Source organism: Algoriphagus vanfongensis DSM 17529, assembly GCF_000429465.1.
GTDB lineage: Bacteria > Bacteroidota > Bacteroidia > Cytophagales > Cyclobacteriaceae > Algoriphagus > Algoriphagus vanfongensis.
The window spans coordinates 576,715-807,400 of the sequence record NZ_AUBX01000010.1 but is presented as its reverse complement, the minus strand read 5'-3'; the positions used below and the strand labels follow the sequence as shown (position 1 = coordinate 807,400).

The following is a 230,686-nucleotide window of genomic DNA, read 5'->3' as shown; positions in this document are numbered from 1 at the left end:
AGAATTCTTTGCTCCCAAAGGATTGATTCGCGTATTTTTCAAGGCTTTCTTGAATTGCTGATACGCATTTGTGTTTTTCATATGCTTTTATTTTGGTTCGGATGAAAACTACAATCATCAGTTTTCCTGAAAAAGAAACCGGTAAAATTGGTAGGGCTGGAGGAAAATTCGGTACAAAAGCGGGTAACTTCAGCTTTTTCAAGCTGGTTTGGAATTTTCCCATTTTATTCTTGGGTATTTTCTGGACAGTTTATTTTTTACTGGATCTGATAATCACTCTTCTACTGCTGCAATTATCTGTTGAGGATTATAGCATACCTCTTTTTCATTGGTTAGGAGGTTTTTTCATGATGGCGATGTATATAGGTTTAGTATTGCCCTTATTTTTTAAACAGAGAAAGAGGATTCTGGCCATGATTATTCTGACTGGATCGGGGGTAGTGTTTATCATTTTGAAATATGCGATCACTGCCGGCTATAATGCTTTAGGAGATATTTCGGTCAGATTTATAGTCTACGAATTTCTAAGACTCTTTCAGTACCTGTTTATAACAGGATTATATTGGAAAATGACTCAGGATATGGAAATTCAAAAACAAAATCTTGAGCTGAAGTTCGAAATGGAAACATTGGAGTTGGAAAGAAGAGCGATGAAAATGAGTCCTCATTTTTTTCTCAATATGCTGACCATTTCAATACACAAAGCAACTCAGGTCATCCCCGATTTTTGGGATATCTATGGAGATTTGATCAAACTTATCCGCTATTCTTTCAAAGATTATGATTTGCCCAATTCTCTGGAGGATGAGGTTTCGGCAGTTGCTACCTTTTTCAGGTGTCAGTCTAAAAGGTTTCGGTCAATGGCAGTGGATTTTCAATGTAATGTGCCCCGGGAATTGGCCAAAAGCTTGCCATTTCCAAAGCTGTGTCTCCTGACTGTAATAGAGAATTTGTTTTTCTACGGTGTTTATTCTGACGTAGATAGTCCTGCAGTAGTTTGTATTCACTTGATTGCAGATATCTCAGGAGTGAATACACTTTTTTTTAAAGTATCTAATCAAATCGATACTAGTAAAATTGAAAGAGGGCATGGGTTTGGACTAAACGCTTTAAAAAATATCATGAAATCCCAATTCGGGAAGAACTTTGAGATGAAAATTGAAGAAAAAGATCTTCACTATTCACTGGAAATGACTGTTTGCTATGGAAACTCAACCATTACTCAAAATCGGACTCATTGATGACGAACAGCATCAACTAGATTACTTGACTGATCAGATTTCACGTAACGAAGGGTATGAGGTGGCTTATGCCAGCACACAGCCCTTAGAAGCGCTCCAATGGATATTAAATAACCCATTAGATATTCTGATCCTTGATTTAATCATGCCCAAACTAGGTGGTTTGGAACTAGCCAAAAGAATTCAAGGACTACAAATCCCTATTATCATTTGTTCAGCTCATGGGGATTTAGCGCTGGAAGGGTATAAAATCAAAGCCTTAAGCTTTCTGGAAAAACCGTCATCACCGACAGACTTGACTGATGCGCTGGAATATGCCAGAGAAATGTCTGTAAAGTTTAATAGAAATAAAAGGATGTCCCAAGAAAGTATAATTGTGATTGGGAATAATAAGACTTTTGAAAAAGTAGTTATTCAAGCATCTGAGGTGTGTGTACTGGAGCAAAATGCTAAGTTCACTAAAATCCATTTAATAGGAGGCGAAATGGTGGAAGCAAAACAAACGCTGGACACCACACTTGAACAGATGAATAGTATGACTATGCTAAGAGTTCATAAATCATATGCTGTAAATGCAATATACCTCCATAAAGTAAAGGCGTATGAATGTGAGATGAAAAATGGAATAACTGCGCGAATTAGTAGATCCTACAAGAAAGATTTTTTTAAGCAGATTGAAAATGGTTTTTCTATTTAAATCAACGTGACTACTTCCTCAAGTTTCAGGTCGAAATGGAGGTGTAAAAGGTTGATTTGGATGAATCATTTTGGTAAGCCAATCTTTATTTGAAAGGTACTTCTCCCCATTTGGACCATATCTCCTTTTTCCTAATTCTCGGTATAACCGATACCATAGTTCAAGCTCAAATACCCGTGCATCTAAAGGGAAAAATCGATTTACCATCATATGCATATGATTGATTAAGAAATCTTTGGAGTAGCTGTTCCAGATATAAGGATGACTTCGTAGAATTTCAAGATATTTTCGCCCATTAAAACCAAAGGATTGATAGCTAGTCATATAGCTAAACCTAGATTTAAACTCACTTTTCAATTCACTATTGTGTGATTTACACAAGGACTTGAAATACTCAAAATATACATCAGCACCTCCTAAGCAGTAAATTATCCAAATCCAAAAACCTGAGAGAAAGTATAGTTTTTGCTGGTCGGGTAGCAGAAGGTTGAATTTGGACTCTTCGTGAAATCCAAATAAAAACTTGCTTTCCATACAGAACAGCTTTTGGGATTTTTTGTAATCCTCATAGCCGTATTTTTCAGTTTCAGGATAATAGAATGTTTTAGTCCAGGAAATTTGCTCCAGATCAAGATGGCTTGCAAGAGCTAGCATAAATTCTGCTACTTTCTTTGGAGTATAGATTCTCAAGCGGATTTCATGAACACCGGATTTTTGGTAAACCAGATAGTACCATTTCAATTTATATATATACCCCTTGTCATGGAAAAAATCCCGCAAGTATTCAAGTGTCTCCAAAAGGTCAGAATAAGGGGTTTTTAAAACCAAGTAAATCCAGTTTTGGTCTGAAAAATAAATGGGGTTAAAAGGAGTAAGAATTGGTTGATGGATTATTTTTTGACTTTGTCTATAAATGAACTGAGGGAAGAGGGGAATCCCCTGAGAATTGGAAATCAATTCAGAGTCAACCCAAGGAGCTTCATTTAAAGTCAAATCTCCAGATCTTTTGAGTTCTTGCCAAAGAATTTCCTGATCGATTGGATTTTCCTTTTTGATTAGCAATTCTCTATCTTCGGTTCCTGCCAAAAACAGAGGTGGGATTTCTTTCTGACTTAGAAAGTTGAGCAAAGAATCCTTTGTTTTAAACGAGGAGCTTTGGAGTTTACTGGATTTAGGCAAAAGGATCAAATCTCCCCATGTAAGTTCGGAGTTTGTTTCTGACATTTCCTCATTTGTAGTAAAGGCTATAAACTTGTAAGGGTTTTTTAGTGCAATATTCCATAAAAGTTTCATAATGGGATGGGAGATCTGATCTCCGTGGAGGGGATGAAGCACTATTGGGATAATTTCCTTTTGGCTATGGTTATGCAGAAGATAAACTCTATCCTCTTCTACGCCTACCCAAATATCCTCAAAGCCGATCTGATTTTCCGAAATTATTGGAAAAGGATTTATTTTCCAGTCAAACATGTCGGAGACATGGCAGATGGCTTGTGCTTTAGGAGATTCAAAAAGATCCAATTGTGCAAAAATCAACTCTTCGGAAGAGTAGATACTTTCCTTAAGACTATTTCCGTATTCTTGAAAATCAGGATATTGATTAAATCGGCCCAAGTAAGCAAAAGGGCGATTGCAGACCATGTTTTCAATAATAGGTTTCCCATCTGGACCTATCCTAAATACGAGTTGTATGTCATAAATGTCCTTGCAAATCGGTTTTGATGGATAGTGTTTTTTTAAATCCAATGATTCAGGATAATGGTTTTGTAAAAGAGGCTTTGAGAGATTTTTATTTTTCCCAAAGGTCATTTGGTTCTCCAAAAAGTCAGAGTCAGATAGGAGTGAGGAAAGACGAATTTGCCGATCTTCGTACTTTTCGAAAAACCATGAGGTAAAGTCTTTGAGGTAGAGATTTTTAGATTTAACAAACAAGTCCCCGGATTCAGCAACAAAACTATCTAAAATTGCTTTGACCTGATTTGATATACACATTGGGGCCTGAACTTCAGAATTGATGCTTTTGGTATAAGAAGGAATGTATTGATGACTTGGATATACAAAACCGGTTGAGACGAGTTCTTCCAATTCCTCTTCATCCAGGCTGGTTTTCTCTGGATCCAATTTATTCCCATGACTGTCCATGGATATATTGTGATATGCAATTGACAGAAAAGCATCAAGAAAATGATTGCTTTCAATTTTTGTTTGGCACCATTTGGAAAGGTGGATATCAAAGGTGAGCGCCTGATGATAGCCAAATCTGGATGTCAATCCAGGCATTGGTAGAAAAATTTGATCAGCTAGTTTTCCGTTCAATTTTTGAATGTCAGATGGCAGACTATTGTGAAATACTGGATTAAGGAAGGGAGGTCCCTGAGTCCGGTCTGACCAGGAAGCCAGTCCGGTCCCAGCCAATTTACCAAATGGAGTAGCTCTATATCTTCCTCGGATCAGGTACTTTCTTACTTTGATTTGTAATGCTAAGGGTAGGGATAAGTATGGCCTGTTATCTATGGAGTTGAAAAGATCAGGGCTGCTAGTTTCGATAGCATCAAGGACTCTTGGCCAATTGTACTCAGTTTGAATTGGATCATTGATGTCAAAATCAAACAGCGGAATTCGGAATATCAGATTCATGACTTTTTATTTTCCCAATTCTATTGCAATGAAAACGTCTGAAAAAGCTAGGGGAAAAAACAGCTGCGAATCGGGCCAAAATGACCTATCAAGAGGTAATTTCTGTAATAGGAAATGATCTTGAAATCCCTTTATAGGATTGTCAGCAATCTTGCCAGTAGCCAAATTTCCTTTGCGAATCGAGACGGAAGACCGATGACCGAAGTTTTCTTGAGTTGAACCTTGGTGCAGCTTTTAGACCGATTAAAATTCTTACTGGCAGAAAAGCGGATATACATATTCCTTTAAATATGGGTGTAATGGACCTCTAGTGAAAAGTAACAAAGGGTCAATTTTTGTCCGAAGATTCCAGATTTTCACTAAGAATCCACAAAATCCATAGAATCCACAAGGTTGTTTGATTTTTTAAAATCTCCTGTCACTTTAGCTCCCCGCAATTGCAAAGTCTGGATTCAGACAAATTTTAGAACCGGTGAGTCTTCCATGGATATGGAAAAGCCAGATGGCTTTTTTTAAGAAGCGTAGCAGAGCACTTTGCAAACGAGACTGCTACAGCTTTTAAGTGAATAAAAAACGTAAACATCTTTAATGCAAATAAATCATGAATACCAAGAGATGTGTTATCTACGCAAAAGACATCCAGCGGATAACCGGGCGTAGTGTACGCTACAGCCATGAGGTGATCCGTAAGATCCGTCAGTTGACCGACAAATCGAAGGGGCAATACGTGACGGTTGCCGAATTTTCGGCTTTTTCCGGAATTCCCGAGTCAGATGTTTCAGATTACTTGAACTGATCCCTGGCCCTACTGAAAGTAAACAGATTCCAGCCAAAGGAATCGCAAAGCTATACGAACCCGGGGCTTTGTTCGGACTTTGAACGGGCTCCCTACCGTCTGGCTACGGTCTGGGTATTACTGCCAGCAGCAGTAACCCGGTATTAACACGGTAACCAAACTGCAACATCAGTATGGCCGGCAAAAGTTGTCCAAGTACCAGACTACCTATTGTATTCACAAAACACCATCTAAGCTATGGCTCGATTAACACATCCTTTTCTAGGCCAGATTTCAGGGAAACTTGGCAACCTGGTCATTTACCAACTCAATGGAAAAACAATTGTCCGTGAGAAACCACAAAGGAAAAAAAGCTACCGGCCCACGGCCCTCCAGCGCCTGTATCAGCAGAAGTTCAAAGTGGCAACCGAAGCACTTCGACCCTTAAATCAAGTGCTGGATACCGGTTATGGAGAGTTTGTAACCTCAACCAAAAAGGGCTTTCACTTGGCACTCTCCCAAACGCTTAAATTCGCAATGTATGAAAATCAGAGTGTCCATTCTGTACAGTATGAATCCATTTTAATTTCTTCAGGATTTGTGAGCCCCGTTCTGAATCTTCAAGTGATCTGGACTGGTGCACGAGAGCTCAGCCTTCAATGGGAATCCCAGAGGAATCTTGGGAACTCCAAAGATTCTGATCTCAGCTGGATTGTACTCTATAATCCAGATCAGAAAATCGCCGAGGAGCTGATGGGAGCTGCCTTTCGTAGGAATCGATTCCAATCCCTCACCATTCCCTCAAGACTGAATCTGGCAGGAACCTACTTGTATATCTCTTTCTATCGTCAATTTTCGAAGAAAAAAAGGCGGTTTTCTGACTCGGTATGCATTCCATTGATGACATAAAGTCTGATAAGTCAAAGAGTCAAGGTCGGGAAAAATTTCTGACCTTTTTTTGTCCCAATCGTACCGCAATCAGTGCATGAAATGGCAGAGAGTGCAGTGATAAGCTAGGAATGCATGTTTAGTTGATAATCTTTTTTGAGGATCTGATCTTGGTCACATGTTTTACTAAAACCCATTGTATTATGGCAAAACAAGCGAGTATTATTACACTGAAAGGGAGGGTCGGGAGACTGTCCTTTTATAAGACCAAAGATGGTTATTTAGCCCGTGAAAAAGGCGGGGTGGAAAAGTCCAGAATCATGAACGACCCCCGCTTTGCCCGAACCCGGGAGAATATGCAGGAATTTACGGACAATGCTAACTCATCCAAGCTGGTGAAGGATGCCCTTAGACCGGTGATCTCCAAAGTGAGCGATCCGCGCCTGGGACTCCGTCTGAACCAGCAGATGATGAAAGTGCTCAAATCCGATGCATTGAGTGTGAGGGGAGAACGGAAGGTGAAAAATGGCAACTGGGATTTGCTGGGAGGAATGGAACTGAATATCCGGGCTTCCTTGTCAAGAACTTTGCTGTTTGATATCCGCGCATTGGATTCTCCGGCATCTTGGGAGGTTCAGATTCCTACCTTATTGCCTAGCGATGAGATAGCATATCCAACGGGGGCAGAAGGTTTCAGGATTATCGCAACTGGAGTGGGCTTGGATTTTGATGCCGGCACCCGTTCTACGGTAACGGTGACCACTCCGATCCTTCCAGTTTCGGCACCTGCAGAAGCCGCTGTACTTTCTATCGATAAATCACAGCTAAGTGGTACCCACTTCCTGTTTGTATTGAGTGTTGAGTTTTACCTCACGGTCAATAGCACGGATTACCATATGAACAACGGTGATCACAATGCAGGGAAGATAATGACTGTAAGTCAGGCCTGATGAGACTCTTATTGCAACGTAGCTATACTCCCCGGGGCAGCCTGGGGAGGCTACTCAAAGGAGGGAGGCAGCTTTGCTTCATCCGTGAAGCCCCCAAGGCCTGCTATGATCCAAGCTGCTATTGCATGGAGGAGGGAGTCTATCTGCTGGAGCCAGTACATAGCGAGGAGCATGGCTGGTCTATACAGGTGGGAGGTATCGGGAGGATCTGTTCCAAAGACGGAGCAAAAAGTCCCGGTCTGCATGAGTTCTGTCCTGTGACCTGCTATCGGGCAGATGGTACTCCCTTATTTACTCGCTTGGCTTTTCTGAAATTAATGGATGAGCTGACGCCCTATTGGGAAAGCGGGGAGTTGATCGAGTTACAGGTAGTTTCAAAGGGGATCCCATACCAATTGGAATCATGTCTGGCGCGGACCTATTGCTGAGTCTGGCCGGCGGGATCGTGATGATGCTTCTTTCGGTGATTGCTTATTTCCTGAAATTATTGATTCAGGATACCCGGCAGTTGAGTCAGGAACTGGCAAAGCTGAAAGAGCTCTTTATAAGACTCGAAGCAGAGCAGGTTCTGATGAAGGCAATGCTGCAGCGTACCCGTAGTCCCCCTAGTTAAGGAGGAAAAACTACTGTGGTCTGTTGATCCTCGACCGTGAACATCTAGCAACGGACATCGGACACCCGACATCGGGCAATAACAACATCTAAACAACAAAACAATGAACATACTCTCAGAAGTAAAATCACGGGCCTTGGCGCCCACGCCCCCTTTCTTTCAATTTTTGAAGAAGGCGGGATTGCTCATCGCAGCTATCGGCACAGCTGTGCTCACAGCTCCAGGGCTGGTGCCCGAGATCCTGCAGGAATATGCAGGCTATGCAATCACGGCAGGAACCATTTTGGTTTCCATCTGCCAGTTAACCGTAGATGAGCAGAAGCTGGAGGAAAGGTTACTCGATTCAGTTCAGTAAAAAATAATCTGAAATACTAGGTTCGGATTAAGCATTGGACTTCGCATTGAAAGTTTCATTTATGAGGGAATCAATTTCTTAACGAAGAAAACAAAACAATGCTATGGTGACTGACTTAGTTAATGAAAAGTGAGTGATTTTCGTCTTTTAATAAATAATCTAATTCATTTTTCAAGTTAAAGCCGAGTGAAGAGTCTTTACTCGGCTTTTATAGGCAGAATTTTCTGTTTTAAGTTCTTAGACAATCGATGGGTGAAATTATGAGTCACTTGATGTAGGGCTTTCAATCCGTTTTTGTTTTCAAAGATTGATAGTAATTGGGCTTTTTTGTGTCTATAGATCTGAATTGTAATTGTCTAGCTTTAATTGCAATATTAATACGCCAGCAATTAGGTTCAGGAAGCTTACATAACTAGATCCAATGGTTGAGTATTTTTCTTGGATCTTATTCGTATTTCCTTTTTCCACCTAAACCATATTTTAGATTGATCGCATTAATCTTACTGCATAGATGGAAAACAGTTTTAGGCTTGAATTATCTATAGATTACTGCCTTAGTAAACTGTCGAGCTGTACAAATGATGATCATGTGAGATCATTGGCAATGATAAAGGCAATATTATCAGCGTACATTTTAATGGAATATATGAAAGTGATCAAATTAACTAGAAGCCTAAAATTCTGAGAGAGAAATACAAATGATGTTTTTTCTTTCCAAAGTGAAGGCCTTTTAAGTCCACTTATCAAATTAAACTCTAAATTCCTTAGCTCATCTTTTGATTACTTACTTTTTAAACTATTATGCTTGTATTTTTGGACTTCTATTTTGATTTGGTATTCAATCATTCAAAATCTTCTTATTATCTCATTGTCAAAAAAAGGATTAACACTTTGCTCACCAAGCATGATTAAAATACTGAAAGGTGAAAATGTAAAAGAGCTAGACTCTCGTTTTTGTAAAATAACAAAAACTCCATCCTTGGAGCTGATGGAAAACGCAGCTCGCTTTGTAGAGGAATGGTTCTATCAGCAACATTTTTCAAAAGACAGACAGGTACTGATTTTTGTAGGGGCAGGAAATAATGGAGGAGACGGACTGGCTATTGCCAGGCTCATCAGTCAAAAAAACTATCCAGTCCAAGTCGTCAAGTGTTTTGCAGAAAGTGCGAAATTAAGTCCTGATGCTGCACATAATTTGGAATACCTTCCCACACAAGTCAAAGAAGTTTTTCTGAAAGACTTTGAATCATCGGATCAAAATGTTGTGGTGATAGATGCTTTCCTAGGAGTCGGATTGCAGGGGGATCTACGTAAGGATGCACTGGAGGCGATCAACCAGATGAATGAACTGTCAGGAATTAAGATCGCTCTGGATATCCCAAGCGGGATGTACTCTGAAGGAGTAGTGGAGGACACATGCTTTATGGCGGATGTTACTATTTCCTTTGCCTTTCCAAAACTTGCTCTTTTGCTTCCGGAAAATGCTGCTTTCACAGGAAATTTGATCGTGGCAGATATAGGGATTGGGGATCAGTTTTACGGTGAATTTGAAGAGGATTTATTTTTTCTACAAAAGCATGACCTAGCAAAGCTTCACAGGATGTTTCATCGATTTTCTCACAAGGGAGATTTTGGCAAGATTCTCCTAGTAGGAGGAAGCCTAGGGAAAATGGGCGCTATGGTTTTGGCTTCCAAAGCGGCATTGCGAACTGGAGCAGGACTGGTGACATGCCATGTGGAAGAAAGCGAGCACCAGATTCTGCAGGTGGCAGTGCCCGAGGCTATGTGCAACTGGGGCTTGATTCCCAATGCCGACTACTACGATGCAGTGGGGATCGGCCCAGGCTGGGGAGTGGATCATCGCAAAAGCCTCTTGGAGCGACTCCTTAAAGACAATTCCAAGCCTATGGTAATTGATGCAGATGGAATCAATATTTTGGCGAAGCATCCAGAATTATTGGGTCAATTGCCGAAAAATAGTATTCTAACCCCTCATGTGGGAGAATTTCATAGGCTGGTTGGCAATGCTGAAACTCACTTAATCCGAATGGAAAAAGCCAAGTCTTTTTCTATCGAGCACGGACTAATCTTAATTCTCAAGGGAGCGAATACAGTCATTTCATTTCCAGATGGAAAGCAGGTAATCAATAGTTCAGGTTCTCAATTTATGGCGACAGGAGGTTCCGGAGATGTCTTGACAGGGATGATCACAGCATTTCTCGGGATGGGATATGCTCCCGAAAATGCAGCTTTGTGTGCCGCGTATCATCATGGGCTGGCAGGGGAACTTGCAGGAGAGAAAAAGAGACGTGGCACTATCGCTTCAGATATTATTCAAGAAATTCCAGAGACCTATTTGAAGTTGGGGGTTGATTCTTCAATCTGATCTTCTCCATCCGCTTTCAACATTTATTTATGAATAGAGAAAAACTAATCCTCTGGACACTCGCAGCGATCAACTTTATCCATATTGTTGATTTTATGATTTTGATGCCTTTGGGACCACAATTGATGCGGGTATTTGAAATTTCCCCGAGAGAATTTGGTCTCTTAGTATCTTCCTATACTTTCAGTGCAGGGATTTCAAGTTTTTTTGGAGCATTCTTCTTAGATCGGTTTGATCGAAAGCAAATACTGCTTTGGGTTTATATTGGTTTTACTGTGGCCACCTTGGGCTGCGCCCTTTCTCCCAGCTATTCCGTTCTTTTGATGGCACGTGTGATTTCGGGGCTGTTCGGAGGATTGACTTCGGCCTTGATTTTGGCAATCATAGGTGATGTGGTGCCCGATTCCAGGCGTGGAAGAGCCATGGGGCTGGTCATGGCGGCGTTCTCTGTTGCTTCTGTGCTTGGGGTTCCTCTAGGCTTGTTTTTGGCGAGTTTATCCGATTGGCACACCCCTTTTTATATTCTGACTCTTTTGTCGCTGGTCAGTTTGGGGATGATCATCCGGTTTATCCCTTCGATCAAAGACCATTTGAATCAAGAAGCCCACCGCCCTCATCCTGTCCAAGTGATTAAGCGAGTCACTTCGAATTCCAATCAAATGCGAGCGATCTCTCTGTCCGTCATGATGATGTTTGGTCAGTTTATGATTATTCCGTTTCTGAGTCCCTACAATGTTGCCAATGTTGGATTTACAGAGATGCAACTGACCTATATCTACATCGCAGGCGGGGCATTTACCATATTCACTTCACCTTGGGTAGGAAGACTTTCTGACAGATATGGCAAGCTAAAAGTCTTTTCCATTTTTATGGCGCTGAATGTCATTCCCATTGGAATCATCACCCATCTTGGAGTGACTCCAGTACCTTTGGTGTTGCTGGTGACGACTCTGTTTTTTGTCACATCTAATGGAAGATATGTGCCCGCTGCTGCGATTATCACCGGGACAGCTTTGCCGGAAAATCGAGGAAGCTTTCTGAGTTTTAATTCTGCGATTCAACAGTTGGCTACAGGGCTGGCATCCTTGATAGCAGGACTGATCATAGGTGAATCTGCCACAGGGCAATTGACCAATTTTAATCTGGTTGGATACATTGCAATTTTCTTTAGCCTGCTTTGTATCCCACTAGCCAGAAGAGTGAAAGTAGTCAGCTAGGGAAATACTATGAAAGAGTACATCGTGAAAGTAAGAGTGATTTGTTTGTTTATGTTTTTGTGGGCTTGTTTGATGCTTTCTGCCGAAAGTAAAGCTCAGAACGTACCAGTTGAGAAGCCTAATTTTTTATTTATAGCAGTAGATGACCTGCGGCCGGAGCTTGGGGCTTATGGGAAGGAATATGCTAAAACACCCAATCTGGATCGATTGGCTTCGCAAAGCTCAGTCTTTACCAATCACTTTGTCACCGTTCCCACATGCGGAGCTTCGAGGCATAGTATGTTAGTTGGGAAGCTGCCAAGAAGCAAAGCTGATCTCAGTAATATGGCTTCTGTACAGCATATTTCTTCGAAGTCAAAGTCGGAGAGGCCTTTGACATTTTTGGAGCAATTCAGGGATCAAGGCTATTACACGGTAGGGATAGGCAAAATATCACACCATCCGGATGGCTATGTCTATGACTATGCGGAGCCTAAAAGTGATGTACTGGAGTTGCCAGGAAGTTGGGATGAAATGTTGTTTGATCCTGGGAAATGGGAGACAGGGCACAATGCATTTTTTGGATATGCAGATGGAAGCAATAGGACTGGGAAAAACAAGCAGGTCAAACCTTATGAAGCTGCTGATGTGGCCGACACGGGCTATCCAGACGGTTTGACAGCCGAATTGGCGATCCAAAAGCTGGGAGAGTTGAAGGAGGAGGAGAAGCCCTTCTTTTTAAGTGTGGGCTTTTTTAAGCCTCATTTGCCTTTTACGGCTCCGCAAAAATACTGGGATCTCTACGAGGAATCTGAAATCCCTCTTGCACCATTTCCTCAAATTCCAGAGGGCTCGGCCAAAGCGAGTTTGCTGCAAAGTGGTGAATTTAACCAATATGCTCTCGGAGAGGAGAAGGCAAGTCTCGACTCGCAGCTTTCCGATGAATATGCCAGAAAGATCCGACATGCTTATTTGGCAGCAGTCAGCTATGTAGATGCTCAGATAGGGAAAGTTTTGGATGAACTGGAGCGGCAGGGCTTGGCAGAGAATACGATCGTCGTGGTGTGGGGTGATCACGGCTGGCACTTGGGGGATGATTTGGTCTGGGGAAAACATACCTTGTTTGACTGGGCATTGCAGTCCGTATTAGTGATCAGAAATCCAGCCCAAAAAGGGAATCAGGTAGATCAAATAGTCAGTTCAGTAGATATTTATCCTACGCTGCTGGACTTGGCTGGGCTGAGTTCAGCTTCTGATCTTGATGGCCAGAGTATGGTGGGCTTGATGCAAAATCCCAGTTTGCCCACCTGGAGAAATTCGGCTTATAGCTATTTCAATCGAGGCAATTCTGTCAGGACCCCAGATTATCGTTTGACTCAGTATTTCCGTACAAATGGACCGGAATATGAATTGTACGATCAGCAAGCCGATCCTTTGGAAACTAGAAATGTTGCGCCAGAAAATCTTGATGGACTTTCAGCTCTCAAATCATTGCTGGAAAAGGGGAATACGGGGATTTTTGATTAATAAAAAATCCCTGCCATTTCTGACAGGGATTAAATTTTAATATTTACTACGGATTAGAATTCAGCGTTTCCTGGAGTTCTTGGGAAGGCAATCACATCGCGGATATTGCCCATTCCCGTGACGAACTGGACCATTCTCTCGAAGCCCAAGCCGAAGCCGGCATGGGGAGTAGCTCCAAATCTTCTAGTATCCAAAAACCACCACATTTCTTCGGTAGGAATGTTCATCTCTTCCATTCTTTGAAGCAGGACATCCATTCTTTCTTCTCGCTGAGAACCACCGACGATCTCGCCGATACCAGGGAATAGGATATCCATCGCTGCTACAGTTTTGCCGTCCTCGTTTTGACGCATGTAGAAGGACTTGATGTCTTTCGGATAGTCAGTCAAGATCACTGGTTTTTTGAAATGCTTCTCTACCAAGTATCTCTCATGCTCAGACTGAAGATCTGCACCCCATTCCTCGATTAGGTACTGGAATTTCTTCTTCTGATTTGGCTTGGATCTTTTCAAAATCTCGATTGCCTCTGTGTAGGTGATTCTGACAAATTCATTCTCCAAGACAAACTTCAGTTTGTCTATCAATCCCATTTCTGAGCGTTGATCTGCAGGCTTGGATTTCTCTTCATCCAGAAGCCTTGACTCCAAAAATGCCAAGTCATCCATGCAATGATCCAAGGCATATCGGATCAAATACTTCAAGAAGTCTTCTGCCAAATCTGCATTGTCCTCGGCATCATAGAAAGCCATCTCCGGCTCGATCATCCAAAACTCCGCCAAGTGACGTGTCGTGTTGGAATTTTCGGCACGGAAAGTAGGACCAAAGGTATAGATCTCTGATAAGGCCATTGCTGCCAGTTCGCCTTCCAACTGACCGGAAACAGTCAGGTTTGCTTCTCTCTCGAAGAAATCCTGCTTGAAGTCAACCGCTCCCTCTTCAGTTTTAGGAGGATTTGCAATATCCAAGGTGGTCACTTTGAAAGTTTCCCCTGCTCCTTCCGCATCAGATGCTGTGATGATCGGTGTATGGATGTAGAAAAAGCCCTTGTCATTGAAGTATTGATGTACAGCAAAAGCCAAAGCATGTCTCACTCTGAAAACAGCTCCAAAGGTATTTGTACGCATTCTCAAGTGAGCAATCTCACGAAGAAACTCCAAAGAGTGTTTCTTAGGTTGCAATGGATATTTTTCAGGATCAGCCTCGCCCAATACCTCGATAGAAATAGCATTGAGTTCGGATGATTGACCGGAACCTTGAGATTCCACGACAGTTCCGGTGATTTTGAGACAGGCTCCGGTACTGCATTTTTTTAGAATTTCTTCAGAAATCAAATTGGGATCGGCTACTACCTGATAATTGGTGATGATGGAGCCGTCATTCATTGCAATGAAGGTGACGTTTTTATTAGAACGCTTCGTTCTCACCCATCCCATGATGGTAAGTTCACTGCCGATTGGATTTTGATCCAGAATGGTCTTGATTTTGACCCGCTTGTTGAATGCCATGATTTCTGATAAAGTTTAAAACAGCCTGAAAAGCCTATTTTGTATAGTCTGCAAAAAAACGATTAAATCAGCTTTTATTCAAAAAATTGCTTGTTTTTCCTAACTTTGAGTTCGGGGCTTTTTCTTGTGAAAAGGCCTTTTTTGAACCCAAATTGCAGGTTTTACCCTTTCATTGATGCAAAAGCTTAATCTTAGTCAGACACTTTCTCAGAAGCTGTCCCCACAGCAGATCCAGTTTATCAAGCTGTTGCAGGTTCCTACGGCCGAATTGGACGCTCGCATCGAGGAGGAATTGGAGGTCAATCCCGCCTTAGAAGAAGGTCGGGAGGAGAAGGAAGAAAATACCCAAGAAGAGTTTGAGGACTCGTATGAGGAAGATATTTCCACAGATGAAAGAGATCTCAATCTAGATGATTACCTCGATGATGAGTATGGAGGCTACAAAATGCAAGGGGATGGAAATTACAATTCGGACGAAGAAGACCGTGAGATTCCCATTTCTTCTCAGTCTTCTCTTCATGAGCAACTGATCCAACAATTGAATTATCTCAAGCTAGATGATCGACAAAAAATCATCGGTCAACAGCTGATCGGCAGTATAGAAAATGATGGATACATTCGCCGGGATTTGGAGGCGATTATCAATGATTTGGCATTCAGCCAAAATATAGAGACAGACATCGACGAACTCGAAGAGATCCTCCGCAAGATCCAGACATTCGATCCTGCCGGGATTGCTTCCAGAAATCTTCAAGAGTGTCTGATCCTCCAGCTGGAGCGAAAAGAGCATCCAGAAGATCCTGAGGTCCAAAATGCACTACGGATCATGAATGATTGCTTTGAAGAATTTACCAAAAAGCATTATTCTAAAATCCAGCGCAGATGTGATCTGACAGAAGAGGAAACCAAAGACGCTGTCAACCTGATCACCAAGCTAAACCCAAAACCGGGTGGAGTCTCGGAAGGCTTGGTGCGGACACAATATATCATCCCGGATTTTATCTTGACGAATAACTCCGGGAAGTTGGAGATCAGTCTCAATTCGAAAAATGCACCTGAATTGAGGATTTCCAGATCATATGCGGATATGTTTGATGCCTATGATAAGTCTGATAAAAAAGATAAAAAACTGAAAGAGACGGTCACTTTTGTCAAGCAAAAACTGGATGCTGCCAAGTGGTTTATTGATGCGATCAAGCAGAGACAAAACACACTGCTTCGGACAATGGAAGCTATTTTGCAATACCAGTATGACTTCTTCATCGATGGAGATGAGACCAATCTGAGACCGATGATCCTCAAAGACATTGCTGAAAAGATAGATATGGACATTTCCACTGTATCCAGAGTAGCCAATAGCAAAGCTATTCAGACTGAGTTTGGGGTGTATCCATTGAAGTATTTTTTCTCTGAAGGAATCTCAACTGACAGTGGGGAAGATGTGAGTAATAGAGAAGTGAAGTCAGTCTTGCAAGGAATGGTGGATCAAGAAGACAAGAAGAAGCCTCTATCTGATGATAAGTTGGTGAAAATGCTTAACAAGAGAGGCTATAATATTGCCAGAAGGACGGTCGCAAAATATCGAGAACAGCTTCAGATACCTGTGGCAAGACTTAGAAAAGAACTGTAGTGGGGAGAGTCATAGCACTGATAGTTTCCGTCGTATTTCAGCCTCTTTTAATTCCTTCCTTGGTCTTTGGGCTTATTTTGTTTGGAGTCCCTGAGGCGAGCAGTGTGCCCTATGAGTTTAAAATGAGGATTTTTTACCTCATTGCTTTGTCTACCTTGGTGATTCCCATGATTACGATTATCGGACTGAGGCTCAGTGGTACGCTCAAAAGCATCCATATGGCCGAAATCAGAGAGCGAATAGTGCCTTTCACGGTGACTTCGATTTATTTTTTGATGACGGTTTACTTTATGTATCAAATGACCGAATTGGATCCAATTCTGTGGCAAGCATTGGCTGTCATAGCAGTGGTAGTAGTCGTGCTGACATTGGTGACTTTGTTTTGGAAAATGTCTGCCCACATGACGGGAGTAGGGGGATTGGTAGCCTTGGTAGTCGTATTGGGAATTTGTTTCCCTACCTTTTCAGGGCTTTATCCTTTACTAGCGGCGTTATTGCTGTCAGGAGTGGTAGGTACTTCCAGATTGTATTTGGATGCTCACACTCCTCTAGAGATCTATGTAGGTTTTGGCTTCGGCTTTGTGTCCTGCTTTTTTGGCTTTATGTGGATCTGGACATAAAAAAAACCGAGTTTCTAGAAACTCGGTTTTTAAATTTTGTTGGGAGACTGTGATTAGAAAAGATTTACAGCTACTCCAAAATTGATTTGCTTAGCCTGATTTTCTACAGGACCCATATTTTCTTTAAAGACGTTGTTCAGTCCAAAGTAACTCCATACATAAAATCCCGGAGTGCCAGCCTTGAAAGTCAGTCCATATCGGATCTTTTCTAGGCCATAATCCTGAGCATTTTTGACTTTTTGCTCCAGTCCATCGGCATCTTTTACTTTTACCTTGGAGTGTGCATTGTACAACCATCCTACTTTACCGCCTACACTGACGCGGAAGCCTTTGTTGTAGTTTGCCGTATTGATGTGATAGGTCAGATCCAATGGGATGTCTACATAGTTGGCAGCAAAGGTGTTTTTGGAAATTGTGATATTATCTCCATAAATCTCCGTCAGCTCGACCAATTCACTTGACTCTGGGCCTTTGGAAGGGTCGCTCACAAGCGTGACATGATCTTTGAAAGCCATCTTGTCTGATCCGATTCCGACTCCTGGGCTAAGGGTAAAGCCTGAGCCAGCACCAAAAACGGCGAGTGGATATTGGTAGTAGATGTTGAAAGTTTTGGAAGCAAAAAACCGAGTACTCATGTCCTCTGGACGATTGTTGAGTAGGTTGAATCCAAATTCCACACGGAGATCTGCGGGGATATTGGGTCTTCCTCCGATGGGGATTTTAGGGGACTTGGTTTCTTCCTGAGCAAAAACAAATTGAACCAATGAAAATGCGAGTAGGAAGGAGAATATTTTTTTCATTAAAAGAGTGCTTAAATACTTGCTAGTGCGGGCAAAAATAGAAAATCCTTTAGGATTTAACCTGCTTTTAGTCTTAATAATTCTTAAGGGGAGCACTGGTATCGATTTGTTTTCTTCAAAAAACTTGAAGGAGAATGTTTGGATTCAAAGAGAATATAAATACCTTTGCAGACCGTTTCGGCCTCGTAGCTCAACTGAATAGAGCACTTGATTACGGCTCAAGAGGTTTCAGGTTTGAATCCTGACGAGGTCACAAAGCCCAGCTACAGCAGTTGGGCTTTTTTGTTTCCCACTTTTTTCTTGACCTTTGACTGATTACTTTAGAGTTAGCTTTTGTCAATATAGATGAGAAAATCCTTTTCAATCATGGTTTTGTCCCTGATGCTTCTAAATAGCTCCTGTGAAGGGGTATTGGAAGACATAGGTCTGAAAGATGTGAAAATCATCGAGGGCTCTTGTACGATTACCTTGAGCGATGGGAGTATCGTGACTAGCGAGGGGTTGGAGATTATGCTCAAGACTGAAACAATCACGTATCGGGATGAGGAAGGAAAGCTTTGGTCTCTCTTTAAGAATGACTATCAAAGTTATTCCTGTCAATAGAAATTGAGCATAAAAAAAGCAGCCCGAAAGCTGCTTTTTTGAGTTTTAGTGAGCTGCGGCAGCAGCTGGTTTTTTACCTTTTTGCCAGAAATAGAAGATTGTAAACAATACGATCAATATAATCGGGAAAAGCATCATTTTCTGCAAAGTGTCTTGTCCTGTTGCTAATTGCAAAGCTTCTCCAGAAAGACCTTTCGCAGTGTTTTCGATTGTAGAATTGTCAATCCAGCTACCAATGATTGGCTGAAAGATCCCTGAGGAGAACATGCCGACGGCTCCGATAACTGACATTCCCAATGCACTACTCAATGGTACTCTTTGAGCAACTGCTCCTACCATCACAGGCCAGAAATAAGCGTATCCAAGCGCATAGATGATCGCTGCGAGGTAGGCTACAGGGCCTTCCACCACACTGAATAGGTAAATGCCGATTGCAGCGAATATTGCTCCGAAAAGCAACACGCCAGTTTGGCCTAAAGTCGATACCACTGGACCAGCAAAGAATCTCAACACAGTCACAAGACCGGCTGTCAATGCCAAGATGATCATAGGGTCAGCTCCACTACTTCCCAAAATCACTTCTACCCATTGACCAGGTCCGAATTCTGAAATCGCTGTCAACGCCATACAGATGATTAGAAAAATGTATAGTGGTGAAAACATTGCCTTGAGATTGCTGCTGAGAGAAGTAGCTTCATTTGACTGTGGCTCAGGGAATGTTTTGCCTGCGAATAATACTGCATAAGTGATTGCAGGAACCATGATCACACCCATTTGAGCTTGCCAGCCCAAATCCATACTTGTCATGAATTTTGAAATCAAGGAGCCAAGTACGATTCCTCCAGGGAACCACATGTGAAAGCGGTTGAGCATCTTGTTCATCTTGTCACCAGAGTACATGTCTGCAATCATAGGATTACAAGCCGCTTCTGTACATCCTGTACCTAAGCCGATACAAAGCATAGAAATAAGAAGCCCGGTATATCCACCAGCAAAAATTGTCAACAAAACTCCCAAAGTATGTGCTACGAAAGCAATTCTCATGATGTTTTTGGGGCCAATGGAGTGGTAGAAAAGGCCACCAATAACCATTGAGATAGGGAAGCCGAAAAACCACATGGAATTGATATATCCGAGTTGCTCTCCAGTCAGGTCAAATTCTGCACCTAGTTGGGATAAAATCCCCGCTCTAATAGAAAATGAAAGTCCCGTGGTAATGAGGGCAAAACAACTTCCATTAAATAAAGCAGTGCGATTAATAGCTTGCGTCATAGAATAGGTTTTTTTGGATTAAGAATAAATTTTCAATCGTAGAAATCTGCTGAAAATAGGAAAAATATCGGACTCCGACTTTTCCGCCAATATAAATTTTAAAAATATGACTACTCGATGACTAGCAATGAGCCAGTTATCTTTTCTTCAAATCCGTAGGTCGGATTTTTGGCCATCAAAACTACCACGTACGTGCCTGCAGGCACTTTTTTGCCATCTAGCATGGTTCCGTCCCATTGTAAAACCGGAGCCTCCGGCGCAATCTCCACACTGTCTGCCTGATAGATCAAGGCACCTTGTCTGTTGAGGATAAAAAGCGAAGCCTCGGTGACTCCTTCTGAGAGGATCACTTGGAAATTACGAGCTGGATCTCCAGCAATCATGGCGTTGGGAAATACGACTTCAAAATCGCAGGCATCGTAGGTCGTAAAAGAACCTGAGAACTCACAGCCATCTATAGTAGTCACAACCAAAAAATATTCACCTACTTGGGTAGGTTTATACACGCGTGAAGTTGACACGAGTTGTTCTCCAAAGTACCACTCATACGTAGCAAATTCACCAGGATCAATGCCTGATAAAGTGTTTTCCTTGGAGCAGATAGCATAGCTGTCATCTAAAAGGGGAGGAGTCAATAGACTGCTGTTTTCTACCGCAACCAGATTTCTGCCTATTTCACAGCCCAAACTATTGTAGGCGACAGCTTCATAGGTCCCCGGGCGATCAATTTCTATTTCGAAAAGACCATCAAATTGTACCAGTTCTTCTCTATTGTCCAGTGAGTCATAATAGATCCATTCCGTATCGACGACTTCTTCTTCATTTGTGGACAAAGTGACCAATCCCAATCCTGGATCAGGGCAAATTTTAGTTGAGGTAAGATCCATTGGTACGGAGGTGATCTGCGGCTCAACTTCAAACTCCACCGGGACTACAGGACAATACCCGCTTTCTAGTGGCTGTACTACCAAAGAATACAGTCCCACTCCCCTCGGGTAAAACTCTGGACTTCGTCCTACGATTTCTCCTTGATCATTAAGCCACCTGATACTGGCTTCTTCAATGGTAATGCCGTTTAGGTCGATGATGTACTTAATGGGGTCAAAGCATTTTTCAATAGCCAAGACAGGTGCAAAAGAAATAGAAGATGAAAAGGTGGCAGTGAAATCTATAACTTTCGGGCAAAGCGAAGTATTTCCATCTCTACTTTCACCATAGATGGAATACGAGCCCGCCTCTGTCAATGTAAATGATTGACCAGCGTTGATGCTTTGGCTTTGACCGTCAGGATAGGTGAGCGTGAAGCGCAGATTCTGATCTGTGTCAGGTTGAAGGATGAAAGACTCACAAATATTCAAATTCGTAGGTATAGTATACTCTACGTGTGGTGCATTTTCTATTTCAAATGGAATGATCGGGTAGGTGCAACCATCAACCTCCAGCTCAAGAAAATAGGAGCCTTGATTTAGATTTACCACAAATTCTCCGGAAGCAGGGATGGCGTCTGTCTCAATTTCTCCTTGTCGGGTAGATAGGACTCTGTAGGTGCCAGATGTGAAGCTTGTTCCTAGATCAACCTCAATACTTCCAGGGGCTACACCAGTGGGGCTACATGTTTCGGGGGAGATAATTGTGGACGGAGAAGTTGATCCGCCAGAGTTGCTAGAGTCCAGCACTAATAGCGAAGTCGTTTGACAACCGTTTTTCTCCAGAAAAATGGTGTAAATCCCAGTTTTAAGATTAGATATCGGAAAACTCTGACCGGCTACTTGAGGGCCTCCGGTGATATTAAGCTCGGGTATGGAGAAGCCATCAATGTCATTTTGAAAAGCAAGCTCAAAACTTCCGTTTGCAAGACAAGGATCTGGTTCAATAGTGTTTTGGATGCTGATTTGAGGACTCTCAAGAAGTTCAAAGCCTACAATTCTTTCGGAAATACAATCTGGATAATCCTCCGTCGTGGTCTGAAAGGATACTATATAGAGACCTGGTCCTGCCAATTCAGAAGAGGGAATCTGGATATCAAAAGCATTTCCCAAGGATCTGCGGGCCCCTGTAAAGTCTTTTTGGATAAACCATTCTCCAGAAAGTGGTGTGTCTAGTCCGACAGAAATGGATTCTCCTTCGCAGATTGTAGAAGAGGAGGTGGTGATTTTGAAGTCTATCGGAGGACCAACAAATGTGGAGCCAGTGATCAAGCAAGATTGGCCTCCAGCTGCATTCGTTTGATAAAGTTCAACTAAATGAAATCCTTCATTGTAAGTCATCAACTCATTTCCAGTTCCCAATAAGTTACCCTCAATATCTTTCCACTCGATTGTATAGTCGGATAAATTCGGCATTTCGGGATCCAGAGCAGTTAATAGAGCATAAGATCCTGCGCATAAGAGGTAGTCTGGCAACAAAGCCAATTCTGGTCCCTCTTCCACACTGACTGGTTTGGTTTCCTCGTAATAAGATGAATTAGTACCGCGTCTGACTCTAAGGTGGATGCTATAATCTCCATTTTCGGAAAAAACGACCTGAATTGTTTCCAGTTGTTCTCCACCATTGCGGCTCAGAATTACATTTCCTGATGGATCGAATACAGTCCACTCGTAGACATCGCCTATATCACCACCGGCACTATAGGTGCCGACTACGGTCCCAAAAATATTGCATAGCCCATCTGGACCTACAATTTGAGGTTCTGCAAATTCGGAATATACGCGGGGATTCGAGTTCTCTTTTAAAGCTGGTGCCTCGCTTGCGAAGCTGGTACTTGCAGTCAGCAGCATCCAGATAGAGAGTATCCCAATCTTCCATTTTGGAAATTGAGCCTTTTCAGACAAGGGTCTATACTTTTGGGGTGATGAGCAAAATTACATCCTTTTTGCTTTTAGAAATTTTTCTCAGGCAGAAAAGGCAAAAAATATTCCAAAATGCACTGAAGAGGATATTTCTTAATCAGTCAATCACCATGATAGAACCTAGATATTCTTGACGGATATTTTTCTCAATATTTCTATAATTAACCCGCAATGTATAAGCTCCATTGGGGATTTTGTCCCCATTCAGGTAGCCGTCCCATGGACAGGTAGATTCCTCACTGATGAGAGAGTTGTTTTGGCAGTGAAAGATCAATTCTCCCCATTGATTGAAAATCCAAAGTTCCAGCTCATCCACTAGATAGTTAGTGTAGATTAAAAATGGCTTATCTGAATGTCCCGGTGTCATAGCTGTAGGGAAAATGACTTTTAGCTCACACTCTTCCTCTGTCACAAAAGTGGCTTGATAAGCACATCCTTCTAGGCTATAGACGATGAGTTGATAGCTTCCCACCTGAAGAGGCTTGAAAGTAGGACTGGTAGATACAAGTTGCTCCTGATTGTACCACTCATAAGAAGCAAAATTTCCGGGATCGATAGTAGGGCCAATGGAATATTTGGGACATACTTGATAGCTTTCTTCTACCTCTGGCCTCACAGTGTCTTGGCTGCGCAATAGTAGTACCTGATCAGTTCCCAACAGACAAGGGATCTCATCCAAGGCACGGACTTCATAAGTGCCTTCTTGAAGAGCTAAAATTTCCAGTTGATTGGTAAATTGATTCAGCTGTGACTGATTTCCTTCCAAATCTGTAAACCACCATTCAAGCCTAGTAAAGGTTTCCATGTCAGCACTCGCAGTTAAAATGGCTGATTCGGCATCAGGGCAAAGTGGATCTGCAGTCAGGCTGATGTCAACACTGAAAACAGGAGGTTCTTGAATGAATTCAATCGGAGGATAAGGGCAGGGAGTAGAGTTTACTGGCTGAACAAGGACACTATAGGTGCCGGGTCCGGGTAAGGTAAGGAACTCATCTGTACCAATGATAGCCCCCTCTTGATTCATCCAGCTAATAGTAACTTCCTCTATAGGATAATTTTGGATCTGAGCTTGATAGGTGCGCGTGCCGTCACACAATGCCTCAAAAAGAACCGGCTCAAAAATGACTGGCTCTGTCTTTTGCACGATTATTTCCTTTTGCTCAGGACAGAATGGGGTAGGAGAATCTTGGTCAAATGCAAGGAAGGTATATGTGCCCACTTGGTCCAAAGTGAAACTTTGTCCCGTGACTCCTTCCTCTATGGATCCATCCGGGGCAGTTACAAAAAAATCCAAATTATCACTGGTCTCTGGTGTCAATTCATAACTTTCACAAATGGTGATTTCTTCAGGAATATCAAATAGAACTTTGTCTGGAGTCAGATCCAGCTGAAATGTAGCCCTGCCGAGTTCACAATTTTTATTGATTGCAGGAATAATGCTGTAGACAGAAGCCTCATAGGTGCCGCCTGTTCTAGTAGTAATTTCCCAAAGCTCATTAAACTCTGGAAGTTCAATAATATCACCATTGGAATCAAATCTCCTCCATCTGATATGGGTGATTTCTTCAGGAAAAGTCGACTCTAAACTAACTATAGCTTCTGGCCCAAACTCACAAAGTTTAGTGGATAAAATACTGAGATCAACTTCTAGAATAGGTTCCTCAATTAGAAAAACCTTTGGTGGATTTTGGCAAGCTTGACTATTGGCAGGCTGGACATCTAATTTGAATTCTCCAATCGAAGTAGGAAACATACTTTGGCCAGTTCCTATCAGCTCATCATTTTCATTATACCATGAAAAAATCACAGAACTAGGGTCTCGTCCATTGATTTCGGCGAAGTAAGTTCGATTGCCAAAACAATCTTGTTTGATCAAAACAGGTTCGTAATCAACTGGCTCTACTACAAATACCTCAAATTCCTTAGCGGTTGGACAGATAAGAGGGTCGCTAGAATGACTTCCGATGAGCTTATATGTTCCTGCTGCATTGATCTCAAAAGCTTCATCTGTATTTTTAGTAATTATCGTTTTGTCAGGGTATTCAAGTTTAAAGACTAAGTCTTGACTAGTGGAAGGAATAAGATCAAATGATTGGCAAATTGTGAGCTCGTCAGGTACATAAAACTCTGTAAGTCCCAGGCCCGGAACATCAATTAATTCAGCCTTAGGCAGGCTGCAACTATCTGTGCTATAGAGTTCAAAATAATACCTGCCGCCTGGAATTTCGATATTAAGACCAGAAGTGCTTTCAAGTAGTGAGCTTTGGACTTCCGCACCTTTTTCATTGATTACTCTATAGGATCCGTCAAATGGACCATTTGTAAATAAGACATCAAAAGAACCCAAGGTTTTGCCATCTTCAGTACACATTTCTCCCTGAATATCTGTAATGCTAAATTTTAGAGATTCTGGAGGGTCAGTGAGGGAAACTACTGATCCAAGTGTATTGATACAGCTTCCCAAAACTCCTACCATACTGTAGGCTCCAGATTCTAAATTGGTAAATTCAAAGGTGTCACCCGGGGAAAGAGGAGGGGATACTACTCCTATTCCTTCAATAAAGATGTAATCCAAAGGAGTTGTTGCTTGTATCGTCAGGGACCCATCATAGACTTTGCAGCCAGATGCCCCAACAGAACTTACAAGAAAGAAATCTGGCTGAGGAAAGTAGGTTAAAGTGGTCGATTTTTCAACCAAACATGCTCCAGTAGAAGAATCTGGGATAAAAATAATCGAATAATTTCCCTCGCCATTAAGATTTTGATTCGGGAAAATATTTATAGTGTTCCCATCAGCAAGGTAGTTTCGTGTTCCAGTTCCATTTTTTTCATAAAACCAACTACCGGACACTTGAGGATCAGTAGCAAATGTCACTTGCAAATCTGGACAGGCGTCATTTGCACTTTGAGTAATTTGGTAATCATTTACTCCCTCTACTGATGTGCTGAGTTCCGAAAGACATACAGATGTGCCTAAGATATCCTCGAAATAAAATTTGACGTCGTATATACCTGGGCTGTCCACTTGTATTGTATTTGTAGTCCCTAATATGGTTCCTTGTTCATTCTTCCATTCAAATAGATAATCTGAAAAATTGGTAGTAGATGGTGATATAGCTGTTAATTCAACAGTGCTGGAGCCGCATAATTGGTAATTAGATTGTAAAATTACTTGAGGCCCGCGAATAAGTTCCACTTCTTTAACTTCGTTATAAATAATTGGATTTCCTCTACTGACCGTTAACTCTACCCGGTGTGTCCCGATCAGAGAAAATGTGTAACTAATCGTCTGGAATCCCCCGGATCTTTCAAATAACAATTGTCCGCTTGGGCTAAAAATCTTCCATGAATATGTATCTGTATTTGGATTCCCGCCACCTGAAAAATCTCCGATTATACTCCCAAAAACATTGCATAGCTTATCAGGTCCAGTGAGCTCGGGATCTGCCATTTCCTGAGCTTCCAAGACAGTAGGATTGGAAGTAGGTCTCAGATCAGTCCACGCAAAAGCCAAGCTGGCACTTACCACTAGGGTAAGCGCTAAAAATATAAAATGCTTTTTTGCTGGTCGTAACTTCAAAAGTCTTGGTGAGTAGATTTAATCCCAGACCTCTAAACTACCACAAATCTAAGGTCAAAAAAAATCCAGAGATTAGATTTTAATCTCTGGATTTACTTGACTTTTAGGGTGCTTACCTGACGAATACCCAGTCTGATTCAGAACTTAGACTTTCAGAAAACTCATATTTTTCCTCATTGAACAATTTGAGGTCTTGCGGGGAAGTGATTTTGTTTTTGATTGCGTAATTACACATCATCCCTCTAGCTTGCTTGGCAAAAAAACCGATGACTTGATAGTTGCCTTCTCGATGCTCTTTGAAATGGATGGTAGTGACAGGTGATTTAAGGGTTTTGACATCTACGGCTTTAAAATATTCCTGAGAGGCCAAATTGATGATAGGCTGGCCATCAGCTGCGGTATTAATGGCTTTGGCTATTTTTTTGTCCCAATATTCGTAAAGGTTTTTACCTTTTTTGGTTTCCAGCTTGGTCCCCATTTCCAACCTATAAGGCTGGATCAAATCCAACGGTTTTAATAATCCATAAAGACCCGATAAGATTCTCAAGTGATCCTGTGCAAAATCAAAGTCTTCCTGAGAGTAATTGTCCACATCGATCCGGGTATATACATCTCCCTTAAATGCCAATAGCGCCTGTTTGGAGTTTTCCAGGTTGAATTCTTTTTCGAAAGTTTTATAACGCTCCTCGTTGAGATTGGCCAGATTGTCACTTACATGCATCAGTTTAGCGATGTCTTCAGCAGACTTTTTTTTCATCACAGAGACAAGTGCCTTGATGTCAGATGTGAAGTCTGGTTGAGTGAAATCCTGAATGGATGGACTGCTGTAATCGAGGGTTTTGGCAGGAGAAATTAAAATAAGCATTATTGAATGATAGTTACCGCTTTGGTGATTTGTTCAGTTTTGTTTTGATCTCTACTGGTAAACTTCACGAGTACGGCATATGTTCCATTTGGCACCGTTTTTCCATTGACTATCCCGTCCCAAGGACAAAAAGGTTGGGCTGGTTCGAGATTTTCATGGTCACAATGGAAAATCAATTCTCCCCAACGATTAAAAATAAAGACCTCTGCAAAGTCAATGTATTCATTGGCATAAAGGATGAAATTTCTGGTAGGATCATCCAAAACTACCCCTGTAGGGAAAATGATTTTGAGATCACAATCTTCGATTACTTCAATAGATGCACTGTATGAACAGCCCAGGTTATCAGAGACTGTCAATTCGTAGATGCCTGGAAGTGTAGGTGTGAAGATGGCATCTTGGGAGATCTCTTCTCCATTCAAGATCCATGAATAATTGTCATAGTCTCCGGGATCCAAACTAATTGAATTCCCCTCAATTGCACAGATGGTAATACTGGAAGGCAATACAGGTGGAACAATAACAGACCGGGCTACCACTCCAGAATCCCTACCAAGATCACATCCTGCTGCACTTCTGAGTAGTACCTCGTAGGTGCCTTCCACTGCTGTATCGATGATAGGCATGTCATCGTATTGAAACAGTCTCGTTCTGGTACCGCCTTCTACTAGATACCACTCTATTGCAGCTACATCTGTCATGTCTGCCAATACAGCCAAAGTGGTACTCGTCTGATCTACACAGAATGGAGTGACATCCAGCTCTACATCTACAGACAGTTCTCTCAGTTCAGCGGTAAATGAGATAGGGGTGCTCTGACAAAGTCCGCCATTCTGAGGCTGGACTTCCAAACTATATTCGCCATCTCTCGGAGGTGCAAAACTTTGCTGTCTTCCCACTATGACTCCCAAATTATCTCTCCAGAGAAAGGTCACATCGGCAGGATCTGCATTGTTCAGTTGTGCTTCATAGCGAACTCCCGTTTGACAGTCATCTATCGGACCGATTAGTTGGTAGTCTAGAGTTTGTGTGATAGTAGCATTGATTTGAATTTCCCTTGGGCAATTCACTCCGCTCGGATCTTCTCCCAACAGTGTGAAAACCCCTGTTTGACCGATTGTGAACTCCCCATTTGCATCGGCTGGAATTACATTTCCAAAAGGCCCTGTCAAGGTAAATGTCAATCCATTGTCTGGAGTTGGTTGGAATGTGAAGCTTTCACAGGCTGTAAAATTGGTAGGAGCAGAGAAGTCAACTTGGAATATCTCAGTAATCTGAAAGCCTCCATTGTTGGTGGGATTGGAGCATCCATTTGAATCCAATAACTCAAAATAATAGGTCCCATGAGGGAGTAAAACTGTAAATCCAGTGGAATTGGTGAACATGCCAGAAAACACCTGCCCATTCTCCTGACGTGTGATTCTATATTCTCCACTTTGAGGACCGTTGTTGAAAAAGATTTCCAATCCGCCGTCTTCGATTCCAGTTGGTCCGCATTGTTGCCCTATCAGATTCCAACCGTAGTCGGATAGGGAAGCAGGCGGATTTTCATTGCCGATTACTTGGGACTTGGTTTGAGTACAGCCGAATTCATTTTCTGCGACAACGGTATAAAGTCCAGGAAGTAGGTCTGGTACCTGAAGAAAATCTCCAGCAGAGACGTTGGTAAAGGTCAATCCTGTTTCCAATATTGTCACAGTCGTGGCAGAAGATCTGAAAATTATTTGAAAAGCTCCATCGGCAGTACTGCAATCAGTCGCATCACCCAGGACCGCATTGTCAAAATCAGGGAGTGCATTGACTAGCAGATCCATCGACTTTTCCACCACACAGCCTTCCAAGATGGGGTCCTCCGTCACGAAGATGATTTCATAATCTCCCGGTCCCGGAAGATTGTCTATCCAGAGTTCTAATTCAAAATATTCACCCAGAGAAACTCTGTTGCCATCTTCATTCAGCTCATAAAACCATTCTCCAGAAATCGGAGTGTCCGGAGCAAAATTAACCACAGTCTCTTCATAGCAAACTTCCTGAGCGTCCTGATTGATTTCAAACTCAAATGCAGGTCCTACAAATACCTCTGCCGTGGCTGGACAAGTTTCGTATAGCTCAGCTTCTTCGTCGGTCAGTCCCTCAGGCAACCTAAACGTGACGGTGACGGTGTAGATGCTTTCATCCTCAACTGTGATCGTATTGGAGTTTTCATCACCATATACCTGACCAGCAGCATCCGTCCATTGGAAATCATAAATTCCTTCCGAAGGATCATAACCATCAATGGCTGTCAACGTCACAGGATTGCCCGAACAAAGGGTAGCATCTGTAGGTAAAGTCAAAACTGGGGGAGCATCTACTTGGATTTCTATGCTGTCGTTGAAGTAGTTTTCAGTAGCACATCTGGTGACGTCCAATTCCACGGTATAAGTACCTGGCTCTGAGAAAACCTGATCCAAGGTCTGGAATTCATCTCCGGGCCCTCCAAAATTGGACAGGATCACAGTCCCATCGTCACGGGTGATGGTCCAAAAATAACTGTCAATGTCCGGTTCGCCTCCTCCTTCTATCAAAGCTGAAGCTCCCTCTTCAGGGTCTAGACAGAGCCTTTCTGGAGCTACCAAGGCAGGTTCAGGAATAGAGCTTCCGCTATTTTGAACAAAGCTTGGCAGACCCAAATTGGTAGTGCCAGGCATAGGTTCCACTGCATCCATATTAAATGTACTATTGGCACCGCAGCTTGAACCAACAGCGATTTGACCGATCTGATTGGATCCGACGACGGCTACGTAAATGTTGCCATCAGGCCCTATTTGAAGCGCTCCAATATCAGAAGGGACATTGTTAATAGTATTTCGGGTACTAAGAATACAAGCTTCGATCTGAGGACGGGTGGAGGCCCCATCAAAGCAGGCTGGACAAGTGGCAGCTTCAGGATCGTCATTTTCTACCGCTTTGATTGCAAATTCTTCAATTCCTGGTCCTCCGTTGCGGTAGGATACGAATACTTTTTCTCCACTATCCGAGAACTCGAGACCATATACATCCCCATCGCAGCCTAGGTCTATTCGAGCATATTCGGTCATTTCACCTGTGTCGGCATCAAAGTCAAAAATCTCCAACTTATTACAGCCTCCTTCGGAAATCGTCACAGCCACCTGCGATCCATCTGGGCTGAATTTCATAGCGCCTACACCAGAATTAAATCCATGACTTGATCCTACAGAGCTCATCACAGGCTGACCGATACCTTGAGAGGAGACAGGGTATGCCCGGAAAGTATTATTGCCCAATTCATGAAATAATACCCATGTGCTATCTCCACCGGAGAATGCTGCTGAATGCTCAGTGGAAGGGCTAAAAAGAAAGTTGTCTTTCGTGACGATATTTCCTACTCCCTCTTGGTTGTCGGACTTGATGTCCACTAGAGAAAATTTCACCTCATTAGTTCCATTGGCACTTTGCTGAGTGGTGAATAGATAAAATAGGGTTTGCTCCTGAGGCACAGGTACAGCAATGACCCCTTGGCTCGAACCATTATCTCCACCTATCGCATCCCCATTTTCCATCAGAGTGCCGTTCAGGTCCCAGACAGATTCTCCATCTGTAAAAAACAACACTTGGCCAGTTTCATCCGATATAGTTGTGGTCCCGGCAGGAATATTCTGTGGATGCCTTTCGGCGATCGGCCTCGGAGTAGGGGCATTGGGATCATCAGGATCTGGATTAAAGTCCAGACCCGCTCCATCACCAAAATACCAGATGTTATTACTTTGATCATCGAGATCCCAGACTTTGACTCGGATCTCTGCATATGCGTAGCAGGATGACCCAGGTTCTCTGACAAGTACCCAATACAATCCCGGAAGACACACTTCATTTTCATCGCGGCTAGTCCATCCTTCATCTCGATAGTTGGACCAGAAGTATTCATAATTTTCTCCTCCTGAACCGGGGGCTTCTCCGCCCTGCTCTCCCTCAGCACTTTGAGCTTGGAGCAAGGCTGCTATATCCACGCATTGCCCCTCACAGATAGTGGTGTCGGAAGGGTTGAAATTTGCCTCTAGGTTATTCTCTGTCAGAGGGATGTCCTTAGTGACTGGCGCAGAAGTGGTGCCGTCTGCGTAAGTAACTACGAGTGTGACTGATACGCTCTGTCCCTGAGTGGCGTCAGCCGGAATCAAAAAGTGCTCCTGCTCGTAATCCGCGTCCAATGGATTGCCGTCCGAGTCCGTCAATGGAGGATTAAACTGCCAGTCGAAAGATACTGGCTGATAATTTTCTGGCGTGATCACACTGGTCAGCTGGACTGGGTTGTTGGCACATGGCTCTTCCGGTTCCCAAGTGAAATCAACGGTGGCTCCTACATCAGCATTGGGTGCAAAAGTAGGAAAGATCGTTCCGCAAAAATCAGTTCCTGTAAAAGGGTCGATTTCCACTTCAATCAAAGCAAGATCAACTTCATTAGGGTTGGTCACTCGGCCGATGAGTTGGGGACCTCCGTCCACTTCTTCGTAGATGAAATACAGCTCGCCATCTGGACCAACTTTCAAATCGTAAACACTAGATGGCTGAGGGTCCAAAGGAATCTCTTCTGGAGTGGCTCCAAGGTCAGAGCTTGGAACTCTGAAGAGCTGATTTCCTCGAGAAAAATACAGGAATTCACCATCCGGAGAATAAGTCGCTCCTTCGATAGGATCTGTCCCTCCAGATTCTGAGACGGGATTGGGACTACCGAAAGTTCCTCCGCTGGTGTCAAAATCCAACACCAAAATATCCTCTCCGGCATTTTCGGGGATCAAGATTAATTGGCCATTATCCTCATCGTAAAGAATAGCCTTGGGAGTGAAAGGGATACTTTCACTAGATGTCTCTGTAAAGCTACCGGAAGTATCATCCAGTCTTCTGGAGATGAGATTACCTCCGTCAAAACTGATTAAATAGGATGGAGAAGAGGGGGATTTGACTACTAAAATTGCGCCCTGTGCATTGCCGATTACTTGGTCTTGTTCTGTGATTTCCCCTAAAGGTCTTTCATTACCGGTGGCCTGACCGGGAGCATTCATGTCGATAAGGGTGTAGAGCAATTGTCCGCCAGGTGATACATAGAAAAGATAAAAAAGCTTATTACCCTCGGGATCATACTCCAAAAAACCTGTCGCCACTTGTTGCCGTGTGTCGATGGGACCATTCAGATTTCCGACCTGCCCCTGAATCGGAGCCCCGCTGTAATCATAGACGATGGAGCCATTCGAGTAGAAGAAGGGTTGGCCCGTGATTGGGTCAATCGCCAGCGAATTGCTGTATTTGTCTACAATGACCGAGCCTGGGAGGGTCTGAACGCTTGGGTTGGTGCCTTTCCCGAAGGACAAATAACTGTTTTCAGTGCTTCCTCCGCAGTAGCCGAAAATCCATTCATTGTCGTTGAACCCCTGCGCTTTACTGGATTCAGGACTGAAAATCCAGCAAAACAGAGTTAAAATCGGGAAAAAAAGTAGGATATGTATGGAATGCGGCTTGCTTTTCATAATTTTCGAACTGCTTACTAAAACAACCAGATTTGGAAATCGTTTTAGTAGCGGATTGAATAATCAAATAAACGAACAATTTCTTGTTACGGTCTTCGCTGTCTCTTGTTTTTTTTGGGTTGCTGGCATTTTTGTCGAGTACTGTTGCCTATGCCCAAGACCCACAATATAGCCAATATTACGCAGCCCCCCTGTATCTCAACCCAGCGATGGCAGGAGGTGAATTGACAGGACGTGTTGGATTCAACTATCGCAACCAATGGCCGAGTATAGATGCGCAGTTTACCACCTTTTCGGCCTATTATGATACTTACCTTCCAGATTACAATGCAGGGGTTGGGATTCATGTGATGCAGGATACTGAGGGAGCAGCGAAATTGAGATCGACTTCGGTCTCGGGAATTTTTTCGTATGAATTGAAATTGGGAGAAAACTCTTATTTCAGGCCTGGTTTTCAGGCCACTTACATCAGAAGACAAATTGGCTTTTACGAAAATTTGGTCTTTGCCAATCAAATCAATCCCAATGATCCTTTCGGGCCGACACTTCCGGGTACAGATATTCCGGGGTTGGGAGATCCAGTCAGTATGCTTTCCCTTTCGGTAGGCGGATTGTTTTTTACCGAAAATCTTTGGGTTGGCCTAGCTGCCCATCATGTCAATGAGCCTAATCAGTCATTCATCGATGGGATCAGTCCTTTGCCGGCCAAGTTCTCTCTACATGGGGGATATCGAATCGATTTGGGAGAAGGCTCTTACAGGGGTGATTTTACCCATACCCGCAGACAGCGATCTATCACACCTACCTTCAACTACAAGCGGCAAGGTCCTTTTGAGCAGTTGGACTTGGGAGCTTATTTTTATGTGGAGCCGATTGTGTTCGGACTTTGGTACAGAGGTGTGCCTTATAAGCCAGTCAATAACCAAAGTAACCGGGATGCGATCGTGATGATGGTCGGAGTCAATCTGTTGAGTGGCTTGAATATCGGTTATAGCTTTGACTACACAGTTTCCCAACTTGGCATTCAGTCTGGAGGTGCACATGAGTTGAGTCTATCTTGGACACTTCCCAATAAATATCAAGGCAAACCTTCCAGAAGAGACACGATCTTGCCTTGTCCTAAATTCTAAAACCTAGATGAGTCCTGAATTTTTGAAATACCTTCTGCTCGGCGTAGTGGTATTTGGATTTGTATTTGGAAAAATCCTGAGTTTCCGTAACGTTAGACGTCCGGTGCCAATGATTCCAAAGACGCTGGAAGGACATTTGGATCGAGAAAAACTACTGGAATCCAAGGCTTATCAACAAGAGAATTTTCGTTTTGGATTGGTCTCTGGAGCCCTGTCATTTCTTGTCAGCTTGATGATGATTTACATGGGCTGGTTTGGAAGTCTTGATGCATGGGTGGGCGACTTGGTAGCAAAGCCTATGATTCAATCCCTCTTATTTTTTGGGGTGATCATGGTCGCCTCGGACCTTTTGAGTCTTCCTTTTGAATATTATTCCACATTTGTGATCGAGGAAAAATACGGATTCAACAAAACGACTATTGGAGTATTTATCGGAGATAAAGTCAAAGGGTTGCTCCTGACTGTCCTTATCGGCGGAGGGCTACTTTGGTTGTTTTTATGGCTGATTGGTCAGATGGGACAGGATTTTTGGTGGATATTTTGGCTTGTTGCTGCTGGTTTGATGGTGTTGGTCAACTTCTTCTATACCTCTTGGATCTTGCCGCTATTCAATAAACTGACGCCTTTGGAAGAAGGAGAATTGAGGGCGAAAATCATGGAGTATGCTGATTCTGTTGCTTTTCCGTTGGACAATATATTTGTGATGGATGGAAGCAAAAGGTCTGCGAAAGCCAATGCGTTTTTCTCGGGATTTGGGAAGAAGAAAAAAGTCGTTCTTTTTGATACGTTGATTGAGCAGCATTCTCAGGAAGAATTAGTAGCTGTATTGGCTCATGAGGTAGGGCACTTCAAGAAAAAACACATCGTCTGGAGTATGCTCAGCTCTGTTGTCCAGATTGGGCTGATTCTTTTTGTGCTTTCGCGATTTATCTATAGCGAAAATATGAGCTTGGCTTTGGGGGCGGCGGAGTGGTCTATCCAGTTGAACTTGATTGCGTTTACACTCCTGTTTTCTCCGATTTCAATGGTGATCGGGATAGGGATGAACGTGATAAGTCGAAAAAATGAATTTCAGGCAGATGCATTTGCCAAGGAAACGTACTCCGGAAAACCTTTGGCAGAGGCACTCAAAACTCTATCTGTCAAAACACTCCGCTCGATCAATCCTGATCCAGCCTATGTGTTTGTCAATTATTCCCATCCACCTTTGCTGGATAGGTTGGAACGATTGGAAAATAGTGATCAGTAGTCAATGATCAGTTTACAGAATTTCTGCCGACTGATCATTGACCATTGTGTTTTTTTTAGTCCGCGACTTATAATTTGTAATATTCCTCCCAGCCCTTTCTAGGTGGCATTCCTGCCAATACCTGATTTGCCAAAGGATTGTTGGTGATTTGCTTGGTTTCCCGATCAAATTCCAGTTTTTGTCCAGTCCACTGAGCCATCACGCCTAGACAGAATACCTGCGATAGAGGTCCTGCTATTTCAAAAGGCGATCTTGTTTTCTCCTCACCTTTGCAAGCGTTCAGGAAGTTTGCAAAGTGATTGGACGGGCTTTCCGGTACTTCTGGAAGCATGGATTCCATTTCTTTTGCTTTTTCCTCAGGGATGATGGTCAGAGTACTTCCATGGGAACCGCCCTTGAAAGTCAGATCTTTGCCATAAATGATCTTTCCCGGGTTGAGTTTTGCAGGCTGTACTTGTCCTTGATTAGTTGCAGGAATATTCGGATCGACTTCCGAAACTCCATAACCTGCCGGCACCGGAGGGACATTGTCCACACCGTCATACCATGATAAGGTCAGGGCAGGCATGTCGCCTCTTTCCGGGAATTTGAATTCCAAGGTGGTGGACATGGGATAAAAGAAGGCATTATGTCCTTTGAGCAAAGTAGGGTTGACTTCATACGGAAGACCCAAGTCCAAGAACTCATGAACAGTATCCATCGTGTGGGCTCCCCAGTCTCCCAAAGCTCCCATTCCGAAGTCGTACCAGCATCTCCACTGGCCGTTGTGGTAATCTTTGTTAAAGGCATGAGGCTCGGCCTGCGCAGTCCATACATCCCAGTCTAACGTGGAGGGGATAGGTTCGGCGGCTGGGTAAGAAGAAATATTCGTGTCCCATCCATGCCATCTTCGAGGATTGTTCATGTGCGCAGTTACTGCATGAACATCCTTGATAATTCCTGCTTCTTTCCATGCTTTAAATTGGAAATAATTGGCTTCCGAATGCCCTTGATTTCCCATCTGAGTAGCCAGATTAGGATATTTTTTAGCCGCTTGGATCATCAATTCCACTTCCTGGAATGTTCTGGCCATGGGCTTTTCTACATAGACATGTTTTCCAGATTTCAATCCCATCATGGTGACGGGGAAGTGGGAAAAATCCGGAGTTGCTACACTGATGGCTTCAAATTCATTTCCCATTTTGTCAAACATGACCCGGAAGTCCTGAAACTGCTTGGCATTGGGAAACATCTTGATGATTTCGACTGTCTGGGGAGCTCCCATATCGACATCGCAGAGAGCGACAATATTACAAAGGCCGGTTTCGGCCAATGCTTTGATGATTTGATTTCCTCGGTTGCCTATACCGACACAGGCCAGATTGACCTTGTCAGAAGGGGCGACATAGCCCATGGATTTCCCCATTACTTGGGGCGAAATCACCGAAAGACCTGAAAGTCCCAAGGCGGCCGTCGCGGAGGTTTTTAGAAAATTTCTTCTATTAGTAGTATGCATTGCTAGGGTATTTGGTAGGTATGATTCCCAACCCACAGAGGGTCTATTCTAATTTCAATCTACTGATCATTTTTTAGAGTACAGTCAGTAGCTGATAAATTTTCAACGGAAAGCATTTCGGCTCTCAAATTCCACAAGGCGGATAGTTACCCTCTATATTTTCCTTATCTTTTTGCGATTCAATCGACCCAAAATGAAAGATCTAGCCTCCTATCATCATCCCATCACCGACTTGTTTGCTCGGCCACAAACTGCCTCAGACTGGGAAAAATACAAGCTCAGTAAAGAGCAGATTGATTTTTTTCATGAGAATGGGTATGTGGCTGGGATTCAATTGCTGAATGAAAAGCAGATTGAAGTTTTGAAAAATGCTTTGGATGAAGTCATGGACCCAAAGCATCCGCTGAATCATCTTTTCCATGAATTCCACAGTAATGAATCAGGAGATCCGGATAAGATTCTGTTTCACTCATTGGGACATTGGCGTATCGCTGAGGCCTTTCACGATGCGATTTGGAATCCTGCATTTCGGATGGTCGCCTCTCAATTGCTGGGAGACCGCCCCGTGAGATTTTGGCATGATCAGCTCTTTTGCAAGCCTGCTTATCATGGCGGAAACGTGGCTTGGCATCAGGATTATTCCTATTGGACCAGGACGATAGAGATACAGCATTTGACTTGCTGGTGTGGCTTGGATGATGCAACGGAGGAAAATGGCTGCCTTCACTATGTGCCAGGCTCGCATCGGTGGGGATTGCTTGACAAACCTGCTTTGGCTGGTGAAATGGATGGCTTAAAAGCGATGCTGAATGAAGAACAAAAAGCTGAATTTAAACCTGTTGCAATTCCATTGAAAGCCGGATATGCCGCATTTCATCATCCCTTGCTGGTGCATGGGAGCTTTGCAAATTATTCTGAAAAATCCCGAAAAGCCTTTGTGTTGAATGTGTTTGCTGATGGGACTATTTCCAATTCGGATGAAGCACTATTACAAGGTGTACCGGTGATTGCCAAAGGTGAAAAAATGGAGGGGAAGTTCTTTCCCTTGATTTTTGATCCGAGTGAATTGAAAGATTAGAATCAGATTTTGTCAAGGTGACTCGAAGCCTATTTGAGAGGATGCTTTTTTTATTTCAATCTCAATAGAAACTAATTCGAAATGGCCTACTCTCAATTTCTAATTCTAAACTCTCTTTAAATTGACATAAAAAAATTGCTCTCAAAATAGAATCACCTATTTTAGGGCTTCTGTACTAAATTTATGAATAAGACCCCATGAAACGATTTTCTTTTTCTTTGCTTCTCCTCTTTTTGATGTCCTGTGCCTACTCCCAAAATGGCAAAACTTTCCTTCAATTCGAAGGCGGGGAAGGTCCTGGAAATGGAAAGCATATAGTTCTTGTAGCAGGAGATGATGAATACCGCTCCGAAGAATCCATGCCTATGCTGGCCAAAATGCTGGCTGAACATCATGGCTTCAAGACGACAGTGCTCTTTCCCATTGAACCTACGTCAGGTGACGTAGTCCCTAATTTTCAAAACAATATCCCCGGTTTGGAGCATCTGGCATCGGCAGATTTGATGATTATGCTGATTCGCTTTCGAGAGCTTCCAGACGAGCAGAGCCGCTATATTGAAGATTTTCTAAAAGCCGGCAAGCCTATCATCGGCCTCAGAACTTCCACACATGCTTTTGCTTACCAGAAAGATAAAGACTCGCCATATGCGAAGTGGACATGGAATGGCACCGAAGAGGGTTGGGAAAAAGGATTTGGTAAACGGATTTTTGGAGAGACCTGGATCAATCACCACGGAATTCATGGAAAAGAAGGCACTCGGGCGATGGTCAATGGTGTCTTGCAGATGAACGATCACCCTTTGCTACGAGGAGTTGATAATATTTGGGTTCCTGAAGATGTGTACGGAATCAAAGGCTTGCCAGAAGATGCGGAAGTATTGCTCTATGGACAATCTACTGCAGGAATGGATGACCAGGCTCCGTTGATTTGGGAAAAATCACTCATGCCAATCGCCTGGACCAAACCCTATCAGATAGAAGGAGGGAAGCAGGGAACCGCTTTTGCTTCTACAATGGGTTCTTCATTGGGCTTTCAGAGTGAAGATCTGCGAAGAATGGTGCTCAATGCTTCTTTTTGGCTTTTGGGAATGGAAGGTGAAATCAATCCAGAGCTGAATGTCAGCATTGTCGGAAAGTATGAGCCTACTATGTTTGGCTTTGATACATTTAGAAAAGGAATGAAAGTGGGAGATTTTAAATAGACTATAGGCCGTAGTCTATCGACTAACAACTTGAAGTATGAACAAAATAGGATTTAATGTGCTGGCATGGTCAGCAGAGATGTCAGAGTCATTATTGCCCATCCTGGATCGATTGAAAGAGATCGGCTATGACGGAGCTGAATTTTTTGTCGGAGGATCTCCAGAGGAATCTTTCAAACTAGTGGGGAAGCACTGTGCGGATATTGGTTTGGAAGTGACGACTGTAACTGTTTTAAGTCCCGAGGAAAACCCGATTTCTCCAGATGCAGCAGTAAGAGAAAAATCGAAAGAAAGACTTCGCTGGGTTTTGGATAGAGCAGCTGATTTGAATTCGCAGGTGCTCTGTGGGCCTTTCCATTCGGCTTTTGCGACTTTTGCTTCGCGTGCTCCGATGGAGGATGAATACAATTGGTCTGCGGAAGTTTTGCATGAAATGGGAGACTATGCTCAGAAGTTGGGAATTCTGCTTACTCCAGAAGCCTTGAATCGATTTGAATGCTATTTGGCCAATACCATGGAGCAGTTGGATTACTTACTGACCAAAGTCAATCATCCCAATGTGCAGGCGATGTTTGATACCCATCATGCCAATATGGAGGAGAAAAAACTGGGTTCTGCGATAGAGTTGATCGCGCCTAAATTGGGTCATTTCCATATTTCTGAAAACGATCGAGGCACTCCAGGTTCCGGGCATGTGAATTTTGATGAGGCCTTTGCCACTTTGAAAAAAGTAGGCTATTCCGGTTGGTTGACGATCGAAGGTTTTACCCGTAATGATCCGGCTTTTGCCAATTCGATCGGGGTGTGGAGGGACTTTTCCGAGCCTTGGGATATGGCTGAAAACGGGTATAAACTCATCCGAGAAAAAGGGGAGAAGTATGGGTTATAAATTAATTGCCTGAGGTTTTAACTTCGGGCAATTTGATTCTCCTTAATTTTTTTAGGTCAATTTACTTACTCTTAATAATCGATTTGATTTGATCCATTTGATCTCTTCCTATGTACTCTACCACTTTTTGATCAGGTCCGATCAAGATGGTGGTGGGGAAGCTACTTACGTGGTATTTGGCGGCAAAACCCTGACCATTTGCTACTAGCTCGATTTTGTCAGAGAAATAACCCAACTCCTTTTCTAGATTTTCTTCAGTATCAATGGAGCAAAGGACTGTAGTGAGCTTTGCAGACCTAGGGATGGATTCGATTTCTTTTGCAAAAGTGCTATAGCGATCCATATCCATGTGTGCAGTGTAGAAGTCAAAGCGAATCAAAACCCACTTTCCTTTTAAATCTTCAGAAGCGATCTCCTTTCCCTCTATCGACGTAAAGACAAACTCAGGCATCACTTGTCCAATTTGGGGCTGTTTGGAAGCGTCTCTTTTTGAAAAATTGGTAGTAGGCGCATCTGGGTGATACAGGAATTTATCAGTTATTCCATATTTGTTATAGAAGCGCTCTAATTGGATTTCAGGGTTTTCTTGAAGCATTTTCGAAAAACCCTCCATAGAAATGGCCTCTCCTGTGTTGGCGTTAAAGAGTTTGCCATCTAGATTATACCGCTCCGTCATTGCCACACGGTGTGTTTTCACGGTAGTTTGAGATTCCTCTATAAGGCTTGAATCTTTGGAGCAGGCAGCAGTCATCCAGAGAAGTCCGATAAAAAAGAAGGGGTATTTCATAAAGTTTCAATCTAAAAGATTAGGCTAAACTAAGCATGTTACTGAGTTGGGCAAACTTTGCTCCACAAATGATGATTATAGGTGCGGTTTTCTTTTTTGAGACATGTGTATCTAGAAGAATCAAACTAGTTTATTTGGAATGTACTTTTTCAAATCGAAACTGATTACTTTTGCACGTTCTAATTAGTTGCACATGTTTTTGGATTTACTAAAGGCGATGCTATGGAGTATTTCTCCTTTGGGTGAAGCAAAGGTGGGAATCCCCTATGCATTATTGAATGGAGTGGAGATTTACCTGGTTCTCGTGGGATGTTTTTTAGCCAATATTTTGGTGTTTCCGATCATGAATTTTTTTATGGATGTCATCAATCGCTATTTTTTGAAATGGTACTACTATAAAAAGGCAGCGATTTTTGTAGGAAGAAGAGCCAAAGAAGGAGCTGGAAAAAATGTGAAAAAATATGGGTTTTGGGGCTTGATGGTGTTTGTGGCTATGCCAATTCCCGGAACAGGTGTGTATGCCGGAACGATCGCTGGATATCTCTTTGGATTAGATCGTAAAAAGGCCTTTTTCGCCAATGCTATCGGAATTCTAATTTCCTGTCTGATTGTCTGGGGCACGACTCTGGCCGCGATGAAAGGGTTTAAGTAGTTCGTTTTTAAAGACAGGCGACTTAGGTTTGTCAGTTGTTAGGATAAAAATTTGGCCATAAAATCTTCCTTGTAAGCTCTGCCAATCGGGATGCTGTTGCCGTCTCGAAGGACGATTTGACTACCCGTGACTTTTTCTATTTGATGCACGTTGACTACGTAAGATTTATGCACACGGAAGAAATCCCAGCCTTCGAGAAGTTCGATCCACTTTTTCAAAGGCTCTGAAGAAAGATGCTTTTTCCCCTGAAGGTAAATTTCGCAGTAGTCCCCATCCGCAGCGAGAAAAAGTATGTCTTCAAATGCAATTCGGATATGCTCATACCCGATTTTGATGAAATGCTCCCGTCGGGCAGGGAGGTCGGCTATCGACGGTTCGGTTTTTGAGGAGCGAACTTTGGAGACAGCTTTCAAAAATCTCTCAAAGGAGAAGGGCTTGAGAAGATAGTCCACCACATCTAGTTCATATCCATCGAGTGCATATTCAGAATAGGCGGTCGTAAGAATGACCTGGGGTCTTTTTTGGAGGGTTTTTAGGAAAGAAATTCCGCTTAGCTTCGGTAGATTGATGTCCAAAAAAATTAGCTCGATCTCATTTTCCTGAAGGTATGTCAGCGCTTTGGTAGGATCACTGAAAACTTCCAGAAGCTGCAATGTCCCTTGATCCTCGATGTATTTGCGGAGGATGCGCTGTGCAGGCGGCTGATCTTCTATGATGATGCAGTTCATGAGGTGTGCAGCTGGATTTGGAGAGATACTTTATACTCGTTTATCGTCTGATCGATCGTCAATTGATGGCGGTCTGGGTATAAGAGTTCTAAGCGTTTTTTCACATTTTCTAGACCAATGCCATGGGATTTGCTTTCCGGAAAATCATTGGCTTCGAAGTTATTGGTGCAGGTAAACGAAAGCATTCCCTTTTCATCCATGACTATGGAAACTCCAATCGAAATCTGCTCTGATTGCCCGGATTGGCTGTGTTTAAAGGCGTTTTCTACAAAAACATTGAGAATCAAAGGAGCGATTTTATATGAGTCACTGATGTTTTTGGTTTCTAGTTTTACAGCACCTCTATCTTCAATTTGAAGCTCGTAGAGTTGAATGAAATTCCTTAAATGTTCCACTTCCTTTAGCAGTGGTACATAGGCTTCACGGCATTCGTAAAGCATGTAGCGCAAAACACCACTTAGCCCCAAAATGATCTCGGGAGTTTTGGGAGATTGCTCCACAGAGTAGGAGTAGAGGTTGTTCAGGTTGTTGAATAGGAAATGCGGGTTGATCTGGGAGTTGAGAAAGGACAGTTCGCTCTCTTTGACGACGAGTTTGAGTTCGTCGATCTCTCGCTGTCGGTGGATGGAATCCCATGCAAATTTGACCCCTGTCAAAGCCCCCAATACAGATAAAACCTCACCCAAACTGAGTATGGCGCCTTGAAACGTAGAGCCACGCGTCGTGGGATAGAAGATTTTTTCCAAGACAAACTCCTCGATCAAAATCACAGCGATTACTATCAGAAAACAATAAATGCCAAACTCCCAATAGCGTTTCCTGTAGAGGAATTTGGGTAAAAGTACGTAACTGATGAGAAGGTTGGCGCAGACATAGTTGGCAAAAAACACAAGCTGAAACCATTCCAGCTCATATACCATCTGACCTTCCTCATGATCTATGATCACAAAATGAAAAACCATCAGATGGAGAATGATCTGAAACGTCCATTCCTGTCTGTTTGTCTTTTTGCTAGTGGTGAGTGAATCCATAGATCCAAAGTAGATGATTGGGTTGCCTATTTTCTAATCGTGTCGTTGAACAGCGATTTTTTCCTGTCAAACAACCACCCAAAGCTTCATTTGTTGTTTGTCGGGAAAGTCCGGTCGTTCATCGATTATATTTTTTAAGGTAGGCATTCTTCCTCAATTTTGGGTCAAATACAAAAATCAACGACATGAGACTCCCCCTGTTTTTTATTCTGTTTTTTTCACTTGGCCTGAGTCAGGTTTTGGCACAAAGCGTGGAAATCACCGGAACTGTAATAGACGCCAAATCGAAAGCTCCAATAGAATTTGCCACGGTGAAGCTGCTGGACAATACAAACGATCAGATGCTTGCCGGCACCACTACCCAAGCGGATGGTACACTTCTTTTGGCTACAGAAAGTAGAAATTTCAGTGTAGAGATCAGTTTCATGGGCTTTATTACCCAGACGTTCTCTGATCTGACGATCCAAAACAATCGTGTGGATCTAGGTACGATTGCATTGGCAGAGGACTCCAAGCTGATGGATGAAGTAGTCGTGCAGGGCGCAAAATCCACGACGGAGTTTCAGCTGGATAAGCGTGTGTTCAATGTGGGGCAAGATCTTAGTAGTACAGGAGCGAGCGCTCTGGATGTACTCAACAATATTCCCTCTGTCAATGTCAATATAGAAGGTCAGATCTTGCTAAGAGGCACTGGCGGGGTGCAGGTTTTGATCAACGGAAAACCCTCGGTACTCACAAGTGACGGCGGAAATGCCCTTGGCACGGTAACTGCCGATATGATCGAGCGAGTAGAGGTGATCACCAATCCATCTGCCAAATACAATGCTGAAGGTACTTCCGGTATCATCAATATTGTGTTGAAAAAAGACGAGAAAAGAGGTGTGAACGGTTCGGTGACATTGAATACCGGTGTGCCAAATAACCATAGCTTGGGTTTTAGCCTCAATAAAAGAACTGACAAGTTTAATATTTTCAGCCAGCTGGGAGTAGGGTATAGAACAATGCCTGAGGATTTTGAAACCCTAAATCGAAATCTGATCGATGGAAGCTCCGTGCAGAGCTTTGGCGAAGCAGATAAAAATGAGAAGTTTTTTAACCTGATTCTTGGTTCCGATTATTACATCAACGATAGAAATGTAATCACACTCTCCGGGAACTATGCTTTTGAAGGAGAAACGGAAAATGCCATGACAGATTTTAGTTCATTCAATGGAATGAATACGATGCTAGCTGGCTGGACGCGTGAGGAATCCACCAAAGCCACGAATCCAAAATGGCAATATGAATTGCAGTACAAAAGTGATTTTTCTGATACAGAAGACCATTTCTTATTGATCAGTGCCATCGGTAGTTCCTTTGCCAAGGATCAGTCCTCAGAGTTTGAAAATCTACCAACTTTTGGAGAAGGTGCAGAGACTGAGCGACAGCTTGCAGATAATGATTTCAGCCAGGCAGAATATACCTTTCAGGCGGATTATACCAGGCCATTTGGAGAGAAATTCACCTTGGAGACTGGTGGGCAATATTTCATCAATGAGGTCAAAAATAATTATTCCATTGCTGACTTCGAAGATGGAGCTTGGGTAGTGATCCCTAACTTGACCAATGATTTCTATTATTCCCAGAAGGTGTTGGGACTTTATGGTACCGGTGCCTATGAGGGTGAAAAGTTTGGTTTGAAATTGGGCCTGAGATTGGAAAATACCGATCTACAGACGGAGCTAGAGCAGACGGGAGAGGAAAATAATCAAAACTTCACTAATCTTTTTCCTACGGCTCATGCTTCCTACAAGGTGGCCAAAAACTTCTCTCTGCAAGGTGGGTATTCCAGAAGGATATCGAGACCGAGGTTCTTTGACTTGAATCCATTCACCAATATTCGAAATACTTACAATGTGAGTACCGGTAATCCAGATCTTCTGCCTGAATACACGGATAGCTATGAGATTACGGCGATTTTTGACCATGCATTATTTTCACTGAGCGGCTCCTTGTACCATCGCTACATTACGCAGACAGTGGAGGATGTGACCATAGCCGAAAATGGTATCAATATCACCAAACCGATGAATATCGGAACCAATAATGTGACTGGCCTGGAAATGAACGGGAAACTGACTCCGAATGACTGGTGGTCACTGAATGCAGATTTCAACTTTAACTATTTTGATCGGACGGGTACCTATGAAGCCACACCATTTGGGTTCACCTCCAATCAGTGGTCCAGCCGACTGACCAACAAATTTGAATTACCGGCAGATTTTACTTTGGAAGTCGTCGGTGCTTATCAGTCGTCTTTCCAGACTTTCCAGCGGACCAACAAAGGCTATGTGATGGCTGATATTGGAGTCAGAAAGAAAATCGTGAAAGGAAAAGCCATTGTCAATCTTAGTGTGAGAGATGTGTTCGCATCCAGAATCAATGAGAGCGATGTGTATTCAGCTGATTTCTCCCAGTATAGCTATCGCCAAAGAGGTCGCTTTGTGACCTTGGGTATCAGCTATGGATTTGGAAAGGGAGAAGCGATGGAATTTAGCGGATCCAAAAGATTTTAATAACCAATCCAACCAAAGTGAAATCCGAAAAGGCGAAAGTCTTTTCGGATTTTTTATTTTCAATTAGTGTTGAGCCTATAGAAAGGAGCGACCTTATTAAGTTCCACTCTTCAATTTTTTAGATATGCTCTCAATAACAATCCACCAGCACTTGTCCTTTGGCTTTGAAATGGGATAGCCCTTTCTTATGGTGAGCCAGACAGATCTCGTCCAGTTTAGCTTCGACGTTCCGCTGCATGGCCAGTGATCCGCAAATCATCACTACGCCATCCTCAGCGAGCAGCTGAGCAAAAAACTCCGAATCCCGCTGGATGAGGTCCATCACATAAGGGTGTGTATAGGATTCCTGTCGGGAAAATGCCCAATGAGAAAGATGATTGGAACTCTTAGGCTGAAAGGCTGAGATTTGACGGGTGTAACGTTGTGTCATAGTGGTTTCAGTGCGGAAACCAACATAAAGATGTTTGCTGCTTCCATTTTGCTGTATCATCCCCAAGAATGGAGCGATACCCGTTCCATTGGCGATCATGGCGACAGACTTGGCTTTTTTTGGTAAATGAAAAGACTGATTAGCGATAATCCGTGCTTTGACTTGATCACCTACTTCCAGATTATTTAAAAATCCAGAACCAAAACCTCCCGGGTGCAATTTCACTACCAGTTGGATTTTACCTTTGCATTTCCCAATTGAGTATAGTCTTTCCCGCTCATCATTGGCTGGATAGATAGCGAGGAGATCACCCGATGTGAATTTTGCAATTCCATTTACTTTCAAAGTCAGCAGGAAAGTTTGATCACTTTCTTCGAAGACTTTCTCCACCACTTTCAATGTTTTCAACTTCGTTGGTTTTGCTGCATAGACCGCTGGAGTGGTGGCAAGCGTGAACCCGCTTTGATGGTTAAAAGCTTTGACCCAGTCGGTAAATTCCACAGCATTTTTGTCATTGACAGTATGCAATGATACAGCTTGCTGAAACCAAGGAAGTTCGGTCATGGTACGATCTACTTCCACAGCAAAAGCACAATAATCTGGATAAGATTTAGAACCAAAACCGATGACTGAAAACTGCGTGTCTTTGGGTTGCTGGGTTTGATGTATCAGCGCAAGCAATTTGCTGGCATTGGCAGGCGCTTCTCCTTGTCCATGCGTAGCGGTGAAAACCAAGATCTGATTGGCTTTGTGAAAATGCTGATAGGCATTGCCCTCACAGAGATAGGAAGCTGTGCCATTGGCCAACAATTGTCTGTGGATGGCACTGGCAAATCCCAGCGTGCTGCCATTTTCTGTTCCTACGATCAAGACGATTTCCGCTTGATCAGGCGTGATGATGTTTTTGATTTTGGTACGGGTTCTTTTCCTCCAGATGACAATTCCCGAGTAGATAAAGTACAGGATATTTGCCGAAGCCAGTGTCAGGATCAGGACCCAAACCCAGCTCGTTTTACCGGTATGAAGTACCAGATTGAGTTCTTTCAGCTGAGCGATCGTAGGAGTATCCACGTTTTGGATGACAGCTCCAGAAAATTGATTGATCAGCTGTTGTGAATTTTTAGAGGTCAGTTTGAAAAATTCATTGGGATCCGGCGCAAAGGGAAATTCCACTTTTTGCAGATCCGAAAGATAAATTTCTTGAAATGCTGGGAACTCCTCGGGGTCAAGGAATTCGCTTTCTTCTTCGGAGATTTCTTCCGGAAATTCCAGCATGGGAGTAGCCGGAAAAATATTGAATCCATCCAGAAACAGGTAGGTGCCGCTCAGTGCCAAAACCAAAATCGGCACCAGGGTCCACCGTCCCAATTCTACATGGTAGTATTGATGCTTGCCTTCTTTGGGAATTTTGGAGAAAAAATGAATAATACCATTTTGCCGCTGAATCACCAGAAAAATACCGGAAATGGCTATCATAATCAACAATAAAGCCCCTGCTCCGATCATCAGCCGACCGGTGCTTTTGAGGAAAAGGGATCGGTGAAATGCCGTTACCCATTGGATAAAACTGCTTTCCTGAACTGGCTCACCCAAAATTTCTCCAGTGGAAGGATCCACGTATGCTGCAAGTTCGTTCCATTCCGCATCCAAACCTTTGACAAGAACTCGCTCTCCATTTTCAACAGAAATCTCTGTGATTTCAGGAAAAGCCTCGCGGAAAACCGGCAAGGCCTCCGCGAGGGTAATCTGATCCAGATGATCACTTTGAATGGCATCCAGTCTGGAAAGTGCCGCATCGATTCCGAGAATGATTCCCGTCAGCGAAGCGATCAAAATAAATGTACTGGCCAATAGAGCAAGGACTAAATGCGCCCATCTCCAAAGTGAAAGAGTCATCTGTTTTACTTTACTTTTATAAACCTGACAAAGCGGATGTATCCTTTCCCATCGTTTTGCTGGGCCAGAGCCTGACTGCTCAGCGGGATTTCCACATCGTCAAAGTAATATTTATTGTTTTCGACTGCCGACTCAAAGCGTAACTTGTAGCCTTTGTCTATTTTGGAAGCATCCAAGTCCAAGGTGACGATAGATCGACCTCCGCCTGAAACGGACGCTCCAGTGACCCCGTCAATTTGAGAGGGCTGCTGAAGATAGAATTCATTCCATTTCTCTAAGGTCTCGTACCACTTCTCGTCATCACCGAGCACCTGCAAGGTTTTTTCATAGTCGCCTTGTGGATTGATCAGTGAGATGGTGATATAGGCTCCTTCGCCCACATAATTGGACATCTGAACCAGGCATTTGTACTTGCTGACCTGCGCAAAAGCCGAATAGGTGAAAAGCCCCAAAATGACTCCGACTAGCAGGAGTTTACTCAATTTCATACTTGCTTACTTTAGGAATTCTACAGAAATCTGATTTCGGTTCAATTGCTCATTTTCCTTCGCCAAAGAATAAGCAGTTTCCTCAAAATCAGTGGCAATGGACTTGTCTGCGCCCAAAGAAACGAGGTACTTCAAAGTCTTGTCGTCAGATGAAACCAACGCAGCTTTGTGAAGAGCCGTCATGCCTTCCTGATTGACTGCATTGATCGCAATGCCTTCATTTTCCAGCGTTTTCAGCACACCTAGATTGTTTTTCTCAGCCAATAAGTGATACAGCGTGTTGCGATCCGGTAGAGCTGCAGTCAGATCTAATCCGCTGTTTTTCAATGTGGTCATCTTGGCACTGAAGTCATGAATCGCTTGCTGGGGATTGCCTCCTCGACCTCTTCCGCCTGTACGGAATGACTCAGCCAAGTAATAAATCAGGGAATTGCCTTCCGCATCTTTGACCTGTGCATCTGCTCCGTGAGCCAAAAGGAAAGAAACCACCTCGGCGCTGGAACCCTGCACCGCTGCGATCAATGGAGTCACACCTTCCTTATTTGCTGCATTGATGTCTTTTACGCTAGGGAAAAGTAAGGTCACTGTTTCCAGATCTTTGGCACCAGCGGCATTGAGGAAAGGAGTGTTTCCATCCTGGTCCACATTGCTCGCATCCACACCTTTGGCAAGGTAGAATTTTACCGTTTCAGTCTGATTTTGCTTTTTGGTCACGAGGTTCAGCAGGTTTTCGCCTTCTTCCGTTTTCACTTGAGGAGAAAGGCCAAGTTCATCGACAAGGTATTTGTGAACCTCCACGGTAGTGTATGTTCTGTAAGTTCCCTTGGCAGCTTTAATCAGTGCACGATCATCGTACTTGGCACCTCTGGCTGCCAAAGCTTTTAGGATTTCTACATCACCGGATTGCGCTGCATAGTTGAAAGCAGTATTTCCCTCATTGTCCACTGCATTGATAGAAGCGCCTTTGGAAATGAAATAGTCCGTCAGCGTCAAATCTTTGTCATACAGAATGGAAATCAACAAAATAGTCGCATCCAGTTTCTCTGGATAAGTGGCATTGACATCCACACCATGCTTGAGAAATACCTCAGCCAAAGGCACGGTCAAGTTGCCTTGGAATCCTGCAAAAGTAAATGCGGTGTGATTGTTGGCATCCAAATACTCGATCGGCGAACCTTTTTCCAGTAGATAATCTGTTGCTTCGGCATTGCCACTATTGGCAGCCAGATGAATGTATATTCGACCTTCGTGGAGTTTTCTGGTCAAGTCTACATCTGGCTGATCAGCCAGGAATTTCACCACTTCGATCGGAGCTTCATTGGATACAGCGAGGGCAAGTGGATCATCTGATCCAACTACCTGAGCATAGCTGAATCCTTTGTTCCATTCAGATTTCACCTGGTCTAAGCTAGGATGGTCCTGCCAGAATTCTCTGGTCACAAGAGGACTTTCCTGCGCAAAAGCACCGGTCCACAATCCTGCGGCCAATGCGAGAGTAAGGAGTTTTTTCATTGTTTTTTAGAAGAAAAAAGGACAATCCCAAAGGAAGCAATTGGGATTCCAGCAGGATTGTCCTAGGAGGTTGGATGAGAATATTTTAATAAGTCAGTTTGGCAAGACCACCCACATCAGTCGCGCCTTGGATTTCGATACCTTTGGTAGCTACTGCTGTCACTGGGTCGATCACATAAACAAATGGATTGGCATCAGTAGTGACGATAGGAATAAATACTTTTTCGTCAGCAGAGAATGGCCATCCTGGAGTGCTGGCGATGGTTTCGGTAGCCGGCAAACCTGTCACCCATGCAAAAGACTGAGTCTCCACATTGACGATACCATATTTGTAAGCGGGTGAATTGGTAGTAGCTTCGATGTCGTTGTAAAACTCCAACAAGAAGTATTTACCCGTCACATGCCATACTTTTCTGAAGGAATGTCCTTCAGCTTTGTCCTCGATATTGAAATAGTAAGAACCGTCAAAATCGTTTGATCCCTTATTGATTTTCAAAGCACCACCTTTGGTCTCTCCGTCCAATGGATTACCAAACACATAGGTATTCCCTTCGTCATCATTTTCGATCAAAGAATATCTTGCAGATCTAAAGCGACCGTAACCGGAACCGATTCTATCATCCGTAATCACTCGAAGCACATTGAGATCTCTGTCCAGCTGTACGATTTGAACTTCATCTACATTGCCATCGGTGACATCAAGCGCAGAGTAGAAAGTGCCGTCTCCGTGATCAGCTACGCCTACAGGCTGTGATTCCAAGCCTTCACCAGCTAGACCGAGGGTAGTCAATTGCTTAGCTTCCACTGCTCCGTCAGCTTCCAAATCCATGAAGTAGAAGTTGGCGCCGACAGTCTCGTCAGCAAACGTTCTGTTTCCTCGAGCAAGAATCAGGTAATTTTCGAAGGGGCCCATGGAAGAGAAGCCATGTGTCAACTGGAAACCTGCACCGATTTCGCTAAGTGCACCAGTTTCGTCCAAGCCCCAAATACGACCTACAGTAGGATCACCCTGTCTGTAAGAAAATGCCATCACGGCTTCGGTACCATTGTAGGCATAGTGAGAGTAAGATACTGGATCCTCGATCCCGTTACCTATCGTGGTGGTGGTACCTGTGGTCAAGTCGTCTACTGCGATGTTATAGGTTCCGTTGTCATTTTCAGCAGCGATGAAGTATTTCGCTTCTGTTTCATCTACAGGTGGAACCGGATCTGGGGTAGGGTCATCGTCTGAGCAGCTTGCAAATGCAATAGCAGCAAGCGGCAGGCAAAATTTCCAAAGTCTAAGGTTGGTTTTCATCGTGTTTATAAAATTTAGATTTGAGATTTAGTTTGTCTGGTGTTGAAATAATAGCGCAGTTTGACGCTGATGCTTCTTCCCGGTTTTTGCAGGCTGAAGTTGTCGTAAAGTCTAGCATTGGACAGGTTAAGTCCTTCTAAGCTGATGTTGTATCTGCCATTTTTGATGGCATAGGTCATGATAAAGTCATGATAAAGCTGCCGGTCCAAAGTGGCTTTGGTACTCTGGGTTCCTTGGCTTTCCCAGAGGAGATAAAACTCTCCTACAAAGTTGAAGGTGTAGTTCAAGGATAGGACATTGCCTTTTCCTCCTAAGTCATGGATGTAGTAGGCTCCATCGACATTTCCGAAGAAATAAGGCGTATTTGGCATACGGTTGTTGTAGGTAGCGTCGATGACAGTGGACTGCGCATCACGGTATTTTTCTTTGTTTCTCAAGTCCATGTAGGTGACAGTAGCACCAATCATTGCTTTGTTTTTCAAATAATAGCGACCTTCTACATCCACGCCGATGTTGCGTACCCGACCGAAGTTGACATTGCTGATCGTACCGTATCGAGCATCCTGAACTTGCTGGATATAATCTTTGGTCAGTCGATAGTAGCCACTCACATCCAGGTATAGCGTGTTTCCATTTTTCAACTGACGATTGAGCGTAGTGCCGAGATTGAAGTTGGTGGAGTTTTCTGGACGTAGTGAGCTATTGCCTGCGGTGAGGAGTTCGTCTCCAAAGATTTCGTTGGCGTTTGGTAGGCGCAATGCCCGCTCAATAGAAGCTTTGAACTGGTAGTCTTTGTAGAATCTCGTGGTGGCGACACCATAGCCTGTGGTTTGGAAATCAGCTGCCAGCTCAGCGTATTTTGAGGTATTGGTAGTCGTAGTGTCTCTAGGTCCTACTACATGTTGGTAATAGTGCTTGCCAAAAACATTGAGATTCCAGTCATGACTAGGTCGATAGACATAGGCCGCTCCAAATACGTTTTTGGTATTCGCTCTACGCATGGTGTCGGCAGGGGAGGAAATATCATCCATCGGTACGCTGGAATCCAGTTTTCTTTCGTAGCCTGTCAAGACATCATTTAGTGAAATAGAGTGATGGTCGCTGATCCTGTATGAAATGTTAGCTGTGCTGGAATAGTTTTCATCCTGAAAATCTGAAAGTGTATTGGTGCCACTTTCACCTCTCATATTGCTTTCCATAAACTCTCCGTACCAATTGTACACTCGGGAAGCCGTATCCACATTGTGGTTGGAGTTGATATTGTAGTTTCCGGTAAACCTAACAGTCAGACCTTTAGTGCCTAAGTCGCGCTTGTAGTACTCTACTGACGGAAGTAAGGTCTTGGAAGATCGGGTGCGCTCTCCATATACGATGGAGAGAGTAGAGGCATTTTGGATATCTGCTTCCAATTCTCCTGCCGTAAGTCCAAAAAGAAATCGGTCGGCCCATTTGGTATTGACAAAACCTACTTTGGCCATCACCGTTTGGTTCGAATATTTGTCATGAAATCTTTTGACATAATAGTCTCCGCGGATATAGCCTCCAGTCGAGATGTCGAGCATGCGGTCCAGGTAGACTTCGTAGTTATTATCAGAGTAGTTTTTGAAAGCATTCAACTGCACAGTAAACCCACTTTTAGCTGTGTAACCAGCACTGATGTTTGCCCGGTGTGTATTAAATGAGCCGTAGGAATAGGATGCATCCAGGTAAGTATTTCCAGTTTGGTTGGTCACGATGTTGATCACTCCTCCCATGGCATCGGTACCAAATTCGATAGGAACTACACCTTTGTATATTTCTACCCTTTCAGCTACTCCTACTGGGATATTGTTGAGCTGGAAGGCATTGCCAAAGCCAGCCATGGGCACACCATCCATGAAGATTTTGACATTCCTGCCTGTAAACCCATTGAGTGAAATATTCATTCGGGAGCCGACGCCTCCTGATTCTCTTACTTTGACTCCTGAAGCTCTATTGAGGACGTGACCGAGATCCATGGTGGAATTGTACAGTCCTTTGGTATCCAGAGCGACGACATTGTAGGGCGATTCTCTGACTACCTCGATCTCAGGGGCTCCAGTGACAGTGACTTGCTCCAATTGGGTGTCTTTTGGTAGCAGTTTGATATGAAGCTCTTTTCTTTGGCTTGATTTGATAGATACTGATACAGTTTGAGTAGTGTATCCCAAGCCTCTGAAGGTTAGCTGGTAATTGCCTGGCGAAAGATCCAGTTTGAATCTACCTTCTTCATCGGTCACAGTGCCGATGCTGGTGTTGGTCAGCATGACAGCTATTCCTATGGCAGGTCCGTCTGCTGTGGATACTTTTCCATCTACACCGGACTTTTGATTTTGAGCCCGTGTGGAAATTGATAATCCAATAAAAAAAGCTGTAAAAAGTAGAAATTTCTTCATTGCTCCCCCGGGAAGACCTTTCAAAAAGATCTTGTTTTTATTTAGAATGATTTTAATTAATGTTGCAAAAGTAGCTTTACAGCCAGATCAGGCAGTATCGAAAAAGGAACAAAAAGTATCGAAAAAGGAATTATGTTTATTCAATCTAAATTACTGGAGACAAATGAGACCTTGTTGGATGTAGAACTTTCGTCCACTCAGGAATCCTCAGTGGTGGATTGGAAGGAGGTCAACTATCCTGTCAGTAATGATTTTTTGGACGGTACATTTTCTGCTGCTTACACCGCCGGTTTTTGCATTACCCGCAACCAATTTCATCTTCACCAGACGGTATCCAATCGACTATTTGTTGGGAGGGATTTCATACAGATATCTCTTATGAGCAAAGGCGAGAGTACTTTGAAAACAAAAATTCATGCTAGCAAATCCATTCAGGTCGGACTTCTACAACTGGCGTTTAGACATCAATGCAATCCGACTATCTTTCTGAGACAGGATCAGGAGAGGTATGACTATACAAGGATTTTTATGTCGAGAGCTTATTTTTTGAATTTGCTCGAGTCAGAGGTTTGGTCCAAAGAGTTTGATTTTTTTCAAAAAGTTCTGGCCTGGGATTACGTGCGTTTTGGAGAGTGTGTATTGCCTATAGATGTGAAGACTTTCGAGGTTTTAACAGAAATTTTTGATAATAAAAGTCAGGGGACATTGACTCGGTATTTCTTAGGATACAAATTGAGAGAGTTTTTTCTGATGGTTCATTCTAGGATACAGAGTCAACACATTTCATCTGAACTTCCTCATCAAGATTTGAACAAATTAAAGCAGGCAAAGGCATTTTTGGGGGCTAATTTTTCGAATCCTCCGACTATTCGTCAGCTTTCCAAAGAAGTCTCTTTGAACGAACAAAAACTTAAAACTGGATTTAAAGAAGCATTTGGACAGACGATCAGGTCTTATGTTACCGAATTGCGAATGGATCAGGCGAAAGTCATGCTACGAGAAGGGATTCCAGTCAGTGAGGTGGCTTTGAATTTGGGATACAAAAGTGTCTCACATTTTATAGCTGCTTTCAAAAAGAAATATGGATCTACTCCGAAGCAGATCCATATTTGAATGCGTCACTGGCTTTTTTCTCGCAAAATCCCCATTAGTTTTTTCAACGTCTCCCGGAATGCTATTCCCTCTTCTGGGCTGATGCTTTCATCTTGGAAAGAAGCCATGATTTGGTCAGGAATCACCGCGGCTTTTTCTCTTAGTTCTAGCCCTTCTTGCGTCAGACTGACCAGCACCGAGCGTTCGTCTTTATGAGACCGTGTTCTCTTAATTAGCTTCTTTTGTTCCAATCGCTTCAATAAAGGGGTCAGTGTATTGGACTCTAGGAGGAGTTTGTGTCCGATATCATTGACTGATTGCTCAGGATGTTGCCACAGAACCATCATCACCAGGTATTGAGGATAGGTGATATCCAGCTCGTTGAGATAGGGAGTATAGATTTTGGTGGTCAGTCTCGAAGCTGCATAGAGGGGAAAGCACAGCTGGTTTTCCAAGTATAATTTAGCCAGTTGATCAGGCATCGGCAAGGATTTGTTGGATGTAACTTTCCATTTTCTCCGGGGTGGTTACCGGTGAAAAGCGCTTTACAGGATTTCCATTTTTGTCTATGATAAATTTGGTGAAATTCCACTTGATCTTACTGCCCAAAATCCCGCCTTTTAATTCGGATTTGAGGTATTTGAAAATGGGATGTGCATCCTTGCCATTGACGTCGATTTTGTCAAACATGGGGAAGCTTACGCCATAGTTTACTTGGCAAAACTCCGCGATTTCATCAGAATTACCTGATTCCTGATTAGCAAATTGGTTGCAGGGGAAACCCAAAATCACCAAGCCTTGCTCTTTGTATTTGGAATAGAGTTTTTCTAGACCTTCGTATTGAGGTGTCAATCCACATTTGCTGGCAGTGTTTACTACGATGACTGTTTTTCCTTTAAAATCAGCCATGGAGGCCTCTTTGCCATTTAGTTTTTTTGCTTCAAAATCGTAGAAATTCATATTATTTCTTTTTGTTGAGTAAATACTTTAATGCTCCTGTAGACCATAGTGCCCAAAGAATCAGGACAGGTTGGAAAAAGAGACGGATAAGTCGCTTTTGATCGGTATCGAGCCCAAAGGCATCAATTCCATTCGTGTATTGAGAGATGTTTCCTGGAAAAATCAAAACATAGAAAATAGCCAAAATGATTCCGACTTTGACCTTGTGCTTGGTCAAGAAGATCATGGCTAAGCCCAAGGAAATCTCCACGACTCCAGAAGATAAAACTACAAAATCCATAAATGCAGGGTCGGAGGGAAGCCATCTCGGAACTTGCGCCAGAAATTCTTCCCGCTGAAAAGTCAAATGACCTATGCCTGCTAAAGCCATGAAGGCCCCCAAAATAATCCTAAAAATGGTCTGTATCCAATTGGTTTCTGCTTTCATATCGTTGGCGTTTATATCGTGTACGATACAAATGTAATTTTGTTTTCTTATTTATCAAATTATCGGATTGAAAAGTCTGGAAATCAGCCTTTGTTAAGTTTTGAGGAATCGTCTGTTTGAGCGTTTTTAACTTTTGAGAAAGCCGCTGCTTTTACTTATCTTTTTGCATGACACTCATCTATTCCTTCAGGTTTTTAGTTTTTTTCATGATGCTTTTCTCCCATTTGAGCTTGGCTCAGCAAAGGCCCAATATCATCTTTATTCTCACAGATGATCAGCGTTGGGATGCGTTGGGTTTTGCAGGGAATGACATCATTCTTACTCCTCAGATGGATCAATTGGCTCGTGAGGGGATTTATTTCCAAAATGCCTTTGTGACCACACCGATTTGCGCGGCCAGCCGGGCCAGTATTTTGACAGGGCTATATGAAAGAACCCATGGCTATACATTTGGTCAAACACTGCAAGAAGACTATGCCCAGCAATCTTATCCCGAAGAACTTAAAAAGTATGGCTACAACACGGCTTTCTTTGGGAAGTTTGGGGTCAATTACCCGGGATTTGAGCGTCTCTTTCAAGAGGGAGAAAGCTATGACCGCAACGGACAATTCAAGGATCGAAGAGGGTATTTCTACAAAACCATCGGTGCTGACACTGTTCATTTGACCCAATACACTTCGCATCAGGCGCAGCAGTTTATCCGATCTCAGACAGTCGAAAAACCATTTATGCTTTCCTTGAGTTTTTCGGCTCCTCATGCCCACGATCCGGCTGAGGAGCAGTATTTCTGGTCTGAGTCAGTGGATCATCTGTACCAGAAAGGGAAATTTCCAAAGCCACAAATAGCCAAGGATAAATATTTCGAAGATCTTCCGGAATATGTCAGAAAAGGTGAAAATCGCACCAGATGGCATTGGAGATATGATGATCCGGATAAATATCAGGCGAGTATTAAAGGTTACTATCGGATGATTTCGGAGGTGGATTTGGAGATCGGGAAAATCCGGGAAGTGTTGAAAGAAACAGGGCAGGATCAGAATACGGTGATCATCCTGATGGGAGACAATGGCTATTTTCAGGGGGAAAGACAGTTGGCTGGCAAGTGGCTGATGTATGACAATTCCCTTCGCGTGCCTTTGATTATTTATGATCCACGCCATGTCGGACATAGAACGATCACCAGTTTTGCCTTGAATATCGATATCGCTCCGACGATTTTAGAGTTTGCGGGTGGAATCATGCCAGAATCCTGGCAAGGATTGAGCTTGGCGGATTATGTGATCCATGAAAATCCTGCTTTGGAAAGAAGAGATTTTGTGGTGGAGCATCTTTGGGAGGTGGATATTATTCCTGCAAGCGAGGGGCTAAGAACGGAGGAATGGAAATATTTCCGATATCGGGATGATCCGGAAAGGGAGGAATTATATCATTTGATCCAGGATCCTTTTGAAATCAAAAATTTGGCGGGTCATGCTGATTATTTGGCGATTTTGGAGGAAATGAGGGAATTGTTTAGAAGAAATGCAGCGCTGCTGGAGTCCGCCAGAATTACAGATTAGCTTTGTGAATTATCTGATGCCCTCAAATTGCTTCAGTGCCTTCGATAATTCTTTATGGGCTCTTTTGGCATTTTTGTCCTGCAATGGAAAAACTAGTGGTTTCTCTTCGAACCAGTCTTCTTGGATATTATAAAATTCCCCACTGGCATAGAGTTTAAACTCTTTGTTTCTGACAAATTCCTTAAGACTTTCCATATCTCCATTTCTGGTAAACCAGAAGTAGGTCCAATCTCTTGGATTGCCTTTTTTACCCATCATTTGAGGAAGAAAACTCACCCCATCAACCGGAAGGGTTTTAGGTGTTTTCACGCCTGCGACATCCATTAGCGTTGGTAAGAAATCGCTGAAATCAATCAAATCATCGCTTTCTATTCCTGGGCTGATTTGTCCTTTCCACTGCACTACAAGTGGAACATGGATTCCATTGTCGGTTGTTTTGGATTTGCCTCCAGGGAATTCCCGACCTCGGTACTGAGATACTACTGGTGCATCTGTACCATTGTCCCCTGTGAAGATGATAATCGTCTCCTCACTCAGTCCCAATTCTTCTACTTTGGCAATGATCTTTCCAACGGTCTTATCCATGTAAGAAACCATATCTCCGAAATATTGCGCGTCTCCCTTGTAGGTAGGCGAACCTGGACTGCTAGGATCCCAGTCTTTGGAGTCTGGTGTCGGGACAAAAGGGCAGTGTGTGATGATCATGGGGTAATAAAGGAAAAAGGGCGAATCCTGATTCTTTTCCATAAAATCGATCAAAAAGTCGCTCGTCACATTTGTAGAAAATTGTCCGCCATCATAGTGCTTGGCTACTCCATTATGTTCCAAAACAGGATTGGAATAGCGGGTGTCATGGCCATTTTCATCCGTAGCGCCCAGCATGTGCTGCCACAGAAGAGATTCATCAAAGCCAAAATGCTGAGGGGAATCTTTGTCCTTTCCCAATTGCCACTTGCCAGCGATGGCGGTTTTGTACCCGGCATCTTTGAGCAGGTTTGCAAAGGTCGTCTGGCTACGATCCAGCTGGCCAAAGACAGTGTAGTTTCTCACATTGTATTGGCCTGTCATGAGCTGAACTCGAGAAGGAGTGCAGAGAGGCTGGGCAAAGCAGTTTTCGAATTTTGCGCCATCAGCTGCCATGGCATCGATGAAGGGAGTTTGATAGGAAGTTCCCCCATAGCTGCTGATCGTCTCTATTCCCAGATCATCTGCCATGATCAGGATGATATTTGGTTTTCGATCCTGTGCGTCGAGAGAAAAACTAAAAGTAAAAATCCCAAGAAATAGGATAATCAATCGGGAATGGTGCAGCTTTGACTTCATAAAGCAAAAATATACTTTTTAGGTATTTTGCCCTAAAACAGGATTGTTAAATCAAAGGTTTTAGAATTGTCCTATCGGTATTTGTCATTGAGCCCCTTTCCTTCCAGGATCATCGGGATGATTTTTTCCAATCGGCTCAGTTTGGTAGCTTCCCTTTTTGCCTCGTTGATGTATTCGATGTATTCCTTTTGTTTGAAAGGTGTCAGTGCTTCAAAGGATTCTTTAAGCTTGGTATTTTCATTTAGTTTTTCTTCCAAAAGAGAAGGAATCTCCACTTCTCTACCTTTTTCAGGCTTCCAGGACTTTCCGTCTTTTTCATTTTGGATGGCTTCTTTCAGATATTCTAGGATTTTTACTTCATCGATATCTTCTGTGGATTCAAATCTCCATTGACGCATCGCTTTGGTTTTGCCTTCTTGGGCATTGACTAGTACTTGGTATGGATCTGAGAGAAAGACCCCATTGTAAAACCATAGCGCAAAATGATTTTTCATACCTATGAATCCGGCGACATTCTTTCCATTGACGGTATAGACAGGCATTCCCCATTTGGTGGTTTCGACCAGTTCAGTTTTGGAGAAAATGTCATGCAATTTGCTCATAGCTTCGGACCAAGGGTTGTTTTTGGGCATAATTGGAGGAGATTCAAAGGGTGAAATTCGTTCTTCGGAATGCGAAATGCTCATCCAAAATAGGCAATGAAATTTTGAAGATCAACTCTGCTTAAAATTCCACTATCAGGGATCAAAACAACCAAAGATTTGGTTCACTAGTCATAAAAACATTCAAATCATGATTTCATTAAAAGGAAAAACAGCCATCATCACAGGTGGCAGTCGCGGATTGGGGAAAGCAATAGCGACACTTTTGGCACAGGAAGGTGTGAATATCGGTATCACGGGAAGAAATGAAGAGCAACTCAAGTCCGTAGCTCTTGAACTGCAAAAACTTGGCGTGAAGGCTTCATTTGAAGCTTTTGATATCGCAAGTGAAGATGCCGTCAAGTCCGGGATCGATGCTTTGGTATCAGAGCTGGGAGGCGTGGATATTTTGATCAACAATGCCGGAATCGGCAAAATGGGAACTTTAGAAGCCATGTCCTCAGCGGATTGGCAGGAGGTGATTCAGACCAATTTGTTTGGGGTTTACTATGCCGCAATGGCAGTTTATCCTTATTTGAAAGAAAAAGGAGAAGGTGATATCGTCAATGTAGCTTCGACTGCTGGATTGAAAGGTGGAGCTCATATGTCAGCCTATGCGGCATCCAAGGCGGCTGTGATCTCACTTTCGCAATCCATGATGGCTGAGTGGAGAAAGCAAAATATCCGTGTGATCACTTTGACTCCAAGTACGATAGCTTCGGATATGAGTATTCAGGCGGGATTGACGGATGGAAATCCGGACAAGGTTCTTCAGCCAGAAGATTTCGCAGAGTGGGTGAGGGATATTTTGAAAATGAACCGACGTGCGCTGATTGCGAATGGTTCTATCTTCTCTACCAATCCCTAATTTTTGAAACCCAGCAAGCACCTCTCTACAGAGTTCGTGCTTGCTGGGTTTTTATTGACAAGCTAGCGGGCTCTCATCTTACAGCCACCAAATAGGTCCAGGCAATAAATAACATTTGAAGGGGAACTCTAAACCACAGATAGCTCAAGCCAGGTCCATCTAAAGTACCTTTTTGATAGTTGATTTGCTTGATTGATGCTTGAATATTAGCAGGAAGGACTAGGATCAAAAACAAAATCAGTAGCCATCCGGTCCAAACCCTCAATGCAGGAACAAAGAGTCCGATAGCTGCAGCTACTTCCAGCAGTCCTGTGAGATACACCACAGCTACTTTATTGGGTATAAAGTCGGGCACCATCATCGCCATTCCCTTAGAAAAAGCAAAGTGTCCGATCGCTGTGAAAAGCAACATAGCCGACATTGCGATTCTGCCAGCTTCAGCAAGTTCAAAAGTGCCTTTGGATAGTTTAAATCCAATTAGTGAAATCGCAAATACCAGCAGAAGTACGATCAGAGGTTTCATCTTTTTTTTACAAAAATCGACGTTTTGAGGTTTGCGGTAAATGAACCTAGGTTAATAAATCAAGGAAAAGTCACTGACCTTTTGCTGGATTTAGTGTGAGGATGCAAGTCTCTTGCGAATGCGGCTGAGAGCTTGCGGCGTGACACCAATGTATGAAGCGAGGTATTTCAATGGTATCTGCTGGACAAGGTGAGCTTGTTCAGAAAATAAATTGAGGTAGCGTTGTTCTGCCGATTCTGTCAGAAGGGAAAGCTCTCTTTTAGACTTTTGCAGGAATAAACCTTCGCTGGTCTTTCTGCCAATTAAATTTCCAATTGCTGTTTCAAGGTAGATTGATTGCAAATCATCAAAGCTGATTCTCCACAGAGTGGCAGGAGTGAGGCTTTCGATGTGGTAGTGAGAAGGAGATTGGGTAAGAAATGAACTATACCCACTCATAAACTCCCCTTCAAATGCAAATGCAAAGGTCAACTCATGTTCATCTTTGGAATGATAGAATCGAAAAATACCTGACTCTACAAAGGATAAATAGGGTTCTATTTTTCCTGATTTGAGTAAGACGTGTTTTTTTGGAAAGTCCTGTCGCACGAGTTTGGAAGCAAACATTTCCCAGTCTTCGGCGGTAAGCGAAACACCTGCTATTAAGTCAAAATATCTTCTGATGTTTTCCAAAACAATTTCATTTAATCAAACTCAGTGTGAAACTGCCTTCAACCCGATGATCGATGCGATCAAAGTACTGATAAAGAATACCCTCCAAAAGGTAGCGGGTTCTTTGAAGATGAAAATGCCAACTAGCACTGTTCCTACAGCTCCTATCCCTGTCCAGACAGCATAAGCTGTGCCGATGGGAAGAGTCTGAGTGGCTTTGATGAGTAAGCTCATACTGATGACTAAAGCCACCAAAAATCCTCCATACCAAAGATATTGCTCGGTATCGATGGTCTCTTTTGCTTTACCCAAACAGAACGCAAAAGCCACTTCAAATAGTCCTGCAATAATCAAAAGGATCCAGTTCATGACCTCAAAAGTATTTTTTCCAAAGGTAGGGATTTATACCGCAGAGGAGTCAATTGAATGAAGCACGATATTCTAGTGGAGTTTGATTGGTTTTGGATTTGAAGAGTTTGCTGAAGGATTGTGGATGCTCAAACCCTAGCGCGTAGGATATCTCACTGACCGAAAGCTGAGAAGTGGATAGCTGGACTTTGGCAGCATCGATGATGAAGCGATGTAGGTGCTGCTGCGTACTTTGACCGGTCTGCACTTTGAGCATGCTGCTGAGATAGTCTGGAGATACGTGGAGCCTGCTGGCGATCTGCTGTACATTGGGTAGGCCGTTCTCGAGGATTTTTTGCTCTTCAAACTCCTCCTCCAGTATCTTTTCAAAGCGATCCAGCAGTTCGTGGTTGGAGACTTTCCGTGTCAGGAATTGCCTTTGATAAAACCGATCTGCATAGTTGAGCAAAAGCTCAATTTGATTGAGAATGATCTCTTGGCTAAACTGATCCAGATTGGCTTGGTATTCTGATTGGATATTGGATAGGATCGTCGTGATTACTTTCTCTTCCTTTTCAGATAGGAATAGAGCTTCCCGCACTGAATAGTTCAGAAATTGGTATTTTTTGATCTTTTTGCTCAGTTCGGAGCCAAAGAAAAAATCAGGATGGATGGCCAAGATCCATCCTGATGGTTTTTTGTCGGAAGCTTCACCCTGCTCAATGGTGATCACCTGATTTGGTGCAAAGAAATTCATCAGACCTTCGTCAAAATCATAAGTTTGCTGGCCGTATCGGTATTTTCCGACCACATCTCTTTTGAGAGAAATGGTGTAGAAAGTCTGAACCCACTTGAGCTCTCCACTGGATGATTGATGGGTGACTTTGCTATAATCAATCAAGCTGATCAATGGATGCTCCAGGGAAGACTGACCGGTAAAGCGGTGAAAATCACTGATAGAATTGAGTCGTTCCATATATTTTCTAGATATTTTGGCCTCCAGACACTTCGATTCGTTGGGCATTGACCCATCTGGCTTCTTCGGAGCATAGAAAGGCCACTACTCCTCCGATATCTTCTGGCAAACCTACTCTTCCCAATGCAGTGCTATTTGAGACATGTTGGTTTAGTTGTGCATTGTCTCTGACAGCTCCGCCTTGAAAATCCGTTTCAATGGCTCCCGGTGCCAGGGTGTTGGCTGAGATTCCTTTTTCTCCCAGCTCTTTGGCGAGGTAGCGTGTGAAGACTTCTATGCCACCCTTCATCATCGCATAAGCGGCGTAGCCGGGTAGAGAAAATCTCGCCAGACCTGAGGAAACATTGATGATGCGACCTCCGCGATTTATGCGAGGGATTGCCTGTTGGGTCAAGAAATATACTCCTTTTAAGTGGATATTGACCATGGAGTCAAATTGATCTTCCGAACTGTTCTGAATCGTCTCGTAGATTCCAATTCCTGCATTATTGATCAGAAAATCAAAATTGGATGTGTTTTTGGTTTCTTGAAGCCAGTGGTCCACTTGTGCCAAGAATGAGGCAAAAGCATCCACTCGAGAGGTGTCTAGTTGAAAAGCCACTGCTTTGGTTCCTAGCTTCTCTATCTCCTCCACGACTTGATAAGCCATTTCTTTATTGCTGTGATAGGTGAGAATTACATCGATTCCTCTGGATGCCAGGCTCAAGGCCATGTTTTTACCTAGACCGCGACTTCCTCCTGTGATGATTGCTGTTTTGTTCATTTCTGTTTTTGTTTTTTTGACTTTACAAAAATGAGGTACATCCAAGTAGAAGTTTTAGCCAAATCCGAGGGAGACTTAGCCATTTTCAGGAAATGGGTAAAATCCCTGTTTGGCTAGGTGTCAAGGCCTCACTTCAGCAATTGTTATTTCGGCTTCATTTCTTATCTTATTTCCCTCAAACCCAAAAACCTATGAAATCAATCTACTCGTTGATTCTTCTTGCTTTGTTGTTTGCTTGTCAGCCAGAGACTCAAACTCAAAAAGAATCTTCTCCAGAACCTTCCTCTACAAAACCCCGAACCATCGTCACGACAGATGGGGAGATCGATGATGTGGACTCCTTTATCCGCATGCTGCTTTATGCGAATGAATTTCGGATTGAGGGATTGATTTACTCTTCCTCTATGTGGCACTACAAAGGAGATGGTGAGGGGACACTTTTTACCTCGGAAATGGAAATGACCAAGAATATGTACGGGGCAATTCCAGATTTGAGATGGCCGGGAGTGGAGTGGATGAACCCGCTGCTGGACGCTTATGAGACGGTTTACCCCAAACTCAGTCAACATGCGGAGGGTTTTCCAACGGCAGATCATTTGAGAAGTCTGGTCCGTGTGGGAAATATTGATTTCGAAGGAGAAATGGAAGTAGATACTGAAGGGTCGGATTTTATCAAAGCCAAACTGCTCGATGAGGAGATGGAGCCGCTGTATCTACAGGTTTGGGGTGGTACAAATACCATCGCCCGTGCACTCAAATCGATAGAGGATCAATATAAAAATACGCCTGAGTGGACAAGCGTCTATCAAAAGGTAGTGGACAAAGCCATCATTTATGCGATTCTAGATCAGGATGCTACTTATCGAAAATACATTGCTCCCAATTGGCCGGATCTGAAGATTTTCTACAATTCCAATCAATTTTGGTGCTTTGCTTATTCGTGGAAAGCTGCTGTGCCTGAATCCCAGCATTATCTCTTTGAGGGGGAGTTTATGGGAAATGAGATCATCAACGGTCATGGGCCACTTTTGAAGCAATACTATAGCTATGGTGATGGCCAAAAGCAAGAAGGAGATGATGAGCACATTCATGGAGATCCGACCAAATTGGAGAATGCACAATGGGGGACTTTCGGTATCTATGACTTTATCTCTGAAGGGGATTCTCCAGCTTACCTACATTTGATCGATGTGGGACTGGATAATCTGGATCATCCAGAGTGGGGTGGCTGGGGAGGTAGATTGGTTCAATCCGCAGAGCAACCTAACCGCTGGGAGGATGGAAAAGAGGTGCTGGACTATAATCCTTTTACAGAAAAGCTAGATGCTACTTATCCTCAGATCCGTTGGGTGGAGGCGATCCAGCAAGATTTTGCTTCAAGAGCAGATTGGTGCGTGATGGACTTTGCTGATGCCAATCATGCTCCGGATGTGAAAGCATCCGGTGCTTCACGGCTGTATGCAAAAGCAGGTGAGACTTTGAATCTGCAAATAGAAGCTTCCGATCCGGATGGGGATGCTTTGACTACACAGTTTTGGGTGTACAAAGAAGTGGGTACGTATGGAGGAGAGGCTGTTTTAACTCCCAATGGTAATCAAGTAGAAGTGAAACTGGATCCCAGCTCAACTGGTCAACTCCATGTCATCGCTGAAGTTTCAGACGATGGAACACATCCAATGACGAGGTATGTGAGATTTGTGGTAACTATTGAATAGAATGGTTTGGGTGATTCAGCCGAGCTAGATTTAAAATTTGAACTGGGAAAAGTTTGATGATATGCTTGCTTACAGAAAGTAGTTGCTTTCGGTTTTTAGAACGGTGTGAAAGTAACACTTATCGTTAATGAATCTCACGGAAGTGAAGGAACTATAAAGTCAATTCTACAGGGTGATATGGTTGCCACCGTTGAACCTGTTAGTCTATTGGCTCATTCACCTGAAAATAGCATTTTCTGGCTGATATCTTTGAGCGCTTGGTCAAGCTCTTCGCCAGAGACTTTGAGATTGCGAAGCAGGGCGTTTCTTTCTTGGTCTGTCAATTCATGCCCTTCTTCAAACAATCCGGTAATCCCCAGAATCCTTGCTAAAGGAGCACGAACCAAGTGACTTTGCTCAGAAGCCAGTTCGCGAAGCTGCTTGTTGTGGTCTTCGAGCTTTTTGAGAAAATTGACGTGATCCGTGATGTTTTGAAAGGCGACAATATATTCTTTCTTAGAAGGAGATTTGGTTTCTATTCTCGCTCCGTAGCCTTTGATGATGATTTCTGCACCTGATTTACTGAGGAGATGCTTGGTGAAAATAAAGCCATCCTGATGGGTTGAGTTTCGGATGTACAGTAGATTTTCAAGGTCTTTTTCTTTACGGTGCTCAGGGGTATGGTGATTGAGATGCTTGCCCAATAACTCATTGGGATGGTAGCCGGTAAGCTTTTCAATATTGGGACTGACTTCTGTGAAATAGCCCTCTTCATCCACTTTGAGGATACCCAAATTTGGATTGGTGAAGAGCAGCTCCAGCTCCTTTTTGCGATGATTGACCCGGTCAAATAGGCTTTTGGTCAAAAAGTAAATATAAACCCCGGTGGCAATGACGAAGAAAATTCCTTTGGAAAGTTGGAATTTGGTCATGGAAATGATGTCGTCACTGAAAATGTAGGTAGTGACCTTGTCACTTAAAAAAATCCAAAGCACTCCCAAACTCAGGTAGCTGAGTGAGATGACTTCGGCTTGATGGAGTCTGATTCGTTTTCCCATGGAGTATTTTCAATCATTCCCTTCAGAATGAAGCGTAATAATAAGGAAGCAGAAAGTAAACTCCAACAGCTGCCTATGCAGGAATGGCAGCTGTAAAGATTTGGGTGCGAGATCCTAACGGAGAGGGTTGGGGAGATATCGTTTTTTTACCAGACAAAGTGCGAAAAAAGGCTTGTAACCTGCTCAATCTCTTGTCTTGGAATAGGCTAGATTTAATTCCTCTTCTCACAACTTAAATTTCACCAGGGTTAGGCTAGAGCCAATCATCCCTGTCGAAAGTATTGCAACTATTTCTTTATCAGTGCTTCTCCTTCGAACTGGATTCCTTCCCAGCCTAGGTTCATGAAGTTTCGGATATTTAGATGGTCTGTTCCAGACGGATTTTCCAAAACATCTTTTCTATAAAAGTCTCCAAAAAGTGACAAGGTCTCTTCTTTGCTCAGGTCCTTCAGCTTTGCAAATGAGAAAATTTTGCAACTTCCATTGTTTTGGCCAGCTTCATTGATGGTTTCGCCATTGACAAAACGCGTAGGGGTAAAGTCGTAGTTGGCATCGATATGAGCGATGACTTCTGGAAACGTGATACTTGCTGGTGATTTTTTGATTTGGGTGATTAAATCCATTGGATGCTAATTTTCCGGCAAGTTGGGGAATTATTGTTTTTTAGACCAAACAGTTTGCAAAAGAAATTGTGCCTAAAGAATGTGAATGGTCAGAAAAGAGACTTACTGATTTTCCCAATCCAAATCTCGCTGTATTAACTGATGTGTGTTTTTTCGATCTTTTTTGCGCTGCTTGGCTTTTTGCTTTGCTCCGGTTTTATTTTTATCCGTGTAAAAAACCATATGATATTCCGTAAGCCAGGAATCTTGTCTGATCATCAGTCCATCCATAGGGCAGTCGGGATGTCCACAGTTGTGCTTGGAATGATCCCCAAAATTGCGATGCTTGATTCTCTTGGCTGCTAGGATTTTCTCTTGATTTTGCTGGATAGTTCTCCAGATTTGTGCTTCGTCAGCGACGGTCAGTTCCTGGCCAAGAGTTTCCAGTTCAAAATAAGTTCGTGGGTCTTTGACTTGTAGAAACTCATAGGTTTTTCCAAAGATCGTGTTGGCAAAATCCTTAACTTGGATTTTCTCATCCAAGCTCAGTTGTTCATTTTCCAGGATAGAGCGATAGAGTCCGAGGGTATTGAAATCTGAGTAATCTTTGTGATTTTCGATGCAGCGGATATACTCCGGAAGGCTAAGCTCGTTGAATTTTCGATCTAATTTCATTTCGACTTCAAGCTAGTGATTTAAGAAATACGAAGTACAATTTGCGAGGGACAGAGTAGTTTTAAACCTTTCCATCCATTCTAACACCTTCTTTGTATTTGGTACATGGTACTTTGTACTCATTACCGCATACCAAAACCACCAACTATTTAAGCCAGCTCCATCGCCGAGCCCAATCTTCCAAGATGTCATTTCTCCATCGAAAAATGGTTTTTCCTCCCTGAAGTTTACCGTCAAAATCCTCGGTTTTGCTAGAGTCCGAATACCAGTTTTCTCCTAAGGGATAATCATCCCTTCCTGCTTTACCTGGCCAAAGATTGTTGACCACTAGCTGTCCATCGCCCTCTGGAAATCCCGGAACATCTGAAGTAAATCGAAACTTCAAGATTTCGGCTTGTTTGGGAGCATAGCGGAGGCTGTAAGTCCCGTCTCCCAAGTAATAACCCGGCCAGACTTGCGTGTCTTTTTTATAGGGAACTTCCATCCAAAATACAGCAGAATCCGCAGGTACGTCGATTTTGGGGCCTTGAAGTCTATACTCGACCACGGTGCAAAAAGCGACCGAATCCTGCAAATTCGTATTCCTTTCATAGATGGCACGTGCACTTCGCTGGATAGGTTCGAAGCTTCCTCCCCAACTCTCGCCTGTGGGATCATCCGCATCACCATGCATCAGATAGAGTAGGGAAGGAGTGTCTCCCATTTTGATTTCTCCATCATAATAAGCTTTGAAATCTTCACCCAAATGGCCTGCACCTTGGATGTGCTGTTGGTAATAATCCGTGGTTTTGATGACATCAGGTTCCTGATTGTTGGAGAAAAAGCCATAGTAGCTGGAGTTGACTTCGATCATGTAGAGATCCGGGAAATTGGCAGCGATATAGGCATAGCTATTGGCCGACCATTTTTTGTTGGGACCACCTATCCAGTACACTCGGATGTTGTCTTGGATATAGGGTGAGTCATGCAGTGCCTGTGCTACATCTTCCAGCCCACCCCAGACCAATACCCAAAGCGGTCGGGGATCTTTCTTTTTCGCAGCTTGTATGATCCAATCAGAACCTTCGGTGGCGCTGATATATCCGGTAAAAGGAGCAGCTCCTCTTCTCCCCTGTTTGGTAATGGATCTGAGAAAATCAGGCTCTGCAAATCCGCTTTTGTGTTGTTTGAGTTTAGGAAGATCCTTTTCGTAGAGAGCTATCATACGTAGGATTTCCTCTTTATTCCCGCTGCCGTAGGATGGAGATGAAACCAGTCCCTCCAAGTCGAACAGATCAGAATACATCAGCAGATGCGCCATGCTTTGATTGTCGTCCGGATCTGTTCCGCCTATGTCAGTAGAGATCAGGACTCGGGGTTTAATTTGCTCTTGTGCCAAAAGAAGTGTAGAACAAGAGCAAAAAAGAATAAGAGCAAAAATACGCATGGCCATTTGAAAGGAGGTTTTGCTTCGAATAAATGCAGATGATGCTAAAAACTATCCTGCTCTACCCGATTTCAAGGATTTATTTTCCTGAAGATAGCCGACATGCTAGCTGGATCGATGGCACTCATGTCGATAAGACGAAGGGACTGAACCATGTGAAGCGTGGAGTTTTTGTATTCCAAAAAATGGGGAGTTTTCAAGTGGCTTTCATAGGCTTCCCGACTGGAGTAGATTTCCAGCAGACGGATTTGGGTGGGTTTTTCCTGCTCATACATGGGATAAATACAGATCACTCCCGGCTCAAGTCTGACAGAAGCCTCTGCTTCTTTTTTGAGAATGGAAAGATACTCATCCAAATGCTCGGGGGAGATTTCGAGTTCGGCGATGCGAATCATGGTGCTACTTTCTGGAGACTGTGCCAAAGCAAAATGAGAGAAAAGCAGCAGGGTCAGGCAAAGCAGGTTTTTCATGGTGTGAGTCTTTCAGTGTGGGAGAAATTGTTGCATTACTTCCTAATTGCCGATTTTAATATTCAGCTCAAGTTTGCCGCCAAAACCAAGTTCAATGATTTTTTGTAGAGTCGATATTCTAGCTTCTTTGAGGTTGTTTTCAATTTTTGAAATATAAGATTTAGAGGTGCCTACTTTCTCAGCAAGCTCTTCTTGGGTCATCCCCAGCTCTAGTCGCGTGTCATGAATTAAAGCACCAATCTTGAAGGCTTCATAGCCAGCCTCCAACTCATCTCTATTAGCAGTGCCTGCTTTCCCGTAATTCTTTTCCTTAAACTCTTCCAGGGATATCAAATTTTTATTTTCGGCTTTCATACTCTGATTTTATTTTCAATGCTAATTCTATTTCCTTTTTAGGTGTCTTTTGAGTCTTCTTTTGAAACCCATTGGCAACAACAATTAGTTTTCCTTGATCAAAAAAACAAAAAACTCTAAAAATATTACTCCCAAATTGAACTCTGATTTCATAAAGTCCATTCGTGTTTTCCAGATGTTTGAGATATGTTTCAGGTACTCTTTCCAACTCTTCTATTAATTCAAAAGTCCAAATTATTTTTGCTTTGACCTTTTGGTTTTGTTTGGAAAAGAAATTCTGGAAGTAATCTCCAAAAAATGTTATTTGCCTATATTTCTGCGGTTTATCCACATTGCAAATATAGGTATGTTTCACTAAAGTGAAACTAGATGTTTTAATTCTTCTATGACTGCAATAGTAAAATGGGAGGGGGTTAAATACTCTAATCGGAAAAGTGTAAGCCTACCTCTGCCAAAAAACGACTAGTCCGTCCTTGCCTGCTACGGCTATGTCCAGCTTCCCATTTTGATCCAGATCAGCGACGGAAAAATACAGACCCGAACCTTTGCCTTCCAGTGCGGGGCCAAAGGAAATAATGTTTTTGGTAAAAGACTCGCCGTTCCACTTGAAATAATACAGCCCTACTTCGTCCAATCCTCCCGGATCTTTGCCATTATGTGCCCGGTAGCGCTTTCCTGTGACCAATTCTGACTGTCCATCTCCATCCAGGTCCACCCATTCTATGGTGTGATATTGGGATTGAAAAGGGTCAATTTCATGTTTGACAAAGTGACGCTTGCCTTCCGCGATTTTTTGCTCCAGCCAAAAAAGTCCATAGCCATGTCCCTGTCCGACGATCAGGTCATTCAGTCCGTCCTGATTGAGATCGGTGACGATGATCGGGATGCTGGCATCACCCAATTCAAAATCCTCATGGAGCGTCCATTTTCCGGTTTTTAAATTACTGGGAGCTTCCAGCCAACCTTCAGAAATGATCAAATCTCCACGTCCGTCCCCATTCACATCACCAAAGCCCAAGCCATGTCCTTGCGTGTCGTGTACCGGGTATTTTTCAAACTGATCTGGACCAATCTTCTTGTAATAAGCCAGTGGTTTTCTAGGAGTGTTGGGAACAATTTCCAAAGTTCCGTCTCCATCGATGTCCCAGGCGCGGGTGGTCTCTATATTTCCTGTTTCGGCAATCAGATGCTCTTTCCATTCGGATCCGTCACCTGGGTTTTCCTTCCAGATGAGTCTGCCTTCAAACCATCCTCCGGTGACAAAATCCATCTTTCCGTCTTCATTGACATCCATGGAGATGGTAGAAAAATCCTCGTAATACTCTCCATACCGCTTGACCTGACCGATCAGCTGCCTCTCTATAAATGCTGGCCCTTTGTACCAAAAACTACCTGAAACCAAGTCCAAATTTCCATCTCCGTCCACATCAAAAATACCCACAGACTCATAGCTCTCACTGGCAATGTTTTGTCGGGAGAAGTTCAGGTTCTTACTTTGTGAAAATGCTCCAAACGACAAGGATAGGAGTAATAAAGTAATAGGATATTTCATGGGTTTGATTTTGGAAGTACGACTAGCAGACAGCGGAGAGATTTACGAAGTACGAAATACGATTTACGAGGGGCAGAGAAGTTTTTTATCGTTTAGCCCAAACCAGTGATTTGGTACTTTATACATGATACTAAACACTTAATACTAAATACTACATACTAAATACCAATTCAAGCAGCAGAGCAGTTTTTTACATTTCATCCCTCTCTGAACCCCTACTTTGTACTTGGGACATGGTACTTTGTACAAAATACCACATACCATCTACCAAATCCCTCAATCAATTCCCCTCCATCGGATGTGCTTTCAGCAGTTCACTAGGATTGTAGAAGCCTTCTTTATCCTTGATTTCTTCTCTCACTTTTTTGACCAAATCTGGGGAAATAGGAGAGGCTTGATTGCCAAATGAATTTCTTACAAAAGTCAAGACAGCTGCCACCTCTGAATCATCCAGCATCCCCTCAAAAGGGGTCATTGGCACCTGGCCTGGATAGTCTTTACCTGCGACAGTAATCGGCCCGAGCAGACCTTTTAATACGATCTTGATTAACCTTTCCTCGTCCCCGATGACCCAAGGGGTGTTTTTGAGCGGAGGAAAGCCAGAGGATGTCAATCCGCCTCCGTCTTCCTGATGACAGGTAGCACAGAATCCTTCTCGGGCATAGATTTCCTTGCCCAAAACGAACAATTCTCTATCCGACCCTGTAAGTGAAGATTTGATGTCTTCTTCTTTTTTCTGAGAAACAGAAAGGCCATTGAGGTGAGCAACGGCTGTTTCAAGTGTCCGAGGTATCCATGTGTGATCATTTTCTTGCTTTTCGGCAGCAGCCAAAATCGGAGTTCCTACCTCTCTTGGTAGCCAAGAAGCTGCGGCAATAGCCTCGATTCTCACTCTACCATTCGGGTCTTGTACAGACTGCATGAGTAGTTCTGCTTGATCCTGCACCTGATGGCCGGTATAGCGTACTACTCGTGTGGCGGCAGCTCTGACTCGGTAATCTTCTGATTTTAGCAGTTGTCTAAGCAAATCCTGATTGACTTTATTGGCTCCCCAAGTGACCCAAAGCGCTTCAAGACGGTGATGTTCATAGTTCGGATCATTTTGGTCCAATTCAGAAACCCATTTAGTCACCGCTTCATATACTTCCTGTGTATCTCTTCCTCTCAATTCACGCTTTGTACGATAGCGGGTTCGGTATTCTGGAAGCTTTAGATTTTCCAATAATTCTGGGATGCTGGCTCCATCTATGTTGGCTGGAGTGATCAGAGGTCTAGCAGGATAGGTCACTCGATAGATTCGGCCATGTACGTGATCTCTGAGCGGATCACGCGCATTGTGCTGCATATGACCAATCAGAATATTGTGCCAATCTACCACGTACAGTGATCCATCTGGAGCGATCTCCATATCTACAGGACGGAAATTTCTATCTGTAGAGGTGATGAGATCTTGTCTCCACTGCGACTTAAAACCGACCGTGTCCTCGATCATTTGGTGTTGTTTTGTTCCCAAAAAGCCAATAGTGTTATTGATGATCAAGTCACCTTGGACTTCATCGGGAAAATGTCGGCTGGAGATGAATTCCAATCCAGAAGTTGGTCGTACCAAATGGGCTTTTTCCACTAGGTTTGGCCCTTTGTAATTCCCGTTGCCATAGCGAGGAAGAGTAGACCCGGGAAGCATCCAGTTGACATTGGGGCCTGAAGTCTCTGCGTAGAAATTTTGTCCCCACTCATTGAAGGCAATGCCCCAAGGGTTCGGGATTGATACTTGATTGACACGTTCTAGTTTGTGCCTTTTGGGTTCGTAGCGATAAAAACCTCCATTTGATGCTCTCACTGGACCGTAGGAAGTCTCTACATTGGTATGTAGAAATACTCCTTCGCCCATAAATATGGCTCCACTTTCATCAGTGGTGAAAGCAGAGATTGCATGGTGGGTGTCGTGATCATCAAAACCTGATAAAAGGATGGTCTTCTTATCAGCTTTGTCGTCACCGTCGGTGTCTTCCAAAAAGATCAGATTGGGGCTTTGGGAAACATATACTCCGTTAGCGGCAATTTCAAATCCTACCGGAATGTGAAGATTGTCAGCAAAGGTGGTTTGCTTGTCAGCCTTTCCATCACCGTCCGTATCTTCTAGAATAATCAATTTGTCCTGAGGTCGGGCATCTCCTGGTTTGTAGTGCGGGTAGCTCGGCATGGTCGCTACCCAGAGTCTTCCTTTATTGTCAAAGGAAAGCTGAACAGGGTTTGCCAAATCAGGGAATTCTTGCTCCGAGGCAAATAATTCGATTTTGTAGCCTTCTGGTACCTTGATTGTCTTCAGAGCATCCTCACCATACAGGTATTCCATGCTGCCATTTGCTTCAGGGTTGTAGTTTGTTTCTACCTCAGGCAGACTGCGGGTTCTGGCATCTGCAGTGGTCAGATCAAATGTTTTGCCCAGATTAGCTTGCCAGATAGCAGAGTCCCGGATAGCAGTCATTTGACGGATTTTTTCCAATTCGTAAGGATAGTTGTCAGGGCCAAAGGGGTCGTATCTTCTTCCAAAAACGTGAACTCCGTTTGGAATTTTGTAATCATTGTGCCACATCCAGTTCTTTTCCTGCACAGCCTGATGGATAAGGTCTAGATTTACATCCTCTTTCCTTTTGGTATCGCCATAAAGCTCATCGGCTAAAAATTCACCAAAAATCTGATAGCCTTGTTCAGTCAGTTGAGTTCCGTCTATCGTCAAAGGTTGAGCTGCAGTTCTATACCAGTCTAGGCTGGCATCGAATGCATTGACGAAAACCAAGTCATATTTTTGTGCGATTTCCCTCATACCTTCTGTGTAGAGTTTCAGCATGGGATTTTCTTTGGTGCCATTTGGCACATCTAGGCTTTCTGAGAGATCTTCATAAGCTATCGGAGAGACCAATGCGATCTGAGGAGCTGCTTTACCATTGTATTGCTGGCTTTGGGTATGGAGAATCCAAGCTTCTAATTCATCCTTATAATTTTGTAGTTTTTCTTCCCCTTGAAATGATTCATTGAAACCAAAAAATCCTACCACGACATCTGCCTGAGTTCGAGTGAGCCATTGATCAGGTTTTTCTAAAAAGCCAATACTGCCAGAAGGAGTTGCGAATTCCTCTTGGAAATCTTCTGCGCCGGGAAAGGCCCAAGGATCATTGATCCCGGATCTTGGGCGGAAACCTGGGGTATCGCCGGGATCGGCCATATTTCGAATGACCAGTGTACTGTCAGGGTAGCGGGCATGCAGTTCGGTTTCAAACCAGCCAAACTCCATCATGCGGGAAGCCAGATTATTACCGACGAGGGTAATGTGTTGATTTTTGGTAAGCTGAAGAGTCTTTTTTTCGGCACAGGAGGAGGCGAATGCAAAGACAATTAAAATCAGGGCAGCCAAGAATGGCTTGTGGGGGTAGTTCATGGATTAAAAGTGATTGAATCTTAATATTAGGTAGTTTGCCCTAGAATCTCAAGATATTTTTAAGAAAGGGCTGATCTTAGAATAATTACAAATAATAACTGGGAATTACCTAATTAAACACACGAATCTATCCTGCTCTCTCATGGAAAGTTTTGAAAATAAAATAAGTGGTAGAAAATGATAGATGAAGCAGTAGAAATCGAGGATTTGTGGTAGTGTCCTGTTCTATCCTGTGTTTTAAGTATTGATAATCAAATATTTATGCAGGATAAGACAGGATGGGCTTGGCGGGTGAAAATGCGAGATTGAATTGAAATTTTATACCTAACACTAAACCCGCCAATATGAATAACCTCTATCTATTGAGAGGGAAGATCCGATTTTTAGGGATCTTGTCTCTTCTGTTATGCTTGAGTTTTACAAGTTTTGGGCAAGCCCAAACTGTCTCCGGCGTAGTCGTATCGGCACCGGACAATGAGCCCGTTCCGGGTGCCCTGGTTTCTATTAAAGGAACCCAAAATGGAACTGTAACTGATATCGATGGGGCCTTCAGCTTGCAGGCTGCTCCAGGCAGTATCTTAGTCGTCAGTTTTGTCGGTTTTGTGACGCAAGAAGTCGCCGTGACAGCCAACCAATCTCCACTTTCTATTTCTTTGGAGTACTCTACCTCAGACCTGAGTGAAGTGGTCGTCGTCGGCTATGGTAGCCAAGTCAAAAGGGAAGTTACCGGAGCTGTCCAGACCGTCAGTGAAGGGGAGCTGAAGGACATGCCCGTGTCTTCCGTGGCTCAGAAACTTCAAGGTCGTATGGCCGGTGTCCAGATCAATCAGACCACGGGTAAGCCCGGTCAGGGAATGAACGTACGGATTCGTGGACAACTTTCTGTTTCTGGTGGTAGTCAGCCACTTTATGTTGTGGATGGTTTTCCGATCACAGGAGACATCAATCAGATCAATCCGGACGAGATTCAGGATATCACGGTCCTAAAAGATGCGGCGTCTACCTCTCTATATGGATCTAGAGCTGCCAACGGTGTGGTTTTGATCACTACCAAAAAAGGAAAAGCAGGTCAGACCAATGTCAGTCTAAACGTGTATACAGGTTTCCAAAGTGTTCCTGAGAATGGCAGACTGGAAATGATGAATGCAGAAGAGTTTGCTACATTTAAAAAGGAATACTACGAAGCAGCCGGGCAGGCAGTGCCGGATATTTTTCAAAACCCTTCAGAATATCGCAACAATACCAATGACTGGTATGATGCCATGCTACGAAATGCTCCAATTTCCTCCTATAATTTGACTGTGACTTCCAACAAGGAAAAAGTCAATACCGCGGTGATAGCAGGTATTTTTGATCAAGATGGCGTCGTAGTAGGGTCTGATTACAAGAGGTTTTCCCTTCGGATGAATACCGATTATCAGCTTTCTGATAAAGTAAATATTGGCGTGAACCTGGCACCAAACTATGTGGTGGACAATACTCCTCGGACAGACGGTACACGTGGAACTGGGATTTTGTTCAATGCCCTTCACACTTGGCCAATCATGCCGATCTATGACGAAAATGGAGAACTGACCAGTTTCAATCAATTACCGGCCAGCACAGGGAATATCTACGCTTACCCCAACTGGGTAAGATCAGCTGAGGAAATCACCAATGAAACCCGCGAAGTCAATATCCTTGCGAATACCTATGTGGAGTGGAAGCCGATTCAGGGACTATCACTGAAGTCAACCTTCAATGCAGAGATCAACCAGTCGAAGTACTTCTGGTTTAACCCATCTACAGCTACCGCCAATATCAACGTAGCTATCCCAACTGTAGCGGTGTCCATCCGAGATCATTACAATAGTCTTTCTTGGTTGAATGAAAATATCGCAACCTACACCAAGGCTATCAATGACCATAATTTTCAGTTCTTGCTTGGTTTTTCCAATCAGAGATTCAGAGCAGAAAGTACAAGAGTACAAGCTGATACCTATGCAGATGACCGGATTCCTACGATTCAGGGTGCCATCAATATCAACCGTGGCGGTACCAACTCCGGCGTAGGAGAATGGTCTTTGACTTCCTTGTTCTCTAGACTGACCTATAATTATCAAGGTAAATACCTCTTCACGGCTTCTGTCAGAGGTGATGGATCTTCCCGATTTGGCGAGGACAATCGTTGGGGTGTGTTCCCTTCGACTTCTGTCGGCTGGGTGATGTCTGATGAAGGATTTTTGAATACCAGTTCCACTGTGTCCTTTGCCAAATTGAGAGCGAGCTACGGGGTGACTGGTAACAATAATATCGGTAACTATACCCAGTATGCATTGGTAAATAATACGATCAACGCAGTTTTTGGCGATCAGGTAGTGCCAGGTGCCGGGGTGACTTCATTGAACAACTCAAACTTGGGTTGGGAAACAACCTCTCAATTGGATGTCGGATTTGAATTGGGTTTTTGGGATGACAGAGTCTTATTTACTTATGACTATTACACCAAAAACACCACCAATTTGCTCTATGCGGTGCAGATCCCTCAAGAGTCTGGTTTTACCAATTATAATGACAATATCGGAGAGATTCATTTTTGGGGACATGAGTTTTCGATCAATACGGTCAATACGACTGGGGCATTCCGATGGACTACCAATGCCAACCTTTCTATCAATAGAAACAAAGTATTGGAGTTGGCAGATGGGATAGACCGGGTGTATGGTACCTATCATATTACGCAGGTAGGACAGCCTTTTGGTCAGTTTTATGGATTGAAAAAACTCGGGAACTACATGAATGCCGAGGATCTGGCAAGCTCCCCAATCATACCAGGCAGATCTACAGTTGGTAGTATCAAATTGGAAGATGTGAATGGAGACGGTGTGATCACATATGGTGGTGACAATGATGACCGGACGATCATCGGGAATCCTTTCCCGGACTTTACTTATGGCTTGATCAACAATTTTTCTTACAGAGGTTTTGATGCCAGTATTACGATCAATGGCTCTCAGGGGAATCAGCTTTACATGAGACACTTGTATTCTACTGCCAATTTGGACGGGGTGTTCAATATGGTGGAGAAAGTGTCCAGAAGATTCAAATCTCCGGAAGATCCAGGTGATGGAATCTTTGGTACCTCTACTGGAGGTGGTAATGTGACTGGGGTGGAGCGTGACTGGAACAACAGCAACTTCGTCTGGGATGCTTCTTTCTTGACCATCCGAAATATCACGTTGGGCTATACTTTCTCGAATATTTCAAAATCTCTAAAATCAGCCAGGGTTTACCTTTCTGGTCAAAACATGTGGATTTTCACAAAGTATTGGGGAGGGTCCAATCCTGAAGTCAGTATGCAGGATAATGGCAATGGAGATGGTGGCAACTTGAGCCCTGGTGTGGACTTGGCTGCGTATCCAGTACCACGTACTATCACCATCGGAGCAAATATCAATTTCTAAACATGAAACTGATCTCAATCTCTAACCCAAAATGAAAATAACAATGAAAAAATATATGCTAGCCATCGCTGCTGTCGGGATTATGTGTAGCAGTTGCGATGATTTCTTGACAGTGGTGCCAGAGACTCAGCTGAGTTCGGCCACATTTTTCAAAACAGAGGCGGATTTTGAGCAAGCTGTCAATGCTGCTTATGCTCCCCTTCGGTCCATTGTGAACGACAGGGCTTATCGTCTGGCGGAGATGCACTCCGACAATACCTATTATGGTAGAAATGTACTCTTTGGAGCAGTGGATCCTCAGGAGGATTTGGCGGACTTCTCTGTCGTCGAATCCAATGGGGTGACAGCCAATGATAATATCCTGCAGCAGTACAGACTGGACTATCTCATCATCTCCAGAACCAACCAGATTTTGGCTTTGATCGATGAGGCTGATATTGATCAGGCTGTCAAAGACAATGTAAAAGGACAGGCACTTTACCTGAGAGCCTATGCTTATTTTGAGTTGGCCAGATATTTTGGTAGTGTGCCTTTGCATCTCACTCCGGTGGCTACCAGAGAGGAAGCGGCATTGCCACTCTCTTCAGAAGATGAAGTGTATGCGCAGATCATCAGCGATCTCGTGACAGCAGTACCGCTTTTGCCTCCAAAATCCCAGCAACAGCCAGGTCGTGTGACTTCAGGTGCTGCGAGGACTTTATTGGCCAATGTCTATGTCAATAGAGAAAGATGGTCCGATGCCGAGACTATTTTGACCCCGGTAGTGACCAGCGGAGAGTACATGCTGATGGCTTCTTATGAAATGGCTTTTTCTGATAATGCCTCCAATAAAAACAACGCGGAGTCAGTGTTTGAAGTGCAGTTTTTGGAAGGGTCAGCAGGACTGAACGGAAACTTCTTTTATCAGATGCTGCCTCGGCCTCTATTGGCTGATGAGTTGGCTCCCTTGACTGGGACTATCAATCCCCAGCCGGTGGATGGTGAAGGGAATAACATTCCTACTCCAGACATCATCGCTGCCTATGAAGATGGAGATGAGCGGGAAGATGCTTCTATTGGCTACGTCTTTTTGTCCAGTAGTTTCAGGGATGAGAAGACTTATCCTTATATTAAAAAATATGCGAAGCATCACTCGCAGCACAACAATACCGGGACTAACTTCCCGATCTATCGCTATTCAGAAGTATTGCTGTTTATGGCAGAGATCCTCAATGAGCAAGGAAAAGATGGCGAAGCCAGAAACTACCTCAATCAGGTGCGGGATCGTGCAGGTCTAGGGCCTGTCAGCAGTGGTGGTGCGGAGTTGGCTGAAGCGATCTTCAGAGAGCGGAGAGTTGAGCTTGCTTTTGAAAACAAAAGATGGTTTGATATCCAGAGAAAAGATAAGATCGAGGAGATCATTGTGCCTTACGGACAGCGAATTGTAGCCAATCCTTTGGACTACTACTATCCGCCGATCGAAGGTGCTGTGCCACGCCCTCAAGTCTTCACCAATTTGAGCAAATTCTATCCTCTGCCTGCAGCAGAATCAGATTTGAGTCCTTATTTCTAAGCTGGTTTATTGTTTGTAAATAGCCCGTATTCCAAAGGAATTTTGGCGAGTTCCTGCGGAATCGGGTTATTTTTTGGCAGATATGGCAGGATAGTCAACAAAATGATAAGTAGTAAATAGCCTTTGTGAATGGCATGAGAAAGCCTGATTTTATTTGCAACTTGATTATGTCGTTTTATAACCCTGAAAACAATAAATCCTTCTTCCTATGATTTTAAATAAACTGACAAAATCCCTGGCTTTTTTAGTAGGGGTCTTGGTTTTGGCCAGCTCCTGTGAGCAAAAGGAACCTGAGACCACCCGGAAGCTGACTGGAATTCCTAAAATAGATAAGTTGAAACTTCCCGATGGATTTGTGGCAGAGCTGCTATACAGTCCTGGGGAAAATGAACAAGGTTCCTGGGTGGCGATGACTTTTGATGACAAAGGTCGGATGATCACAGCGGATCAATACGGATTTCTCTATAGATTGGAGTTGCCTCCGATCGGTTCGGACTCTACTGTAAAACCCAAAGTGGAAAAGCTCATCATCGGTGGAGTCGATGAGCCTCAAGTAGGGATGGGGTACGCTCAAGGGCTTCTGTATGCTTTCAATTCCCTGTATGTGATGGTCAATCACCATTCCAATCAGATTTTTGAGAAAAGCACCGGACTCTATCGAATTCAGGATTTGGATGGAGATGATCAGTTTGAGACAGTAAGTACAGTAAGACTTTTGGAAGGAGATCCCGGAGAGCATGGGCCTCACTCGATGAAGCTTTCTCCGGATGGCAAATCAATCGTTCTCTCAGCAGGAAACCATGTGGATGTGCCAGAGATGGACAGCTATAGACTTCCAAGAGTTTGGGATGAGGATAATTTGTTTCCTCTGATCAAAGATCCACGTGGCCATGCCAATAACAGAATGGCACCAGGAGGATGGATCGCCAAAATCGATCCTGAAGGAAAAAATTGGGAATTGATTGCGGCTGGTTTTAGAAATGAATTTGACATCGCTTTCAATGAAGTAGGGGACTTGTTCACCTATGATTCGGACATGGAGTGGGATTTTGGAATGCCTTGGTATAGACCGACCCGTATTCTTCATGTGCCAAGTGGAGCGGAATTTGGATGGAGAACAGGCAACTCAAAATGGTCTCCCAACTATCCGGACAATCTTCCAGCACTTGTCAATATTGGTCAGGGTTCACCTACCAACGTGATGTTTGGAACAGAAGCCAACTTTCCAGATAAGTATAAAAAAGCATTGTATGCTTTCGATTGGAGTTTTGGGATCATCTATGCGATGCATTTGACACCAAATGGTGGTAGCTATGATGCCAAGGCCGAGGAGTTTATTTCAGGTTCGCCGCTACCGCTGACTGATGGCACGATTGGTCCTGATGGAGCGATGTATTTTGCCACAGGTGGTAGAAGGTTGGAGTCGGACCTCTATCGAGTTTACTATGATGGAGAAGTGGATACGTACAAGCCTTTGACTTTGGCTGATATGCCAAATGAAGCAAAAGTCAGAAGAGAATTGGAGACATTCCATGTAGCTGGAGCTCCAGCAGAAGGTTTGGAAATGGCTTGGAATCATTTGGATAGCAAGGATAGATTTGTGCAATATGCTGCAAGAATTGCTTTGGAACATCAGCCGGTCGCTAGCTGGAAATCCAAGGCGTTGGAAGAGTCAAATGCTGTGAAAAAGACGCAGGCAATTTTGGCCTTGGCACGTCATGGAAGTAACTCTGATGCGGTTCCGATGCTGCAGTCGCTGATGGATATAGACTATTCAGGCCTTTCTGACAAAGAAAAACAGGATCTATTGCGTACTGTAGAGGTGATCCTGTATCGCTATGACGCAGCTGCCAATCCTGTCAAAAGTGATTTGGTTGCCTATTTGAGCCCTAATTTCCCTTCTAATGACAATATGCTGGACCGCTCCCTTGCTGTTTTGCTGACTCATCTGGATGCACCTGATGCGGTAGAAAAGACTCTTGCGCTTTTGAAAACAGCCAAAGATGATGCGGATTATCAGAAGACATTTACGGCATCTTCGGATCTGGTATTTAGAAATCCGCAGTACGGAATGGACATTGCTAATATGCTGGCAAATGTGCCACCGGCTCAGCAGACTTATTTTGCGACCGTATTGGGAGGGGCTGATCATGGATGGACTCCAGAGCATAGAGATGAGTACTTTGCCTGGATCAAAAATGCTTTCCAATACAAGGGAGGAAGAAGCTACGTGGGCTTTATCGATCGGGCTAGAAAAATGGCTCTTTCTCATGTGCCTCAGGCAGATTTTGCCAAATACGACGAGATGTCCGGTGCGGCTCTATTGACTTCCAATGGCAATGATATCGCCAATACGGGTGTTCAACCTGAGGGACCCTATCGCCGTTGGACTGTAGAGGAAGCAGTTCCAGTGGTGGAAACGCTAGCAGGAAGAGATTTCGTCAGAGGCAAAGCCATGTATGCTGCCACGCTTTGCTCCTCTTGCCATACCATGCAGGGAGAAGGTGGAATCATCGGTCCGGATTTGACGCAATTGGGTACTCGCTTTTCCAAAAAAGACATCTTGGAAGCTACTATCAATCCTAGTCAGACCATTTCTGAGCAGTATCATGCGATGGTCTTGGAGCTCAAAGAAGGAGGCTCTATCGTCGGAAGAATCACAGATGAGGATGACACCAATTATTATGTGTCACAAAATCCATTCTCTCCGGATGATATCCGTACGGTGGCTAAAAGCAGCGTATCCTTTACCAAAGAGTCTGATGTGTCCATCATGCTTCCGGGTCTGATCAATCGACTCAATGAGGAGGAATTGAAAGATTTGATGGCTTATTTGATCTCTGGAGGCAATGAAAATCACAAAGTGTTTCAGAACAACGCAACCGCAGAAAAATGAAAATGAAATTTCTCAAAAAATACATGATGGTGGAGGTAGTGGGGCTGTCCATAGTCTTAGGCAATGGACTGCTCCAAGCTCCTGCTTCTACTTCAGACTTTCAGGGACCTCGCTACAGCAAAGACCGTCTGGAAGCAGAAGCTGAATTTGAGCCGATCTTTAATGGAAAAGACCTGACAGGCTGGGAGTATGATCCGGTGTATTGGTCAGTCAAAGATGGGGCGATCGTCGGAGAAATCACTCCCGAAACCGTCCTGAAAAACAACACCTTCATCATCTGGAAAGGTGGAGAAGTGGGAGACTTTGAGTTGAAACTGGACTATTGGATTTCTGAAGTGGGTAATTCCGGAATTCAATACAGAAGCGACCGCTTTACGGAAGTTCCTTATGCTCTGAGAGGCTATCAAGCCGATATCGATGCAGCCAATCGCTATACTGGCCAAAACTACGAGGAGAGAAAAAGGACAACGCTAGCCTATCGTGGTCAGAAAACTGAGATCAGCGCACAGCCAGATGGCACAGATGTAAGAGGCTATGTGGAGCGAAATGCCTGGAAAGGTCTTCATGTCACCGAGGAACTCGGAGATCGGGAGGCTATGGGCAATCTGATCAAAAAAGGAGAATGGAACTCCATCCATCTGATCATCAAAGGGAATGTCATGCAACACTACGTCAATGGGACGCTGATGAGTGAAGTACATGACGAGGATGAGAAAAACAGAATGCTTTCGGGTCTTCTGGGGATGCAAGTCCATGTGGGACCGCCCATGATGGTCAAGTTTAAAGATATTCAGTTGAAAAAATTATAAAAAAAGGGTCTGAGAAATCAGACCCTTTTTTTTGCTTAAATCTCTTAGTTTTTGATCAACGGCAGAATTTTATTCCGTTCATTTTTTAACTTTTAAAATCCATCATCAGACTTGCCCCGATAGGGCAGGATAGTCTCTGGGTGGCATTTTTATAGGTTTAAGATATACTAGAATACCCAAAATGAACCTCGGCGAAGTATCCAATTGGAAATGCAAATTGTCCAACTCTCAGCAATTGGGAGGCATAGAAACGTCCATTTTAGATAACGGGCTAGGTCGAGGTAGTCGAATTGCCTGGATCAATACAGGGACAGGCTTGAGGTACAAATTAGTTTTGGACAGGGGGATGGATATTGTCGATGCTTTTCACAATGAACATAGCTTGGCTTGGATCTCTCACAATGGAGTCTCCGCTCCCCAGCCATTTTCTGACAAGGGAATTGAATGGCTGAGAACATTTGCTGGAGGGCTTTTGACTACTTGTGGACTGTCCAATGCAGGGCCGCCTAATGAAGATGAAACTGGCGCTAGAGGATTACATGGGAAATATTCAAATACCCCAGCCGAAGTAGTATCCATCAAACAACCGGATATTTTCTCAGGAGATATGAGTTTTGAGATCGTGGCCAAGGTGAAGGAGTCTTCCACTTTTGGTCCTCATCTGGAGATGCTGAGAAAGATTTCTGGTCGGATCGGTAGTCCTGAAATTCACATTCAAGACGAGGTTAGCAACAGAGGTAATCAAGCAGCTCCCCATATGCTACTATATCATATCAATTGTGGATGGCCACTGATCGATGAGGGGACTCGGATCATCTGGAGAGGGGAGAAGAAGCCTAAGGCTACTGATGCCAACAATACCGAATTCAATCGCCAGTATGAATTTACCCGCTGTGCTGCTCCTATGGAAGAGCATGCAGGATTTGGTGAAGATGTGGCATTCATCGATCCAGAGATAGATTCCGACAGTAGGGTAGTCTGCGGCTATGCCAATGATCAATTGGGCTTGGCTCTCAGAATTTCATTTTCCAAAAAGCAATTACCCTGGCTGATCAACTGGCAGCATTGGGGGAAAAATGAGTATGTCACGGCTCTTGAACCAGCAACACATCCACCGATCGGCCAGAAAAATGCCAGAGAAAATGGGACTCTGATCCTTTTGGAACCGGGCGAAACTAGAACCTATAACCTGAAGCTAGAAGTGCTGACAGGAGATCAAGTGAAAGAATTTAAAATTTAGAATGATGAAGTAAGAATTGAGAGTTTTTCAATTTTCAATAAATAACTCAATAACCTAATTATAATAACCGATGAGTTTAGCGAAAAAGGCCCTAGAGCAGGGCGAAGGAATTTTAAGATTGACACCGACTTGGGTTCCCCGATCTTTTTGTGTGCCAGGGAGAAGGATCAAACTACACCCGGATGATTATTATGCTTTGGGTGGTGCTAGAGGAGGAATAGACGAGCGATGGTTTGCCTCTACAACTCCTGCCGAAAATGGCCCTTTGACCTCCAAAAATGAAGGTCTTTCCCATATCGCATTTGAAGACGGTGGCAAGACAGAGTTGTTTCTATTGAAAGATGCCATTGACGAATTGGGTGCTGCGATTATCGGCTCCAGGCTGTGGGATCAATACAAGTCTTGGCCCATGTACTCCAAGTTTTTTGATAATATGGGGCCTTTGCCTCATCACATTCACCCAAGTGATGAGTTTGGCAAACTCACCAATCAGAACGGAAAGCCTGAGGCTTATTATTTTCCGCCTCAAGTCAATAATCATGGAGGCGATTTCCCATATACCTTCTTTGGGATCGCTCCTGGCACAAGCAAGGAAACCATCTTAGATTGTCTGAAAAACTTCAACAAAGGCGATAATAAAATCACGAATTATTCTCAAGCTTTCCGATTGCAACCGGGTACTGGTTGGGATGTGCCTCCTGGGATGCTTCATGCGCCGGGTTCTCTGTGTACTTATGAGCCTCAGAAGGCGTCTGATATTTTTGCGATGTACCAGTCCTTGGTCAATGAGGCGATTATTCCGGAAGAATTGCTGTGGAATGCTACACCTAAGGATAGATGGGGAGAATATGAATTATTGGTCGAGATGATTGACTGGGATCTCAATGTCAATCCAAACTTGATGGATAATCACTACATGGAGCCTAGACCAGTGGCCGATGTCGACGAAATGCATGCTGCAGGCTATCATGAAAATTGGATTTGCTATCGTTCTCATGACTATTCCGCCAAGGAACTCACCGTGCTTCCTGGCCAAACTGTGACTATCACAGATGCTGCTGCTTATGGTTTTATCATGATGCAGGGATATGGCAAGTTGGGGGTTTGGGATATCGAAACTCCAGCTTTGATCCGCTTTGGTCAATTGACTCATGATGAATACTTCGTGTCTGAAGATGCCGCCAAGGCTGGTGTGAAGATCACCAATCTATCCAAGACCGATCCTATTGTGATGCTAAAGCACTTTGGGCCTCGAAATCCAGATTTGAAAATAAAATAAGCCCACAGTCAACGGACCACAGACCACAGGAGTCAAATTCCGTGGTCGGTCGTCTGTGGTCGGTGGACTTTCTAACAACATAAAACCTAATAACCATTACCATGAATAACTTCCCTAAACTACACAATGCCACTTGGCCAGGACTGGTCGGAAAGGGGCCTGATTCTGAGCCTGTCATTCCTTTTGATTCTCTATTGGAGATGACTGCAGCAGCAGAAGTCAATGGAGTCAAATTTGACGGGATAGATGTAGGCCTACTTGAGCCTCACTTTGATCTCAATAATCCTGATGAACCTAAGAAATTGGCGGATAAAGTAGCTAAGCACAATCTGAGCGTAGGGTCATTAGTGGCTCCGATTTGGGCAGGAAATGCCATGGGAACGGCCGATCAGCGGAAGACATTTGTAGAGATGGTTCGTCAGTCTTGCGCATTTGGTCAAAAGCTGAAGGAACTGGGAGTGAGAAATTATGGAGTGGTCAGGATCGATTCTGCTGCTGGAGTGTCAGATTGGGCCAAAGACCCTGTTGCAAATACCAAGTTGATCGCACAGACATTCCAAGAAGCAGCTGATGTAGCAGCAGATTTTGGAGAAAAACTAGCTGCTGAAGGAGAGATCTGCTGGGGAGCGATGCACAGCTGGAAGCACATGGTGGAGTTGCTGGAAATGGTCGATCGCAAGAATGTAGGTTTCCAAGCTGATATGTCCCATACTTTCCTTTACACCATGGGCTACAATGCGCCCGAGCATAGGATTTTGGCTAAAGAGTCAGAGAAAGACCGAGAATCAATCAAAGCGGCTTTGAAGACCGTCACGGATGCGCTTCGTCCTTGGACGATAGACTTTCATGTAGCTCAGAATGATGGGTCGGTTTTTGGATCTGGCTCGCATGATAAGACAGGAAGACACTGTCAAGCTACGGATCCCAATGGATTGCTGGATATTGCCCATGATGCTGGCTATTGGCTAAGGGATGAAAATGGAAATCTGACAAAAGCTTTTCAGCATATCTGTTGGGATGGATGTATGTTCCCTAATGCGGTCATGGAAAATCAGCAAACTTGGAATGATATCCTCGCGGCGATGATTTCTGTGCGTGATGCGCACGGCTATTGAAATATGAAGTACGAAATATGAAGCATGAGAGGTGGAAAAGGTGAAGGTTGAGTACACTTAACTAGGCTTTGAAAACCTTGAAACCTTTCCACTTTACAACTCTTAATCTTTGAAATTTTACAATTATGAATAAAAAGAAAATCAGAATAGGTCTTATCGGAACAGGACTGATGGGCCGTATCCATACCAATGGTTACAAGCGTTTAGCCGACTTTTTCCCAGAATATGAATATGTACCGGTACTACAGGCTTGTTGCTCCAGAAGAGAAGAAAAAGCCAAGGCATTTGCTGAGCAATGGGACTATGCATCCTATGAGACTGACTGGCATAAAATCATCGAGAGAGATGATATCGATGCAGTTGATATCTGTACTCCCAATGATAAGCATGCCGAGATCGCTATAGCTGCAGCCAAAGCCGGCAAGATGATTTTGTGTGAGAAGCCATTGGCTCGAACCGTAGAAGAGGCTGAAGGCATGCTCAAAGCAGTGGAAGAAGCAGGTGTGAAAAATACAGTTTGGTACAATTACAGAAGAATACCTGCTGTGACATTGGCTAAAAAGATCGTGGCTTCGGGCAAGCTGGGTAAGATTTTTCATTATCGAGCCAACTTCCTGCAAGACTGGACGATCAGTCCTGACCTTCCTCAAGGAGGAGATGCACTATGGAGATTGGACGTGGCAGCGGCTGGATCGGGTGTGACAGGAGATCTTTTGGCACACTGCATCGATACGGCGATGTGGATCAATGGGGGCATCAAAGATGTCTCTGCGATGACTGAGACATTTATCAAAGAAAGAGTACATCAAGGAACAGGAGAAAAACAAAAGGTGGGGATCGATGATGCCTGTACCTTCCAATGTCATTTTGATAATGGTTCGCTCGGACTTTTTGAAGCTACTCGCTACGCGCGAGGGCACAAGGCGCTCTATACTTTCGAGATCAATGGTGAGCATGCCTCCATTCGTTGGGATCTGCATGATCTGACACGTTTGGAGTATTTTGATCATGATGACGAAGGCACAGTAAGAGGCTGGAGGTCGATTCACGTCACCGACGGAGATCATCCATACATGGATAGATGGTGGATTCCAGGTACCTCGATTGGATATGAGCATTCTTTCATTCATCAGGTGGCAGATTTCTTTTATAGTCTTCAAAGTGGAGAGCCTTGTCATCCGACTTTCAGGGATGCATTTGAAACACAAAAAGTATGTGAAGCGGTGATCAATTCGGCAAATGAAAGAGCCTGGAAAGACACCGGAGTAGACTGGATAGAAAAAGTATAAGGTTTGTTATGATAATGAAAAAATCCAGGTCGATTGATCTGGATTTTTTTGCATATACGAGATAGTCCAAAATCGCATCATGTGTATCCTTTGGTGAGGTACCAAACTTAAAAAGCAAAGAGATGTATCAATTTTTGCAGAAGCACTACCTGACTTTTCGAGATTTCTTCTTTACGCAGGAGATGCTGAAATTTGGTGAATCAAATGCACGATCAGGGTATAAATTTGGTCTATATACCTTAGTGTTTTTTCCTTTCTTCTATGGTCCCTTAATTACCATCTTGATTGCTACCCAATTTGGCTTTCGCCATGAATTTCACTCCGAAGGTGAAGAGGCAAAATGGGTTCTGCTACTTTCTGGAATATTGATCGCAATCACATACCTGATTCATCGTAGGATCTATTCATTTTTGGTACCTCCAAATGAGCCCTTAGTTAGATTAGAGGAGCCCTTGAGGAAGAAATATTTGAGACTATATTTCTTATATGCTTTAGGTCCTTTGTTGCTGTTTTTCCTCTTGATTTTAGTGTTTTATTTCCCCTTTTGAGTAGTTGGGAAGGAGATCCGAGTGGATAAATGAAGTACAATTAGCTTTTTGATATGCCTGTTTTGTGTATGATTCTCTACAAAAAACGGAGTAATAGACCCGAAACAGGAAGTGAGATTTATTAAAAAGGTGCTCTCTGAGCGTTTTAGGGTGTTTTTTGGCCTATGGCATCTCTATTGATTTTATAGTATAGAATCAATTTGAGATAATCATGAAAAATTCAAATAAAGAAGAATCTAAGTCAATCAAGTCCACTGACAAACTGGTGGAGGAAGCTAAAGTCACCCAAGAGGACCTTCAGGCATTGGGATCGAAAGATGCCAACCTCAGCCATGATGGAGGAGCAGATGAGGCCCTTCGGAAAAGAAAACGACAAGTTGACTTTTCAGGTAAAGGATTGGATGTGCCAGGGGAAGAATTGGATGATGCGCAGGAAGCGGTAGGCTCTGAAGATGAAGAAAACAATCATTACAGCCTAAGTGACGAGAAAAACTAAGTCTGGAACTCTATTTCAATCTCAATTTATCTGCCTTTCCGCCATCAAATATAGTGGAGGCAAGCTTACACACTCACTAAACTATCACAACCATGAAATCGCACTTTATCATCTATCCAGCAATGGTAGGAGCTCTGTTCTTTTCTTGTGAAAACAAGGAGTCGGACACCTACTCAGAGAGTCTCAAAGAACATGTCGCTGAGAATCGCGAATCAGTACAAGATGCTGTCAATCTTCAAAATCTAGAGGAAGCTGAATCGCTTGCCTACCATGAAATTTCGGAGTCGCTTGGTCTACCAGAGCCATTGGTGATCGTATTACAAAGTGATACGGCTACTTCTGTAGATAAGATTGAAGATGTCCGGAAATTTACGGACAATGGAAAAACGTATTACGAGATTACCTTTTCTCAGAAAATAGGGGAGGATAATAAAATCACCTATGACGATCTGGGAAAAATCCGCAGCTCGGATTTGAAAGACTCTGATAAGTAACAGTAAGAGTCCATTAACATAAAAACTAAACCACAATACCATGAAAACTTCGCATGAAAATGACCATATCCAAGATCTAAGTGGGCTTGAAGCAGTCGAAAAAATCAGACAACTCATTGATAAGGCGGGCTCCTGTTTTTTTGTGACACGCACGACGCTGAATCATTCACACAAATCTAGACCAATGGCAGTCCAGAAGACTGATCAGGCAGGACATGTTTGGTTTCTAAGCGCCAAGGATAGCGTGAAAAACATGGAACTGGCTCAAGATTCCAAAGTGACTTTGTATTTCCAAGGATCATCTTATGCTAATTTTTTGGAACTCAATGGGCACGCAGTAGTGAGTCAAGATAAAGAAAAGATAAAAGAACTTTGGGATCCGACTATCAAAGCTTGGTTTCCCGAGGGAGTCGATGATCCAACTATTTCCGTGATCCAATTTGTACCCGAATCAGGCTATTATTGGGACAATAAACATGGCAATGCGATCGCAGGCATTAAAGTTTTGATTAGCGCCGTGTCAGGAAAACCAATGGATGATTCGGTAGAAGGAAACTTGGTGCCATAATAGTCATCTAGCCATCAGGTAAATGCAGCCATAATTAGGCTGCATTTTTTATATCCGAAAGAATATGCCTTTTCTAAATAGAAAATAACAAAGCCCCCAGAGTGCAGCTAAGGTTGCAAATGCTGTGATTACCGCCAAAAGGTGCTCATTCAGTCCAGTCCAGGAGAAAAACCCTGTCGTGAAAATCCCTACAGTTCTATTGAGCCATCTACCCAGAATTTCAGCAAAGAGATAGATGAAAATCGAATTCATCCCTACGATCAGGAAAGGAAAGATTCCTTTTTTATGGTTTTTGACATCAATCCAGTAGAAGGAAAGTGACAAGACCAACAGTGCCCAGCCACCTGAGGCAAAAACGAATGCTGTGGTGCTGATTCTTTTGACAATAGGAGTGATACCTGTCAGATCTAGTCCAAAGCCAATCAACAAACCCACCAGACCTGCTAGCGCAATCAATTTGATTTTATCGGAATCAGGTTTTTTGGAAAGCAAAAGATTCCCGCAAATAGCTCCCCAGATGGTGTGAGCGGCTGTAGGAATGCAATTGATCGCGACCCAGCCTCCGTCATTGATTTGACCCATCAAGATCATGTCTGTGTAGTTTCCAAAATTGCTTCCATGCTCGTATGGTACCTCAGGGTTATAAAACCTATACATGACTTCAGTCAAGGCTAAAAGTCCCAAAGAAGCTCCCAATTGGGCTTTCCAGCCTTTGTCAATCAGGAAATAGGTGACCAATATCGTAAAGGATAATTGCGTCAAAACATTCCAAAGCTCAAAGACCAATTTGCCGGAATAGATGCAATGAAGGCCTGTTCCGAAGAGGAAAAGGATCAAGCAACGCTTCAAAATATGCTTCGTTACATTACTACGATTCTCTGCCAAGGCCAATCTTTTATTTAAAGAAAATGGCATGGCTACCCCGACGATAAACATAAAGAAGGGCTGGATCAGATCCCAAAATCTCAATCCATTCCAAGGGTGATGGGTAAGCTGGACGAAAAATGTGTGGAGGAGATTTCCTTCTGGAAAAAGCTCCAGCAGCGAATCATATACTAAGGCGGCTTCTGCGACTAACAAAAACATGGTGATTCCTCTATATGCGTCCAGAGAAACTAATCGCTGGGTGGGATTGATGGTGGTCATAATGGGCGGAAGGTTGAGAAGGAATTTCTTCAATTCCACCTAGAAATCAAATAAAAATATGATATGCGGGAATGAGTTTTGGAATATTAAAAATCCAAGTTCCAACCCACTTCATGGATGGAAAGGCTAAGCATTTGATTTTCGATAAATAAAACTACAGCCCAAATGTCCTCATCAAATGGAAAGCCCCAGTCCCTGCCTTGCCAAGTGAAATTCAGTACCGCTTCCTCTTCATCCTCTCTAAACCAAAGGTTTCTTTTTTCATCAGCTCCATAGATATCCGTTAGGGAATTGACCAGTAGGACGAGTTGATTCATGTAGGTAGCATCAAAATCCTGAGATATTAAGCGCATGTGACGATTGGTAAGATTGTCTTGGGTCATCACTTCGATTTTGTCGAAAAGACCAAAAATTGGCTGCTCAAGGTACCTGTGAGAGTAATAATTCGGATGCCGGGAGGGCGGATCTAGCCGAGTCTCGATTAGGGAATAGGCCGTTCTGGGATAATCATCTATTCCGATTCCTAAAAGTTTTTCTAGTTTTTGATTAAAAAGTTCCATACCCTATAAATTTAAAGGGTATGGATTGATTTTCAAATACTTGGATTAAAACTGACTTTTAAATTGTTCCAGTTTTTGATCCACTTGGGTGTCGATCGGGAATGACACACTGTAGTTTTCCCAAGCCATAGTCACCGTTGCGGTTTTATTGTCTCCTGCGGAGATGGTATAAGTCAGTCTTTCGGTCATCCCTCCTTTGGAGGTTTTTGCTGGAAAAGATACAGCATCATCTTTGGCCAAAGCTTCCTCGTCGATTTTGCCATCTTTCATGTAGGTGAATACAGATGCTGCTTTGTTATTGAGATGTACGGTCCAGTCTCCGTTTTGCGAAGGAGTCATGAAGATGGAATACTTTCCTGCTCGAAGATTTTTGCCGCCAACGCTGACTCCAGTGCTAAATTCGATGACAGTTTGAGCATTGGCTCCAGCTCTCCAGCTCACGCCAAATTTTTCAATTTCTCCGAAAATCGTTCTGCCTTTGACAGCAGGAGAGGAGTAGTCGATATTGATTTTGGTAAAGCCTACTACTTGGGAGACCGATGCTGCTGGACTTAGAGCTGGTGATTGTAGCTGAGCGAATGCCGCCAAAGATGTGAAAAGTGTCAGGGCTAAAGCCCCCATGAGAGTTTTGAGTTGTTTCATAATTTGGATTTTTTTGAATCTCGGAAACTACTAATCCTTCAGGAATTATTCCCCAGAATTATCAAGTTTGTTTTCACCTTGCACACTAGTCTCAGGCTCGGGAATATATTGGGGTGGCATGGCGAGCCCATCTCCCTTTCTGGTAGCTCTATAGTGCGGAGACATGATCTCTACACCGGATTCATTAAATCCATCTTGGATGTTCGCATGGAGGTCAGAGTGGATTTTGGCAGCTTTTTGAGGGTCTTCCGTGTAAGCATTGATTTGGTAACTGACATAGAAATCATCCAAACTCGTCTGCAATACAAATGGAGCTGGCTCAGTTTTGAGAAGCTCTGTTTTTTTTACGGCATTGATCAGAAGCTCATGCACTTGCCGCCAGGGCACATCATAGCCGATCGTGATCGTGGTATGGAGGATCAGTCCGGGTTCTCCAACACTACTATAATTGATTGTTTTGCCATTCAAAATAGCAGAATTGGGAATGGTGACCTCTTCGTTTTTGATAGTTTTGAGCTTGGTGACTAGCATGGTTTTCTCTACTACATCACCGGTGGTATCTCCGATTTTCACCCGATCTCCTAGCTTGAATGCTCTCATGTAGATGATCACAAGTCCTGCTATGATATTGCTGATGGCAGAAGAAGAGCCTAGGGAAATCAACAAGCCCAAAAAGACACTGACGCCCTGAAAAGCGGGAGAGTCTGATCCGGGCAAGTATGGGAAAATGACAATGAATGAAAAGGCGATGATGATGACCTTTGCAAGGTTAAAAGTTGGTCTCGCCCAATCCGGGTAAAATCCCGGAATTCTCAGCCTGTCATGCTCGACTTCTTCAGAAATAAAGTTGACAAACTTGACGATATAAAAGGTGATCACACTGATCACCAAAATCATAAAGAGCTCTGGAATATACCCCAAAAATGAAGAAACGATTGCCTTTAGCGGGTCGATGATGTAGCTAAGGAGCTTGCTTCCCAAAGCTTTGGTAGTAGGGAATACGCTGAAGATCAGCGGAAGAGAGAGGTAAAGCAAAAAAGCAATGACAACCACTTTCAGTCCTCTGAAAAAAAGCAAAAAGAGGCGTTCCTGTCTGATGACTGAGATGACCTCAAAATTTTTGATTCGGATTCCTTTGAAAAGATGCTTGAACTTATTGAAAACGACTTTGATCAACTTATCAAAACCCATATTGACGAGTCGGATCAGAATGATCAGTCCGATCAGGATACCGACCAAAATACCTACACGAATGAGTTGGGTGGTCAGATTGTGCTCAGGATGATTCGCTTTGAAAGTATCCTTAATATGCTGAAGCTGCATAGTGGCTAGCTCGACCATGGGAAGCCCATAGTTGTCGGCATCTTTCTGGCTGACACTGCCGATAAATTGCTCTCCGTGCAGTAGTTCCACGACCAGTTCCTCTTCCAATATAGATAGTAGGGTCGTATCAAAGGTCCCTTCTTCTACCAGTTGGTTTAGTTTGCTTCCCATCCTTTCTGCACGCTCCTGAGGGCTAAAAGGTCCAATATTGTGAGAAATAAAATGCAGCGTATCTTCAAAAAAGATCACTGGAATAGAATCCAAAGGTTTTGTGACCTGAAGACTGTCTTTGTCTTGGGCCATGCCAAGGCTACATACGAGAATAAGAATGAACGAAAACACAGAGACCTGGAGGAAGTGTCTCATAATGGGCTAGGGTTTATATTCAGAATTTGATTCTAAAAGGTATGAAATAGAAGAATAAAAATAAAATAAGAATGGATCTGGTAAAATTAGATTTTCCAGTCCCATAGTACAATCGCCCATTCTTCGTATTGGTCTTTGAAAGTATGTATGGTTTTGAAGCCGATCTTTTCGTGAGCTCTTAGGGAACGTGTATTGTTAAGGGAGATTTCGGTGATAGCAAATTTATACTTGTCCTTGAAAAAATGGCGATAGGCATCGTAAGCTTGTTTGAATAGTCCCAAGCCACGAAATTCCTTCCCTACACAGACTTGTCCCACCGCCATGTAGTCATAGGTGGCTATGGCCTTCCCTTGGTAGACCAATGAGTCAAACTGCTCAAACATGGGAAGCAACATAGGGATTTTGTCACGAGATTCTTTTGTCATGGCTAGGATATAGGCTGCTACCTTGTTCTCTGCGACGGCAATGACATGACCTTCTTCTTTTTGAAGTGTTTGTAGATCTTCCAGTGAGTGCTTGACTCGGACAAAGCCTTCTTTTTCGATGCTTGTCTTATCGAGGTTTTCGAGCAAGTTGGCTTGCTGCAGTTTGAGGATTCCTTCCAGGTCAGAATTGCTGGCAGATAGTCTAAGAAGCGGAGAATTCATGGCAATAAAAAAGCCGGATTTGATCTAATCCGGCTTTAAATTTAGAAGATAGTTTTTGATTATTTCGCATTGAAAGTTGCGTTGAGGAGAATAAATGTCCCCAGTTCTCCGCCTGGCTTGCTCAGGATGTATAGAGGCTGTTTCTCTCCATCGGACTCAGCTGTAATCGGAATGGTCGCAAAGTCATTGATGATCGGAGCTCCAGGAGCTTTTTCTTTGTTTTGCTGAACGAATGTTCCCGTACCGAGAACCTTGCCAGTAGGACTTCCTGCTCTGATTTCAAACTCAACAGGGACTGACAGCGGGTCGGTGGAGGCTACCATTAAGGTTACAGATCCTATTCCTGTCATGTCTACAGCAGGGAAGGAGAAGTGACCAGGAGTACTTGGTACCATGAGAAGGTCCATTCCGTCAAAAGCCATAGCGGTGAATCCTTCCAGATTTTCTGCCACACTCATGCCGAGACTATTTCCTCTTAAAATCAATGCACTGCTTCCTGAAAGCGGCTTGATATTTTCACCACCGGCATCGGTATAGCTAGCATTGATGATGAGTGCTCCGGTCGGGCTTGGCGTTTTACCCATGGTAGGATCAAGGCTTCCTTTGACTGGGAGGCTAGGTTTTTGGTCACCTTTGAGCGAAAGCACATAGGCCACCAAAGCATTAAGATCTGCCTCTTTCAAGTCTGGGTTGGCTGGCATGACTGTTTCACCCCAGACACCTCCGCCACCATTTTTGATCTTATTTTTGAGGTAGTCTGCATCATTTGCTCTGTATTTTTGAGCCACTTGGGTAAATGACGGGCCGATGGAGGCTTCATCTTCTTTGTGACAGGTCTTACAGGTGAGCGACTGAGTCAATGCTTTGCCGGTCATGGCTTCACTCATGATTTTGTGTCCCATATCAGCTTCAGCCTGATCCAGGCCTTCGATGTAGTCCGCCGCGATGTAGAGGTTTTCAGTATCAGTTGCTGCCTCTGGATGGTCTGTATCAGAGACGATTACTTGATATGCTACTTTTTTACCAGGGAAAAAGAAGGACTGATTCCCGTCAATCTGAATGCTCACTTCAGGAGCTACATTTCCTACATAGACTGGAAGCTTGATGCTGCTACCCGAAAGTCCAGCTGGATCGGTACCAGTCACGGAGATTTCATAGTCACCCACAGCATCTAAGTTTGTCGTCAGGCTAGGACTGTCCGTAGTTTCTGTTTTACCATTGCCAAGATCCCAAACATAGGTGATAGGATCACCCTCAGGGTCGCTGGCTTCAGCGCTGAAAGTCACTGTCAGAGGAGCTTTTCCCGAAGTTTTGTCTGCATGAATTTCAGTGACGACAGGAGCTCGGTTTCCACCATTGTAGTCGATTCGGGACAGAGCGGCGTCTGCATTTTTTGTAAACCAGCCCATGCCATATTCCAACAGGTAAATTTTACCGTCTGGACCCATTTCCATGTCGATGAGTGAATTAAATCTCGTATTGGGCATAAATGGCTCCATCTTGGAAAAGTCTCCATTTTCATCCATCGTCACTACTTTGATCCAGCCTCGAATCCATTCATAGATAAAAAGCTTGCCGTCAAAGTAATCAGGGAATCTGGTCTCTTCAGGATACATATCTGAATAATACACCGGACCGGCCATGGCATTCCGACCACCTGTACCGACGGAAGGGAATTCTGGCGAAGCTCCATATGGATACCAGATAAATGCTGGCTGAACAGGAGGGAGTTGCTTCAACCCGGTGTTGTGAGGAGAGTTGTTGACAGGACCAGCTGGGTCAAATGGAGCTCCAATTTTACCCGTTTCATAGTTGAATTCTCGGTAAGGATAATTGTTTCCAATCACATAAGGCCAGCCAAAATGTCCAGCTTTTTTCGCTTGATTAACTTCATCGTATCCTTTAGGGCCTTTGATATCCATGGAGTCATTGGCAGCATCTGGTCCGACTTCACCCCAATAGAGGTAGCCGGTTTTCTGATCGACGGAGATTCTGTAAGGATTTCTAAGTCCTTGTGCAAAGATCTCCGGCTTGGTTCCTTCGGTTCCTTCTGGATAAAGGTTTCCTGCTGGAATAGAATACGATCCGTCCTCGTTTACCTTGATTCGGATGATTTTACCTCTCAAATCATTGGAGTTGCCTGAGCTTCGTCTCGCATCCCATTGTTTTCTTCCGGATGTGCCGTCTAGTGGAGCATAACCGCTGAGGACGTAGTCAGCTTCAGTTTGGTTGAAAGGTGTGGAATTGTCTCCCAAGGATAGGAAAAGATTTCCTCGCGCATCAAATGCAATAGATCCACCTGTATGGCAGCAGATGTAGCGATCTGACGGAATATCGATGATGACTACTTCAGAGCTCATATCCCACACTCCGTCTTTGAATACAAATCTGGAAAGGCGGTTGATCTCTTCATCTCCACTTGGAGAGTAGTAGACAAACACAAAATTGTTTTGTGCGTAATTGGGGTCCTTTTGGATTCCCATCAAACCTTCTTCAGCATTAACTCCTGTCACTCCACTTTGCCAATACACATCCAATTTGGCAGCTTCTGTCATCTCTTGGGTTGCATTGTTGTAATAAAGGATTTCTCCTCTTCTTTGGGCAACCAAAATGTCCAAATTAGGCAAAACAGTCATCTCGGTAGGCTCTGTGAATTCTCCTACGGCTAGATTTGTTTTTGTAAAACGGTTTTCTTCAGGTACTCTCTTGCTTTTTGCGGCAGTGTAATCTAAAACTTCATTTTCACCGATAGCATATTGGATACCAGCAAGGAGATGCTTGAGGTAGTTTTCTTCGGTAAAAGACTCTTTGGTATGTCCTCCTCCGATATAATAAGCGCGACCGCCATCAAAGTCATGATACCAAGAGATGGGGTGCTCTCCCATGTCAAATCCGCCTTGATAGGAGGATTCGTCCAAGGTCAAGAGTTTTGTGGTGTTGGGATTGATATTTTTATAGCTATACCACTCGTCTGTCCGCTCCCATGGATCTGGAAGGAAATCTACAGAAGGATGAGAATTGCCGGTTTTATTGACTTTGCCGGGTTGAACATTGGGGTGTGGGTCATTGATACCCGGATGATCGATGAAGTATCCACCGACCAACTCACCATACCAACCCCATTCGTATTCTGTATCGGCTGCGGCATGGATGCCTACATAGCCGCCACCAGATTGAATGTATCTTTCGAAGTCAGCTTCCTGATATTGATCCAGGACATCTCCGGTAGTGCTTAGCCATATGACTGCCGCATATTGAGCTAGATTTTCTTCATTGATATCCGAGGCATCTTGAGTTTGGCTTACTTCAAAGCCATTTTCGGAGCCCAGCTTTTCGATGGCTGCAATACCATCAGGAATGGACTCATGGACAAATCCTGCGGTTTTACTGAATACTAGAACTTTGGGATTTCCTTCTCGCTTGTTGCTACAGGCAGAGAAGCCTAGAAAAGCAACCAATACCAGAAGGATCAGGTTGGATAGGTTTTTTGGGTTATTCATACAAGGTTATTTAGCTACTAAAAGGTGATACTGGAAATAACTGCACTAATTAACAGTTTTTCATGGATTTTGCGGTATGTTTTTAATTTTTCAAAAAGAAACAATAGAAAAAACTCCCACTGAGTTTCCATAATTTTTTTTCAGTATGAAGAGCAGAAAGCTTTTAAAGAAGCTTATTTGAGGACTTTCGGGGAACTAAGGTGGTTTCCAACACGATAGAAATAGGATCGTCCGAAGCCTGTCCGTCTAGCTGGTCCAGCAAGTGGCTCACTGCCAATTTGCCCATCTCATAGCCTGGCTGTGAGACTGTGGTGAGAGGTGGTTCGACCACGGCAGCGGTAGGATTGTCTGTAAAACCTGCCAGTGCAATATCCTCTGGGACTTTCAGTCCTATGGATTTCCAATAAGTCAATACATCTACAGCCACCGGATCAATCATGCAGAATACTCCATCTGGCTTTGGATCCATGGCGGCAATTTCTTTGGCCACTTGGATATTGCCGGCAGTAGTGAGGTCAGAAACCTGGATGAAGGTTGGGTTTTCCTCGATTCCGTATTCTTTCAGGGCTTTGAGATAGCCTTCCTTTCTTTTCTTGGAAATGTAGAGATCTTCAGGACCTGAGACGTATACAATGTTTTTGCAGCCCATCTCCAATAAGTGATGAGTGACTTGATAAGCTCCGCCTGCATCGTTGAAGGTCACTTTGGAAACTGGAATATCCTCCTGTACCCGATCAAATAACACGAAAGGAATCTCGCGACTGTAAAGCTCGTAGAGGTGCTCGTAATGGTTGGTTTCCCGACTTAGTGAAATCAACAGCGCATCCACTTGTGAGGCTACCAAAGTACGGATGTTGGCTATTTCCTGCTCGATGGACTCATTGGATTGGCAGATCATGACATTGTAGCCGCGTAGGTTGGCATGATCCTGTATGCCGCTGATGCAGGATGCGAAAAAGTGTGAAGTGATCTCAGGGACAATGACACCGAGTGTTTTGGTACGGCTGATCCTGAGACTCTGGGCTAAAAGATTGGGTTGGTAGTTCATCTCCTTGGCCATCTCCACGATCTTTCTCTTGGTCTCGGGATGGAGCTCGGGTGAATCTTTCAAAGCACGTGAAATCGTAGAAACTGAAACTCCCAGTTTCTTGGCGATTTCTTTCATGGTAACCTGATGCCCTTTTTTCATGTTTCGTAGGTCTTTTAGACCCAAACCGAAGATTTCATATCCTTGATCTCCATGGGTTTGGGAATAGATCTATTCTTGATATACTGTAAATAAAACAGTTTCTCCGACAGCTTGCAAGGATCGGCGATCAATCAGGTCCATATTGTCCAAATGGGTGTGATGATAGAGCCCAAAGCCCATGTCAGGAGAAAACTCAATGATATCGATCATGGGGATTTTCCCTATTTCATTGACAAAAGCATGATCGTCGAGGATCTCCGGAGCATCTCTGTTAATGAAAAATGCAGAATGTCCAGCTTGAGCTGCATTGTCCCACACCTTTTTCAAAATGCCAGAAGCGTACTGTCGGGAATACCCTTCACGGAAGAATCTGGCTCCTTTGGCTCCTACCAAATCGACTAGGATGCCATAGTAGGCGGAGTAATTTGCCTGATGCTTATTTTTGGACCAATATTGAGAACCCAAACACCACCATATCTGGGAATCATCCCTTGAGGTGGCATGTTCCGGCTGTCCATCATCTTCTCCATCAAAAAGGATGATATCAATTCCTACATCCGGCTTCAATTCCTGAGAGGAAATGGCGCGGGCGATTTCCATCAATACACCTACACCAGATCCTCCATCATTGGCTCCGTCAATCGGCTCGTCTATTCGCTCGGTATCTTTGTCAGCTATTCTCCGTGAATCCCAGTGTGCCGCCAATAAAATTCTTTTGGTAGCCTCTGGCTTATAGGAAGCAATGATATTGGTCAAGTTCCAGGTAAGACCATCGTAGGTTTTTGCCTGAAAATCCTGAGTCTGGACACTCCAGCTATAGTTTTCCAGCTTGGAAATTAACCATTCTTTGGTGGCAGTGTGTCCGGGAGTTCCCGGCACTCGAGGTCCAAAATTGACTTGCTTTTCTACAAAAGCATAGGCTGAGTCGGCATTGAAAGTAGGGTAGGGCTTGAGCTCTACCTGAGGAGTTACAGTTTCGTTTGTTTTCTCGGCCGAACAAGCCCAAGCGAAAACCAAAAGGGCCAAAAGCCAAATTCTATTCTTCATATGCCCAGTCTATTTTTTCTTTCATGTCTTTGACCACAAATCCCATAGCTTTCAATCCTGCACGGATTTCATCCACTTTGGTATAGTCTCTGGCGGTTTTGGCTTCTGAGTAGAGCTTGAGCAAAAGCTCCAACATAGCCTCTTGTACTTCACTTTTTTCTTCCAAAAGACCCAAGATATCAACCACGAAAGTGATGAATGTGTCTTTTAACTTAGTGAAAACTTCTTCTCCCAATGCAGCAGATTTCAGCTGACCTGTGAAAATGGAGTTGATTTTCTTCAACAAATTGAACAAATGACCGATGGCCTGAGCGGTATTGAAATCATCATCCATTGCTCTGAAAGCAGCGGTGATGCTGGATTCGATCTGCTGGATTTGTTTTTCATCCAATTCTACTCCCGACTCAGAAGTAAACTCTAAAGAACGAGCGATTTTTAAACCATTGATCAGTTTTTTATATCCCTTTTGAGCGGCTTGCAAGGCTTCGTTTGAGAAGTCCAAAGTCGATCTGTAATGAGCCGTAAGCATGAAATAACGGATCGTCATCGGGCTATATGCCTGCTCTAGGAGATCATGTTTTCCGGTGAAAAGCTCCTGAAGCGTGATGAAATTGCCTAAGGATTTCCCCATCTTCTGGCCGTTGATGGTGATCATGTTGTTGTGCATCCAGTAGCGGGCAGGATCCTGATGATTGCAGGCGTTGCCTTGAGCAATTTCACATTCGTGATGCGGAAACATCAAGTCCATTCCTCCCCCGTGAATATCAAATTGGTTGCCCAGATATTTGGAGCTCATGGCTGTACACTCTAGGTGCCATCCCGGAAAGCCGACTCCCCACGGAGACTCCCACTTCATGAGATGTTCGGGAGCTGCATTTTTCCAAAGCGCAAAATCCACTGCGTTTCTTTTCTCTCCCTGACCATCTAGATCTCGGCTTCCACTCATCAGTTCGTCCAAGATCCGTCCGGAAAGTTTGCCGTATTTATAGCTTTCATTATACTTCAAAACATCGAAATAGACCGAACCATTGACTTCATAGGCGAGCCCTTCTTTGAGAATGACTTCCACCAAAGCAATCTGCTCAGGAATATGTCCCGTGGCCCGAGGCTCAATGCTAGGTTTCCAAGTGTTCAAAGCAGCCATATCCCGATGATAGGTGTCGGTGTATTGCTGTGCCACCTCCATGGGTTCCAGCTGTTCCAGTTTAGCTTTTTTGGCAATTTTATCCTCACCTTCATCCGCATCTCCTTGTAAGTGACCTACATCTGTGATGTTTCTGACATAGCGGACACGATATCCGAGATAGGTGAGATAGCGATTGACGGTGTCAAAAGTAACTGCCGGTCTGGCATGTCCCAAGTGAGCATCTCCGTAAACCGTTGGTCCACAGACATACATGCCTACAAAGGGCGGGTTGATGGCTTGAAAATTTTCTTTTTCCCGGGAAAGGGTATTGTATAGTTTAAGCTGATGCGACTTCATTGATGGAATCATGATTCATGTATCAAGAATCAAGAACGGGAAATACCCAAAATTGATTCAGCTTGCAAAATACGTGATTTGATTGGGAAATAAAGAGAATAGCTCAGCCGACTGTCAGAATTGATTTCACTTTTGCCAAAGACAAGCCTATCTTTCATTCTTTACTTTCTAGAAGTTTTTCCACCGTTTATTCCATTCTTCCACATGACTGATCTTGCCAAAACTTTTGTAATACTCCTTCTATTGTTTGCTGCTTGCGAACCAAAGGAAGAAGAGATTACCTCTCTTGTCACTCGGCAGGTGATCCCCGGTGAGCTGCCGGACCCCAGCATGATCGAGGTCAATGGGACGTATTATGCCACGGGTTCATCCAATGATTGGGGGCCTTTTTATCCGATTTACCAATCCAAGGATCTGAAAAATTGGGACTTTGTAGACTATGTGTTTCGAGAAAAACCAGACTGGACGGTCAATAGCTTTTGGGCTCCTGAGCTTTTCTATTCGAATGGGAAGTTTTATTGCTATTATACAGCACGGCGCGTTGATGGGGTTTCCTGTATTGGCGTCGCTAGCACGGATGATATCAGCAAAGGCTTTGAGGATCATGGAGTCATCATCGAGTGGGGAAATGAAGCAATTGATGCTTTCGTCTATCAGGAAGAGGAGGAGCTCTATATCACTTGGAAAGCTTATGGTTTGACTGAAGATAAACCGATTCAGCTTTTGGGCTCTAAATTGAGTAAAGATGGGCTTAGCCTAGAAGGTGATGCTTTTGAAGTACTCACTGCCGAGGCTGATTCTTGGGAGAAAGGAGGAATCGAAGGTCAGACCATTCTCAAGCGTGATGGGTACTTGTATATGTTGTATTCCGGCAATGCTTGTTGTGGAGCGAATTGTGACTATCAAGTGGGAGTAGCTCGGGCAAAAACGATGGAAGGGCCTTGGGAGAAATATGAAGGAAATCCGATTCTGGTAGGAAATGAAAGCTGGAAATGTCCCGGACATGGTACTGCACTTCAGAAGGCGGACGATTGGTTTTATCTCTATCATGCCTATCCAGCTTCAGGTTTTCCAAATATCGGCAGGACAGTTTTGCTAAGTCAGATAGAATGGAATCAAGGAAACGGTTGGCCTTATTTCAAAGCTGAAACTGACAGAGGGTTGCTCATTGAGGATTTTAGGGATGAGTTTGAAGGGGATGAGTTGAACGCAATCTGGAGATTTGATGTAGGAACGGGAAATGCCTCTTATGAAGTTTCTGATGGGAAATTGGAATTGAAAGTCGAGGGAGAAGGAGTGTTTCCGGCATTTTTGGGAATCAATCCCGCAGTTGCTTCAGGAACTTTTGAGACAGTCGTCAGCCGGAACGGAGATGCCCTGCAAAGTCTGACTTTTTATGCGACTCGGGACAATAATCTGGGTTTGGGAGTCAAGGGAGATTCGCTGATCCTTTGGAAACAAAGTGGAGGAAACTGGGAAGAGCTGGTTAAATTAAAGTTGGAACCGTCAGATCAGATCCATTTGCGTGCACAGATGAAAGAAGGGAAAGAGTTTGATTTTGCCTATAGTCTGGATGGAGAAAGTTGGACTGGTTTGCCAGAAAAAGTTCAAGGAGACAATCTCGCCTGGTGGTCTTGGGGAATGAAAGCAGGCGTTTCAGTGAAAGCAGAATCTGGGTCAAAAGACCAGACTGGTTGGTTTGAGAAGTTTGAGGTGAGGTATTGAGATTTTAACCGAATCTCAAACAGTTTAAGCGGGGGAAATAAAAGCAACTACCTCTTTAGAATTACTTCACCTTTTTTCGATCCGGATTTTGGCGATTGTCCCAAAAAGAGATGATCTCGATTTGTCGATCACTTATTTCATAAAAAATGAGGTATTGTTTCTTTGGAACTACCCTGGTGAAATTATTAGAAGTTAACCGCCCTAGTTGTTCATTTTCAGCGATGGAATTGACTAGTTTATCAACATCGTCGAGTAATTTTAAGCTGTAATTCGCATTTCCATTGCGATTTGTAAAATAGTCGAGCACGCTTTCTAACTGAAGGGAAGCAAGTTCGGACCAGACTATTTGCTTTTTAGCCATTCTCTCATTTCTGAAACAACCTGTTCATGCGACTTAGTCTGACCTTTTTTGATTTGTTCGCGACCAAATTCGATTGCCTTGATTTGATCGCTTGTTAAGTTTAAGACTTCTTCATTTTTATCCATTTCAAATTCAATTCCTTCTTTGCTAAGGAAATCAGCAATGGCTTGAATTTGAGATTTACTTTTTGGAAATGCTTTAATTCTTATGGCTTCCATTTCACTAAGAGTTTTATCCAATTTACGATAAGGAGAGGAATTAGTCTTGTTTACCTACAAAAATTGTTGATCATGGTAGAAGGTTGGATGATTATCCAGTTTCGGTGAGGAAACAAAAAAGCCATAGCCCGATTTCTCGGACTATGGCTTTTCTATTCTTTATAAATATGGATGGGAAAACCTCATCGGACATCCCACATCCAACTAAAATTTATCTCACTACTTTCTGATAATCCGTTACCAAATGCTTGATAAAGAATTCCATCATTCTGTCTCTGTTCAAAGCGGTATGGCCACCATCAGGAGCGATTTGAACCTCGATACTTTTGCCAGCATTTTGGAATGCTTTGATTAATTGAAGCGAATTGGATGGGTGCACGTTGTTGTCAGCTGTGCCGAAGAAAATCAATAATTCACCTTCTAATTGGTCTGCCATATTCATCAAGCTGAATCGGTTGTATCCTTCTAGGTTACTTTCCAAAGTGCCCATGAAACGCTCGGTGTAGATATTATCATAGTTTCTCCAGTCAGTTACGGAGGAGTTGGCCACAGCAGCATGGAATAGCTCAGGGAATCTCAAAAGCATAGTGGCGGCAGTAGTACCGCCATAAGAAGTTCCATAAACGCCCACACGCTCTTTATCAAAATATGGGCGATCATGAAGCGATTTAACGCCTTCAGCGAAGTCATCCATCTCCACCAAACCCAAGTTGCCATACAATTGATCCAAAAGTTCTTTTCCACGGCCTCGTACGTTTCTTCCATCAATGTTCAATACCAAGAATCCATATTCAGTCAGTGCGTCTGGATATACGAACGTCTCACGGAAGGCATTAGTAGCTGGGCCTCCATAGTTGCTGAGGATGACCGGATATTTTTTGGATGGGTCAAAATCAGAAGGGAAGTGAATCAAACCGTCCAATTGGGTGACTCCATCTTTGGAGGTGAAAGTGAAATGTTCCACTTTTTTCAATCCCAATTCTTCGAATTGGCTCATGTCGCTTTTAGCCAATTCAGCTACTATTTTTCCTTTGGCATCGATCAAATTGGTGAAAGGAGCCACATCATGAGTTTGAGCAACATCTACGAAATATTTGCCATTCGGAGAAATAGAGACGCTGTGATTGTAAGCAGGATCAGTCAATCGAGTATCCTTGCTTCCATCGAAATTCACTCTGTGAAGCTGCATTTTCATGTGGTTTTCACCACTTCTGGCCATGTAGTAAAGAGTCTCGTTTTTCTCATCAACCTTGACAATATTGGAAACTTCGAAAGGATGCTGAGTGATAGTACTTACCAAAGTTCCGTCAAAGTTGTAGAGGTAGTAATTATTGAAACCACTTCTTTCGGATGCCCAAATGAATTCTTGGCCATTATCCAAAACTCGCATTTCGGGGGAATTCTCTACCCAGCTCGCCAGCCATTCTTCATGGATGATGGTTCTGCTTTTACCGGTTTCTGGATTAGCGGCACGAAGCTCCAAAATATTCTGAAGTCTGTTGGTGCTGTGATAGACCAGTTCCTTGCTGTCTGGAGTCCAGGAGATATCGTAGATATAGGTTCCCATTTCTCCATCTTCAAATGGTTTTCCGTCACGGATATCCAGTTTGGTTACTTTTTTGGTTTCCAAATCATAGACCATTAGATCGACAGGAAGGTTGGGCTCGCCCACTTTAGGGTAAGCTTCGATCTCCAGTGAGTCATACAGGCTCAATTGGTCCAAAAGCACATAGTATTTTTTGACGTCTTTCTCTTCGAACCGATAAAAAGCAACCTTCTTGCTGTCAGGGGACCACCACATCGCGGTGTTTTGGCTAAGTTCCTCTCCATATACCCAAGTAGCGATGCCGTATTTGGTTTGATTTTCCTCATTTCCATCTGTAGTGATTGCCACCACACCCGAACCGTCAGGCTTGCTCAGGTACATGTTGCGATCTTTGGTGAAGGCTTTGAATTTGCCATCTGGAGACTCGGCTGAATCGTACTGCCGACCTCTTGCAGGTCCTGTACGTCTTCTTGGTTGTACTTGAGGAGCTTGTCCTAGTTCAGTGACCTTTTTCGATTTGACATCGTAGCTATAGCGCTTACCTTCTTGGGTGTATTCAAAAGAACTACTTTCTTCATTCCATTTAGCTGATAGCGCGCCGGATTTTACCGAGCTATAGATCTGAGGGGCGATTGTTTGATATTGCTCGTATCTCGGCATACTCTTGAGCTTATCTTGAGCCTGAGATACGGAAATAGTAGCCGCTAAAGCTGCGGCCAGGAAGAACTGATTCTTCATATTCTATTTGGGTTAATAAATTGATTCAAGTCCCGATGATACGGCATTTCTGGCTAAAAAGCTGAGGGAAATCCATAGGAGGTGGGAAAAATCAAAATAGGTTGAGCTAATTGAATTTTTTTAAAGTGAAAATAAAAAAAAGACCTTCGAAACGTGAATGCTCGAAGGTCTTGGATCTTGATTCTAAAATCTAAAGTCTAGAATTAATGTTTGAAATGTCTCACACCAGTCATGACCATCGCCATGCCGTGAGCGTCGCAGTAATCTATGCTGTCCTGATCCTTGATAGATCCGCCTGGCTGAACTACCGCTGTGATTCCAGCTTCATGAGCGATCTCCACACAGTCCGGGAATGGGAAGAAAGCGTCAGATGCCATTACCGCACCTTTCAAGTCGAAGCCAAATTCTCCAGCTTTGATGATTGCCTGACGCAAAGCATCCACGCGGGAAGTTTGGCCTACTCCAGAGGAGAATAGCTGGGTGTCATTGCTTAGGATGATGGTATTTGATTTGGTATGCTTACACACTTTTGCAGCGAAAACCAATGCGTCTTTTTCCTTTTCAGTAGGAGCTACTTTGGTTACAGTCTTGAAATCAGCTTTTGTTTCTGTAGCCAGATCTTTATCCTGCTCGATCACTCCATTCAAAAGAGTTTTGATCATCTTGGTTCCTGGCAAATCAATTTTTTGACGAAGCAAAATTCTGTTTTTCTTTCCTTTGAGTACTTCCAATGCTTCCTCCGTGAAATCCGGAGCGATCAACACTTCAAAAAACAAGCTGTGCATTTCTTCAGCAGCTGCCTTGTCCACGGTCTGATTGGTCACCAAAACTCCGCCGAAGGCTGAAGTAGTGTCTGCTTCAAAAGCTTTTTTATAAGCTTCCTGAACTGTAGGAGCCAATGCAACACCGCAAGCATTGGTATGCTTCAAGATGGCAAAAGCGGTTTCTCCTTTGAATTCTGCAATCAGATTGACTGCTGCATCCACATCCACTAGGTTGTTATAGGAAAGTTCTTTCCCGTTCAATTGGTCAAAAAGTCCGTCAATATCTCCGTAGAAATGAGCCGCTTGATGTGGGTTCTCCCCATAACGAAGTGCTTTTGCTTTGCTTTCTGAAACCTTCAATGCAGGAATGCTTTCTTCCTGATTGAAATAGTTGAAGATATGAGTGTCATAATTGGAAGAAACTTGGAATGCCTGCGCTGCAAAATAACGACGGTCAGCTAGCGTAGTAGCGCAATCTTGAGCTTCAAGTTTCTGCTCCAGTTCCTGGTATTGATCTTTGGAAGCGATGATGGTCACGTCTTTGAAGTTTTTGGCAGCGGCACGAATCAATGAAATCCCTCCAATGTCAATTTTCTCAATGATATCAGCTTCGGAAGCCCCAGAAGCAACTGTTTCTTCAAAAGGATACAAATCCACAATCACCAAGTCGATAGCCGGAATATCGTATTCACCAGCCTGAGCTACATCACCTTCATGATCTCTTCTGTGAAGGATACCGCCAAAGATTTTGGGATGGAGAGTTTTTACTCTTCCTCCGAAAATGGAAGGATACGAAGTCAGTTCCTCAACTGGAATTACTTCTGCTCCTTGCTCTTCGATGAATTTTTGAGTACCGCCAGTAGAGTAGATTTTTACTCCGTGCTTTTTCAAAAGGGCGATGATAGGTTCAAGATTGTCTTTGTAAAAGACTGAGATCAGGGCAGATTCGATTTTTTTTGTAGCCATCAGGAAATGGATTGTTTTGATTTCTAATGAATTTGCAAAGGTAGAAAAAAAGACCGTATTGGACTAAAGAGGAATTGGTTGGAGATGGAAAAATGAATGGGCATTCCAAAGATTTAGAATTAACTCTTTCTCCTCACAAATCTGTTTTGGACAATTTTCTCTAAGAAGAGTTTTGTGCTTTTGCATTCAAAAATTAAAGCTTGGTCCAGCTCTCCAAAAAGTGGAATCCCCTTTCCCAATAGCACAGGAATGACCGTAATCACTATTTCATCAATTAGATCCTGTTGGAGGAAACTTTGGATGGTTTTTCCACCATCGATATAGAGTCTTCCATAGCCTTTTTGATGGATTTGTGCCAAAGCCTCTTTCAGCTCTCCATGCACCAATTCGGCTTTTCCTTGGTATTTCTCTGGAATCTCTCCTAGAGTTTTGCTCAATACAAAAACCGGCTTCTGATAAGGCCAGTCGATGTCAAATCCACATACCGTTTCGAAAGTGTTCCTTCCCATCACCAAGGCATCGATTTCAGAAGTGAATGAGTGATATCCCGTATCGATTTGATTGATTTCAGGAAAAGTGTCCAGCCATTCGATTCCACCATTTAGATCAGCGATAAAACCATCCAAACTTGTGGCGATAAAAACCTTGGTGGACTTTTCCATCGGATTGAAATCAGAGAAGACTGGCAATTACTTCTGGGAAATGCTTATGCTCCAAGGCATGCACTTTTTCGGCAATGGATTCAGGAGTGTCTGAGTCTGATAGTGGAGTAGAGGCCTGAAAGACAATTCTCCCCTCGTCGTAATTCTCATTGACTAAGTGGATGGTAATACCCGTTTCCTTGTCTCCAGCGGCTTTGACGGCTTCGTGCACATGAGAACCGTACATTCCTTTTCCGCCATACTTTGGAAGTAGAGCCGGATGGATATTGACCATGCGATCAGGGAAGGCACGGGTCAGTTCTACAGGGATTTTCAAAAGAAAACCTGCCAGGATCACCCAATCGATTTTTTCCTGCTGAAGTTTTTCGAGAAGTAGCCCGGCATCCATTTCTTTTCTGGAAAAAGTAAACGTAGGAACGTCAAACTTTTTGGCTCGCTCAAGTACAAAAGCTTCTGGTTTATTGGATCCGACCAAAGCGATGGTGGCTTTGTCAGAGTCCTGAAAATATTCCATTATTTTTTCGGCATTGGAGCCGCTACCGGAGGCTAGGATGGCGAGAAGTTTCAATTTTTTAGGATTTTATTGGGATGTAAAAATAGGAATCTTTGCGGAGCTGATGCCAGTCCCCCTCCTAGAAAGTAAGTGTTATAGCTGATTGAAATATTCAAAAATTGAGTCTTTCAGATAAACTAAACCAGTTAGGGTGGTTTCCGGATCAACGATCAAATCAACTAAGAGTTTTGGAATAAAGAGAAATACCTCAAGGAATATCGCAGCAATAGGAATCAGAAGATAGTAGCCTATTGGGATTTTGCTTCTCATTTTTACATTATACCATAAAGTGTTGAAGATGGTAATTATCTTTTCCTGGTGATACCATAGGATTAGCAAATCCAATACGATGTAAAAACCCAATCTCCAGGCAAATGCCTGAGCCATGCCGGGGTCCATCACAGTCAGGTCAATAATGAGGATAGTGGTGACAATCGGGAGAAACAGGAAGGCACCAATCAAGGAAGTTCTGGTAAAAAGTAAAAGCACTCCACAGATAATTTCAGAGATTCCTATGATTGAATTAAATGGTTCGTGGCCAAATAGATACCAAGAAACCCTGAATAAAGATAAGTCCTTAATCTGGGTGGCTAATTCTACTTCTGAAATTCCGAATTGACCATGAGTGAGTTTGGACCATCCATATCTAATAAATGTCCAAGCTATAAGGAACCTAGCTGAAAGAATAAAAAAGTCCCAAAGCTTCTCTTTTGAAATTGCAAGTTTCATTTGCCAAAAATTTATTTGGCTTAAAATATTAATAATTTAATGAAATTACTTGATGCTTAAGAGTTTGTCTAGGCGTTTTTCATTTAGTATGCCGGGAATTCTTTTTCCAAACCTTCAAAAGCATCAATCATTTCCCAAGAAGCTTTGAAGAAAGGATAATGAATGCGGGAAGAAAAACCACTGCTTTCTACAAGATCCAAAGCTGCAGCTAATCTAAAATCACGAGGATCCCCCCAAGCGTACTGCGGGCTGTCTCCCACGGAAAGATCCACAGGGAACCCATCAAAATAATCTGCATTGCCATCAGCATTCGCTGTGGCGAAAGTGATCGGCACGAGCTCTACATCATTTTGGGACAGGACTCTGTTGAAAGATGAGAGTGGGAATGAACCTACTGGTTTTCCAAAGGTATTGTCACCGATCAAGACCACTTCTGTGTATGGTCGCAGGATATTGATGACCAGTTCTGAGGCGGATGCTGATCCACGGCTGGTGATGAAGATAATTCGACTCAGATCGAGCGTCCCCAGCTTGTTGAAATTCTCCGAGTCGTTGAGAGAGGTTTTAAGTGAATTGAGCTTGTTGGTGTACATCAACTTGCCCGTGTTGGATGATTGAATCAGGTAATTGCTGATTTGCTCTGCGACTGCAACTGAGCCGCCTCCGTTGTAGCGAAGATCGATAATCAACTCGTCAATATTTTCAGCCTGAAAAAAAGCCATCGATTCATCCACTTCTTGACTTTTGGTAGGAGAGAGTCCTGCTGTGGCTTTGAAGCTTTGATAGACCCAGTACCCTACTTTTTTGTCGGCTAGGTCGAATACATTTTGGAACAAAACAGAATTGGATTGGTATTCTGCTTTGGTGTTGGTACGAGTGGTCGTGGTGCCATCCGGGAGGAGAAAAGTAAATGTATTGCTGATTCCAGGATCTGATGCTCCCAATTGAAAGTCATAGCCTCCTGTTGAAGTTTTATAATCGGAGATGGGCTTGCTATTGATTTCGGTGATTTCCCAACCTCGTTGCCATCCGTCTTTTCCAGCTGGAGATTCATCAAACACGAATGTCAAGAATAATCTTTCTTCAGCGTCGAAGGCAAAACCAAATCCATGTCCGGCATTGCGGCCTACGAAGGCATTTTGAAAATCCTCCAAAGTGGTCAGGTAAGAGAATCGATCCAACTCTTGAAAGAGCAAGGCATTTAGAAACTCTGAGTTGCTTGAGAAATCAGAAAAAGAAGGGATAGGAGGCAGTTCTTCATTCCAATAATACCACTCCTCCATGGAGTCGTATATGGCCTGCTTGACTTGGTCCGACTGGGGATCCGGGATGATTTCTTCTTTGGGATCACAAGCCCAAAACCCCAGCATGATTAGAAATAGGATATGTCTATGTGTTTTCATGATCTGGGGTTTTGGTATCTAAATACGTAAAGGAGCTGCTTTTAGATTGCGATGTCGTAGACTTTGACAGTGCTCCACATCGAGGAGTATTTATCAATGAACTCCAAATGAAGCGGCTCTTTCTGATAAGCAAGCTGGTCTTCTAGACTGTCAAAAAAGACGGTGCAGGAAACTTGCCAAGAGTGATCGACTACATCTCGCTGTTCTGTATCTGCAGGTGTACCGGCGATAAATTTAGCTACCGTAGGACACTTGCCTAGCATCGGTACTGCTTCTGTAAGGAATTCCTGAGTATTTGCTTTGTCGTGTAGCCAGAAGTAAACCTGGTGAATCATTTTTTGTTTTGCCATATCGTTTGCAATGGTGTTTATAGGTAATGTGGCCGCAGCACTTGCTAGGCCGATGGTTTTGATAAAGTCTCTTCTTGAAGTCATAATGGCCCGAAATTTCGGTTTTTAGAACGCATCGAAGGTTCTGATTCGAAGCAGTTTTAAAGATAAAAATATAATTTTCAAATCAGCTCTAGGGAAAAGCCAAGATTTGACTTTTTCAATGTGCTAAAAAATGTCTGGTAAAGATCCATCAAAAAAGGCCAGAGTAAATTTCTGGCCCGTTATATTTAGTATCCTACATATCTTCTCCTATTCAAAGCCTGTAAGTGCTCATTATTCTCATTGATCAGGAGATAGTTGATGACCTTCTGGTTGTTTCGCTCCATCAGGATCATGTGGTCATCTGCTACATAAATTACTTGCAATTCCTTGGTCTTGGATCGGATGTCAGGGGTGGAGACATATAGCTTGTTGTCTTCTTCTCTGATCTGATCAATGGTAAAAAGGATTGGTTTGTGGTCTTTGTCCAACTTGGTAGCTACTTCCTTTTCAGGGCTCCATGCATTTCTATTCAAGGTATGGGTTTGGTAATGATGCACTTCGTAGGTCTCAAGGAACTCGATGGCCTGCTCCATGTCTAACTTCTCTGAGGAAAATGCTGTGCCTGAGAAGCTGGTTTGAGTGCTGTTGCCGGCTTGATTTTCGCCACCGTAGGTATTGCCACGCTGATATAGGTTTCCGATTAGCACGACATTGGCTCCTACCATTGCCGCTTCCGCTTTGAGTTTGTCCATGGCTCTGTTTTTGACACTATTGATGCTGGACAAAACGGTCACACCTGTCGCTTTGCTGTATAAATCTCCCATAGGGATCAATCCTTGTACATCATTTGGATTGTAAGTGATGTACACATTTTCGGAATCTTTCAGACCATTCACACTTTTGATCGGGCTATGAAAAGTCTCTTCTCTACCGCTTGAAAACTTGATTTTTGTCACCTGATGCTTACTCACAGAGTAGATTGCGTTTTCATTGGGGTAGCTGTACTTGATCAGATCAGTTCCTACTTCTTTGACCAAAGCTTCTACGGGACCTTCGATGAAGTAGATGACATCATTTTCGGTCTGGGCAGAAACTATTCCGAAGCTTAAGAAAAATGTGATAATGAGAAGGCCTGATCTGATCATAACTAAAAGTGTTTTTTGTAATTGAACGCTGAATAAAAAACTTAGGTTTTGGTTTTCAATATTAATAAAAAATCCCTCCGGATCAGGGAGGGATTTTTATCATTTGATTATCAAATAGAATTAAGCGTCTTTTTTCGCCATTCTGTTTCTCTCATTTTCATCCAAATAGATTTTTCTCATTCGGATGGATTTTGGAGTGATTTCCAAGTATTCGTCTTTCTGGATGTATTCCATGGATTCTTCTAGGGAGAATCGCTTAGGAGGAGCGATACGGGTATTGTCATCTGAACCAGAAGCACGCATGTTGGTCAATTTCTTGCCTTTCTGCACATTGACTACGATATCATTGTCTCTGGAATGCTCTCCGATCACCTGTCCGGTATACAAGTCGTCTCCCGGCTCGATGAAGAACACACCACGATCTTGTAGCTTATCAATGGCGTAAGCAGTACACTGTCCACTCTCCATAGAGATCAAAGATCCATTGATTCGGCCAGGGATATTTCCTTTGTATGGTTCGTAGGAAGAGAATCTGTGGTTCATGATGGCTTCACCTTGGGTAGCGGTAAGCACATTGTTTCTCAATCCGATCAAACCTCTAGAAGGGATTTGGAATTCGAGATGCTGCAGATCGCCTTTTGGCTCCATGATCAGCATTTCACCTTTTCTCTGAGTAGCCAATTCGATCACTTTACCAGCAGTCTCTTCAGGGACGTCTACTACCAAGGTTTCGATTGGTTCACAGTTGACACCGTCGATTTCTTTGAAAATCACCTGAGGCTGACCTACCTGTAGCTCGTAGCCTTCACGACGCATTGTTTCGATCAATACTGACAAGTGAAGAATACCACGTCCATAGACCAAGAATTTATCTTCAGAATCGGTAGACTCTACGCGAAGCGCAAGGTTTTTCTCCATCTCTTTCATCAATCTGTCTCTCAAGTGACGGGATGTCACGAATTTTCCTTCTTTGCCGAAGAAAGGAGAGTTATTGATCGTGAAGAGCATATTCATCGTAGGCTCATCGATAGCGATACGTGGAAGCGGTTCAGGGCTATCCACATCAGCTACGGTGTCTCCGATTTCGAAATCTTCCAAACCTGTGATAGCACAGATATCGCCTGCTTCTACAGTCTGTACTTTATTTTTTCCAAGACCTTCGAATACATGAAGTTCTTTGACACGCATTTTCTTGATGCTTCCATCTGCTTTGCAAAGAGCGATTTGCTGATTTTCGGAGATGGAACCTCTTTTTACTCTACCGATAGCGATACGGCCTACGAAGTTGGAGTAGTCCAACGAAGTGATTTGCATCTGAAGTGTTCCTTCGTCGATTTTCGGCTGAGGGATGTATTCAAGGATAGCATCCAATAGCGGTAGGATAGAATCCGTAGGGTTTTTCCAGTCCGGTCCCATCCAGTTTTGCTTGGCAGATCCATAAAGCGTATGGAATTCCAATTGCTCTTCTGTAGCATCCAGGTTGAACATGAGTTCAAATACTGACTCATGGACTTCATCTGGTCTACAGTTTTCTTTGTCGACTTTATTGACCACCACGATAGGAGTCAAGCCAAGGGAAAGTGCTTTACCCAAAACGAAACGAGTCTGAGGCATCGGTCCTTCAAAAGCATCCACCAAAAGAATAACGCCATCAGCCATCTTCAATACTCGCTCTACTTCTCCACCGAAGTCGGCGTGACCTGGAGTATCGATGATGTTGATTTTAGTGTCCTTGTAGCGAACAGATACGTTTTTGGAAAGGATGGTAATTCCTCGCTCACGCTCCAAATCATTATTGTCCAGGATCAAATCATCGAATTGCTGATTCTCTCTGAAGATTTTGGATGCGTGGATGATTTTATCCACGAGTGTTGTCTTGCCGTGGTCAACGTGTGCGATAATCGCAATATTTCTGATATTCTGCATGATCTGCCTTTTTCAAGCCGCAAATGTAGGGAAAAATTGTGGGAAGAAGGTTATCCCTTTGTGAAGATAAATCAAGATTCAAGTATCTGGTATGAAGAACCTAAAGCCAAGTGTCAGGATGCAGCGGTTTCACTTTCGTAGATGGATTTTAGTTTTTCGGTTTCCTGAATGGATTTGTCTAGTATTTTGGGAAGAATAAAAATGCTGATAACAAAACCAATCAAGGCCAGGATAATGGCTCCTTTAACGATACTTGTGAAAATAGAATCCGGCTCTGCAGTCTTTAAGTAAACAAACTGATAGGAATACAGGCAAATCGTAATGGATAGGTTTAAAACCTGAAAAATAGAAGTGGACCCAACGTAGCAGGCGTAGTTTTTCAATTCTTTGTGGCTTTTCCAGTAGCGTGTCATTAGGTAACTGCTTCCAATTACCACAAAAACGATAAGCATCAAAATCCAGCTGTTGGGGTCATTCAAAAGAATGGAGCTTTGATAGATGACTAATGCCAGAAATAAAGGGAATAGGACTCGATAGCTCAAAATGAATTCTCTGAAGGAAGTCCAAAAAGATTTTCTCAGCCTTTTCTCGATCATTTTTTTGTAGGATTCTTCTAGCGAACTGAATCCAAATATGCCAAAGCTGGCATGTACCTTTCGAAAAGCATCATCCAAACTTAACTTGGGGTCTTCATCCAAAAGCGCTTCCACCTTGCAGGCTACGTGATCCAGGATCTCGTACTGCACATCGATCTCTGGATAGCCTTTGTAGGAGATCAGTTTTTTGAGGGTTGCGATTTGGGAAGGGGAGAGTTTCAAGTGGTACGAAGTTTTTTTGCTTGAGAGACAAGCTCAGAAAATCCTGCGATGAATACCAGTGAAAGCATAAAAGCGATGAGGTAAATGGACGCAAGAGGAGATAATCCAAGCCAAACCAACCAATCAAGATTCAGCACGAACTGCGCAACACAGAGGATGAGCCAAAGTGAATTGCCAGCGGATAATAACTGTGAATTTTTTAACAGTCCACCTAACAGCCCCAAGATTACCATTCCTAGGATTAGGCTTATGAAGATAGTTTTTATATGTATTTCTGCTTCCATTGGGCTGTAATCAAAAAAGTAGATAAGTAGTAGAGAACAGGCGAACATTGTTAGGGCTTTGAAAATAATCGATCCCTGAAGCATATTGGCAGCGATCGTTTTGAAAAAGCCTAAATGGGAAGCTACCAAAAGTCTCCTTTGAAAGCTGGAAGGATTTATTTCTTTACTGATTTCAGAAAGTGCCTGATCAAAAGAGGCTCCATCATCCATCGCATGCTCCACTTTTGAGGCGATATGATCCACCAATTCGGCTCTGATATCCTCGTAATAGATTTTTCCGCCAGATAGTGAGGATTCTATTTGGGAGATGTGGGAAGAGGAGAGTTTCATATTAGTGTGGTTTTAGATTTGATTTTCCAGGCTTCATAGATGCTGAAGGAATGCAAAACGATCAGAAAACAAAAGGTGACGCTCAAGGCATTCAATATACTCTCTGGGATTTGTTCGGTCCAGCCAAAAATTCGAGGAACGTTGAGGAAAAGATTGTAGAAATGGAGAGGGAAAACGATCTGTTGGCTCAGTTTAGAAATAAAGGAGGAAGAAATAGAAAAGCTAGGTTTTCCGAGCATTTTCCTGATCGAGTCTATTCTAGCTCGATTTTGTAGATTGACCACAAGGGCAAAACCTGCGAGAAAAACCAAGGGCAAGCCGAAGAGGATAAGTATCTGGGTTTTGAATGGAAATGTGTCCACAAAAAGTGTGAGTAGTATCACTAATACAAGAGTGAACATCGCTTTTGGCCATGAATAATAGGACTTGATCAAAAGCCATTGGGATGTTCGAAGGGATTTCGCATAAGTCTTCTCAAGATTGTATTGGAGTTTTTTGCAATAAGAATTCGACCATTTTTCTTCCAGTCCATTTAACTCGTTTTGAAACTCCCTCTCAGGATAACTTTCCAGATGAGTGACATAATGATCATAGATTTCAACCAGTAATTCGGCCGAAAAAAGTTTTTTCTCCGAGATTGCTTTTTTCACTTGATTTAGTTCAGACTCTGTCAGTTTTCTCATGGCCATACTATCAGATGTTGAATCCTGGTTTGAGATCTGGACTTAGGATTCGCTGGAGATTCTCGACGAAGCCCTGCAGCTCTGACATTTTGCTGGTGACTTCCTTTTGGCCGTCCTTGGTCAGGCTGTAGTATTTTCTCACGCGATTATCGACTTGCTGGATTTCTGTGGTCAATAGGCCCTCGGCTTCCAGTTTGTGAAGGGCAGGGTAGAGGGCTCCTTCGGTGATTTTGATTTCCCCGGCGGTGAGTTCTTTAACTCGCTGCGTGATCTCATAGCCATACATTTTCTCATTTTCCTCCAGAAGTTTGAGAATGATGGTTTGAAGTGAGCCTTTGATCAGATTATTGTTTGACATTAGTTCGCTGTATTACCTAGCATCGGTAAATATATAAAAAAATTATATACATAAGAATTTTAGGTATGATGAATTTTTCATGCTTCTGCTTGGTTGTAAGATTTCGTGAGAGTTTTTCAAGAAAAATAAATTGACCATTTTAAGCATATGGATTACCAAACATTAATTGAGGAGGTTTATCAGGAAATACAATCCGAAAACCCGCGAGGAAAAGTTGCGGACTATATCCCTGAAATAGCCGGCGTAAATCCCGATCAATTCGGGATGGCGCTAGTCGATCTGGAAGGGAATGTGTTTGGAGTGGGGGATTATCAGGTGCCTTTTTCTATCCAAAGTATCAGTAAGGTGCATACCCTGACTATGGTTTTTCCCAAATTCAATACCCAACTTTGGTCTCGTGTCAATGTAGAACCCAGTGGTAACCCTTTTAACTCGATAGCGCAGTTGGAATATGAAAAGGGGATTCCCAGAAATCCTTTCATCAATGCTGGAGCTTTGGTCATTACAGATGCGCTATGCAGTAAATTTGACCATCCGGTTGAGCAGATTTCGACTTTTATCAATGATTTGGCAGGAGAAAATTGTGTCAGGGTCAATCAGGAGGTGATGAATTCAGAAAAAAATCACGCCGCCAGAAATACCGCCTTGGCTTATTTCCTCAAATCCTATCAGAATTTTGACAATCCCATAGAACAGGTTTTGGATGTGTATTTTTCCCATTGTGCCATAGAGATGAACTGTGTGGATTTGGCGCGTTCTTTCTCATTTTTGGCAAATGATGGTTATTCGATTTTTGCCAAACGGGAAATTTTGACCGAGAGTCATGCCCGGCGTGTCAATGCTTTGATGTTGACATGTGGATTTTATGATGAGGCTGGGGAATTTGCCTATCGCGTGGGAATGCCTGGAAAAAGTGGAGTAGGAGGAGGTGTGGCGGCTGTCATGCCGCACAAGTTCAGCATAGCGGTCTGGAGTCCGGAGCTGAACGAAAAAGGAAACTCAGTCAAGTCGATCCGGGCTTTGGAACTCTTGACTGACAAACTTTCCTTCTCTCTGTTTTAAGCTCAAATATTCTCTTTAGCTATTTTTGAATGAAGTTCAATAAGCAATGGCAAGGCTGCGGAGCCATACCATTCTTTGAGATCCATCTTGAGAACTCCTGCTTGGATGGCTGGATCTGATTCAGTGAGTTGTTGAGCCTCTTCCAGAGATTGCACATCAAAGAAAAATAGACCTCTTAGTTCTTCATTGCCAAAAAATGGTCCAGCAAGCACCATTTTCCCTTCTTCTACCAGCCGGTTGATATTGGCCATATGTCCTTCCTGAAATTTGCTCCGTTCCTCGGCACTGTATTCCTCGACGCGATCTCCGCGGTAGAGAAACGCAATGACGTACTTTTTCATGCCGTATGGGTCTGCACCAACCTTATCGGCCAATTCTTGATCGAAGGTATCTTGTGCCTGAAGTGCGAGCATGCTCCCCAGAAAGAGAGCGAATGAGAGGATGAGCTTTTTCATGTGATTGGGTTTTTAGTAGAGGAAAAGGGCTACGGTGTCTGCTTTTGTCCGCAGCTTGAGCCACTGAAGAAATTTGTCAGATTCTGATTTTTGAGGCTTGGTTTTAAACTGCGCATAGGCGATCAATAATGTATCAGAACTATTCGCTCCCAAATCTGAAATCAATGATCTGTTCAAAGCGAATTTAGTCAAATTTGGATGATTGATTTTTGCTTCTTGGGCTATTTCGGTTCCCAAAATTCTGATTTGACTGTAATTGGCTACTTCATTTTCCAAGAGAGAAATTTTCTCATCCTTATCCTGAATCACTTGCTCATTGCGCTCATAGAGATCTTTCAATATATCGGACCTCAATAGGTTCATATCCGTGGAGGCACTTCCACTTTGATGGATCACAACCTCTGTTTTTTCTAGATCATATTCGATTGCCTTCTCTTTGGTGATGCGCAATACATCATTGTCCAGAGGTTCTCCTATCAAGTTGATTTCAATTCTGCGAGGGTCTTGTGAATAATCAAATTCAGAGCTCAATACCTGTGTTTTTGGAAATACCATTTCTATCTGTACGTATCTTTTAGCTTGCTCTTCCCAGATAGATCGGAGTACTATACCATATGCTAAATATACAGAAGGGACTATCGTGAGTATAGTGAAAACGGTAATATATGTTTGCACTCGTTTTTCTTTCTTTTCATCCATGAACTCCTTTTTAGGAAACTTCATAAATCGAACTATCAAATAGGTAGACAAACTGATGAAAACAGAGTTGATAAAAAAGAGGTAGAAAGCACCAAAGAAATAATAAAAATTAAAAGTAGCTAGACCATATCCTGCGGTACATAAAGGAGGCATCAAAGCAGTAGCAATAGCGACTCCAGGAATAGCGTTGCTTTTCTCTTTTCTGGAGCCTGCTACGATCCCTGCGAGTCCACCAAATAAAGCTATCAATACGTCCCATATAGTTGGCTCGGTACGTGCTAATAATTCAGATTGCGCATCATCCAGAGGAGTAAAATAAAAGTATATAGTAGAGGTTAATATGGATATAAAAACAGCTACTCCCAGATTCCGAAGAGATCGCTTTAGCAAGTCGAAATCATTGATGCCAGCGGCCATCCCAATTCCCATGATAGGACCCATCAGGGGAGAGATGAGCATGGCTCCGATGATGACTGCAGTAGAGTTGACATTAAGTCCGATCGAGGCTACAAAAATAGCAAAGATGAGGATCCATAAATTGGCTCCTTTGAACTCTACATTTTTGCGGACATACTCGATCGTAGCCAGCTCGTCTTCCTTTCCTTCATGCAGATCGAAGCGATTGGTCAGATAGAGAATCGACCTGATAAATTGATTTTTCCGACGGGGCTTTGGTGTAGTTGGTTCCATTTGAGGTTAGCATCAGATAGGGGAGCAAATTACATATTATAGCCAAAATCTATGGGAGAATAGTGAAGATATTATTTGGCCCGAAACTTGAAAACTTAAGATCGAGGCAAGAAACTTTGATTCTGTCACCTTTATTTTTTTGATTAAATCTTACTTCAATTAAAACTTTATATAATTTTTTTTAACTGACTGAAAAAAAGATCAATAATATCTATTTAGGGTAAACGTAAAAAGGCTAGACTAAATAAATTAGGTTAGACTAAATATTTCTAGCTTTAGATTATTTAGCAGAATTATTCGAGAAATACTTTTAGTTTTAGCTGATTGAAGATTTGTCTTCTACATCACGATGAATTGACCTGAGATTTTTGAACCTGACAGCAATGGCTACGATTTTATATTTGGATGACGACAAGATTCAGCATTTACTCATGAAGAAAATGGTGAAGATTCACTTGCCGGAAGTGAAGCTGGAGATATTTGGAAAAGTGCAGGACTTGTTGGATTGGCTCAAGGGTCATCCAGGGGATTTGATTCTTTCTGACCTCAATCTGGAAGAAGGTTCTGCATGGGATTTTATCCCTCAATTTTCAGCTAGTACTGCAGTTCCAATTCTATTGATTTCAGGCCATGTTTCGGAGTTGGATAAGCAAATGGCATTGGGTTTTTCAAGTGTAAAAGGCCTTTTGGAAAAGCCTATTTCTGAAGAAGGATGGAGACAAATTTCACTCTTATTGAATCTCTAGAGTTGAATAAATTTTTCTGAGATTGATGAAAAGGAATACTTTTTAATATATGGTTTAATTCCTTGTATTGAGTTCGTGTTTATGTTATTGTATTATAATATTGGATAGTATTATAATTTTTCTATATCGTTTAGTTTACTGGTTGAATAGTGTGTTTTTTTATTTTACTATTTATTGTTTAATACATTTCTTTTAAGTAAATGATTTTATCAAGTATTCATACTCTTCATTTTATTGATTTTCTAGTTAGAGGTGATTTTTTATTTTGTCTATTTTAGTTTACTAATTTATCAATAATTGTTTTCAAATAGGAGTGTATTTTGAACTTGTTATTAATAATTTTTCCTACTGAATCAATTCTGGTTTTGATGTTTTCTAAATGATTGAAATGGTATTTTTATACCCTTCTTCTTCTGAGAATGAAAGTAACTCCAATGCTCTTTGTTCATTTGGGATTTTGAAATTTTTCAAGAAAGTAAATTATCCTTTGAAAGCTTTCTTGATTTTAGGATTGATTGGATGAGTTGGTTTCTCATCAACTCCGGTTTTACACTTCTTGAAGTTTGTCCAGATAGTTGAAGTAGTTTCATTTTCGTATGCTCTTCTTAAGAAATGCAATCTCCAAGTATTACAATCAGATTTGCCGACTTTTCTGAAATTCCATTTTCCTATTACATTCAGATTCCTTGTTCGTTTGATGTCATCGATGTCTAAATCAATCCTCAATTATTAAAACCATATTGATTTTGTAGCCTGATGAATCTGAATAGGATTTGAACATTATCGGGCATCTCTGGGCTGTTTTTCCGCTTCCATTTTGAATTGAAATGAAGTCTAAAAGTCTTTTGACCGCTTTTTTTTTGGGGTACGACTTCCACATGAGTGGGATTATTAGCTACACAGTAGCAAGAGAAGGGTACAGCTAGTAGCTAAAGCAGGAGGTATGAATGCGATTAAATGCAATATATATTGGGCTCTTTCGTTTTCGATTTTTTTTGAAAACCTTTAGATAATAGAATGTTTCGGCCTTTTTCTGTCTATTATGCGATTATAATTCTTTGAGATTTTGATTTTCAATTTATAATTTCGTTTGTATCTGGGCTGGCTTTTTTAAAAAAATACTTCTGATAGAAAGGGTTGGTTTTAATTTTGTTTTCTTTGTACCGCTTCCCAATCCGGAATCGCAGTAAACAGACTAGATTTAAGGAAATATGGCCGAAGAGTCGGATGATAGAAAGCCTGTGCTTTCAAAAAAAATCGATAAGTTTTTTACAGGACTAGCTGATGCTTGGAATTTTGTAAGACGTTTTTGGAAAGAGGTGTTTTTGCCTCCTTATGAATTTAAGGAAGTGATTCATCAATGTTATCGCATTGGCGTGGAATCCCTGCCTTTGATTTCTTTGACCGGATTTATTGTAGGGATAGTATTTACCAATCAATCGAGGCCTTCTCTTTCCGAATTTGGAGCTACTTCCTGGCTACCTTCTTTGATTTCCATTGCGGTAGTAAGGGCAATGGGACCATTGGTGACGGCCTTGATCGCTGCGGGGAAGGTAGGTTCGAGTATAGGTGCAGAAATAGGCTCTATGAAGGTGACCGAGCAAATCGACGCGATGGAAGTATCTGCGACCAATCCGTTTAAATTTCTTGTCGTATCCCGTGTCCTGGCTACGACTTTCATGATTCCCATTCTGGTGCTGTATACAGATTTTGTGGCTTTGATAGGATCTTTCCTCAATGTCAACTCGAATGAATTGGTGAGTTTGTCAACCTTCTTTTTTCAAGTGTTTGAGTCGATTTCATTTCTTGATATTTGGTCTTCAGTCCTAAAATCTCTCCTCTTTGGCTTTACCATCGGGATAGTGGGGTGCTATAAGGGCTATAATTCCTCCAAAGGAACTGAAGGGGTAGGTCGAGCGGCAAATTCTGCCGTGGTGATTTCCATGTTTTTGATCTTTATCGAAGAGCTATTGGTTCTTCAGATCGTCAATGCAATCAGAACATTCTAGATCATGGCTGAAAAGGTAGTAGAAATAAAGAACCTGTATAAAAGTTTTGGAGACCTTCATGTCTTGAAAGGAGTCGATTTGGACTTGTTCAGAGAAGAAAACTTGGTCATCCTAGGGAGATCTGGTACAGGTAAGTCTGTACTCATCAAGATCATGGTAGGCCTGTTGAAGCAGGATCGCGGACAGATGCAGGTTTTGGGCAAAGAAGTCTCAAAGCTTCCTACTCGTGAGCTCAATGAGTTGAGGTTGAAAATTGGGTTTTCTTTCCAGAATTCGGCCCTATACGATTCCATGACAGTAAGGGAGAATATGGAATTTCCTCTCGTGAGAAACATTAAGAACCTTACCCGGAAAGAAATTAACCATCGGATCGAGGATTTGCTGGATGCTGTGGGACTACCTCAGACGATCAATCAGATGCCATCCGAACTATCAGGAGGGCAGAAAAAGCGAATAGGCGTAGCGCGAACATTGGTGTTGAATCCAGAAATCATGCTGTATGATGAGCCTACGGCAGGATTGGACCCGATTACCTGTGTAGATATCAATAATCTGATCAACGAGGTCAGAGAGCGCTACAAAACCACATCAATAGTTATTACCCATGACCTGACTTGTGCCAAGATGACGGGAGACCGGATGGCGGTACTGTTGGATGGTCAGTTTAGTTCCATCGGAACATTTGAAGAGGTCTTCCCTCATGCGGAAGATCAACGAGTGAAATCATTCTACGATTATAATTTTATAGAATCATGAGAGGTGAAAACAAACGATCCGTCATTGTAGGCATATTTGTCTTTTTAGGGATCGCCATTTTGGTAGCCGGGGTGATGACCCTAGGCGGGCAACAGAAAAAGTTTGTGAAGGCTATCCAGCTGAAAGCCGTGTTCGATGATATCGGCGGGTTGCAGCCAGGCAATAACGTGTGGTTTTCTGGTGTGAAAATCGGTACAGTCCGCAAAATCAACTTCTACGGTGATTCCCAGGTAGAAATCGAAATGAACGTGGAAGAAGAAGTAGTGGAGTTTATCAGAAAGGATTCCAAAGCGACATTGAGCTCCGATGGACTGATCGGTAACAAAATCATCGTGATCTATGGAGGGACTACCTTGGCTCCACCGGTAGAAGATGGCGATAGACTGGAGTCGGTCATGCCTCTGGATACTGATGCGATGATGGAAACACTCCAAGAGAACAATAAAAACTTGGTCGAGATCACCAATGACCTCAAAGTTTTAACCGGGAAATTGGCAGCCGGAGAAGGAATCGTAGGAGCTGTAATGACCGATTCACTTTTGGCAGAAAACTTCCGCTCTATCATTTCCAATCTAAACCGAGCCAGTATCAATAGCAATCAGATGCTGACAGACCTTAATCGTTTCACGACGAAATTGAATACAGAAGGCAATCTATTCAATGACTTGGTCACTGATACTACGATGGCCTCAGAGCTGAAAGCGACCATCACCAGCTTCCGATCTTCTGCGAGCAATACCGAAGAGTTGACCGCTAAATTGAGCGAAATCTCTGCAAAACTGGATGATCCAGACAATTCCTTGGGAATGCTTCTGAATGACCCTGAATTTGCTGAGATGTTGAAGAGCACCATGGAAAATACAGATTCAGCCACTTACAATCTCAATAGAGGTTTGGAAGCTTTGGAATACACTTGGCCTTTTAGAAAAGGCTTCAAGAGAAAAGCCAAAGCTGAGGAGAAAGAAGGCAATTAAAAACCACTTAATCTGATTCAAGCCCATCGGAAATTTTCTGATGGGCTTCTTTTTTTTCCTCCCCATTTGCCTCTAGGGTTTCGGTGGTGTTTTCTGCGGTCAATACAGCCTTTAGACTGATTGGGAAGTGATCAGAACCTATGCTAGACTGGACTTTTAGATCTCCCAATCCAAAATGCTTGCTGAGAAATATATGGTCCAATGGCCATCTAAATAGGGGAACTTTAGCATGAAAAGTACTGAAAAGTCCTCTTCCTCTTCTAGGATCGGCCATTTCTGATATTTTCAAAAACAATTGAGTAGTATAGCTCCAGGCGACATCATTGAGGTCACCGATGACGAGAGATGGCAGTGGGTTTTCCTTGGATTTTTTCCCTACCATCAAGATCTCTGCGTCTCTTTCTGTGCTCTCGGTATTTTCGCCAGGCACTGGTGGAGTTGGATGGATTGCGTAGATGGTGATCAGTTTCCCGTTTCTTAACTCGATGTCCAGTTCCAACGAGGGGATTTCCTCGTCAATCAGATAGTTGATCTCCTGACGCACGATTTTCAGATGTGTGTACAGTAAGAGTCCATAGGTATTGTCTTTGGGAATCTTGATGCTAGACTCAAACTGGTCCTCAAGCTGCGCAAGTCCTGTTTCCCAATTTTTATCTGTTTCGACTAAGAATACCAAATCCGGATCTTCTTTTTGAATCAAATTCAAAGCGGCGTTGTAATTCTGATTGTATTGGTAAACATTGGCTACTAAAAGATGAATGCCATTTTCTTGCTGGAAAGGAGCTGAATCAATCATCTTGGAACCTAATGGGGTAAAAGGGACCACTTTGTGTGTCAAAAATGCCACAGCGAATCCTAGTGAGCCCAGCCACGCATACTTTTCCCAATGCTCATATGACCCCAAGAAAAACCACGCTCCGAATAATATCAAGATGATGATGAGCTTTTGCAATCGGGGGTAATCAAAGATTCTAATCCACCAGTATTCCCATTTGAGGAGGGGTATGAAGGTAGCTAGAAGGAAAAAGGCACTGCAGACTCTGAGAAATAGCATAGATCTAAGGCTGATCAAAAGTGAAAGTTTATACTAGGTTGTGGCAAAATTTCTCCAAAAAAGGTACCTTTTTGACACCTTGGGAATCCAAATTGCTTTAATTGAGTTGAATAATATAACTATTCATAGACAAAACCTTTTTTAACATGAAACTTGACCCTTATTCAATCAAATCCAGTCTTAAAACCAGTAGCGGAGAGTTTACCTATTGGAGCTTGGAGAAGCTTCATGATTCCGGAAAGAAAGTAAAACACTTGCCTTTTTCTATTCGGATTTTGCTCGAAAACGCACTGCGTAATTTTGACGATTTTGCAATTACCCAAGAGCATTTGGACACCTTGATCCAATGGTCACCTCAAGCATCTGACAAAGACATTCCATACAAGCCGGCGAGAGTCCTTATGCAGGATTTTACGGGAGTACCTGCTGTGGTGGACATTGCTTCTTTGAGGTCAGAAGCTAAAAGAAAAGGAAAAAATCCTGCTCAGATCAATCCATTGATTCCAGTAGATTTGGTCATCGACCACTCGGTGCAGGTGGATTATTTTGGGACCAACTACAGTTACCAGAAAAATGTAGAAGTAGAATATGAAAGAAATAAGGAGCGATACCAATTTCTGAAATGGGCTCAAAAGTCATTTGATAATTTTTCTGTGGTACCCCCAGGGATGGGGATTTGCCATCAGGTAAATCTGGAATATTTGGCGCAAGGGGTCATTACCCGAGATGGTATGGCTTTCCCTGACACATTGGTTGGTACGGATTCGCATACACCAATGGTCAATGGAATCGGTGTTGTAGGTTGGGGTGTTGGAGGTATAGAAGCAGAAGCGGCACTTTTAGGTCAACCTATCTATTTTATTATGCCAGAGGTAGTGGGGCTGAAACTGACAGGAAAATTGCCTGCAGGGACCACCGCTACCGATATGGTGCTGACAATTACCGAACTCCTCCGTAAGCATGGAGTAGTTGGTAAATTTGTAGAAGTGTTTGGCCCTGGGCTAGATCACTTGTCCGTGCCGGATCGAGCCACCATTTCTAATATGTCACCTGAATTTGGATGTACGGTTTCATATTTCCCTATTGATGACCGCACGCTGGACTACATGCGAAAAACCAATCGAAGCGAATCGCAAATCCAGCTAGTAGAAGATTATTGCAAAGCAAATTTGCTTTGGAGACAAGAGGAAGACTTGATCCAATACAGCTCCGTAGTAGAACTTGACCTTGGGTTAGTAGAAGCCACTGTTTCCGGTCCCAAACGTCCTCAGGATAAGATTTTGGTTCGGGACTTCAAGCCTAAATTTGAAGAACTCCTGAAGTCAGTCCATGGGAGAGATTACATACCTATCGATAAAAGAGAGGAAGTTTCCCGCTTTTTGGAAGAGGGTGGAGGACAAACCGAAGATCAATCTGGTACTTCAGCTCCTGCAGATACAGAGATCAAGACCAAAATAAAAAATGGCTTGAAAACTGTGTCGGTCAAGCTTCACAATGAGAAATTTGATCTTTACGACGGATCTATCGTCATAGCAGCCATCACTAGCTGTACGAATACCTCAAATCCTTCGGTCATGCTCGGAGCTGGTTTGGTAGCCAGAAAAGCGCGCGAGAAAGGACTTGATGTGAAGCCTTGGGTTAAAACTTCTTTGGCTCCTGGTTCCAAAGTCGTCACTGACTATTTGGAAAAAGCGAATTTGATGGATGACTTGGAAGCTTTGAAATTCCATACTGTTGGCTATGGCTGCACATCTTGTATTGGTAATTCTGGGCCTCTTCCTAGACATATCGCAGCTGCTGTTGAAGAGAATGATTTGGTGGTGGCTTCCGTACTCTCAGGTAACCGAAATTTCGAAGCTCGGGTCCATCCTCAAGTCAAAATGAACTATCTCATGTCTCCGATGCTGGTGGTAGTGTATGCACTTGCAGGTCGTGTAGATGTAGACTTATATAATGAGCCTATCGGCTATGACCCGAATTTGGAGCCTGTTTATCTCAAAGATATATGGCCGAGTCAAGAGGAGATCGATGAGATTTCCCGTCAGGTACTGTCTCCGGGAGATTATCAGAAAAGTTACGGTGAGATCTTCGAGGGCAATGAAATCTGGAAAAAGTTGGAATCAGGTGAGGGGGAAATTTATCCTTGGGATGATAGTTCTACTTACATCAAGGAAGCTCCATTTTTCAAGGGGATTTCAGTTGATGTTCCTGAGCCGGGTGATATCAATGGCGCGAATGTCTTGTTGAAACTGGGAGATTCGATCACGACGGACCACATTTCTCCTGCAGGATCTTTCCGTGAAAATACACCAGCTGGGAAATATTTGAATGGGAGAGGAGTTCAGCGACCGGACTTCAACTCCTACGGTTCCCGAAGAGGAAATGATGAAGTAATGGTGCGAGGTACCTTTGCCAACGTTAGGATTAAAAATCAATTGGCAGAACAGGAAGGGGGCTTTACCACCCACATTCCTACTGGTGAAGAGATGAGTATATTTGATGCTTCGCAAAAATATCAGGCTACCCAGACCCCTCTGATTGTATTGGCGGGGAAAGAATATGGGTCAGGTTCCTCCCGTGACTGGGCAGCCAAAGGAACCAACCTCTTGGGAGTAAAAGCAGTCATTGCGGAGAGCTACGAGCGAATTCACCGATCCAACCTAGTGGGGATGGGGGTATTGCCTCTTCAATTTGAGCCGGGAGAAAATGCCGCTTCTCTTGGATTGACCGGTCAGGAATCTTACACTATTTCAGGGATAGAATCAGGATTGACCCCGGGTCAGGTATTTGAAGTAGTGGCTGTATCAAAGCAGGGTCAGGAACTTAGGTTTCACGTCAAGTCCCGATTGGATTCAGAAGTGGAAATCGCCTACTATAAGCACGGTGGAATTTTGAACTACGTCCTCAGAGATTTTCTGAAAGATTAACTGATAAAAAAATGCCTGAGTATGATGTGCCCCCAATAAGTATCTAACTTTTTGGGGGCACATCAGTAATCAGGCTTTTTATTTTTTAATGGGGATAAGGAATCGTTTGATTCACCTGAAAAAATGTATCGGAACATACATCCATTTTTCGACAGGCTTGCCAAAGGCATCCAAAGCCGGGACATAATTATCCCCCCATTTCAGCATCAATTCCAGGGCTTTCATCGCAAAATAGTCTTCCACAAAGAAGGAGTTTGCAACTTCGATTTCTTTTCGCTTGCCATCTGCGCCCACCAAAACTGCGATCATAGCCGTTTGGGAATCTTTCTTTACCCTCATGCCATTGATTTTGAAATTTTTGTTGAAAAATGCATCCCATTCTTCTTTGCTCGCATTTAATTGAGGGGAAAAGTCATCCTTCTCTTTGACCTGAGGAATGCTGTCTCCCTGTCTTAGGATGTGAAACTCCCCATTTCCAAAGTGAATAGCTTGAGCGACCTGCTGCTCATCAAAGTAATAGGTAGTGATGTAAGTTTTTGTCAATAGATTTTCCATCTTGACTTGAAGGAGGTTGCCCGCATGGTCAAAATTCTGCGTGATTTTTTCCTTAAAATGTCCATTTTCTTTGTAGCGAGCCGTCACGTTTTGGATGATTTTATTCTCATGATCATGATATCTGTAAAAATGGAGACTGTCATTGACGTGGGTCGACACAAGCGTGTATACCTGATTGGCTAGGTCATTATCGGCGACACGATAAAAGTGTTTGTTGGTGGGGATTAATTTTCTAGTTTGACCAAAAGCTGAGTGACAGATGATCAAGGTCGTCATGCCTAGGCAGAGAAATGCTAAAAGTCGTATCTTCAATTTTTCCTTTTCAAAATAAAATGAACTCAAGATTAATTTATTCATAGGAGGATTCAAAAATCAATCTCTTCTTTTCCCCTTGCCGATAAATTCTAATTTTGCCTAAAATCCTATCATAACCTATTCATGAACGCTATTAATCCTACGCAAACTCCTGCTTGGTCCAGACTTCAAGATTTGGCAGAGAAAAACAAAGATTTACAGATTCTTTCACTTTTTGATGAACGAGAGCGATTTGATCGCTACAGCATTCAGCTGGAAGATATCTTGGTAGACTATTCAAAAAATCGCATCAACGACCCTATTCTCAAAGCTTTATTGGATTTGGCTCGGGAGACTGAGCTCCACGTGGCTATCGAATCGATGTTTGAAGGCAAGCATATCAATGCGACTGAAGATCGTGCAGTGTTGCATACGGCCTTGAGAAACAGAAGTGATAGAGCAGTCTATGTGGACGGGCACAATGTGATGGAAGATGTGTCTGCGGTTTTGGAAAAAATGAAGGTCTTCGCCACTAAAGTCAATGAAGGCAAGTGGCTTGGATATACAGGAAAGCCGATCAAAAGTCTGGTCAATATTGGGATTGGCGGATCTGATCTAGGTCCAGTGATGGTCACCGAAGCACTTAAGCCTTATCAGGCGGAAAATCTAGAGATATTCTTCGTATCCAATGTGGACGGCACACATATCGCAGAGACTCTGAAGAAGGTAGATCCAGAAACAACACTATTTTTCATTGCTTCCAAGACCTTTACGACGCAAGAGACGATGACCAATGCGCATTCTGCAAGAAATTGGTTTATGGATCATGCAAAGGACGAAGCTGCTGTAGCCAAGCATTTTGTGGCTCTTTCTACCAATCTCAAAGGTGTAGAGGCTTTTGGAATAGATCCAGCCAATATGTTTGAGTTTTGGGATTGGGTTGGAGGCCGTTATTCGCTATGGTCCGCGATCGGATTACCGATTGCCTGTGCAGTTGGTTTTGATAATTTCGAGCAATTGCTAGCCGGAGCGCATAGCATGGATGAGCATTTCAGACATTCGCAGTTTGACCGAAATATCCCAGTTCTTTTGGCTTTGATCGGTATTTGGAACTGCAATTTCCTCGGAGCATCTTCAGAAGCTATTTTGCCTTATGACCAATATCTGCATCGATTCGCTGCCTATTTTCAGCAGGGTAATATGGAGAGCAATGGAAAATATGTGAGCCGTGATGGGGGCAAAGTCGACTATACTACCGGCCCGATTATCTGGGGTGAGCCAGGTACCAATGGACAGCATGCATTTTATCAGTTGATCCACCAAGGTACTCATCTCATCCCTTGTGATTTTATAGCTCCGGCCATATCCCATAATCCTTTGGGAGACCATCATCAAAAGCTACTTTCCAATTTCTTTGCTCAGACTGAAGCTTTGATGAAAGGAAAAAGCCTGGACGAAGTGCGACAAGAAATGAATGCAGCGGGCAAATCGCTGGAGCAAATCGATCAGGTCGCTCCGCATCGCGTATTTGAAGGAAACCGTCCTACCAATTCCATTTTGGTACAAAAGATCACTCCATATACGCTTGGAATGCTGATCGCTATGTACGAGCATAAGATTTTTGTACAAGGTGCTATCTGGAATATTTTCAGTTTTGATCAGTGGGGAGTGGAATTGGGGAAAGTTCTTGCCAATGGGATCCTACCTGAGCTATCTGGAGATGAGGAGATCAATTCTCACGATGGCTCTACAAATGGACTGATCAATGCCTATAAGAAAATGAGGAAATAAAAATCAGCTACAAAGTAAAAATGGCTCCTAAGAATTAGGAGCCATTTTTTTTAGGGGACTATTTTGAGACCGGCAGCCTCTATGCCGGGTAAGCTTTCCTGCCTCATGTATTGGAGCAAGGTGATACTTTTTGTTTGAGCTGGAAGTCCAAATGGTAGCGTGTCATATTTTGTATAGCTACTTCCAAAACCTTTGCCGAGCGGCTGTCCTGTTTTGGAGTCAAACAGAGGGACATTGACAAGCTTGTTTTCGATGATCTGCGAACTCGAGTCCTTGGCGATCACCCGCACGTAGAAGTTGGAAAATGGATACGTCTCTGTAAACTTGACCGCGATCAAAGTGGCTTTTCCTTCATGATCCACATCCCCCAGCTGAAACTCAAGGCTATCTGCCTGCTGCCAACCTCGAGATTCATCCAGCGCAATAAAGTCTTCGTATAGCCTATCTCCTGAGCAGGAACTAAGCATCCAAACACACAGAATCCCAATTATTCCTAATCTATTCATTGTTAGGCTTGTCGTTGGAGTTTTGATTTTTGCGTGGTGGAAATCTCTTCTTTCCTCCTTCTCTTTTCGGTTGAGCTGGTTTTTGCTCATTTCCTCCCTTAGACTGGGGCTGCTGAGGATTGTTGGGTTTGCCTTGCTGAGGATTTCTAGGTTTCCTACGCTTATTTCTAGGATTCCGATTTTCTTGCGGATTGCCTTCGCTTTTGGCAGGTCCTCCAGATGGTTTTCCTGGCCCATTTCTTCTCTCTGGTCTAGGCTTTCTCTCCTGGGTAGGAGCTGCCTGATTGGAAGCAGGTTGGGAGTTGCCAGCTGGCTGATTGCCACGAGGTTTATTTCTCGGCTTTTTCTTTCTTTTCTTTTTAGCAAATTTTTGGTCCAAAAGCTCCAATTCTCTTGTGGATTGTGCCGCCAAATCCTCCAATTCTGATGCTTCATTCACTTGGAGATTGAATACTTTGACTCCTTTGGAGTTAAGCTGCTGGATTTCTTTGACACGCTCGCAGGAGATGCTATGCCAGTCATTGTCATTGTTGTAGCTAAACCACATCAGCTTACGAAAAATGTCAGTTTTCTGGAGTTTGGCATTGCCGGCTTCAGTCTGAAGCGGTCGATCTATACTCGGGATATCCTTGATGGCATCCATGTAAGTATCCAGCTCATAATTGAGACAGCACTTGAGTCTGCCGCATTGTCCACTCAATTTCCCCGGATTCAGAGAAAGATTTTGATAGCGGGCAGCTGAGGTACTTACGTTTTTGAAATCTACGAGCCAAGTGGAGCAGCAAAGTTCCCGTCCACAGACTCCGATACCTCCCAGTCTTCCAGCTTCTTGGCGAAGTGAAATCTGACGCATTTCTACTCGAATTCGGAATTCTCCAGCCAAAAGCTTGATGAGTTCACGAAAATCCACCCGCTCATCAGCGGAATAGAAAAATGTGGCTTTGGAGTTGTCGGCCTGAAACTCGATATCGGAAAGTTTCATTTTCAGTCCCAATTCATCGATGATCTGACGGCATCTATAAAGCGTCGGAATCTCGCGATTTCGGGCTTCTTCCCATTTTTCGAGATCTTTCTGATTGGCGATCCGGTATATTCTCAGGATGTTGTCATCATCTCTGATTTTCCTTTTTTGCATTTGGAGCCTCACTAGCTCGCCTTGCAGTGAGACATAGCCAAGGTGATGGCCGCTTGGCACATCGACTACGACTGGGTCTCCTGTGGTGAGGGAAAGGTAATCTACATTGCGATAATATTCCTTTCTTCCTCCTTTGAATTTCACTTCGACAATGTCAAAGTTATCCACCTGTGGTATGCCCATGTGGGTCAACCAATCAAATGAATTCATTTTATTACAATCGCTCGTGCCGCAAGTGCCATTATTTTGGCAGCCTCCGGTACCTCCTGTGGAGGTGGAGCAGCTACTACATCCAGACATATATATCGACAGGGCATGACCCTGATTAGTTTTGGGTTTATTTGATCAATTTCAAGATATCCTGCCCTATATCTTTTCGATAGTAGGACTTGTCCCAATGGATCTGCTCGACCACTTCAAAAGTGTTTTTGAGAGAGGTCTCCAAATCCTTGCCACGACCAGTCACAGCGATGACCCGGCCTCCCTGATTGACTACGGTTCCAGTCTCATTGAAAGCGGTCCCGGCATGAAAGATGGTGGCGTTTTTCACAGATTCAGGGAGAGAAATCTCAAATCCCTTCTCATAGGAACCGGGATAGCCGCCACTGACCATCACCACTGTGGTGGCATAATCCGAAGAGAGTGTGAGCTCGTAATCCTTCAATGATCCTGTGGCAATGGCCCAAAGAAGGTCTAGGAAGTCACTTTCAATTCGTGGTAAAACAGCTTCGGTCTCAGGATCTCCCATACGCACATTGTATTCGATGACGTAGGGCTCACCATTTTTATTCATCAGTCCGATGAATAGAAATCCTTTGTAAGGAATGTCCTCAGCAGCCAATCCCGCTACCGTAGGTTGGACGATTTTCTCTTCCACTTTTTGCATGAAAGATTCATCCGCAAAAATGACAGGTGTCACTGCTCCCATCCCTCCAGTATTCAGCCCGGTGTCACCTTCTCCGATTCGCTTGTAATCTTTGGCTTCTGGAAGGATTTTATAGCTTTTGCCATCTGTGGCTACAAAAACCGATAGCTCGATTCCTGTCAAAAATTCCTCGATGACCACCTTGGAGGAAGCGTCTCCAAATTTTTGATCTAAAAGCATTTCTTTAAGAGAAGCTTTAGCATCTTCTAGCGTTTCACAGATCAAAACACCTTTTCCGGCTGCCAATCCATCTGCTTTGAGTACGATGGGCAAGGATTGCTTTTCCAGATAGGCAAGACCTTCTTCAAGTTGATTGGCATCAAAAGTTTCGTAGGCAGCTGTAGGAACTTCATTGCGCTGCATAAAGCGCTTGGAAAAGTCCTTGCTACCTTCCAGCGTGGCTCCCAATTGAGATGGGCCCACGATCGGAGTGTTTTTAGTCTCTTCTTCTGTGCCTAGGAAATCTACCAAACCTTTGACCAAAGGCTCTTCAGGTCCTACTACGACCAAGTCGATGTGTTTCTCAAGAATGCAAGTTTTGATAGCTGCAAAATCGGTGACTGCGATAGGTAGATTGGTAGCTATAGTAGCGGTACCCGCATTACCAGGCGCTACGTAGAGATTGTCACATTTTGGGCTTTGTACGATTTTCCATGCAAAGGCGTGCTCGCGGCCTCCGCTTCCCAATAAGAGTATATTCATTGAATTAAGTCTTTTTTAATTGGCATGCTCGGAGATAAACTTGATTCGATAGACTCTGAGTTCATCCTCCGCAAAGTCCTCATCTTCGAGTTCATCAAGAGCTAGCTTGATATTATCGCTTTCTGCAGTCATAAAATAATCATGGAGTATATCCTCACGCTCCTCATCCATGATATGCTGAATGTAGTAATCGATGTTTAGTTTTGTTCCGCTGTAGGTGATCTGCTCAATTTCCTGAAGCAGCTCAGCCATACTGATATTCAAATTTTCGGCTATTTCATCCAGGTCGATTTTGCGGTCAATCTGCTGGATGATGGATATTTTGACCTTGGAGCGTGCCCCCGCAGTCTTGACGACCACATCCGAAGCCGTTTCTATTTCGTTTTCCTCGACATAGTTAGCGATCAGTTTGAGGAATGGAGAGCCAAATTTAGCCACTTTTCCCATTCCCACGCCGTTAATCTGCGCTAATTCATCCCGAGTAGTAGGGTAGACAGTCGCCATTTCTTCCAAAGAAGGATCTTGGAATATGACATAGGGGGGAAGTCCCTTGGATCTGGCTACCTTTTTCCTTTCTGCCTTGAGCAGTTCAAAGAGCTTTTCATCATATGCCACTCCGCCGGAATTGACCTCTACTTCAGGCTGCTCATTCAGCAGTTCCTTTTCAAAATCATGATCTGCATACAAATCCACAGAATAGGGCTGTTCCAAAAAGGAGTGCCCTTTAGGAGTGATTTTTAAAACTCCATAGTTTTCGATGTCTTTCTCCAGCAGGTGCATGACCAGGGCCTGACGGAAAACCGAAGTCCACAGCTTTTCCGGATGCTCATTGCCACGGGCAAATACTTCAAGTTCGTCATGTTTATAGCTGGAAACATAATCAGTGACTTCTCCTATCAGCACTTTGACTAGATGCTCCAGCCCAAAGCGTTCATTGGTCAGCTTGGTGGTTTTCAGTGCCAAAGTGAGCAAGTCCATCCCTTCGTAGGTCTCCCGTTGCCGCTTGCAGTTGTCACAGAAGCCACAGTCTTCATCCAGAGTTTCACCAAAATAATTCAGGATAAATTTTCTTCGGCAAACACCGGTCTCTGAGTAGGCGGCCATTTCCTGAAGCAGGATTTTGGCATTTTCCCGCTCTGTGACGGCTTTGTCTTTGTTAAATTTATCGAGTTTGATGATGTCTTCGTACTTGTAAAACATCAGACAGTGGCCTTCGAGACCGTCTCTTCCCGCCCGGCCTGTCTCTTGGTAGTATCCTTCCAGAGATTTAGGTACATCATAGTGAATGACATACCGAACATCTGGCTTGTCTATCCCCATCCCAAATGCAATAGTGGCAACAATCACATCGACTTCTTCATTCAGAAAATCGTCCTGATTTTTGATCCGGGTGGCTGATTCCAAGCCTGCATGGTAGGGAGCCGCATTGATTTGATTGACCTTAAGCAGATCGGCGATTTCCTCTACTTTTTTTCTGCTAAGACAGTAGATGATCCCGGATTTACCTTTATGAGCCTTGATAAACTTGATAAGATGTTTTTTGGACTCGTTCTTGACTTTGGGCCGAACCTCATAGAATAGATTGGTGCGGTTGAAAGAAGACTTGAATAAGTCCGCTTCCTCCATCTGTAAGTTGCGCTGAATGTCCTGCTGGACCTTGGGCGTGGCAGTAGCCGTAAGGGCGATGATAGGCAAGTTGGGCGCTATCTGGGCCACGATGGTTTTGATTTTCCGATACTCAGGTCTGAAATCATGTCCCCATTCAGAGATACAATGGGCTTCATCTATAGCTACAAAACTGAGCTGAGCTTCTTTGAGAAAGGTAATGTTTTCCTCTTTGGTCAGTGACTCTGGAGCCACATAGAGGAGCTTGGTTTTTTTCTTGAGCACTTCTGATTTGACCCGATTGGATTCCGATTTGGAAAGGGTAGAGTTCAGAAAATGTGCATTGATTCCGATAGCTTTGAGTTGATCTACCTGATTTTTCATCAGAGCGATCAAAGGCGATATGACGATGGCGGTTCCCTCTTTGACCACGGCTGGAAGCTGGTAGCAAAGCGATTTGCCTGCTCCGGTGGGCATGATCACAAAGGTGTTGCGCTGGTTGAGCAGGTTGTCGACTATAGGTTCTTGATTTCCCCTAAACTGACTAAAACCGAAAATTTGCTTGAGGTCTGCTTTTACTTTTTCTTCCACTTGGACAAGGCTTTAAGGGTATGTAAAGCTGCGTACAGGAATGATTGATTACTTTTATACCTTTGTACAAAATTAGTGATTAACGCAGGTAAAATTGAATTTAGCTAAAAATATTAAGAATACAGCGGCTCGTGTATTGCAAAATGAAGCAGATGCAATTATTCAGCTGATTGATTATTTGGACGGAGATTTTGAGGCCTGTGTGGAGCGGATTTTGGCCTCCAAAGGACGGGTGGTCATCACGGGAGTAGGCAAAAGTGGACTGATCGCCAGTAAGATCGTGGCCACGCTGAACTCTACTGGGACGCCGGCATTATTCATGCATGCTGCAGATGCGATTCACGGTGATCTTGGGATGATTCAGGATGAGGATGTGGTAATTTGTATCTCCAAAAGCGGCAATACGCCTGAAATTAAGGTATTGGTACCTCTCTTGAAGAAAAGAGGATCCTCGCTAGTCGCTTTGGTCAGCAATACGCAAAGCTATCTGGCCGAGCAGGCGGATTTTGTCCTCAATGCGACTATAGGAGAAGAAGCCTGCCCCAACAATCTTGCTCCTACCACCAGTACTACTGCACATCTGGCGCTTGGAGATGCTCTGGCAGTTTGCCTTTTGGAAGCCAGGGGATTTACGCCGGATGATTTTGCCATGTACCATCCAGGGGGATCGTTAGGTAAGCAACTTTATCTCCGGGTGTCGGACCTGCTCAGTGGAGATATTCCGGTAGTATCATCTGGAGCAGGACTAGCAGAAGTGATTTTGGAGATTTCGGGGAAAAGGCTAGGAGCTACCTCAGTCATCAATGAAGATGAGAATCTGGTAGGAATCATTACCGATGGGGATTTGCGAAGGATGCTTCAAAAGTCTCTCAATATCGCTCACATCACTGCAGGAGAGATCATGACACGTCATCCGAAGACGATTTCTAAGGATGAATTTGCCATTCGTGCCCTGAATATGATGCGCAATCACAATATAACACAGCTGGTGGCGATGGATGGAGAAAAAATCGCAGGTTTTATCCATATTCATGAATTAATGAAAGAAGGAATCGTTTGATTTTTTATGCCCAATAAACCCTATATCATCATCATGGCCGGAGGGATTGGATCCCGATTTTGGCCCTATAGCAGGAGGAAAAAGCCTAAGCAGTTTTTGGATATTTTGGGGACGGGAAGATCTCTTCTTCAAATGACCTATGACAGGTTTAGAGAAATCGCTGAGGTAGATCAGTTTTTTGTGATCACATATAAAAAATATGTAGATATCGTCAAAGAGCAACTTCCCGAATTGGAGGACCATCAGATCCTATCCGAACCCAACAGGAAAAACACCGCCACCTGCATCGCCTATGCTGGCTATAAAATCCAGTCCATCGATCCTGATGCAACCATGATCGTGACACCTGCAGATCATCTGATTTTGCAGGAAAAGAAATTTTTGCAGACGATCCAGAAGGCGGTCGTCGCGGCACAGGTGGACAAGCGTCTGATCACTTTGGGGATTCAGCCCAATAGACCTGAGACAGGCTACGGCTATATCCAATACCTTGAAGGAGATCGAGATGATGCCTTGAAAGTGAAGACATTTACCGAAAAACCCAATATCAAGCTTGCAAAGACCTTTTTGGAAAGCGGAGATTTTGTTTGGAACTCAGGGATGTTTGTCTGGAAATGTAGCAGTCTTCTCAGCGCACTTCGCCTTCATATGTCAGATATTGCCGAGATTTTTGATGAGGGACGTGATGCCTTTGGACAAGAGACGGAGACAGATTTTGTGGCCAAAGCCTATCTGCAAGTCAAAAGTATCTCTATAGATTATGGATTGATGGAAAAATCCAATGATGTATTTGTGATATTAGGTGAGTTTGGCTGGTCTGATTTGGGCTCCTGGAATAGTCTCCACGAGTTGCGATCCAAAGACAAAGACAATAACGTGGTGGAGGCTAACGCAATCCTATATGATACGGAGGATAGTTTTATCCGTACGGATAGTGACAAACTCGTGGTGGTAGAAGGACTCAAAGGCTACCTAGTCAATGAAAACGAGAATGTGCTACTCATCTGTCCCATCGATGGGGAAAAGAAATTTAGAGACTTTGTCTCAAATGCCCGTAAAAAAGGAGAGGACTTCGTTTGAAGTCCTCTTTTGTTTTATGCTTTTCTCTGTCTGATGGCTTCGTAGATGGCCACCCCGGCCGATACGGAGACATTGAGACTTTCTATATTTCCTGACATCGGGATTTTGACTTTATCATCGACGATACCCATGATTTCCTGAGAAATTCCATCTTCCTCTGATCCCATCACCATAGCTACCGGATTGCCAAAATCTGCCTCGTACATGCTTTTTTCGGTTTTTTCCGTAATTGCTACAAGAGTCAATCCCATTTTTTGGATATCCCGACAGGTGTAAAAGAGATTTTTGACACGGACTACCGGGAGAAAATTCAATGCCCCGGCAGAGGTTTTGATTGCATCCGAATTGATCTGGGCGCTTCCTTTCTCTGGGATTACAATGGCATCTACTCCGGCACACTCTGCTGTTCTGGCGATCGCTCCGAAATTTCTCACATCAGTGATATGATCCAAAATCAAAATCAAGGGAGATTTGCCGACAGCAAAGCAATTGTCAATCACGTTGTCCAGCGATGCATAGGCAATGGAGGACATTTGAGCTATGACACCTTGATGGTTTTTACGGGTGATACGGTTGAGCTTGGCATCTGGTACGCGTACCACGGGCAAGCCTGAGGATTTGCAAAGCTGGAGCAATTCCTTGATCAGGTCATTGTTCAGTTCTTTTTGTACCAATACTTTGTCGATCTCTTTGCCAGCATGGATTGCCTCCATCACAGCTCTGGTACCGAAAATAAAATCTTTGTCTTGAGCTCCGCGCTCGATCAGAAAGCCATCCTTCCGCTTCTCCATTGGGAAATGTTTTTAAACCAGACAGGCTGATAAGCCCGAGATCGGTTCAGTGTATAATAATGTGGGTTGAGTATATTCTTAACCCGTGCAAAGGTAAAGCGAATTTTTGAACTCTGATCCAATCCCTGATAAGTCCATACCTCACGATCCAAATAAAAGTGAACTTCCTGAGGTGGTCCCATGACGATATAGACCATGCCTTTGTCAGTTTTCCAGCCTTCTTTGAAATCTGTGAAGAGTAGGTTGGCAAACTCTACCTGCCGGAAATATTCTCGAATCAAGTCTTGGGCCGTATCTGGATTTCTGGTCAGATTGATCCAATAGTTATCTAGTGCTTTCTTTTTGTTCTCAGCCATCAAGAGTGCTTCGTGCTCCTTTCTGGTAGAAATGTACGTCACCATCTGGACCATTTCTTCCCAGTCTTTTACTTTAGGAAAAGCCTCATGCGTGGTTTTGATCAGTAGTCCGGTGCTCTCGCTGGTATCTTGCTGAAAGAAGTAATAGCCTTGCTGGTCCAGTTCTTTGGGTACATTGGCTAGAAAGTCTCCTATGTCCTGTACCTCGACCTCCTTGGGCACTGGGGCAGGTTTTGTTTCCATGGGTGGGTATGGAACATCAAAATTGATGGGGTAGTAGAAGCCATGCAAATTGGGTCCTTTGGAAGACTTGAATAGCAAGGCCTCTCCGGTAGTCAGGTAAGTTTGATCAAAAGGAACACTATTGGCATAATAGGCTCCAAAGCTCGGCAGATCAAATACAAACGGGCTTTTGAGATCTACATGATAATAGTAGGGGTCGCCCTGGCGAGTATCCATTGCAGAGAAAAGCAAAATAGCTTGCTCTTGACCTTCCGGAAGATTGATTTCTTTTTCGAAAACCCAATGACGCTCAGAGTCTATTTTGAGGTCGTTTTCGGTCAGAAGTACAGAGTTGTCTGAATTGATTTCGTCCTGATAGCTATTCAGTAAATTGTAAGAAAAACTATAGGTATCAAAACTGGGCTGTTCTTCAATTTTCTCCACGACGAGCTGGACGAGAAATTGATTGTCAGATTTTTTCACTGGAATTACTTTCAGTGCCAAGCGTGAGTAGCGCGAATAGCGTAAGGCCTGGTTGAGGTCTTGCAGTTGAGTTTGCCCAAACGAGCTAAAAGTGGTGATTAATAGAAGGGTGAAAAATGAGAAAATCTGAATTGGTTTAAGCTTCATCGGGTGTTGATCTCTGGTTTTAAAAATTAACCTTACTTTTGCCAAAATAGTAAAATTTTACATGGCTACCTATACAACGGAAATCGCCTCGGACAAGTTGGTCAGCGACAATCCTATTCATCAACGACTACTCAAAGCATACATTGCAGCCAAGCCTTGGATTCAGGGAGATTTGCTCGAAATCGGCTGTGGAGAGGGAAGAGGAGTGGAAACACTGTTACCTCTGGCTGACAGCTATGTCGGGATAGATAAGATCGGGGAGGTGATAGCCAGCTTGCAAGCTAAATTTCCAAAAGTAGATTTTCGTCAGGCCGTGATACCTCCGTTTACGGGTTTTGCGGATAATAGCTATGATACAATAGTCAGTTTTCAGGTGATCGAGCATATCGAGAATGACCGACTTTTTCTCGAGGAAATATACCGCATGCTCAAGCCGGGTGGGAAAGCGATCATTTCTACTCCGAATAATACGCATACACTTTCCCGCAATCCTTGGCATATCAGAGAGTATATTCCTCAGCAATTAATAGACTTGGCTGCCGGGATTTTTGATCAGGTGGAGGCCAAAGGAATCGGAGGAAATCAAAAAGTATGGGACTACCACGAAGCCAACCGCAAGTCTGTTCAGAAGATCATGCGTTTTGACATCTTCGACTTGCAGCATAAGCTACCCAATTGGATCCTGAGAATGCCTTATGAGATCCTCAATCGGATGAATAGAAACAAACTTCATCAGCAGGAAGGGGATTCGGTGACTCAGATTACCCATGAAGATTTTCCGTTAGTGGAGGATCCTGAAGAGGGGTTGGATTTGTTTTATGTGCTTTGGAAGAAGTAATCTGGTTTTTTTAGTTAATTGTCATCTATTAATTTCAAGCTTAAAGAATTGCCTTTAAATAGCCTTTAAACGAAAAAGTCAGGAATTACCCTGACTTTTTTATTGATTTTAATCCATTCGGTCCAGCACTCCCGGAGCTCTACTTTCCTGGCCGATCAGGGATTCCAGCCGGAGCTTGAGCTCTTGGGCTTTTTCCTGATAGCCCCGCTCTTCAAGTAGCGGGATAAAGTATTTGATCATCTCGATTGAGATCATCATTTCCCGATCATAATCTCTGTTTTCGTTTGTATAAAACTCGATCATGTCCAGCGATTTTTTAGAGATCACATCGATGATTTCCAGACCTTTCTCTTCTTCTCCAACTTCGAAGAAAAGTGGAACAGACTGTCCGCTAGAGAGGTCGTACGGCATGGCTTCATTAGGCATTACTTCCAGCCCATAGTTGAGCAAGGTGGCGGCTTTTTCCATCTGATCCTGATCCAGTAGAGCCATGGCTATGCTGTTGATTGCGCTGCGATGGTTGGATGCAAACCTGCGATATTCCTCATCCAGATAGTTGTCCGGATTGTCCATGCCACGGAAAGCAAATTTGGTCATGTAATTTTCGTAGGCTAGGTCAGCATTGACCAGCTCCTCACGAAGGTAATTTGGCTTTCTCACTGGCAGCAAACGGTAAGTCAACCCTTCCATGACCACGTGATCTTGGATATTGACACCGATGGTCGCCAAAGAAGTATTATTGAAGTAGATCGGTCTTTCCCAATTATTCGATACGATCAGATCGATCAGCATCATGGTACCTTTGGTGACATAGTTTCCTTTGATCTGCAGGTTCATCTGCGGGCTAAATAGCGGTGAAAACTCCTCCGGGATGATGTCTTGGTTGAATACAGCGGCACTATCCACTTCCATGATTAGATTTCTGGATGGAACCATATTCACTTGGCTTTTGCCTCCAGTCTGCATGCGTAAAAGCTCAGATCCGGAATTCAAAAGTTTCAGATATTCTCTTGCAGAAATAGCGTCCAATCCGTCTCTTTCCATCACGAAAAGCACATCATTGGTACCTTTTTGATAGCGCTCAGGAGCTAGGGAGAATGGCAATGCCTCGGACTCATGTGTCGGAGAGGTCATTTGCTCCACGTACCAGTCTGTATCGAAGTAGCTCAATACGATCACCCGAACGTCTGTCCGGAATCCTTCCACTTCCTGTACATACCAAAGTGGGAAGGTGTCATTGTCACCGCCGGTAAATAAAATGGCATTTGGCGCACAAGAGGCCAAGAAGTTCCTGGCAGAATCCACGGAGAAATAACGTCCTTGTCTATTGTGATCATTCCAGTTTTGGGCACCCATCAGCCCTGCGATAGGCAAGGTGATCAGTGTAGCGATGATGCCTGCGGTAGCGAGATTTTTGGTGGCTTTGCCCAGCATATGTGCCAAAGCCAAAACGCCCATTCCAGCCCAAATAGCAAAAGCATAAAAACTACCCACATAGATATAATCCCGCTCTCTCGGTTCCACAGGCGGGGAATTGAGGTATAAAACCAACACCACACCCATCATCAGGAAGAGCATTAGATTCACATAGAATGATTTCGGGTCGGCTTTGGCTTGGAAAAAGAGGCCTATGATTCCCAAAAGCAAAGGCAACATTAGATAATTATTATGCCCTTTGTTTTCTTTGATGTAGTCTGGGAATTTGTCTGAAAAAGCATCGGTAATCCCGATCCAAGGCGCATCACCAAAGTCTGATTCCCTGCCGGAGAAGTTCCACATAAAATACCTCCAGTACATATGTCCCAGCTGATGGCTAAACATGAAATAGAGGTTGTCACCGAAAGTAGGCTGTTGACCTTCTCTCAGTCCGAGCTTCTGCCGGTAGATTCGCTTGTGATTTTCCTGAGTAGAATAGATCCTTGGAAGGATCGTGGTCTTCTCAGGATTGTAGGTGTTTTTCAACTCATAATCTGCGATTTCGTACTTGTCTTTTCCTTTTCTATAAATAGGCGCACCTTCTTCCTGGTCGATCAACTCAGCGGTGAAATACTGGCCGTGTAGCAAAGGTCTGTAGCCATACTGCTCTCTTTTCAGATAGGAAACGAAAGAAAGCACATCCTTTGGCGCATTTTGATTGATGACAGGATCCTGATTGGATCGGACCACGATCAGAGAATAGGAACTATACCCGATCAGGATGAAAATCAAGGAAAGCAAAATGGTATTCAAACCTGCCATTTCTTTTTGTCTGGAGTAACGATAGGCAAAATAAAGCGCCGTGAAAAACACCAGCATAAAGAATATAATACCAGACCCAAATGGCAATCCTAGACTGTTTACAAAGAAAATCTCGGTCGAACCAGCCAAACTTGGCAATCCAGGAATGATAAAATTATTGATGACGATCAGCGCAACTCCACCCAAAAACATCGCAATGATGGCTCCTTTGAGACTTGGCTTTTCATATTTTTTGAAGTAATAAATTAAGGCCAAAGCAGGCAATGTCACCAAGTTGAGCAAGTGAACTCCGATGGACAAACCGACCAGATAAGCGATCAAGATCATCCATTTGTTTTCCTCTCTTGGATCTTTGATCACGTCCCATTTCAATACAGCCCAAATCACGATTGCGGTGAAGAACGAAGACATGGAATATACCTCTGCCTCTACCGCTGAAAACCAAAAACTATCAGAGAAAGTGTAAATCAACGAACCGACGATACCGGCCCCCATTAAGCTGATGGTCTGACCTTTGGTTTCTTTCCCAGCTTCAATTTTGAAGAGTTTTCTCCCAAAAAGCGTAATAGACCAGAAAAGGAAAAGAATGGTAAATCCTGAGAATAAGGCAGATCCTATGTTCATCCAATAGGCCACTTGTAGTCCGTCGCCGAAGGCCATGAAGCTAAACATCCGATAAACCAAAAGGAAAAATGGTGCTCCTGGAGGGTGAGGTACCTGTAGCTTGTACGAGGAGGCGATAAACTCTCCCGGATCCCAAAAACTCGCCGTTTGTTCGACGGTCATGATATAAACCAAAGTAGCTACGGCAAATACCACCCAAGCGGTGATATTATTGATTTGCTTGAAATTGAGCATTAATGAGGTAATTTTGACGGACGAAAATATAAAATTTATTCCCAAGTCTTGGTTTTTTAGCACTTTTTAAAAAGCAGCACTGTTAACCCCTTGTGACAAATATTACCGACAGGATCGGCTTGACTTTTTATCTTTGTCATGAATTTAAAAACCCAAATCAAAATGAGTGCTCCAGCTAAATCATTTCAGGAACTGATCAATGGACCGACTCCGGTCTTGGTGGATTTCTATGCGACTTGGTGTGGCCCCTGCAAAATGATGCAACCTGTATTGGAAGAAACCGCGAAACAAGTCGGTTCTAAAGTGAAAATCCTCAAAGTAGATGTAGATAAGAATCCTCTGGCTGCGAGTTCATTTCAGGTGAGGGGAGTACCTACTTTGATCCTTTTTAAGAGGGGAAAAATCCTCTGGAGAGAATCTGGAGTCGTGCCTGCTCATCAGCTGGTCAAGATCCTCGAGTCAAACTTGGCTGAGAAAGCTTGATCCTACTGTGACAAAAGTCATGGTGTCCTAAGCGACTCCTCACTAATTTTGATTCAGAAATTAACAGAAAACAATAAAAGAACATACTTATGAAAATCGAACAAATCTATACCGGATGTCTGGCTCAGGGAGCCTATTACATCGAGTCGGATGGAGAAGCGGCAGTGATCGATCCACTGAGAGAGGTACAGCCTTATATAGAAAAAGCTGAACGTAGAAATGCCAAGATCAAATATGTGTTTGAGACACATTTCCATGCGGATTTTGTCTCTGGGCACCAAGATCTGGCAGCTAAGACTGGAGCACAAATCGTCTATGGCCCTACCGATATGAAAATGGGTTTTGACGCTGTCATAGCTCAGGATGGGCAGGAGTTTCAGTTAGGCAAAGCCAAAGTCAAAGTGATCCATACTCCTGGACATACGATGGAGTCATCTTGCTATTTGCTCTATAATGAAGAAGGCAAAGAGGAAGCGATCTTCACAGGAGATACGCTGTTTATCGGAGACGTAGGAAGACCTGATTTGGCTCAAAAAGTAGCTTCAGATCTGACTCAGGAAAAGCTGGCCGGCCATCTGTATGATTCGCTAAGAAATAAAATCATGCCTTTGTCTGATGATTTGATCGTCTATCCTGCTCACGGAGCGGGTTCGGCATGTGGCAAAAATATGAGCAAGGAAACTTCTGATACTTTGGGCAACCAGAAAAAAACCAATTATGCGCTGCAGGAGATGAGCAAAGAGGCATTTATCAAAGAAGTCATTACAGGATTGACTCCGCCTCCAGCCTATTTCCCGCAAAATGTCATGATGAATATCCAGGGGTATGATAGCATAGACGAGGTGTTGGAAAGAGGAGTGAAGCCATTGACTCCATCAGAATTTGAGGCAGTAGCCAATGAAACAGGAGCTTTGATCCTGGACACCCGAGCTCCTCAGACCTTTGCCAAAGGCTTTATTCCCAATTCTGTCAATATCGGAATAGATGGATCCTTCGCGGTATGGGTAGGGGCAATGATTCCAGATGTGAAGCAAGAAATCCTCGTGGTCGCTGAGGAAGGAAGAGAGGAGGAAGTGATCACAAGACTTGCCAGAGTTGGCTATGATTACTCTCTGGGTTATCTCAAAGGTGGTTTTAATTCTTGGAAAGATGCAGGGAATGAAGTCGATTCCATCACTTCCATTTCTGCCGAGGAGCTTGCGAAAATCAAGAAAAATGATCCAAATGTAGCGATTTTGGATGTCAGAAAAAATTCAGAATTCCTCTCTGAGCATGTCAAGGATGCAGAAAATGCCCCGCTCGACTACATCAACGAAAGCATGCTAAAAGTGGACAAAAACAAAACCTACTACGTGCACTGCGCCGGTGGATATCGCTCTATGGTGTTCAATTCTATTTTGCGCGCAAGAGGCTATGACAATCTCATCGATGTGCACGGAGGATTCAAAGCGATCAAAGACTCAGGAGAATTCGAGGTGACAGACTACGTATGTCCTACTACTCTTCTTTGATCTAAATGTATCATTAAATAGAGTTGAAAAGCTGTACCAAATGGCAGGCCAATAGGCTTGCCATTTTTACTATCCGAATACTCTATGTGATAGAAGTCACTGAGGACTAGCTTGGCTACTTGGATCTTTGCCAACGCAAAGCTCGATCACCCCGCTCCTGCGTATATAAAAACTTAAAACAAGATTTTCGAATGAATTGGATAACTCAACCATGGCCCTGGTACGTGGCCGGGCCTCTTATTGGTCTGACAGTACCTGCTCTGCTGATCTTAGGAAATAAGACTTTTGGGATCTCATCCTCCCTCAGACATATCTGTGCGGCATGTATGCCCGCCAAAATCCCTTTTTTCCAATATAACTGGAAAAAAGAAAGTTGGAATCTCCTATTTGTCATGGGAGTTTTGATTGGTGGATTTATCGCTACCAATTTCCTGGCAAATCCAGATGCAATCGTCATTTCTGAAGTAACTCAAGCGGACTTGGCAGCTTTGGGAATCATAGATTACACCCATCTGATGCCATCAGATATTTTCTCTTGGGAAAACCTCTTCACCGCCAAAGGGCTATTGTTCTTTGTGATAGGAGGCTTCTTGGTAGGCTTTGGGACTCGCTATGCGGGTGGCTGTACTTCCGGTCATGCCATTATGGGTATCAGTGCTTTGCAGTGGCCATCGCTGGTAGCGACTATGGCATTTATGCTAGGGGGATTTCTGATGACTCATGTCTTTCTGGAGCCTTTGATGAAAATTGTGGGATTTTAACTGAAGTGATAAAATGAGTGTATTGATAAAAGAAAAAGATGATGCCAACTGTGTGGCACCGAACCTGACGAAAAAGAAAGAGTCGGGCCTGGAGTTGTTGAAGTATTTGATATTGGGAGTTCTTTTTGGGATCGTTTTTGTCAAAGCGGAAATCATTTCCTGGTTTAGAATTCAGGAGATGTTTCGACTGCAGTCGTTTCATATGTATGGGGTGATTGGTTCGGCGATTGTCACCGGGATCATTTCCATACAGCTGATCAAGCGATTCGGAATCCGCTCTATGCATGGAGAAGCTATTCACATTCCTAAAAAAGAATTCAGAAAAGGACAGATAATCGGAGGTTTGACCTTCGGTTTGGGTTGGGCTTTGACGGGAGCTTGTCCGGGCCCTCTATTTGCTCAGATCGGGAGTGGATTTACAGTCATCATCGTGACATTGCTATCTGCAATAGCAGGAACATGGGTGTATGGCAGGTTTGCCGACAAATTGCCAAATTAAGCGCAGAACAAGGATTTGTACAGAAAGTCGCAGCCCATGGGTTTGCGACTTTTTTATTTTTTAGTCAAAAACCTTTTTGATAATAAACCGGATCAGAAGGATGGCGGAAATAATGATCACGCCGACGATGACAAATTCCATAGACTGAATGATTTGGGATGAGGGCTGCAATCTGAGCCTCTTTTGTCGAAACTGCAAAAAGAAAAGCGGAGTTTTTGCTTGAATCTTCTTTATTTTGAGCTGCCTATTCTACCTAACCTACTTGTTGATGATTACCAATACCAAAAGAAGAGTCGCTCTCGGGAGCATGTTTTTTTTCTTGGGGCTTTGCTTTGCCAGCTGGGCAGCAAGGATTCCCGATATCCAGGCAAAGTTTGATCTTTCTGAGGGGCAATTGGGGACATTGCTTTTATTCCTACCTGTCGGATCTATGCTAGGTCTGCCGATAGCAGGCTGGTCTGTCCATCACTATGGAAGCAGGCGTGTGATCCTGATGGGAAGTGTAGCATATGCACTGACATTGCCTTTGATCGGTTTTAGTCCACAGATTTGGATATTGGTGCCGGTCCTAGTGGTCTATGGGATGCTGGGAAATATCATGAATATCTCACTCAATACGCAAGCTCTTGATCTGGAAGATCAGATGGGAAAAAGTATCCTAGCGTCCTTTCATGGATTGTGGTCCATGGCAGGTTTTGCTGGAGCGGGCATCGGTGCCGGAATGATTTTTCTGGATTTCAATCCAGGCCAGCATTATTTGGTGGTCATGGCGATTTCCCTTGTGATCATCTCTACCGCCCATCGGTATATTGTGAAAGAAAAAAATAATTCAGAGGCTGGAGGGCTGGTTTTGAAGCGTCCAGATGATTTGTTGCTTCGGGTAGGGGTTATTTCTTTTTTAGGAATGATGACTGAAGGTTGCCTGTTTGATTGGAGTGGAGTTTATTTCAAAAAAGTAGTGCAGACTGATCCCAGCTTGATTGCTTTGGGCTATGTGGCGTTTATGGGAGCGATGGCTTCCGGGAGATTTATCACGGATAAAATAGCTGCGAAATATACCAAGGTGGCCGTGATCAGATACAGTGGTTTGCTGATTTTTGTAGGGATGACTCTGAGTGTGGTCTTTGCGACTATTTATACCGCGACTTTCGGATTTCTATTAGTAGGACTGGGAGTGGCGTCGATTATCCCACTTTCTTACAGTATCGCAGGCAGATCCAAATTGTATTCCCCAAGTATAGCCTTGGCTTTGGTGTCGACGATTTCCTTTTTTGGTTTTTTGCTCGGACCTCCCTTGATAGGGTTCATTGCAGATTTATTTAGTCTCAAGACTTCCTTTGCACTGATTGCCCTGAATGGTGTGGGAATAGCTATCTTGGCAACATACCGCAAGCAGGTGTTTTTTCCCAATCAAGAAAATCTAATCAAGTGAGTATCCCGGAAGGCCTACAATATCAGAAGAACTACGAGATCAATTCTTTTTTGGTAGATCCCAGCGGGAAACTTAGAATCAAAGGTCTGTTTGATTTATTGCAGGAAATAGCGTGGAGGCATGCCGATTCGCAGGATTTTGGAAGAAATCTGGCTGCATCCAATCAAATGTGGGTGCTGTCCAGAATGGAAGTCAAAGTCATCGAAATGCCGAGTTGGGGTCAGGAAGTTCGGCTGGCTACAGGAGGGCGAGGAGTAGACCGGATTTTTGCTTTCCGCGAATTTTTGATGCAGGATATATTTGGCAAAGTGCTGGTGAGAGGGATGAGTTCATGGCTGCTTCTGGATACAGAATCTAAGAGAATGCTCAAGCCTGAATCGGTGTTGCCGCAGGAGTTGTTTGACACTTCTATGAAGCCTGAGTGGCAACCAGAGAAACTTCTTGTAAAGGGGCGGTTGAAAGCTACAGAGACCGTCATGGTCCGTGCTTCAGATTTGGATTTGTACAATCATGTAAACAATGCCAGCTATGTGCGATGGGTCGAAGATTTGATAGAGGGGGAGACAGCTGATATTTCTAGCCTGACACTCAATTACATTTCAGAATGCCATAAGGGAGATCAGGTCAAATTGGAGCTTTATGAATCGGAAACCTGTTTTTTTGTCTTAGGAAAGGTTGGAGACAGAAATTGTTTTTCCGCTCGGGTTTAATTTTCTACCCAGTATTTTCTGTAATTTTCGATCTGCCATTTAAGAGGTAAATCATGTGATGCAAGTCACAGCTTTTGGTCCGGGAGAAGGGCAATTTTGCATAGGATAAAATTGATCTCATGAGTGAATTTCGCAAACCTTTTCTACAGTTGATTTCGCTGCTGATAGGGCTTCTCTCTTTGGTAGTTGGCTTGCTTGTCGGGCTAGGAGTCTTGATTGTATGGCCATATATGAGTAGTCATCTTCCTACACTCAGTACGTTGAATACATTGCAAGAAACTTCTGATCTAGCCTATCAAAGCAAAAATGCATTGCTAGACCCCGAGAGTGTCTGGCAAGCACCTGACTGGTCTCTGGTCGATCAAGAACCCAATGCGGACGCCATTCGCTATGGCAAAGATTTGATTGCCAATACTGCTCTGTATCTGGGACCAAATGGGAAAGTCAAACAAATCTCCAATGGATTGAATTGTCAAAACTGCCATCTTCAAGCGGGAACACTTCCTCTGGGAAATAATTATTCCGCAGTGGCATCGACCTATCCCAAAATAAGAGGGAGATCAGGAACTTCGGAAGATGTGGTCATGAGGATCAATGGATGCTTTGAAAGAAGTCTCAACGGAACAGCCTTGGATCCTGAAAGCAAAGAGATGAAAGCGATGGTGGCTTACATGACGTGGTTGGGTAAGGAAGTGCCTACAGGAATCAAGCCACTAGGTGCTGGACTTCACGAAGTTCCTTTTTTGGATCGGGCTGCTGATCCGATCCACGGAAAAACAGTTTATGAGCAATTTTGTCAGTCCTGTCATAGAGCAGATGGTCAGGGGATAGCCAAGCAGGATGGCAGTGGCTATCTTTATCCACCACTTTGGGGAGAGCATAGCTACAACCAGCGCGCAGGCTTGTACAGAATGTCACGTTTTGCGGGATACGTCAAAGCAAACATGCCTTTTGGTACGACTTTCGAAAACCCCGTTCTTTCAGATGAGGAAGCATGGGATGTAGCAGCTTATGTCAATAGTTTACCCCGTCCAGATAGGGACTTTCCCAATGACTGGCCGGATATCTCCAAAAAGCCACTAGATCATCCCTTCGGCCCGTATAGCGACGATTTTTCTGAGAACCAACACAAGTTTGGTCCTTATCAAGCGATTCAAAAAGCCAAGTCTGAAGTAAAATGAGAAGACTACTTGTGGGGCTATTGATGTGCTGGTCGATCCAGATACAAGCTCAGGAAAAATCCAAGAGATTTGATGTAAAACCGGCAGTCCATTGGAGGACTTTTTGGATGAGTACGACATATCCGGAAGATTTCAAAAGCGACTACTCGCTGGGAACTTCCCTTTCTCTGGGAGCAAAAATGACATTGGGACCAAACTGGTCTGCCCAGGTTTCTTATCGTGGCTTTTGGAATGTCTTCAGTTCTGATATTTGGACTTATGATCCATTAGCCAACCGGAGAAATCGATATGAAACAGGCTTGTATGATTTGGTTCACCCCGGGAAAGATGCGTTTGGAAGCTGGGAAAATTTGAATGTGCAGTACAGCGATGCAAAATGGTCAGTGGCGCTTGGGAGGATGGAAGCCAACTCGACTTGGATCAACCCTCAAGACGGAAGACTTTCTCCAACCTTCTTTGAAGGTGCAAAGGCTAGTTGGAAACCGGATAGATCGTGGGAATTGTCAGCTATGTATGTGCATCGATTTCGCATCAGGGGGACCAAGGATTGGTTTCGTCCAGGAGAAACACTCGGCATCTTTCCTACTGGAAGGGATAGTTATGGTCAGCCTTCTCAATATTATTCTCATACAAGTAGCGATCGAGTGACTGTTTTAGAAGCAGGCAAGAAGACAGGGGGTGGCGATCTGAGTTTTTCTCAAACATGGGCAGACAATCTATTCGTCACATATTGGGGGCAGTGGGTCAAATCTTGGGAACATAAATCCCAAATGACATGGAGCGGGGGAGTTCAATTGGGCTATCAGCATGGAATGGGGGATGGCGGAAATCCTGACTCTCTTTTGCGCTATAAGAATCCCGAGGACCAAAACTGGGTGATCTCTGCTCGCATAGGTATGAAAACGAAAAAGGTGGAAGCTCAGTTGAACTTGACAAAGCTTGGAGGAAATGGAAGGTGGCTGAGTCCTCGTGAATGGGGGAGGGATGCATGGTTTACATTTATTTCCAGGGAAAGAAACGAAGGGTATCAGAGTGTGGAGGCCTTGACGACTTATCTGGCTTTCAGCCCAGACGATGCTTGGAGTTTTTATGTGCACTCAGGCGTCCACTTTTTACCTGATCTCTCGGATGCGGCCGCTAATAAATATGCTTTCCCCTCGTATAGACAGGTAAATCTTGGAGTGAAACATCAATTCAAAAAGATTAAAGGATTGGATTTCCATTTGTTGGTGATGAATAAAGAAGCATTGGGGGAGGAAAGTCTAAGTCCTGTGCAGCGCTACAATAAAGTAGAGATGATTCAAGTGAATGGAATTCTCAACTGGAAGATTAATTAAATGAAATAGATAGAAAAAACTTGGGTATCAAGAAGTTAATCAAAAAGTTTTTAAATGTTCTTTGCTTTAAAATTAGGAAAGATCGATTCTTATTCTCACCTTCGTTGCAAAATTAGTTAAGTAATAAATATCCTCCAGTAGCATTATAGGGAGTCATACTCCCGCCAAGGTTTTGATTCGTTCCTTTCTATTTTTTAATTCAGAGTTCATATATTCGGAATTAAAGCCTTCAAAAAAGTCATCACTTCTAAAGCACCTCACGTATTAAGCCAGTTAGATTTTCCCATTCAGTACTTTCAGATTTCTCTAAAACTCTCAAGAGTAGAGTCTATCACTATTTTGAAAGCACAGGACAATCCAAATATGGTAATTGGAAAATGATCCTGAAAACGATCGTTTTGCTTTCATTGTATTTGGTGCCTTACTCTCTTGTGATTTTTGGGGTAGCTGAGACGACCTTCCAGTTGTTTGCTTGTTTTATACTTGCAGGATTGGGAATGGCTGGAGTAGGGATGGGCGTAATGCATGATGCCAATCATGGGTCTTATTCCAAAAACCCGAAAGTCAATAAATGGCTGGGCTATACGCTGAATCTAGTCGGTGCCAATGCCACAGTCTGGAAGATTCAGCACAATGTCCTTCATCACAGTTTTACCAATATTGATGAGCATGATGATGATATCAATGCTCCGTTCTTTTTGAGATTCTCTCCTAATGCTGAGAAAAACAACTTGCATAAGTTTCAACACTTCTATGCGTGGTTTTTCTACTCCCTCAGTACACTTTCCTGGATTACGGTCAAAGATTTTATGAGACTGTCAAAATATCATAAGATGGGACTGGTCAAAGGGAAAAATGCCTACAGAAATACCGTATGGAAGCTGATTGGCTGGAAACTGGGGTATTTTATGGTTGCCTTAGGTTTGCCCTTGATTTTTGCACCATTTCCTGCTTGGAAAATTTTATTGGCTTATGTAGCAATGCATGCAGTGACAGGTTTTGTCATCACACTGATATTTCAAACAGCCCATGTAGTCCCTGAGGCTGATTTTCCTTTGCCAGATGAAGAGGGGATAGTCGAAGGGGAGAGAATGCTCCATCAGCTAGCTACTACCTGCAATTTTGCCCCGAAATCCAGGTTTTTGGCTTGGTACATCGGTGGGCTAAATTATCAGATTGAACATCATTTATTCCCGGATATTTGTCACGTACATTATCGGGAGATTTCAAAAATTGTAAAAGCTACGGCTGAGGAGTACCAAATTCCATATTATTCCAAGCCTAATTTTATTCGGGCTGTATTCGATCACTTCAAAATGCTTTATCTCTTGGGAAATTCCCCTAAAATGGAGCCTGTAAAGAGCTTTGCCAAATGAGTTTTCCTCCTAAAAAAAGGTCCAATAGAGGAAAGTCTAATTCCTCTAGGCCTGCTAAAGACAGAAGGTCTTCTGCCAAAAAAGCTCCTAAGGTTTCCAAGTTAAACCCTGAGTTGCTGGTAAAAGAAGCTTCTGGATCTGGAGTTGTAGAGCTCAAGTCTACGACCTTGTTTTCTACGTTGGATATCTCCGGAGTGCTCAAAAAGAACGTGGAGGCAAAAGGCTATACCACGATGACCAAAATACAGGAGCAGTCGATCGAGCCTCTTTTGCAAGGAAGGGACCTGATGGGGATCTCAAATACCGGCTCAGGAAAAACCTGTGCGTTTTTGATCCCGATCATTGAGCAGGCATTGGCTGAGCCGAAAGACTTCAAAGCATTGATAGTGGCTCCGACGAGAGAACTAGCTTTACAGATTGAAGAGGAGTTTCAAAGCCTTACCAAAGGGCTGAGATTGACCTCTGCCACTTTCATCGGTGGTACCAATATCAATACGGATGAAAAGAAGCTACATAGGCATCCTCAGATCGTGGTGGGAACTCCCGGGCGCTTATTGGACTTATATTCACGTAGACTTCTCAAGCTGCAGTGGATGAAGGTCCTCGTGCTGGATGAGTTTGACAGAATGCTGGACATGGGTTTTGTCAATGATGTCAAGAAGCTGGTGGCTCCGATGAAGCAGCGCCGACAAACGATGCTCTTCAGTGCCACTTTGGATCCCGATCAGGAGACATTGATCAAGTCGCTTCTCAAGAATCCGGTAGAGGTCAAAGTAAACAGTGGAGGACATGCCAGTGACAATGTCAACCAAGAGGTGATCTACCTCAAGGATGGGGAAGATAAATTTGCTGTGTTGCAGGGTTTGTTTCAAAATCCGGATCTGGAAAAAGTGATTCTTTTCACAGAAACAAAGCGACTGGCAGATCGTGTATGCAAAAAATTGAATCAATCAGGAATAGCTTCAGGCTTGATTCATGGAAATAAATCCCAAAACTTCCGAAATCGAATGATCGGGGAGTTTAAAGAAGGGAAGACCAGAGTACTGGTGGCCACAGATGTCGCTGCCAGGGGAATAGACGTAGCTGATGTGACTCATGTGATCAACTATCAGTTGCCGATGTCTATGGATAGTTATATCCACAGAATAGGAAGAACTGGCAGAGCCGGCAAGACAGGGCATGCCATTACATTTGCAAACTAAAATTAATATATGTCAAAAAATCAAAACGCATTCATCAAAAAACAAAAAGCAGAACTCAAGAAAAGAAAACAAAAAGAAAAGTTAGAAAAAAAACTGGCTAGGAAAGAACAGCCAAAAAGTGGGGACTTGGAGGATATGATGGCTTATGTAGATAGATTTGGTAATATAAGCGAGACCCCTCCCGAAGAAGAGCTCCCTCAAGAGAAGAAATCAAAAAATCAACATTTTAATAATAAACAATAGTATCAATTAGAAATCATGAATGAAGGAACAGTAAAATTCTTTAACACCACCAAAGGCTTTGGATTCATCACTCCTGCGGATGGCACAGAAGACGTATTTGTACATATCTCTGGTCTAGTAGACGAGGTGCGTGAAAATGACAAAGTAACCTATGACGTAGTTCAAGGTAAAAAAGGTGTCAACGCTGTGAAAGTAAAAGTAGTAGGTTAATCGCCAAACTGCTAAAAATAGAATCCCTGAGCTCTAGAGTTCAGGGATTTTTTTATGCTATGGCATTGGTCAAAGGGTCGCCGGCTTCAAATTCCGAAATGTTTCTCAAGGTAGTCTGAGCGATCTGCGCCAGTGCTTCTCGTGTCAAAAATGCCTGATGACCGGTGATGAGTACATTTGGGAAAGTCATCAGTCTGGAAATCTGATCATCCGGAATGATTTCCTCAGATAGATTTTTGAAAAATAGATCCTCCTCCTGCTCATATACATCTATCCCCAAATAGCCGATTTTTTTTGATTTGAGAGCTTTGATGACAGACTTTGTCTCTATGAGAGCACCTCTGGAGGTGTTGATCAGTACGACCCCATCTTTCATCTGCTTGATAGTTTTTGCGTTTATCAGATGTTTGGTCTCAGGTGTCAGTGGGCAATGAAGTGAGATGATATCTGATTGTGCAAATAGCTCATTCAAATCTGCATAGCGGATACCTTTCGATTTCAATTCTTCATTTTCATACAGATCATAGGCTAGGACCTGTGTCCCAAAGCCCAATGCAATGTTGCAAAATGCCTGCCCGATGGCTCCAGTGCCGATGACTCCGATAGTCTTGCCGTGAAGATTGAAGCCAGTTAGGCCTTCTAGCGAGAAATTTGATTCTCTGACTCTGTTATAAGCTTTATGGGTTTTTCGGCTGAGCGTCAGGATCAGTGCAAAGCCATGTTCCGCAACAGCCTCAGGACTGTAGACCGGAACCCTCACCAGAGGGATTTCTAGATCTTTAGCAGCTTCCAAGTCGACCTGATTGTAGCCTGCGCATCTCAAAGCAATGAGTTTGACTCCGGTGTCTTTTAGTTTTTTGAGGACACTTTTGTCCAAAATATCATTGACAAAAGCGCATACTACCTCATGATCTGCGGCTAGCGAAGTAGAGTGCTTGTCAAGTTTTGCTTCAAAATAGGTGATCTCATGTCCAAAATCTTGTGCAAAATGATCAAAACTCTCCTTGTCATAAGATTTGGCACTGTAAAAAGCGATTTTCATAAGGCTTAAGGTTGGATTTGATAAATTGAAAAACGAGTTACTTCCTCCTCAATTTCGGAGTTTTCTGGCTCGATTACCAGAAATTTCCTTTCTCCTAAACCAAATAAAACCGTTCCGGGAATAGATTCCATTTCATGTGTACTGCCATTTTTATCATCTACCAACAAAAGTCTCTGTTCGGAAGGATCACTTGGGGGAGAATAGATGGCGTCATCTGCTCTTCTCGCGGCAAATTGCCCTTCACTCACTCCGGTAAAATATTTGATAAGAAACTCACTCTCATCGAGCTGAATCAAACTCTGATTTCGGGCAGACATGAGACGCAAACTGGCTAGTCGCTCGTCATTGGAAGCTGTTCCGATAGGCACAGGGCTATAGAGCAAAAACTCAGAATGCTCGATCGGGATAGTCCTCGCCAGTTGCAAGGAGGGGAGGCTGTAAACTTCTATCTCATCCTCCAGTCCGTGGAGGACCATCAATTCATTTTTTTCATGATTAACCACGAAAGTCTTGGTCATCAATTCGGGATAGATATCCTGAGTCTGTTTGTAAATCGATTCACTGCGGTAAGGGACCACCGATTTCATATCCCCTGACTGAAGATGAAGCTGATAGAAGTTTTTCAGAGTGTCTCTTCCTTCTTCATTATGGATGAGATAGTGAGCAGATAAGTAATTGCTAGGACCTACTAGGAAAAAGGTGCTATCGCCAGAGTTGAAATACTCAGTTCTGCCCATGGGGCCAAATCCTCGAATCGGAAGTGGGGACTGGATGCGCTGTTGATACGCGATCTCATAGGTCGAGTCATAGGCAAAAATCGAAAATGGCAATTCAGCTATTCTCAGGCCATTGGGACCAAAGCCCATTCCGATAGGGTTCCAGTTGCCATAGAGGCCAGGACCTTCTCCTTTTTTGCTGACACGCTTGAGGATTTGCCCCTCTTCGGAGATTTCGAGCAGCTCATCATCCACTATGGAATAGCCAAGGTATATTTTCTCCTCTGGGCTATAGTCTCGGATGATCACTCGTGTCAAATTATTGACTTCGAAGGAGTCTATTTTTACAGCTTTAAAAGATGATACAGGTGTTTCTGAATTAGTATCTGAGGGAGATTGACAAGCAGTGAGGACTACGAATACCAATACTATGACTTGACCAATAGATCTGGAGAGGAAAGAATCTTTCATGATTATCATTTAGGTGATCTACGAATAATTCGTTGAATATACGATTTCAATTTTTCTGGTCTAAGAGAAGTTTTTCTTTTTCTTAATTTATCTGGAATCCGTACCTTCAAATCAGTACAAACCTATTGGAATGATGAAGAAAATACCTTTTTATTTTGCAGCTCTGCTGCTTTTTTCTTGCTCTGGTAATCAGGAAGAAAAAGAAATACACACTGAAAAGATCATCGAAAAAGAAATCATGGTAGAAAAACAAGACTCTGTACTACGTCATGTAGTCCTATTTCAATTCAAGGAAAGCGCTACTCAAGCAGATATCGATAAAGTAGTCGACGCATTTCGCAATCTTCAAAATGAGATTTCCGAAATCAAAGGATTTGAATGGGGAACCAACAACAGTCCCGAAGGGCTCAATAAAGGCCTGACACATGCTTTCACCTTGACCTTTCACTCTGAAGCTGATCGGGATGCCTACCTTCCCCATCCGGCGCACAAGGCTTTTGGCGAAATCTTAGGGCCTTATTTCCAAGATGCCACGGTGGTAGACTATTGGACTCACGACTAATTATTGATCATAGGGAAGGGCGGAGCCGGAAGCGGTTCCGTCTTTCACTGTGAGTACTTCTGTGACCACAAAGTTGCTGGTGCCTCTCCAAGGTAGCATGCCGTTATATTCTTTGTAGCGCAGTTCGACAAACTTGCCAGATGCTCTTTCCAACTGAGTAGCGACATCGTCATCCACGACACTGAATCGGAATTCATTGCTTTGTAGTCCACCCGCTGTCGGGCTTTGGAATCCTTCCTGCACCACTCTTCCCTCGTAGGTTTTGAAGACCACTCCTTTTTTTACAAAATAATTGAGCGAACCGGCCTTGACGCCTTCTCCAAAGACGAAGTAGAACTTGTACCAAAAAATCCCAATGAGAAGAACAGACAGAACAATGCCGATGATCCAGGCGAATTTTTTCATAGTGGATGTTTTTCTTTTAAATATAAGGAGTCAGTCCGTGTGAAAAGTGGTCTGAAGAAATTATTTTGATCAGGAAATGAACTGGAAAGGAAAAGCATGTGAAAATTTGTTGCCGGAACGAGGCTCTACGGTTTACATTCCTTCATTTCTAGAGCCCGGACAAAGTCAGGATTTGTATGAAATCTTGAAAAATCAAGTTACTTGGAAGCACGAGTCAATTAAGATGTTTGGGAGGTCCGTTTTGCAGCCGAGGTGGACAGCATTATATGGAGATCCCGAAGTGTCCTATGCCTATTCGGGTATTACTATGAAGCCTTTGCCGTGGCTTACTTCTCTGAGTGAGTTACGGCACTCGATCGAGGAGTTTTTGGGAGAAAAATTCACTCACGTATTGCTCAACTACTATCGCGATGGTCAGGACAGCATGGGGTGGCATCGGGACAATGAGTCTAGTTTGGGGCAAAACCCAACCATTGCTTCCATTAGTTTGGGGGCTTCCAGGGAGTTTCAGATGAGATCCATCCATGAAAAGGGGGAGAAGCTAGCTGTAGTCTTGGAGTCTGGAAGTCTTCTCGTGATGGGTGGTGAAAGTCAGCATCACTGGGAGCATCAGCTTCCCAAGCGTAAGAAAATAGAAGGAGGTAGGATCAATTTGACCTTTCGGAAAATCCTTGTTTCTAAAAAATAACCTGATCTTTGAGGTGCTGCAAATACTCCAGAAGTAGCGGTTTTTCTATGTATTCGATGACATTGGCATAGTCAATGGCCCTGTTTTTATCTTCGCTATTGATCGAAGAAGTGATGAGGATGACCTTGATTTTGGAGGGACAGTTTTTGCGATCCAAAATCTCCAATACTCCCCAGCCATCCAGTTTTTTCATGTATATATCCAGAAAAAGGAGATAGTTCTTACCTTCATTTTCTTCCAAAAACTGAATGACTTCTTCTCCATCTTCAAATTTGCGAGGCTGCTCGTGAAAACCTGATTTTTTGGCTAAGACCTCATGCAAAAACAAGAAACTCGGATCATCATCCACGATCAACAGGTCGAAATTGGGCATTACAAGAGTGTTGTAAAAGTTAAGCTAATTGAAATAGGAAGGTAAAATATAATTATTTGGCTAAACTATAATCCCATTCAAAATAAAAAAAAGGGAGTGTGCCTCAGCGTACTCCCTTTTTGCCTTTGGTCAATTAATACCTTCAATCGACCAACCAGATAAAGTCTCCATAACCCTCAGCTTCCATTTCATTTTTTGGGATGAATTTCATCGCTGCTGAATTCATGCAATATCTCAAACCAGTAGGTTCTGGTCCATCGTAGAATACATGCCCTACGTGACTGTTCCCAAATTTGCTACGGACCTCCACTCGGAGCATGCCGAGCGAATTGTCCACTGGCTTGTCTAAGACTCTCGGATCTATGGGTTTGGTAAAACTAGGCCACCCAGAGCCGGATTCGTATTTGTCTTTGGAACTGAAAAGTGGTGCTCCCGATACGATGCAGACATAGATGCCGTCTTCTTTATTTCCATTGTATTCATTTTGGAAAGCAAATTCTGTTGCGTCTTCCATGGTGACTTCCCACTGCAGATCAGTCAATTCACTTTTCAATTCGGATTTTGATTTCGCAGGGTACGCTTTTTCTGATAGTTCAGACCAATGTTTTTTGATGAAATCATCACGTCCACTTCCTTTTCTATACGAATAATAATCTGCTGGACTTTTCTTGTAATAATCCTGATGATATTCTTCTGCAGCGTAAAAATTGGTGAACTTGATGATAGGAGTAGCGATGGGCTTATCAAATTTTCCGGATTTATCCAGTCTCTTTTTGGACTCTTCTGCTACTTTTTTCTGCTGAGCATCATGGTAAAATATTGCGGATTCGTATTGCGAACCTCTATCGTAAAAGGAACCTCCCACATCTGTAGGGTCATAGGTCTGCCAAAATACATCCACAAGCTCTGAATAGCTGATCACTTCTGGATCGTAGGTGATCTGAACGGACTCACGATGGGAAGTCTTCCCCGAACTCACCTCGCCATAGGTTGGGTTCTTTTCTTTGCCACCCGCATATCCGGAAATGACCGTAATCACTCCGTCGATATCTTCAAAGGGAGTTTCCACGCACCAAAAGCACCCCCCTGCGAAAGTCGCCTTCTCGATTTTGCCGGAAAATGAAGCGATTTTTTCAGCATCACTTGGACTTAACTCGATTTCTGAATTTTGGTCTGAAGGAGAGCTACAAGCCATCAATAGAGTGAAGAATAGACTCAATATCATTGCGTTTGATTTTGGTGATAAAAGCATGATTTAAAGAAATATAAATCGAAAGTGAATTTTGGTCTCGTATTTGAAACTGACAATATAACCCATCAGTCCGAGAACTGTTTGATTTCCTGACTTAGATACGGGAAGAATGGATGATTGGATTTGTGAAAATAAACTAAACAAACAGGCATTTGCCCTAAAGTCCTAGCTATGAAAATAAAACTGCTAAGCTTCTTTCTCTTGTTTTCAGCGATCTCTTTTGCGTCCTTTTCCCAGCAGGGGTCAGGCTTGGGCTTGAAAGTAGGGATGAATTATAATACTTCTGGGAAATACTTTAAAGATGCGGAGTCTGTCTGGAAGGACCCAATGGGAGGAATGGGCTATCATGCTGGGCTTTTTTATAAGATGAGTTCCTATGATATCTATCTACGGCCTGAGTTGGTCTTCACTGAGACCAGGTTTCAGACCGGCCAGTTAGAAGCAGAGGCTCAGCGCATCGATGCTCCCATTCTTGTAGGATTGAAATTGTTTCAAGTAGTCAATGTTTTCGCAGGCCCCTCTTTTCACTACACATTGAAGGATAATTATCTTCCTGAAATGATCGATGAAGCCAACAAAAAACTGAGGATGGGCTACCAGTTTGGAATGGGAGTTTCCATTGGTCCAGTGGGATTGGACCTTCGCTACGAACGGGAATTTAATGATCAAAAATTCAATTTTGACAAAGTATTTGGAGGAAATCAAGACTTCCGGCACCAGCAGATTTTACTGGCTCTTTCTCTGAGAGTTTTTGGACCTTAATCTTCCATAAATTCCTTAAACTGGGCCGACCAAAGCTTGTAGCCTGCCTCATTTAGATGCAGTTGATCCTCGATGTACAATTCTGGGCGAGGACTTCCATTGGAGTCCAGTAGTGCTTCCCAGACGGATACATAACCTACTCCTTCATGTGTTTGTGCGTATTGGCGCATCAGATCATTGAGGATAAGGTAATTTTTCTTTTTGCTCCATCTGCTTGGGCTGGGTTTGGCACTGATCAAGTTGACTTCCGTATGTGGATTAGCAAGGAGTATTCGGGTGACAATATTGTCCAATGATTCCATGATTGATGAGACCTCTACATCCGCCCATAGGTCATTGTCTCCCTCATAGATAAATACTTTTTTAGGCTCAAATCTCAATACTAAAGGGAATAGATGTTTTTCAAGATCTGAAGCTTTAGAGCCTCCAAACCCAGTATTGTAGACTACCTGGTCTGGGAATTCTGATTCCAGACTTTTCCACATTCTCACGCTAGAGCTTCCTGTAAAAATAGTCTCTCCGGCTTGCCATCCGAGACTGTCGATTCTGGCAGAGATTTCTTTGACTTCATTTTCAAAAGGTACAGTCTGTGCATAGCTGGTCTGGCTTCCAAAAAACAGGCAAACTGCAAGCAAGAGGAGGTTAAAGGGCTTTTTCATATACCTAAACATACATCCAAAAAATACATCTTCAAAACCGTTCACAAATTGATCGAAACCGTACAGGACGAACAAAGCATGGAATTGTCCCAAGTCTGTACTGTCATTTCTAAAAACACACGACATATCCCCAAAACGGCTGTTTTTGTCCCTGAAAACTCGCTATGTGTCCCATTTGGAATACACGTATCACTTTTGGAAGGATTTTAGCGTTTCAAGATTAGAGCTATTCAATCATCCTTACTTATGCAACGACTCACTCAGTTTTTCTGGTTTTGTAGTGGTGCCAATTTTTCAATTCTGAAGAGAACGCCCACGGAATCAAATAAATATATCGGAATAGGTGCGACAGTTTTTTTTACAGGAGTCTTGGCGGCCTTAGCTGCTGGCTATGCGATTTATACTGTTTTCCAATCTGTCTGGCCTGCGGTAGGGTTTGGTCTTCTTTGGGGTCTGATGATTTTCAATTTGGATCGATTTATCGTGTCCAGTATGCGGAAAAAAGAAAACTCTTGGGCGGAATGGAAATTAGCTATTCCAAGGTTGGTGCTGGCGGTGCTGCTTGCTTTGGTGATTTCCAAGCCTTTGGAATTGAAGATGTTTGAAAGAGAAATCAATCGTAAACTGGATGAGAAAAAGACTGAGTTTATAGCGCAGTCCAAGCTTAATTTGGCCAAAGGGTTTCCTGAAATACAGGAGTTGGAAGGAAGGATAGATACATTGAAGGCTGAGGTGTATGATGCTGAGGCTTTTCGAGATCAGCTGCAGCGGGAGTATGATGCGGAGAGATTTGGAGAGAAAACGTCTGGAACAAGCGGGATCGTAGGGCTCGGAACCAATGCTAAAAAGAAAGAACAGCAGCTAGATGCTGCTCAAGTCGCTTTGGACGAATTGAAAGTAAGAAACCAGGTCCGGGTAGATACACTTGAAGCGCAGATTCGCGAGTTTATGGCTTTGCGTCAAGCGGAATTTGAAAAGCAGCAGCCTGGCATCGAGGGGTTTGACGGTTTGGCAGCGAGAATGGATGGGTTGGCGGCTTTGACCGAGGAAAGTGCAGCAATGGCACTTGCTAACTCATTTATTATGCTCCTTTTTATCGCAATAGAAACTGCTCCTATTTTCGTCAAATTGATTTCCAACCGTGGTCCTTATGATGAGCTACTGGAGCTTCATGAGGAAAAAGTGAAATTATTCAAGGGTGAGAAATGGACCTTTGCCAAAGGTGAATCCAAAGCTCGGGTAGACTATTTTCAAGGAACGCACTTTTATGCGACAAATCTTCAGAAGGAAAAGACCAATCGGAAAAATAAGGTGAAGACTGAAGCTGAAATAGCCGGTATGGAAGAGAAATGGGGAAGAGGAGAGTGAGGGCTAAGATATTGCATTGGCCGCTACCTCGTCCAATTGAGTCATGGTGTTTTTGACTGATTTCCATTCGGCAAAGCCAATTATTTTGATCAAAAAACCTAAAAATTTGCCAGGCTGAATAAGTTTCCGAGCTAGGCTGGAGATATTTTTATCTCGGTCTGAGATTTGGAAGGCCTTGTCTGGATCTGCGTGGTATTCACCTGCATATTTCCAAGCCCCATTTCTTGCCAATTGGATGGAGAAGTTCAGTAGCATCTCATCTCTTCCTTTGGCAAGCGGAATCAACCATCCAAAAATTGGGGACACTTTGCTGATATTGGCTTTGACCCCATCGACCAATTCAGCTAATATCAGATTGATTTTGTCAAAGTCATTTTTGATCCCAGCCATCGGTAGGCTTTGCATCGTTTCTGAAGCAGCTATACCTAGGTCGAGGTTGATATGGGCATTGATTCCCAAGAAGAGATGTTGTAGAACAAGGTAAGATGAACTTTGGCTGGCTTCAAAGGCGATGGACCAGCTTGTGGTCGGAGTTTGGCCAGCTTTCCACTGATCATAGGCGTCTATAAATCTACCGGCAAAAATTATGTCCAGAATCTCCATTCTTGGGTTGTCCTCAAATTCTCCATCCTCAATTCCCTGCTTGATCCTCCGAGTTACCTGTCTATACAGGATGGCAAAATATCCCAATCTACTCTCGCTGGCAGTACAATCTGCGACGATCATATCCATGCGGGCTAGTACTTCGTCAATGGTTTTCATTGCTTATTTCATAAAAAAACTTTCTAAAAGATCTCCGACATAAAAGGCAACTATTGCTGCCAAAAGTCCCAATCCAACCGTTTCCAATATACTTCTTAAGGTGGATGTTTGATTGACTATGCCTTTGAGCCAGCCCACGATCAGGAATGCGATTGCAGTCAAGATGCTGGTCCAGAGAAAGGTGTTGACATTTGTCGGGAAAAAGAAATCCCAGAGGTATATCAGTAAAGGAATAAAACCTACGAGAATAAATGAGATCAGTGTGGCCAGTCCGATTTTGAATGGACTTTTACTATCCTTCATCATTCCCAGTTCATCTTTCATCATTTCTGATACCCAAAGCTCTTTGTCTGAGCAGATATGATCTACGATTTGGGCTAATAAATGCCCTTTGAACCCTTTTGCCTTATATATGTCTTCTATTTCTGACCGTTCTGAGTCGGGTAGATTTTCTACTTCCCATTGTTCTATTTTCTCGTGTTTATCAAAGTTGTCATTTTCACTTTTTGCAGATAGATATGCTCCGACAGACATTGAAAATCCATCAGCTAGTAGGTTTGCAAAGCCCAGAATAATCAATATTCCCGGTTCCAGATTGGCTCCATAGCCTCCGGCTACTACGGCAAATGTAGTCACGGCACCATCGATCCCTCCATACACGAATTCCCTCAGATATTCCTGAAGTTTGCCGAATTCATTGCTTTGATGATGGAGAGCTGCTTCCATTTATTTTAAATTTTCCAGCAAAAATTCTTTGACATTTTCTCCCATGACAGCCTTGATTTCATCTAGGCTAAAGCCCTCCTGAAGCAAACCTTCTACTACTATCGGTAGCCCAGTGATATCAAATGGAACCACCACTGCTCCGTCATAGTCCGAACCCAAAGCCACGTGTCTGATTCCTACCAGATCTCTAACATGTTTTATTGAAGCGATGATATTGGGGATTTCCGGCTCTCCGACAGCCGCATCGAAAAAAGCGATCCCTATTATGCCACCTTTGTCTGCGATCCGCTTGATCTGCTGGTCGCTGAGATTTCGAGGTGAATCCAATATAGCTCTCACTCCAGTGTGAGAGACGATGACCGGCTGAGTGGTCATGTCCAATACATCCTCAATGATAGCTGGGGATGAATGTGCTAGATCTACGAAAATCCCTAGATCGTTCATTCTTTTGATGACCGATTTGCCGAATTCAGTCAGCCCTTCTCCCGATTCCCCATGAGCGGATCCACCTAGTTTATTGTCAAAAAAGTGAGTTGGGCCGATCATTCTCACGCCAGCCTCATACACTCGGTCTACATTGAGAATATCACCTTCCAAAGCATGAGCTCCTTCGATACCCAGCATTCCTCCAATCACACTTTTGTCGGATTTTCGGGCGTCGATCAGCATCTGCAAGTCGTTTTTTGACTTCACCAAAATTGCCTTTCCATTCTCTTCCTCCATGAATTCTTCCAAATCTCCGGATTGGGAGAGAGTTCGATTGACCAAGCTAAACCAATTGAATGGGCTTTCTCCCTTGACGATTGTCAGTGGAGTGATCATGTCCATAGATTCGGCACTATTCTTTTGCATATTTTGGCCGGTGGGTGATTTGGATACGATGGTAAACATCTCCAAAGCCACATTTGCCTCTCTCATCCTCGGGAAATCCACATGCCCCCGATCTCCTTTTTTCGTCAAGTCTCTTCCCCACAGCAAGGCATCACAGTGCAAGTCTGCGATAAACTCCAAATCATCATAAATCGCTTGTGCCTCAGCAGAAACAGTGTAGGGAGGGAGAATTTTGGTTTGATTCCGGTCTGACTCGATGTAGGATGGTACCAATGCGATGGCGATCACATATAGTAGAAAGAAGACCAATAATCCAATCAGAAGTTTTTTCATCGTAATGGGCTGGGTTAATCCGATGAAGATACTAAAAAATATAAGTGAAAGGGGAGTCTTAGCTGATTACTTCCTCGGCACTTTTTGTCGGTTCTAGCTCATTTAATTCATCTATTGTGAATAGTCTGGATCGGATGATAAATCGAATTCCCATGGGTATCTCCAGAGAAAAACTACTCCCTCGTCCGGGCGTGACATCCAGAGTGAGTTGGGTGTGCTTCCAGTATTCGAACTGGTCCGAACTCATGAAGAAGTCGCAACCATAAATATTGCCTAGCCAGATATCACTTCCTCCCACTTTGAAATCTCCTTTTTCAAAACACATGGGAGAGGAACCGTCACAGCATCCGCCGCTCTGGTGAAACATCAATTCAGTTCCTGTTTGATCTCTCAATTTGTCAACAACTTCCTTTGCCTCATCGGTGATGGTGATTCTAGGTGTCATGGGTTTATTGGTTTAGGGTAAAGAAAATAAAGACAGGCAAATATCACCTGTCTTTACGGATTTGGTTTTACTCGGATTAACAATTAAAAGAAGCCTAATTTCTCTTTGCTGTAAGAAATTAGCATGTTTTTGGTCTGGCGGTAATGATTCAGCATCATCGCGTGATTTTCCCGTCCAAAACCTGATTTTTTATATCCGCCAAATGGCGCATGAGCTGGATAGGCGTGATAGCAGTTGACCCACACTCGACCTGCTTGGATCGCTCTGGGCACTTGGTATAATTCATGTGCATCTCTTGACCATAGGCCTGCTCCCAATCCATACATGGTGTCGTTAGCAATCTGGATGGCTTCCTCGGTCGTTTTGAACGTAGTGACGCAAGTGACTGGTCCAAAAATCTCCTCTTGGAAGATTCTCATTTGATTGTTGCCTTTGAAGATGGTCGGCTGAATGTAGTAGCCATCTTCCAGTCCTGAATTCAACCCACTTTTTGCTCCGCCGGTAAGTACTTGAGCCCCCTCTTGCTTTCCAATTTCAATGTAGGAAAGGATTTTTTCGTATTGATCATTGGAGGCTTGAGCTCCCATCATAGTGTCCTCTGCCAATGGGTGACCTAGTTTGATCGCTTTGGTTTGGGCTATCACTCTTTCCATAAAGACATCATAGATATCTTCGTGAACAAGAATTCTGGAAGGACAGGTACAGACCTCTCCTTGGTTCAGAGCAAACATTACGGCACCTTCTATTGCCTTATCGAAAAATTCATCATCTGCATCTGCCACGGACTTCATGAAGATATTGGGAGATTTTCCACCCAATTCCATAGTGACCGGAATCAGGTTTTCGGATGCATATTGCATGATCAATCGGCCTGTGGTCGTTTCGCCTGTAAATGCCACTTTGGCAATTCGAGACGAAGTAGCCAAAGGTTTGCCTGCCTCAGGACCAAAGCCCGTTACTACGTTAAGAACGCCAGCAGGTAGAATATCTGCGATGAGCTCCATCAGTACCATAATGCTAGTTGGTGTTTGTTCCGCTGGTTTTACAACTGTACAACATCCAGCAGCTAAGGCAGGAGCAATTTTCCATGTTGCCATTAAAAGTGGGAAGTTCCAAGGAATGATTTGCCCTACCACTCCCAGTGGCTCATGTAGAGCAATGCTTACGGTGTTTTCATCATGCTCAGAAATGGTACTTTCATCGGCTCGAATAACTCCGGCAAAATATCTGAAATGATCTACGCAAAGAGGTAAATCAGCTGCTCGAGTTTCTCTCAGTGCTTTTCCATTGTCTATGGTCTCAATTCTGGCAAGGAGCTCTAAGTTTTCTTCGATGACGTCAGCGATTTTATTTAGAATTTTGGATCGCTCGGCAGGAGAAGTCTTGGACCAAGAAGGAAATACCTCATGGGCAGCATCTAGGGCCTTTTCTATATCGACTTTATTTCCTCTTGCAGCTTTCGAAAATACTTTTCCGTCTATTGGTGAGATGTTGTCAAAATATTCGCCTGAATCAGGCGCTACCCACTTGCCTCCTATAAAATGATCGTATTTGGATTTGATCTCTGGTCTATCCACAGGCTTGGCCTGAGAGAGTGTTAAAGTTTCCATATGTATTACTGGTTATTTTGGTATTGATCAAAGCTCCCTAGATTTCATTCAAAAAAATTGCACCAGACGATCATCTCATGTACTCTCATTGCTATTTTTTCCGTTTTTAGAAAGTATTCTAAAGAATTATTAAATAACTTAACTATTCTAAAGCTGTGCTAGTTAATACATTACCTTATGACCCAAAATAACTTTCCCGCACAGGTGACTTGGAGATCTCCAAAGGATTTGAAAACTCTAGTGGAGAACAGGACGACCTATACCTTAGATAATTGCGAGCTCAATATTTTTGAAACTCACCAAGAAGCAGCCGATGTCAATTTGGTTTTTGGTGATTTGGTGCTCACGACTATGCTCAAAGGGAAAAAAGTCATGCACCTCTTTGATAAGCCTGGTTTTGACTATTTGCCAGGTGAGTCAGTTATCGTCCCTCCCAATGAGCTGATGAAAATTGATTTCCCAGAAGCTCAATGGAACAATCCTACTCAGTGCATTGCACTTTCTATTTCCAAGGAAATGATTTCGACTACCTTCAATATGCTCAATGAGCGATTTTCAGACAAGGTATTGACCCAGGAGTGGGGACTGGATCTGTCTTATTTTCACTTGATCAATACTCAGGATTTATCTGAAATCATCAATCGATTTATTAAAATTGGGGTGAAAGAGCGCTCCAAAGAGAAAGATCTGATTGCCTCTTTGGCTTTAAAGGAGCTGTTGATAAGATTGAGTCAAACCCAAGCTAGAGACATGCTGGAGAAGACCTACAAGGAATTGGCTTCAGGAAATCGCTTAGCTCATGTGGTGGCTTATGTCAAATCTAATATTCGCGAGCAGTTAACCCTGGAAGAACTGGCCTCCAAAGCATGCATGAGTAAGGCACATTTTGTCAGAACGTTCAAGCAAGAACTTGGACAGACGCCCATGGAGTATGTGTTGAACGAAAAACTCAAGCTAGCGAGAAACCTCCTGCAGATGGGTGGGCTTCAGATCCAAGAAGTGGCGATGATGTCTGGCTTCAACAATATCAGCTATTTTATTCGGGCGTTTAAGAAGGAATGTGGATGCACTCCCAAGTCCTATCAAAATCGCCAGAGCAGACATTCATGAAAAAAAAATCAAAAAATTTTTTACTGAATTTGTGTGGTTGTCTTAAATTTTATTAAGTTTAATAAATTTTGGTAGGCAAAAAAAGATATCAACCTATCGCTTTACCAAAGTTTATTTGGTTTTACTTGATTAACAATAGACCCTGACTGAGAGCTTGTTTTCCAACAAGCTCTCTTTTTTTTGCCTTGTTCAAAAAAGCATTTTGTTGAAAAACAAAAAACTGGTTTAAAAAATATGTGATTGTTCTTCATTTTTTGTTAAAAGTCAAAAAACCGGTTTAAATGATGAAGTCTTGTTAAGAAATTATAAAGTTTTGTTTTTCTAGGGTTTATCAGAAAAACCTTCTTGAAAATTTCGGGAACTTGCATTTTTGGGGCATTTGCCCAATGAAGATTTTTGATTGTAGCTATTCTATCGGCGAATAATGAGGATCAAATACTACAATTTGAAATTTCGGATGAGTCCTATATTAATTCTATGTTGATTGAGAATCTGGTTTCCATTTAGATTTTGATTGATGGGAGATTGGTAAATCAGAGAAAGTGTCGTTTGAGCGAGGTTGATATCTAGTCCAAGCTGCGCAAAATCCACTTGCCCTCCGGTCAGTTCCTGTTTTTCTCCGCTATACCGATCCATTTGAGCACTTTCATGGTAGATCCCCACGTTGGGAGCTAGGAGAATGCTTTCACCAAGAGCAAACTGATGGAAGTAAAGCAGGTAGGCATTTAAGGAATTGCCGAATTGATAGGATTGCTTTCCTTCTGTGCTCCATTGGTAGCTGATGCCTGCATTGATGCCATGATCTTCCAAAAACCACTGGTAATTTATCCGGGGGATAAAGGAAAATGCGCCTTTTCCAGGTTGGATAATTGGATCAAACAAATCTTTGTTTTCATTATTGGATTGGATTTGGGCTTGACCGGTAGGTGCTGTGAGCGCGAGTCCTGGCCGAAAAGTATGTCTGGATTTAGTGTTGTATATCAAATGGATATATTCTACTGCAGTGGTTAAATCTCCCCATCCCTGTACATAAAGTGTGGTATCGGATACTGGGTTGGGAAGGTCTAGGTATTTTTCATAATAAACTTTGTTGAATTCATAAGGCAATAGGAAAGTCAAATTCCATTTGTAATTCAGAGTGACGTTTCCTCTCGCCTCTATGGTTTGATAGGTTTCAAAGTCCTGCTTTGTCTTCTGGACATATAAGTTGTTTCCCTCCGGTTCATGCATGATTTCGTTGTCAACCCAAGGCATCAGTTGGGTACTAAGTTGGGAAGGGTAACTTTGTATTGTAGTCGTTGTAGCTGGAGCTATGTTTTTGTAATCCTGAAAATCCCTGAATCTATAGAATAGACCGAAATAACTCTTATTTTCTAAGAGGCTATATTCAAAGAAGTTGCAGCTATCGCATGCAAATGAAGGATTGGATTGGGATAAGAGTCCAAGAAATAGGAGGGTAAGTATGTGTTTTTTCATGGTAAATCAGGGTTGTCCTGCTGGTGATGTTGAATAAACTGATCGTCTTGGAGTGTTTGGAGAAAAGTGATCAAGGCTTGTTTCTCCTCTGCATTCAAAGGAATTCCACCCTTTAATTGGGGAGCAAGAGAGCTGTTTTGCTGGATTCCTGAAGAATAGTGGTCCAGCACTTCTTCCAAAGTAGCGAATCGACCATCGTGCATGTAAGGCGCTGTCAAGGTGACATTTCGAAGGCTGGGAGTTTTGTAAGCTCCCAGGTCCAAGGAGTCTTGAGTGATCCGGAATCTTCCCAGAAATATCCCCTCTTTATCAATAGGGTCGGGATAGCTTTCATCCAGTCCATTATTGTGATACTCCTGATCTGTAAAAAGGCCCTCCTCATGACAACTTGCGCAAGCAGCTTGATAGATTTTATAGCCTTTGATTTCTAGTGAGCTGAGCTCTGTTTTTCCATTCTTCCAGAGATCATAGCGGGAAGTCTGTGAAATCAGGGTGCGGGTATACTGCGCGATTGCCTGGCTAATGGAAGCACTTTGAATGGGGGATTTTGGAAAGGCTTTTTCAAACAAATCCAGGTATTCATCCTCCTGATTCAAATAGGTCAATAATGCATTTAGATCAGCACCCATTTCATCTGGATGGGTAAGTGGTCCAAAATTCAGAGATTCCAAATCATGGGCTCCACCATCCCAGAATAGACCGTTGGTGTTCCAGGCTAAATTGAAAAGGGGAGGAGCATGTCTGTCCAATTTTGCCCCAGTCACTCCATGATCTCCCAAGGCTACCCCATCCGTAAAGGCCAATTGAGGCTGATGGCATGTGGCGCAGGAGACTTTGCCATTGCCAGACAGATTAGGGTCAAAGAAGAGCTTTTTCCCCAACAAAACCCCTTCTTGGGACATGGGATTCCTTTCCGGTTGAGGAAAGCTTCCGACATTCAGTGTTGTGGAAATAGGCGGTACATAGAGCTCAGGAGCTGTTTCTACTCTAGTCTCTTGCTGACTCAGGTCCGTACATGCCCAAAACAAGGTGATGAAAACAGATAATGTAAAGGCCTGCTTTTTCATTGGAAAGATTCCCCGAGGAGATTTCCTCGGGGAAATTGAATTAGTTAGCCTTTATGAATCCTTCCGCATAGTTTTGACCAATCTGGTCTGCCACTGGGCCTCCCATGACCGTCGTGCTGGCCATGTTGCTTGGAGCAAGGATGTTGGGGTTGGAGAAAAGCTCATCAATGGCCGTTTCCAGAGCGATAGAACTTGCTTTGCCTGCCATCACTCCCGAAAGCGGCAAGGTGACAGTAGCATAATTTGAGTTCGTTCCGATATGGAATATCAAGCCAGTTCTTTCCTGAGTTGACTGATGCGTAAACTCACCTTCCAAAACGACGAATTTATAGCCTGAATTCCAGTTCCAGGCCATGTCATTGTTGGGATCTAGATCGCCGGTCTGATCAGTCCTAGAATTGGCCACTTCATCCACTCCGATCGAAAAAGTGATCTGGTCATAATTGGCAGATGGAATCATTCCCAAATCGATGACGGAGTTGAAATCCTGACCCAACAGGTGGTAGCTGTCGTTTTCTATGTATTGAGTAGCTGATTCCGTATCGGTCAATACCACGTTGGAGATGTAGTATTTGAATTTTTTCACCATAAATGGCTCCCCAGAAGGCAACGTGAAGTTTTCTTGATTGAGCTCAAGAGGGTTCCCGTTCAATGTGTTTTCAAATGTGATTTCCACATTCATTTGAGCGGGAGTTTCGTCTTCTTTGTCACAGGAAGCAAAGGCAAAAAGGACTGCAAGGAATAGGTAGGATATATTTTTCATTGTGATTTTTCTAATTAAATGGATTTGAAAATTTTGGATTGGAAACAAACTCTTCATCTGTCAGCGTATGAAGAAATGCGATGATTGCTTGCTTCTCTTCTGCTGATAGGTAAAGTTTGATTGGTTTGGAAGGATCTAGTGCTTCGTTACTGGCTTCCAAAATGAGGACATCTAAGGTTTCGCTATTTTGGATATGCTCATTGTAATGGTCGAGCACTTCATCGAGAGTCGAGAATCGCCCGTCATGCATATAGGGTGCAGTCAACGCAATATTTCGAAGTCCCGGTGCTTTGAATTTTCCCTTGTCAAATGGATTGCCTGTGACAAACTCCAGCCCGGACTTTAACTTTTCATCTGAGTCCAAGCCATTGTTGTGAAAGCCAGCGATACCATTGGGGTCTCCTGAGGTCAGAAAACCTAAGTGGCAATCTCCGCAGTTGCCGCCTCTGAGCTGAATGGAGGGTTCTGGATGGGTGAAGAACAGTTCTAGTCCCAATTCTTCCTCGGGACTAAGTTCTACCTCGCCACGAATCCACTTGTCAAATTTGGAATTGGCCGAAATAAGTGTCCTTTCAAACTGTGCCAGTGCCTTGCCGATAGTTTCTGAAGTCACTTGGTCAGATCCGAAGGCAGCCTGAAATAACTCCGGATAGTCCGGATCATCCTGAAGTCTGGAGATAGCCTCATCTAAAGGGAGATTCATCTCCAGCGAGTCTTCAATAGGAAGCAGTGCCTGTTCTTCTAAGGATACAGCTCTACCATTCCAAAAGAAACGGGTTTGCCAGTGAAGATTGGACAAAGCCATGGCGTTCATTGTCCCAAGAGTTCCATTGACTCCAGGGCTGACTTGAAGACCATCACTGAATCCTTTTTCTTGCTGATGACAAGAGGAGCAGGAAATGGTGCCGTCTTGGGATAGCTTTTTCTCATAAAAAAGCATACGGCCCAGACGCACTCCTTCCTCCGTCAGGGGGTTGTCTGATGGCATGGCTTGCTGATCCGAGAAATAGTCGGGTTTTTCCAAGGAAATAGGAGTGGGCCCTTGCGCAACAGGGGATTCACTCTCACCACAGGAATACAACAATGCACCAGCCATCATCCAACCCGCGTAGCGGATAAGAGATCGCATAATCTATTTTTGTAATAGGGAAATTGAATTAATTCAGAAAGGGAATTAACTCTTGGGAGGGTGGTCGATTGAACAAGTTGCAGCTTGGCTAAACGCAATGTGATACGTTTCCTGATGCTCCAAAAAAGCCTTAAATGTCAATTCTAAGGAATCTTGAGAAGCTTCTGTGGGAACAAAAACGCCAAAGTCTTTATTGAAGGAAAATGCAGGAAGAGACTCTTGACGCTCTTTCTCTGCCTGGATTTTTTCCGCCAAAAAACACTTTCCATCACACTTTAGCTCAGGTTTGTCCTGATTGATACAAAAATTCTCAATGATGTATTTTTGGTTGATCGTGAAGTTGACCTTGATCACCGAATACACCATGCTATTGAGAATCATCATCATCGCAAGGGTAATATAAGTGAGGCTTTTTAGCATTTGACGGCAAATATATGACCGAGTTCATAAAGTTTAGTTGACTTTTGTCTAAAAAACTTCCTTAAATCTTGATAGTACCATGAATTATGGGTTTTGTCTAGGTAGAGCCAAAATATTACAAAACTCAGGCAGCGTTTTGATAGGAGTGAGCTTGCCTCTCAGTCCCAATTGAAAGAATTTGTAGTCGTATTTTTGAAGCAATTCCAAAATATCCTCTGCTTCGTATCCACCGGATTTGCAGGCCTCACGATTGATTTCTAAAAGTAACTTGGGTCGGAATTTCTCAATGGATTTTTCTCCTCCTTGCAATACCTGAAGCTCGGCACCTTCTACATCGACTTTCATCACATCGATGCGAGTTATCCCTAGTTTTTCAACTTGATTGTCTAGGGTGTCCAACTGAATTTTTCCCAGGGAAATATTGAACTGATCCGAACTGAAGATGGTATTGGTTCCTTCGTTTTCGCCAGGCTGGGTGAATAGTTCCAGTTCGCCCGGTTCATTACTCAAGCCCAATTGAATCGGGTGGAAGACAGAATTGTATTTCGGGTTGAGCTGGATGTTTTCTTTGAGCTGGGCAAAAAGTCCTGCCATCGGCTCGAAGGAATAAACTTTTCCAGTAGTTCCTACTTTACGAGCTGCCCAAAGGGTATATTCTCCTTGGTTTGCTCCCACATCGATAAAAGTATCGCCTTTTTTTAGCTGACTTTCCAAGGTGAAAATGGGCGACCAATCATGCGCTCCTCTCCAATAGATGGCTTTTCCCATGTGTTTGGAAAGATCCACTTTCATAGAAATCCCGCGAAAGGAAAATTCTTTCCAATTGGAGCTTTGAGAATCTTTGGAAAATAAGCCTCTCAAAAACTTCGAAACAAAGTATCCTCCGGGAATAATGTACAGATTTCTAGAAAGTTGGCTGAAGAGTTTTTCCATTTTTAGAGGAGGGTGTTCAAAGTGGAAATGAGTTCTTTTTCCCTTTTTTTCAATGTGAAATTTTGAATGATTTGCTCTCGGGCTGCTTGCGCTAAAAACTCTTTGTTTTCTATGTAAAGGGTATTTTGAACCAAATCTATCGCTAAGGTCAGGTCTTTTTTGGTTAAAATAAAACCACTTTCACCAATTATTTGAGGGATATGGTTTGTATTGGATCCAATCGGGATACAGTCGCAAAGCATGGCTTCGGCCAAAGCGCATCCAAATCCCTCAAAGCTTGAAAGTTGGAAATAGAATTGGGCTTTTTGGTAGGTTTCTCGAAGTGTTTCTGGACTGAGTCTTCCCAGAAATTGAACATTCTCTGGAATTTCAATTTCCAAATCTTCAGGACCTACTCCCGCAAAATAGAATTTGCATGTAGGAAATTCTTTGGCCAATTCCACAATCAAATCTCCACCTTTTAAAGTTAACTGACTGGGAGACATCACTGTCAGAAAGCTGTTTTCTTCTTTTTGAATATCTGGCGAAATGGACCAAAACTCTTCATCCAACCCATTGTAAATCACCTTGAAGTTGGGATTCAAATTAGGGTAAAGAATTTTGATTCCCTGGCTTTGATTCCTGATTTTCGGATCAAAAGTCAAAGCCGTTTCGATCAAGGAATCGCTGACAGGAAGGATCAAGTCAGTTTTGGAATAGGCAGCTCCGCAGATCTTTTTCAGAATCGGAATCCGCAAACTCCCATAGTTGATTTCTGGGATCGCCGCTGAGTCAGTTCCGTGAATGATGACAACGGATTTCTTTCCTAAAAGCTTGGCGAAAAAGGTCGGCCAATAAGCCCAATACCCTCCAAAATTCACCACTATCAGATCCGCCCAGATGGTAGCTGGAATCATAGCGAAAAACTGCAAAAAGAAGTATAAGGGAGCGTATTGCTTATTTTTCCAAGGGTACTGGTTGACTCTAACTTGGAAATGCTTCTCCAAGATCTGGAGATCAGCCTTGACAAAGGACTGAAAAGAAGGGGTGACGTACAAAAGCCTTTTTTTCATGGTCAAAGTCTTAGTATGTCACCCCTTTTTAGAATTTTTTGATTCAGATTATACCACCAAGTTGACAATCTTTCCTGGTACCACGATCACTTTTTTAGGCGTTTTTCCTTCCATCCATTTCTGGACAGTTTCATCCGCTAAAGCTGCCTTTTCGATGTCTTCCTTGCTCAAATCAAGACTCAAGGTCAATTTAGCACGCATTTTACCATTGATCATTACTGGGTATTCAAAGCTGCTTTCTACCAAGTGTTCTTCCTTGAATTCTGGGAAGTTAGCTTTAGTGACAGAGTCTGAATGGCCCAGCAAAGCCCAAAGTTCTTCTGCGATATGTGGCGCATAAGGTGAAACCAAAATAGCCATCGGTTCCAAAATTTCACGCTTGTTGGATTTCAAAGCGGTCAATTCATTCACACAGATCATGAAGCTGGAAACCGAAGTATTGAATGAGAAATTCGCCATGTCATCGTCCATCTTTTTAATGGTTTTGTGTAGGGTCTTCAATTCCTCCTTAGATGCTTTTGCATCAGATATTTCAAATTCTCCTTTGGCATTGTGGTATAGGTTCCAAAGCTTTCTCAAGAACTTGTAAACCCCGTCGATCCCGTTGGTATTCCAAGGCTTGAATTGCTCCAAAGGCCCCAAGAACATTTCGTACAACCTCAATGTGTCAGCACCATATTTCTCGATGATATCATCCGGATTAACCACATTGTATTTGGACTTGGACATCTTTTCTACCTCTGCTCCGCAGACGTATTTGCCGTCTTCCAAGATGAATTCTGCATCAGCCAGATCCGGTCTCCATGCCTTGAATTTTTCCAAGTTCAATTGGTCGTTATAGACGATATTGACATCCACGTGCATGGCAGCGGTGTCATATTGATCTTTCAATCCGTAGGAAACAAAGGTGTTAGTTCCTTTTTGACGATAGACAAAGTTGGATCTCCCTTGGATCATCCCTTGGTTGATCATTTTTTGGAAAGGCTCGTCGATTTTCACCGCTCCGATATCATGCAAAAACTTGGTCCAGAATCTTGAATACAACAAGTGCCCTGTCGCATGCTCAGATCCTCCAATATAGAGATCTACCGAACCCCAGTAATCAGTAATGGCTTTGTCAGCAAAAACTTCCTCGTTTTTAGGATCCATGTAGCGGAAGAAATACCAGCTAGAACCCGCCCAACCTGGCATGGTGGAAAGTTCCAAAGGATATTCTCCGTCTTCAGTTTTATAAGTCCAGTCTTTAGCCCGGCCCAAAGGTGGTTCTCCATCTTCTGTAGGAAGGTATTTGTCCACCTCTGGTAATACCAAAGGCAAGTCTTTTACATCTACCAATTTTGGAAGTCCGTCTTTGAAATAAACTGGAAGTGGCTCTCCCCAATAGCGTTGGCGCGTAAAAATCGCATCTCTCATTCGGAATTGAATTTTTCCTTTTCCGATGCCTTTTTCTTCCAAAAATTCAATTGCTTTTTCCATGGCTTCTTTCATGTATAACCCAGAAATAAAACCTGAATTAATGATCAAGCCACCCTTTCCTGGGAAAGATCCTTCCTCCATGGACCCTTCGATTACTTGGCGGATTTCTAATCCAAAATGCTTCGCAAAGTTGTAATCACGCTCATCATGAGCCGGTACAGCCATTACAGCCCCAGTTCCATAACCCGCCAAAACATAGTCAGCAACCCAAATTTGGATTTCTTCACCATTGAATGGGTTAACGGCATAAGCACCTGTGAAAGCACCAGAAATGGTTTTAACATCACTCATCCGCTCTCTTTCGGAGCGGTTTTTTGCCACTTGGATGTAGGCTTCTGCTGTTTCTCTTTGATCCTCTGTGATCAATTCAGCAGCTAAGTCAGACTCAGGGGCCAAGGCCAAATAAGTTACTCCATAGATCGTATCTACACGGGTTGTAAACACTTTAATCTTTTTATCAGATCCCTTGACGTCAAAAAGAACTTCCGCTCCAATGGATTTTCCGATCCAATTTCGCTGCATTTCTTTGACAGGTTCGGACCAATCGATGGTATCCAATCCTTTCAACAAGCGATCTGCATAAGCAGTGATTCTCATGGACCACTGCATCATTTTCTTTCTTTCTACCGGATGTCCGCCTCTTTCAGAGAAACCGTCTTTTACTTCATCATTGGAAAGCACAGTTCCCAAAGCAGCACACCAGTTGACAGTCGTTTCAGCTAAATAGGTCAAGCGGTATTTCAAGAGCATTTCTTCTTTTTCCTTCTCAGAAAAAGCAGCCCAATCTTCGGCGGTGAAAACTGGAGTTTCATCATCACAAACAGCCTTGATAGCTTTGTTTCCTTCTTTTTCAAATCTGGAAATCAAAGATTCGATGGAAAGTGCTTTGTCGGCATCCTGATCATAATAGCTATTGAAAAGCTGCATGAAGATCCACTGAGTCCATTTGTAATAGGCAGGATCAGAGGTTCTCACTTCTCTGTCCCAATCAAAAGCGAAACCGATATTTTTTAGCTGCTCGGTATATCTAGCAATGTTTTGCTCAGTAGTAATTGCTGGATGCTGGCCCGTCTGAATAGCGTATTGCTCTGCAGGAAGTCCAAAGGAATCGTAGCCCATCGGATGAAGGACATTGAATCCTTGCAACATTTTATAGCGGGAAATAATATCAGAGGCGATGTATCCAAGCGGGTGGCCTACGTGCAGTCCGGCTCCAGATGGATAAGGAAACATGTCCAAGGAATAAAATTTGGGTTTGTCCTGGTCAACTTTCGCATGAAAAGTCTCATTTTCCTTCCAGAAGTTTTGCCACTTCTTCTCTATCTCTCTGAAGTTGTACTCCGCCATGATTACTAGATTCTTTATTTTTTTACTGAATGCCTGCAAAAATAGAAAAATCAGGCGGGTTTGGTAGGCAAATTTTCAATTCCTCTTACTCCTGTATTTTTCCACTGATCATTTTTATCTCTAATCCTTTCAGCTTTTTGCTAAATTCCAGATATACAACCACCAACATTTATGAAAAACATCAAACTACTAGGCTTGGCTCTTTTGATAGGGCTAAGTGGACCTCTTGTGGGTCGACAGAAATTTTCACCCAAAAAACTAGAAGCCCTAAAAGAGGAAGTGTCGCAGCTCGTCCAAAATCGTGAAAAGCAAAGTCAGGTCATGGTCGATAAGATTTTCAGTTTTGCTGAACTGGGCTTTCAGGAAGTGGAGTCCTCCAAGTATTTGACGGGAATTTTGGCTGAAAATGGATTTGAGATCGAGCAGGGAGTGTCCGGAATTCCCACGGCTTGGTTTGCTCGCTGGAGCAATGGAGACGGGCCTGTCATAGCCCTAGGATCCGATGTGGACAATATTCCCAAAGCATCTCAATATCCGGGCGTGGCCTATCACAAACCTATCGTAGAAGGAGCTCCAGGTCATGGAGAAGGACACAATGCCGGCATTCCTTTGAATATCACTGCGGCACTGGCGGTGAAGGAAATCATGGAGCGGGAAAATATCGGTGGAACATTGATTTTGTGGCCTGGAATAGCAGAAGAACTGGTGGCTTCCAAAGCGTGGTTTGCTAGAGATGGACTATTTGAAGGGATTGATATCTGTATTTTCACCCATGTCAGTAGCAATCTAGGTGTCAGCTATGGTCAGGCTTCCGGCACAGGGTTGATTTCTGTGGAATATACTTTTACCGGGGAAGCAGCTCATGGAGCCGGTGCACCCTGGAGAGGAAAGTCGGCGGCTGACGCGGTAGAACTGATGAATATTGGTTGGAACTACAAGCGAGAGCATCTTCACTATTTGAAAAGATCCCACTCTGTCATCACCGACGGTGGCGATCAGCCAAACGTGGTTCCTTCCAAAGCCTCTATTTGGTATTATTTCCGGGATGTGAAATACGATGGAATCATGGAAATGTACGAGCAGGCAACAAATATTGCCAAAGGTGCCGCATTGATGACTGAAACGGAAATGGACTATAAAGTGCTGGGAACAGCTTGGCCTAGACACTTCAATAAGGTGATAGCGGAGACGATGTACGCCAACATTTCGAAAGTAGGTTTACCGGCTTGGGATGAGAACGATCAAACACTAGCTAAGGCAGTGCAGAAAGAAATGGGCAGTGAGGAAAAAGGACTTCCAACAGAGTTGTCTGAGTTGGGATTGCCTGTGACTGAGCCCAGAAGTGGAGGGTCAGATGATATTGGAGATGTGTCCTGGGTTTTGCCTACAGTGACGCTGGGTTTTCCTTCCAATATTCCCGGGCTGCCCGGACACCATTGGGCCAATGCCATTGCAATGGCGACACCAATTGCGCACAAGGGAGTGACCGCAGGTGCTAAGGCTGAGGCGATGACGATTTTGGATTTCTTGTTAAAACCAGAATTGGTAGATCAGGCCTGGGATTATTTTACCAATGTGCAAACCAAAGAAGAGCAATACAAGCCGATGATCACTGCGCAAGATCCGCCGCCAATCTATCTCAATGAAGAAATCATGAAGAAGTTCAGACCAGAGTTGGAGAAGTTCTATTACGATGAAACCAAGTATGACACTTATTTGGAGCAGTTGGGAGTGACGTACCCTACTATTCGCAAAGACTAGAAATTTACGAATTACGATTTTTGATTTACGATGTCATTTTGAACTTTAGAACTATATACAAGAGGAAAGTCTATCTAATTGAGGTTTGGAGTTTAATACAGCCTCGTAAATCGTACTTCGTAAATCAAAAATGCTATGGATGCCAAATTTGCTTTTAAAATCAGATTAGCTTCTCTAGACGAACTCTTGTGGATGCATCAGCATATCCCGGAGTTCCCTGGAAAAGCTTCTCATGATTTTTATGAGGATCGATTAAAGCATCGCTTGTATTTGGCTTTGGTGGCTGAAAAGGAAGGAGAGCTGATCGGATTCAAGGTCGGTTATCAAAGCGATACACCAGATCGGTTTTATTCTTGGATGGGAGGGGTGAGGCCTGAATTTCGAAAACTAGGTGTTGCAGATGCTTTAGCAGATTTTCAGGAAAACTGGGCTGTAGAACATGGTTTCACTTCAATATTTTTCAAAACCAGAAATAGATTTCCCGCCATGATTTCTTTTGGTTTGAAGAGAGGATTCAAGATTTTGGAAGTGATCCCCAAAGGTGGAGTGGAGGATTACAGGATAGTGATGGGAAAGGGGTTGTAAAGTGGCAAGGTTCAATAGTTCAAAAGGATCGTTGCTAGACCTAAAATCTTTTCCACTTTGCAACCTTCCAACTTTACTCCTACCTTTGCAGCTTCAAAATTCACCAGCGGTTCAATCGCCCGCTTTATCAAAAATTCATGAATACCAAAGATCAAGTAGCAAAAGGACTGATGCTTCCTGTCATGGAGGCTTTTTATACCATCCAGGGAGAAGGGAAATATACCGGGCATCCTGCATATTTTATCCGGCTGGGAGGCTGTGATGTGGGTTGTGTCTGGTGTGATGTCAAAGAATCCTGGGAAGCTGCCAAATGGCCCGTTTTATCTATCGAGCAAATCGTCGAAGAAGCCTTGAGTCATCCGGGGAGATTAGTGGTGATTACAGGAGGTGAACCTTTGATGTATGATTTGGGGCCTTTGACTCGGCTTTTGAAAGAAAAAGGCTTTACAACCAATATCGAAACTTCAGGCGCTCATCCCTTCTCTGGAGATTTTGATTGGGTTTGTTTTTCTCCCAAGAAATTCAAAAAACCTCATCCGTCCATTTATGAAGTGGCGAATGAGTTGAAAGTGGTTGTCTTTCACAAGAGCGATTTTGACTTTGCCGAGGAGCATGCGGCTCTTGTCAATGAGAGCTGTGAACTGCGTCTGCAACCTGAGTGGAGCAAGGCTAATAGGTTTTTGCCGAACATCATCGAATACTCGAAAAATCATCCGAATTGGAAAATTTCCCTACAAACACATAAATTTATGGACATACCTTAAGTCCATGCGCCCTGTTTTAGTCTTTTTTTTCTTGATTTTATGTCATTCTGTGGCTTTTGCACAGGAGTTTTCCATCATTGACGGTAGAGCAATCAAGTTTTACAAGGAGGGAGAAAAGCTGATTTCGGAGAGAAGATACCCGGAAGCCTTGGACAAATTTCAGGATGCGATAGATAGGGAGGGGTCTTTTTTGGAAGCCTATGTCAAAAAATCCCAGCTGCTCATCACCATGGATGAACTTGAAGAGGCAGAATCTGTCGCTGAGAAAGGGAGGGCTAGGCTCTCAGGTAAAAATGCACAACAAAAACATCGTGCAGACCTTGGCTGGATTTTCACTACTATTTATCTGAAAAAGGGGGAATTCGAGAGAGCTTATCGGCAGTTTCAGGAAGTGGATCCTATGTTGGATGAGTCTTTTCGCAATCATATGTATTACAAAGAGATGCAGTCTCAAATGGATTTTCTTGAGAGTCAGCTAGGCAAAGTCATGTCTATCGAAAAAGAAAAATTGGCGGAGCCTCTGAATACATTTCAATTGCAATATTTCCCCGTTTTGACTGCAGATGGAGAGCAAATTTTGTTTACCAAAAGAGATGGAACGGGTAATTTCGACAAAGAAGATATTTTTACCTCATTTTTGAGTCCGGATGGAGACTGGTCAGGACCTAGCAGTATTGCCGAAACCATCAATTCCCAATACAATGAAGGTACCTGTTCTGTCACGGCAGATGGGAAAATCCTAATCTATACTTCCTGTGATGCGCCTGACTCACAGGGTAGCTGTGATCTCTATGTGGCCTACAAAGTCAATGGAAGGTGGCAAAGGCCCAAGAATATGGGGAAAAATGTCAATTCCAGATCATGGGATTCTCAGCCCTCCTTGTCTGCTGATGGGAGGATTTTGTTTTTTTCCTCTAATCGAAAAGGAGGTTTTGGTGGCAATGATATTTGGTATTCGATCCGCATGCAGGATGGATCCTGGTCTGATGCCAAAAATCTAGGAGAAACAGTGAATACCCCGAAGGATGAGATCTCACCCTTTATGTTTTTCAATAACGAAATTCTTTTCTTTGCTTCTGATGGTCATCAAGGATTTGGGGGGATGGATATTTTTCTGTCGAGAGTAAAGGGAGGGGATTTTCAGGAGCCCGAAAACCTAGGGCTGCCAATCAATGACCAATTGGATCAAGTAGCTTTATTCATTACAGCTCAAAAGGACTATGCCTATTTTACCGAATTGACTTCTCATGAGTCGGAGCAGGATAGATCATTGCTATATAGGTTTAGGTTCCCGCAGGAAATTTACCTTGGCGAAAACCTTACTGTCACAGGAGGAAAGGTATTTAATTCGAAGACAGGAGAGCCAATAGATGCGACCCTTTCTTTGGTTTCTTTGACCAATGATAGTACTCTTTATGAGTTTCAGGCGGATGGCAAAAGTGGGGAGTTTATGATGTTGTATCCTGAGAAAACAGTCTCCGGATTGTATGTGGAGAAGAAGGGTTTTTTGCCTAAAATATTCAATGTAGAGCGTGACAAAATTCAAAATGTCAAAGACTTGGAAGTAGAGTTGACTCCTGTGGCATCAGGTGAAGAATTTGTATTTGAAAACATATTTTTTGATTTTGATAAATATGACCTTAAGCCAGAGTCATTGTCTTCACTAAAACGACTGGTCAAGTTTTTGATAGAAAATCCCAATGTCAATATTTTGGTTACCGGTCATACAGACAATGTCGGCTCTTCTAGTTATAATCAGACATTGAGCTTGCGAAGAGCTGAGAGTGTGCAGCAATACCTGCTTGAAAACGGCATGCTTCCAGGCAGGGTTTTAGTGGAGGGAAAGGGGGATACAATGCCGATGTTGCCTAATTCTACGCCTCAAAATCAGGCTTTAAACAGAAGAATTACCATCCGTGTACTTTGATTTGTAGTGGGTGAATTAATTATGTAGTAGGCTATTAATTCAAAATAAAATTTCGTAAAACATATAAAAACTCAAGGCTTATTGTCATAATAAGTATGTGTATTTTTTTAGATTTTTTAGATCTTAATATTCTTGATATTATATAATTGTCAGGTGTAAAAATGCAATAATAAAATTCTGAAAAGTGTTCGTTTTTGAAAATAAAAAAGTATTTGGTCGAAATTGGGCTTCGCAGGAGTAATTAATTTTTCAATCCTCATTTAAAAATTAACTTTTGTTAACATTGTTTTAGCAGATAATTATTTTGCTGCGCGATTTATTTTATTGCGCTGAAAAATAATATTTTGAAATAAATCAAATCTCTTATTTACAAGGAAGTTTATTGTGTTTAATGGAAAATTAATTTTAAGATAAAACTCTTTGTATATACAAAGGAATAAGATATCATTGAAGGTAATTTAAACCATAATCTAACCAAATATGAGGAAAGTTTTACTTCTAGGACTCACGTTGTTTTTGGCAAGTGCGGTTGCATTTGCTCAAAGTCGCGTGGTCTCAGGTACCGTTACCTCCACTGAGGATAACTTAGGTGTACCGGGCGCAACAGTTCTGGTGAAGGGAACAACAGTTGGTACTGCCACAGATCTTGATGGTAAGTATTCAATCAATGTCCCTGCTGGAAGCAATGTCTTGGTCTTTAGCTTTGTAGGCTTGAGTCCCCAAGAGGTCACAATCGGAAACAGGTCGACTATCGATGTCGCTTTGGAACCGGATGTTCAGTCTCTATCAGAGTTTGTGATCACATCTTATGGTGATCAGTCCAAAAGAGAAGTGACGGGTGCGATCGCATCAGTCAAAGGGGAAGTTTTCCAGGACTTGCCTGTGCAGTCATTTGACAGAGCGATGCAAGGACGTATCGCGGGTGTGCAAGTGACTTCGTCTACCGGACAGCCCGGTGGTGCTTTGAACGTGCGAATCCGTGGTGAGGGCTCAATCAATGCGAGTAATGAACCATTGTATATCGTAGATGGTGTGCAAGTGCAAAATGGCGGACTCTCTGGACAAGGTTCCCAAAATGCATTGGCATCTATCAATCCTAATGACATCGAATCTATCGAGGTATTGAAAGATGCTGCAGCGGCAGCAATCTATGGTGCTCAGGCTGCCAATGGGGTAGTATTGATCACTACCAAAAGAGGTAAAAAAGGAAAAACCAACGTTCGTCTTTCTGTTCAGGAAGGGATCGTGAAACCTTTGGAGCTATATGAAGTGATGAACGCTACTCAGCTAGCTACCATCAAGCGTGATGCGTATATCAATGCTGGATTGAATCCTGCAAACGCCGCAGCTACTTTTGGAAATCCTGAAGATCCTAATTTGCAGTCGTATGATTGGGTGGATGCACTTTATAGAGATGCAAGATTAAGTGTCTATGATCTTTCTGTTTCTGGTGGTGATGAGAAAACTACCTTCTATCTATCAGGGTCTTATACAGATCAGGAAGCGCAGATCATCATGTCTGATTATCAAAGAGCGACTGGTCGCTTGAACTTGACCCACAGACCAAATCAGAGGTTTACAGTTTCTGCATCCCTATCTTTGGCGTATCAGAACTCAAACGGTACCATTGATCGTGGTAACTTTGTAAATGGTCCTTTTGTCGCGGGTTATTCGGCTCGTCCTAATGTGCCTATATACAATGAAGACGGTACTTATGCAGCTTATCCTTCCAATCACCTTTTCGGATATAATATCGTTCAGGGTGTGAATGAGGAGACTAGAAATGCTAAAACCGTGCAAACAGTATCCAACTTGTCCTTGAACTATCAGATAGTTCCTTGGTTGAGCTGGACTTCTTATTTCGGTTTGGATTTCTCAGACAATGCTGACGTCAACAACAGACCGTCTACGATCCCTGCATTTTCTTCTTATGGTGGTTCTTCAGTATTTACTGGAAGGAGAAAAACCAACTTCAATACCAACCATAACTTCAACTTCAACAAAACCTTCAATGAAGTACATACTGTAACAGGTATCTTGGGTTTTGAATACAAAGTAGGTAACGAAGACTTGCAGTCTGCTACTGGTAGAGGATTCCCTAACCCTACTTTGATTTATCTTCAAAATGCGGCGACTCCATTTGCAGTCAATTCTAACTATACAGAATACAAAAGAGCTGGTTTCTTCGGTCAGGTGAAGTATGACTACGATGATAGATATACTGCTGATGTGACTATGAGAAGAGACGGTTCTTCTAGATTCGGTTCAGAAAACAAATGGGGTACTTTCGGTGCGGTGTCCGTAGGATGGAGACTTTCTTCTGAAGCATTCTTGGAGGATGTTTACTGGTTGGACAATTTGAGAGTTAGAGGCTCTTATGGTATCACGGGTAACTCCAATATCGACAACTTCGCTTCCAGAACCTTGGTAGGTTCCAGTGGGCAGTACCTAGGTGCTGGTGGTCTTACCGTCAGTCAACTTGGTAATGACCTCTTGACTTGGGAAGAGGCAGAGACTTTCAACTTCGGATTTGATGCGACTCTCTTCAATGGTCGTATCATCACTACTGTTGATTTCTGGAGAAGAAATTCCAATTCACTTTTGTTTGATACCCCACTTCCAGTTGATTCAGGCTTTGATGGAATCACCAGAAATACAGGTTCTGTGAGAAATCAAGGGATTGATTTTGATATCCAGACTACCAACATTGTATCTGGAAAATTTCAATGGAGTACAGCTTTCAATTTGACAGTTTTGGAAAATGAATTGATGTCTCTATATGATGGGCTAGACAGAATCGGTAATGAACTGATCGTCGGTAGACCGATCAATTTCTTCTACACCAATGAGTATCTAGGTGTAAACCCTGCAAACGGATTGGCAATGTATGACGATGGCAATGGAGGGTATACTTACCTAGTCGGAGAGTCTTCATTGGCATATAGAGGTACTGCTCTTCCTACCAGCTACGGAGGTTTGGCCAATACATTTAGCTATGGTCCTTTGAGTCTGGAAGTTTTCTTCCAAGGACAATTTGGAAACAAAGTTTGGAACTCTGATATCTACAACTTGGGTTCTTGGGGATCTGCTCCGGACAACCAGTGGGTGACTCAGCTTGACTACTGGAAGCAGCCGGGAGATATCACTACTGTAGGGATGCCTTACGAAGGTGGTCAGGCTCCAGGTACCTCCAATATCGGTACAGGATCTACTCGATTGCTAAGCGACGGTGGTTACGTGAGATTGAAGCAAGTGACTTTGAAGTACACATTGGGTACTCAAGCAGCTAGCAAAATCGGTATGAGTTCAGCTACAGTTTACCTGCAGGGGATGAATTTGGCGACTTTCACCAAATACAATGGAATCGACCCAGAAGTAAACTCTGTAGGTACTTCTACTTATGGTTCATATCCTAACGGAAAGCAGATCACTGCAGGTATCAACCTTAACTTCTAATTAGAAAAGGAATGAAAAACTATATAAAAATATTAACTCTGGGAACAGCCTTGGCTATGGCATCATGCGATAGCATGTTGGATACCGAGCCAAGACAGAGTTTGACTCCAGAATCTGCTTTTGCAGACGTGGAGAGCTATGAGTCTCTACTTATGGCTGCTTACGGTAGGGTTAGAAGTTTTAACTACTACGGGCAGACGATGATGATTGCTCCTGAGATCATGGCGGATAATTTGAGAATTATCGCAAATACAGGACGATATATCGGACAAGAAGCTAATGCAGATCGTTCTCATATCAATTTGTGGACATACAGTAATACAGGTTTGTTTACTGGGATCAATGAAACAAACATCCTTCTCAACGAAATCGACAATGTAGAAGGAGATGAAGCGCTTCGTACGAAATTGAAAGCAGAAGCTTCTTTCTTGAGAGCTTTATTTTACTTTGATTTGGCAAGAGTGTATGGGTATGAGCCTGGTCAGGAAGTGAACGGATGGACTGCATCTGTAATCCTTCGTACCACGCCTACCTTGGGTCTTTCCAATGCAGATTTCAGAGCAAGAAGCAGCAATAGAGAAGTGTATGATCAGATCGAAGCTGATTTGACTACAGCTATCGCCGGATTGGGCGCAGCGACTCCAGGTTCGGCATCAGTATACCGAGCTAGTAAAGGTGCAGCTGAGCTACTTTTGTCTAGAGTGTACCTCTATGAAGGCAAAAATACCGAAGCGGCATCCATGGCTACTCAAGCAATGGCCTCTCTAGGTCTTGGTAATGATGGTGCTGGATTGGTAGAGGCAGCTGGTTATGAAGCGGCTTTCAATACCTTCCCAAATCCTGAGTCTGTGTTTGAAATGGAAATCAGATCTGTGGATTGGAGTAGCGTGGACGGAGTCAACAACTCCATGAGTTCCTTGACAGCCAATGTCTACACTGGTGCTCAGTTTATCGTTACAGCGACTGACGAGTTGTTGGCATCTTATGATGAGGGTGACGTGAGAAGAGATATGTGGGAGGAGTCTACTCGGTCTGGAGCTGATGGCATCGTTTACGAATCAAAAAAATGGCTAGGAGCTAAAGGTGACTTCTTGGAAAACCTTCCAATCCTTAGATCTTCTGAATTGTACTTGATCAGAGCTGAAGCTAGACAAAAGTCTGGTGATGCGGCAGGTGCATTGGCAGATCTGAATGCATTGAGAAGCAAAAGAGGAGTGGAAGCTTTGGCAGGGTTGTCAGGAGACCAGCTGTTTAATGCAATCCTCAACGAAAGAAGAATCGAGTTTTCATTGGAAGGCCACAGATGGTTTGACTTGAAGAGAAATGGCATGAACATTTCTAAAGCAGGTTCATTTGAAGCGGTACCTTACTCTGATTACAGAATCTTGGCACCAGTGCCTCAGGCTGAGATTATTCTCAACGAAATGCTGGAGAACAATCCTGGTTATAACTAAAAAACTGCAAAATCATGAAATTGAATAAGTTATATATATTCCTGGCAGTCATTGCGACATCCTTGTCCATGACCGCCTGTTTCGAAGATCAGGGTGCAGATGCCATTTTCGAAGACAACTATGTTGAGTTTGAAGATGGGAGATTGCCAAATGGATTGACCTCTACCTATGTAAGAAAATCTGATGATCAAGTAGATCAGGTAGATATTCAGGTCAATAGAGTATCTACAGACGCCTCTTCTGCTATTACGGTAACGGTAGGTATAGATTCAGAAGCTTCTACAGCTGTACAGGGAGTTCACGTGGATTTCGGTGGTGCATCTGTCACTATCCCTGCTGGGGAGTGGGTGGCTACTTTCCCTGTTACTATTTTGACTGGAAATATTGAGCCTTCTGAGTCTCCATCTTTGAAACTAACTATGGAGTCTGCTACGGGAGCTACGATGTCTACTAACTACTCTACTATGGAGTTGAATATCGCTGTGATTTGCGAGTCAAACATTTCCACTGCAAGTGATGTGTGGACTGCGACAAGTGAGTCTGGATATGGTACTTTCACTTCCAAAGTGACCGTGACACCGGTAGCTGGAGCAGTTGGTGAGTATACCGTTTCTGATATCTCTGCTGGCCTTTATGCGGCATTTGGATATGGTACCACTCAGCAAGCGATCTATGGTGACAACTGTAATGTGATGACTTTCTTAAGACCAGGTCAAAGAGAGTTTAATATTTCAGCACCAGCGGTTGAGCCATTTGAAGGTTCTTTTGATCCGGAAACAGAAACACTCGTATTGTATTGGAGTGATCCAAATAATGAGATCGACGGTAAGACTACCTTGGTGAAAGATTAATAGAATCACTTTGAATACGAACTATCTATAAACTAAAAGAGGGCTATTGGCCCTCTTTTTTTTAAACTTTCTTTATTTTGTGTCTGTTTAAATTCTTGCTATGAGGAATATTTTACTGCTATTAATTGCCTGTGCTATCGGGACTTTGCCAGGATGGGCACAAAGCAATCCTGAAAATACCAAACGACTCCAAGAAGTTCGCGAAGAGCTGGAGGTGAGTTTTTCTCAGCGATTTTCTCAGCTTATGCTTCCTGCTGCCAATTTGAAACTTAAGGCACATGCTAGAAATATTCCGATGAAATTGAATTTGGCAGGAGGAGAGACAGCAGACTTGATGTATTTCGATGATTTTGACCTTCCGGTTTACTACAAGGTGATGAATGTCAATGCTGCCAAGACAACTGGTACAAATGCACTTCAACCCGGTGGAGACCTGGGGCTCGATCTCACAGGAAAAGGGATTGTGGCAGGAATCTATGATCAGACCCGGCCTAAGGCTGATCATGCAGAATACAATGGCAGGGTGACTCAGGTCGATGGTTCGACCGAGACTATTTCCAGTCATGCGACCCATGTGACTGGGACTATTCTCGCTAGTGGAGTTACGGCCAATGCAAAAGGAATGGCATCCGAAGCTACCGGATGGGCTTTCAATTGGGAAGCTGATTTGGATAAAATGAATAACAATGCTTTTGATCCAGTGTCCAAACCAGGAGGTCATCTGGTTTCTAATCATTCCTATGGCATTGTACTGGGATGGTATAGGAATTCCAGCAATGCCTGGGCTTGGGCTGGCAATTCTAGTGTAGATGAGGATGAAGATTATCGGTTTGGATTTTATACTACGAAAAGCAAAGGACTAGATGACCTGCTTTTTGCCAAGCCGTATTACACGGTAGTGTGGGCTGCAGGCAATGACAGAAGTGATAGTGGAGATGGTTCTAGGGATCCAGACGGACCAGACGATACGATAGGTCCAGAGGGAGTTGCCAAAAACGTAATCACTGTCGGCGCAGTATCCAACGTCGCTAATTACACAGGTCCTTCCGATGTGAAAATGAGTGATTTTTCAAGTTGGGGACCGACCGATGATGGTAGAGTCAAGCCGGATTTAGTGGGGATGGGGGTCAATGTTTATAGCTCTTCAGTCACCAATTCAGGCGCCACTGATTCTTACGCGAGTTTAAGTGGGACATCGATGGCATCCCCCAATGTGACGGGTTCTTTGCTATTACTCCAGCAGCTATTCCAGCAGAGAAATGCTGGTAGATATATGTGGTCTTCCACAGTCAAAGCTTTGGCTATCCATACTGCCAAAGAAGCAGGTACTGCTTTAGGTCCAGACTACGTGTTTGGATGGGGACTCTTGGATGCTAAAAAAGCTGCAGAGGTGATTTTGGATGAAAATGGAAATTCTACCATCATTCGAGAATTGAATCTGGCGAATGGAAGTGCAGAAGAAATTGAATTGCTTTCCGATGGAATCACACCACTTAGAGTGACCATTGCCTGGACTGATCCAAGTGGGAATCCTGTGGGAGCATCCTTGGACCCAGATGATCTGATGCTGGTCAATGACCTCGACTTGAGAATACTGGATGAACAAGGGAAAAGCTACTTTCCTTATTCTTTGGATCCGTCCAAAGGACCAAATGCTCAAGCCGTCCAAACACAAGACAACTTTAGAGATAATGTAGAGCAGGTCTATGTGCCTAGCCCTACCTCACAAAAATATACCATTCGAATCTCTCACAAGGGAGATTTGGTCAATAGCTCTCAAGATTTTTCCCTGATCGTCACTGCTGGCACCTTGGACGGAGCATCAGAGACACTCTACTGGATCGGAGGCAATGGAGGCGATTGGTCTGACCCTAGCAATTGGTCAGCCACCTCTGGAGGAGCATCAGCTGGGAAAATTCCAGGAGCTGATACTCGTGTAGTAGTGGATGAAGGCAAGGGAGGAAATCAGTCAATCAACCTGACTTCAGGTGCCTCGGCTTTTTCAGTTAATATTTTTGGGTCTCAAAATACTTCTCTAAACCTTTCAGGAAACTCCCTTCAAGTGAGCAATGGCTTCAGAGTAAGCAACCCAACCACTCAAATCTCGGGTGGTACTTTGGCATTTGAAAATTCCAGTGCCAATAGTCTATATGTTGAATTTGGGCAAACTGAATTTGATCAAGTCATCACCTCATTCAATACTGGCCAATGGGAATTGATTTCCGCGGATGAACTCGGAGATTTGGTGGTCCAGTCAGCTCAATTGAGTTTGAACCCCGTAGAGGTGTCAGCTCAGTCTTTGGAGATTGTGGGAAATGGTACTGTGGATGGTCAATTCCTTCAATTGAATCTTAAAAAGGAATTTGGACTCGGAAATCAATCATCGATCAAGGAAGGGATTAACCTCGTATTTGAAGGGAATACCGGCGAGTTTTCCAATTTGTCCAGTTCTACAATTGAGAACGTGACAGTTTCATCCGGTACCTTAGACATACTCAGTGGCGGACTTTCTGGCTTAGTGATAGAAAACGCAAGCCTTACATTGGGGGTAGCATCCTTGACGTTGGACGACTTGACCGTAGGACCTGATGCTGAGTTGGACCTGGGGGCTTCTGGAGATTTGGTGATTTTGGAAGGTATTGTAGCTACAGCTACTAGTGCTAGTCCAGCTCGTATCACAGCAGGAACCAAAGGAAGCCTGACTCATGATGTCTATGTGAAATATTGTTTTGATCATATCAGTATCAACAATGTGGACAAGGAAGGTGAATCAATCATCAATCTTGGATCTGGAGCCAGTGTGACCAATGCTACAGGTTGGTTGACTCAAGCCTGTGATGATGTTCTTTTTGCTAATTTCTCCACTACGTTCCCTTGCGCTGGGGCTGCGGTGACATTCGAAAACCTCAGTGAAGGAGCCGTAGCTGCCTATTCATGGGATTTTGATGGATTGGGTACTTCTACACTCGAAAACCCCATCTTTACCTTCGATAGTCCCGGTACTTATGAAGTTCAGTTGACAGTGTCCAACTCCAATGGCTCTACTTCGTATGCTCAAGAAGTAGTCATTGGGACTAATTCCTTGCAGCAACCGGTCATAGTAGTGAATGGATCTACCTTGACCTCCCAGCAGCCTGGAGATTCCTATCAATGGTACTTGAATGGAGCGGTGATACCGGGAGCGACTTCCAGATCCTATGTGGCAAATAATGATGGGATCTATCAGGTAGCAATCGTAGGTGAATCCTGCAATCGTGTCTCCGAGCCAGTCGTGATTTCGGCTATTCCTGATCAGGAAGTTGAGCTGGGTAGATTTGGCATCTTTGTCGGTCCGATTCCGTCCAAGGATCACATTAACGTCACAATCTTAAATGAATACGCTGGACCGATCGAATTGAGCATTATTGACCTTGCCGGAAGGACCTATCAGGTTCAAGAGCTTGGGAAAAATACCGATAAAATCGAAGTGCAAATGAATCTGCCAGGTCCCCAAGGACTCTATTTATTAAGAATCAAAACCAACAATTTAACCTTACACAAAAAAGTACTGAAATACTGATGAAGAAGATACTTTATATCCTATGTCTCTGCTGTAGCTCTATGGCTTATGGGCAGATATCAAATATGTCTATGAATGGAGTGCCTGCTCGGGTGACTCCCTATACCGATGTCGATGGTTCGCCATATCTCTTTCCAGATTGGGAAAAAGCTCAAATTGCAACTACCAATGGAGGAGTCAAAAGTGGCGTTTCTTATAAATTCAACATCCATGACAATGTCTTGGAAGTGATCAATGAGGCTGGAAATGCCATTTATTTAAACAAAGATTTCTTGGAATATGCGGTTTTGGAAAGACCAAGTGAACTGATGAACGATGGGAATGTGGGACGAATCCAAGATTTGCTTTTCAAGAAAGGCTTTGATGTGGTAGATGGTGTAGCAGAAAAAGACTTGGTCAATGTCTTGGCCGAAGGGGAAAACTATACGCTGATCCGTAAGTTTTATTCGGATTTAGTCACTCCTCCCAAAAACAGCTATTCACCTAGTCCAGGTCAGATGTTTGTCTTTGAGGAGAGCTTTTATTTGATCAGTTCTACCAATGAAGTCCAGAAAGTCAGAGCAAAAACCGGCAATATTATCAAAGCACTGAATCAATCCGATCAGGCTGAAGCCAAAAAAATAATCAAGGAAAATAAGCTTAATTTAAGCAGAGAAGATCATTTGGTTATATTCTTTGGCAAGCTCAATGAAGCTTGATAGGTTACGAATTCATAAAAAGCCCGGTATCACTATCGGGCTTTTTGCGTTTCAAGGGGATTAGACTTCCAGCAGTTTCCATAATCTTTTCTTTTGACTAACTTTGCAGCGAATTTCAAGAGGATGATTTACGTTTGTCGAAAAGAGCATTTCAATGCCGCCCATAAGCTTTGGAACCCCAACTGGTCCGATGAGAAAAACTTTGAGGTTTTTGGCCCTTGTGCCAATGTCAACTGGCATGGTCACAACTTTGAGTTGATCGTCACTGTCAAAGGAATGCCCGATCCGGAAACAGGTTTTGTGGTGGACCTGAAGCAGCTGAGTACTTTGATCAGAACTTTGGTGATCGATAAAGTGGATCATAAAAACCTGAACATGGACGTGGATTTCATGCAAGGCAAAATGGCCAGCTGCGAGATCTTGATCATGGAATTCTGGAAAATCCTTCAGCCTGCTGTTGAGAAAATCACTCCTCACGGAGGTCTTTACAAATTGACACTCTATGAGACTCCTAGGAATTTTGTGGAATATTTTGGGGATTGATTTGATATAAATTAAATCTTAGAGTTCTATTCTGTGAGTAGTAAGTTGTAAAATTGCTTGAAAATGAGTGGCACTACTTACCACTTACAGTTAACTACTTACATTTTTCTTATTTGAGCTTTGTGGTAAACAAGAACAAAAGCATCTACATCATCTCTGGCGAGCGATCTGGCGACTTGCACGCTTCTAATCTGGTTTTGGCCTTAAAAGAACAAAACCCCAATCTTGAATTGAGAGGGATGGGTGGTTCTTATTCTCAGGAGGCAGGTGTAGAGTTGGCGGTGGATTATGCGGAGGTTGCTTTGATGGGTTTTATAGAGGTGGTTTTCGGTTTTCGAAAGGTTCTAAAATATCTAAGCCTAGTCAAAAAAGACATACTCCATTGGAAGCCTGACGCCATAATCCTGGTTGATTACGGAGGATTCAATATGAAGATTGCTGCTTTTGCAAAAGAGAATGGAATTCCGGTTCATTATTACATCCCGCCAAAAGTTTGGGCCTGGAATCAAAAAAGGGCTTTGAAACTGAAAGCTTTTACGGATCAGATTTATAGCATTCTCCCATTCGAACCTACATTTTTTCAAAAGTTTGACATGAAAGTCAATTATGTTGGGAATCCCTTATTGGATGAAATCAAAAAGTTTAGCCCGCATCCCTTTTTCTTTCAAAAGAATGAATTGAGTTATGCTCCAATTATCGCCTTACTTCCTGGGAGTAGAAAGCAAGAATTGGAAGCGATGCTGGATAAAATGGTGGAATTGGTTCCCAAATTCCCTAATGCTCAGTTTGTGATTGCAGGAGTGGAAAGCTTGTCTTCTGAACTGTATGAACCAGCAAAAAAAGTGGGGATCAAAGTGGTTTTCAATCAAACCTATGACTTGCTTTCTCACGCTACCGCTGCTGTGGTGACTTCGGGAACAGCAACACTGGAGACGGCTCTTTTCAGAGTTCCTCAGGTGGTGGTTTACAAGACTTCCCCCATTTCCTACATGATTGCCAAGCGAGTCATCAAAGTGCCATTTATTTCTTTGGTCAATTTGATAGCGGAGCAGGAAGTAGTGAAGGAATTAATACAGGATGACTTTTCAGTGGCTAATCTGGAAAAGGAACTGATGCAGATTTTGGGAAATCAGATTTACAAAGGGCAAATGCTGCAAGGCTATGATCTAATCGCTGAAAAAATCGGTCAAAATTCAGCCTCGGAAACTGCAGCTTCTATGATTTTAGAGTCTTTGAAATAAGATGTTTAGGTTATTGAAGGGTAAAATTTTATTTTACTTTTCAAACCAAAACCTAAATCAATGAAGACCCGATTAACCTTTTTCTTTTTAGTACTTTTTTCAATTTCATCCTATTCACAGAATGTACCGGGAATTATCCCCGAAAGGGTGCAAAAACTGGATCAAATGCTGGATAAAGCTATTGCCGAGGGGGAAGTGCCAGGACTTGTGGCAATGGTGATGAAAGATGGAAAGCTTGTTTACCATAGCGCCAAAGGAATGGCCGATGTCGCCAATGGAAGAGCGATGAAAAAAGATGATATTTTTAGAATTGCCTCCCAAACTAAAGCGATCACCTCTACTGCCGTGATGATTTTATGGGAAGAGGGTAAATTCCGCCTGGATGATCCCATTTCCAAGTACATCCCAGAGTTTAAAAATCCTCAAGTTCTTGCTGGTTTTAGATATTCCGACACTACCTTTTATACCAAGCCGTCTTCCAAAGAAATCACAATTCGTCATCTGTTAACTCACACTTCAGGGTTGGGCTATGGGATGATCGATGGAGATGAACGAATGAGAATGATCTATCAAAAGGCTGGAATTACGGATCTATTTACTACGGAGAATATTTCGATTGAGGAGAGCGTGAAAAAGTTGGCCAAGCTGCCTTTGCATCATGAGCCAGGAAGTAAATATACCTACAGCGAAGGCTTGGATGTGTTGGGATATTTTATTGAAGTGGTTTCAGGCATGCCTTTCGATCAGTTTTTAAAGGAAAGAATCTTTGATCCGCTAGGGATGAATGATACCCGCTTTTACCTTTCTGATGCCCAAGCGCCGCGTTTGGTGACGGTTCAGACCTATCGAGATGGTAAATGGGGACCTTACCCGGTTACTTTTTACGACCCTGAATATCCAAGAAAAGGAGCAAAGCGTTTTTTCTCCGGAGGAGCAGGACTTTCCAGTACCACAGCAGATTACGCCAGGTTTCTTCAAATGTATCTGAATGGAGGGGAGTTAGAAGGTATGAGAATTCTAAGCCCTCAAACTATCCAGACCATGATGAAAAATCAAGTGGGTGATCTGATGAATGGTGATAAATACTACGGTTTGGCTTTCGGAGTTGTCACTGATCAGGGAGTTGCCACCGGAGGTTTGGGGAGCAAAGGAACCTTCGATTGGGGAGGTTACTTCAATACCCAATATTTTGCAGACCCTGAGCTCAATATGATTGGTTTGATTTTCAAGCAAACTTCAGGCTCTGGTAATGGAGATCAAACAGGCTGGAAATTCCGCCAAATGGTCTTTACACTCGTGGATTGATTATTTGCTAAAATACGTCATCATGATAATCGAGCCCGCTGTGCCATCCATGGTGGGCTCGTTTGTGCTATAGTCTCCCACTGCATCATGATAGACCACAAATGGATTTTGTCTTCCCGCATAATCATCAGGCCTTTCCAATGTCAACCCAATCAAGCCGGAGTGGATAGTTCTGAAAATAGGGCCATCTACTAATCCTCCAGGGATTTCCAATCCCAATAAAACGTAAGGAGCTGTATGGACATATACTGGAAAATCACCTTGCTCAGGAATGCCAGTAAACATGGATGTTCCCCAAGGGTTTTTGCCAAATAGCCAATCTCGTTGGGCTGTGAGGTAAGATTGATACTGCTTGTCTCCACTCATTCTTTCATAAAGGATCACCTGAGTAGCGAGGCTGGTCATCAGATTGTTGGAGCACCAAATAAATGGGATACCGACCTCAAAAGGACTGGTCTTGGATTTGGCCAGCGTGTAGTCAATGCCTTCCTGATAAAAACTTTCCAGAATCTTTTGAAATTCTGGTTCCACTACCTCATGAAGTGAGAAATGTCCCAAATTGATGAAAGGATAGAGCTGGTAATGGGATGCTGAGTCTTTGACTGTCCACGAGTCTTCAGTGGAACTAAGCAAAGCATATTCTTTTGCCTGATCACGATATGTCTTATCTCCTGTAGCTTTGAAAAGCTCAGCTCCAGCCCATTCCATATCATCATTCCAGGTTTCTTCATTGTATCGATATGGAGCTCCATAGGAATTCCCTTGCTGCACACCTTCATACTTTCTTCCCAATGCATAAAGACTTTTCGCCGCTTCGAGGCAACGTATGGAATAAGCCTTGTCCATATCTTGCCAGATTCTAGCTCCCAAAGCCAAAGCAGCAGCGGATCTGCCTGCAATATTGGCCATTCCATCGCTTTCACTTTGATATTGCATCAGGCCTTGTGGCTTCCCTGTGGCAAAATAGGCAGCTCGATAGGAGTTTTCTCCCCAGCCATAGTCAGAGTTGTCTTGATTGGGGATTTTAAAGCCTCTATGATCTCTATCATCAGCGATCTGATGGATGAGTTGATTCGGGGCAGGATGAAGCTTCAGGAGCCAGTCTAAACCCCATTTTGCCTCATCCAAAACGTCTGGAATCCCGTTTTCGCCATCTTGTCCCAATGCATTTACCTTATCCTCAAACTGATCTGGGAATAAAGTATAGGCCATCAACATATGTCCGGTGGCGTAGCTGCTGGTGATGAGATATTTCAATTGATCGCCTGCATCATGCCAACCCCCTGAAGCATCCACATAGGTACTATCAGGCATCGGGCCAAAGAAGCTTCTGCCATCTTTTTCATGACATACCATGTCTAGCACAGGATTGTATCCGCATCGCTGCTGCCGCATAAAGTGAAGTAGGTCTTCCTGATAACCTTGGTATACATTTGCGCCTATCTTAAATATGGGAGAAGCGGTCTCGCTAGCAGAATGCCAAAGGAAATAATCTCCTTCTTTTTCTACTTCAGAAAAGTCAATTTCATAGTACTTAAAGTCTCCCCAGACCCCAGAACTTAGGGATTTGGGCTTGATTTTAATGATGGATGCTGAGTCTGGATATTGAATCAGGTGGACATTATTTTTGATTTTTTCAGGAGAAAAGACAATAGCCTTTTTGGAATCTGAAGGTAAAAAACCGATCTGATTGACAGAAAAATAGACTTGTTGGGAATAGGTCTGAAATCCCAGCAAAAAACCTGTAAGAAAGAAAAGGAACTGTTTCATTGTAGAAAAATACTCAAATCCTGTAGGAAATAGAATTTCAAGACTCCTTCCTTTTTTCAGCTAGTAGATGAGGATTTATTTATTGCTTGAAAAAGGGTTTAAGCAATTGAAATTCAGTAATTTTTATCATCTAAACCCAAAAGAAGATGAAAAAGAGAGATTTTATCAGGAAGACACTGGCTGGATTTGGAGGCATTGTCGCTTTGCCGATTGCTGGATGTGAAACCAAAGGGAATCAGCTAAACGGGATGAATGAAGAGTGTGAAATCTCTCCAAGGGAAACTCGTGGCCCTTTTCCCATCAAAACTCCTGCGGAACTGATGCGGGCAAATATTATCGGAGATCGGAAAGGGATCGCACTAGTAATCAACCTGAAAATTCAAAGTCAATCGCATTCCTGTGAAGGTTTAGCAGGTGTACAAGTAGATGTATGGCACTGCGATGCGGAAGGGTTTTATTCTGAATATGGCGGAAATCGTCTTCAGGAAAAAGATCTGACGAATGAGCATTTTTTGAGGGGAAGACAGACTACCAATGAGAAAGGTGAGGTTTCTTTTATCAGCATTTTTCCAGGTTGGTATCCGGGAAGGGCTCCGCACATTCATTTGGATGTAGTGAAGGATGGGGAGATTATTTTGACTACTCAGATTGCCTTTCCTGAAGAGGTCACTTCGGAAGTTTATGCAAGTACTGGATATAAAGGGAAAGAGGATACGCCCAATGAAAGGGATGGGATTTTCAGGGGGAGTCTGGCGGGAAATATGGCTGATTCGGTCCAAGGAAACCTTCAAGATGGTTTTACCCTGACGAAAACAATTACGGTAGCTTAGGATTCCTTAGTTTGTAAATTTTCTCCATCATGAAAATGCAATCTCCGGAAGACCAGACCTGACAGAATAGTCAATCCGCCAATGATCAGAAATGTAAATCGAAAGGCGTTGTGGATTTCGTCATGAATCAATTTAGTATCTCCCTCAAAGAACTTCAGCACAATCAGGCCAAATGCAATACCAAATCCGATAGCCAGTTGTTGATTGACTGAGAGAAGGGAATTGCCGCTGGAAGTATGATAAGATCTCAAATCGGCAATCGAAATAGAGTTCATAGATGTGAACTGAATGGAATTGAAAAAACCAAGCAAAGCAATGATCGGAACGTACCAGTAGATGGAACTGTGAATGGATGGAAAAGCCAGAAAGCAAATCAATAGCCCAATAATGAATGTATTGGCCATCAGGGTATTTCTATACCCAAATTGATTTAGAATTCGGATCACCACCGACTTGCCAAACATCGCCGTCAGAGCCATGGGAGCGACTATCCATCCGGAGATTACCGCCGATTGCCCAAAGGCAATCTGAATCATCAAGGGCAATAGAAGCGGGACTGAACTGATGCCCAGTCGCGTGGCTAAGTTGCCCAGAATACCCACTCTGAAAGTCCTTACTTGAAAGAGGTTCAAAGGGAAAATGGGATTCTCCTCTTTTTTGGCATGTCGATAGTAGAAATACAACATCAAAAAGCCCAAAAGTAAAGCCATCAAAATAGGGGTGATTTGGATGGAGTTTCCCAATAGTTCCAGAGAAATTGAGAGTAAAAAAGAGGCTGCTCCGAAGATCAAAAAGCCTTTGAGATCAAAGCTCAGGATCTTAGAAGTGTAATCCGGCATAAACTTCAGACTCAATGCGATGCCGATAAATGCAATCGGTAGATTGATCAGAAAAATCCAATGCCAGGAAAGATAGTCAACCATATATCCTCCCACCAGAGGTCCCAATACCGGCCCGATTAGCGCCGGTACAATGGCATAGTTCATCGCTTTGACTACTTCATTTTTGGGATAGGTTTTGATCAAAGTCAACCTACCGACAGGTGTCATCAGGGATCCGCCCAATCCTTGTATGATTCGGGAGGCTACCAGGTGGTTGAGATTTTGGGAGAGAGAGCAAAACAAAGATCCCAGTGCAAAAAGTACCAGCGCAAGAATAAATACTTTTTTGGTACCAAACTTATCCGCTAAAAAACCGCTGACAGGCATAAAAAGGGCCAAGGTCAGGACATAACTGACGATGGCATTTTGCATGTTCAGAGGAGATTCCTTGAGGTCATTGGCTATGGCAGGAAGGGAGGTGTTCAAGATCGTCGAATCCAGCATTTGCATAAAAATCGCCGTAGCCAAAATCAGGGGAAGGACTTTCTTTACTTGTGGACTCGCTTCAGTTGTACTCATAGATCCCTTTCTGATTGGTTTAGGAATATACCGTTATTCGTCTTATTCCTCATTCGATTTGATTGTAAAACCAAGCTAAAGGTGGCCCAGTTCCTGATGGAGAATAATACCTCATGGATAAAATAAAAGGCGCATTGATAAAATTCATTGCGCCTTCTGTAATTGTTGACTCTCGTCTGTGGACTATTAAATTTTGTCCACAGCCAATTTATAGGTCGGGTCTTCCATCACATTGACATCGATGATGGAGTCTGCTTTTGCTATCAGTTTTCGGCAGTCAGGACTCAGGTGTTTGAGATGGACTTTCTTACCGACTTTGAGATAGCGCTCTGTAATCTTATTCAAAGCTTCGATCGCTGACATATCGACTACTCGGCTTTCTGCAAAATCAATCACTACTTCATTTGGATCATTGAGAACATCGAATTTCTCATTGAAAGCTGTGATCGATCCGAAAAAAAGCGGTCCAAACATTTCATAATGCTTGACGCCATTCTTGTCCACATATTTTCTGGCTCGGATTCTTTTCGCATTGTCCCAAGCAAAGAAAAGTGCCGCCAATACGACTCCGATCAGCACAGCCAAAGCCAAATTGTGCAAGACTGCTGTGACAAGGGTGACCAAAACCATGAGGAATACATCTGATTTAGGCATTTTGGTAAAAGTCTTTAAGCTGGCCCATTCGAATGTCCCGATAGAAACCATGATCATCAAACCTGTCAATGCCGCCATTGGAACTTGCTCAATTAGGCTGGATCCAAACATGATGAAGACCAAAAGCATGACAGAAGCGACGATTCCAGAAAGTCGTGCTCTAGCTCCAGAAGAAATATTGATCAAACTCTGACCGATCATTGCACATCCTCCCATGCCTGAGAAAAGCCCTGAAAGGATGTTTGCCGTTCCCTGCGCTACTGCTTCTTTATTGCCTCTTCCTCTTGTTTCGGTGATTTCATCGACAATATTCAATGTCAATAAACTCTCGATCAAACCAACTCCCGCCACCACTGCCGCATATGGGAAAATGATCTGAAGTGTTTCAAATGTAAAAGGAACCGCAGGAATATGGAAAGGAGGGAAGCCGCCTTTAATAGAAGCTAAATCTCCAACGGTTTTCGTGTCTATTCCTAAAAATGTAACTAAGCCAAAAACTGTCAAAATCGCTGTCAATGAAGCAGGGATGACTTTGGTGATTTTTGGAAGTCCCCAGATAATCAGCATGGTCAATCCAACGAGAGCTAAAAGGATATAGAGGGTTTGACCTGTCAGCCAATTCCCATCCGCACTTTTGAATTGATCCAATTGAGACATGAAAATGATAATCGCCAATCCATTCACGAAGCCGAAAATCACAGGCTGAGGAACCAGCCTGATTAATTTCCCCATTCTCAAAGTGCCAGCGGCTACCTGAAGCAATCCTGCTACGATCACTGTCGCAAAAATATACTCCACGCCATGAGATGCTGCCAAAGTCACCAAGACGACTGCCACAGCTCCTGTCGCACCTGAAATCATACCCGGTCTGCCTCCAAATATGGAAGTAACCAATCCCATCATAAAAGCTGCATACAAGCCTGTAAGCGGAGATAGCCCTGCAATAAATGCAAAAGCAACCGCCTCTGGAATCAAGGCCATGGCGACAGTCAGTCCTGAAAGGATTTCAGTTTTGTAATCGACTTTCTGTGAAAAATCGAATAAGTTCAGATATTTTTTCATGGGGTAAGATTGATAGGCAGAGGATTAGAGTCACATGTATTGCTTTGAAGGCATTCTTTCAAAACGAACCGCAAAAGTAATAAAAATGCGGGAAACAGAATTTTATTCTGTCCTCAACTCAATTATTGTTTTTTGTTTTTAAAGAGGGGAGGGAGATCTTCCACACATCCCCAACAAACCGTAAAACCTGCGCCTCCATGCCCATAGTTGTGAAAAATGTTTGGGAATTCATGGTCAAACTCAAAGCGAACAGCACTTCTTTTTGGTCGGAGCCCGACAATCACTTCCAGGATTTTGGGTGCTGATTTGATTCCGAAATTGGTAAGTCGGCCCAAAATTCTTTGCGTGTCTTCCGGGTCTTCATTCTCATTCCAGTCATTTTCGTAGTCCGTACCACCGATCACCGAATCACCATTTCGATTGATAATGTAAGAAAGAGCACCTCTCTTTGTTGGATCGGCAAAAGAAGGAAAATCCATCTTATCACACCTTAAAATCTGTCCTCGCATAGGTCTCAGGTCTTCATCTTGGCAAAGATTTTTTGCTCCCAAACCGGTACAATTGACCACCCAGTCGTCCAGAAAGCTCATTTCGTGTAAGTTGGCTATACTTTTTTGAGAAAAGGAGCCACCATTAGTGATGAATTTTTCAAAGAGAAATGGAAGATAAAGCAAGGGTTCAGCTAAGGGGACTTCTGCGATATAACCCAATTCCATCCCAATGGGAAGTTCATGAGAAAGCGCTTTTCTGACTTTTCCTGCTGGTAATTGTTTGACCCAATCATCATTGCTTTCCGAATTGGATGCATTGAGAAATGGGAGAAAGGAAATCCCAGGAGCGGAAATTTCCTTCAAATATCGCTGATAGGTCTGACCAGCCCAGCGATCGGTTTTTTCTCTGGGTTCGATCTGAAATGGGAACCAAACTGCTCCGACTTTACTGGAAAGAGTCAAATCGTACTTTTCCTTGGCTACAAGTTTTACCTTCATCCCAGCTTCCTGAAGCGCTATGGCAGAAGTCAAGCCGATGATTCCTGAGCCGACTACGGTGATCGAATTCATTTTATTCCAAACAAGAAACTCAGTTTTTCACAAACAAGATCCCTAAACCAGCTTCCTGAGCCATTTTTTCAAAAGCTGGAATTTCCTCGTTTAGAAGATTCTCTCCTTCTTCTTTCAATTGTTCCCAGTCTTTCATCAGCTCTTCATGGCGTTTTATTGTGCCCTCACTCACTTTTGGAATAGAGCTGTCGGAATGATTGAGCATAAAGAGGAAGTTGGCAGTAAACTTATTTTCGAAGTTTTCCACGTCATCGTAGGCAGTGGATTTTCTTTGAACCATCTTTTCATCCCATTCCTTCAGCATGGATTCTAGCTTTTTGCCATTGGCAATCAAAGCCTCGAAACCCTCTTTTTCTTCAAGGGATTTCAAAAGTTCCTGCAATTTGTCTTGTTGCGCTTTGGCTTGATTGACCATGTCGTGCATGATTTTCACTTCCTTTTCGCCGGCAGACATAAACTGATCATAGGCTAGGTAGTTAGCATCAGTAAGACCGTAACTAGGCAAATCCACGATTTCTGCTTCTGTTTTTAGCTCTTTTTCTCCAGCTTTTAAAGTCAGTTGGTAAGTGCCAGGGATAGCTTTATGGCCTCGATAATTGGATTCGATATAGACTCCCGGAATTCCCGGCATAGTCCTGTGTCTCAAATCCCAAACAAAGCGATTGAGTCCAGGGTCTGTGCCCAAATTTGGCTCGGAAGGAGGTCCGCCAGCCCAAGGGGAAAAGTTAGGATCCTTTTTCGAAGAGATTCTTTGGATCAATTCCCCTTTCGCATTTGTGACTTCCAATGTCAGCTCAGTTGAATCGCTAAAGTCATCTGGGAGATTGTAATAAATCACCATCCCATTTGCAGGATTGATTCCCTCCAAAGGCGAAGTACCTTTGAAACCTTTCAAATTGCCATTCATGGCACTGTACCAGTTGCCTAGTAATGTCGGGTCTGGAGAAAATAGCTCCAAGCCATTTTCATTTCCATGCAATTCTCTCACCACATTCAAGTCATCCAAAATCCAAAAGGACCTTCCGGAAGTGGCCACAATCAGATCATTGTGGGCAATTTTCAAATCGGTAATTGGTGTAATCGGCAGGTTTAACTGAAAGTGATTCCAGGAATTTCCTCCGTCTTTGGAAATATAAATTCCCAACTCTGTGCCTGCGAAAAGCAAGTTTTCGTCTTCGGTATCCTCTCTCACTACTCTTGTAAAAGCGCCATAAGGAATTCCCGAGCTGATGTTTTTCCAGGACTTCCCATAATCCGTTGATTTGAAAATGGCAGGAGTGTAGTCATTGAATTTGTATCTGGTGGTGGCGATGTAAACGGTTCCCGGGTTTTGAGGGGAAACTTCAATAGCATTGACCAGACATTCTTCTAAACCTTTGGGAGTGATATTTTCCCAGTTTTCACCACCATCCTTGGTCAGATAAACCAAGCCATCGTCACTTCCGGTATAGATGACGCCTTTTTCATGTGGGGATTCGATCACATAGGCGAGCGTTCCATAATTTTCCGCCCCAACAGCTTCATTTGTATAAGGAGCGCCACCTTTTCCTTGCTTTTCTTTTTCATTTCTAGTCAAATCAGGTGAAACCACCTCCCAGCTTTGTCCCATGTCTGAAGTTTTGAGCAGGTATTGGGCGCCGTGATAATAAGTGTTCGGTTCATGCTGGGACCAAATGATTGGAGCATTCCAATTGTAGCGGTATTTCATGTCCTTGGTTTCTCTTCCCAAGTACTGAATCGGCTCGATCATGATATTGGTGGAGGCCTGAGTTTCCATGTCCAACACCTCGATTGTCCCTAAATAGCTTCCTCCAAGTACATATCTTGGATTGTCTGGATCAAAGGCTAAAAATGCAGATTCCCCACCGGCAGAGTAATTCCAGTTTTCCTGAGAAATACTTCCTCTTCCCAAAGCCATAGAGCTGATAACTAGGGAGGTATTGTCTTGCTGGCCTCCATAGATTCTGTAAGGAAACTGATTGTCGGTATTAATTCGGTAAATCTGAGCCGTTGGCATGTTGTTTTGAGTGGACCAAGTTTTTCCGCCGTTAAAGGTGATGGATCCACCGCCATCATCTGCCAAAATCATGTTTTTGGAATTGTGTGGATTGATCCAAAGGTCATGGTAGTCTCCATGCGCGGCATCCATAGTTTCAAAAGTTTTCCCGCCATCATACGACATCAACATTGGTGCACTTTGGACATAGACCGTATTTTCATCATTCGGATCCGCAAAAACTTCAATGTAATACCAGGCTCTTTGTGTGAGTCGATTGTCTTTATTGACCCAATTCCAGCTTTCTCCCGCATCGTCCGAAACGAATAAACCTCCCAGGTCCTTTTCAGTATCACTTTCTACCAAAGCATAGACTTTATTTGGATTAGCTCGGCTGACGGAGATAGCCATTTTTCCCAATTCATCAGGAAGTCCATTTTCGATCTTTTTCCAGGTTTTGCCTGCATCTGTGGACTTGTACATGCCTGATCCCGGGCCGCCTGAAATCACCTGCCAAGGCATTCTTTGATGTTCCCACATGGCGGCATAGAGCACTTCCGGAGTATGCATGTCCATGGAAAGTTCTACTGCCCCTGTTTTCTCGTCTACAAAAAGGATCTTCTCCCATGTTTCTCCGCCATTGATGGATTTGAAAACGCCTCTTTCTGGATTAGGTGCATGCAGAGCGCCCTGAGCTGCTACATAGACAATGTCCGGATTGCTGGGGTGAATTTGGATGCGAGAAATATGCTGTGTTTTCTCCAAACCGAGTTTTTTCCAGGTTTTTCCTGCATCTGTGGATTTGTAAACACCATCTCCATAAGAAGTCATAACCCCACGGGGAGCATGTTCTCCCATTCCCACATAGACGATGTTGGGGTTGCTTTCAGAGACGGCCACCGCTCCAATAGAACCCGTTTCAAAGAATCCGTCAGAGATATTTTCCCAATACTGGCCAGCATCCGAAGTTTTCCAAAGACCTCCACCAGTGGTGCCAAAGTAATAAGTTAGAGGATCGCCGATTACGCCTGTTGCGGTCACGGACCTCCCGCCTCGATAGGGGCCGATATTTCGGAATTTGATAGGAGTGCTTTCGGAGAAAATTCCTTGTGCAAAAAGTCCTGCACTCCATAATAGGAGGATGAGGGTAAATTTGATTTTCATGCTGGGTTTGGTGGTTTTTGGTAGCTAAAAGATAAAAAGAACCTTTCCAAAACCCATAAAAAAAGTACGACCCAAGGGATCGTACTTTAGCTTGTTTGCTGTTTGGTTAATTATTTCTTGTATTTCCTCTCGATGATGAGCTGCTTCTGGAAGAGCTGGAGGAGGTTCTGCTTGAAGTGCTGCTACTTCGAGACTTACTACTTGAAGATTTTTTTACCTCACTTGATCTTGCAGGTGTTGACTTAGCAGGACTGGTGGATCTTTGCACCTGAGGACTTGGCTTGGAAGATGATCTGCTCGGTGCAGATGACCTTTTGACTTCCTGAGTTCTGCTCGGCGCACTTTGACGATTCACTTCTTTTTGAGGAGAGGGCTGTGTTCGGACTGCTTCTCTACTTCTGTTGCTTTGAGTAGCAGGACTCGTACTTCTACTTTGTCTTGCTGGAGCGGCTGTTCTGCTCTTCTCTTGCGTGTAAGGCTTTGTCTCAAATCCACTGTTTTGGCCTCTGGATGTACCGGATGTGCCAGTCACAGATCTGCTGGACCTAGACTCTGGGGCGCTCGTTCTAGAGGTTCCTTGAGAGTTTCTGGTAGCAGGCTGCGCAGATCTCGAGTTGGAGTTCGCAGAGCTGTTACGGGATGGAGTAGCACTTTGAACAGTCCTATTGCTTCTAGCCTGATCCGGAGTAACTACTCGGGAAGGTCTGGCTTCCACAGTTCTACCTCTAGTTGAAGTCTGCAAGTCTGGTCGGTAGATATTGACAGAGTTTCGGGATACCTCAGCTCTTCCCGGCTTAGAGGATTGATTTACACTGTAAACTGGTACCACTCGTCTGGTAGATTGTTCGATTTCTCTACGGTTTGGTCCCGAGATGTAGGTGTTGTTGTTATACACCACGGTGTTGTTGATGATTTTAGTTTTATTGATGATTTTGACCTTGTTGTAGGAAGGCGCATAGTAGCGGTGAGAATATCTGTCATAGAACCTCTGTGATGGCAAGAATACCCAGTGAAAACTCGGAATATTGACTCGAACGCTTACAGAGACCACCGGTCCCATCGGCGCCCATCCGTAGTAGCCGCCACCTGTTCTCCAGCTGACCCATGCTGGTCCCCAGTCGTAGCCAGGGATCCAAGCCCAACTTTGATAAAACTCATCAAAGTACCATCTACCATAGTGAAAAGGCGCCCAACCCCAATCATAATAGGAAACCCAGGTGTTCCCGTATTCGGTCATGACCCAATGACCATTGGAGCGATAGGGATGAAACTCTCCATTGACGGCAGGTAGCCAGATATAGCCATGCTGTGCGTCCTTGACCCAGTCTCCATAAGGCATCAATTCGTCATAGAAAACCTGGAATGAAACTCCGGCATAGTCATCAGCTTTGGCTTGGATGGACGTACTATTCATCAGGAATAATCCCAAGATCATTCCCAGTAGCCAAGATGTTGGTTTGTGTGTTTTCATGGTGTGTTAGTTTAGGTAAGACGTTGGTTTGGGTTGGTAGCTCTTGTAGTAGAGATGCAGACTTTTATCAAAAGGATGCATGCATACTAAAACGAAAATCGAGCCAATTTTTCAATCTTTATCGAAAACAAGCTTCGTTTAAAATCTTGTATCGTAAAAAAATTAAATAAGGTTAGATGTGTTTGTTTTTAATTATTAAAAAAAAGAAATTCTGTTTCTGATCTTTGATAAAAAAATATATTAATGAAAATAAGGCTAGCATAAAACCTTGGAGAAGTCAAAACTCCTTTTTCAAAAAACTAAACGCAAAAAGCCGATTTCAAGATGAATCGGCTTTCTTAAGTTTTTCTTAATTTTTTTTCAAATTCTCGATTGGGTGAGTTTATCCATCGCACAATTGGTATGGGAAGCACTCAGTCCAGTGCTAGGACATACACCTTTGTCAAGGAGTTCATCCACGATAGACTGAATCAGGGGATGCTGGATATGTTTGGGCAAATCAAATGAAAAAAGCTGTGGTGATTCACCATCTTTGATGAGTGTAAATTCACCTTTTGCAAACGTCGCAAATCGGATTTGTCCTAGACTACCTTCAATGACTATCTCATCTTTTTCGGCTGATTTTGAGCTAGTAAAACACCAGTTCCCCGTTCCGATCACTCCATTTTCAAACACAAAGCTACCTGCGACCAAATCTTCTGCTTCATAAATTCCTCCTTGATTGGTACAGAATCCAGTGGCTTCGGTGATTTTCCCAAAATAAAAAGCCAATAAGTCCAGCTGATGGGAAGCCAAGTCAAAAAAGTATCCACCTCCGGCTATCTCCGGGTTTACTCTCCAGTTGTGGTCAAGTGAAGCGATGACTTCTGGTACCTGCACTTGCTTGAGGTTGATCTGTACAGTTCGGATTTTCCCGATTTCTCCCGCATCGATGAGTTGTTTGATTTTGACAAAGTGGGGCAATGCTCTGCGGTAATAGGCTACAAAAAGCGGAACTCCTCCCTCGTCACAAGCGGCAATCATTCGTTCGCATTCCGCATACGTTCTCGCCATAGGTTTTTCCACATAGACCGGTTTGCCTGCAGCCGCAGCCATTTTGCAGAGTTCTTCATGGGCATTGGGAGGGGTAGCGATGTAGATGGCATTTACATCGGGGTCTGCTATAAGTTCGGCTGCATCGGTGTACCATTTGGAGATGCCATGTCGCTCGGCGTAGTCTTTTACTTTCTCCTCCGATCTTCGCATGACAGCGACGATTTTACTATTGGGGATCAGGTTCATGGCCGGGGCAGACTTGACTTCGCAGACATTGCCTACTCCTAGGATACCCCAGCGAACTTCTGTGTCTAAAAATTTTTTCATGCTGAAAAATCACTCATTTTACCCAAAAAAGAAAGGAGAATGACGAGGGAATTCCGTGAGATTTATTGTGATCATGCGGATTTCTGGTTACTTTCTGATCGGTTTTACCGATGAAACAATAAGCCCAAAATTTATTCATTTGTAACTCCTTAAGATCATGGATCACAAGCTTTCCCGAAAAGATTTTATTACTCAGCTGGGGCTTTTGAGTGCCTCTACCTATTTTTTTAGCTCATGTGGATTGGGTTCCCAGTCAAGGGGTATTGTCTCTGAAGGTCTTCCGCAAATCAAATTGGGTAGCAAAGAGGAGGATGTTTTCTCATATATCCAAAAAGCCAAAAGTGAGTTTGATCTCACTCTTTACCGACAAATCATCGGGGCAGCCAATGAATTCAAAGAAGGAGACCTGACAATCGGAGTAGCTGCTGCATCTGAAGAATCCCGGACCAATGCTAGAAAACTCCTGACTCATACCAAACTCAAGGATTTGGCAACCCACAGTCTTTTTTCGGATGAATTGGATGAACTGATTAGATCTACCACAGCAAGCAATCCAGAACTGGACAATTGGACTTTGGGGGAGTTGAAGACATTTATTCTTTCCGAACGAGAAGAGAAAGTGAAGGAGATCATGCCTGCTTTGAGCAGTGATGTGATAGCCTGTGTGGTCAAATTGATGAGCAACGAGGAACTGATTCTGGTAGGACAAAAGATTTTTAATCCCATTCCCGGTACAAAAATCGGAAGTAAAGGGTATCTCAGCGCGAGGGTTCAGCCCAATTCACCGACAGATAATCCGACAGACATCATCTGGCAGGTATTTGATGCCTGGTCCTATGGCGTCGGGGACTTAGTATTGGGAACCAATCCGGTATCCAGTGATCCCCAATCAGTAGCAGAAATCGAAAAAGCGCTTTATGATGTGATTTCAGTCTTTGGTCTGGAGGATACGATCTCCAATTGTGTCCTCTCGCATATCGATGTGCAGGCTGAAGCGGAAAAAATTTACCCGGGAACTACAGGGATTTGGTTCCAAAGCTTGGCAGGTACGGTGGGAGCCAATCAGACTTTTGATGTGACCATTGCCAAAATGAATGAACACATGGAAAGTCGAAAGGGGAAGTTTGGACTCTATGCAGAGACAGGTCAAGGGGCTGATTTTACCAATGGTCATGGACAAGGTTTTGATATGCTTGTGCATGAGTCGAGGAAATATGGATTTGTAAGAGCCTTGAAACAAAAGCTGGAAGAAGGTAAATCTCCGGAAAGTTTTCCTTGGGTTCATGTAAATGATGTTGCAGGATTTATCGGGCCGGAAGTATTCAAAACCAAAGAGCAATTGGTCAGATGCTGTCTGGAAGATACCGTGATGGGCAAACTTCATGGTTTGACGATAGGACTTGATGTCTGCTCGACCCTGCACATGGATGTAAGTTTGGATGATTTGGATTGGTGTCTTGATCAGATTATACCAGCCAATCCGGCTTACCTAATGGCTCTTCCCACCAAAAATGATCCTATGCTGAGTTATTTGACCACCGGGTTCAACAATCACGTCAAAATCCGGGAAAAGCATGGGTACAAGATCAATGATGCCATGTGGGATTTTTTCAAACGAATCGAAATTATCGGAGAAGATGACAAACCCACCGCGCATTTTGGCGACCCAACTTGGGTTTATTCTCAATATTTACAAGCAAAAGGTGATCTGAGGCCTGTGGAAGAGATTATTTCAGAAGGTAAAAAGGCCATCGCAGAAATCGAAGCAAGAGGAGTACCGATAGCTCAGGGCTATGGCGAAAACTATTGGGATATGGATCCTGCATTGGATCAAAGAGTTCACAGACTCTATGAAGATGCCAAGGAGAGTCTTTGGACTGAGATGACTGAGGAATTTAAGACCTCTATAGCTGGAGCGTTGTCACTAGTGACTCGCTCAGTAGATCGTCAGGATTATGTCTATCATCCAGAAACCGGGGAAAAGCTCCATGCAGAATCAGAATCAAAGCTAAAGAAAATGAGCCAAGGCTGGGGAGGTCAAGTTCCCGAAGTCCAGATTATTATTTCTGATGGGTTGAATGCCAGGTCCTTGATGGATAAGGGACATCTGTTGCCCTTTTTGGAAGGATTAAAACATGAATTACTATCGCAAGGATTACAAGCGGGAGAGTATCCCTTGCTGCTGACGAATGGGCGAGTTCGTGCCGGCTATGCGGCGGGTGAGTTTCTTTTTGGGCAATCTGGAAACACTCAGTCTCCTCGGGGAGTCATTCACGTGATAGGGGAGAGACCAGGGTCTGGTCATCATAATTTTTCTGCCTACATCACTGCCGCCCAAGGAAGTACCTGGGGAGTCACAGGCAAAGTGGATCATGATATCACCCGCGTTGTTTCGGGAATTTCGGATACTGCTCTGAAGCCAGAGATAGCCGCAAGACAAACGGCTGAGTTGATGAAAGACTTGTTTCAAAAATTGTCTTGAAATAGTTAATTCACAAAAAAAAACCGGATTGAGAAATCCGGTTTTTTTTTGATAAGGAGATCGGAGAGATTATACCTCAAATCCTTTTCTATAGGTTCTCCCCACAAATTGGTTTGCCTCTTCCAAATTGGTGATGCGCATGTTTTCACCATCCCACAGCAATTTCTTTCTGCCAAAGAATTCCATTTGACCTTTTTCATTTTCTTTTCTCAATAGGAAGCTTCTGATTGCCAGATTTCCCATCAAAACTGTTTCGGTCATCGGTCCTGCATAGTCAAATGAAGAAGTAAGTCCTTTATGCTCGGTACTTCCAAATCCTGCCTTACAAGCGTCAACCCAAAGTCTTTGATGGCCATATTCTCTTTCGAAGCCTTCTTCTGTCTGAGGGCCCATCTCCACTGTACCATCATTGAGATAAAGTTTTGGCATAAGAGGAGAGGAGTCATTGATATTGGTAGAAATGATTCCTTTGCTACCGATGATCAAAACGCCATTGGCAGATCCTGTACCTCCGATATCGTCATCCGCCGGAATGATTTCTGGGTGAGCTGGTTTGATGCCACCGTCCATCCAGGTCATTTCGATCGGTGCTTTGCTTTTAGGTGTGGCGCCGAAGTGAAGTGTGATAAAGGATGAAGCAGGACATCCATCAGGATGATAATCAGCTGTCCACATACCACTGTATACTGAGCCTACAGAGCATTCCGCATCGGTAGGGTAGTGGAGACCTAGTGTTCTGAATGGAATATCGATCAAGTGACATCCTACATCTCCCAATGCACCTGTTCCGTAGTTCCACCATCCTCTCCAGCTAAATGGGTGTAGATTTGGTGTGTAAGGGATCTCAGGAGATGGACCTAGCCAAAGATCCCAGTCCAATGCATCAGGCTTTTTGCTTGGTTCTGGCTGAGGGAAAGGACCTCCCTGAGGCCATACCGGTCTATTCGTCCAGATTTGAACTTTAGACACAGCGCCGATTTGGTCTTCGTCTATCCATTTCTGCACCAATTTCAAGAGAGGGTTAGACCCACCTTGATTCCCCATTTGAGTCACTACTTTCTTGTCTCGGGCTAGCTGAGTCAGTAGTCTCGCTTCCCGGATATTATGGGTCATTGGTTTTTGCACATAGACATGTTTGCCTCTGTCCATAGCAAATTTGGCAGCTGGTCCATGCACATGATCCGGTGTAGAAATGGTCAACGCATCGATTTCCGGCATTTCTTCGAGCATTTTGCGGTAATCAGCATAGAGCTTGGCATCTGGAAAGTTTTCGACAGATCTTTTTGCAGAACCCGAAAAATCCACGTCACAAAGTGCTACCACTCTCTCTCTACCTCCTACAGAAGCTAGTTCTATATCACTGGCACCTTTGCCACCGGCTCCGATGGCCGCGAGCAAAAGCTGATCTGAAGGTGCAGTATATCCTACTCCTCCCAGGACATTCCTAGGGACAATAAAAAATGAAGATGCGATTGCCGCATTCTTGATGAAATCCCGTCTGGATTGTCCAGGACTTGGCTTATCATTTTCTTTCATAAGACTTTATATTTATAGGGTTTTTGTTATCTAAGTGAATTGAAGGTAGGTGTTCAGTCCTTTTTTTCGAAATAATACTATTTAAATGGTTGAAAATGCCTGTTATTTTTTTGTTTCCTTAAAAACTCAGGTTGGTAATGGTAATCATGAAAATGCTTTAAGCGGCCAAAGAACTGGATTGGTCCAATTTTGTCTGTCTTAAGGTCCTTTCCAGTCAATTCTAGAGGAAGTATAGGATCAAGCAGCTTTCATAGGGGAGCGGCTGATTCATGACTCCAAGATTCTTTGGATTTTTAGTTTTACTTTTTCAAACTTCTTGTGAAAACTTAGTCTCTCTTCTTCCGAAAAACCACGCAGTGGTGGAGATAATATTCCCCCTGAAAGATGATTCAGCTTCATGCATTCTTTCAGTCCCTTCAAGTAGGCACTTGGATGCTCTACATGCTGGTAAAGTTCTCTACTCAGTTCATGGATTAGGGATTGTATTTCCTGTGCTTTGGCTTTTTCATTGTTTTGGTAGTACTCGTAGCAGCGGACATAGAGTGCCGGGAAAGCATTGGCTCCTCCGCTAACTCCGCCATGAAAGCCGAGATCCATCGCCTCCAGTAGCATCTCCTCTGGCCCTACCAAAAGACTAAAGTCAGGTAGTGAAGCAAAAGCTGCTGCCAGTGCTCTCAAGTAATCGGGATTTCCAGTACTGTCTTTCAGGCCAATTATATTGGGATGAGCAGCCAGTTTTTGTGCTGTACGGATCTCTATCGGTGTTTTGGCATGAGAGGGGATCGTGTAGAGTACCAAAGGTAAATCACATCGGTTTGCAAGATCCTTATAGTATTTCTCCAAATCTTCCTGGCTGATATTCATATAGAAAGGAGGTGCGGCGACTACAGCATCTGCTCCGTAATTCTTTGCCATCTCGGCCAGCTCTAGGCTATTGCCCAAGGCACAATCAGTGATACCTACCAGCACTGGGATTTTTCCATCGACTAGTTTGCAAGTTTCTCGGATGAGCTGGATTTTGATTTTCTGGGAAAGAGAAGAAGACTCCCCGGTGGTTCCCAGAATGAAAACTCCATGAGCTCCAGCATCTATTATTTGCTGTAGGATTTTTTTGAGAGAAAAACTATCCAATGTAAAATCCGGCAACAGTGGAGTCACCAGCGGAGGAAAAATCCCCTTGAGAGGCAAGGCAAGGCTCATAGGGTTTTATAAGCTGAGATGGACATATTTGATCTTTTCTCGGTTCCAGGTATAGGTGAGATGCACGGTGCCATCTTTGGCTTGGATGATGGCAGGATAGCTAAACTCTCCCTCTTTTTCATCCTCTAAAACCAGAACTTCTTCCCAGTTTTTTCCGTCGGCTGAGCCTAGCAGGCTTAGTTTCTGACGACCTTTTGGGATGGGATTACAGAGTAAGAGGTGGTATCCATTTTCCAAAGTGACCGCATCGATCCCGGAGTTGTTGTGTACCAGGCCGGTGGATTCCAGTTCAGTCCATGTTTCCCCATTGTCAGAGGACCAAGCAGTAGCGATCACATTCTGCTGGGTACGGCAAAGGATCTGTAATTTGCCATCCGCATGAAATAAAATAGTGGGCTGAATCGCTCCAAAGGGTCCAGTTAATTCATGTTTTTCCCAGGTTTCCAATTCAGGATCTGTGATCTCTACATGGGAAGTCCAGACTCCATTGATTTCATAGCTGCTGGGATGGAGCAGTTTGCCATTGGATAGCTGCACACTTTTGTTTTTGACCGGCCCCAAAAATCCGGGTGGAATTTGAACAGCTTTGGACCAGGTTTTTCCTTCGTCCTGTGAGCTTTTGTAGAGTCCCCACCATTCCCTAGGATTAGGGCCTTCTTTGTAAAATAGAACCAATTCGCCAGGCTGGGTATGAAATAAGACGGGATTCCAAGTTGGATTTCTGAATACCTCATTTTCTACTCCATCTGCCACCATATCTGGCTGCGACCAGCCGCCAGAGGATCTCAGAGCAGTATAGATGCTGACGTCGGGATGTCTTTCGTAGGTCCCGCCAAACCAGGACGCCATGATTCCCTCGGGTGTCTCTATCAGGGTGGAGGCATGGCAGGATGGGAAGGGGGCTGATTCATAAATAAACTCAGATGTGATGACTTTTGGGCTTGGTTTTTCTGGGGAAATCATCGCCCAAAAAAGTGATGAAAGGCCTACGAGATAAAGGAACAAATGCATGATCAAGGAAATAATAGATTATAAACAAGGTCTCAAACTACCAAAAAAGGTGAATTATATCACTCATCCATCCCGTAGTTACTGGAGGTTTTTTGCTGTTCGTATAGCAAGGAACTCTTCTACTTCTCTGAACTCTCAATTTTCCTGAGCCTGATTCCTACTAGGCTCAAATGCTTCAAAAGGGTAAGTCCTAGGAACTACTTCTACGCCAGAGGTGACTTTCAGGGGGCTTTGCCCTACAAAAGTCATCTCAACAAAATATGCTCTAAAGCCTTCTTGAGGTTCTATGAGATTGATTTTGAGTTCTTCTCGAGATTGAATAGGAATGTCCTCAGCTACCCAATTGGGCCCGAACTCATCGATTCTAAAATCTCTGGCCAGCGGATTTAGCGCGGACCAAAGCTTGACAGATTTGGGAAGATTGTCAGGGTCCAGCTTGACGACGATCTGATCCTCGGTGACTTCCCACTCGTATTTTGGTCGTGGGGTTTGATTCAAAATTGAAGCATAAAATGCAATCAAATTGGGGAAGGCATCCGAATCACTCAGGTCATGGCCAAAGTTGGGAACGTATTGCATGTGTTTTTCTCCCTGTAAATCCTTCCAGTAAAACTCCCAGCTGTCTGGTTGGAAAAACTGATCTCCAGCAGCATTGATCAGAAGTTTGGGGATGCGCAGACTATCTATAAAAGAATAAGGTTCCGTTAGTTCCAGAAGTCTATCAAACTCTGGTGTTCCCAACCATTCCATTACTCCTTCGCTGACATAGTTTCCTACAGCAGGTGCCCAAAACCCGTAATTTTTCCAATGATGAACAAAAGATTCTTCTAAGTTGAGCATATCGATCACCACCGGAGCGATCGCTATCACTCGGTCATCAGTGGCCGCAGTAGTCCAGGTAGTCCAGCCTCTTTTGGATGCTCCAGCTACCAAGAATGTTTCAAGTTTGGTTTCTCTGCGGGAGTTGACGACCTCAGATACTGCATCCAAGGCCAATTTGACGGCTTTTGTCATGGGAAATCGTGCCAACCAAATAGCATCTTCATCTTTGGCTCCTCCTTCGAGGAATTTTCTCCAGCCATAGGCGATGATGGCATCTTCCGTTCTTTCTCCTTCGTGATCATCCGCAAAGGTTAAAGGCTGGAATGGGACATTGTGAATCTGAGCCACTACAGAATTAGTCTGTGTCGCCGCGGCCAAGATCAGTTGGTTGGGCTTCGTAGGAAGCTTGGTGCTTCTGCTTCCTCCACCTATCCACATCATACCGGTGTGATGCGGGCTGTCTTTGGGAATAAGTATCGATACCCAGTGCCACCATTCTGTTTCATCGACTAGTTCCTTACTCAGCCAGTGTTGTGAAATCATTTTCAAAACCACGTAATCAAAACCTTCTAGCTCGGTTTGGTGGACAATCTCATATCGAAAAGAAGAATCTGGACTCTGTACATATTGCTCCAACAAGCTTCCGAACTCAATTTGTGGTGGAGTCTCTTCAATAGGCGATTTAGAATCGCAGGAGAAGGCTAGCCAGAGGCAGACGCAGGAGGCAAGATGAATTTTGAAGGATTTGAAAAACATATCGAAATGGAATCAGGTCTATGGTTCACTAAAAGATACCTGAAAAAGATCTATTTGGACTAATGTTTGGCTTTGAAAATCAGATAAGTAATGCAGAAGAATCGCAGGCCTTTAGGAAAATCAAAGAATTCAAGCAGTGAATCAATACACCTTCACAACTAATAAATGCGACTGGAGCTGGAAGATAGAAAAGGCTAGTTTTCATCAAAAAATGAAAAATCGGCATCTTTTGTTTTTAATAGTCGGACTAGCGCTGACTCTACACTCCTGTAGCAGCGGCGAGGATCCGCAGCCAGAGTCAGATTGGTATGTGAAATTTCAGGCCAATGGCACAGCTGTAGCCTATAGTATTGATAGTCCTATCCAGCCGATGGGTTTTTCCTTGGATCAAAGTACAGGTTTGTATCTTGCCAGCACCATTATCTTGGGAGAAGGAAGTGATGGCACCAGGGATTTCTTCAATATTTATTTGTGGAATAACGAACCCTTTGTAGTAGGTCAAAGCTATGAAATGCAAGATCTTTTCTCGATAAATGGAGCTCCATCAGTGAGGATTCATATGAATTATGCGGATTCGGAAGGCAATTTGTACAATGCAGTTCTCCGTCAACGTGAGATCGCAGGAATGAAAATCACCGATGATGCGTCATTGCGTTTTACTGCAATTACACCCGAGTATGTGGAAGGCGTCTTCACCGGAAATCTGCTTGGTCCTATGTCCAATGTGACAGGCCGTGGAGATGAGGAGTTGGTGATCAGCTCAGGAATATTCCGGCTTCCTCTCGTCAACCAAATTCCGTAATTAAACCTACTGAAAATCAGAATTTTTTAAGAATCCTTTTTATCGAATGGCCAGACTCTTTATGAGATAATTGTGTATCTTTTGTTTGGTTTTTTGCTGGTATGAAAAGGTCTCTGGTTGTTGTTTTTTGGCTTTGGGCATTTTCCTCAGTCTTTGGACAAAAGAGGATAGATTCTTTGCTTCAGGAAGTGAGGAAATCAGCAATCTCTGATTCCTTACGAGCTCATTTATACAACGAACTGGCTTTTGAATATGCCATCATCCAACCGGCCATAGGCCATACTTATGCGGATTCAGCGTGGGCATTGGCTTAGGATCTTCAGGAAGCATCTCTGGCTACTTCTGCGATCAACTACAAAGGCATCAATTATTGGTATCAAGGGGAGGATTCATTGGCTTTGATCCATTTTGAGCAGGTATTAGATGCACATCAGCGATCAGGTTACAAAAAAGGACAGGCAAGTGCCATCAATAATATCGCTCTGATCCAGTACAATCGAGCCAACTACCGGGAGGCGATCCAAAGTCATGAAGCGGCTACGGCGATTTTTAAGGAACTGGACCTGAAAAAAAACATCATCAATAGCCTATCCAATACTGGAGTGGTGTTTTTGGCTTTGGCAGATTACCCAAAGGCTCAGGAGTATTTTCTACAAGCCTTGGCGTCCACTCAGGCTAGCGACTATCAGGAGAGGTGCCAGCTCTTCATAAATCTTGGCTTGGTGCAGAAAAATAGAGCCGCTTACGAGGAAGCAGAATCGTACTATTACCAAGCTTTGGAGATTGCTGAAAAGGAAGGATTGAAGCAGTCTGAGGCTTCGATTTTGGGTAATCTCAGTGCCGTGAAGCAGCTTCAGGGTGATTTGCTTCAGGCAGAAAGCTATATCAGGAAGGCCTTGGAAGTGAATCGATCTATCGGAAATAAGCGAAGAATCGCGTCAGATTTCAGTACTTTGGGAATCATTGAAATGGAGAACGAAGATCTCGATGCAGCGGAGAAATATTTGGATAGCGCCCGCAGTTTTTATCTCGAGGTAGGGGAGATTTTGAATTTGTCAAAAGTATTGCTTCAGCTATCAGATGTGTGGCAGATGCAGTCCAAATCGCAGCAGAAAGTTTTGGCACTCCAGCAAGAAGCTGTCAAACTTGCCGAGCAATCTGGTTCCTTGGAAGCTCAACAGGCAGCTTGGTTGGCTCTTTCAGAATCACTCGAGTCGGAGGGTTCTTATCAGTCAAGTTTGGAGGCCTATCGGCGCTACAAGGTTTTTCAGGATAGTATTTTCAATGATGAAAATGAGCGGAAACTGATCGGTGCCCAGATCGGATATGAGTTTGAGGCAAAAGAAAAGGAATTGAAAGCCGGATTTGAAGCTGAAAAGCGAGTCCTGGAGTCCGAAAAAGAGCAAGCTCGCCTCCGCTCCAGCCTGTATTTGATCGGAATCATGGGTTTACTTTTACTCGCTGGGATTAGTTACTTTTCTCTGCGCCAACAAAATAAAAGTAGAAGAGAAAAGTTAGAGGCGGAGTTTAGAACTCAAGCTGCCGAACTTGAGCTCAAAGCGCTCAAGGCTCAGATGAACCCACATTTTATCTTCAATGCGCTGAGTTCAATCAGTAATTTTCTCCTGAAAAATCAAAGTGTAGAGGCAGATCGGTATTTGACCAAGTTTTCCAAACTGATCCGGAGGATTTTGGAGTTTTCAGAGCAAAAGGAAATTTCCTTGCAGGAAGAGATCGACTTGCTGCAGGATTACATAGCCTTAGAGGCTTTACGATTGGGGAAAAATGTCAACTTTTCAGTTCGGTTGGGAGCAGGGATAGCTCCCGAGCAGTTGATGATTCCACCGCTTTTGCTTCAGCCACTCGTGGAAAATAGCCTTTGGCATGGCATCTCACCTATGGAGCATGCAGGGGAGATTGTTCTTTTAGGCGAGTTGGAAAATGATACCCTCCAGCTCATTCTTCAGGACAACGGTGTGGGCATGCAGGATGCGTTTCCTACTCGCCAAAAACATCAGTCCATGGGTATGAATCTGGTGAAAAATCGACTAGCCAACCTCCAAACCCGAAGACAAGGAAGCGAATGGTTGATGTCTTGGCGCAATCTTTCTCCCGGATTTGAAATCAAATTAACCTGCTCACCTTATCCAAATTTTGAAAACTGATGATTCGATGTCTGATCATAGAAGATGAGCCCCAAAGTGCCGAGAGGTTAAGCTTACTTCTGAAGCAAAATCACTCGCATGAATTGGCCTTGCTAGAATGGATAGCCAATCCTCAAAAGGCAATCGAATACCTGAATCATGTCAGTCCGGATTTAATTTTTTTGGATGTGGAACTGGGAGAAATGAGTGCATTTGATTTGTTGGCGCAGCTCAGTAAGATAGACTTCAAGATAATTTTCACCACAGCTCATGAAGCCTATGCGCTTCAGGCGATCAAGCATTCGGCCATGGATTATTTGCTCAAACCAATAGATGCAGACGATCTGGCTCAAGCGGTGATAAAGGTGACAGATCAAAAGAAGTCTTTGGATCTGGAGAGATTGATGGACTATCTCCAACCAGCCCAAAACTTTAAAAAAATAGCGATTCCCATGCAGTTTGGTACCGAATATGTAGCGCATCAAGACATTATCCGTTGTCAGGCAGATGTCAATTATACCCATCTTTTTATCAAAGAAGGTCGAAAGCTGACTGTTTCGAAGACACTTAAGGAGTTTGAAAGACTGCTTTCAGGACATGGTTTTTTCAGGATTCACAATAGCCATTTGGTCAATCTTCAAGAGGTGAAGTTTTACCATAGAGGGAAGGGTGGCTATGTAATCTTAAAGGATGGAACGGAGGTGGAGGTAGCTTCCAGACGGAAAGAAGAGCTCTTACGAGAACTGGGGAAGATTTAAGCTAGCAAAGAAGGAAAAACTGGATCAAATTTTGTTTAGAATTAGTCTAAGTAATATTATTGTAGGTTCAAATCCCTGAATAAATCCAGAGCATGGAAGAAAGTGGTAGTTACACTGTCTTAAACCCTGTTCCTTCTTTATCTAATTGATCTCTCTGTGAGCTTAAAAAAAACTCTTGGTAAAATACACCTATGGCTTGGTCTATCATCCGGCTTGGTCGTATTTATAGTAGCTGTGACTGGCTGTATCTATGCCTTTCAGGCCGAAATCAAAGATTTGACCTATTCCCACTTTTTTGTGGAGCCTCAGGACAGTCCCGTCTTACCTCCCAGTCAAATCAGCAAAATTGCACAGGAAGCGTTCCCGGAAGGACACCTACACGCAGTGCTCTATCCCACTGCTGAGCGATCTGCCCAAGGTATCTTTTTCAGTTATGGAGAAGGATTTGACCACTATCAGATTGCCTATATCAATCCCTATTCTGGTGAGTTGATCGAGTTGAAGGACGAGTATGCTGACTTTTTCCGTATTGTATTAGATGGTCATTTCTATCTTTGGCTACCTCCTGAGGTCGGGCAGCCTGTGGTGGCGAGCTTCACTTTGATCTTTTTGGTGATGGTTTTGACGGGTCTAGTACTTTGGTGGCCCAAAAAGAAAAACTACAAACAAGCATTTTCTATCAAGTGGAATGCTCGATGGAGAAGGAAAAACTACGATCTGCACCAGGTATTGGGATTTTATGTGATGACTTTTGCATTGGTTTTTGCAATCACAGGCCTCGTGTGGGGATTTATTTGGTTTAGAGATGGCTACTATGCACTCACTTCAGGGGGTAAACAATTTATAGAGTACTACACGCCACTTTCTGATTCGACTCAAACCTACAATGCTGACATCCCCGTACTCGATCAGGTTTGGGTCAAGATGAATGCCGAATATCCTGATGCGGAATATATCGAGGTGCATCCACCGGAGTTGGCTCATGGTGCGATAGCTGCCAATGCCAATCCTGATGCAAGCACATATTGGAAAATCGACTATCGTTATTTTGACCAATACACGATGGAGGAATTGTCTGTAGATCACATGTGGGGAAGGGTAGACGAGGCCAGCGTGGCAGATAAGCTACAAAAGATGAACTATGATATCCATGTAGGAGCGATAGGTGGATTACCAGGCAAAGTGTTGGCCTTTTTCTTGAGTGCTATCATTGCCTCGCTGCCGGTCACCGGCTTTTTGATATGGTGGGGAAGAAAATACAAGGCTAAAAAACCTACTGCCAAAAGTTCAAGCTCAAAAGCTAAACTTGCTAGTGTTTAACAAAACCTGATTTTAGAAGCCTTGATGGAGACATCGAGGCTTTTTTCTTCACTGTTGTCACCTATATGAAGCTTAATTTGCTTAAGCCTCATTTCCGGAAGCTTACATTAAACCTTGATTTGGAAACACTTATCCTTGATTCGGAAACATCAATCAATAGTATTATTGAGAATTTTGTGATACATAAAATTTGATACTATGAGCGATTTAAAAAAAGTAAAACTTGGAAGCCAAGGATTAGAAATACCAACAATTGGACTTGGCTGTATGGGAATGACCGATATGATGGGGATGGATACTTACGGCAAGGCTTACGAAGATGAGTCTATTGCCACCATTCATCGATCATTAGAATTGGGCGGTAATTTATTGGATACTGCGGATTTGTATGGTCCTTTAAAAAACGAGCAACTTATTGCCAAAGCAATTCAGGGCAAACGAGACCTGGTAGTCATTGCTTCTAAATTTGGTTTTGAGATTGATGATCAAGGTCAGCAAACGGGAAAAGTAAATGGCAGTAAAGCCTACGTTAAGAAAGCTGTTGAGCGTTCTCTGAAAAATCTGAACACAGATTATATTGACCTTTACTACTTGCATCGAGTGGATAAAACAACTCCAATCGAGGAAACAGTAGAGGCTATGGGAGAATTGGTAAAAGAAGGAAAAATCCGCTACATCGGTCTTTCTGAAGTAGGTTCAGAAACCATCAAAAGAGCACACAAAATACATCCACTTACCGCAGTTCAAACCGAATACTCACTGTTCGAAAGACAAGTTGAAGAATTGGGTGTCCTCGCCACCCTTGAGGAGTTAGGTGTTGGATTTGTTGCCTATTCACCTCTTGGGCGTGGATTTATCACCGGACAGTTTCAGAAACCTGATGATTTACCAGCTAATGATTGGAGAAGATATTTGCCTCGTTTTCAAGAAGATCATTTTTATAAGAATATCGAATTATTACACGAAATTGAAAAAATGGCGAAGGAAAAGGGCATTAACAGCTCACAATTGGCTATAGCGTGGGTAATTGCCAAAGGATACGTACCCATTCCTGGAACTAAGCGACCAAAATACATTGAGCAGAATATTGCGGCTGCTAAAGTAGAATTGACCCAAAGCGAATTGAACCGATTAGAAGAAATTATTCCGCTAGGAACAAAAACAGGTGACAGATACGGTGATATGTCTGATGTCAATGTGTAAATAAAAGAATAATAGCAGGCAAGTCATTGAGCTTGCCTGTATCCTATACTTTAGCGAAATGGCTTATAAAAACAAGAGAGATTTCCTGACCATCAATTCAATTTCAGAATTGTATAGAATATCGGGCTTTGGAAAGCCTAAACACCCTTTGATTGGATTGATCAAATTAGATGATATAAAGCCTAGCAATAATGAGCCTATAAATCAGATAATGAATTTCTATACCATCTCACTTAAAAGGTGCGCTGATGGAAAAATGAAGTATGGTCAAAAATATTATGATTTTGATGAAGGCGTTCTGGCATTTATGGAACCAGGACAAATAGTTTCAACGGGCGAGGGTAGCAGTCAAAAATATGAGGGTTGGTGGTTAGTTTTTCATCCTGACCTTATTAGGAATTACCCGTTAGGGAAAACCATCAAAGAATACGGCTTCTTTTCCTATGCTGTAAATGAAGCCCTTCATTTGTCTGACAAGGAAGAAGCCATGCTTATTGGTATTCTCAAAAACATCGAGGAAGAATACAATACTTCAATTGATAAGTTTAGTCAGGATGTAATGGTCTCTCATCTGGAATTATTCCTGAATTATTCCAACCGATTCTACAACCGTCAATTCATTACTCGCAAACCCGAAAACGATGATTTACTACTAAAAATGGAAACGCTTTTAGACGATTTTTTTGATCATGATAAAGCCTTGAAATTGGGGTTGCCAAGTGTGCAGTTTTTTGCAGAGCAAATGAATGTTTCATCCAATTATCTGAGTGATATGCTGAGAGCCATAACTGGTCAGAGTACTCAGCAGCACATTCATCAAAAGTTATTAGAAAAGGCCAAAGAGCTACTTTCAACGACAAATTTATCGGTGAGTGAAATTGCTTACCAACTAGGCTTTGAAAGGCCTCAATCGTTTAACAAACTTTTCAAATCAAAGACAAAACTTTCCCCTCTGGACTATCGGGCATCATTTAACTGATCAGGTGCCATGGATACTTTCAAATCATCTCTAATCTCCCAATCTCTACATCGTTCAACTAAATCCTAAAATAAAGGATTCTTGATGATGAACCTTCATTGGGTATGGAATTTTTTAGCCTCAAAAATTTTCTGAAAAAAATCTTCGAAAAGGCTTGGTGGGTATGCCTTTCACTTTTAGTTTTGTCTTAATTTAAAATAAGTCTAAATAAGAATTGTGATTTTCATCTTTCCATAGGCTTAAAAAAAAGAAGCCATGCAGCGGCAACTGCACGGCTTCAAGAAGTACAATCTAACGTCACATTAGAAAGCGATGCAATATACCAATATATTGTTTACAAGAGAGCTATGCGAATGGCTGAATAGGAGAGGAAGAAGCGTGGACTTGGACAGTAAAGTCTTTCCAGCTCAATATTCTATTCGACCTTCCCGATCCATTCAGCAAGGCGCAAAATCCACTTTTTCCTTCTTTAGGCTAGTCGATTTTTATTCTAGTTGGCCCTGTGCGAAAGAGGCTTTTTGGCTTCTAAGTTTTCGTTTTCAAATGTCAAATTCCCTCGGATCTATGAGCTGGTTTGCTATGCCAAGTTCTGCTTTCCGACGAAGAAATCAAGTCCTGAGGATACCCATGCCTATCCTTGATAGGGCAAGGTATTCCCTAGGCACCAATTGCAACTGATCTTTCACCAAAAATCCAATCCTATGTCTTTGTGTCAAACAGAAATCATTTACGAAAGCGAGGGCTTTGTGCTCACCCGATGTGTGGATTGCGGCAGGTTGGGGATGCTTTTTGGGCAGGGAATGCTCTGCTTTGATCAGGCAAATTTTGAGGCTTTTATGAACTACATGGACAAAATGGTCTTCGAAGCTGATAAGATGCAGTTCTACGATGACAGAGATCGGGTGATGATAGAGACCTACCACCCAGATGTCCATTTTTGCTTGGTTGAGGAGGAATTTTACCGACTCAAGGCAGCTTTGGCGGAGGTCAAACTTCAACTGAATATTCTGGATTTGATCCGACAGTTTTAAAATAAACCAACCTATGAATAAACTAACAAGCACCCTTCTACTATTCTTTTTTGCAATGACAGTCTCAGTACAGCAGACAGCGGCACATGCCCTTTGGATTCACACTGATGCTCAGGGTCAAAAGGGGCAGTCACACGCATTCACGATCTACTATGCCGACTATCATGAAGGAGCGGTGGAAACTATTGCCGACTGGTATTCAGATGTGCGGGAATTTGATCTATATCTGGTCAGCCCATCTGGGACCAAAACTCAACTTGACTACGAAGCAGACAAGGATTTTGTCAAAGGAAGCTTTGTGCCCGAAGAAGAAGGAATCTATCGCCTCGAAATCGGTCATTCTTCTAAGACTGAAGCAGGAGAAACGCTCTATCAATTCAATGCTTTGGCCTATGTAAGTATAGGTTCAAAGACCAAGCAAGCCAATTTCAAGAAATCTCCTGATCTGATCCTCGTGCCGGGAAAATCCAAAGGTGTCTATCAAGTACAGCTCGAGGGCAAGCCTCTGCCAGAATCTGAGGTATCCATCTTGGGTCCTGACTCTGTAGGTCAAACGCTATCGACGGATGCAAGAGGAGAGTTTGTCGCAGATTTCTCTTCCAAAGGTACTTACTATGTGGAGGCTTCAACCTACAAAGAATATCCACAAGGACATTCTTCTGGGTTGAGTGGGATCTGGAGATGTGCCACTCAGGTGATTCAAATAGATTAAAGACAGGCCATTTTTTAAGCTTCTTTTTGTTTTGAACTATGGATTGACATGTTTTTCAACTCCGATTTTTTAATGGTAAGAGCCGCTAATTCAGGGTCAGCGGCTCTTCCATTTTCCTTTAGATATAAGTGAATAAGAAATAAATAATGACGACGATTCTTTGTTTGATCTGTCTGCTAGGCTTTGAGATGCTTTATCATACTTCTACCAAAGCGCAGTTTGCAAGAGATCCTATGCTACAGCAGTGGAGTGAAAAAAATCCAAATGGCTTGAAGTATACGGCGGTATTGCTGCTAGTGCTTGCATTGATCGGGTTTGTAATAGGCTTCGGACTTGGATCGGGCTTTTTCTACTTTTTGTCAGTGTTGATGCTGGTAGGAGGCTTCGTGTTTTTACTTTCTCCGATTGGCTATTTCGGAGCGCGAGGGATTGGAGTGGTTGCTTTAGTATTCTTCATTTTGGAACTGATCTGATATGCCAGCAAACAAAAAATATTTCTCCAGTCCCCTTCAGCGATTTGCCAAAATCTCTGCGGGAATGATAGGAGGATATCTCCTGACAGTATCTTTCTTTCTGATGATTTCTATTTGGCTGGACCGCCAAGGAGTCTTTTTCACCTTGGTTTTTGCTGGCTTTTTGGTGTGGGTGGGACTTCTGATCCTTGCCTTCTTAGCCAAAAACGGCTGGAAGACCTGGTTGGTCTATCTCGGACTCTCTGGCCTGTTTTCTCTGATTTTTTACTTCGGTTCCAGTATTTGATTTGAAAATTAATGAATAACAGAGTCTATAATATTTTATTTCATACCCATACTATCAGTGGGATTTTCATCAGCCTGGCACTTTACGTGATATTCTTTGCGGGATCTTTTTCCTTTTTCAGAGATGATATTGTGGGTTGGGAGCGAAATGAACCCCGTGCTTTGGGCTGGAAGCTCGAGGAAATGAACTTTGATCGAGTCATGGATTCTCTCCAGCTCGAGGGAGATCTTCAGGGTTGGGATGTAGCATTCAATCAATACTATGATGAACAGCGTGTCGCGGTCAGTCTGACTCCTTCCAGTTTTCAGGATTCTTCCGAAACTATCACGAGAAGTAATTTCTTCTACCTGCATTCCCAGAGTTTTGAGAAGTATGACTATCAGAGTTCGTATTCGCTGGGTGAATTCCTATATCGGCTTCATTTTTTTGCGCAGCTGAATCTTTGGGGGACATCTGGCTATCTCTTGGCTGGCATTGTAGCCTTTTTCTTTTTGTTTGCTGTCATCACTGGAGTCATTGTTCATTGGAATAAGATCATCAGCAATTTTTATCTCTTCCGTCCCTACAACAGCCTCAAAAATCTCTGGACAGACGCACATACAGGTTTGGGAATATTGGGGCTGCCGTATCAGTTTATGTTTGCCCTGACGGGAGTCTACTTGATAGTTGGTTTTTCGCTCATGTCTCCTGCTGTTATAGCGTTTGGATATGGTGGAGATCAAAAGAAAGCTTATGATGAATTTGAGTTTAATCCTCCAGTCTATGAGGAAGCAGGAGTTTCTTTGGAGAAAGAAGTCTCAATCAACGAATTGGTGGCTCGATCCAAAGCTCTCTGGCCAGAATTAGTTGTCAAAAATGTGCATGTTTTCAACTATGGTGACCAAAATATGCATGTCAAAGTCGAAGGGCATCCCGAGTTCCGATCAAAATTTGCCGGCTTGGGCAATTTGGTGTTTCATGCCGCATCCGGAGACATCATAGCTTCCAAAAAGCTGATGGAGGACACATCATATTTCAATACTGCCAGGGCGATCATGATACGCTTGCATTTCGGAGACTATGGAGGACATGGACTTCGGCTGATTTATTTTGGTTTGGGGTTATTGTCTTGTTTTGTGATTATTTCTGGAGTGCTGATCTGGCAAGTGGCCCGTGACAAAAAGCATGTGGCCCCTGCAAAACGTAAATTTAATGCCTGGCTAACATGGATCTATCTGGCTGGTGCATTAGGGATGTTCCCCGTTACCGCATTTATTTTCTTGGCTGTGAAGTGGGGATTGTCGCCAGATGATGCAGAAAGGATGACTTTCTTGTATCAATATTATTTCTGGGCGTGGCTACTTGTGACTGTTTGTTTGGTGATGCTGAGAGACAATTGGTTGATCAATAAGGTGAGTCTGATCTCCGGTGGTATACTTGGACTTCTGATTCCGATTTCCAATGGAATACAAACCGGAAACTGGATCTGGAATAGCTTCTGGCAGGGCTATGAAGATATTTTCTGGGTTGATTTCCTTTGGCTCTCTTTGGGAATACTGAGTCTAGTCATTGGCCTGTCGCTCAGAAGGCCTGTGGATAATAATAGTCAAGCACGCCAAACTGTCTCCAAGGCAAAAGCATTAGTTTGAGTTGGGTTTTTTATACGATTCAAAGCCATTGGAATTTCCTTTGGCTTTTTTATTTCCAGGATACCATTTTGAAGACGATCTCATGGTAATTGTTCCTTTCGTATAAGATTCCTAACGTGCTCTCGTCGAGGTTGACCAAGTCTGAATAAGCGGTCCACGGCTGCTTGCTTTCATCCCCAGAGTACTCGACGGGCATGATATGGTTCCAGGTTTTTCCTTCGTCGTAGGAAATTTTGATAGTCAAAAAATCCCTCATTTCGGTATCTGCGGCATTGGAATGTGCCAAAATAGTAGCACCATCTTGAGTTCCAATATTCAAAATAGACGCTTGGCATACTGGGTCTGGAAGAGCATCTTCAAAATAAGATTCATCCCATGTCTCGCCTCCATCTGAGCT

At 43.2% G+C, this 230,686-nt stretch carries 193 protein-coding genes and 1 tRNA gene (1 of these 194 cut by a window edge); 92 read left to right on the top strand and 102 right to left on the bottom strand.

Annotated features, from left to right (window positions below; genetic code table 11):
• Positions 1 to 101 precede the first annotated feature (101 nt).
• Positions 102 to 1,241, top strand: a complete 1,140-nt coding sequence (locus G460_RS0108705) for a sensor histidine kinase (protein ID WP_026954989.1) — start codon at positions 102 to 104, stop codon at positions 1,239 to 1,241.
• Positions 1,204 to 1,938, top strand: coding sequence for a LytR/AlgR family response regulator transcription factor (locus tag G460_RS0108700; protein WP_026954988.1), 735 nt, complete (start codon positions 1,204 to 1,206; stop codon positions 1,936 to 1,938). The genes G460_RS0108705 and G460_RS0108700 overlap by 38 nt, the downstream gene beginning before the upstream one ends.
• A gap of 18 nt (positions 1,939 to 1,956) precedes the next feature.
• On the opposite strand, the gene G460_RS0108695 is transcribed toward G460_RS0108700, so the two are convergent.
• Positions 1,957 to 4,575, bottom strand: a complete 2,619-nt coding sequence (locus tag G460_RS0108695) for a lantibiotic dehydratase (protein ID WP_026954987.1) — start codon at positions 4,573 to 4,575, stop codon at positions 1,957 to 1,959.
• Between the two features lie 601 nt (positions 4,576 to 5,176).
• On the opposite strand from G460_RS0108695, the gene G460_RS22860 reads away from it, so the two are divergent.
• From G460_RS22860 to G460_RS0108645, 9 genes are all read left to right on the top strand, one after another.
• On the top strand, positions 5,177 to 5,371 hold the full coding sequence (locus G460_RS22860) for a hypothetical protein (RefSeq protein ID WP_084421214.1): 195 nt from the start codon (positions 5,177 to 5,179) through the stop codon (positions 5,369 to 5,371).
• A 237-nt stretch (positions 5,372 to 5,608) separates the two neighbouring features.
• A complete protein-coding gene (locus G460_RS0108685) occupies positions 5,609 to 6,259 on the top strand; it encodes a DUF6266 family protein (RefSeq protein ID WP_026954986.1) in 651 nt (216 codons plus the stop codon).
• Between the two features lie 182 nt (positions 6,260 to 6,441).
• A complete protein-coding gene (locus tag G460_RS0108680; protein ID WP_026954985.1) occupies positions 6,442 to 7,188 on the top strand; it encodes a hypothetical protein in 747 nt (248 codons plus the stop codon).
• Positions 7,188 to 7,616, top strand: coding sequence for a hypothetical protein (locus tag G460_RS21675; protein ID WP_157366896.1), 429 nt, complete (start codon positions 7,188 to 7,190; stop codon positions 7,614 to 7,616). Before G460_RS0108680 ends, G460_RS21675 begins: the two co-directional genes overlap by 1 nt.
• Positions 7,592 to 7,801: a hypothetical protein gene (locus tag G460_RS0108670; RefSeq protein ID WP_035464138.1), complete on the top strand. Its 210-nt coding sequence runs from the start codon at positions 7,592 to 7,594 to the stop codon at positions 7,799 to 7,801. Before G460_RS21675 ends, G460_RS0108670 begins: the two co-directional genes overlap by 25 nt.
• A 103-nt stretch (positions 7,802 to 7,904) precedes the next feature.
• Positions 7,905 to 8,156, top strand: a complete 252-nt coding sequence (locus G460_RS0108665; protein ID WP_026954982.1) for a hypothetical protein — start codon at positions 7,905 to 7,907, stop codon at positions 8,154 to 8,156.
• Positions 8,157 to 9,060: 904 nt separating this feature from the next.
• Positions 9,061 to 10,542 (top strand): bifunctional ADP-dependent NAD(P)H-hydrate dehydratase/NAD(P)H-hydrate epimerase, encoded by a 1,482-nt coding sequence (locus G460_RS0108655; RefSeq protein WP_026954981.1) that lies wholly within the window; start codon positions 9,061 to 9,063, stop codon positions 10,540 to 10,542.
• 29 nt (positions 10,543 to 10,571) lie between these two features.
• Complete coding sequence (locus G460_RS0108650) at positions 10,572 to 11,759, top strand: MFS transporter (RefSeq protein ID WP_026954980.1); 1,188 nt, start codon at positions 10,572 to 10,574, stop codon at positions 11,757 to 11,759.
• A gap of 9 nt (positions 11,760 to 11,768) precedes the next feature.
• Positions 11,769 to 13,265, top strand: a complete 1,497-nt coding sequence (locus tag G460_RS0108645) for a sulfatase (RefSeq protein WP_245578714.1) — start codon at positions 11,769 to 11,771, stop codon at positions 13,263 to 13,265.
• Positions 13,266 to 13,318: 53 nt separating this feature from the next.
• On the opposite strand, the gene asnS is transcribed toward G460_RS0108645, so the two are convergent.
• On the bottom strand, positions 13,319 to 14,770 hold the full coding sequence (asnS, locus tag G460_RS0108640) for an asparagine--tRNA ligase (protein ID WP_026954978.1): 1,452 nt from the start codon (positions 14,768 to 14,770) through the stop codon (positions 13,319 to 13,321).
• Between the two features lie 175 nt (positions 14,771 to 14,945).
• Here asnS and rpoN point away from each other — a divergent pair, with 175 nt between their 5' ends.
• Complete coding sequence (gene rpoN, locus G460_RS0108635) at positions 14,946 to 16,400, top strand: RNA polymerase factor sigma-54 (RefSeq protein ID WP_026954977.1); 1,455 nt, start codon at positions 14,946 to 14,948, stop codon at positions 16,398 to 16,400.
• Positions 16,400 to 17,020 carry a hypothetical protein gene (locus tag G460_RS0108630; RefSeq protein ID WP_026954976.1) on the top strand — a complete coding sequence of 207 codons (621 nt, stop codon included), beginning with the start codon at positions 16,400 to 16,402 and terminating at the stop codon, positions 17,018 to 17,020. The genes rpoN and G460_RS0108630 overlap by 1 nt, the downstream gene beginning before the upstream one ends.
• A 53-nt stretch (positions 17,021 to 17,073) precedes the next feature.
• Here G460_RS0108630 and G460_RS0108625 read toward each other — a convergent pair whose 3' ends face one another.
• Complete coding sequence (locus G460_RS0108625) at positions 17,074 to 17,820, bottom strand: porin family protein (protein WP_026954975.1); 747 nt, start codon at positions 17,818 to 17,820, stop codon at positions 17,074 to 17,076.
• A gap of 179 nt (positions 17,821 to 17,999) precedes the next feature.
• Between G460_RS0108625 and G460_RS0108620 the strand changes: the two genes are divergently transcribed.
• Positions 18,000 to 18,073, top strand: a tRNA-Arg gene (locus tag G460_RS0108620).
• 113 nt (positions 18,074 to 18,186) lie between these two features.
• Positions 18,187 to 18,423 (top strand): hypothetical protein, encoded by a 237-nt coding sequence (locus G460_RS0108615; RefSeq protein ID WP_157366895.1) that lies wholly within the window; start codon positions 18,187 to 18,189, stop codon positions 18,421 to 18,423.
• Between the two features lie 45 nt (positions 18,424 to 18,468).
• Here G460_RS0108615 and G460_RS0108610 read toward each other — a convergent pair whose 3' ends face one another.
• The 5 genes from G460_RS0108610 to G460_RS0108590 form a co-directional block, all read right to left on the bottom strand.
• Positions 18,469 to 19,695 (bottom strand): MFS transporter, encoded by a 1,227-nt coding sequence (locus G460_RS0108610; protein WP_026954973.1) that lies wholly within the window; start codon positions 19,693 to 19,695, stop codon positions 18,469 to 18,471.
• Positions 19,696 to 19,805: 110 nt separating this feature from the next.
• Complete coding sequence (locus G460_RS0108605) at positions 19,806 to 22,526, bottom strand: FlgD immunoglobulin-like domain containing protein (protein ID WP_026954972.1); 2,721 nt, start codon at positions 22,524 to 22,526, stop codon at positions 19,806 to 19,808.
• A 115-nt stretch (positions 22,527 to 22,641) separates the two neighbouring features.
• Positions 22,642 to 26,124, bottom strand: a complete 3,483-nt coding sequence (locus tag G460_RS0108600) for a T9SS type B sorting domain-containing protein (RefSeq protein ID WP_157366894.1) — start codon at positions 26,122 to 26,124, stop codon at positions 22,642 to 22,644.
• Between the two features lie 112 nt (positions 26,125 to 26,236).
• The gene (gene yaaA / locus G460_RS0108595; protein ID WP_026954970.1) at positions 26,237 to 26,989 is read right to left on the bottom strand and encodes a peroxide stress protein YaaA; all 753 of its coding nucleotides are present in this window, start codon (positions 26,987 to 26,989) and stop codon (positions 26,237 to 26,239) included.
• Positions 26,989 to 32,511, bottom strand: coding sequence for a T9SS type B sorting domain-containing protein (locus G460_RS0108590; protein WP_026954969.1), 5,523 nt, complete (start codon positions 32,509 to 32,511; stop codon positions 26,989 to 26,991). Before G460_RS0108590 ends, yaaA begins: the two co-directional genes overlap by 1 nt.
• A gap of 83 nt (positions 32,512 to 32,594) precedes the next feature.
• Between G460_RS0108590 and G460_RS0108585 the strand changes: the two genes are divergently transcribed.
• Positions 32,595 to 33,641 (top strand): PorP/SprF family type IX secretion system membrane protein, encoded by a 1,047-nt coding sequence (locus G460_RS0108585; RefSeq protein WP_026954968.1) that lies wholly within the window; start codon positions 32,595 to 32,597, stop codon positions 33,639 to 33,641.
• Positions 33,642 to 33,648: 7 nt separating this feature from the next.
• Positions 33,649 to 34,890, top strand: coding sequence for a M48 family metallopeptidase (locus G460_RS0108580; protein ID WP_026954967.1), 1,242 nt, complete (start codon positions 33,649 to 33,651; stop codon positions 34,888 to 34,890).
• 67 nt (positions 34,891 to 34,957) lie between these two features.
• Here the strand turns inward: G460_RS0108580 and G460_RS0108575 are convergent, their stop codons facing one another.
• Positions 34,958 to 36,385 carry a Gfo/Idh/MocA family protein gene (locus G460_RS0108575; protein ID WP_026954966.1) on the bottom strand — a complete coding sequence of 476 codons (1,428 nt, stop codon included), beginning with the start codon at positions 36,383 to 36,385 and terminating at the stop codon, positions 34,958 to 34,960.
• Positions 36,386 to 36,578: 193 nt separating this feature from the next.
• Between G460_RS0108575 and G460_RS0108570 the strand changes: the two genes are divergently transcribed.
• The 3 genes from G460_RS0108570 to G460_RS0108560 all read left to right on the top strand — a co-directional run bounded on the left by G460_RS0108570 (position 36,579) and on the right by G460_RS0108560 (position 39,554).
• Entirely contained in the window at positions 36,579 to 37,463 is an 885-nt protein-coding gene (locus G460_RS0108570; protein ID WP_026954965.1) for a phytanoyl-CoA dioxygenase family protein, read from the top strand.
• A gap of 197 nt (positions 37,464 to 37,660) precedes the next feature.
• Entirely contained in the window at positions 37,661 to 38,665 is a 1,005-nt protein-coding gene (locus G460_RS0108565) for a ThuA domain-containing protein (RefSeq protein ID WP_026954964.1), read from the top strand.
• Between the two features lie 37 nt (positions 38,666 to 38,702).
• A complete protein-coding gene (locus G460_RS0108560; protein WP_026954963.1) occupies positions 38,703 to 39,554 on the top strand; it encodes a sugar phosphate isomerase/epimerase family protein in 852 nt (283 codons plus the stop codon).
• 61 nt (positions 39,555 to 39,615) lie between these two features.
• Here G460_RS0108560 and G460_RS0108555 read toward each other — a convergent pair whose 3' ends face one another.
• Complete coding sequence (locus G460_RS0108555; RefSeq protein ID WP_026954962.1) at positions 39,616 to 40,341, bottom strand: TlpA family protein disulfide reductase; 726 nt, start codon at positions 40,339 to 40,341, stop codon at positions 39,616 to 39,618.
• A 193-nt stretch (positions 40,342 to 40,534) separates the two neighbouring features.
• Here G460_RS0108555 and G460_RS0108550 point away from each other — a divergent pair, with 193 nt between their 5' ends.
• On the top strand, positions 40,535 to 40,993 hold the full coding sequence (locus tag G460_RS0108550; protein ID WP_026954961.1) for a COG2426 family protein: 459 nt from the start codon (positions 40,535 to 40,537) through the stop codon (positions 40,991 to 40,993).
• 38 nt (positions 40,994 to 41,031) lie between these two features.
• On the opposite strand, the gene G460_RS0108545 is transcribed toward G460_RS0108550, so the two are convergent.
• Both G460_RS0108545 and G460_RS0108540 read right to left on the bottom strand, forming a co-directional pair.
• Entirely contained in the window at positions 41,032 to 41,721 is a 690-nt protein-coding gene (locus G460_RS0108545; protein WP_026954960.1) for a LytR/AlgR family response regulator transcription factor, read from the bottom strand.
• Complete coding sequence (locus tag G460_RS0108540; RefSeq protein ID WP_026954959.1) at positions 41,718 to 42,752, bottom strand: sensor histidine kinase; 1,035 nt, start codon at positions 42,750 to 42,752, stop codon at positions 41,718 to 41,720. Before G460_RS0108540 ends, G460_RS0108545 begins: the two co-directional genes overlap by 4 nt.
• A gap of 185 nt (positions 42,753 to 42,937) precedes the next feature.
• Here G460_RS0108540 and G460_RS0108535 point away from each other — a divergent pair, with 185 nt between their 5' ends.
• Entirely contained in the window at positions 42,938 to 45,307 is a 2,370-nt protein-coding gene (locus G460_RS0108535; RefSeq protein ID WP_026954958.1) for a TonB-dependent receptor, read from the top strand.
• Between the two features lie 130 nt (positions 45,308 to 45,437).
• Here the strand turns inward: G460_RS0108535 and G460_RS0108530 are convergent, their stop codons facing one another.
• The 5 genes from G460_RS0108530 to G460_RS0108505 form a co-directional block, all read right to left on the bottom strand.
• Positions 45,438 to 47,633 (bottom strand): PepSY domain-containing protein, encoded by a 2,196-nt coding sequence (locus tag G460_RS0108530; RefSeq protein WP_026954957.1) that lies wholly within the window; start codon positions 47,631 to 47,633, stop codon positions 45,438 to 45,440.
• 5 nt (positions 47,634 to 47,638) lie between these two features.
• A complete protein-coding gene (locus tag G460_RS0108525) occupies positions 47,639 to 48,121 on the bottom strand; it encodes a DUF2271 domain-containing protein (protein ID WP_026954956.1) in 483 nt (160 codons plus the stop codon).
• A 6-nt stretch (positions 48,122 to 48,127) separates the two neighbouring features.
• Positions 48,128 to 49,633, bottom strand: a complete 1,506-nt coding sequence (locus G460_RS0108520) for an ankyrin repeat domain-containing protein (protein ID WP_026954955.1) — start codon at positions 49,631 to 49,633, stop codon at positions 48,128 to 48,130.
• A gap of 85 nt (positions 49,634 to 49,718) precedes the next feature.
• Positions 49,719 to 50,930 carry a DUF4374 domain-containing protein gene (locus G460_RS0108510; protein WP_026954954.1) on the bottom strand — a complete coding sequence of 404 codons (1,212 nt, stop codon included), beginning with the start codon at positions 50,928 to 50,930 and terminating at the stop codon, positions 49,719 to 49,721.
• A gap of 14 nt (positions 50,931 to 50,944) precedes the next feature.
• Positions 50,945 to 53,344 (bottom strand): TonB-dependent receptor, encoded by a 2,400-nt coding sequence (locus G460_RS0108505; RefSeq protein ID WP_026954953.1) that lies wholly within the window; start codon positions 53,342 to 53,344, stop codon positions 50,945 to 50,947.
• A 132-nt stretch (positions 53,345 to 53,476) separates the two neighbouring features.
• Here G460_RS0108505 and G460_RS22640 point away from each other — a divergent pair, with 132 nt between their 5' ends.
• On the top strand, positions 53,477 to 54,457 hold the full coding sequence (locus tag G460_RS22640; protein ID WP_026954952.1) for a helix-turn-helix transcriptional regulator: 981 nt from the start codon (positions 53,477 to 53,479) through the stop codon (positions 54,455 to 54,457).
• A 5-nt stretch (positions 54,458 to 54,462) separates the two neighbouring features.
• Here the strand turns inward: G460_RS22640 and G460_RS0108495 are convergent, their stop codons facing one another.
• From G460_RS0108495 to G460_RS0108485, 3 genes are read right to left on the bottom strand one after another with little or no spacing between them, the layout of a single operon-like run.
• A complete protein-coding gene (locus G460_RS0108495) occupies positions 54,463 to 54,918 on the bottom strand; it encodes a MarR family winged helix-turn-helix transcriptional regulator (protein ID WP_026954951.1) in 456 nt (151 codons plus the stop codon).
• Positions 54,911 to 55,396 carry a glutathione peroxidase gene (locus G460_RS0108490; RefSeq protein ID WP_026954950.1) on the bottom strand — a complete coding sequence of 162 codons (486 nt, stop codon included), beginning with the start codon at positions 55,394 to 55,396 and terminating at the stop codon, positions 54,911 to 54,913. Before G460_RS0108490 ends, G460_RS0108495 begins: the two co-directional genes overlap by 8 nt.
• A gap of 1 nt (position 55,397) precedes the next feature.
• Positions 55,398 to 55,823: a DoxX family protein gene (locus tag G460_RS0108485; protein WP_026954949.1), complete on the bottom strand. Its 426-nt coding sequence runs from the start codon at positions 55,821 to 55,823 to the stop codon at positions 55,398 to 55,400.
• Positions 55,824 to 55,990: 167 nt separating this feature from the next.
• Here G460_RS0108485 and G460_RS21665 point away from each other — a divergent pair, with 167 nt between their 5' ends.
• Positions 55,991 to 57,382, top strand: coding sequence for a sulfatase family protein (locus tag G460_RS21665; protein ID WP_051315979.1), 1,392 nt, complete (start codon positions 55,991 to 55,993; stop codon positions 57,380 to 57,382).
• Between the two features lie 9 nt (positions 57,383 to 57,391).
• Here the strand turns inward: G460_RS21665 and G460_RS0108475 are convergent, their stop codons facing one another.
• A complete protein-coding gene (locus tag G460_RS0108475; protein WP_026954948.1) occupies positions 57,392 to 58,705 on the bottom strand; it encodes a sulfatase family protein in 1,314 nt (437 codons plus the stop codon).
• Positions 58,706 to 58,776: 71 nt separating this feature from the next.
• The gene (locus G460_RS0108470; protein ID WP_026954947.1) at positions 58,777 to 59,337 is read right to left on the bottom strand and encodes a YdeI/OmpD-associated family protein; all 561 of its coding nucleotides are present in this window, start codon (positions 59,335 to 59,337) and stop codon (positions 58,777 to 58,779) included.
• Between the two features lie 160 nt (positions 59,338 to 59,497).
• Between G460_RS0108470 and G460_RS0108465 the strand changes: the two genes are divergently transcribed.
• Complete coding sequence (locus tag G460_RS0108465) at positions 59,498 to 60,214, top strand: 3-ketoacyl-ACP reductase (RefSeq protein ID WP_035464133.1); 717 nt, start codon at positions 59,498 to 59,500, stop codon at positions 60,212 to 60,214.
• Positions 60,215 to 60,287: 73 nt separating this feature from the next.
• On the opposite strand, the gene G460_RS0108460 is transcribed toward G460_RS0108465, so the two are convergent.
• From G460_RS0108460 to G460_RS0108440, 5 genes are all read right to left on the bottom strand, one after another.
• Positions 60,288 to 60,737, bottom strand: a complete 450-nt coding sequence (locus G460_RS0108460) for a DoxX family protein (protein ID WP_026954945.1) — start codon at positions 60,735 to 60,737, stop codon at positions 60,288 to 60,290.
• A gap of 90 nt (positions 60,738 to 60,827) precedes the next feature.
• Positions 60,828 to 61,409, bottom strand: coding sequence for a Crp/Fnr family transcriptional regulator (locus G460_RS0108455; RefSeq protein ID WP_026954944.1), 582 nt, complete (start codon positions 61,407 to 61,409; stop codon positions 60,828 to 60,830).
• A 21-nt stretch (positions 61,410 to 61,430) separates the two neighbouring features.
• The gene (locus tag G460_RS0108450) at positions 61,431 to 61,757 is read right to left on the bottom strand and encodes a DMT family transporter (RefSeq protein WP_026954943.1); all 327 of its coding nucleotides are present in this window, start codon (positions 61,755 to 61,757) and stop codon (positions 61,431 to 61,433) included.
• A gap of 49 nt (positions 61,758 to 61,806) precedes the next feature.
• Positions 61,807 to 62,712, bottom strand: coding sequence for a helix-turn-helix domain-containing protein (locus G460_RS0108445; protein ID WP_026954942.1), 906 nt, complete (start codon positions 62,710 to 62,712; stop codon positions 61,807 to 61,809).
• A 7-nt stretch (positions 62,713 to 62,719) separates the two neighbouring features.
• The gene (locus tag G460_RS0108440) at positions 62,720 to 63,475 is read right to left on the bottom strand and encodes an SDR family NAD(P)-dependent oxidoreductase (RefSeq protein ID WP_026954941.1); all 756 of its coding nucleotides are present in this window, start codon (positions 63,473 to 63,475) and stop codon (positions 62,720 to 62,722) included.
• A 191-nt stretch (positions 63,476 to 63,666) separates the two neighbouring features.
• On the opposite strand from G460_RS0108440, the gene G460_RS0108435 reads away from it, so the two are divergent.
• Positions 63,667 to 65,190 carry a DUF1593 domain-containing protein gene (locus tag G460_RS0108435; RefSeq protein ID WP_026954940.1) on the top strand — a complete coding sequence of 508 codons (1,524 nt, stop codon included), beginning with the start codon at positions 63,667 to 63,669 and terminating at the stop codon, positions 65,188 to 65,190.
• A 212-nt stretch (positions 65,191 to 65,402) separates the two neighbouring features.
• On the opposite strand, the gene G460_RS0108430 is transcribed toward G460_RS0108435, so the two are convergent.
• The 9 genes from G460_RS0108430 to G460_RS0108390 form a co-directional block, all read right to left on the bottom strand.
• Positions 65,403 to 66,227, bottom strand: coding sequence for a PAS domain S-box protein (locus G460_RS0108430; RefSeq protein ID WP_026954939.1), 825 nt, complete (start codon positions 66,225 to 66,227; stop codon positions 65,403 to 65,405).
• Positions 66,228 to 66,514: 287 nt separating this feature from the next.
• A complete protein-coding gene (locus G460_RS0108425) occupies positions 66,515 to 66,850 on the bottom strand; it encodes a HopJ type III effector protein (RefSeq protein WP_026954938.1) in 336 nt (111 codons plus the stop codon).
• A gap of 102 nt (positions 66,851 to 66,952) precedes the next feature.
• The gene (locus G460_RS0108420; RefSeq protein ID WP_026954937.1) at positions 66,953 to 67,504 is read right to left on the bottom strand and encodes a hypothetical protein; all 552 of its coding nucleotides are present in this window, start codon (positions 67,502 to 67,504) and stop codon (positions 66,953 to 66,955) included.
• Between the two features lie 145 nt (positions 67,505 to 67,649).
• Positions 67,650 to 68,936 (bottom strand): nucleoside hydrolase-like domain-containing protein, encoded by a 1,287-nt coding sequence (locus G460_RS0108415; protein WP_026954936.1) that lies wholly within the window; start codon positions 68,934 to 68,936, stop codon positions 67,650 to 67,652.
• A gap of 65 nt (positions 68,937 to 69,001) precedes the next feature.
• Complete coding sequence (locus G460_RS0108410; RefSeq protein ID WP_026954935.1) at positions 69,002 to 69,400, bottom strand: putative quinol monooxygenase; 399 nt, start codon at positions 69,398 to 69,400, stop codon at positions 69,002 to 69,004.
• A 42-nt stretch (positions 69,401 to 69,442) separates the two neighbouring features.
• Positions 69,443 to 69,754 (bottom strand): helix-turn-helix domain-containing protein, encoded by a 312-nt coding sequence (locus G460_RS0108405; protein ID WP_026954934.1) that lies wholly within the window; start codon positions 69,752 to 69,754, stop codon positions 69,443 to 69,445.
• Positions 69,738 to 70,109, bottom strand: a complete 372-nt coding sequence (locus G460_RS0108400) for a type II toxin-antitoxin system RelE/ParE family toxin (RefSeq protein ID WP_245578712.1) — start codon at positions 70,107 to 70,109, stop codon at positions 69,738 to 69,740. The genes G460_RS0108405 and G460_RS0108400 overlap by 17 nt, the downstream gene beginning before the upstream one ends.
• 87 nt (positions 70,110 to 70,196) lie before the next feature.
• Positions 70,197 to 71,306, bottom strand: coding sequence for an FG-GAP repeat domain-containing protein (locus G460_RS0108395; protein ID WP_035464130.1), 1,110 nt, complete (start codon positions 71,304 to 71,306; stop codon positions 70,197 to 70,199).
• A 280-nt stretch (positions 71,307 to 71,586) separates the two neighbouring features.
• Positions 71,587 to 74,745 carry a PVC-type heme-binding CxxCH protein gene (locus G460_RS0108390; RefSeq protein WP_026954931.1) on the bottom strand — a complete coding sequence of 1,053 codons (3,159 nt, stop codon included), beginning with the start codon at positions 74,743 to 74,745 and terminating at the stop codon, positions 71,587 to 71,589.
• A gap of 344 nt (positions 74,746 to 75,089) precedes the next feature.
• Between G460_RS0108390 and G460_RS0108385 the strand changes: the two genes are divergently transcribed.
• The 11 genes from G460_RS0108385 (at position 75,090) to G460_RS0108330 (ending at position 90,474) form a co-directional block, all read left to right on the top strand.
• The gene (locus G460_RS0108385) at positions 75,090 to 78,188 is read left to right on the top strand and encodes a SusC/RagA family TonB-linked outer membrane protein (RefSeq protein ID WP_051315978.1); all 3,099 of its coding nucleotides are present in this window, start codon (positions 75,090 to 75,092) and stop codon (positions 78,186 to 78,188) included.
• A gap of 43 nt (positions 78,189 to 78,231) precedes the next feature.
• Positions 78,232 to 79,740 carry a RagB/SusD family nutrient uptake outer membrane protein gene (locus G460_RS0108380; RefSeq protein ID WP_026954929.1) on the top strand — a complete coding sequence of 503 codons (1,509 nt, stop codon included), beginning with the start codon at positions 78,232 to 78,234 and terminating at the stop codon, positions 79,738 to 79,740.
• Positions 79,741 to 79,948: 208 nt separating this feature from the next.
• Entirely contained in the window at positions 79,949 to 82,636 is a 2,688-nt protein-coding gene (locus G460_RS0108375) for a c-type cytochrome (protein ID WP_026954928.1), read from the top strand.
• A complete protein-coding gene (locus tag G460_RS0108370; protein WP_035464128.1) occupies positions 82,633 to 83,445 on the top strand; it encodes a 3-keto-disaccharide hydrolase in 813 nt (270 codons plus the stop codon). Before G460_RS0108375 ends, G460_RS0108370 begins: the two co-directional genes overlap by 4 nt.
• A gap of 181 nt (positions 83,446 to 83,626) precedes the next feature.
• Positions 83,627 to 84,685: an aldose 1-epimerase family protein gene (locus tag G460_RS0108365; RefSeq protein WP_026954926.1), complete on the top strand. Its 1,059-nt coding sequence runs from the start codon at positions 83,627 to 83,629 to the stop codon at positions 84,683 to 84,685.
• Positions 84,686 to 84,755: 70 nt separating this feature from the next.
• Positions 84,756 to 85,964, top strand: a complete 1,209-nt coding sequence (locus G460_RS0108360; protein WP_026954925.1) for a cupin domain-containing protein — start codon at positions 84,756 to 84,758, stop codon at positions 85,962 to 85,964.
• Between the two features lie 101 nt (positions 85,965 to 86,065).
• Positions 86,066 to 87,079, top strand: coding sequence for a sugar phosphate isomerase/epimerase family protein (locus tag G460_RS0108355; RefSeq protein WP_026954924.1), 1,014 nt, complete (start codon positions 86,066 to 86,068; stop codon positions 87,077 to 87,079).
• Positions 87,080 to 87,201: 122 nt separating this feature from the next.
• Positions 87,202 to 88,368, top strand: a complete 1,167-nt coding sequence (locus G460_RS0108350; protein WP_026954923.1) for a Gfo/Idh/MocA family protein — start codon at positions 87,202 to 87,204, stop codon at positions 88,366 to 88,368.
• Between the two features lie 759 nt (positions 88,369 to 89,127).
• The gene (locus G460_RS0108340; RefSeq protein ID WP_051315977.1) at positions 89,128 to 89,412 is read left to right on the top strand and encodes a hypothetical protein; all 285 of its coding nucleotides are present in this window, start codon (positions 89,128 to 89,130) and stop codon (positions 89,410 to 89,412) included.
• 92 nt (positions 89,413 to 89,504) lie between these two features.
• On the top strand, positions 89,505 to 89,906 hold the full coding sequence (locus G460_RS0108335) for a hypothetical protein (RefSeq protein WP_157366892.1): 402 nt from the start codon (positions 89,505 to 89,507) through the stop codon (positions 89,904 to 89,906).
• A gap of 40 nt (positions 89,907 to 89,946) precedes the next feature.
• Complete coding sequence (locus tag G460_RS0108330) at positions 89,947 to 90,474, top strand: pyridoxamine 5'-phosphate oxidase family protein (protein WP_026954919.1); 528 nt, start codon at positions 89,947 to 89,949, stop codon at positions 90,472 to 90,474.
• Between the two features lie 48 nt (positions 90,475 to 90,522).
• On the opposite strand, the gene G460_RS0108325 is transcribed toward G460_RS0108330, so the two are convergent.
• From G460_RS0108325 to cysS, 9 genes are all read right to left on the bottom strand, one after another.
• Entirely contained in the window at positions 90,523 to 91,620 is a 1,098-nt protein-coding gene (locus G460_RS0108325; RefSeq protein WP_026954918.1) for an acyltransferase family protein, read from the bottom strand.
• 86 nt (positions 91,621 to 91,706) lie between these two features.
• The gene (locus G460_RS0108320; protein WP_026954917.1) at positions 91,707 to 92,180 is read right to left on the bottom strand and encodes a hypothetical protein; all 474 of its coding nucleotides are present in this window, start codon (positions 92,178 to 92,180) and stop codon (positions 91,707 to 91,709) included.
• Positions 92,181 to 92,225: 45 nt separating this feature from the next.
• Positions 92,226 to 92,822, bottom strand: coding sequence for a DUF2911 domain-containing protein (locus tag G460_RS0108315; protein WP_026954916.1), 597 nt, complete (start codon positions 92,820 to 92,822; stop codon positions 92,226 to 92,228).
• Between the two features lie 45 nt (positions 92,823 to 92,867).
• A complete protein-coding gene (locus G460_RS21660; RefSeq protein ID WP_084421212.1) occupies positions 92,868 to 94,511 on the bottom strand; it encodes a mechanosensitive ion channel family protein in 1,644 nt (547 codons plus the stop codon).
• Between the two features lie 86 nt (positions 94,512 to 94,597).
• The gene (locus G460_RS0108305; protein WP_026954915.1) at positions 94,598 to 95,158 is read right to left on the bottom strand and encodes a GNAT family N-acetyltransferase; all 561 of its coding nucleotides are present in this window, start codon (positions 95,156 to 95,158) and stop codon (positions 94,598 to 94,600) included.
• A gap of 59 nt (positions 95,159 to 95,217) precedes the next feature.
• Positions 95,218 to 98,658, bottom strand: coding sequence for a ThuA domain-containing protein (locus G460_RS0108300; protein ID WP_026954914.1), 3,441 nt, complete (start codon positions 98,656 to 98,658; stop codon positions 95,218 to 95,220).
• A 163-nt stretch (positions 98,659 to 98,821) separates the two neighbouring features.
• The gene (locus tag G460_RS0108295) at positions 98,822 to 99,847 is read right to left on the bottom strand and encodes a LacI family DNA-binding transcriptional regulator (RefSeq protein WP_026954913.1); all 1,026 of its coding nucleotides are present in this window, start codon (positions 99,845 to 99,847) and stop codon (positions 98,822 to 98,824) included.
• 69 nt (positions 99,848 to 99,916) lie between these two features.
• On the bottom strand, positions 99,917 to 100,894 hold the full coding sequence (locus G460_RS0108290) for a M28 family peptidase (protein WP_026954912.1): 978 nt from the start codon (positions 100,892 to 100,894) through the stop codon (positions 99,917 to 99,919).
• Entirely contained in the window at positions 100,884 to 102,377 is a 1,494-nt protein-coding gene (cysS, locus tag G460_RS0108285; protein ID WP_026954911.1) for a cysteine--tRNA ligase, read from the bottom strand. Before cysS ends, G460_RS0108290 begins: the two co-directional genes overlap by 11 nt.
• A gap of 204 nt (positions 102,378 to 102,581) precedes the next feature.
• Between cysS and G460_RS0108280 the strand changes: the two genes are divergently transcribed.
• Positions 102,582 to 104,102 (top strand): family 43 glycosylhydrolase, encoded by a 1,521-nt coding sequence (locus G460_RS0108280; RefSeq protein ID WP_035464126.1) that lies wholly within the window; start codon positions 102,582 to 102,584, stop codon positions 104,100 to 104,102.
• 61 nt (positions 104,103 to 104,163) lie between these two features.
• Here the strand turns inward: G460_RS0108280 and G460_RS0108275 are convergent, their stop codons facing one another.
• The 15 genes from G460_RS0108275 to G460_RS0108205 all read right to left on the bottom strand — a co-directional run bounded on the left by G460_RS0108275 (position 104,164) and on the right by G460_RS0108205 (position 117,960).
• A complete protein-coding gene (locus G460_RS0108275) occupies positions 104,164 to 104,463 on the bottom strand; it encodes a type II toxin-antitoxin system RelE/ParE family toxin (RefSeq protein WP_026954909.1) in 300 nt (99 codons plus the stop codon).
• A complete protein-coding gene (locus G460_RS0108270; protein WP_035464124.1) occupies positions 104,445 to 104,681 on the bottom strand; it encodes a hypothetical protein in 237 nt (78 codons plus the stop codon). The genes G460_RS0108275 and G460_RS0108270 overlap by 19 nt, the downstream gene beginning before the upstream one ends.
• Before the next feature lie 211 nt (positions 104,682 to 104,892).
• Positions 104,893 to 106,965 carry a S9 family peptidase gene (locus G460_RS0108265; protein ID WP_026954907.1) on the bottom strand — a complete coding sequence of 691 codons (2,073 nt, stop codon included), beginning with the start codon at positions 106,963 to 106,965 and terminating at the stop codon, positions 104,893 to 104,895.
• A gap of 203 nt (positions 106,966 to 107,168) precedes the next feature.
• Complete coding sequence (gene purH / locus G460_RS0108260) at positions 107,169 to 108,695, bottom strand: bifunctional phosphoribosylaminoimidazolecarboxamide formyltransferase/IMP cyclohydrolase (RefSeq protein WP_026954906.1); 1,527 nt, start codon at positions 108,693 to 108,695, stop codon at positions 107,169 to 107,171.
• A gap of 119 nt (positions 108,696 to 108,814) precedes the next feature.
• Complete coding sequence (locus tag G460_RS0108255; protein ID WP_026954905.1) at positions 108,815 to 109,357, bottom strand: dihydrofolate reductase family protein; 543 nt, start codon at positions 109,355 to 109,357, stop codon at positions 108,815 to 108,817.
• Between the two features lie 10 nt (positions 109,358 to 109,367).
• Complete coding sequence (purN, locus tag G460_RS0108250; protein ID WP_026954904.1) at positions 109,368 to 109,925, bottom strand: phosphoribosylglycinamide formyltransferase; 558 nt, start codon at positions 109,923 to 109,925, stop codon at positions 109,368 to 109,370.
• A gap of 78 nt (positions 109,926 to 110,003) precedes the next feature.
• Positions 110,004 to 110,639 carry a DoxX family membrane protein gene (locus G460_RS0108245; protein ID WP_026954903.1) on the bottom strand — a complete coding sequence of 212 codons (636 nt, stop codon included), beginning with the start codon at positions 110,637 to 110,639 and terminating at the stop codon, positions 110,004 to 110,006.
• 83 nt (positions 110,640 to 110,722) lie between these two features.
• Entirely contained in the window at positions 110,723 to 112,042 is a 1,320-nt protein-coding gene (locus G460_RS0108240; RefSeq protein WP_026954902.1) for a S41 family peptidase, read from the bottom strand.
• 41 nt (positions 112,043 to 112,083) lie between these two features.
• Positions 112,084 to 112,476 carry a Dabb family protein gene (locus G460_RS0108235; protein WP_026954901.1) on the bottom strand — a complete coding sequence of 131 codons (393 nt, stop codon included), beginning with the start codon at positions 112,474 to 112,476 and terminating at the stop codon, positions 112,084 to 112,086.
• Positions 112,477 to 112,661: 185 nt separating this feature from the next.
• Positions 112,662 to 113,561 carry a hypothetical protein gene (locus G460_RS21655; protein WP_051315975.1) on the bottom strand — a complete coding sequence of 300 codons (900 nt, stop codon included), beginning with the start codon at positions 113,559 to 113,561 and terminating at the stop codon, positions 112,662 to 112,664.
• Between the two features lie 120 nt (positions 113,562 to 113,681).
• The gene (gene typA, locus G460_RS0108225; RefSeq protein ID WP_026954900.1) at positions 113,682 to 115,487 is read right to left on the bottom strand and encodes a translational GTPase TypA; all 1,806 of its coding nucleotides are present in this window, start codon (positions 115,485 to 115,487) and stop codon (positions 113,682 to 113,684) included.
• Between the two features lie 113 nt (positions 115,488 to 115,600).
• Entirely contained in the window at positions 115,601 to 116,305 is a 705-nt protein-coding gene (locus tag G460_RS0108220; RefSeq protein WP_026954899.1) for a hypothetical protein, read from the bottom strand.
• Complete coding sequence (locus G460_RS0108215; protein ID WP_026954898.1) at positions 116,302 to 116,919, bottom strand: hypothetical protein; 618 nt, start codon at positions 116,917 to 116,919, stop codon at positions 116,302 to 116,304. The genes G460_RS0108220 and G460_RS0108215 overlap by 4 nt, the downstream gene beginning before the upstream one ends.
• Positions 116,916 to 117,602: a hypothetical protein gene (locus G460_RS0108210; protein WP_157366891.1), complete on the bottom strand. Its 687-nt coding sequence runs from the start codon at positions 117,600 to 117,602 to the stop codon at positions 116,916 to 116,918. Before G460_RS0108210 ends, G460_RS0108215 begins: the two co-directional genes overlap by 4 nt.
• 10 nt (positions 117,603 to 117,612) lie before the next feature.
• Positions 117,613 to 117,960 (bottom strand): PadR family transcriptional regulator, encoded by a 348-nt coding sequence (locus G460_RS0108205; RefSeq protein WP_026954896.1) that lies wholly within the window; start codon positions 117,958 to 117,960, stop codon positions 117,613 to 117,615.
• A 147-nt stretch (positions 117,961 to 118,107) separates the two neighbouring features.
• On the opposite strand from G460_RS0108205, the gene G460_RS0108200 reads away from it, so the two are divergent.
• Positions 118,108 to 119,022 (top strand): glutaminase, encoded by a 915-nt coding sequence (locus G460_RS0108200; protein ID WP_026954895.1) that lies wholly within the window; start codon positions 118,108 to 118,110, stop codon positions 119,020 to 119,022.
• Between the two features lie 2 nt (positions 119,023 to 119,024).
• Here the strand turns inward: G460_RS0108200 and G460_RS0108195 are convergent, their stop codons facing one another.
• Positions 119,025 to 119,477: a YciI family protein gene (locus G460_RS0108195; RefSeq protein WP_026954894.1), complete on the bottom strand. Its 453-nt coding sequence runs from the start codon at positions 119,475 to 119,477 to the stop codon at positions 119,025 to 119,027.
• 12 nt (positions 119,478 to 119,489) lie between these two features.
• The gene (locus tag G460_RS0108190; RefSeq protein ID WP_026954893.1) at positions 119,490 to 120,866 is read right to left on the bottom strand and encodes a TIGR00341 family protein; all 1,377 of its coding nucleotides are present in this window, start codon (positions 120,864 to 120,866) and stop codon (positions 119,490 to 119,492) included.
• A gap of 383 nt (positions 120,867 to 121,249) precedes the next feature.
• Between G460_RS0108190 and G460_RS0108185 the strand changes: the two genes are divergently transcribed.
• The 4 genes from G460_RS0108185 to G460_RS0108155 all read left to right on the top strand — a co-directional run bounded on the left by G460_RS0108185 (position 121,250) and on the right by G460_RS0108155 (position 125,351).
• A complete protein-coding gene (locus G460_RS0108185; RefSeq protein ID WP_026954892.1) occupies positions 121,250 to 121,612 on the top strand; it encodes a response regulator in 363 nt (120 codons plus the stop codon).
• Between the two features lie 1,211 nt (positions 121,613 to 122,823).
• The gene (locus G460_RS0108165; protein WP_026954891.1) at positions 122,824 to 123,621 is read left to right on the top strand and encodes an MlaE family ABC transporter permease; all 798 of its coding nucleotides are present in this window, start codon (positions 122,824 to 122,826) and stop codon (positions 123,619 to 123,621) included.
• Between the two features lie 3 nt (positions 123,622 to 123,624).
• Positions 123,625 to 124,377: an ABC transporter ATP-binding protein gene (locus G460_RS0108160; protein ID WP_026954890.1), complete on the top strand. Its 753-nt coding sequence runs from the start codon at positions 123,625 to 123,627 to the stop codon at positions 124,375 to 124,377.
• Complete coding sequence (locus G460_RS0108155) at positions 124,374 to 125,351, top strand: MlaD family protein (RefSeq protein ID WP_026954889.1); 978 nt, start codon at positions 124,374 to 124,376, stop codon at positions 125,349 to 125,351. The genes G460_RS0108160 and G460_RS0108155 overlap by 4 nt, the downstream gene beginning before the upstream one ends.
• A gap of 7 nt (positions 125,352 to 125,358) precedes the next feature.
• On the opposite strand, the gene G460_RS0108150 is transcribed toward G460_RS0108155, so the two are convergent.
• Positions 125,359 to 126,405 (bottom strand): endonuclease/exonuclease/phosphatase family protein, encoded by a 1,047-nt coding sequence (locus G460_RS0108150; protein ID WP_026954888.1) that lies wholly within the window; start codon positions 126,403 to 126,405, stop codon positions 125,359 to 125,361.
• 146 nt (positions 126,406 to 126,551) lie between these two features.
• Between G460_RS0108150 and acnA the strand changes: the two genes are divergently transcribed.
• The gene (acnA, locus tag G460_RS0108145; protein ID WP_026954887.1) at positions 126,552 to 129,332 is read left to right on the top strand and encodes an aconitate hydratase AcnA; all 2,781 of its coding nucleotides are present in this window, start codon (positions 126,552 to 126,554) and stop codon (positions 129,330 to 129,332) included.
• Between the two features lie 111 nt (positions 129,333 to 129,443).
• On the opposite strand, the gene G460_RS0108140 is transcribed toward acnA, so the two are convergent.
• Positions 129,444 to 130,244, bottom strand: coding sequence for a hypothetical protein (locus tag G460_RS0108140; RefSeq protein WP_026954886.1), 801 nt, complete (start codon positions 130,242 to 130,244; stop codon positions 129,444 to 129,446).
• 81 nt (positions 130,245 to 130,325) lie between these two features.
• On the opposite strand from G460_RS0108140, the gene pgi reads away from it, so the two are divergent.
• Positions 130,326 to 131,972 carry a glucose-6-phosphate isomerase gene (gene pgi / locus G460_RS0108135; RefSeq protein WP_026954885.1) on the top strand — a complete coding sequence of 549 codons (1,647 nt, stop codon included), beginning with the start codon at positions 130,326 to 130,328 and terminating at the stop codon, positions 131,970 to 131,972.
• 50 nt (positions 131,973 to 132,022) lie between these two features.
• Here the strand turns inward: pgi and G460_RS0108130 are convergent, their stop codons facing one another.
• The 4 genes from G460_RS0108130 to recQ all read right to left on the bottom strand — a co-directional run bounded on the left by G460_RS0108130 (position 132,023) and on the right by recQ (position 137,436).
• Complete coding sequence (locus G460_RS0108130) at positions 132,023 to 132,478, bottom strand: gliding motility lipoprotein GldH (RefSeq protein WP_026954884.1); 456 nt, start codon at positions 132,476 to 132,478, stop codon at positions 132,023 to 132,025.
• A complete protein-coding gene (gene ricT / locus G460_RS0108125; RefSeq protein ID WP_035464122.1) occupies positions 132,471 to 133,823 on the bottom strand; it encodes a regulatory iron-sulfur-containing complex subunit RicT in 1,353 nt (450 codons plus the stop codon). The genes G460_RS0108130 and ricT overlap by 8 nt, the downstream gene beginning before the upstream one ends.
• A gap of 127 nt (positions 133,824 to 133,950) precedes the next feature.
• Complete coding sequence (gene purD, locus G460_RS0108120) at positions 133,951 to 135,240, bottom strand: phosphoribosylamine--glycine ligase (RefSeq protein ID WP_026954882.1); 1,290 nt, start codon at positions 135,238 to 135,240, stop codon at positions 133,951 to 133,953.
• A 15-nt stretch (positions 135,241 to 135,255) separates the two neighbouring features.
• On the bottom strand, positions 135,256 to 137,436 hold the full coding sequence (gene recQ / locus G460_RS0108115; protein WP_026954881.1) for a DNA helicase RecQ: 2,181 nt from the start codon (positions 137,434 to 137,436) through the stop codon (positions 135,256 to 135,258).
• Between the two features lie 94 nt (positions 137,437 to 137,530).
• Here recQ and G460_RS0108110 point away from each other — a divergent pair, with 94 nt between their 5' ends.
• Together G460_RS0108110 and G460_RS0108105 are read left to right on the top strand one after the other, a co-directional pair.
• The gene (locus G460_RS0108110) at positions 137,531 to 138,496 is read left to right on the top strand and encodes a KpsF/GutQ family sugar-phosphate isomerase (RefSeq protein ID WP_026954880.1); all 966 of its coding nucleotides are present in this window, start codon (positions 137,531 to 137,533) and stop codon (positions 138,494 to 138,496) included.
• 6 nt (positions 138,497 to 138,502) lie between these two features.
• On the top strand, positions 138,503 to 139,576 hold the full coding sequence (locus G460_RS0108105; RefSeq protein ID WP_026954879.1) for a mannose-1-phosphate guanylyltransferase: 1,074 nt from the start codon (positions 138,503 to 138,505) through the stop codon (positions 139,574 to 139,576).
• A gap of 14 nt (positions 139,577 to 139,590) precedes the next feature.
• Here the strand turns inward: G460_RS0108105 and rlmB are convergent, their stop codons facing one another.
• Complete coding sequence (gene rlmB, locus G460_RS0108100; protein WP_026954878.1) at positions 139,591 to 140,367, bottom strand: 23S rRNA (guanosine(2251)-2'-O)-methyltransferase RlmB; 777 nt, start codon at positions 140,365 to 140,367, stop codon at positions 139,591 to 139,593.
• Positions 140,340 to 141,575, bottom strand: coding sequence for a GWxTD domain-containing protein (locus tag G460_RS0108095; protein WP_026954877.1), 1,236 nt, complete (start codon positions 141,573 to 141,575; stop codon positions 140,340 to 140,342). Before G460_RS0108095 ends, rlmB begins: the two co-directional genes overlap by 28 nt.
• 61 nt (positions 141,576 to 141,636) lie before the next feature.
• Here G460_RS0108095 and G460_RS0108090 point away from each other — a divergent pair, with 61 nt between their 5' ends.
• Positions 141,637 to 142,413 (top strand): class I SAM-dependent methyltransferase, encoded by a 777-nt coding sequence (locus G460_RS0108090; RefSeq protein ID WP_026954876.1) that lies wholly within the window; start codon positions 141,637 to 141,639, stop codon positions 142,411 to 142,413.
• A 108-nt stretch (positions 142,414 to 142,521) separates the two neighbouring features.
• On the opposite strand, the gene G460_RS0108085 is transcribed toward G460_RS0108090, so the two are convergent.
• Positions 142,522 to 145,509 carry a glycosyltransferase family 117 protein gene (locus G460_RS0108085; protein WP_026954875.1) on the bottom strand — a complete coding sequence of 996 codons (2,988 nt, stop codon included), beginning with the start codon at positions 145,507 to 145,509 and terminating at the stop codon, positions 142,522 to 142,524.
• Positions 145,510 to 145,671: 162 nt separating this feature from the next.
• On the opposite strand from G460_RS0108085, the gene trxA reads away from it, so the two are divergent.
• The 12 genes from trxA (at position 145,672) to G460_RS0108020 (ending at position 156,454) form a co-directional block, all read left to right on the top strand.
• Positions 145,672 to 145,992: a thioredoxin gene (gene trxA, locus G460_RS0108080; RefSeq protein WP_035464224.1), complete on the top strand. Its 321-nt coding sequence runs from the start codon at positions 145,672 to 145,674 to the stop codon at positions 145,990 to 145,992.
• Between the two features lie 89 nt (positions 145,993 to 146,081).
• Complete coding sequence (locus G460_RS0108075; protein WP_026954873.1) at positions 146,082 to 147,503, top strand: MBL fold metallo-hydrolase; 1,422 nt, start codon at positions 146,082 to 146,084, stop codon at positions 147,501 to 147,503.
• 119 nt (positions 147,504 to 147,622) lie between these two features.
• Positions 147,623 to 148,264 (top strand): YeeE/YedE family protein, encoded by a 642-nt coding sequence (locus G460_RS0108070; protein ID WP_281171649.1) that lies wholly within the window; start codon positions 147,623 to 147,625, stop codon positions 148,262 to 148,264.
• Positions 148,265 to 148,277: 13 nt separating this feature from the next.
• Positions 148,278 to 148,763: a DUF6691 family protein gene (locus G460_RS0108065; protein ID WP_051315974.1), complete on the top strand. Its 486-nt coding sequence runs from the start codon at positions 148,278 to 148,280 to the stop codon at positions 148,761 to 148,763.
• A gap of 268 nt (positions 148,764 to 149,031) precedes the next feature.
• Positions 149,032 to 150,195, top strand: coding sequence for an MFS transporter (locus G460_RS21650; RefSeq protein ID WP_035464120.1), 1,164 nt, complete (start codon positions 149,032 to 149,034; stop codon positions 150,193 to 150,195).
• The gene (locus tag G460_RS0108050) at positions 150,192 to 150,905 is read left to right on the top strand and encodes an acyl-[acyl-carrier-protein] thioesterase (RefSeq protein ID WP_026954870.1); all 714 of its coding nucleotides are present in this window, start codon (positions 150,192 to 150,194) and stop codon (positions 150,903 to 150,905) included. Before G460_RS21650 ends, G460_RS0108050 begins: the two co-directional genes overlap by 4 nt.
• Positions 150,906 to 151,024: 119 nt before the next feature.
• Positions 151,025 to 152,086, top strand: a complete 1,062-nt coding sequence (locus G460_RS0108045; protein ID WP_026954869.1) for a c-type cytochrome — start codon at positions 151,025 to 151,027, stop codon at positions 152,084 to 152,086.
• The gene (locus G460_RS0108040) at positions 152,083 to 153,423 is read left to right on the top strand and encodes a hypothetical protein (RefSeq protein WP_026954868.1); all 1,341 of its coding nucleotides are present in this window, start codon (positions 152,083 to 152,085) and stop codon (positions 153,421 to 153,423) included. The genes G460_RS0108045 and G460_RS0108040 overlap by 4 nt, the downstream gene beginning before the upstream one ends.
• Positions 153,424 to 153,800: 377 nt before the next feature.
• A complete protein-coding gene (locus G460_RS0108035) occupies positions 153,801 to 154,799 on the top strand; it encodes a fatty acid desaturase family protein (RefSeq protein WP_035464118.1) in 999 nt (332 codons plus the stop codon).
• Positions 154,796 to 156,001 (top strand): DEAD/DEAH box helicase, encoded by a 1,206-nt coding sequence (locus G460_RS21645; protein WP_051315973.1) that lies wholly within the window; start codon positions 154,796 to 154,798, stop codon positions 155,999 to 156,001. Before G460_RS0108035 ends, G460_RS21645 begins: the two co-directional genes overlap by 4 nt.
• 9 nt (positions 156,002 to 156,010) lie before the next feature.
• Complete coding sequence (locus G460_RS0108025; protein WP_026954866.1) at positions 156,011 to 156,244, top strand: hypothetical protein; 234 nt, start codon at positions 156,011 to 156,013, stop codon at positions 156,242 to 156,244.
• Between the two features lie 15 nt (positions 156,245 to 156,259).
• Positions 156,260 to 156,454: a cold-shock protein gene (locus G460_RS0108020; protein ID WP_026954865.1), complete on the top strand. Its 195-nt coding sequence runs from the start codon at positions 156,260 to 156,262 to the stop codon at positions 156,452 to 156,454.
• 52 nt (positions 156,455 to 156,506) lie between these two features.
• Here the strand turns inward: G460_RS0108020 and G460_RS0108015 are convergent, their stop codons facing one another.
• Positions 156,507 to 157,496, bottom strand: coding sequence for a 2-hydroxyacid dehydrogenase (locus tag G460_RS0108015; protein WP_026954864.1), 990 nt, complete (start codon positions 157,494 to 157,496; stop codon positions 156,507 to 156,509).
• A gap of 5 nt (positions 157,497 to 157,501) precedes the next feature.
• The gene (locus G460_RS0108010) at positions 157,502 to 158,683 is read right to left on the bottom strand and encodes a hypothetical protein (protein ID WP_051315972.1); all 1,182 of its coding nucleotides are present in this window, start codon (positions 158,681 to 158,683) and stop codon (positions 157,502 to 157,504) included.
• A 133-nt stretch (positions 158,684 to 158,816) separates the two neighbouring features.
• Here G460_RS0108010 and G460_RS0108005 point away from each other — a divergent pair, with 133 nt between their 5' ends.
• Positions 158,817 to 159,245, top strand: coding sequence for a Dabb family protein (locus tag G460_RS0108005; protein WP_035464117.1), 429 nt, complete (start codon positions 158,817 to 158,819; stop codon positions 159,243 to 159,245).
• Here the strand turns inward: G460_RS0108005 and G460_RS0108000 are convergent, their stop codons facing one another.
• Entirely contained in the window at positions 159,246 to 159,650 is a 405-nt protein-coding gene (locus G460_RS0108000; RefSeq protein WP_026954861.1) for a hypothetical protein, read from the bottom strand.
• Positions 159,651 to 159,726: 76 nt separating this feature from the next.
• Between G460_RS0108000 and G460_RS0107995 the strand changes: the two genes are divergently transcribed.
• Positions 159,727 to 160,338, top strand: a complete 612-nt coding sequence (locus tag G460_RS0107995) for an alpha-ketoglutarate-dependent dioxygenase AlkB family protein (RefSeq protein WP_026954860.1) — start codon at positions 159,727 to 159,729, stop codon at positions 160,336 to 160,338.
• Here the strand turns inward: G460_RS0107995 and G460_RS0107990 are convergent.
• Positions 160,328 to 160,711: a response regulator gene (locus G460_RS0107990; RefSeq protein WP_026954859.1), complete on the bottom strand. Its 384-nt coding sequence runs from the start codon at positions 160,709 to 160,711 to the stop codon at positions 160,328 to 160,330. The genes G460_RS0107995 and G460_RS0107990 overlap by 11 nt on opposite strands.
• A gap of 142 nt (positions 160,712 to 160,853) precedes the next feature.
• Entirely contained in the window at positions 160,854 to 161,963 is a 1,110-nt protein-coding gene (gene msrA / locus G460_RS0107985) for a peptide-methionine (S)-S-oxide reductase MsrA (RefSeq protein ID WP_035464116.1), read from the bottom strand.
• 171 nt (positions 161,964 to 162,134) lie between these two features.
• On the opposite strand from msrA, the gene G460_RS0107980 reads away from it, so the two are divergent.
• Complete coding sequence (locus tag G460_RS0107980; protein ID WP_026954857.1) at positions 162,135 to 162,725, top strand: outer membrane beta-barrel protein; 591 nt, start codon at positions 162,135 to 162,137, stop codon at positions 162,723 to 162,725.
• Here G460_RS0107980 and G460_RS0107975 read toward each other — a convergent pair.
• Entirely contained in the window at positions 162,722 to 163,384 is a 663-nt protein-coding gene (locus G460_RS0107975; RefSeq protein WP_026954856.1) for a GDSL-type esterase/lipase family protein, read from the bottom strand. The genes G460_RS0107980 and G460_RS0107975 overlap by 4 nt on opposite strands.
• 48 nt (positions 163,385 to 163,432) lie before the next feature.
• Between G460_RS0107975 and G460_RS23310 the strand changes: the two genes are divergently transcribed.
• Positions 163,433 to 163,594 carry a hypothetical protein gene (locus G460_RS23310; protein WP_169817504.1) on the top strand — a complete coding sequence of 54 codons (162 nt, stop codon included), beginning with the start codon at positions 163,433 to 163,435 and terminating at the stop codon, positions 163,592 to 163,594.
• A gap of 36 nt (positions 163,595 to 163,630) precedes the next feature.
• Positions 163,631 to 164,752 carry a DUF4407 domain-containing protein gene (locus tag G460_RS0107970; RefSeq protein WP_026954855.1) on the top strand — a complete coding sequence of 374 codons (1,122 nt, stop codon included), beginning with the start codon at positions 163,631 to 163,633 and terminating at the stop codon, positions 164,750 to 164,752.
• A gap of 3 nt (positions 164,753 to 164,755) precedes the next feature.
• On the opposite strand, the gene G460_RS0107965 is transcribed toward G460_RS0107970, so the two are convergent.
• The 5 genes from G460_RS0107965 to G460_RS0107945 all read right to left on the bottom strand — a co-directional run bounded on the left by G460_RS0107965 (position 164,756) and on the right by G460_RS0107945 (position 169,459).
• Entirely contained in the window at positions 164,756 to 165,514 is a 759-nt protein-coding gene (locus tag G460_RS0107965; protein WP_026954854.1) for a DUF5995 family protein, read from the bottom strand.
• A gap of 3 nt (positions 165,515 to 165,517) precedes the next feature.
• Complete coding sequence (locus tag G460_RS0107960) at positions 165,518 to 166,240, bottom strand: VIT1/CCC1 transporter family protein (protein ID WP_026954853.1); 723 nt, start codon at positions 166,238 to 166,240, stop codon at positions 165,518 to 165,520.
• Positions 166,241 to 167,404, bottom strand: coding sequence for a dipeptidase (locus tag G460_RS0107955; protein WP_026954852.1), 1,164 nt, complete (start codon positions 167,402 to 167,404; stop codon positions 166,241 to 166,243).
• 58 nt (positions 167,405 to 167,462) lie between these two features.
• On the bottom strand, positions 167,463 to 167,849 hold the full coding sequence (locus G460_RS0107950) for a DUF779 domain-containing protein (RefSeq protein ID WP_026954851.1): 387 nt from the start codon (positions 167,847 to 167,849) through the stop codon (positions 167,463 to 167,465).
• An 83-nt stretch (positions 167,850 to 167,932) separates the two neighbouring features.
• Entirely contained in the window at positions 167,933 to 169,459 is a 1,527-nt protein-coding gene (locus G460_RS0107945; protein WP_026954850.1) for an aldehyde dehydrogenase family protein, read from the bottom strand.
• Between the two features lie 177 nt (positions 169,460 to 169,636).
• On the opposite strand from G460_RS0107945, the gene G460_RS0107940 reads away from it, so the two are divergent.
• Positions 169,637 to 170,569 (top strand): AraC family transcriptional regulator, encoded by a 933-nt coding sequence (locus tag G460_RS0107940; protein ID WP_026954849.1) that lies wholly within the window; start codon positions 169,637 to 169,639, stop codon positions 170,567 to 170,569.
• Between the two features lie 438 nt (positions 170,570 to 171,007).
• Here G460_RS0107940 and G460_RS0107935 read toward each other — a convergent pair whose 3' ends face one another.
• The 8 genes from G460_RS0107935 to leuS form a co-directional block, all read right to left on the bottom strand.
• Positions 171,008 to 172,045: a transporter family protein gene (locus tag G460_RS0107935; protein ID WP_026954848.1), complete on the bottom strand. Its 1,038-nt coding sequence runs from the start codon at positions 172,043 to 172,045 to the stop codon at positions 171,008 to 171,010.
• Positions 172,042 to 173,112, bottom strand: coding sequence for a cytochrome-c peroxidase (locus G460_RS0107930; protein WP_026954847.1), 1,071 nt, complete (start codon positions 173,110 to 173,112; stop codon positions 172,042 to 172,044). The genes G460_RS0107935 and G460_RS0107930 overlap by 4 nt, the downstream gene beginning before the upstream one ends.
• Positions 173,113 to 173,152: 40 nt before the next feature.
• Positions 173,153 to 173,875 (bottom strand): MbnP family protein, encoded by a 723-nt coding sequence (locus G460_RS0107925; protein ID WP_026954846.1) that lies wholly within the window; start codon positions 173,873 to 173,875, stop codon positions 173,153 to 173,155.
• 10 nt (positions 173,876 to 173,885) lie between these two features.
• Positions 173,886 to 175,004, bottom strand: coding sequence for a cytochrome-c peroxidase (locus tag G460_RS0107920; protein ID WP_051315971.1), 1,119 nt, complete (start codon positions 175,002 to 175,004; stop codon positions 173,886 to 173,888).
• Positions 175,005 to 175,049: 45 nt separating this feature from the next.
• Entirely contained in the window at positions 175,050 to 175,424 is a 375-nt protein-coding gene (locus tag G460_RS21640; protein ID WP_035464114.1) for a hypothetical protein, read from the bottom strand.
• Positions 175,425 to 175,508: 84 nt separating this feature from the next.
• A complete protein-coding gene (locus G460_RS0107910) occupies positions 175,509 to 176,357 on the bottom strand; it encodes an FkbM family methyltransferase (RefSeq protein WP_026954844.1) in 849 nt (282 codons plus the stop codon).
• Between the two features lie 2 nt (positions 176,358 to 176,359).
• Positions 176,360 to 177,409 carry a glycosyltransferase family 4 protein gene (locus G460_RS0107905; RefSeq protein ID WP_026954843.1) on the bottom strand — a complete coding sequence of 350 codons (1,050 nt, stop codon included), beginning with the start codon at positions 177,407 to 177,409 and terminating at the stop codon, positions 176,360 to 176,362.
• A 48-nt stretch (positions 177,410 to 177,457) separates the two neighbouring features.
• Complete coding sequence (gene leuS / locus G460_RS0107900) at positions 177,458 to 180,232, bottom strand: leucine--tRNA ligase (protein ID WP_026954842.1); 2,775 nt, start codon at positions 180,230 to 180,232, stop codon at positions 177,458 to 177,460.
• Between the two features lie 171 nt (positions 180,233 to 180,403).
• Here leuS and G460_RS0107890 point away from each other — a divergent pair, with 171 nt between their 5' ends.
• The 12 genes from G460_RS0107890 (at position 180,404) to G460_RS0107830 (ending at position 198,376) form a co-directional block, all read left to right on the top strand.
• The gene (locus tag G460_RS0107890; protein WP_026954841.1) at positions 180,404 to 181,993 is read left to right on the top strand and encodes a peptidase dimerization domain-containing protein; all 1,590 of its coding nucleotides are present in this window, start codon (positions 180,404 to 180,406) and stop codon (positions 181,991 to 181,993) included.
• 135 nt (positions 181,994 to 182,128) lie between these two features.
• Entirely contained in the window at positions 182,129 to 182,578 is a 450-nt protein-coding gene (locus G460_RS0107885) for a GNAT family N-acetyltransferase (RefSeq protein WP_026954840.1), read from the top strand.
• A gap of 137 nt (positions 182,579 to 182,715) precedes the next feature.
• Entirely contained in the window at positions 182,716 to 183,342 is a 627-nt protein-coding gene (locus G460_RS0107875; RefSeq protein WP_026954839.1) for a 7-carboxy-7-deazaguanine synthase QueE, read from the top strand.
• 4 nt (positions 183,343 to 183,346) lie between these two features.
• Complete coding sequence (locus G460_RS0107870) at positions 183,347 to 185,269, top strand: OmpA family protein (protein WP_026954838.1); 1,923 nt, start codon at positions 183,347 to 183,349, stop codon at positions 185,267 to 185,269.
• A 480-nt stretch (positions 185,270 to 185,749) separates the two neighbouring features.
• Positions 185,750 to 188,725, top strand: coding sequence for a SusC/RagA family TonB-linked outer membrane protein (locus G460_RS0107865; RefSeq protein ID WP_026954837.1), 2,976 nt, complete (start codon positions 185,750 to 185,752; stop codon positions 188,723 to 188,725).
• A gap of 11 nt (positions 188,726 to 188,736) precedes the next feature.
• Entirely contained in the window at positions 188,737 to 190,179 is a 1,443-nt protein-coding gene (locus tag G460_RS0107860; protein WP_035464112.1) for a RagB/SusD family nutrient uptake outer membrane protein, read from the top strand.
• A gap of 14 nt (positions 190,180 to 190,193) precedes the next feature.
• On the top strand, positions 190,194 to 191,030 hold the full coding sequence (locus G460_RS0107855; RefSeq protein ID WP_157366890.1) for a hypothetical protein: 837 nt from the start codon (positions 190,194 to 190,196) through the stop codon (positions 191,028 to 191,030).
• A 100-nt stretch (positions 191,031 to 191,130) separates the two neighbouring features.
• Complete coding sequence (locus G460_RS0107850; protein WP_026954834.1) at positions 191,131 to 194,589, top strand: S8 family serine peptidase; 3,459 nt, start codon at positions 191,131 to 191,133, stop codon at positions 194,587 to 194,589.
• Entirely contained in the window at positions 194,589 to 195,287 is a 699-nt protein-coding gene (locus G460_RS0107845; RefSeq protein ID WP_157366889.1) for a hypothetical protein, read from the top strand. Before G460_RS0107850 ends, G460_RS0107845 begins: the two co-directional genes overlap by 1 nt.
• Before the next feature lie 123 nt (positions 195,288 to 195,410).
• Positions 195,411 to 195,830, top strand: a complete 420-nt coding sequence (locus tag G460_RS0107840; RefSeq protein WP_026954832.1) for a 6-pyruvoyl trahydropterin synthase family protein — start codon at positions 195,411 to 195,413, stop codon at positions 195,828 to 195,830.
• Positions 195,831 to 195,952: 122 nt separating this feature from the next.
• Positions 195,953 to 197,071 (top strand): lipid-A-disaccharide synthase, encoded by a 1,119-nt coding sequence (lpxB, locus tag G460_RS0107835; RefSeq protein WP_026954831.1) that lies wholly within the window; start codon positions 195,953 to 195,955, stop codon positions 197,069 to 197,071.
• A gap of 60 nt (positions 197,072 to 197,131) precedes the next feature.
• On the top strand, positions 197,132 to 198,376 hold the full coding sequence (locus tag G460_RS0107830) for a serine hydrolase domain-containing protein (RefSeq protein WP_026954830.1): 1,245 nt from the start codon (positions 197,132 to 197,134) through the stop codon (positions 198,374 to 198,376).
• Here G460_RS0107830 and G460_RS0107825 read toward each other — a convergent pair whose 3' ends face one another.
• Positions 198,377 to 200,146: a glycoside hydrolase family 9 protein gene (locus tag G460_RS0107825; protein ID WP_035464109.1), complete on the bottom strand. Its 1,770-nt coding sequence runs from the start codon at positions 200,144 to 200,146 to the stop codon at positions 198,377 to 198,379.
• Between the two features lie 146 nt (positions 200,147 to 200,292).
• Here G460_RS0107825 and G460_RS0107820 point away from each other — a divergent pair, with 146 nt between their 5' ends.
• Positions 200,293 to 200,976 carry a dioxygenase family protein gene (locus G460_RS0107820; protein WP_026954828.1) on the top strand — a complete coding sequence of 228 codons (684 nt, stop codon included), beginning with the start codon at positions 200,293 to 200,295 and terminating at the stop codon, positions 200,974 to 200,976.
• On the opposite strand, the gene G460_RS0107815 is transcribed toward G460_RS0107820, so the two are convergent.
• From G460_RS0107815 to G460_RS0107790, 6 genes are all read right to left on the bottom strand, one after another.
• Positions 200,973 to 202,376 (bottom strand): MFS transporter, encoded by a 1,404-nt coding sequence (locus G460_RS0107815; RefSeq protein WP_026954827.1) that lies wholly within the window; start codon positions 202,374 to 202,376, stop codon positions 200,973 to 200,975. The genes G460_RS0107820 and G460_RS0107815 overlap by 4 nt on opposite strands.
• A gap of 186 nt (positions 202,377 to 202,562) precedes the next feature.
• Positions 202,563 to 204,092, bottom strand: a complete 1,530-nt coding sequence (locus G460_RS0107810; RefSeq protein WP_026954826.1) for a SulP family inorganic anion transporter — start codon at positions 204,090 to 204,092, stop codon at positions 202,563 to 202,565.
• A gap of 122 nt (positions 204,093 to 204,214) precedes the next feature.
• A complete protein-coding gene (locus G460_RS0107805; RefSeq protein WP_026954825.1) occupies positions 204,215 to 205,153 on the bottom strand; it encodes an FAD-dependent oxidoreductase in 939 nt (312 codons plus the stop codon).
• A 19-nt stretch (positions 205,154 to 205,172) separates the two neighbouring features.
• Positions 205,173 to 208,313: a WD40/YVTN/BNR-like repeat-containing protein gene (locus tag G460_RS0107800; protein ID WP_026954824.1), complete on the bottom strand. Its 3,141-nt coding sequence runs from the start codon at positions 208,311 to 208,313 to the stop codon at positions 205,173 to 205,175.
• Between the two features lie 106 nt (positions 208,314 to 208,419).
• Positions 208,420 to 209,784 carry a DUF6600 domain-containing protein gene (locus tag G460_RS21635; RefSeq protein WP_035464107.1) on the bottom strand — a complete coding sequence of 455 codons (1,365 nt, stop codon included), beginning with the start codon at positions 209,782 to 209,784 and terminating at the stop codon, positions 208,420 to 208,422.
• A gap of 360 nt (positions 209,785 to 210,144) precedes the next feature.
• Positions 210,145 to 211,146 (bottom strand): Gfo/Idh/MocA family protein, encoded by a 1,002-nt coding sequence (locus G460_RS0107790; protein WP_026954823.1) that lies wholly within the window; start codon positions 211,144 to 211,146, stop codon positions 210,145 to 210,147.
• A 157-nt stretch (positions 211,147 to 211,303) separates the two neighbouring features.
• On the opposite strand from G460_RS0107790, the gene eutB reads away from it, so the two are divergent.
• Complete coding sequence (gene eutB / locus G460_RS0107785; protein WP_026954822.1) at positions 211,304 to 213,628, top strand: ethanolamine ammonia-lyase subunit EutB; 2,325 nt, start codon at positions 211,304 to 211,306, stop codon at positions 213,626 to 213,628.
• A 69-nt stretch (positions 213,629 to 213,697) separates the two neighbouring features.
• Here the strand turns inward: eutB and G460_RS0107780 are convergent, their stop codons facing one another.
• From G460_RS0107780 to G460_RS0107765, 4 genes are all read right to left on the bottom strand, one after another.
• Positions 213,698 to 215,164 (bottom strand): Gfo/Idh/MocA family protein, encoded by a 1,467-nt coding sequence (locus tag G460_RS0107780; protein ID WP_026954821.1) that lies wholly within the window; start codon positions 215,162 to 215,164, stop codon positions 213,698 to 213,700.
• 267 nt (positions 215,165 to 215,431) lie between these two features.
• The gene (locus G460_RS0107775) at positions 215,432 to 216,364 is read right to left on the bottom strand and encodes a dihydrodipicolinate synthase family protein (RefSeq protein WP_026954820.1); all 933 of its coding nucleotides are present in this window, start codon (positions 216,362 to 216,364) and stop codon (positions 215,432 to 215,434) included.
• A 6-nt stretch (positions 216,365 to 216,370) separates the two neighbouring features.
• A complete protein-coding gene (locus tag G460_RS0107770) occupies positions 216,371 to 217,375 on the bottom strand; it encodes a sialidase family protein (RefSeq protein WP_035464105.1) in 1,005 nt (334 codons plus the stop codon).
• A 135-nt stretch (positions 217,376 to 217,510) separates the two neighbouring features.
• Positions 217,511 to 218,953, bottom strand: coding sequence for a PhoPQ-activated pathogenicity-related family protein (locus tag G460_RS0107765; RefSeq protein WP_026954818.1), 1,443 nt, complete (start codon positions 218,951 to 218,953; stop codon positions 217,511 to 217,513).
• A 211-nt stretch (positions 218,954 to 219,164) separates the two neighbouring features.
• On the opposite strand from G460_RS0107765, the gene G460_RS0107760 reads away from it, so the two are divergent.
• From G460_RS0107760 to G460_RS0107700, 12 genes are all read left to right on the top strand, one after another.
• Entirely contained in the window at positions 219,165 to 219,755 is a 591-nt protein-coding gene (locus G460_RS0107760) for a hypothetical protein (protein WP_026954817.1), read from the top strand.
• Between the two features lie 101 nt (positions 219,756 to 219,856).
• Positions 219,857 to 220,069 (top strand): hypothetical protein, encoded by a 213-nt coding sequence (locus G460_RS0107755; RefSeq protein WP_026954816.1) that lies wholly within the window; start codon positions 219,857 to 219,859, stop codon positions 220,067 to 220,069.
• Positions 220,070 to 220,147: 78 nt separating this feature from the next.
• Positions 220,148 to 221,920 carry a tetratricopeptide repeat-containing sensor histidine kinase gene (locus G460_RS0107750; RefSeq protein WP_026954815.1) on the top strand — a complete coding sequence of 591 codons (1,773 nt, stop codon included), beginning with the start codon at positions 220,148 to 220,150 and terminating at the stop codon, positions 221,918 to 221,920.
• The gene (locus G460_RS0107745; protein WP_026954814.1) at positions 221,920 to 222,657 is read left to right on the top strand and encodes a LytR/AlgR family response regulator transcription factor; all 738 of its coding nucleotides are present in this window, start codon (positions 221,920 to 221,922) and stop codon (positions 222,655 to 222,657) included. The genes G460_RS0107750 and G460_RS0107745 overlap by 1 nt, the downstream gene beginning before the upstream one ends.
• 156 nt (positions 222,658 to 222,813) lie before the next feature.
• On the top strand, positions 222,814 to 223,977 hold the full coding sequence (locus G460_RS0107740) for a PepSY-associated TM helix domain-containing protein (protein ID WP_026954813.1): 1,164 nt from the start codon (positions 222,814 to 222,816) through the stop codon (positions 223,975 to 223,977).
• A gap of 198 nt (positions 223,978 to 224,175) precedes the next feature.
• Complete coding sequence (locus G460_RS0107735; protein ID WP_026954812.1) at positions 224,176 to 225,180, top strand: aldo/keto reductase; 1,005 nt, start codon at positions 224,176 to 224,178, stop codon at positions 225,178 to 225,180.
• A gap of 58 nt (positions 225,181 to 225,238) precedes the next feature.
• Positions 225,239 to 226,159: a helix-turn-helix domain-containing protein gene (locus tag G460_RS0107730; RefSeq protein WP_026954811.1), complete on the top strand. Its 921-nt coding sequence runs from the start codon at positions 225,239 to 225,241 to the stop codon at positions 226,157 to 226,159.
• 701 nt (positions 226,160 to 226,860) lie between these two features.
• Entirely contained in the window at positions 226,861 to 227,190 is a 330-nt protein-coding gene (locus tag G460_RS0107720) for a DUF6686 family protein (RefSeq protein ID WP_026954810.1), read from the top strand.
• 13 nt (positions 227,191 to 227,203) lie between these two features.
• Positions 227,204 to 227,902 (top strand): hypothetical protein, encoded by a 699-nt coding sequence (locus G460_RS0107715; protein WP_026954809.1) that lies wholly within the window; start codon positions 227,204 to 227,206, stop codon positions 227,900 to 227,902.
• 146 nt (positions 227,903 to 228,048) lie between these two features.
• Complete coding sequence (locus G460_RS0107710) at positions 228,049 to 228,375, top strand: hypothetical protein (RefSeq protein ID WP_026954808.1); 327 nt, start codon at positions 228,049 to 228,051, stop codon at positions 228,373 to 228,375.
• A 1-nt stretch (position 228,376) separates the two neighbouring features.
• Complete coding sequence (locus tag G460_RS0107705; protein WP_026954807.1) at positions 228,377 to 228,661, top strand: hypothetical protein; 285 nt, start codon at positions 228,377 to 228,379, stop codon at positions 228,659 to 228,661.
• Between the two features lie 11 nt (positions 228,662 to 228,672).
• Positions 228,673 to 230,289, top strand: a complete 1,617-nt coding sequence (locus G460_RS0107700) for a PepSY-associated TM helix domain-containing protein (RefSeq protein ID WP_026954806.1) — start codon at positions 228,673 to 228,675, stop codon at positions 230,287 to 230,289.
• A 49-nt stretch (positions 230,290 to 230,338) separates the two neighbouring features.
• On the opposite strand, the gene G460_RS0107695 is transcribed toward G460_RS0107700, so the two are convergent.
• On the bottom strand, positions 230,339 to 230,686 hold the 3' end of the coding sequence (locus tag G460_RS0107695; RefSeq protein WP_157366888.1) for a sialidase family protein. 813 nt of this gene lie beyond the right edge of the window; only the last 348 of its 1,161 coding nucleotides appear in the window; the start codon falls outside the window, past its right edge; it ends in the stop codon at positions 230,339 to 230,341.

Excerpts from the sequence above, each read along its gene's own strand:
- G460_RS0107720 (WP_026954810.1), top strand. The coding sequence starts at position 226,861 with ATGTCTTTGTGTCAAACAGAAATCATTTACGAAAGCGAGGGCTTTGTG.
- G460_RS0108680 (WP_026954985.1), top strand. The coding sequence starts at position 6,442 with ATGGCAAAACAAGCGAGTATTATTACACTGAAAGGGAGGGTCGGGAGA.
- G460_RS0108575 (WP_026954966.1), bottom strand. The coding sequence starts at position 36,385 with ATGCATACTACTAATAGAAGAAATTTTCTAAAAACCTCCGCGACGGCC.
- G460_RS0108045 (WP_026954869.1), top strand. The coding sequence starts at position 151,025 with ATGAGTGAATTTCGCAAACCTTTTCTACAGTTGATTTCGCTGCTGATA.
- G460_RS0108700 (WP_026954988.1), top strand. The coding sequence starts at position 1,204 with ATGGAAACTCAACCATTACTCAAAATCGGACTCATTGATGACGAACAG.
- G460_RS0108590 (WP_026954969.1), bottom strand. The coding sequence starts at position 32,511 with ATGAAAAGCAAGCCGCATTCCATACATATCCTACTTTTTTTCCCGATT.
- G460_RS0108475 (WP_026954948.1), bottom strand. The coding sequence starts at position 58,705 with ATGAAGTCAAAGCTGCACCATTCCCGATTGATTATCCTATTTCTTGGG.
- G460_RS0108270 (WP_035464124.1), bottom strand. The coding sequence starts at position 104,681 with ATGGAAGCCATAAGAATTAAAGCATTTCCAAAAAGTAAATCTCAAATT.
- G460_RS0108275 (WP_026954909.1), bottom strand. The coding sequence starts at position 104,463 with ATGGCTAAAAAGCAAATAGTCTGGTCCGAACTTGCTTCCCTTCAGTTA.
- G460_RS0107805 (WP_026954825.1), bottom strand. The coding sequence starts at position 205,153 with ATGAATTCGATCACCGTAGTCGGCTCAGGAATCATCGGCTTGACTTCT.
- G460_RS0108565 (WP_026954964.1), top strand. The coding sequence starts at position 37,661 with ATGAAACGATTTTCTTTTTCTTTGCTTCTCCTCTTTTTGATGTCCTGT.
- G460_RS0108460 (WP_026954945.1), bottom strand. The coding sequence starts at position 60,737 with ATGAAACCTCTGATCGTACTTCTGCTGGTATTTGCGATTTCACTAATT.
- G460_RS0108535 (WP_026954958.1), top strand. The coding sequence starts at position 42,938 with ATGAGACTCCCCCTGTTTTTTATTCTGTTTTTTTCACTTGGCCTGAGT.
- G460_RS0108245 (WP_026954903.1), bottom strand. The coding sequence starts at position 110,639 with ATGAAACTTGCAATTTCAAAAGAGAAGCTTTGGGACTTTTTTATTCTT.
- G460_RS0107800 (WP_026954824.1), bottom strand. The coding sequence starts at position 208,313 with ATGAAAATCAAATTTACCCTCATCCTCCTATTATGGAGTGCAGGACTT.
- G460_RS0108105 (WP_026954879.1), top strand. The coding sequence starts at position 138,503 with ATGCCCAATAAACCCTATATCATCATCATGGCCGGAGGGATTGGATCC.
- G460_RS0108005 (WP_035464117.1), top strand. The coding sequence starts at position 158,817 with ATGAAGAAAATACCTTTTTATTTTGCAGCTCTGCTGCTTTTTTCTTGC.
- cysS (WP_026954911.1), bottom strand. The coding sequence starts at position 102,377 with ATGAAGTCGCATCAGCTTAAACTATACAATACCCTTTCCCGGGAAAAA.
- G460_RS0108510 (WP_026954954.1), bottom strand. The coding sequence starts at position 50,930 with ATGAAAACCAACCTTAGACTTTGGAAATTTTGCCTGCCGCTTGCTGCT.
- G460_RS0108365 (WP_026954926.1), top strand. The coding sequence starts at position 83,627 with ATGAACCTCGGCGAAGTATCCAATTGGAAATGCAAATTGTCCAACTCT.
- G460_RS0108410 (WP_026954935.1), bottom strand. The coding sequence starts at position 69,400 with ATGAAAAACCTGCTTTGCCTGACCCTGCTGCTTTTCTCTCATTTTGCT.
- G460_RS0107775 (WP_026954820.1), bottom strand. The coding sequence starts at position 216,364 with ATGAGCCTTGCCTTGCCTCTCAAGGGGATTTTTCCTCCGCTGGTGACT.
- eutB (WP_026954822.1), top strand. The coding sequence starts at position 211,304 with ATGGATCACAAGCTTTCCCGAAAAGATTTTATTACTCAGCTGGGGCTT.
- G460_RS0107760 (WP_026954817.1), top strand. The coding sequence starts at position 219,165 with ATGAAAAATCGGCATCTTTTGTTTTTAATAGTCGGACTAGCGCTGACT.
- G460_RS0107815 (WP_026954827.1), bottom strand. The coding sequence starts at position 202,376 with ATGAGTACAACTGAAGCGAGTCCACAAGTAAAGAAAGTCCTTCCCCTG.
- trxA (WP_035464224.1), top strand. The coding sequence starts at position 145,672 with ATGAGTGCTCCAGCTAAATCATTTCAGGAACTGATCAATGGACCGACT.
- G460_RS0108505 (WP_026954953.1), bottom strand. The coding sequence starts at position 53,344 with ATGAAGAAATTTCTACTTTTTACAGCTTTTTTTATTGGATTATCAATT.
- G460_RS0108210 (WP_157366891.1), bottom strand. The coding sequence starts at position 117,602 with ATGAGAAAACTGACAGAGTCTGAACTAAATCAAGTGAAAAAAGCAATC.
- G460_RS0107890 (WP_026954841.1), top strand. The coding sequence starts at position 180,404 with ATGAAAAACATCAAACTACTAGGCTTGGCTCTTTTGATAGGGCTAAGT.
- G460_RS0108360 (WP_026954925.1), top strand. The coding sequence starts at position 84,756 with ATGAGTTTAGCGAAAAAGGCCCTAGAGCAGGGCGAAGGAATTTTAAGA.
- G460_RS0108200 (WP_026954895.1), top strand. The coding sequence starts at position 118,108 with ATGGATTACCAAACATTAATTGAGGAGGTTTATCAGGAAATACAATCC.
- G460_RS0108610 (WP_026954973.1), bottom strand. The coding sequence starts at position 19,695 with ATGACGCAAGCTATTAATCGCACTGCTTTATTTAATGGAAGTTGTTTT.
- G460_RS0107910 (WP_026954844.1), bottom strand. The coding sequence starts at position 176,357 with ATGGAAAAACTCTTCAGCCAACTTTCTAGAAATCTGTACATTATTCCC.
- G460_RS0108555 (WP_026954962.1), bottom strand. The coding sequence starts at position 40,341 with ATGAAATACCCCTTCTTTTTTATCGGACTTCTCTGGATGACTGCTGCC.
- G460_RS0107940 (WP_026954849.1), top strand. The coding sequence starts at position 169,637 with ATGACCCAAAATAACTTTCCCGCACAGGTGACTTGGAGATCTCCAAAG.
- G460_RS0108315 (WP_026954916.1), bottom strand. The coding sequence starts at position 92,822 with ATGAAACAACTCAAAACTCTCATGGGGGCTTTAGCCCTGACACTTTTC.
- G460_RS0108435 (WP_026954940.1), top strand. The coding sequence starts at position 63,667 with ATGAAATCAATCTACTCGTTGATTCTTCTTGCTTTGTTGTTTGCTTGT.
- G460_RS0107710 (WP_026954808.1), top strand. The coding sequence starts at position 228,049 with ATGACGACGATTCTTTGTTTGATCTGTCTGCTAGGCTTTGAGATGCTT.
- G460_RS0107980 (WP_026954857.1), top strand. The coding sequence starts at position 162,135 with ATGAAAATAAAACTGCTAAGCTTCTTTCTCTTGTTTTCAGCGATCTCT.
- G460_RS0108305 (WP_026954915.1), bottom strand. The coding sequence starts at position 95,158 with ATGAATTCTCCGCTTCTTAGACTATCTGCCAGCAATTCTGACCTGGAA.
- G460_RS0108335 (WP_157366892.1), top strand. The coding sequence starts at position 89,505 with ATGAAATCGCACTTTATCATCTATCCAGCAATGGTAGGAGCTCTGTTC.
- G460_RS0108445 (WP_026954942.1), bottom strand. The coding sequence starts at position 62,712 with ATGGAACGACTCAATTCTATCAGTGATTTTCACCGCTTTACCGGTCAG.
- G460_RS0107955 (WP_026954852.1), bottom strand. The coding sequence starts at position 167,404 with ATGAAAAAACTTCTGATTGGATTATTGGTCTTCTTTCTACTATATGTG.
- G460_RS21640 (WP_035464114.1), bottom strand. The coding sequence starts at position 175,424 with ATGCTAAAAAGCCTCACTTATATTACCCTTGCGATGATGATGATTCTC.
- G460_RS0108705 (WP_026954989.1), top strand. The coding sequence starts at position 102 with ATGAAAACTACAATCATCAGTTTTCCTGAAAAAGAAACCGGTAAAATT.
- G460_RS0108375 (WP_026954928.1), top strand. The coding sequence starts at position 79,949 with ATGATTTTAAATAAACTGACAAAATCCCTGGCTTTTTTAGTAGGGGTC.
- msrA (WP_035464116.1), bottom strand. The coding sequence starts at position 161,963 with ATGCTTTTATCACCAAAATCAAACGCAATGATATTGAGTCTATTCTTC.
- pgi (WP_026954885.1), top strand. The coding sequence starts at position 130,326 with ATGAACGCTATTAATCCTACGCAAACTCCTGCTTGGTCCAGACTTCAA.
- G460_RS0108540 (WP_026954959.1), bottom strand. The coding sequence starts at position 42,752 with ATGGATTCACTCACCACTAGCAAAAAGACAAACAGACAGGAATGGACG.
- G460_RS0107945 (WP_026954850.1), bottom strand. The coding sequence starts at position 169,459 with ATGGAAACTTTAACACTCTCTCAGGCCAAGCCTGTGGATAGACCAGAG.
- G460_RS0107935 (WP_026954848.1), bottom strand. The coding sequence starts at position 172,045 with ATGAAAAAACACATACTTACCCTCCTATTTCTTGGACTCTTATCCCAA.
- G460_RS0107780 (WP_026954821.1), bottom strand. The coding sequence starts at position 215,164 with ATGAAAGAAAATGATAAGCCAAGTCCTGGACAATCCAGACGGGATTTC.
- G460_RS0108495 (WP_026954951.1), bottom strand. The coding sequence starts at position 54,918 with ATGCCTGATCAACTGGCTAAATTATACTTGGAAAACCAGCTGTGCTTT.
- G460_RS0108485 (WP_026954949.1), bottom strand. The coding sequence starts at position 55,823 with ATGAAAGCAGAAACCAATTGGATACAGACCATTTTTAGGATTATTTTG.
- G460_RS0108560 (WP_026954963.1), top strand. The coding sequence starts at position 38,703 with ATGAACAAAATAGGATTTAATGTGCTGGCATGGTCAGCAGAGATGTCA.
- ricT (WP_035464122.1), bottom strand. The coding sequence starts at position 133,823 with ATGAATTCATTTGATTGGTTGACCCACATGGGCATACCACAGGTGGAT.
- G460_RS22640 (WP_026954952.1), top strand. The coding sequence starts at position 53,477 with ATGTTTATTCAATCTAAATTACTGGAGACAAATGAGACCTTGTTGGAT.
- G460_RS0108025 (WP_026954866.1), top strand. The coding sequence starts at position 156,011 with ATGTCAAAAAATCAAAACGCATTCATCAAAAAACAAAAAGCAGAACTC.
- G460_RS0107705 (WP_026954807.1), top strand. The coding sequence starts at position 228,377 with ATGCCAGCAAACAAAAAATATTTCTCCAGTCCCCTTCAGCGATTTGCC.
- G460_RS0108035 (WP_035464118.1), top strand. The coding sequence starts at position 153,801 with ATGATCCTGAAAACGATCGTTTTGCTTTCATTGTATTTGGTGCCTTAC.
- G460_RS0108195 (WP_026954894.1), bottom strand. The coding sequence starts at position 119,477 with ATGAAAAAGCTCATCCTCTCATTCGCTCTCTTTCTGGGGAGCATGCTC.
- G460_RS0108015 (WP_026954864.1), bottom strand. The coding sequence starts at position 157,496 with ATGAAAATCGCTTTTTACAGTGCCAAATCTTATGACAAGGAGAGTTTT.
- G460_RS0107975 (WP_026954856.1), bottom strand. The coding sequence starts at position 163,384 with ATGAAAAAGCCCTTTAACCTCCTCTTGCTTGCAGTTTGCCTGTTTTTT.
- G460_RS0107875 (WP_026954839.1), top strand. The coding sequence starts at position 182,716 with ATGAATACCAAAGATCAAGTAGCAAAAGGACTGATGCTTCCTGTCATG.
- yaaA (WP_026954970.1), bottom strand. The coding sequence starts at position 26,989 with ATGCTTATTTTAATTTCTCCTGCCAAAACCCTCGATTACAGCAGTCCA.
- G460_RS0108040 (WP_026954868.1), top strand. The coding sequence starts at position 152,083 with ATGAGAAGACTACTTGTGGGGCTATTGATGTGCTGGTCGATCCAGATA.
- G460_RS0108185 (WP_026954892.1), top strand. The coding sequence starts at position 121,250 with ATGGCTACGATTTTATATTTGGATGACGACAAGATTCAGCATTTACTC.
- G460_RS0107925 (WP_026954846.1), bottom strand. The coding sequence starts at position 173,875 with ATGAAAAATATATCCTACCTATTCCTTGCAGTCCTTTTTGCCTTTGCT.
- typA (WP_026954900.1), bottom strand. The coding sequence starts at position 115,487 with ATGCAGAATATCAGAAATATTGCGATTATCGCACACGTTGACCACGGC.
- G460_RS0107950 (WP_026954851.1), bottom strand. The coding sequence starts at position 167,849 with ATGACACCTAGAATCACCATCACCGATGAGGCAAAGGAAGTTGTTGAC.
- G460_RS0107715 (WP_026954809.1), top strand. The coding sequence starts at position 227,204 with ATGAATAAACTAACAAGCACCCTTCTACTATTCTTTTTTGCAATGACA.
- G460_RS21665 (WP_051315979.1), top strand. The coding sequence starts at position 55,991 with ATGACACTCATCTATTCCTTCAGGTTTTTAGTTTTTTTCATGATGCTT.
- purH (WP_026954906.1), bottom strand. The coding sequence starts at position 108,695 with ATGGCTACAAAAAAAATCGAATCTGCCCTGATCTCAGTCTTTTACAAA.
- G460_RS21675 (WP_157366896.1), top strand. The coding sequence starts at position 7,188 with ATGAGACTCTTATTGCAACGTAGCTATACTCCCCGGGGCAGCCTGGGG.
- G460_RS0108665 (WP_026954982.1), top strand. The coding sequence starts at position 7,905 with ATGAACATACTCTCAGAAGTAAAATCACGGGCCTTGGCGCCCACGCCC.
- G460_RS0108000 (WP_026954861.1), bottom strand. The coding sequence starts at position 159,650 with ATGAAAAAATTCGCCTGGATCATCGGCATTGTTCTGTCTGTTCTTCTC.
- G460_RS0108165 (WP_026954891.1), top strand. The coding sequence starts at position 122,824 with ATGGCCGAAGAGTCGGATGATAGAAAGCCTGTGCTTTCAAAAAAAATC.
- G460_RS0108265 (WP_026954907.1), bottom strand. The coding sequence starts at position 106,965 with ATGAAGAATCAGTTCTTCCTGGCCGCAGCTTTAGCGGCTACTATTTCC.
- G460_RS0108140 (WP_026954886.1), bottom strand. The coding sequence starts at position 130,244 with ATGAATAAATTAATCTTGAGTTCATTTTATTTTGAAAAGGAAAAATTG.
- G460_RS0108430 (WP_026954939.1), bottom strand. The coding sequence starts at position 66,227 with ATGGGAAAACGAATCAGACTCCATCAAGCCGAAGTCATCTCACTCAGC.
- G460_RS0107790 (WP_026954823.1), bottom strand. The coding sequence starts at position 211,146 with ATGAAAAAATTTTTAGACACAGAAGTTCGCTGGGGTATCCTAGGAGTA.
- G460_RS21635 (WP_035464107.1), bottom strand. The coding sequence starts at position 209,784 with ATGAAAACACACAAACCAACATCTTGGCTACTGGGAATGATCTTGGGA.
- G460_RS0107840 (WP_026954832.1), top strand. The coding sequence starts at position 195,411 with ATGATTTACGTTTGTCGAAAAGAGCATTTCAATGCCGCCCATAAGCTT.
- G460_RS0108355 (WP_026954924.1), top strand. The coding sequence starts at position 86,066 with ATGAATAACTTCCCTAAACTACACAATGCCACTTGGCCAGGACTGGTC.
- G460_RS0108450 (WP_026954943.1), bottom strand. The coding sequence starts at position 61,757 with ATGAACTGGATCCTTTTGATTATTGCAGGACTATTTGAAGTGGCTTTT.
- G460_RS0108655 (WP_026954981.1), top strand. The coding sequence starts at position 9,061 with ATGATTAAAATACTGAAAGGTGAAAATGTAAAAGAGCTAGACTCTCGT.
- G460_RS21660 (WP_084421212.1), bottom strand. The coding sequence starts at position 94,511 with ATGAGACACTTCCTCCAGGTCTCTGTGTTTTCGTTCATTCTTATTCTC.
- G460_RS0108645 (WP_245578714.1), top strand. The coding sequence starts at position 11,769 with ATGAAAGAGTACATCGTGAAAGTAAGAGTGATTTGTTTGTTTATGTTT.
- G460_RS0107855 (WP_157366890.1), top strand. The coding sequence starts at position 190,194 with ATGAAATTGAATAAGTTATATATATTCCTGGCAGTCATTGCGACATCC.
- G460_RS0108580 (WP_026954967.1), top strand. The coding sequence starts at position 33,649 with ATGAGTCCTGAATTTTTGAAATACCTTCTGCTCGGCGTAGTGGTATTT.
- G460_RS0108615 (WP_157366895.1), top strand. The coding sequence starts at position 18,187 with ATGGTTTTGTCCCTGATGCTTCTAAATAGCTCCTGTGAAGGGGTATTG.
- G460_RS0108240 (WP_026954902.1), bottom strand. The coding sequence starts at position 112,042 with ATGAAAACACATAGACATATCCTATTTCTAATCATGCTGGGGTTTTGG.
- G460_RS0108065 (WP_051315974.1), top strand. The coding sequence starts at position 148,278 with ATGAGTGTATTGATAAAAGAAAAAGATGATGCCAACTGTGTGGCACCG.
- G460_RS0107885 (WP_026954840.1), top strand. The coding sequence starts at position 182,129 with ATGGATGCCAAATTTGCTTTTAAAATCAGATTAGCTTCTCTAGACGAA.
- G460_RS0108465 (WP_035464133.1), top strand. The coding sequence starts at position 59,498 with ATGATTTCATTAAAAGGAAAAACAGCCATCATCACAGGTGGCAGTCGC.
- asnS (WP_026954978.1), bottom strand. The coding sequence starts at position 14,770 with ATGGCATTCAACAAGCGGGTCAAAATCAAGACCATTCTGGATCAAAAT.
- G460_RS0107930 (WP_026954847.1), bottom strand. The coding sequence starts at position 173,112 with ATGAAAAAGCAGGCCTTTACATTATCTGTTTTCATCACCTTGTTTTGG.
- G460_RS0108020 (WP_026954865.1), top strand. The coding sequence starts at position 156,260 with ATGAATGAAGGAACAGTAAAATTCTTTAACACCACCAAAGGCTTTGGA.
- G460_RS0108385 (WP_051315978.1), top strand. The coding sequence starts at position 75,090 with ATGAATAACCTCTATCTATTGAGAGGGAAGATCCGATTTTTAGGGATC.
- G460_RS21655 (WP_051315975.1), bottom strand. The coding sequence starts at position 113,561 with ATGATCAGATCAGGCCTTCTCATTATCACATTTTTCTTAAGCTTCGGA.
- G460_RS0108415 (WP_026954936.1), bottom strand. The coding sequence starts at position 68,936 with ATGGCCATGCGTATTTTTGCTCTTATTCTTTTTTGCTCTTGTTCTACA.
- G460_RS0108280 (WP_035464126.1), top strand. The coding sequence starts at position 102,582 with ATGACTGATCTTGCCAAAACTTTTGTAATACTCCTTCTATTGTTTGCT.
- G460_RS0108570 (WP_026954965.1), top strand. The coding sequence starts at position 36,579 with ATGAAAGATCTAGCCTCCTATCATCATCCCATCACCGACTTGTTTGCT.
- leuS (WP_026954842.1), bottom strand. The coding sequence starts at position 180,232 with ATGGCGGAGTACAACTTCAGAGAGATAGAGAAGAAGTGGCAAAACTTC.
- G460_RS0108490 (WP_026954950.1), bottom strand. The coding sequence starts at position 55,396 with ATGAATTTCTACGATTTTGAAGCAAAAAAACTAAATGGCAAAGAGGCC.
- G460_RS0107990 (WP_026954859.1), bottom strand. The coding sequence starts at position 160,711 with ATGCCCAATTTCGACCTGTTGATCGTGGATGATGATCCGAGTTTCTTG.
- G460_RS0108525 (WP_026954956.1), bottom strand. The coding sequence starts at position 48,121 with ATGAAATTGAGTAAACTCCTGCTAGTCGGAGTCATTTTGGGGCTTTTC.
- G460_RS0107920 (WP_051315971.1), bottom strand. The coding sequence starts at position 175,004 with ATGCGATCTCTTATCCGCTACGCGGGTTGGATGATGGCTGGTGCATTG.
- G460_RS0107770 (WP_035464105.1), bottom strand. The coding sequence starts at position 217,375 with ATGCATTTGTTCCTTTATCTCGTAGGCCTTTCATCACTTTTTTGGGCG.
- G460_RS0107845 (WP_157366889.1), top strand. The coding sequence starts at position 194,589 with ATGAAGAAGATACTTTATATCCTATGTCTCTGCTGTAGCTCTATGGCT.
- G460_RS0108320 (WP_026954917.1), bottom strand. The coding sequence starts at position 92,180 with ATGGAACTTTTTAATCAAAAACTAGAAAAACTTTTAGGAATCGGAATA.
- G460_RS0108390 (WP_026954931.1), bottom strand. The coding sequence starts at position 74,745 with ATGAACTACCCCCACAAGCCATTCTTGGCTGCCCTGATTTTAATTGTC.
- G460_RS0108300 (WP_026954914.1), bottom strand. The coding sequence starts at position 98,658 with ATGAATAACCCAAAAAACCTATCCAACCTGATCCTTCTGGTATTGGTT.
- G460_RS21650 (WP_035464120.1), top strand. The coding sequence starts at position 149,032 with ATGATTACCAATACCAAAAGAAGAGTCGCTCTCGGGAGCATGTTTTTT.
- G460_RS0107960 (WP_026954853.1), bottom strand. The coding sequence starts at position 166,240 with ATGGAAGCAGCTCTCCATCATCAAAGCAATGAATTCGGCAAACTTCAG.
- G460_RS0107850 (WP_026954834.1), top strand. The coding sequence starts at position 191,131 with ATGAGGAATATTTTACTGCTATTAATTGCCTGTGCTATCGGGACTTTG.
- G460_RS0108075 (WP_026954873.1), top strand. The coding sequence starts at position 146,082 with ATGAAAATCGAACAAATCTATACCGGATGTCTGGCTCAGGGAGCCTAT.
- G460_RS0108380 (WP_026954929.1), top strand. The coding sequence starts at position 78,232 with ATGAAAAAATATATGCTAGCCATCGCTGCTGTCGGGATTATGTGTAGC.
- G460_RS0108085 (WP_026954875.1), bottom strand. The coding sequence starts at position 145,509 with ATGCTCAATTTCAAGCAAATCAATAATATCACCGCTTGGGTGGTATTT.
- G460_RS0107905 (WP_026954843.1), bottom strand. The coding sequence starts at position 177,409 with ATGAAAAAAAGGCTTTTGTACGTCACCCCTTCTTTTCAGTCCTTTGTC.
- G460_RS0108290 (WP_026954912.1), bottom strand. The coding sequence starts at position 100,894 with ATGAAGAATAGAATTTGGCTTTTGGCCCTTTTGGTTTTCGCTTGGGCT.
- G460_RS0108255 (WP_026954905.1), bottom strand. The coding sequence starts at position 109,357 with ATGGAAAAGTCCACCAAGGTTTTTATCGCCACAAGTTTGGATGGTTTT.
- G460_RS0108095 (WP_026954877.1), bottom strand. The coding sequence starts at position 141,575 with ATGAAGCTTAAACCAATTCAGATTTTCTCATTTTTCACCCTTCTATTA.
- G460_RS0108325 (WP_026954918.1), bottom strand. The coding sequence starts at position 91,620 with ATGACCACCATCAATCCCACCCAGCGATTAGTTTCTCTGGACGCATAT.
- G460_RS0107730 (WP_026954811.1), top strand. The coding sequence starts at position 225,239 with ATGGCTTATAAAAACAAGAGAGATTTCCTGACCATCAATTCAATTTCA.
- G460_RS0108520 (WP_026954955.1), bottom strand. The coding sequence starts at position 49,633 with ATGAAAAAACTCCTTACTCTCGCATTGGCCGCAGGATTGTGGACCGGT.
- G460_RS0108425 (WP_026954938.1), bottom strand. The coding sequence starts at position 66,850 with ATGGATTTAATCACCCAAATCAAAAAATCACCAGCAAGTATCACGTTT.
- G460_RS0108695 (WP_026954987.1), bottom strand. The coding sequence starts at position 4,575 with ATGAATCTGATATTCCGAATTCCGCTGTTTGATTTTGACATCAATGAT.
- G460_RS0108090 (WP_026954876.1), top strand. The coding sequence starts at position 141,637 with ATGGCTACCTATACAACGGAAATCGCCTCGGACAAGTTGGTCAGCGAC.
- G460_RS0107970 (WP_026954855.1), top strand. The coding sequence starts at position 163,631 with ATGCAACGACTCACTCAGTTTTTCTGGTTTTGTAGTGGTGCCAATTTT.
- G460_RS0107700 (WP_026954806.1), top strand. The coding sequence starts at position 228,673 with ATGAATAACAGAGTCTATAATATTTTATTTCATACCCATACTATCAGT.
- G460_RS0108650 (WP_026954980.1), top strand. The coding sequence starts at position 10,572 with ATGAATAGAGAAAAACTAATCCTCTGGACACTCGCAGCGATCAACTTT.
- G460_RS0108155 (WP_026954889.1), top strand. The coding sequence starts at position 124,374 with ATGAGAGGTGAAAACAAACGATCCGTCATTGTAGGCATATTTGTCTTT.
- G460_RS0108295 (WP_026954913.1), bottom strand. The coding sequence starts at position 99,847 with ATGAAAAAAGGGCATCAGGTTACCATGAAAGAAATCGCCAAGAAACTG.
- G460_RS0108205 (WP_026954896.1), bottom strand. The coding sequence starts at position 117,960 with ATGTCAAACAATAATCTGATCAAAGGCTCACTTCAAACCATCATTCTC.
- G460_RS0107830 (WP_026954830.1), top strand. The coding sequence starts at position 197,132 with ATGAAGACCCGATTAACCTTTTTCTTTTTAGTACTTTTTTCAATTTCA.
- G460_RS0108160 (WP_026954890.1), top strand. The coding sequence starts at position 123,625 with ATGGCTGAAAAGGTAGTAGAAATAAAGAACCTGTATAAAAGTTTTGGA.
- G460_RS0108670 (WP_035464138.1), top strand. The coding sequence starts at position 7,592 with ATGTCTGGCGCGGACCTATTGCTGAGTCTGGCCGGCGGGATCGTGATG.
- G460_RS0108470 (WP_026954947.1), bottom strand. The coding sequence starts at position 59,337 with ATGCCCAAAAACAACCCTTGGTCCGAAGCTATGAGCAAATTGCATGAC.
- G460_RS0107965 (WP_026954854.1), bottom strand. The coding sequence starts at position 165,514 with ATGAAAACCATTGACGAAGTACTAGCCCGCATGGATATGATCGTCGCA.
- G460_RS0107865 (WP_026954837.1), top strand. The coding sequence starts at position 185,750 with ATGAGGAAAGTTTTACTTCTAGGACTCACGTTGTTTTTGGCAAGTGCG.
- G460_RS0108550 (WP_026954961.1), top strand. The coding sequence starts at position 40,535 with ATGTTTTTGGATTTACTAAAGGCGATGCTATGGAGTATTTCTCCTTTG.
- G460_RS0107995 (WP_026954860.1), top strand. The coding sequence starts at position 159,727 with ATGAACTGGAAAGGAAAAGCATGTGAAAATTTGTTGCCGGAACGAGGC.
- G460_RS0108340 (WP_051315977.1), top strand. The coding sequence starts at position 89,128 with ATGAAAAATTCAAATAAAGAAGAATCTAAGTCAATCAAGTCCACTGAC.
- purD (WP_026954882.1), bottom strand. The coding sequence starts at position 135,240 with ATGAATATACTCTTATTGGGAAGCGGAGGCCGCGAGCACGCCTTTGCA.
- G460_RS0108395 (WP_035464130.1), bottom strand. The coding sequence starts at position 71,306 with ATGAAATATCCTATTACTTTATTACTCCTATCCTTGTCGTTTGGAGCA.
- G460_RS0108530 (WP_026954957.1), bottom strand. The coding sequence starts at position 47,633 with ATGACTCTTTCACTTTGGAGATGGGCGCATTTAGTCCTTGCTCTATTG.
- acnA (WP_026954887.1), top strand. The coding sequence starts at position 126,552 with ATGAAACTTGACCCTTATTCAATCAAATCCAGTCTTAAAACCAGTAGC.
- G460_RS0108625 (WP_026954975.1), bottom strand. The coding sequence starts at position 17,820 with ATGAAAAAAATATTCTCCTTCCTACTCGCATTTTCATTGGTTCAATTT.
- G460_RS0107745 (WP_026954814.1), top strand. The coding sequence starts at position 221,920 with ATGATTCGATGTCTGATCATAGAAGATGAGCCCCAAAGTGCCGAGAGG.
- G460_RS21645 (WP_051315973.1), top strand. The coding sequence starts at position 154,796 with ATGAGTTTTCCTCCTAAAAAAAGGTCCAATAGAGGAAAGTCTAATTCC.
- G460_RS0107810 (WP_026954826.1), bottom strand. The coding sequence starts at position 204,092 with ATGAAAAAATATCTGAACTTATTCGATTTTTCACAGAAAGTCGATTAC.
- G460_RS0108150 (WP_026954888.1), bottom strand. The coding sequence starts at position 126,405 with ATGCTATTTCTCAGAGTCTGCAGTGCCTTTTTCCTTCTAGCTACCTTC.
- G460_RS0108685 (WP_026954986.1), top strand. The coding sequence starts at position 5,609 with ATGGCTCGATTAACACATCCTTTTCTAGGCCAGATTTCAGGGAAACTT.
- G460_RS0108130 (WP_026954884.1), bottom strand. The coding sequence starts at position 132,478 with ATGAATAGATTAGGAATAATTGGGATTCTGTGTGTTTGGATGCTTAGT.
- G460_RS0108545 (WP_026954960.1), bottom strand. The coding sequence starts at position 41,721 with ATGAACTGCATCATCATAGAAGATCAGCCGCCTGCACAGCGCATCCTC.
- G460_RS0107870 (WP_026954838.1), top strand. The coding sequence starts at position 183,347 with ATGCGCCCTGTTTTAGTCTTTTTTTTCTTGATTTTATGTCATTCTGTG.
- G460_RS0108405 (WP_026954934.1), bottom strand. The coding sequence starts at position 69,754 with ATGAAAGCCGAAAATAAAAATTTGATATCCCTGGAAGAGTTTAAGGAA.
- G460_RS0107735 (WP_026954812.1), top strand. The coding sequence starts at position 224,176 with ATGAGCGATTTAAAAAAAGTAAAACTTGGAAGCCAAGGATTAGAAATA.
- G460_RS0107820 (WP_026954828.1), top strand. The coding sequence starts at position 200,293 with ATGAAAAAGAGAGATTTTATCAGGAAGACACTGGCTGGATTTGGAGGC.
- G460_RS0107825 (WP_035464109.1), bottom strand. The coding sequence starts at position 200,146 with ATGAAACAGTTCCTTTTCTTTCTTACAGGTTTTTTGCTGGGATTTCAG.
- G460_RS0108215 (WP_026954898.1), bottom strand. The coding sequence starts at position 116,919 with ATGAAACTCTCCTCTTCCCACATCTCCCAAATAGAATCCTCACTATCT.
- G460_RS22860 (WP_084421214.1), top strand. The coding sequence starts at position 5,177 with ATGAATACCAAGAGATGTGTTATCTACGCAAAAGACATCCAGCGGATA.
- G460_RS0108330 (WP_026954919.1), top strand. The coding sequence starts at position 89,947 with ATGAAAACTTCGCATGAAAATGACCATATCCAAGATCTAAGTGGGCTT.
- rlmB (WP_026954878.1), bottom strand. The coding sequence starts at position 140,367 with ATGGAGAAGCGGAAGGATGGCTTTCTGATCGAGCGCGGAGCTCAAGAC.
- G460_RS0108235 (WP_026954901.1), bottom strand. The coding sequence starts at position 112,476 with ATGACTTCAAGAAGAGACTTTATCAAAACCATCGGCCTAGCAAGTGCT.
- G460_RS0108190 (WP_026954893.1), bottom strand. The coding sequence starts at position 120,866 with ATGGAACCAACTACACCAAAGCCCCGTCGGAAAAATCAATTTATCAGG.
- G460_RS0107765 (WP_026954818.1), bottom strand. The coding sequence starts at position 218,953 with ATGTTTTTCAAATCCTTCAAAATTCATCTTGCCTCCTGCGTCTGCCTC.
- G460_RS0108420 (WP_026954937.1), bottom strand. The coding sequence starts at position 67,504 with ATGAAATTAGATCGAAAATTCAACGAGCTTAGCCTTCCGGAGTATATC.
- G460_RS0108010 (WP_051315972.1), bottom strand. The coding sequence starts at position 158,683 with ATGAAAGATTCTTTCCTCTCCAGATCTATTGGTCAAGTCATAGTATTG.
- rpoN (WP_026954977.1), top strand. The coding sequence starts at position 14,946 with ATGCAAAAGCTTAATCTTAGTCAGACACTTTCTCAGAAGCTGTCCCCA.
- G460_RS0108370 (WP_035464128.1), top strand. The coding sequence starts at position 82,633 with ATGAAAATGAAATTTCTCAAAAAATACATGATGGTGGAGGTAGTGGGG.
- G460_RS0108440 (WP_026954941.1), bottom strand. The coding sequence starts at position 63,475 with ATGAACAAAACAGCAATCATCACAGGAGGAAGTCGCGGTCTAGGTAAA.
- G460_RS0107755 (WP_026954816.1), top strand. The coding sequence starts at position 219,857 with ATGAAAAGGTCTCTGGTTGTTGTTTTTTGGCTTTGGGCATTTTCCTCA.
- G460_RS0107860 (WP_035464112.1), top strand. The coding sequence starts at position 188,737 with ATGAAAAACTATATAAAAATATTAACTCTGGGAACAGCCTTGGCTATG.